Source organism: Brevundimonas viscosa (assembly GCF_900116065.1).
Lineage (GTDB): Bacteria > Pseudomonadota > Alphaproteobacteria > Caulobacterales > Caulobacteraceae > Brevundimonas > Brevundimonas viscosa.
Window position 1 is genome coordinate 164,771 of the sequence record NZ_FOZV01000003.1, and the last position, 206,715, is coordinate 371,485.

The 206,715-nt window shown below is 70.9% G+C and carries 218 protein-coding genes, 1 tRNA gene and 3 pseudogenes (1 of these 222 running past the window's edge); 95 read left to right on the forward strand and 127 right to left on the reverse strand.

All coding sequences use genetic code 11. The features are described from left to right. Window positions 1–454 carry the 3' portion of a hypothetical protein gene (locus BM333_RS07210; RefSeq protein WP_092309044.1) on the forward strand. It extends 59 nt beyond the left edge of the window, so only the last 454 of its 513 coding nucleotides appear in the window; its start codon lies off the left edge, out of view; its stop codon occupies window positions 452–454. A 61-nt stretch (window positions 455–515) separates the two neighbouring features. On the opposite strand, the gene BM333_RS07215 is transcribed toward BM333_RS07210, so the two are convergent. From BM333_RS07215 to BM333_RS07235, 5 genes are all read right to left on the reverse strand, one after another. After that, complete coding sequence (locus BM333_RS07215; RefSeq protein ID WP_092309046.1) at window positions 516–701, reverse strand: CsbD family protein; 186 nt, start codon at window positions 699–701, stop codon at window positions 516–518. An 84-nt stretch (window positions 702–785) separates the two neighbouring features. Next, window positions 786–1,238, reverse strand: a complete 453-nt coding sequence (locus tag BM333_RS07220; protein ID WP_092309048.1) for an NUDIX domain-containing protein — start codon at window positions 1,236–1,238, stop codon at window positions 786–788. Further along, window positions 1,238–2,284, reverse strand: a complete 1,047-nt coding sequence (locus tag BM333_RS07225; RefSeq protein WP_092309050.1) for a sensor histidine kinase — start codon at window positions 2,282–2,284, stop codon at window positions 1,238–1,240. The genes BM333_RS07220 and BM333_RS07225 overlap by 1 nt, the downstream gene beginning before the upstream one ends. Next, window positions 2,281–2,706 carry a response regulator gene (locus BM333_RS07230; RefSeq protein WP_092309052.1) on the reverse strand — a complete coding sequence of 142 codons (426 nt, stop codon included), beginning with the start codon at window positions 2,704–2,706 and terminating at the stop codon, window positions 2,281–2,283. Before BM333_RS07230 ends, BM333_RS07225 begins: the two co-directional genes overlap by 4 nt. Then, entirely contained in the window at window positions 2,703–4,232 is a 1,530-nt protein-coding gene (locus BM333_RS07235; RefSeq protein ID WP_092309054.1) for a sensor histidine kinase, read from the reverse strand. Before BM333_RS07235 ends, BM333_RS07230 begins: the two co-directional genes overlap by 4 nt. A gap of 119 nt (window positions 4,233–4,351) precedes the next feature. On the opposite strand from BM333_RS07235, the gene BM333_RS07240 reads away from it, so the two are divergent. Beyond that, window positions 4,352–5,062, forward strand: coding sequence for a hypothetical protein (locus tag BM333_RS07240; protein ID WP_092309057.1), 711 nt, complete (start codon window positions 4,352–4,354; stop codon window positions 5,060–5,062). Between the two features lie 36 nt (window positions 5,063–5,098). On the opposite strand, the gene flhA is transcribed toward BM333_RS07240, so the two are convergent. Genes flhA through fliF form a run of 7 tightly spaced genes read right to left on the reverse strand, consistent with a single transcriptional unit; the run spans window position 5,099 to window position 13,187 of the window. Beyond that, on the reverse strand, window positions 5,099–7,201 hold the full coding sequence (gene flhA / locus BM333_RS07245; protein WP_092309654.1) for a flagellar biosynthesis protein FlhA: 2,103 nt from the start codon (window positions 7,199–7,201) through the stop codon (window positions 5,099–5,101). Then, entirely contained in the window at window positions 7,194–8,096 is a 903-nt protein-coding gene (gene bla, locus BM333_RS07250) for a class A beta-lactamase (RefSeq protein ID WP_218151433.1), read from the reverse strand. The genes flhA and bla overlap by 8 nt, the downstream gene beginning before the upstream one ends. A gap of 14 nt (window positions 8,097–8,110) precedes the next feature. Then, on the reverse strand, window positions 8,111–9,502 hold the full coding sequence (gene flbD / locus BM333_RS07255; RefSeq protein ID WP_092309063.1) for a sigma-54-dependent transcriptional regulator FlbD: 1,392 nt from the start codon (window positions 9,500–9,502) through the stop codon (window positions 8,111–8,113). Between the two features lie 38 nt (window positions 9,503–9,540). Continuing rightward, the gene (gene fliN, locus BM333_RS07260; protein ID WP_092309066.1) at window positions 9,541–9,873 is read right to left on the reverse strand and encodes a flagellar motor switch protein FliN; all 333 of its coding nucleotides are present in this window, start codon (window positions 9,871–9,873) and stop codon (window positions 9,541–9,543) included. Continuing rightward, complete coding sequence (locus BM333_RS07265) at window positions 9,873–10,514, reverse strand: FliH/SctL family protein (protein WP_092309069.1); 642 nt, start codon at window positions 10,512–10,514, stop codon at window positions 9,873–9,875. Before BM333_RS07265 ends, fliN begins: the two co-directional genes overlap by 1 nt. Window position 10,515: 1 nt before the next feature. Then, a complete protein-coding gene (gene fliG, locus BM333_RS07270; protein ID WP_092309657.1) occupies window positions 10,516–11,541 on the reverse strand; it encodes a flagellar motor switch protein FliG in 1,026 nt (341 codons plus the stop codon). A 14-nt stretch (window positions 11,542–11,555) separates the two neighbouring features. Continuing rightward, window positions 11,556–13,187 carry a flagellar basal-body MS-ring/collar protein FliF gene (fliF, locus tag BM333_RS07275; RefSeq protein ID WP_092309072.1) on the reverse strand — a complete coding sequence of 544 codons (1,632 nt, stop codon included), beginning with the start codon at window positions 13,185–13,187 and terminating at the stop codon, window positions 11,556–11,558. 105 nt (window positions 13,188–13,292) lie between these two features. On the opposite strand from fliF, the gene BM333_RS07280 reads away from it, so the two are divergent. After that, a complete protein-coding gene (locus tag BM333_RS07280) occupies window positions 13,293–13,667 on the forward strand; it encodes a DMT family protein (protein ID WP_218151434.1) in 375 nt (124 codons plus the stop codon). Here BM333_RS07280 and flhB read toward each other — a convergent pair. From flhB to fliQ, 3 genes are read right to left on the reverse strand one after another with little or no spacing between them, the layout of a single operon-like run. Further along, window positions 13,642–14,718 (reverse strand): flagellar biosynthesis protein FlhB, encoded by a 1,077-nt coding sequence (gene flhB, locus BM333_RS07285; protein ID WP_092309075.1) that lies wholly within the window; start codon window positions 14,716–14,718, stop codon window positions 13,642–13,644. The two genes, BM333_RS07280 and flhB, sit on opposite strands and share 26 nt — an antisense overlap. Continuing rightward, complete coding sequence (gene fliR, locus BM333_RS07290) at window positions 14,711–15,481, reverse strand: flagellar biosynthetic protein FliR (RefSeq protein WP_092309078.1); 771 nt, start codon at window positions 15,479–15,481, stop codon at window positions 14,711–14,713. Before fliR ends, flhB begins: the two co-directional genes overlap by 8 nt. A 19-nt stretch (window positions 15,482–15,500) precedes the next feature. Beyond that, window positions 15,501–15,764: a flagellar biosynthesis protein FliQ gene (fliQ, locus tag BM333_RS07295; RefSeq protein ID WP_092309081.1), complete on the reverse strand. Its 264-nt coding sequence runs from the start codon at window positions 15,762–15,764 to the stop codon at window positions 15,501–15,503. Window positions 15,765–15,897: 133 nt separating this feature from the next. Between fliQ and BM333_RS07300 the strand changes: the two genes are divergently transcribed. The 3 genes from BM333_RS07300 to BM333_RS07310 are packed head-to-tail and all read left to right on the forward strand — an operon-like array spanning window position 15,898 to window position 19,015. Further along, window positions 15,898–17,193, forward strand: a complete 1,296-nt coding sequence (locus BM333_RS07300) for a M20/M25/M40 family metallo-hydrolase (protein ID WP_092309084.1) — start codon at window positions 15,898–15,900, stop codon at window positions 17,191–17,193. 46 nt (window positions 17,194–17,239) lie between these two features. After that, window positions 17,240–17,815, forward strand: coding sequence for a GTP cyclohydrolase I FolE (gene folE / locus BM333_RS07305; RefSeq protein WP_092309087.1), 576 nt, complete (start codon window positions 17,240–17,242; stop codon window positions 17,813–17,815). Window positions 17,816–17,866: 51 nt separating this feature from the next. Continuing rightward, window positions 17,867–19,015 carry an acyltransferase family protein gene (locus BM333_RS07310; protein WP_092309090.1) on the forward strand — a complete coding sequence of 383 codons (1,149 nt, stop codon included), beginning with the start codon at window positions 17,867–17,869 and terminating at the stop codon, window positions 19,013–19,015. 6 nt (window positions 19,016–19,021) lie between these two features. Here BM333_RS07310 and BM333_RS07315 read toward each other — a convergent pair whose 3' ends face one another. Then, window positions 19,022–20,344, reverse strand: coding sequence for an amidohydrolase family protein (locus BM333_RS07315; protein WP_177221823.1), 1,323 nt, complete (start codon window positions 20,342–20,344; stop codon window positions 19,022–19,024). A gap of 115 nt (window positions 20,345–20,459) precedes the next feature. Between BM333_RS07315 and BM333_RS07320 the strand changes: the two genes are divergently transcribed. After that, window positions 20,460–21,314 carry a prolyl hydroxylase family protein gene (locus tag BM333_RS07320; protein ID WP_177221824.1) on the forward strand — a complete coding sequence of 285 codons (855 nt, stop codon included), beginning with the start codon at window positions 20,460–20,462 and terminating at the stop codon, window positions 21,312–21,314. 10 nt (window positions 21,315–21,324) lie between these two features. On the opposite strand, the gene fliE is transcribed toward BM333_RS07320, so the two are convergent. The 3 genes from fliE to flgB are packed head-to-tail and all read right to left on the reverse strand — an operon-like array spanning window position 21,325 to window position 22,475. Beyond that, window positions 21,325–21,624 carry a flagellar hook-basal body complex protein FliE gene (gene fliE / locus BM333_RS07325; protein ID WP_092309099.1) on the reverse strand — a complete coding sequence of 100 codons (300 nt, stop codon included), beginning with the start codon at window positions 21,622–21,624 and terminating at the stop codon, window positions 21,325–21,327. Window positions 21,625–21,633: 9 nt separating this feature from the next. Beyond that, window positions 21,634–22,053 carry a flagellar basal body rod protein FlgC gene (gene flgC / locus BM333_RS07330; protein ID WP_425425122.1) on the reverse strand — a complete coding sequence of 140 codons (420 nt, stop codon included), beginning with the start codon at window positions 22,051–22,053 and terminating at the stop codon, window positions 21,634–21,636. A 17-nt stretch (window positions 22,054–22,070) separates the two neighbouring features. Then, window positions 22,071–22,475 carry a flagellar basal body rod protein FlgB gene (gene flgB, locus BM333_RS07335; protein WP_092309102.1) on the reverse strand — a complete coding sequence of 135 codons (405 nt, stop codon included), beginning with the start codon at window positions 22,473–22,475 and terminating at the stop codon, window positions 22,071–22,073. 147 nt (window positions 22,476–22,622) lie between these two features. Here flgB and BM333_RS07340 point away from each other — a divergent pair, with 147 nt between their 5' ends. From BM333_RS07340 to BM333_RS07350, 3 genes are all read left to right on the forward strand, one after another. Next, window positions 22,623–22,892: a flagellar biosynthetic protein FliO gene (locus BM333_RS07340; RefSeq protein ID WP_092309105.1), complete on the forward strand. Its 270-nt coding sequence runs from the start codon at window positions 22,623–22,625 to the stop codon at window positions 22,890–22,892. After that, entirely contained in the window at window positions 22,889–23,704 is an 816-nt protein-coding gene (gene fliP, locus BM333_RS07345) for a flagellar type III secretion system pore protein FliP (protein WP_092309108.1), read from the forward strand. Before BM333_RS07340 ends, fliP begins: the two co-directional genes overlap by 4 nt. Window positions 23,705–23,826: 122 nt before the next feature. Beyond that, window positions 23,827–24,105, forward strand: a complete 279-nt coding sequence (locus BM333_RS07350; RefSeq protein WP_092309111.1) for an HU family DNA-binding protein — start codon at window positions 23,827–23,829, stop codon at window positions 24,103–24,105. A gap of 5 nt (window positions 24,106–24,110) precedes the next feature. Here BM333_RS07350 and BM333_RS07355 read toward each other — a convergent pair whose 3' ends face one another. Both BM333_RS07355 and BM333_RS07360 read right to left on the reverse strand, forming a co-directional pair. Next, window positions 24,111–26,990, reverse strand: a complete 2,880-nt coding sequence (locus tag BM333_RS07355; RefSeq protein ID WP_092309114.1) for a tetratricopeptide repeat protein — start codon at window positions 26,988–26,990, stop codon at window positions 24,111–24,113. A 203-nt stretch (window positions 26,991–27,193) separates the two neighbouring features. Next, window positions 27,194–27,745, reverse strand: a complete 552-nt coding sequence (locus tag BM333_RS07360) for a CinA family protein (RefSeq protein WP_245777184.1) — start codon at window positions 27,743–27,745, stop codon at window positions 27,194–27,196. Window positions 27,746–27,899: 154 nt separating this feature from the next. Between BM333_RS07360 and BM333_RS07365 the strand changes: the two genes are divergently transcribed. From BM333_RS07365 to BM333_RS07375, 3 genes are read left to right on the forward strand one after another with little or no spacing between them, the layout of a single operon-like run. After that, entirely contained in the window at window positions 27,900–28,226 is a 327-nt protein-coding gene (locus BM333_RS07365; RefSeq protein WP_092309120.1) for a DUF983 domain-containing protein, read from the forward strand. A 10-nt stretch (window positions 28,227–28,236) separates the two neighbouring features. After that, window positions 28,237–29,088, forward strand: a complete 852-nt coding sequence (locus BM333_RS07370; RefSeq protein WP_092309123.1) for a TlpA disulfide reductase family protein — start codon at window positions 28,237–28,239, stop codon at window positions 29,086–29,088. A gap of 38 nt (window positions 29,089–29,126) precedes the next feature. Next, window positions 29,127–30,026 carry an MBL fold metallo-hydrolase gene (locus BM333_RS07375; RefSeq protein ID WP_092309126.1) on the forward strand — a complete coding sequence of 300 codons (900 nt, stop codon included), beginning with the start codon at window positions 29,127–29,129 and terminating at the stop codon, window positions 30,024–30,026. A 33-nt stretch (window positions 30,027–30,059) separates the two neighbouring features. On the opposite strand, the gene BM333_RS07380 is transcribed toward BM333_RS07375, so the two are convergent. Then, window positions 30,060–30,136, reverse strand: a tRNA-Arg gene (locus BM333_RS07380). A gap of 208 nt (window positions 30,137–30,344) precedes the next feature. Between BM333_RS07380 and BM333_RS16295 the strand changes: the two are divergent. From BM333_RS16295 to BM333_RS07395, 3 genes and pseudogenes are all read left to right on the forward strand, one after another. Then, window positions 30,345–30,449, forward strand: a pseudogene (locus BM333_RS16295) (excalibur calcium-binding domain-containing protein); the annotation flags it as partial. A gap of 190 nt (window positions 30,450–30,639) precedes the next feature. Beyond that, entirely contained in the window at window positions 30,640–33,126 is a 2,487-nt protein-coding gene (locus tag BM333_RS07390; protein ID WP_092309129.1) for a helicase-related protein, read from the forward strand. Further along, window positions 33,123–33,407 carry an RNA-binding S4 domain-containing protein gene (locus BM333_RS07395; protein WP_092309132.1) on the forward strand — a complete coding sequence of 95 codons (285 nt, stop codon included), beginning with the start codon at window positions 33,123–33,125 and terminating at the stop codon, window positions 33,405–33,407. The genes BM333_RS07390 and BM333_RS07395 overlap by 4 nt, the downstream gene beginning before the upstream one ends. 5 nt (window positions 33,408–33,412) lie before the next feature. On the opposite strand, the gene BM333_RS07400 is transcribed toward BM333_RS07395, so the two are convergent. Then, complete coding sequence (locus tag BM333_RS07400; RefSeq protein WP_092309135.1) at window positions 33,413–34,033, reverse strand: YceI family protein; 621 nt, start codon at window positions 34,031–34,033, stop codon at window positions 33,413–33,415. A 164-nt stretch (window positions 34,034–34,197) separates the two neighbouring features. Here BM333_RS07400 and fdxA point away from each other — a divergent pair, with 164 nt between their 5' ends. Both fdxA and BM333_RS07410 read left to right on the forward strand, forming a co-directional pair. Continuing rightward, complete coding sequence (gene fdxA, locus BM333_RS07405; protein WP_092309138.1) at window positions 34,198–34,539, forward strand: ferredoxin FdxA; 342 nt, start codon at window positions 34,198–34,200, stop codon at window positions 34,537–34,539. Window positions 34,540–34,868: 329 nt separating this feature from the next. Then, complete coding sequence (locus BM333_RS07410; RefSeq protein WP_092309141.1) at window positions 34,869–35,411, forward strand: CarD family transcriptional regulator; 543 nt, start codon at window positions 34,869–34,871, stop codon at window positions 35,409–35,411. Window positions 35,412–35,469: 58 nt separating this feature from the next. On the opposite strand, the gene BM333_RS07415 is transcribed toward BM333_RS07410, so the two are convergent. Beyond that, on the reverse strand, window positions 35,470–35,847 hold the full coding sequence (locus tag BM333_RS07415) for a c-type cytochrome (RefSeq protein WP_092309144.1): 378 nt from the start codon (window positions 35,845–35,847) through the stop codon (window positions 35,470–35,472). A 102-nt stretch (window positions 35,848–35,949) separates the two neighbouring features. Here BM333_RS07415 and BM333_RS07420 point away from each other — a divergent pair, with 102 nt between their 5' ends. Beyond that, entirely contained in the window at window positions 35,950–36,318 is a 369-nt protein-coding gene (locus tag BM333_RS07420) for a hypothetical protein (RefSeq protein WP_092309147.1), read from the forward strand. A 1-nt stretch (window position 36,319) separates the two neighbouring features. Here BM333_RS07420 and BM333_RS07425 read toward each other — a convergent pair whose 3' ends face one another. Continuing rightward, window positions 36,320–36,781: a DUF3617 domain-containing protein gene (locus BM333_RS07425; protein ID WP_177221826.1), complete on the reverse strand. Its 462-nt coding sequence runs from the start codon at window positions 36,779–36,781 to the stop codon at window positions 36,320–36,322. A gap of 210 nt (window positions 36,782–36,991) precedes the next feature. Here BM333_RS07425 and rpmB point away from each other — a divergent pair, with 210 nt between their 5' ends. Then, on the forward strand, window positions 36,992–37,288 hold the full coding sequence (rpmB, locus tag BM333_RS07430; RefSeq protein ID WP_092309153.1) for a 50S ribosomal protein L28: 297 nt from the start codon (window positions 36,992–36,994) through the stop codon (window positions 37,286–37,288). Window positions 37,289–37,401: 113 nt separating this feature from the next. Next, window positions 37,402–39,165: a M1 family metallopeptidase gene (locus BM333_RS07435; protein WP_245777185.1), complete on the forward strand. Its 1,764-nt coding sequence runs from the start codon at window positions 37,402–37,404 to the stop codon at window positions 39,163–39,165. Here BM333_RS07435 and BM333_RS07440 read toward each other — a convergent pair. From BM333_RS07440 to BM333_RS07460, 5 genes are all read right to left on the reverse strand, one after another. Further along, window positions 39,162–39,386, reverse strand: a complete 225-nt coding sequence (locus BM333_RS07440) for a hypothetical protein (RefSeq protein WP_092309156.1) — start codon at window positions 39,384–39,386, stop codon at window positions 39,162–39,164. The two genes, BM333_RS07435 and BM333_RS07440, sit on opposite strands and share 4 nt — an antisense overlap. 97 nt (window positions 39,387–39,483) lie before the next feature. Next, entirely contained in the window at window positions 39,484–39,717 is a 234-nt protein-coding gene (locus BM333_RS07445) for a hypothetical protein (RefSeq protein ID WP_092309159.1), read from the reverse strand. Between the two features lie 98 nt (window positions 39,718–39,815). After that, entirely contained in the window at window positions 39,816–40,376 is a 561-nt protein-coding gene (locus BM333_RS07450) for an HNH endonuclease (RefSeq protein WP_092309162.1), read from the reverse strand. 132 nt (window positions 40,377–40,508) lie between these two features. Continuing rightward, complete coding sequence (locus tag BM333_RS07455; protein WP_092309165.1) at window positions 40,509–41,156, reverse strand: trimeric intracellular cation channel family protein; 648 nt, start codon at window positions 41,154–41,156, stop codon at window positions 40,509–40,511. Beyond that, complete coding sequence (locus BM333_RS07460) at window positions 41,153–41,809, reverse strand: DNA-3-methyladenine glycosylase family protein (protein ID WP_092309168.1); 657 nt, start codon at window positions 41,807–41,809, stop codon at window positions 41,153–41,155. Before BM333_RS07460 ends, BM333_RS07455 begins: the two co-directional genes overlap by 4 nt. Before the next feature lie 76 nt (window positions 41,810–41,885). On the opposite strand from BM333_RS07460, the gene gluQRS reads away from it, so the two are divergent. The 4 genes from gluQRS (at window position 41,886) to BM333_RS07480 (ending at window position 45,216) form a co-directional block, all read left to right on the forward strand. Then, window positions 41,886–42,734 (forward strand): tRNA glutamyl-Q(34) synthetase GluQRS, encoded by an 849-nt coding sequence (gluQRS, locus tag BM333_RS07465; RefSeq protein ID WP_092309171.1) that lies wholly within the window; start codon window positions 41,886–41,888, stop codon window positions 42,732–42,734. A gap of 136 nt (window positions 42,735–42,870) precedes the next feature. Continuing rightward, window positions 42,871–44,007 (forward strand): serine hydrolase domain-containing protein, encoded by a 1,137-nt coding sequence (locus BM333_RS07470; RefSeq protein WP_092309174.1) that lies wholly within the window; start codon window positions 42,871–42,873, stop codon window positions 44,005–44,007. 39 nt (window positions 44,008–44,046) lie between these two features. Then, window positions 44,047–44,808, forward strand: coding sequence for an extensin-like domain-containing protein (locus BM333_RS07475; RefSeq protein ID WP_092309177.1), 762 nt, complete (start codon window positions 44,047–44,049; stop codon window positions 44,806–44,808). Between the two features lie 204 nt (window positions 44,809–45,012). After that, window positions 45,013–45,216, forward strand: coding sequence for a cold-shock protein (locus BM333_RS07480; RefSeq protein ID WP_092309180.1), 204 nt, complete (start codon window positions 45,013–45,015; stop codon window positions 45,214–45,216). Window positions 45,217–45,284: 68 nt separating this feature from the next. Here BM333_RS07480 and BM333_RS07485 read toward each other — a convergent pair whose 3' ends face one another. From BM333_RS07485 to BM333_RS07510, 6 genes are all read right to left on the reverse strand, one after another. Next, window positions 45,285–46,238: a DMT family transporter gene (locus BM333_RS07485; protein WP_092309183.1), complete on the reverse strand. Its 954-nt coding sequence runs from the start codon at window positions 46,236–46,238 to the stop codon at window positions 45,285–45,287. A 44-nt stretch (window positions 46,239–46,282) separates the two neighbouring features. Beyond that, window positions 46,283–46,600 carry a hypothetical protein gene (locus tag BM333_RS07490; RefSeq protein ID WP_092309186.1) on the reverse strand — a complete coding sequence of 106 codons (318 nt, stop codon included), beginning with the start codon at window positions 46,598–46,600 and terminating at the stop codon, window positions 46,283–46,285. After that, window positions 46,600–47,190, reverse strand: a complete 591-nt coding sequence (locus BM333_RS07495) for a hemerythrin domain-containing protein (protein ID WP_092309189.1) — start codon at window positions 47,188–47,190, stop codon at window positions 46,600–46,602. Before BM333_RS07495 ends, BM333_RS07490 begins: the two co-directional genes overlap by 1 nt. An 88-nt stretch (window positions 47,191–47,278) precedes the next feature. Next, window positions 47,279–47,821, reverse strand: a complete 543-nt coding sequence (locus tag BM333_RS07500; protein WP_092309192.1) for a hypothetical protein — start codon at window positions 47,819–47,821, stop codon at window positions 47,279–47,281. A 442-nt stretch (window positions 47,822–48,263) separates the two neighbouring features. Further along, window positions 48,264–48,476, reverse strand: a complete 213-nt coding sequence (locus BM333_RS07505; protein ID WP_092309195.1) for a hypothetical protein — start codon at window positions 48,474–48,476, stop codon at window positions 48,264–48,266. Between the two features lie 438 nt (window positions 48,477–48,914). Continuing rightward, window positions 48,915–49,445 (reverse strand): DpnI domain-containing protein, encoded by a 531-nt coding sequence (locus BM333_RS07510; protein WP_092309198.1) that lies wholly within the window; start codon window positions 49,443–49,445, stop codon window positions 48,915–48,917. Window positions 49,446–49,574: 129 nt separating this feature from the next. Here BM333_RS07510 and BM333_RS07515 point away from each other — a divergent pair, with 129 nt between their 5' ends. Continuing rightward, window positions 49,575–50,213 carry an MT-A70 family methyltransferase gene (locus BM333_RS07515; protein ID WP_092309201.1) on the forward strand — a complete coding sequence of 213 codons (639 nt, stop codon included), beginning with the start codon at window positions 49,575–49,577 and terminating at the stop codon, window positions 50,211–50,213. Window positions 50,214–50,216: 3 nt separating this feature from the next. On the opposite strand, the gene BM333_RS15650 is transcribed toward BM333_RS07515, so the two are convergent. The 3 genes from BM333_RS15650 to uvrB all read right to left on the reverse strand — a co-directional run bounded on the left by BM333_RS15650 (window position 50,217) and on the right by uvrB (window position 55,447). Then, on the reverse strand, window positions 50,217–51,254 hold the full coding sequence (locus tag BM333_RS15650) for a hypothetical protein (protein ID WP_177221827.1): 1,038 nt from the start codon (window positions 51,252–51,254) through the stop codon (window positions 50,217–50,219). 306 nt (window positions 51,255–51,560) lie between these two features. After that, a complete protein-coding gene (locus tag BM333_RS15655; protein WP_143105792.1) occupies window positions 51,561–52,403 on the reverse strand; it encodes a ParB N-terminal domain-containing protein in 843 nt (280 codons plus the stop codon). A gap of 818 nt (window positions 52,404–53,221) precedes the next feature. Beyond that, window positions 53,222–55,447, reverse strand: coding sequence for an excinuclease ABC subunit UvrB (gene uvrB, locus BM333_RS07520; protein ID WP_245777200.1), 2,226 nt, complete (start codon window positions 55,445–55,447; stop codon window positions 53,222–53,224). Window positions 55,448–55,866: 419 nt separating this feature from the next. On the opposite strand from uvrB, the gene BM333_RS07525 reads away from it, so the two are divergent. Together BM333_RS07525 and BM333_RS07530 are read left to right on the forward strand one after the other, a co-directional pair. Continuing rightward, window positions 55,867–59,112 carry a TonB-dependent receptor domain-containing protein gene (locus BM333_RS07525; RefSeq protein ID WP_092309208.1) on the forward strand — a complete coding sequence of 1,082 codons (3,246 nt, stop codon included), beginning with the start codon at window positions 55,867–55,869 and terminating at the stop codon, window positions 59,110–59,112. 151 nt (window positions 59,113–59,263) lie between these two features. Further along, window positions 59,264–60,043 (forward strand): isocitrate lyase/PEP mutase family protein, encoded by a 780-nt coding sequence (locus tag BM333_RS07530; protein ID WP_092309211.1) that lies wholly within the window; start codon window positions 59,264–59,266, stop codon window positions 60,041–60,043. Here the strand turns inward: BM333_RS07530 and BM333_RS07535 are convergent, their stop codons facing one another. Continuing rightward, entirely contained in the window at window positions 60,044–61,084 is a 1,041-nt protein-coding gene (locus BM333_RS07535) for a mechanosensitive ion channel family protein (RefSeq protein WP_092309216.1), read from the reverse strand. A gap of 300 nt (window positions 61,085–61,384) precedes the next feature. Here BM333_RS07535 and BM333_RS07540 point away from each other — a divergent pair. Together BM333_RS07540 and BM333_RS07545 are read left to right on the forward strand one after the other, a co-directional pair. Next, window positions 61,385–61,770 (forward strand): annotated as a pseudogene (locus tag BM333_RS07540) (methylated-DNA--[protein]-cysteine S-methyltransferase). 77 nt (window positions 61,771–61,847) lie between these two features. After that, window positions 61,848–62,204, forward strand: coding sequence for a barstar family protein (locus tag BM333_RS07545; RefSeq protein WP_092309219.1), 357 nt, complete (start codon window positions 61,848–61,850; stop codon window positions 62,202–62,204). 300 nt (window positions 62,205–62,504) lie between these two features. On the opposite strand, the gene BM333_RS07550 is transcribed toward BM333_RS07545, so the two are convergent. Next, complete coding sequence (locus BM333_RS07550; RefSeq protein ID WP_092309222.1) at window positions 62,505–63,797, reverse strand: Nramp family divalent metal transporter; 1,293 nt, start codon at window positions 63,795–63,797, stop codon at window positions 62,505–62,507. Between the two features lie 114 nt (window positions 63,798–63,911). On the opposite strand from BM333_RS07550, the gene BM333_RS07555 reads away from it, so the two are divergent. The 3 genes from BM333_RS07555 to BM333_RS07565 are packed head-to-tail and all read left to right on the forward strand — an operon-like array spanning window position 63,912 to window position 65,701. Further along, complete coding sequence (locus BM333_RS07555) at window positions 63,912–64,625, forward strand: hypothetical protein (protein ID WP_092309226.1); 714 nt, start codon at window positions 63,912–63,914, stop codon at window positions 64,623–64,625. Then, a complete protein-coding gene (locus tag BM333_RS07560) occupies window positions 64,618–64,827 on the forward strand; it encodes a helix-turn-helix transcriptional regulator (protein ID WP_092309229.1) in 210 nt (69 codons plus the stop codon). Before BM333_RS07555 ends, BM333_RS07560 begins: the two co-directional genes overlap by 8 nt. Window positions 64,828–64,873: 46 nt before the next feature. Further along, on the forward strand, window positions 64,874–65,701 hold the full coding sequence (locus BM333_RS07565; RefSeq protein ID WP_092309232.1) for a sulfite exporter TauE/SafE family protein: 828 nt from the start codon (window positions 64,874–64,876) through the stop codon (window positions 65,699–65,701). 2 nt (window positions 65,702–65,703) lie between these two features. Here the strand turns inward: BM333_RS07565 and BM333_RS07570 are convergent, their stop codons facing one another. Beyond that, window positions 65,704–66,183 carry a retropepsin-like aspartic protease family protein gene (locus BM333_RS07570; protein WP_092309235.1) on the reverse strand — a complete coding sequence of 160 codons (480 nt, stop codon included), beginning with the start codon at window positions 66,181–66,183 and terminating at the stop codon, window positions 65,704–65,706. Window positions 66,184–66,357: 174 nt separating this feature from the next. Continuing rightward, window positions 66,358–66,570, reverse strand: a complete 213-nt coding sequence (locus BM333_RS07575) for a DUF1289 domain-containing protein (protein WP_092309239.1) — start codon at window positions 66,568–66,570, stop codon at window positions 66,358–66,360. Between the two features lie 153 nt (window positions 66,571–66,723). Here BM333_RS07575 and BM333_RS15915 point away from each other — a divergent pair, with 153 nt between their 5' ends. Then, window positions 66,724–66,882, forward strand: a complete 159-nt coding sequence (locus tag BM333_RS15915) for a hypothetical protein (protein WP_177221828.1) — start codon at window positions 66,724–66,726, stop codon at window positions 66,880–66,882. A 103-nt stretch (window positions 66,883–66,985) separates the two neighbouring features. Beyond that, window positions 66,986–67,774: a crotonase/enoyl-CoA hydratase family protein gene (locus BM333_RS07580; RefSeq protein ID WP_092309242.1), complete on the forward strand. Its 789-nt coding sequence runs from the start codon at window positions 66,986–66,988 to the stop codon at window positions 67,772–67,774. Window positions 67,775–67,788: 14 nt separating this feature from the next. Here BM333_RS07580 and BM333_RS07585 read toward each other — a convergent pair whose 3' ends face one another. Genes BM333_RS07585 through BM333_RS07595 form a run of 3 tightly spaced genes read right to left on the reverse strand, consistent with a single transcriptional unit; the run spans window position 67,789 to window position 70,753 of the window. Further along, entirely contained in the window at window positions 67,789–68,805 is a 1,017-nt protein-coding gene (locus BM333_RS07585) for an HlyD family secretion protein (protein WP_092309245.1), read from the reverse strand. 26 nt (window positions 68,806–68,831) lie between these two features. Then, on the reverse strand, window positions 68,832–69,581 hold the full coding sequence (locus BM333_RS07590) for an ABC transporter ATP-binding protein (protein ID WP_092309672.1): 750 nt from the start codon (window positions 69,579–69,581) through the stop codon (window positions 68,832–68,834). Next, entirely contained in the window at window positions 69,581–70,753 is a 1,173-nt protein-coding gene (locus BM333_RS07595; RefSeq protein ID WP_092309248.1) for an ABC transporter permease, read from the reverse strand. Before BM333_RS07595 ends, BM333_RS07590 begins: the two co-directional genes overlap by 1 nt. Window positions 70,754–70,931: 178 nt before the next feature. Between BM333_RS07595 and BM333_RS07600 the strand changes: the two genes are divergently transcribed. The 3 genes from BM333_RS07600 (at window position 70,932) to BM333_RS07610 (ending at window position 75,488) form a co-directional block, all read left to right on the forward strand. After that, window positions 70,932–72,998, forward strand: a complete 2,067-nt coding sequence (locus BM333_RS07600) for a S46 family peptidase (RefSeq protein WP_092309251.1) — start codon at window positions 70,932–70,934, stop codon at window positions 72,996–72,998. Between the two features lie 187 nt (window positions 72,999–73,185). Next, entirely contained in the window at window positions 73,186–75,258 is a 2,073-nt protein-coding gene (locus BM333_RS07605) for a S46 family peptidase (protein WP_092309254.1), read from the forward strand. Then, the gene (locus BM333_RS07610) at window positions 75,258–75,488 is read left to right on the forward strand and encodes a hypothetical protein (RefSeq protein WP_092309257.1); all 231 of its coding nucleotides are present in this window, start codon (window positions 75,258–75,260) and stop codon (window positions 75,486–75,488) included. The genes BM333_RS07605 and BM333_RS07610 overlap by 1 nt, the downstream gene beginning before the upstream one ends. Here the strand turns inward: BM333_RS07610 and pgsA are convergent. From pgsA to BM333_RS07630, 4 genes are all read right to left on the reverse strand, one after another. After that, window positions 75,485–76,129 (reverse strand): CDP-diacylglycerol--glycerol-3-phosphate 3-phosphatidyltransferase, encoded by a 645-nt coding sequence (gene pgsA, locus BM333_RS07615; RefSeq protein WP_245777186.1) that lies wholly within the window; start codon window positions 76,127–76,129, stop codon window positions 75,485–75,487. The genes BM333_RS07610 and pgsA overlap by 4 nt on opposite strands. Before the next feature lie 57 nt (window positions 76,130–76,186). Further along, on the reverse strand, window positions 76,187–76,813 hold the full coding sequence (locus BM333_RS07620) for a carbonic anhydrase (protein ID WP_092309265.1): 627 nt from the start codon (window positions 76,811–76,813) through the stop codon (window positions 76,187–76,189). Window positions 76,814–76,834: 21 nt separating this feature from the next. After that, on the reverse strand, window positions 76,835–78,718 hold the full coding sequence (gene uvrC, locus BM333_RS07625) for an excinuclease ABC subunit UvrC (RefSeq protein WP_092309268.1): 1,884 nt from the start codon (window positions 78,716–78,718) through the stop codon (window positions 76,835–76,837). Between the two features lie 77 nt (window positions 78,719–78,795). Then, on the reverse strand, window positions 78,796–79,242 hold the full coding sequence (locus BM333_RS07630; RefSeq protein WP_092309271.1) for a DMT family transporter: 447 nt from the start codon (window positions 79,240–79,242) through the stop codon (window positions 78,796–78,798). 94 nt (window positions 79,243–79,336) lie between these two features. Here BM333_RS07630 and BM333_RS16240 point away from each other — a divergent pair, with 94 nt between their 5' ends. The 6 genes from BM333_RS16240 (at window position 79,337) to BM333_RS07655 (ending at window position 82,073) form a co-directional block, all read left to right on the forward strand. Then, complete coding sequence (locus BM333_RS16240; protein WP_281246039.1) at window positions 79,337–79,468, forward strand: hypothetical protein; 132 nt, start codon at window positions 79,337–79,339, stop codon at window positions 79,466–79,468. Continuing rightward, window positions 79,461–80,219, forward strand: coding sequence for an SDR family oxidoreductase (locus BM333_RS07635; protein WP_092309274.1), 759 nt, complete (start codon window positions 79,461–79,463; stop codon window positions 80,217–80,219). Before BM333_RS16240 ends, BM333_RS07635 begins: the two co-directional genes overlap by 8 nt. Window positions 80,220–80,223: 4 nt before the next feature. Further along, window positions 80,224–80,619, forward strand: coding sequence for a dihydroneopterin aldolase (folB, locus tag BM333_RS07640; protein WP_425425123.1), 396 nt, complete (start codon window positions 80,224–80,226; stop codon window positions 80,617–80,619). 66 nt (window positions 80,620–80,685) lie between these two features. Further along, on the forward strand, window positions 80,686–81,273 hold the full coding sequence (locus tag BM333_RS07645; RefSeq protein WP_092309277.1) for a hypothetical protein: 588 nt from the start codon (window positions 80,686–80,688) through the stop codon (window positions 81,271–81,273). Window positions 81,274–81,284: 11 nt separating this feature from the next. Further along, on the forward strand, window positions 81,285–81,680 hold the full coding sequence (locus BM333_RS07650; protein ID WP_177221829.1) for a hypothetical protein: 396 nt from the start codon (window positions 81,285–81,287) through the stop codon (window positions 81,678–81,680). 102 nt (window positions 81,681–81,782) lie between these two features. Further along, on the forward strand, window positions 81,783–82,073 hold the full coding sequence (locus tag BM333_RS07655; protein WP_092309280.1) for a GNAT family N-acetyltransferase: 291 nt from the start codon (window positions 81,783–81,785) through the stop codon (window positions 82,071–82,073). A 48-nt stretch (window positions 82,074–82,121) separates the two neighbouring features. Here the strand turns inward: BM333_RS07655 and BM333_RS07660 are convergent, their stop codons facing one another. Further along, window positions 82,122–83,102, reverse strand: coding sequence for an SDR family oxidoreductase (locus BM333_RS07660; protein WP_092309283.1), 981 nt, complete (start codon window positions 83,100–83,102; stop codon window positions 82,122–82,124). 89 nt (window positions 83,103–83,191) lie between these two features. On the opposite strand from BM333_RS07660, the gene BM333_RS07665 reads away from it, so the two are divergent. Beyond that, window positions 83,192–83,818: a DUF4126 domain-containing protein gene (locus BM333_RS07665; RefSeq protein WP_092309286.1), complete on the forward strand. Its 627-nt coding sequence runs from the start codon at window positions 83,192–83,194 to the stop codon at window positions 83,816–83,818. On the opposite strand, the gene BM333_RS07670 is transcribed toward BM333_RS07665, so the two are convergent. Beyond that, window positions 83,815–84,123, reverse strand: a complete 309-nt coding sequence (locus tag BM333_RS07670; protein WP_092309289.1) for a hypothetical protein — start codon at window positions 84,121–84,123, stop codon at window positions 83,815–83,817. The genes BM333_RS07665 and BM333_RS07670 overlap by 4 nt on opposite strands. Before the next feature lie 108 nt (window positions 84,124–84,231). After that, window positions 84,232–85,242, reverse strand: coding sequence for a tRNA dihydrouridine(20/20a) synthase DusA (gene dusA, locus BM333_RS07675; RefSeq protein WP_092309292.1), 1,011 nt, complete (start codon window positions 85,240–85,242; stop codon window positions 84,232–84,234). Between the two features lie 96 nt (window positions 85,243–85,338). Between dusA and BM333_RS07680 the strand changes: the two genes are divergently transcribed. Continuing rightward, entirely contained in the window at window positions 85,339–85,908 is a 570-nt protein-coding gene (locus BM333_RS07680; protein ID WP_092309295.1) for a DUF4142 domain-containing protein, read from the forward strand. A gap of 33 nt (window positions 85,909–85,941) precedes the next feature. Here the strand turns inward: BM333_RS07680 and BM333_RS07685 are convergent, their stop codons facing one another. Continuing rightward, complete coding sequence (locus BM333_RS07685; protein WP_092309298.1) at window positions 85,942–87,807, reverse strand: monovalent cation:proton antiporter-2 (CPA2) family protein; 1,866 nt, start codon at window positions 87,805–87,807, stop codon at window positions 85,942–85,944. 146 nt (window positions 87,808–87,953) lie between these two features. On the opposite strand from BM333_RS07685, the gene BM333_RS07690 reads away from it, so the two are divergent. Together BM333_RS07690 and BM333_RS07695 are read left to right on the forward strand one after the other, a co-directional pair. After that, complete coding sequence (locus tag BM333_RS07690) at window positions 87,954–89,783, forward strand: vWA domain-containing protein (protein WP_092309301.1); 1,830 nt, start codon at window positions 87,954–87,956, stop codon at window positions 89,781–89,783. A 13-nt stretch (window positions 89,784–89,796) separates the two neighbouring features. After that, window positions 89,797–91,002: a winged helix-turn-helix domain-containing protein gene (locus BM333_RS07695; protein WP_092309304.1), complete on the forward strand. Its 1,206-nt coding sequence runs from the start codon at window positions 89,797–89,799 to the stop codon at window positions 91,000–91,002. 263 nt (window positions 91,003–91,265) lie between these two features. Here the strand turns inward: BM333_RS07695 and amaB are convergent, their stop codons facing one another. Further along, window positions 91,266–92,762, reverse strand: coding sequence for an L-piperidine-6-carboxylate dehydrogenase (amaB, locus tag BM333_RS07700; protein WP_092309307.1), 1,497 nt, complete (start codon window positions 92,760–92,762; stop codon window positions 91,266–91,268). A 116-nt stretch (window positions 92,763–92,878) separates the two neighbouring features. On the opposite strand from amaB, the gene BM333_RS07705 reads away from it, so the two are divergent. From BM333_RS07705 to BM333_RS07715, 3 genes are all read left to right on the forward strand, one after another. After that, entirely contained in the window at window positions 92,879–93,289 is a 411-nt protein-coding gene (locus tag BM333_RS07705; RefSeq protein ID WP_092309310.1) for a CBS domain-containing protein, read from the forward strand. A gap of 81 nt (window positions 93,290–93,370) precedes the next feature. Further along, window positions 93,371–93,940 carry a hypothetical protein gene (locus BM333_RS07710; RefSeq protein ID WP_092309314.1) on the forward strand — a complete coding sequence of 190 codons (570 nt, stop codon included), beginning with the start codon at window positions 93,371–93,373 and terminating at the stop codon, window positions 93,938–93,940. Between the two features lie 90 nt (window positions 93,941–94,030). Continuing rightward, entirely contained in the window at window positions 94,031–95,887 is a 1,857-nt protein-coding gene (locus tag BM333_RS07715) for a PAS domain-containing sensor histidine kinase (RefSeq protein ID WP_245777187.1), read from the forward strand. Here BM333_RS07715 and BM333_RS07720 read toward each other — a convergent pair. From BM333_RS07720 to BM333_RS16115, 16 genes are all read right to left on the reverse strand, one after another. Next, window positions 95,884–96,393 carry a periplasmic heavy metal sensor gene (locus BM333_RS07720; RefSeq protein WP_092309317.1) on the reverse strand — a complete coding sequence of 170 codons (510 nt, stop codon included), beginning with the start codon at window positions 96,391–96,393 and terminating at the stop codon, window positions 95,884–95,886. The two genes, BM333_RS07715 and BM333_RS07720, sit on opposite strands and share 4 nt — an antisense overlap. Beyond that, a complete protein-coding gene (locus BM333_RS07725; protein WP_245777188.1) occupies window positions 96,390–96,821 on the reverse strand; it encodes a hypothetical protein in 432 nt (143 codons plus the stop codon). Before BM333_RS07725 ends, BM333_RS07720 begins: the two co-directional genes overlap by 4 nt. 2 nt (window positions 96,822–96,823) lie before the next feature. Continuing rightward, on the reverse strand, window positions 96,824–97,387 hold the full coding sequence (locus BM333_RS07730) for an RNA polymerase sigma factor (RefSeq protein WP_092309320.1): 564 nt from the start codon (window positions 97,385–97,387) through the stop codon (window positions 96,824–96,826). 65 nt (window positions 97,388–97,452) lie between these two features. After that, window positions 97,453–98,043: an EF-hand domain-containing protein gene (locus tag BM333_RS07735; RefSeq protein ID WP_177221830.1), complete on the reverse strand. Its 591-nt coding sequence runs from the start codon at window positions 98,041–98,043 to the stop codon at window positions 97,453–97,455. A gap of 51 nt (window positions 98,044–98,094) precedes the next feature. Continuing rightward, the gene (locus BM333_RS07740) at window positions 98,095–101,001 is read right to left on the reverse strand and encodes a bifunctional [glutamine synthetase] adenylyltransferase/[glutamine synthetase]-adenylyl-L-tyrosine phosphorylase (protein ID WP_092309326.1); all 2,907 of its coding nucleotides are present in this window, start codon (window positions 100,999–101,001) and stop codon (window positions 98,095–98,097) included. Further along, entirely contained in the window at window positions 100,998–102,416 is a 1,419-nt protein-coding gene (locus tag BM333_RS07745; protein WP_092309329.1) for a sensor histidine kinase, read from the reverse strand. The genes BM333_RS07740 and BM333_RS07745 overlap by 4 nt, the downstream gene beginning before the upstream one ends. Further along, a complete protein-coding gene (locus BM333_RS07750) occupies window positions 102,416–103,087 on the reverse strand; it encodes a response regulator transcription factor (protein WP_092309332.1) in 672 nt (223 codons plus the stop codon). The genes BM333_RS07745 and BM333_RS07750 overlap by 1 nt, the downstream gene beginning before the upstream one ends. 89 nt (window positions 103,088–103,176) lie before the next feature. Continuing rightward, the gene (locus BM333_RS07755; RefSeq protein WP_092309336.1) at window positions 103,177–104,748 is read right to left on the reverse strand and encodes a trypsin-like peptidase domain-containing protein; all 1,572 of its coding nucleotides are present in this window, start codon (window positions 104,746–104,748) and stop codon (window positions 103,177–103,179) included. Window positions 104,749–104,859: 111 nt separating this feature from the next. Further along, a complete protein-coding gene (locus BM333_RS07760) occupies window positions 104,860–105,378 on the reverse strand; it encodes a cytochrome c-type biogenesis protein (protein WP_092309339.1) in 519 nt (172 codons plus the stop codon). Then, window positions 105,378–107,363, reverse strand: coding sequence for a heme lyase CcmF/NrfE family subunit (locus tag BM333_RS07765; RefSeq protein ID WP_092309342.1), 1,986 nt, complete (start codon window positions 107,361–107,363; stop codon window positions 105,378–105,380). Before BM333_RS07765 ends, BM333_RS07760 begins: the two co-directional genes overlap by 1 nt. Beyond that, window positions 107,360–107,842: a cytochrome c maturation protein CcmE gene (gene ccmE, locus BM333_RS07770; RefSeq protein WP_092309345.1), complete on the reverse strand. Its 483-nt coding sequence runs from the start codon at window positions 107,840–107,842 to the stop codon at window positions 107,360–107,362. Before ccmE ends, BM333_RS07765 begins: the two co-directional genes overlap by 4 nt. After that, window positions 107,839–108,642, reverse strand: a complete 804-nt coding sequence (ccmI, locus tag BM333_RS07775; RefSeq protein WP_245777189.1) for a c-type cytochrome biogenesis protein CcmI — start codon at window positions 108,640–108,642, stop codon at window positions 107,839–107,841. Before ccmI ends, ccmE begins: the two co-directional genes overlap by 4 nt. Before the next feature lie 37 nt (window positions 108,643–108,679). Continuing rightward, the gene (locus BM333_RS07780; protein ID WP_143105793.1) at window positions 108,680–110,047 is read right to left on the reverse strand and encodes a hypothetical protein; all 1,368 of its coding nucleotides are present in this window, start codon (window positions 110,045–110,047) and stop codon (window positions 108,680–108,682) included. A gap of 84 nt (window positions 110,048–110,131) precedes the next feature. Then, entirely contained in the window at window positions 110,132–111,580 is a 1,449-nt protein-coding gene (locus BM333_RS07785) for an ATP-binding protein (RefSeq protein ID WP_092309354.1), read from the reverse strand. Then, entirely contained in the window at window positions 111,577–112,257 is a 681-nt protein-coding gene (locus BM333_RS07790; protein WP_092309357.1) for a response regulator transcription factor, read from the reverse strand. The genes BM333_RS07785 and BM333_RS07790 overlap by 4 nt, the downstream gene beginning before the upstream one ends. Then, window positions 112,258–112,419 carry a hypothetical protein gene (locus BM333_RS16115; protein WP_245777190.1) on the reverse strand — a complete coding sequence of 54 codons (162 nt, stop codon included), beginning with the start codon at window positions 112,417–112,419 and terminating at the stop codon, window positions 112,258–112,260. Window positions 112,420–112,761: 342 nt separating this feature from the next. Between BM333_RS16115 and BM333_RS07800 the strand changes: the two genes are divergently transcribed. Then, on the forward strand, window positions 112,762–113,136 hold the full coding sequence (locus BM333_RS07800; RefSeq protein ID WP_092309364.1) for a hypothetical protein: 375 nt from the start codon (window positions 112,762–112,764) through the stop codon (window positions 113,134–113,136). 59 nt (window positions 113,137–113,195) lie between these two features. Here the strand turns inward: BM333_RS07800 and BM333_RS07805 are convergent, their stop codons facing one another. The 4 genes from BM333_RS07805 to folP are packed head-to-tail and all read right to left on the reverse strand — an operon-like array spanning window position 113,196 to window position 116,252. Further along, the gene (locus BM333_RS07805) at window positions 113,196–114,011 is read right to left on the reverse strand and encodes a PhzF family phenazine biosynthesis protein (RefSeq protein ID WP_092309367.1); all 816 of its coding nucleotides are present in this window, start codon (window positions 114,009–114,011) and stop codon (window positions 113,196–113,198) included. Continuing rightward, window positions 114,011–114,538 carry a nucleotidyltransferase family protein gene (locus BM333_RS07810; protein ID WP_092309689.1) on the reverse strand — a complete coding sequence of 176 codons (528 nt, stop codon included), beginning with the start codon at window positions 114,536–114,538 and terminating at the stop codon, window positions 114,011–114,013. Before BM333_RS07810 ends, BM333_RS07805 begins: the two co-directional genes overlap by 1 nt. 50 nt (window positions 114,539–114,588) lie before the next feature. Beyond that, on the reverse strand, window positions 114,589–115,395 hold the full coding sequence (gene thiD, locus BM333_RS07815; protein WP_092309370.1) for a bifunctional hydroxymethylpyrimidine kinase/phosphomethylpyrimidine kinase: 807 nt from the start codon (window positions 115,393–115,395) through the stop codon (window positions 114,589–114,591). A gap of 14 nt (window positions 115,396–115,409) precedes the next feature. Continuing rightward, window positions 115,410–116,252, reverse strand: coding sequence for a dihydropteroate synthase (folP, locus tag BM333_RS07820; RefSeq protein ID WP_245777192.1), 843 nt, complete (start codon window positions 116,250–116,252; stop codon window positions 115,410–115,412). A 227-nt stretch (window positions 116,253–116,479) separates the two neighbouring features. Here folP and BM333_RS07825 point away from each other — a divergent pair, with 227 nt between their 5' ends. Beyond that, entirely contained in the window at window positions 116,480–116,905 is a 426-nt protein-coding gene (locus tag BM333_RS07825; protein ID WP_092309373.1) for a GreA/GreB family elongation factor, read from the forward strand. A gap of 32 nt (window positions 116,906–116,937) precedes the next feature. Here BM333_RS07825 and BM333_RS07830 read toward each other — a convergent pair whose 3' ends face one another. The 19 genes and pseudogenes from BM333_RS07830 to BM333_RS07920 all read right to left on the reverse strand — a co-directional run bounded on the left by BM333_RS07830 (window position 116,938) and on the right by BM333_RS07920 (window position 133,417). Beyond that, window positions 116,938–117,243, reverse strand: coding sequence for a winged helix-turn-helix domain-containing protein (locus BM333_RS07830; RefSeq protein ID WP_092309376.1), 306 nt, complete (start codon window positions 117,241–117,243; stop codon window positions 116,938–116,940). Between the two features lie 7 nt (window positions 117,244–117,250). Then, window positions 117,251–117,892 (reverse strand): hypothetical protein, encoded by a 642-nt coding sequence (locus BM333_RS07835; protein WP_092309380.1) that lies wholly within the window; start codon window positions 117,890–117,892, stop codon window positions 117,251–117,253. Between the two features lie 58 nt (window positions 117,893–117,950). Then, window positions 117,951–119,168, reverse strand: coding sequence for an acyltransferase family protein (locus BM333_RS07840; protein WP_092309383.1), 1,218 nt, complete (start codon window positions 119,166–119,168; stop codon window positions 117,951–117,953). Between the two features lie 214 nt (window positions 119,169–119,382). Then, window positions 119,383–121,311, reverse strand: a complete 1,929-nt coding sequence (gene ftsH, locus BM333_RS07845; protein ID WP_281246040.1) for an ATP-dependent zinc metalloprotease FtsH — start codon at window positions 121,309–121,311, stop codon at window positions 119,383–119,385. After that, complete coding sequence (tilS, locus tag BM333_RS16245; protein ID WP_092309386.1) at window positions 121,308–122,669, reverse strand: tRNA lysidine(34) synthetase TilS; 1,362 nt, start codon at window positions 122,667–122,669, stop codon at window positions 121,308–121,310. Before tilS ends, ftsH begins: the two co-directional genes overlap by 4 nt. After that, window positions 122,633–123,517 carry a tetratricopeptide repeat protein gene (locus tag BM333_RS16250; protein ID WP_092309389.1) on the reverse strand — a complete coding sequence of 295 codons (885 nt, stop codon included), beginning with the start codon at window positions 123,515–123,517 and terminating at the stop codon, window positions 122,633–122,635. The genes tilS and BM333_RS16250 overlap by 37 nt, the downstream gene beginning before the upstream one ends. Window positions 123,518–123,557: 40 nt before the next feature. Continuing rightward, window positions 123,558–124,679 (reverse strand): DUF3667 domain-containing protein, encoded by a 1,122-nt coding sequence (locus BM333_RS07860; protein WP_092309392.1) that lies wholly within the window; start codon window positions 124,677–124,679, stop codon window positions 123,558–123,560. Window positions 124,680–124,787: 108 nt separating this feature from the next. After that, on the reverse strand, window positions 124,788–125,345 hold the full coding sequence (pal, locus tag BM333_RS07865; protein ID WP_092309697.1) for a peptidoglycan-associated lipoprotein Pal: 558 nt from the start codon (window positions 125,343–125,345) through the stop codon (window positions 124,788–124,790). Window positions 125,346–125,470: 125 nt separating this feature from the next. Then, on the reverse strand, window positions 125,471–126,829 hold the full coding sequence (tolB, locus tag BM333_RS07870) for a Tol-Pal system beta propeller repeat protein TolB (RefSeq protein WP_092309395.1): 1,359 nt from the start codon (window positions 126,827–126,829) through the stop codon (window positions 125,471–125,473). Window positions 126,830–126,943: 114 nt separating this feature from the next. Further along, on the reverse strand, window positions 126,944–127,741 hold the full coding sequence (locus BM333_RS07875; RefSeq protein WP_092309398.1) for a TonB C-terminal domain-containing protein: 798 nt from the start codon (window positions 127,739–127,741) through the stop codon (window positions 126,944–126,946). A 4-nt stretch (window positions 127,742–127,745) separates the two neighbouring features. Beyond that, window positions 127,746–128,222, reverse strand: coding sequence for an ExbD/TolR family protein (locus BM333_RS07880; protein ID WP_092309401.1), 477 nt, complete (start codon window positions 128,220–128,222; stop codon window positions 127,746–127,748). A 3-nt stretch (window positions 128,223–128,225) separates the two neighbouring features. Next, a complete protein-coding gene (gene tolQ, locus BM333_RS07885) occupies window positions 128,226–128,936 on the reverse strand; it encodes a protein TolQ (protein WP_092309404.1) in 711 nt (236 codons plus the stop codon). Window positions 128,937–129,064: 128 nt separating this feature from the next. Next, on the reverse strand, window positions 129,065–129,514 hold the full coding sequence (gene ybgC, locus BM333_RS07890; RefSeq protein ID WP_092309407.1) for a tol-pal system-associated acyl-CoA thioesterase: 450 nt from the start codon (window positions 129,512–129,514) through the stop codon (window positions 129,065–129,067). Then, window positions 129,511–129,882, reverse strand: a complete 372-nt coding sequence (locus tag BM333_RS07895) for a hypothetical protein (RefSeq protein WP_092309410.1) — start codon at window positions 129,880–129,882, stop codon at window positions 129,511–129,513. The genes ybgC and BM333_RS07895 overlap by 4 nt, the downstream gene beginning before the upstream one ends. 37 nt (window positions 129,883–129,919) lie before the next feature. Beyond that, a complete protein-coding gene (ruvB, locus tag BM333_RS07900; RefSeq protein WP_092309413.1) occupies window positions 129,920–130,954 on the reverse strand; it encodes a Holliday junction branch migration DNA helicase RuvB in 1,035 nt (344 codons plus the stop codon). Continuing rightward, window positions 130,951–131,568, reverse strand: a complete 618-nt coding sequence (gene ruvA / locus BM333_RS07905; protein ID WP_092309700.1) for a Holliday junction branch migration protein RuvA — start codon at window positions 131,566–131,568, stop codon at window positions 130,951–130,953. Before ruvA ends, ruvB begins: the two co-directional genes overlap by 4 nt. 134 nt (window positions 131,569–131,702) lie before the next feature. After that, window positions 131,703–132,191, reverse strand: a pseudogene (gene ruvC / locus BM333_RS07910) (crossover junction endodeoxyribonuclease RuvC); the annotation flags it as partial. A gap of 59 nt (window positions 132,192–132,250) precedes the next feature. Next, a complete protein-coding gene (locus BM333_RS07915) occupies window positions 132,251–132,646 on the reverse strand; it encodes a cupin domain-containing protein (RefSeq protein WP_092309416.1) in 396 nt (131 codons plus the stop codon). A gap of 72 nt (window positions 132,647–132,718) precedes the next feature. Further along, entirely contained in the window at window positions 132,719–133,417 is a 699-nt protein-coding gene (locus tag BM333_RS07920) for an MgtC/SapB family protein (RefSeq protein ID WP_092309419.1), read from the reverse strand. 144 nt (window positions 133,418–133,561) lie between these two features. Between BM333_RS07920 and BM333_RS07925 the strand changes: the two genes are divergently transcribed. Continuing rightward, complete coding sequence (locus BM333_RS07925) at window positions 133,562–133,768, forward strand: hypothetical protein (RefSeq protein ID WP_092309422.1); 207 nt, start codon at window positions 133,562–133,564, stop codon at window positions 133,766–133,768. Window positions 133,769–133,774: 6 nt separating this feature from the next. Here BM333_RS07925 and BM333_RS07930 read toward each other — a convergent pair whose 3' ends face one another. Beyond that, entirely contained in the window at window positions 133,775–134,548 is a 774-nt protein-coding gene (locus BM333_RS07930; RefSeq protein WP_092309425.1) for a YebC/PmpR family DNA-binding transcriptional regulator, read from the reverse strand. 123 nt (window positions 134,549–134,671) lie between these two features. On the opposite strand from BM333_RS07930, the gene BM333_RS07935 reads away from it, so the two are divergent. Continuing rightward, window positions 134,672–134,872: a hypothetical protein gene (locus tag BM333_RS07935; protein WP_092309428.1), complete on the forward strand. Its 201-nt coding sequence runs from the start codon at window positions 134,672–134,674 to the stop codon at window positions 134,870–134,872. On the opposite strand, the gene BM333_RS07940 is transcribed toward BM333_RS07935, so the two are convergent. After that, on the reverse strand, window positions 134,869–135,306 hold the full coding sequence (locus tag BM333_RS07940) for an acyl-CoA thioesterase (RefSeq protein WP_092309431.1): 438 nt from the start codon (window positions 135,304–135,306) through the stop codon (window positions 134,869–134,871). The two genes, BM333_RS07935 and BM333_RS07940, sit on opposite strands and share 4 nt — an antisense overlap. A 151-nt stretch (window positions 135,307–135,457) precedes the next feature. Here BM333_RS07940 and BM333_RS07945 point away from each other — a divergent pair, with 151 nt between their 5' ends. Then, on the forward strand, window positions 135,458–136,585 hold the full coding sequence (locus BM333_RS07945) for a zinc-dependent alcohol dehydrogenase family protein (protein WP_218151435.1): 1,128 nt from the start codon (window positions 135,458–135,460) through the stop codon (window positions 136,583–136,585). 11 nt (window positions 136,586–136,596) lie between these two features. Here BM333_RS07945 and BM333_RS07950 read toward each other — a convergent pair whose 3' ends face one another. Together BM333_RS07950 and BM333_RS07955 are read right to left on the reverse strand one after the other, a co-directional pair. Next, window positions 136,597–137,391, reverse strand: a complete 795-nt coding sequence (locus tag BM333_RS07950; RefSeq protein ID WP_092309434.1) for an NYN domain-containing protein — start codon at window positions 137,389–137,391, stop codon at window positions 136,597–136,599. Further along, a complete protein-coding gene (locus BM333_RS07955; protein ID WP_092309437.1) occupies window positions 137,349–137,684 on the reverse strand; it encodes a hypothetical protein in 336 nt (111 codons plus the stop codon). Before BM333_RS07955 ends, BM333_RS07950 begins: the two co-directional genes overlap by 43 nt. 1,027 nt (window positions 137,685–138,711) lie before the next feature. Between BM333_RS07955 and BM333_RS07960 the strand changes: the two genes are divergently transcribed. After that, window positions 138,712–139,731, forward strand: coding sequence for an MrcB family domain-containing protein (locus BM333_RS07960; RefSeq protein ID WP_177221831.1), 1,020 nt, complete (start codon window positions 138,712–138,714; stop codon window positions 139,729–139,731). A gap of 274 nt (window positions 139,732–140,005) precedes the next feature. Here BM333_RS07960 and BM333_RS07970 read toward each other — a convergent pair whose 3' ends face one another. Together BM333_RS07970 and BM333_RS07975 are read right to left on the reverse strand one after the other, a co-directional pair. Further along, window positions 140,006–140,782: an SseB family protein gene (locus BM333_RS07970; RefSeq protein WP_092309446.1), complete on the reverse strand. Its 777-nt coding sequence runs from the start codon at window positions 140,780–140,782 to the stop codon at window positions 140,006–140,008. 92 nt (window positions 140,783–140,874) lie between these two features. Continuing rightward, window positions 140,875–141,426 carry an OmpA family protein gene (locus BM333_RS07975; protein WP_092309449.1) on the reverse strand — a complete coding sequence of 184 codons (552 nt, stop codon included), beginning with the start codon at window positions 141,424–141,426 and terminating at the stop codon, window positions 140,875–140,877. Window positions 141,427–141,637: 211 nt separating this feature from the next. On the opposite strand from BM333_RS07975, the gene BM333_RS07980 reads away from it, so the two are divergent. After that, window positions 141,638–142,501 carry a hypothetical protein gene (locus BM333_RS07980; protein ID WP_245777193.1) on the forward strand — a complete coding sequence of 288 codons (864 nt, stop codon included), beginning with the start codon at window positions 141,638–141,640 and terminating at the stop codon, window positions 142,499–142,501. On the opposite strand, the gene BM333_RS07985 is transcribed toward BM333_RS07980, so the two are convergent. Next, on the reverse strand, window positions 142,498–143,484 hold the full coding sequence (locus BM333_RS07985) for a helix-turn-helix domain-containing protein (RefSeq protein WP_092309452.1): 987 nt from the start codon (window positions 143,482–143,484) through the stop codon (window positions 142,498–142,500). The genes BM333_RS07980 and BM333_RS07985 overlap by 4 nt on opposite strands. Next, the gene (locus BM333_RS07990; RefSeq protein WP_177221833.1) at window positions 143,481–144,767 is read right to left on the reverse strand and encodes an MFS transporter; all 1,287 of its coding nucleotides are present in this window, start codon (window positions 144,765–144,767) and stop codon (window positions 143,481–143,483) included. Before BM333_RS07990 ends, BM333_RS07985 begins: the two co-directional genes overlap by 4 nt. Window positions 144,768–145,031: 264 nt before the next feature. Here BM333_RS07990 and BM333_RS07995 point away from each other — a divergent pair, with 264 nt between their 5' ends. From BM333_RS07995 to BM333_RS08000, 3 genes are read left to right on the forward strand one after another with little or no spacing between them, the layout of a single operon-like run. Next, window positions 145,032–145,358 carry a hypothetical protein gene (locus BM333_RS07995; protein WP_092309458.1) on the forward strand — a complete coding sequence of 109 codons (327 nt, stop codon included), beginning with the start codon at window positions 145,032–145,034 and terminating at the stop codon, window positions 145,356–145,358. A 26-nt stretch (window positions 145,359–145,384) separates the two neighbouring features. Beyond that, window positions 145,385–145,528: a hypothetical protein gene (locus BM333_RS15920; RefSeq protein WP_177221834.1), complete on the forward strand. Its 144-nt coding sequence runs from the start codon at window positions 145,385–145,387 to the stop codon at window positions 145,526–145,528. Next, window positions 145,512–145,706: a hypothetical protein gene (locus BM333_RS08000; protein WP_092309461.1), complete on the forward strand. Its 195-nt coding sequence runs from the start codon at window positions 145,512–145,514 to the stop codon at window positions 145,704–145,706. The genes BM333_RS15920 and BM333_RS08000 overlap by 17 nt, the downstream gene beginning before the upstream one ends. Window positions 145,707–145,851: 145 nt before the next feature. Here the strand turns inward: BM333_RS08000 and BM333_RS08005 are convergent, their stop codons facing one another. The 3 genes from BM333_RS08005 to BM333_RS08015 are packed head-to-tail and all read right to left on the reverse strand — an operon-like array spanning window position 145,852 to window position 149,595. Further along, window positions 145,852–146,661 (reverse strand): cyanophycinase, encoded by an 810-nt coding sequence (locus tag BM333_RS08005; protein WP_092309464.1) that lies wholly within the window; start codon window positions 146,659–146,661, stop codon window positions 145,852–145,854. Further along, window positions 146,654–149,380, reverse strand: a complete 2,727-nt coding sequence (gene cphA / locus BM333_RS08010) for a cyanophycin synthetase (RefSeq protein WP_245777194.1) — start codon at window positions 149,378–149,380, stop codon at window positions 146,654–146,656. Before cphA ends, BM333_RS08005 begins: the two co-directional genes overlap by 8 nt. 26 nt (window positions 149,381–149,406) lie before the next feature. Beyond that, entirely contained in the window at window positions 149,407–149,595 is a 189-nt protein-coding gene (locus BM333_RS08015) for a hypothetical protein (protein WP_092309470.1), read from the reverse strand. A 79-nt stretch (window positions 149,596–149,674) separates the two neighbouring features. Between BM333_RS08015 and BM333_RS08020 the strand changes: the two genes are divergently transcribed. Both BM333_RS08020 and BM333_RS08025 read left to right on the forward strand, forming a co-directional pair. Then, window positions 149,675–150,667, forward strand: a complete 993-nt coding sequence (locus tag BM333_RS08020) for an iron-containing redox enzyme family protein (protein ID WP_245777195.1) — start codon at window positions 149,675–149,677, stop codon at window positions 150,665–150,667. Next, on the forward strand, window positions 150,664–151,644 hold the full coding sequence (locus BM333_RS08025; protein ID WP_092309473.1) for a methyltransferase: 981 nt from the start codon (window positions 150,664–150,666) through the stop codon (window positions 151,642–151,644). The genes BM333_RS08020 and BM333_RS08025 overlap by 4 nt, the downstream gene beginning before the upstream one ends. A 9-nt stretch (window positions 151,645–151,653) precedes the next feature. Here the strand turns inward: BM333_RS08025 and lepA are convergent, their stop codons facing one another. After that, a complete protein-coding gene (gene lepA / locus BM333_RS08030; RefSeq protein WP_092309476.1) occupies window positions 151,654–153,462 on the reverse strand; it encodes a translation elongation factor 4 in 1,809 nt (602 codons plus the stop codon). Window positions 153,463–153,688: 226 nt separating this feature from the next. On the opposite strand from lepA, the gene BM333_RS08035 reads away from it, so the two are divergent. Both BM333_RS08035 and BM333_RS08040 read left to right on the forward strand, forming a co-directional pair. Continuing rightward, on the forward strand, window positions 153,689–154,834 hold the full coding sequence (locus tag BM333_RS08035) for an efflux RND transporter periplasmic adaptor subunit (protein ID WP_092309479.1): 1,146 nt from the start codon (window positions 153,689–153,691) through the stop codon (window positions 154,832–154,834). Window positions 154,835–154,843: 9 nt separating this feature from the next. Continuing rightward, window positions 154,844–157,933, forward strand: a complete 3,090-nt coding sequence (locus BM333_RS08040) for an efflux RND transporter permease subunit (protein WP_092309482.1) — start codon at window positions 154,844–154,846, stop codon at window positions 157,931–157,933. 54 nt (window positions 157,934–157,987) lie between these two features. Here BM333_RS08040 and BM333_RS15660 read toward each other — a convergent pair whose 3' ends face one another. Together BM333_RS15660 and BM333_RS08045 are read right to left on the reverse strand one after the other, a co-directional pair. After that, complete coding sequence (locus BM333_RS15660; RefSeq protein ID WP_143105794.1) at window positions 157,988–158,410, reverse strand: hypothetical protein; 423 nt, start codon at window positions 158,408–158,410, stop codon at window positions 157,988–157,990. Window positions 158,411–158,575: 165 nt separating this feature from the next. After that, complete coding sequence (locus BM333_RS08045) at window positions 158,576–161,227, reverse strand: TonB-dependent receptor (protein ID WP_092309485.1); 2,652 nt, start codon at window positions 161,225–161,227, stop codon at window positions 158,576–158,578. Window positions 161,228–161,659: 432 nt separating this feature from the next. Here BM333_RS08045 and BM333_RS08050 point away from each other — a divergent pair, with 432 nt between their 5' ends. The 8 genes from BM333_RS08050 to BM333_RS08085 all read left to right on the forward strand — a co-directional run bounded on the left by BM333_RS08050 (window position 161,660) and on the right by BM333_RS08085 (window position 169,829). Continuing rightward, on the forward strand, window positions 161,660–164,524 hold the full coding sequence (locus BM333_RS08050; RefSeq protein WP_092309488.1) for a monovalent cation/H+ antiporter subunit A: 2,865 nt from the start codon (window positions 161,660–161,662) through the stop codon (window positions 164,522–164,524). After that, entirely contained in the window at window positions 164,521–164,868 is a 348-nt protein-coding gene (locus BM333_RS08055; RefSeq protein WP_218151437.1) for a Na+/H+ antiporter subunit C, read from the forward strand. The genes BM333_RS08050 and BM333_RS08055 overlap by 4 nt, the downstream gene beginning before the upstream one ends. Further along, window positions 164,865–166,406 (forward strand): monovalent cation/H+ antiporter subunit D, encoded by a 1,542-nt coding sequence (locus BM333_RS08060; RefSeq protein ID WP_092309491.1) that lies wholly within the window; start codon window positions 164,865–164,867, stop codon window positions 166,404–166,406. Before BM333_RS08055 ends, BM333_RS08060 begins: the two co-directional genes overlap by 4 nt. After that, complete coding sequence (locus tag BM333_RS08065) at window positions 166,403–166,894, forward strand: Na+/H+ antiporter subunit E (RefSeq protein ID WP_092309494.1); 492 nt, start codon at window positions 166,403–166,405, stop codon at window positions 166,892–166,894. The genes BM333_RS08060 and BM333_RS08065 overlap by 4 nt, the downstream gene beginning before the upstream one ends. Next, on the forward strand, window positions 166,891–167,172 hold the full coding sequence (locus BM333_RS08070) for a K+/H+ antiporter subunit F (protein ID WP_092309497.1): 282 nt from the start codon (window positions 166,891–166,893) through the stop codon (window positions 167,170–167,172). Before BM333_RS08065 ends, BM333_RS08070 begins: the two co-directional genes overlap by 4 nt. After that, window positions 167,169–167,606, forward strand: coding sequence for a Na+/H+ antiporter subunit G (locus tag BM333_RS08075; protein WP_092309499.1), 438 nt, complete (start codon window positions 167,169–167,171; stop codon window positions 167,604–167,606). Before BM333_RS08070 ends, BM333_RS08075 begins: the two co-directional genes overlap by 4 nt. A gap of 52 nt (window positions 167,607–167,658) precedes the next feature. Further along, window positions 167,659–169,113, forward strand: a complete 1,455-nt coding sequence (locus BM333_RS08080; RefSeq protein WP_092309502.1) for a protein adenylyltransferase SelO family protein — start codon at window positions 167,659–167,661, stop codon at window positions 169,111–169,113. Between the two features lie 293 nt (window positions 169,114–169,406). Further along, window positions 169,407–169,829, forward strand: a complete 423-nt coding sequence (locus tag BM333_RS08085) for a DoxX family protein (protein WP_092309505.1) — start codon at window positions 169,407–169,409, stop codon at window positions 169,827–169,829. 7 nt (window positions 169,830–169,836) lie between these two features. Here the strand turns inward: BM333_RS08085 and BM333_RS08090 are convergent, their stop codons facing one another. Beyond that, window positions 169,837–170,169 carry a hypothetical protein gene (locus tag BM333_RS08090; protein WP_092309507.1) on the reverse strand — a complete coding sequence of 111 codons (333 nt, stop codon included), beginning with the start codon at window positions 170,167–170,169 and terminating at the stop codon, window positions 169,837–169,839. Between the two features lie 146 nt (window positions 170,170–170,315). Here BM333_RS08090 and BM333_RS08095 point away from each other — a divergent pair, with 146 nt between their 5' ends. The 6 genes from BM333_RS08095 to BM333_RS08120 all read left to right on the forward strand — a co-directional run bounded on the left by BM333_RS08095 (window position 170,316) and on the right by BM333_RS08120 (window position 177,013). Continuing rightward, complete coding sequence (locus BM333_RS08095; RefSeq protein WP_092309511.1) at window positions 170,316–170,801, forward strand: MerR family transcriptional regulator; 486 nt, start codon at window positions 170,316–170,318, stop codon at window positions 170,799–170,801. 3 nt (window positions 170,802–170,804) lie between these two features. Continuing rightward, on the forward strand, window positions 170,805–172,586 hold the full coding sequence (locus tag BM333_RS08100; RefSeq protein ID WP_092309514.1) for an acyl-CoA dehydrogenase C-terminal domain-containing protein: 1,782 nt from the start codon (window positions 170,805–170,807) through the stop codon (window positions 172,584–172,586). A gap of 165 nt (window positions 172,587–172,751) precedes the next feature. Beyond that, the gene (locus tag BM333_RS08105) at window positions 172,752–173,915 is read left to right on the forward strand and encodes an acyl-CoA dehydrogenase family protein (RefSeq protein WP_092309517.1); all 1,164 of its coding nucleotides are present in this window, start codon (window positions 172,752–172,754) and stop codon (window positions 173,913–173,915) included. Between the two features lie 88 nt (window positions 173,916–174,003). Then, window positions 174,004–174,810 (forward strand): hypothetical protein, encoded by an 807-nt coding sequence (locus BM333_RS08110; RefSeq protein WP_092309520.1) that lies wholly within the window; start codon window positions 174,004–174,006, stop codon window positions 174,808–174,810. Between the two features lie 24 nt (window positions 174,811–174,834). Continuing rightward, the gene (locus BM333_RS08115; protein WP_092309523.1) at window positions 174,835–175,554 is read left to right on the forward strand and encodes a 16S rRNA (uracil(1498)-N(3))-methyltransferase; all 720 of its coding nucleotides are present in this window, start codon (window positions 174,835–174,837) and stop codon (window positions 175,552–175,554) included. Window positions 175,555–175,651: 97 nt separating this feature from the next. Further along, a complete protein-coding gene (locus BM333_RS08120; protein ID WP_092309526.1) occupies window positions 175,652–177,013 on the forward strand; it encodes a glutamate--cysteine ligase in 1,362 nt (453 codons plus the stop codon). A gap of 3 nt (window positions 177,014–177,016) precedes the next feature. Here the strand turns inward: BM333_RS08120 and BM333_RS08125 are convergent, their stop codons facing one another. Next, the gene (locus BM333_RS08125; protein WP_218151438.1) at window positions 177,017–178,036 is read right to left on the reverse strand and encodes a histone deacetylase family protein; all 1,020 of its coding nucleotides are present in this window, start codon (window positions 178,034–178,036) and stop codon (window positions 177,017–177,019) included. Window positions 178,037–178,103: 67 nt separating this feature from the next. Further along, window positions 178,104–178,394, reverse strand: coding sequence for a CC_3452 family protein (locus tag BM333_RS08130; RefSeq protein WP_092309529.1), 291 nt, complete (start codon window positions 178,392–178,394; stop codon window positions 178,104–178,106). 134 nt (window positions 178,395–178,528) lie between these two features. Here BM333_RS08130 and BM333_RS08135 point away from each other — a divergent pair, with 134 nt between their 5' ends. The 5 genes from BM333_RS08135 to BM333_RS08155 all read left to right on the forward strand — a co-directional run bounded on the left by BM333_RS08135 (window position 178,529) and on the right by BM333_RS08155 (window position 182,699). Next, window positions 178,529–179,110, forward strand: coding sequence for a TetR/AcrR family transcriptional regulator (locus BM333_RS08135; RefSeq protein ID WP_092309532.1), 582 nt, complete (start codon window positions 178,529–178,531; stop codon window positions 179,108–179,110). Between the two features lie 30 nt (window positions 179,111–179,140). After that, a complete protein-coding gene (locus BM333_RS08140) occupies window positions 179,141–179,890 on the forward strand; it encodes a DUF72 domain-containing protein (protein ID WP_092309535.1) in 750 nt (249 codons plus the stop codon). Between the two features lie 55 nt (window positions 179,891–179,945). After that, window positions 179,946–181,016 carry an NAD(P)-dependent alcohol dehydrogenase gene (locus BM333_RS08145; protein ID WP_092309538.1) on the forward strand — a complete coding sequence of 357 codons (1,071 nt, stop codon included), beginning with the start codon at window positions 179,946–179,948 and terminating at the stop codon, window positions 181,014–181,016. Between the two features lie 92 nt (window positions 181,017–181,108). Further along, a complete protein-coding gene (gene phbB, locus BM333_RS08150; RefSeq protein ID WP_092309541.1) occupies window positions 181,109–181,834 on the forward strand; it encodes an acetoacetyl-CoA reductase in 726 nt (241 codons plus the stop codon). A gap of 100 nt (window positions 181,835–181,934) precedes the next feature. Continuing rightward, on the forward strand, window positions 181,935–182,699 hold the full coding sequence (locus BM333_RS08155; protein WP_245777196.1) for a DUF4908 domain-containing protein: 765 nt from the start codon (window positions 181,935–181,937) through the stop codon (window positions 182,697–182,699). On the opposite strand, the gene gloB is transcribed toward BM333_RS08155, so the two are convergent. Further along, entirely contained in the window at window positions 182,689–183,417 is a 729-nt protein-coding gene (gene gloB, locus BM333_RS08160) for a hydroxyacylglutathione hydrolase (protein ID WP_092309547.1), read from the reverse strand. The two genes, BM333_RS08155 and gloB, sit on opposite strands and share 11 nt — an antisense overlap. Window positions 183,418–183,462: 45 nt before the next feature. On the opposite strand from gloB, the gene BM333_RS08165 reads away from it, so the two are divergent. The 5 genes from BM333_RS08165 to BM333_RS08185 all read left to right on the forward strand — a co-directional run bounded on the left by BM333_RS08165 (window position 183,463) and on the right by BM333_RS08185 (window position 188,092). Beyond that, window positions 183,463–184,221: a class I SAM-dependent methyltransferase gene (locus BM333_RS08165; RefSeq protein ID WP_092309550.1), complete on the forward strand. Its 759-nt coding sequence runs from the start codon at window positions 183,463–183,465 to the stop codon at window positions 184,219–184,221. 10 nt (window positions 184,222–184,231) lie between these two features. Beyond that, window positions 184,232–184,735: a SixA phosphatase family protein gene (locus tag BM333_RS08170; RefSeq protein ID WP_092309553.1), complete on the forward strand. Its 504-nt coding sequence runs from the start codon at window positions 184,232–184,234 to the stop codon at window positions 184,733–184,735. After that, window positions 184,732–185,082 carry a DUF952 domain-containing protein gene (locus BM333_RS08175; protein WP_092309556.1) on the forward strand — a complete coding sequence of 117 codons (351 nt, stop codon included), beginning with the start codon at window positions 184,732–184,734 and terminating at the stop codon, window positions 185,080–185,082. The genes BM333_RS08170 and BM333_RS08175 overlap by 4 nt, the downstream gene beginning before the upstream one ends. Next, a complete protein-coding gene (locus BM333_RS08180; protein WP_092309559.1) occupies window positions 185,073–186,110 on the forward strand; it encodes a quinone-dependent dihydroorotate dehydrogenase in 1,038 nt (345 codons plus the stop codon). Before BM333_RS08175 ends, BM333_RS08180 begins: the two co-directional genes overlap by 10 nt. 65 nt (window positions 186,111–186,175) lie before the next feature. Continuing rightward, on the forward strand, window positions 186,176–188,092 hold the full coding sequence (locus BM333_RS08185) for an ATP-binding protein (protein WP_177221835.1): 1,917 nt from the start codon (window positions 186,176–186,178) through the stop codon (window positions 188,090–188,092). Here the strand turns inward: BM333_RS08185 and BM333_RS08190 are convergent. Next, complete coding sequence (locus BM333_RS08190; protein WP_092309562.1) at window positions 188,056–188,496, reverse strand: very short patch repair endonuclease; 441 nt, start codon at window positions 188,494–188,496, stop codon at window positions 188,056–188,058. The two genes, BM333_RS08185 and BM333_RS08190, sit on opposite strands and share 37 nt — an antisense overlap. A gap of 5 nt (window positions 188,497–188,501) precedes the next feature. Then, entirely contained in the window at window positions 188,502–188,987 is a 486-nt protein-coding gene (locus BM333_RS08195) for a peroxiredoxin (RefSeq protein WP_092309565.1), read from the reverse strand. 126 nt (window positions 188,988–189,113) lie between these two features. Between BM333_RS08195 and BM333_RS08200 the strand changes: the two genes are divergently transcribed. Then, window positions 189,114–189,683, forward strand: coding sequence for a YqgE/AlgH family protein (locus tag BM333_RS08200; protein ID WP_092309568.1), 570 nt, complete (start codon window positions 189,114–189,116; stop codon window positions 189,681–189,683). A 4-nt stretch (window positions 189,684–189,687) separates the two neighbouring features. Here BM333_RS08200 and BM333_RS08205 read toward each other — a convergent pair whose 3' ends face one another. The 11 genes from BM333_RS08205 to coxB all read right to left on the reverse strand — a co-directional run bounded on the left by BM333_RS08205 (window position 189,688) and on the right by coxB (window position 199,826). Beyond that, a complete protein-coding gene (locus BM333_RS08205) occupies window positions 189,688–191,355 on the reverse strand; it encodes a putative bifunctional diguanylate cyclase/phosphodiesterase (RefSeq protein WP_092309571.1) in 1,668 nt (555 codons plus the stop codon). 26 nt (window positions 191,356–191,381) lie between these two features. Then, window positions 191,382–191,972 (reverse strand): GNAT family N-acetyltransferase, encoded by a 591-nt coding sequence (locus BM333_RS08210; RefSeq protein WP_092309574.1) that lies wholly within the window; start codon window positions 191,970–191,972, stop codon window positions 191,382–191,384. 12 nt (window positions 191,973–191,984) lie between these two features. Beyond that, window positions 191,985–193,196, reverse strand: a complete 1,212-nt coding sequence (locus BM333_RS08215; protein ID WP_092309577.1) for a M16 family metallopeptidase — start codon at window positions 193,194–193,196, stop codon at window positions 191,985–191,987. Window positions 193,197–193,265: 69 nt separating this feature from the next. Continuing rightward, the gene (locus tag BM333_RS08220) at window positions 193,266–193,997 is read right to left on the reverse strand and encodes an SURF1 family protein (protein WP_245777197.1); all 732 of its coding nucleotides are present in this window, start codon (window positions 193,995–193,997) and stop codon (window positions 193,266–193,268) included. Next, window positions 193,990–194,373, reverse strand: a complete 384-nt coding sequence (locus BM333_RS08225; protein WP_092309580.1) for a DUF983 domain-containing protein — start codon at window positions 194,371–194,373, stop codon at window positions 193,990–193,992. Before BM333_RS08225 ends, BM333_RS08220 begins: the two co-directional genes overlap by 8 nt. Further along, window positions 194,370–195,278, reverse strand: coding sequence for a cytochrome c oxidase subunit 3 (locus BM333_RS08230; RefSeq protein WP_092309583.1), 909 nt, complete (start codon window positions 195,276–195,278; stop codon window positions 194,370–194,372). Before BM333_RS08230 ends, BM333_RS08225 begins: the two co-directional genes overlap by 4 nt. 49 nt (window positions 195,279–195,327) lie before the next feature. Beyond that, the gene (locus BM333_RS08235) at window positions 195,328–195,891 is read right to left on the reverse strand and encodes a cytochrome c oxidase assembly protein (protein ID WP_092309586.1); all 564 of its coding nucleotides are present in this window, start codon (window positions 195,889–195,891) and stop codon (window positions 195,328–195,330) included. After that, the gene (locus tag BM333_RS15925; protein ID WP_177221836.1) at window positions 195,888–196,064 is read right to left on the reverse strand and encodes a hypothetical protein; all 177 of its coding nucleotides are present in this window, start codon (window positions 196,062–196,064) and stop codon (window positions 195,888–195,890) included. The genes BM333_RS08235 and BM333_RS15925 overlap by 4 nt, the downstream gene beginning before the upstream one ends. Window positions 196,065–196,068: 4 nt before the next feature. Further along, window positions 196,069–197,037 (reverse strand): heme o synthase, encoded by a 969-nt coding sequence (locus tag BM333_RS08240; RefSeq protein ID WP_092309589.1) that lies wholly within the window; start codon window positions 197,035–197,037, stop codon window positions 196,069–196,071. Window positions 197,038–197,112: 75 nt separating this feature from the next. Next, entirely contained in the window at window positions 197,113–198,777 is a 1,665-nt protein-coding gene (gene ctaD, locus BM333_RS08245; protein ID WP_092309592.1) for a cytochrome c oxidase subunit I, read from the reverse strand. A gap of 23 nt (window positions 198,778–198,800) precedes the next feature. Then, the gene (coxB, locus tag BM333_RS08250) at window positions 198,801–199,826 is read right to left on the reverse strand and encodes a cytochrome c oxidase subunit II (RefSeq protein WP_092309595.1); all 1,026 of its coding nucleotides are present in this window, start codon (window positions 199,824–199,826) and stop codon (window positions 198,801–198,803) included. Window positions 199,827–200,071: 245 nt separating this feature from the next. Here coxB and BM333_RS08255 point away from each other — a divergent pair, with 245 nt between their 5' ends. The 4 genes from BM333_RS08255 (at window position 200,072) to tldD (ending at window position 203,315) form a co-directional block, all read left to right on the forward strand. Further along, the gene (locus BM333_RS08255) at window positions 200,072–200,437 is read left to right on the forward strand and encodes a PadR family transcriptional regulator (RefSeq protein ID WP_092309598.1); all 366 of its coding nucleotides are present in this window, start codon (window positions 200,072–200,074) and stop codon (window positions 200,435–200,437) included. Then, window positions 200,434–201,012, forward strand: coding sequence for a DUF1700 domain-containing protein (locus tag BM333_RS08260; RefSeq protein ID WP_092309601.1), 579 nt, complete (start codon window positions 200,434–200,436; stop codon window positions 201,010–201,012). The genes BM333_RS08255 and BM333_RS08260 overlap by 4 nt, the downstream gene beginning before the upstream one ends. Before the next feature lie 13 nt (window positions 201,013–201,025). Further along, window positions 201,026–201,805: a GIN domain-containing protein gene (locus BM333_RS08265; RefSeq protein WP_092309604.1), complete on the forward strand. Its 780-nt coding sequence runs from the start codon at window positions 201,026–201,028 to the stop codon at window positions 201,803–201,805. A 79-nt stretch (window positions 201,806–201,884) separates the two neighbouring features. Beyond that, window positions 201,885–203,315, forward strand: coding sequence for a metalloprotease TldD (gene tldD / locus BM333_RS08270; RefSeq protein WP_092309607.1), 1,431 nt, complete (start codon window positions 201,885–201,887; stop codon window positions 203,313–203,315). 2 nt (window positions 203,316–203,317) lie between these two features. On the opposite strand, the gene BM333_RS08275 is transcribed toward tldD, so the two are convergent. Then, window positions 203,318–204,286, reverse strand: coding sequence for a TraB/GumN family protein (locus BM333_RS08275; RefSeq protein WP_092309610.1), 969 nt, complete (start codon window positions 204,284–204,286; stop codon window positions 203,318–203,320). Window positions 204,287–204,453: 167 nt separating this feature from the next. Between BM333_RS08275 and BM333_RS08280 the strand changes: the two genes are divergently transcribed. Then, window positions 204,454–206,355, forward strand: coding sequence for a TonB-dependent receptor plug domain-containing protein (locus tag BM333_RS08280; protein ID WP_143105795.1), 1,902 nt, complete (start codon window positions 204,454–204,456; stop codon window positions 206,353–206,355). A 94-nt stretch (window positions 206,356–206,449) separates the two neighbouring features. Here BM333_RS08280 and BM333_RS08285 read toward each other — a convergent pair. Further along, window positions 206,450–206,715 (reverse strand): integrase core domain-containing protein (locus tag BM333_RS08285; RefSeq protein WP_245777198.1); only part of this gene is annotated, 266 nt, incomplete at its 5' end.

Below are 206,715 nucleotides of genomic sequence, written 5' to 3' on the forward strand. Positions count from 1 at the left end.
GGTGGTCTGGTCGGAGCCGCAGTCCGCAGCCCCCGTCGTCGCCGAGGCTCCCCCGCCGCCGATCCCGGACTCGGCGCGGACCGATCCCTACGGCTACGAGCGGGCGCAGTGCAGCCCGCTTATCCGCAGCGCCGGGGAGACGCTGGAGGCGTGTCAGGCGCGGGTCCGAACGGTGCTGGCCGCACATCTCGGCGAGGCCCTGCCGGCAGGCCTGGCTCCGGGCCCGGCGACCGACGCCTGCCGGCAGGAGGCCGAAGGCGACCGCTACGGCCTGCAGTGCGGCGCGCCTTCGCGAAGCGGCCGCGCATCGGCGGTGCTCGACGAGCGCATCTGCGAGACCCGCCCGCGCGCGCAACCCGGGGGCGGAGTGGTCTGGGAGGAGCAATGCCGCCCCGCCAGCCGCCGCGACGAAAGGGACGAGGGCCTGACGATCCGCTGGGGCGAGCGGGACTGATCCGGACATACGAACGCCGCCCACCGGACCGGCGGGCGGCGCTTCGTTCGTTCGTCCGAGGTTAGTGGCGCTTGTCGTCGCGCAGGGCGTCCTTCACGCCGCCGACGGCGTTCTGGACCTTGCCTTCGACCTGGTCCGCCTTGCCCTCGGTCTTCATCTTCTCGTCGCCGGTGATGTCGCCGGCGGTTTCCTTCATCTTGCCGCCCATCTGCTTGGCGGAACCCTCGATACGGTCGTGGTCGGGCATGGGAGCCTCCCTCTGACTGCGTCTTCGACATGAAGGCGCTTCGGGAGGGCAACGGCCGCGGACAACACCCGTTCCGTCGAAGGCTCAGGCGCGATGTCGCAGCAAGGCCGCCACCGCCCAGGCGTGGGCGTCGTGGCGAAGCTTTTGCAGCGCGGCCCCCGGCGCCAGCCAGACCAGTTCGTGATCGGCCTCGATCTTGGCGGCGGGGTCCAGCGAGAGGCGTTCGGCGATCCAGAAGCCGCCCGTGTTGTTGAGCGGCTCTCCGTCGGAGCGGCGGAAGAACTGGGCGGCCTCGCCGAGCCGCTCGACGGGTCGGACGGTCATGCCGGTCTCCTCGAGGAACTCCCGGACCAGCGCCTGCTCCTCGGTTTCCTCGCCGTCGATCGCCCCACCCGGCAGGTCGTAGTAGCTGCGGTCGCCGCGGTCGACCCGGACGCAGGCCAGATGCGTTTCGTGAACGACAAGACCGAAGGCGGTGGGCCGGATCGGGTAGTCGAGCCCCTGCTCGGGCGTTCCGAACTGGAGCCGCGGTCGCATCAGAGGTCGAAGGCGAGCCGCGCCCGCACACCCTTGTGCGCCGGATCGAACTCCACAGCCGAGCGCAGACCGGCCGCCATGGCGGAGATGATCTTCCCGCCCAGGCCGGTGCCCTTGGGCTTGCCGTCGCCCATGCCCGGGCCGTCGTCCTCGACCGTCAGCAGGGCGCGGTCTGCGCCGTCCGCCTCGAGAATGACGCGGATTTCGCCGCCCTCCCCCGGCGCATAGGCGTATTTGGCGGCGTTGGTGACAAGCTCGGTGACCACCACGCCGAGCGAGACCGCCTGGTCGGTGGAGACGCGCATCGGTTCGGCGCGAAGCACGATCCTCGGAGAGCCGGCGTCGGGCCCGAGCGACTTGTCCAGCTCGTCGATCAGGCCTTCGAGGTATTCGTCCAGCGCGACCGAGGCCATGTCGCCGGAGGTGTACAGGCGGCGGTGGACGTGGGCGACGGCCTCGATGCGAGCCTGCGACTCGCGCAGGGCCGCGCGGGCGCCCTCGTCGGTCAGGTGGCGCAGCTGCAGCGACATGAAGCTGGAGACCAGTTGCAGCGAGTTGCCGACGCGGTGATTGACCTCGCGCAGCATGGCTTCGGCGCGGTCCCGGGCGAGACGGATCTGCTCCTGGGCCTCCTCGTTCGCCCGGCGGAGACGGCGGGCCTGCAGCGCATGCTCGAGGGCGTTGCGAAGCAGGGCGGTGAAATCCTCGGAAACGTCCTTGATCACATAGTCAGCGGCCCCGGCGCGAAGGGCGGCGACGGCGATGCGGCCCTCCTGGGCGCCGGTGACGTAGACCACCGGCGGCGGATCCGGCAGGGCGACGATGTCCGGAAGCACCTCGAGGCCTTCACGGCCGGGCATGTAGTGATCGAGCGCGACGACGTCGAAGGCGGCCGGGGCCGCGGCAAGGATATCGAGCCCCGCGTCGCCGTCGGGCGCGCAGGTGACGACGTAGCCGTGTCGCCCCAGCTCCTTCTCGACCAGCCGCGACAGGCCGCGGTCGTCATCGATATAGAGCAGGCGGATGACTTCCCCGGGGGCCTTCACTCGATTTCCGGCGCCTGCATCACCGACAGGAAAAGCCCGAGCTGGCGAATGGCTCCCGCAAAGCTTTCGTAGTCGACCGGCTTGGTGATGTAGACGTTGCAGCCGAGGTCGTAGCAGCGCTGGATCTCGAGCTTGTCGTCGGTGGTGGTCAGGACCACGACGGGGGCGCGGTGCAGTCGCTCGTCGTTCTTCACCCGCGCAAGGATGTCGGTGCCGGACATGTCGGGCAGGTTCAGGTCGAGCAGGATGAGCAGCGGACCGTTCTGGCGGACCTCCTCGCTGAACAGGAACTCCAGCGCCGCGCCGCCCTCGTCGAAGTGGACGATCTCATTGGCGATGTTGGCGCGCCGGATGTTCTTCTCGATCAGCTTGGCGTGGCCGAGATCGTCCTCGACCATCACGATCTTCACGGATGCGCTCATGCGTAGTCTCCGGGCTCGGCGAGGTTCAGGCGTTTGGGGAATTTCAGGATGAATGTCGAGCCCCGCCCAAGCTCCGACTCCAGCGTGATCTCGCCGCCGAGGCGTCGAACGCTGTTGCGGACGAAGGCGAGGCCGAGGCCTTCGCCGGGACGGTCCTGCCGGCCGGAGCGGCGGAACAGCTCGAAGATGCGCTCATGGTCGCGATCGGAGATGCCGCGGCCGTTGTCGGCCACCCGATAGACGACCCGCCCCGCTTCCTCCGCGCCCGAGACCACGATCCGGCCCGGCCGCGAGCGGTCGAGATACTTGACGGCGTTATCGATCAGGTTGCCGAAGACCTGCTCGACCGAAAGCCGGTCGCTCTCCAGCCACGGCAGGGGCTCCACGACGATCTCGGCCGAGGCGGCCTCGGTCTGGTGGCGGACGCTGGCGGCGATGCCCTCGACCATGCGGGTCATGTCGAGGCTCTCGACCACCAAGGCGCGCCGGCCTTCGCGCGACAGCCGCAGGATGGCGTTGATCAGCCGGTCCATCTTCTCGGTCGAGGCGCGGATGAAGCCGATCGCCTCCGGCACGTCCTCGCGCACCGCCACGACGGCGTCGGGGTCGAGGGTCTTCGGCGCGCGCTGCTCGATGGCGGCGACCTGCCGGTCCAGCGCCTTGTTGGCCTGCTCCAGTTCGGACGTGTAGCCCATGACGTTGACCAGCGGCGCCCGCAGATCGTGGCTGACGATGTAGGCGAAGCGCTGGATCTCCTCGTTGGCCCGGGTGAGGTCGGCGGTGCGGTCGCGAACCTTGCTCTCGAGACTGGCGTTCAGCGCGGCGATGGCGTCGCGGGCCTGCTGGATCTCGAGCACGTAGCGGCGCACCAGCCAGGCGCTGACGCCTGCAAGGATGATGATCACCAGGGCGCCGAGGGCGTTGGCCGCGACGGTCACCGCGCCGGCCCACTCGGTCTGGCGGGTGCGGAACTGGAGGCGCGTCTCGAGGATCTCGTCGATGACGGCGATCTCCGCGCGCATGCCGTCCATGAGGACCTTGCCCCGGCCCCCGCGGACGAGGGCGACCGCCTCGCCGATACGGCCGGTGCGGGCCAGCAGGACGGTGCGATCCATGAGCGGCAGCCGCTCGTCGGAGAGTTCCCGGATCCGCTCCATGCGGGGACCGAGGTCGGGGTCGCCGAGGGTCTGCACGGCCAGGTCGTCAAACAGTTGCGGCAGCTCGCGCCGCGCCTCCTCGTGCACCGCCAGGTAGTCGGCGCGGCCGGTCAGCATGAAGCCGCGCTGCCCGGTCTCGGCATCGACCAGTCGGGTCAGCAGGCGCTGCGACAGCATCCGGGTCTGCTGGGTCTGGTCGACGGTGTCATTGAACTCGGCGGTCCGGCGTATAAGCACGAACACGGCGATGTTGATCGCCAGCAGCAGAACGATAGCCGCGGTCAGGAGGGCGGCGATTCGGCGGCCGAGGCCCGGCGTGCGCAGGAAGCGGCCCAGGGCCCGGAGGGTGTCGCGCGGCGCCGAAAACATCGGGCGGGAGCATTAGCGGGGGGATCGCCCCTGTCCAGTCGCGTGCCGGGAGAAACCCCCTTCGCTGTCCGGTTTTAGGGTAAAGGATGGGGCCGGTTCTCTGACGGGGGAGGAGGCGTATGGTCTGGTGGTGGTGGATCGCGCCCGCGATCGTGGGCCTGCTGGGGCTGGCCCTCCTGCTGAAGGGGCTGGCGGCCCTCTTCCGCGGCCGGTTGGTGGGCGGCCTGCTGGGCGGCGGCGCGGGCGCGGCCCTGATGGCGGCCGCGACCATCGCCGGGCTGCTGGCGCTGGACGTGCAGACCTACGCGCGCCTGACCTACGAACGGCCGGTGGCGACGGTACAGATCCGCCAGCTGGGCCCGCAGTATTTCGAGGCGACGGTGATCCAGCCGGATCGCGGCGAGGACATGCCGGCGGCCGCCAACCTGTATCCGCTGCACGGGGACGAATGGCGCATCGAGGCGCAGGTGCTGAAGTGGAAGCCCTGGGCCAATGTGCTGGGGCTGGATTCGCAGTACCGGCTGGACCGGCTGTCGGGCCGCTACCGCTCGATCGAGCAGGAGATCAACGCCGAGCGCAGCGTGCATCCGCTGTCGGGCGGGGACGCCGGGCCCGACTGGCTGCCGTGGCGGCTGGACGCCTGGACGCTGGCGCGCCGCCACCGGCGCTACATCGACGCGGTCGACACCCTGTACGGGGGCGCCGCCTATATGCCGATGGCCGACGGGGCCCGCTATGAGGTGTGGATCACCCAGTCGGGCCTGATCGCCCGTCCCGCCAACGATGCGGCGCGGGCGGCCTCGGCGGGCGGCTGGACGGAGGCGAACTAGCGGCCCGTCGTCCACCCGCGAGGCGGGAAGGCGGCGTCAGACGCTTCCGATGGTCCGCAGCCGGGCCTTGGGGTGGACCTCGTTCTGGCTCATCACCACGGTCTGGCCGCGGAAGCGTTCGATGATCGAGCGGACGTAGGGGCGGATCTGCGGGCCGGTGAGCAGGACCGCGGTCTCGCCGGCCATGGCGGCGCGCTCGAACACGTCGCGGACGGCGCGGATGAAGTCCTGCAGCTTCGAGGGCGCCATGGCCAGCTGGCGCTCCTCGCCCTGGCCGACGAGGCTGTCGGCGAAGGCCTGCTCCCACTCGGGCGAGAGGGTGACGATCGGCAGGGCGCCGTCGTCGCCCTTGTGCTGCCAGCACAGCTGCCGGGCCAGGCGGGCGCGGACGTGCTCGACCAGGGTGGTGACCGACGAGGTGTGCGGCGCGGCCTCGGCGAGGCCTTCGAGGATGGCCGGCAGGTCGCGGATCGAGACCTTCTCGCGCAGCAGGGACTGGAGCACGCGCTGCAGGGTGGTGACGGTGACCACGGTCGGGATCAGCTCGTCGACCAGCTTCTTCTCCTCGGGCCCCAGCTCCTTCAGCAGCTTCTGGACCTCGGCGTAGGAGAGCAGGTCGGCCATGTTCTCCTTGAGGATCTCAGTCAGGTGGGTGGTCAGCACTGTCGAGGGGTCGACGATGGTGTAGCCGCGGAAGGTGGCCTCCTCGCGCAGGCTTTCGTCGATCCAGGTGGCGGGCAGGCCGAAGGCCGGTTCGCGCGTGTGCTCGCCGGGCAGTTCGACCTGTCGGCCGGCCGGGTCCATGGCCATCAGGCAGCCGAGGCGGACCTCGCCCTGGCCCGCCTCCATCTCCTTGATGCGGATGGCGTAGCCCTGGGTGCCGAGGCGCATGTTGTCGAGGATGCGCACCGACGGCATGACGAAACCGTACTCCTGGGCGAGCGACCGGCGCAGGGCGCGGACCTGGTCGGTCAGGCGGCGACCCTCGAGGTCGTTGATCAGGGACAGCAGCGAGTAGCCGAGCTCGATCTTGACCTCGTCGATGGACAGGGCCGTGCCGATCGGCTCCTCGACGTCCTCCTTCGGGCCGGCCACCACGGCGTCGGCGTCCACGGGCTTGGGCCTGAGGCGCTGGCGGCCGAGCTTCCACGCCATGAAGCCGGCGCCGAGGGCGAGCGCGGCGAACGGCAGCAGCGGCATGCCGGGGATCAGTCCGATGAGGCCGGCGGCGCCCGAGACGACGCCGAGGCTGACGGGGTTGGTGGCCAGCTGGCTGACCAGGGCCTTGTCGGCGGAGCCCTCGACGCCCGCCTTGGAGACGAGGAAGCCGGCGGCGATCGACACGATCAGGGCCGGCACCTGGGTGACGAGGCCGTCGCCGACGGTCAGCAGGACGTAGGTGTCGGCCGCCTCGCCGGCCGGCAGGCCATGGGAGAGCACGCCGATCAGGACGCCGCCGATGGCGTTGATGAAGGTGATGATCAGGCCGGCGACGGCGTCGCCGCGGACGAATTTGGAGGCGCCGTCCATGGCCCCGAAGAAGGTCGATTCCTGCTCCAGCTCCTTGCGCCGGGTCTTGGCCGTCTCCTCGTCGATCAGGCCGGAAGACAGGTCGGCGTCGATCGCCATCTGCTTGCCCGGCATGGAGTCGAGGGTGAAGCGCGCCGACACTTCGGCGATCCGGGTCGAGCCCTTGGTGATGACGACGAAGTTCACCACCAGCAGGATGGCGAAGATGATGATGCCGATGATGAAGCTGCCGCCCATCATCAGGCTGCCGAAGGCCTGGATCACCTGGCCCGCGGAGGCGTGGCCCTCGTGTCCGTGGCTGAGGATCAGTCGGGTTGAGGCGAGGTTGAGGCCCAGCCGGTAGAGGGTGGCGACCAGCAGGACGGTCGGGAAGATGGCGAAGTCCAGCGGCCGCTTCATCAGCAGGGCCGTCATCAGGATCAGCACCGAGCCGACGATCGAGATGGCCAGCAGCAGGTCCAGCAGCATGCCGGGCACCGGCACGATCAGCAGCATGATGATGCCGATGACGCCCAGCGCCATCAGCACCTCGCCGCGCAGCAGCCAGCCGCGCATGTCTAGGGCGGTCGGACGGGCCATCCCGTCCTTCATCAGCGGCGCGTCAGCCATGGCCGAACGCATCCAGGGCCATCCGGGTCGCCTCGGCGATCACCGCGTCGTTGGAGGCGGCCGGGCTTTCCGGGGTCGCGTGATAGTAGACGGCCAGAACCACGGGCTCGCCGGCCGGCGGATAGAGGACGCCGATGTCGTTGCTCGGTCCGTAACCCCCGGTGCCGGTCTTGTGCGCCACGGTCCAGCCGGCCGGAACGCCCGCCTTGATGCGGCCGGCGCCCGTCGGGGTTTCGGTCATCCAGCGCAGCAGCAGCGCCTTCGACGCGGGGGACAGGGGCGTCCGCTCCGACACCAGCAGGCTGACCAGGTTCCGCATGGACTGGAGCGGGGTGGTGGTGTCCTTGTCGCCGTCCAGCCGGTTCATCTCGGGCTCGAGGCGGTCGACGCGGGTGATGTCGTCGCCGACGCCGCGGTAGAAGGCGCGCAGGGCGTCGATCCCACCCAGCTCGCGGATGAGGATGTTGGCGGCGGGATTGTCGCTCAGCCCGACCGTCGCCTCCATCAGTCGCTCGATCGTGAGGGTGGAGCCGACCGCCGGCCCGGTCGTCGGGGCATGGAGGACCATGTCCGCCCGGGTGACGGGGATCAGGCGCTCGAGGCGCTCGGCGCCGGACTGGACCCGAAGCAGGGTGGCGGCGGCCAGGTAGCTCTTGAAGGTGGAGCAGTAGACGAAGCGCTCGCCGCCCCGCCAGACGAGGTTGCGGCCCCGCGCCAGATCCATGGCGGCGAAGCCGAGGCGGCCGCCGTTTCGCGCTTCGAGGGCGGAGAGGTCGAAGTGTTCGGGGGCGACAGGGGCGGGCGGAGCCGACAGCGCCGCTTCGGGCGCGGACTGGGGCGAGCAACCGGCGGCGGACAACGCCCCGAGCCCGCCAAGGACGCTTCTGCGGTCCATCGGGGAAGCCATGGTCAGGCCGCGTAGCCGGAGGCGGCGACGCCGCTCTGCGGGGCGGGAATGGTCGTGCCCTCGTCGGCGTATTCGTTGAGCTTGTTGCGCAGGGTGCGGATCGAGATGCCGAGGATGTTGGCGGCGTGGGTACGGTTGCCCAGACAGTGCGACAGGGTGTCGAGGATCAGGGTCTTCTCCATCTGCGCCACCGTCTGGCCGACGAAGGCGCGGGACACGGCGTCGGCGGTCGACGCGGCGCGGGCCGCCGGTCCGGCGTCAAAGGCCGGCGCCGAGCCTCCCCCCGCCAGCGGCTGGCCGTCCGGCAGGCGGATGGCGTCCACGTCGATCTCGGGGCCGGTCGCCAGCAGCACCGCCCGGTGCATGGCGTTCTCCAGCTCGCGGACGTTGCCGTTCCAGCGGTGGGCCTGGAGGGCGCGGCGGGCGTCGGCGGAGATCGGGCGCACCGGCACGCCGTTGGCGGCGGCGTACTTCTTGACGAAGTGCTCGGCCAGAACAGCGACGTCGCCCGGCCGCTCGCGCAGGGCGGGCAGGCGCAGGTTCACGACGTTGAGGCGGTAGAGCAGGTCCTCGCGGAAGGTCCCCTCGGCGACCGACTTGGCGAGGTCGCGGTTGGAGGTGGCGATGATGCGGATGTCGACCGGCACCGGCTTCGTGCCGCCGACGCGGTCGATGACCCGCTCCTGGATGGCGCGCAGCAGCTTGGCCTGCAGGCGGACGTCCATCTCGGAGATTTCGTCCAGCAGGAGGGTGCCGCCGTGGGCCTCCTCGAACTTGCCGATGCGGCGGGCCAGAGCGCCGGTGAAAGCCCCCTTCTCGTGGCCGAACAGTTCGGATTCCAGCAGGTTGTCCGGGATGGCGGCGCAGTTGACGCTGATGAACGGCTTGTCCGCGCGCTTCGAGCCGCTGTGGAGGTAGCGGGCCATCACCTCCTTGCCGACGCCGCTTTCGCCGGTGATCAGGATGGAGGCCTCGGAGCGGGCCACCTGGTCCGCCAGTCCGATGACCGCCCGCATGGCCGGGTCCGCGGAAATCATCGGGCGCTCGTCGTCGGCCACCGCCGACAGGACCGCGGCGATCAGGTCGGCCTCGGGCGGCAGGGGGATGAACTCCTTGGCCCCGGCGCGGATGGCGTCGGCCGCGTCCCGGGCGTCGGCGTCCACGCCGCAGGCGACCACCGGCACGTGGATGCGCTCGGCCTCGTTGGCGGCGATGAGGGCGGCGATGTCGACGCGATAGTCGACCATCAGCAGGTCAGCCCCCTGCCCCCGCCGCAGCTGTTCCGTGGCCTGGTCGCCGCGCTCGACGTGCTGGACCTTGGCGCCGTGCGCCATGGCCATCTTCACCGCCGTCGCCAGCTGTCCGCTGAGCCTGCCAACCACCAGAAGCCGCATGGGTCTTCTCCCTTAAGTCTCTACAGCCGGTCGCCGCTTCAGGCGCCCGAGTCCTCGGTCTTGATGATTTCCGTCATGGTCACGCCGAGGCGGTCCTCGACCACGACGACCTCGCCGCGGGCGACGAGGCGGTTGTTGACGAAGATGTCGATGGCCTCGCCGACCTTGCGGTCCAGCTCCAGCACCGAGCCGCGGTTCAGCTTGAGCAGCTGGGCCACCGACATGTGGGCCTTGCCGAGCACGGCCGAGATGTTCACCGGCACGTCGAAGACCGGCGCCAGGTCGTGGGCGGTCTTCTCGCCCTGCTCCTCGTGCGGGGCCAGGGCGGTGGAGTCCGGAAACTCTTCCAGCGGGATAGTGTCGGACGGCATCAAGGCCTCCCGTCGTTCAGGGTTTCAGCGTGGCCGGCCTCGGAGGCCAGGGCGGAATGCAGGGCGTCGGCCATGCGCGAGAAGGCGGCATCGGCGTCGAACTCGGCGCGGCCGTCGCTCCACTCCAGACGGAAGGAGGCGGCGGGCAGACCCGGCTCGTCCCGGAAGGCGATGAGGCCCGTGAAGCCGGCGTCGGCGCAGAGGGACTCGAGCCGGCCGCGGCCTTCCTCGTCGAGGCCGGCGGTTCGCACCACCAGCCGCGGCGAGGCGTCGATCTCGTGGCCGAGCGCCTCGAGCGCCGCCTGCAGCGGGCCGGCGGGGAAGCGGTCGAGGGCCGCCCCGGCGACGACGCGGGCCGCGGCGAGGGCGAGATCCGCCGATTGTTCCCGGTGGGCCTGGGCGACCTGGGTCAGGGCGGGCGCGGCGTGGGCGAGCGCCTGGGCGATGGCGGAGAGGGCCTGCGCCTGAAGGCTCGCGGCTTCGCCCAGTGCCGCCTCGCGCGCCTCCAGCCGCCCCTGGGCGACAAGCGCTTCGACCTCGGCGGGCGTGTAGGCGCGCTTGGTCGGCTGCCAGGCGGAAGACTGGACGACGACGCCGGCGGCGTCGAACTCGGTGTCGAAGATGAAGGGGCGAGCGGTCATGTCAGTAGATCAGCTCGTCGTCGCCGCCCTGGCCGACCAGCATGATCTCGCCCTTGGCGGCGAGGTCCTTGGCGACCTGCACCATGGCCATCTGGGCCTGGTCGACGTCCTTCAGGCGGACCGGGCCCATGCTCTCCATGTCCTCGCGCATGATCTTGGCGGCGCGTTCGGACATGTTGGAGAAGAACAGCTCGCGAAGGGCTTCGGACGCCCCCTTGAGCGCCAGCGCCAGCTGGTCCTTCTCGACGGCGCGGAGCAGGGTCTGGATGCCGCCGGGATCCAGCTTGGCGAGGTCCTCGAAGACGAACATCAGGGCCCGGATGCGCTCGGCCGCCTCGCGGTTGCGCTCCTCGAGGGCGCCGATGAACCGCGCCTCGGTCTGGCGATCGAAGCTGTTGAAGATGTCGGCCATCAGCTCGTGGCTGTCGCGTTTCGAGGTGCGCGCGAGGTTCGACATGAACTCGGTGCGCAGGGTCTGTTCGATCTTGTCGAGGATGTCGCGCTGCACCGGCTCCATGCGCAGCATGCGCTGGACGCACTCGAGGGCGAAGTCCTCCGGCAGGGCCGTTAGCACCCGGGCGGCGTGGTCGGGCTTGATCTTGGACAGCACCACCGCGACGGTCTGCGGGTATTCGTTCTTCAGGTAGTTGGCGAGCACGGCCTCGTTCACGTTGCCGAGCTTGTCCCACATGGTGCGGCCGGCCGGGCCGCGAATCTCCTCCATGAGGGCGTCGACGCGGTCGGGCGGCATGAAGGCGGCCAGCAGACGCTGGGTCTGCTCATAGCTGCCCATCACCGCGCCCGAGCCGCTCATGCCCGAGACGAATTCGACCAGCAGCTCCTCGACCACCTGGGAGCTGACGGTGCCCAGCGAGGCCATCGCCTGGGAGATTTCCTTGATCTCGTCCTCGTCGAGACCCTGCCACAGCTTGGTGTGATCCTCGCCCAGCGACAGCAGGACGACGGCGGCCTTCTCCGGCCCCGTCAGCTTCCGCACGTCGTCGACGGCGGGCTTCTTGCTGACCATGCGGGCGGCGGCCATCAGCCTTCATGCACCCAGTTGCGAAGGATCGAGGTCGATTCCTCCGGGTGCTTCTCGACGAAGTCGGCCACCTTCTTGACCGACGAGGCCTTCACCTGACCCTCGATGCGGGCGATGTCGAGCCGGTGCTCCATCTCCGACGGGCCGGGCAGCTGGGGCACCGCGCCGCCGGCGCCCCCGACGATGGTGGTCTGCAGCGAGGTCACCGCCGGCCCGCCGGCCAGCTGGAGCGGCGTCGAGCCGCCGCCGGAGGCGGTCTTCAGCAGCGGCCGGAGCACGAAGAAGATCAGCAGTACGCCGGTGACCAGCAGCACCAGCAGCTCGATGCCGCGCATCAGGTCGTTCTTGGTGAAGTCGAACAGCGACGAGCCGGCCTCGGCGCCGCCGGAGGGCAGGGCCTCGCGGCTGAAGCGGACGTTCTGCACCTCGATGCGGTCGCCGCGTTCCTCGTCGATGCCGACGGCGGCGGCGACGAGGGCGCGGATCTGGGCGATCTCCTCCGCGGAGCGCGGGGCGTAGGTCGGCTCGCCCTCGCCGTTGGCCGGCGGGGTCCAGCGACCGTCCACCGCCACCGAGACGGCCAGCTTCTTGATCTCGCCGGCCTCGCGCACGGTGGTCGTGGTGGTGTTGGAGATCTCGTAGTTGGTGGTCTCCGTCGTCTGGGTGTCGCGCGAGCCCAGCGGGGTGGCCTCCGGCGCGGCGCCGCCGGGGATGTTGTTGGCGGCCGTGACGCCGCCGTCGAGCGCGCCGGTGGTGTCCTGGCTCTCCGAGCCGTTGGTCGACATCGAGCGGACCACCTGGCCGTCCGGATCGAAGCGCTGCTCCTGGGTGGTCGAGCGGCTGTGGTCGATCTCGGCGGTGACCTGGACGCGGGCGGCGCCGACGCCGACGACGCCCTCGACGATGTCCTTGATGCGGGACTGCAGCTGGGCCTCGGTCTGGCCCCGGGCCTCCTCGGCCGAGGCGGCCGAGAAGCCGGCGTCGTCGGAACCGGCCGCCAGGGTGCGGTTGGAGGTGTCGGTGAGCGTGACCTTCTCGGGCTTCAGGTTCGGCACCGAGGAGGCGACGACGTTGCGGATGGCCTGGACCTGGGTTCCGGTCAGCTGGCCGCCGGTGACGCCGACCACCACCGAGGCCGTCGGCGCGGCGGCCTGGGCCTGGAACAGCTGTCGCTCGGGCAGGGCGATCATCACCCGCGCCGAGGAGATGCCGCGCATGGACTGGATGGTGCGGGCCAGTTCGCCCTCGAGCGCCCGCTTGGCGTTGAGGTTCTGCTGGAACTCGGTCTGGCCCAGCACCGACTGGTTGTCGAAGATCTCGTAGCCGACGCCGCCGGAGGTCACGAGGCCCTTGCCGGCGACCAGCATGCGGGCCTCGCCGACCTCGTCGCGGCTGACGAAGATGGTCGAGCCGTCGCCCTTCGAACTGTACTTGATGCCGGCGGAATCGAGGGCGGCGGCGACCTCGGAGGCCTCGCGCAGATCGAGGTTGGAGTACAGCAGGGCGTCGGGGGCCTGGCCGATGCGCAGCATGACGGCGACCAGCACCGCCGCGACGCCGGCGGCGACGCCCAGCACCACGGTCAGCCGACCGATCCCGAATCTCTGCAACGCCGCCGTGAAGCCGCCCACGCGTCCCCGCCCCGATACACGCGGGTACTGAAAGAAGGCCCGCTAGGCAGAAACTGCCGCCCGTGTGGTAAACGCCGCGTTAAGCCTGTTCGCCCGGAGTCGAGCGTGAACCCCTATCTGACGCCGGTGGCCCTGCTGGTCGCCTCGAATGTGTTCATGACCTTCGCGTGGTACGGCCACCTGAAGTTCGGCGCCAAGCCGCTGTGGATCGTGGTGCTGGTCAGCTGGGGCATCGCCCTGTTCGAGTATTGCCTTGCGGTGCCGGCCAATCGTTGGGGCCATCAGGTCTATTCGGCCGCCGAACTGAAGACGATGCAGGAGGTCATCACCCTGCTGGTCTTCGCCGTCTTTTCGGTCACCGTTCTGCGCGAGAAGCTGACCCTGAACCACGCCGTCGGTTTCGCCCTGATCATGGCCGGGGCGTGGTTCGTGTTCCGGGGACCGTTCGGTTCGATCAGCGCCGGCGGCGCTCCTGCATGACGAAGCCGATGACCTTCGCCGCGGCCTCGAAATGCTCGCGCGGGATGGTCTCGTCGACGTCGACGGCGGCGTAGAGGGCGCGGGCCAGCGGGACGTTCTCGACGATCGGCACGGCATGTTCGCGGGCGACCTCGCGGATGCGCAGGGCCAGGGCGTCGACGCCCTTGGCGACGCAGACCGGAGCGCCGTCGCCCTGGTCCGGCTCGTAGCGCAGGGCCACGGAGTAGTGGGTCGGGTTGGTTACGATGACCGTGGCCTTGGGCACGTTCTGCATCATCCGCTGGCGGCTGCGCTGGGCGCGGATCTGCTTCAGCCGGGCCTTGACGTGCGGGTCGCCCTCGGACTGCTTGTAGTCCTCCTTGAGCTCTTCCTTGGTCATCTTCATGCGCTGGGCGAAGCGGTAGCGCTGCCACAGGTAGTCGGCGCCGGCGGTGAAGCCGAGGAAGACGATCGCCGTTCCCATCAGGGCCACCGCGAGGTCGCGGGCGAGCGGCAGGATGGCGGCCGGATGCATCGCGGCCAGGTTCTCGAGCTCGCGGGCGTGGGGCTTCAGCACCAGCCAGCAGATCAGCCCGACCGCCGCCAGCTTGAGGAAGGTCTTCACGAACTGGACGAGGCCGTCCGGCCCGAAGATTCGCTTGAAGCCGGCCAGGGGGTTCACCCGTGACCAGTCCGGCTTGAGCTTGGAGCCGGTGAACAGCAGGCCCGACTGGGCCAGGTTGCCGCCGGCGCCGCCGAGGATGGTGGCCAGCATCAGGGCGCCGAGGAAGGGCGCGACGGCCCACAGCGCCCGCGTCCCGATCTCGACCCCCGCCCCGGCGTCGAGACCGCCCGTCAGGGTGTGGGGGGCGGCGATGAACGGCAGCAGCTGCTCGGCGATCGAGGTGGCGAAGACCCCGCCGGCGGTCAGGATCACCGCCGCGGCGCCGAGCAGGCTGAGGGCGGAGGCGACGTCCGGCGACTTGGCGACGTCGCCCTTCTTGCGCGCCTCCGCGAGTTTTCGCGGGGTCGCCTCTTCTGTCTTCGAGTCGGGATCGGGCTTGTCAGCCACCGGCCCCTCCGACGAAGACGTTGGCCACGGCGCGGTAGCGGTCGATGAACACCGTCCCGACCACCCCGAGGCTGAGGGCGAACACCGACAGGCCGAGGATGATGCTCAGCGGCGCGGCGGCGAAGAAGACCTGGAACTGCGGCATGACCCGCGCCACCAGGCCCGAGGCGAGGTTGAAGATCAGGCCGAAGACCAGCACCGGCGCCGCCAGCTGGATGCCCAGCAGGAAGGCGTCGTTCACGGTCCCGACCGCGAGGGAGACGAAGTCGCCGGCGATCAGCGGCCGGGCGGGGGCGATCAGATCGTAGGATCCCACCAGCCCGGCGAGGAACAGATGATGGGTGTTGGTGGCGAAGATCAGCGTCGTGCCGAGCAGCATCAGGAAGGCCGAGATGGTCGTGCCGGGCTGGGCCTGCAGGGGGTTGGCGGTCTGGGCGAAGCTCAGCGCCGTCTGTAGCGACACCGTCTCGCCGGCGGTCGAAAGCGCGGTCATGAAGGCGCGCAGGATGGCGCCGATGGCGAGGCCGACGAGCACCTCCCGGATGATCCAGCCGGCCATGCCGCCCAGGGTCGACGGCAGGGCCGGCAGCGCGCCGGCGACGACCGGCCACAGGACGAGGCTGATCAGCAGCGCCAGCGACAGACGGATGCGCGGCGGCACGTAGCTCTCGCCGACCCCGGGCAGCATCAGCATCACGGCCCCGATGCGGCCGAAGATCAGCGCCCCTTGCCAGACCTGATCGGCTGTCGCCCAAGGTTCCAACTAGCGGCGCTCCACCGGCTCACATGCCGGCGATGCGGGCGGCGATGTTCTGCATGAATCCGCCCAGCAGGGCGCCCATCAGCGGCAGGAACAGGAGCAGGGAGATGAAGATGGCGATGATCTTCGGCGCGAAGATCAGGGTCTGTTCCTGGATCTGGGTCAGGGCCTGGAACAGGCCGATGGCGACGCCGACCACCAGCCCGACGACCAGCACGGGCAGGCACAGCTGGATGGTCAGCCACAGGGCGTCGCGCCCCACGTCCAGAACTTCCGCGCCGTTCATCGAAACTCACACTCCCGGGATACCGGGCAGAAAATGCCGGGAGCGTGGTTAACGGGGTGTTAGCGACGCCGGGCCGGTTTACTCCCGGGTGAAGATGGAGAAGGCTCACGGCCTCGCCGGACGGAGTCCTCCCATGCGCCTGATCCTCGCCGCCGCCCTGTCGCTGGCCCTCGCCTCGCCGGTGCTGGCGCAGGCGTCCGACGCCGAGCGGTCCATGACGGCGACGGTCGAGGCCGAGCACGGCCGGCACATCGAACTGCTGGAGCGGCTGGTCAACCAGAACAGCGGCACCCTGAACGCGGACGGCGTACGGGCCGTCGGGGAGATGGTGCGGCAGGAACTGGAGCCGCTGGGCTTCGAGGTGCGCTGGATCGACATGAGCCAGACGGGGCGCGCGGGGCACCTGGTCGCCACCCACGCCGGACCCGGACGCAACGTGCTGCTGATCGGCCACCTCGACACGGTGTTCGAGACCGACAGCCCGTTCCAGCGGTTCGTGCGCGAGGGGGCCCGCGCGACGGGGCCGGGCATCGGGGACGACAAGGGCGGCGTGGTGGTGATCGTCGCCGCGCTCCGGGCGATGCAGGCGGCGGGAACCCTTGCGGACACCAACGTCACCGTCGTCCTGACCGGCGACGAGGAGCGGCCGGGCGCGCCGCTGGAGACAGCCCGGCGCGACCTCATCGAGGCCGGCCGCGCCGCCGACTTCGCGCTGGAGTTCGAGAATCTGGCCGTCGAGGACGGGCAGGACTTCGGCACGGTGGCGCGACGCAGCTCCTCGACCTGGACGCTGACGACCTCCGGCCGCACCGGCCACTCCAGCGGCGTGTTCAACGAGGCGCTGGGCTACGGCGCGATCTACGAAATGGCGCGCATCCTCGATGCCTTCCGCCGCGAACTGCCCGAGCCGAACCTGACCTACAACGTGGGGGTGATCGCCGGCGGCACTCCGGCCGGGATCGACGAGGCCGGTTTCCGGGTCACAGCCTCGGGCAAGACCAATATCGTACCCGAGACGGCGATCGCCCGGGGCGACCTGAGGACCCTGACGCCCGAGCAGGACGCCCGGGTCCGGGCGCGGATGGCGGCCATCGTCGCAGAGCACCTGCCCCGGACGGAGGCGCAGCTGCAGTTCTCGCCGGTCGCCTATCCGCCCATGGCCCCGAGCGAGGGCGCCCGCGAGCTGCTGGCCCGGCTGAACGCCGTGAACCGCGATCTCGGCCTGCCGGAAATGGCGGAGTACGATCCGGCGCGACGCGGAGCGGCGGACAGCGGCTTCGTGGCGGCGGACGTGCCCACCCTCGCTGGCCTCGGCGTCGCAGGCGGCGGGGCCCACGCCGAGGGGGAATGGGTCGACCTGAACAGCCTCGTGCGACAATCGCAACGCGCGGCTGTGCTGATCAGCCGGCTCAGCCTCGGCGGGGACTGAGCCCCCGGGACTGGAACTTCCGCGCCGGACACGGTCTAAGGCGGACATGACCGATGCTCCCGTCTCCCAGGCCGAGGCCGAGGCCGCCGTCCGCACCCTGATCCGCTGGGCCGGGGACGATCCGGACCGCGAGGGCGTGCTCGACACGCCCGGCCGGGTGGCGCGCAGCTACCGCGAGCTGTTCGCCGGCTATGCCTCCGACCCGCGCGAATACCTCGAGCGGACCTTCGAGGAGGTCGGCGGCTACGACGAGCTGGTGGTGCTGAAGGACATCCGCTTCGTCAGCTTCTGCGAACACCACATGCTGCCGGTGGTCGGCCGCGCCCACGTCGGCTACCTGCCGACCGACCGGGTGGTGGGCATCTCCAAGCTGGCGCGGGTGGTGCACGGCTTCGCCCGGCGCCTGCAGATCCAGGAGAAGATGACCTCCGAGATCGCCACCGCCATCCACGAGGTGCTGCGTCCGCAGGGCGTCGGCGTGGTCATCGAGGCGGAGCACAGCTGCATGACCCTGCGCGGGGTCAACACGGCCGGGGCCAGCCTCTCGACCAGCTGCCTGATGGGGGTGATCCGCGACGATCCGCGCACCCGCGAGGAGTTCCTGCGGCTGGTGCGGGGGTAGGGCTCGCGCGGCCCGATCCTTGCGGAATTCGCCTCCGAGGAGGCTTTTCCGATGGCCTGGACCGCGATTTCGACCCGGAATGAGACACCGCCCATCGTGCGCGGCGGCTGGCTGGATGCGCTGCGTTTCATCGTGGCCGGACTGATCATCCTGCACCACTTCCAGGGCGCGGGACCGCTGGCGCTGGCCGAACACCTCCATCCGGTGTTCGAGCGCGGCGGCTTCCTGCTGACCAACTTCTTCCTGATCGACAGCGGCTATGTGCTGATGCGGGTTTACGGCGCCCCGGTCGCCGCGGGCCGGATGTCGGCGGGCGACTTCTTCCTCAAACGCTACCTGCGCGTCGTGCCGGCGCACCTGATGATGGGGCTGGCGCTGGTGGTGCTGGTGGTCGGTGGCGGAGCGCTGGGCTTCGCGCCCCGCGCCCCCGAGTGGTTCCGCTGGGACCAGCTGGCGGCCCAGCTGACCCTGACGCAGGCCTATGGCGTCCCCGGCGGCTACGGCTGGAACGCGCCGAGCTGGTCGATCTCGGCCCTGATCGGCTGCTACCTCGCCTTCCCGTGGCTGCTGCGCGGACTGATGCGGCTCGGCCCGTGGAGCACGCTGGGCCTGGGCGTCGGCCTGTACCTGCTGGCCAACCAGCTGACCTGGGCCCTGCTCGGCTATCCGGTCTACCAGATGCCGCTGGGCTTCGGCTTCTTCCGCGCCCTGCCGCTGTTCTTCCTCGGCATGGCGCTCGCCTGGTTCGCCCAGAAGGTCTGGATCGCCCCGAGGCTGGCCGGCTGGGCCGGGATCGGCGCGGCCCTTCTGCTGGCCTTCGTGCAGTTCTTCGACAAGCACGCGCTGGTCTCGCTGGCCTGCATCTCGGTCATCATCCTCGCGGCCGGCGCCGTACCGACGCCACGCCCCTCGAAATGGGTGGAGAAGGCGGCGCAGGTCAGCTTCTCGATGTTCATCACCAACGAGGTGGTGCGCATCGCCTGGTTCGGCGTCGCCAATGTGCTCATCGCCCGGTTCGCCCTGCCGGTGGCGGCGCAGTGGGCGATCTGGGCGGCCGGCGTGGCCGCCGCCTTCCTCTTCGCCTGGCTGTTCCACGTCGCCGTCGACCAGCCGATCCAGGGTCGCATCCGCACTTGGATGAAGGGCCGCCGCGCGCGCACGGCGCCGGCCCTTCAGCCGGTGGTGTCGCTGGAAGGCTGAGGCCGCTCAGCCGCCGCAGGCCGCCGGGGAGCCGGCCTCGACCCGCCCGGCCTTGATGACCAGACGCGGCGCGCGCAGGGGCGCCAGCGCCTGCGTCGGATCGCCCTCGACGGCGACCAGATCCGCCCAGGCCTGGGGCCGGAGAACGCCGAGGCCGTCGTCGCCGAGCATGCGGCCGGCCTCCCAGGTGGCGCTCTGCAGCACCTCGGCAGGCGTCATACCCGACTCGACATAGGCGTCGAGGACCCCGAGGGCGTTGGCGCCGCGGCTCCGATCGGAGGGGCCGTAGGCGTCGGAACCGGCGGCGATCCGGACGCCCAGCCGGCGGGCGCGGCGGATACGGTCGCGGCTCTCCTCGAGGTGACGCTCGACCTCCTCGCGCGGCGGCTGTCGCGGCCAGCCGGCCGTGATCTCCAGCGCCCGCTCAAGCGAGACGTCGGTGGGCACCAGCCAGACGCCCTTCTCCGCCATCAGGCGCAGGGCGTCGTCGGAAATCTGGTAGGCGTGCTCGATCGAGGTCACGCCGGCCTCGACCGCCTCGCGCACCGCCTCGTCGCCGGTGGCGTGGGCGGCGACGGGAATGCGGTGACGCTTCGCCTCGGCGACGATGGCGGCCATCTCCTCCGGCGACAGGCGGGTGCGCTGGGGCGTGGCCTCGGCATAGATCTTGATCACCTCGGCGCCGCGGGCGATGGCCTCGCGCACCGCCGCGCGGGCGTCGTCGACGCCGTTGACGATGCGGTACTCGGCGTCGACCAGATGGTGCGGGTCGTGCGGCTGGGGCATCAGCTGGCCTCCGGCCGGCGCGAGACCGGGGCCGGATCCGTAGATCCGCGGACCGGGCACCGAGTCGGCGCGGATGCCCTGCTCCAGCATGAGATCGAGGAAACGACCCGAGTTGCCGAGATCGCGCACGCTGGTGAAGCCGGCCTCCAGATACTCGCGGGAGCGGCGCGCCCCGGCGAGGCTGCGCACCACGTCGCCCTGGATCGCCTGGTCGCGGGCGGCGACGATGGAGAGGTTCTCGGAGAAGCCCTCCTCAAGCAGCAGGTGGGTGTGGCCGTCGATCAGGCCGGGAATGACGGAACAGCGCGACAGGTCGACGACGGTCGCGCCTTCGGGCGCGGCCAGCCCCTGCCCCACCTCGGCGATGCGGCGGCCGCGGATCAGGATGTCGCGCGGGCCGACCATGCGGCCGGACTCGGAGTCGAACAGGTTGCCGGCGCGCACGAGGGTGACCGACTGCGGCGCCGGCTGGGCCGCAGCGGCGGCGGGAACGGCGGCGGCGAGCAGGGCGGCCGCGCAGGCGGCGAAGGAGAGACGGGTCATGGAGGCTCCGGTGTTGCGGCAGGAAGAGGCTGCGCCGGACCGCGGCGGATGCGCGTCGCGGGATGAAATCGCGGTAAGCTTGGCGAGGGCGACCGGGCGGACGTAGAACCGGGCGGTGACCAGCCCTTCCCCAATTCCCGACCCCGTCACCCTGCGCCGCTCGGCCGAGGCCGGCGACGGGCAGGCCGCGCACCGGCTGGCGGTGCTGACCGCCATGGGGCTGGGCGCGCCGCAGGACTGGAACGCGGCGCTCGGGCTGCTGGAGCAGGCGGCGGAGCTGGGCTTCGCGCCGGCCGTCGAACAGCTTGACGTGCTGCGAGGCCGGGACGGGCGGATCGACATCGCAACGTGGCTGAGCAGCCCGCCGCCGCGTCCGCTGGCGACCGGGGGGGCCGCGATCCTGGCCATCGAGGGCTTCTTGCCCGGAGCGGTCTGCGAGTACGTCTGGCGCCGGGCGGAGCGTCTGGTCGCGCCCGCGCTGGTCTACGACCCGCGCACCGGCGAGGGCCGCCGCGAGGCGGTTCGCAGCAATGACGCGGCCCGGTTCGAACTGCCGGAGATGGACGTGGTGCTGGCGGTGGTGCGTGAGCGGATCGCCCGGACGGCCGGGCTTCCCGTCGCGGGGCTCGAATGGAGCCAGGTGCTGCGCTACGCCGTCGGCCAGAGCTTCGACTGGCACGTCGACTGGCTGGACCCGGCCAATCCGGCCTACGCCGAGGACCTGAGGCGGCGCGGCCAGCGCATCGCCACCTGTCTGGTCTACCTCAACGACGACTATGAGGGCGGCGAGACGGCGTTCGAGGCCGACGGCCTGCGCTGGCGCGGCCGCAAGGGCGACGCCCTGTTGTGGGCCAACACCCTGCCGGACGGGTCGGTCGACGGTCGCACGCGCCACGCGGGCCTGCCGCCGAGGCGGGGCGAGAAGCGGGTGCTGTCGCAGTGGCTCAGGGGACGGGCGCCGCGGCCCTGACGGCGCGCCGTCAGATCGGCATGCGCATGATCTCCTGGTAGGCCTGGATCACTTGGTCGCGGACGGCCATGACCGTCTCCAGCGAGGCTTCGGCCGAGGAGACGGCGGTGACGACGTCGATCAGGCTGCCCTGCCCCTGCACGGCCGACGCCATCTGCGTCTCGGCCGCGCGCGAGGCCTGGGTCATGTCGCCCATGACGTTGGTCAGGAGATCCGCGAAGCCGGACTGGGCCGCGGGCGCGGTGGGGGCGGTCGGCAGGGCCCCGCCCTGGACCGCCGCATAGGCCTTGGCCGCCAGCAAGGGGTTCATGGCTCAGCCCTACTTCTTGAGCAGATCGAGGGTGCGGGTCTCCATCGACCGCGCCGTCTCGATGACGTTGAGGTTGGCCTCGTAGGCGCGCTGGGCCTCGCGCATGTCCATGGCCTCGACGAGGGTGTCGACGTTTGGACGCAGCACATAGCCCTCGGCGTTGGCGGCCGGGTGGGACGGGTCGTACTCGGAGCGGAAGTCGCCCTGGTCGGGGCGAACCTCGGCGAGCGTGACGCCGGTGACGCCGTCGATCTCGCGCGCCTGGAAGACCGGGATCTGGCGGCGGTAGGGCTCGCCGCCGGCGACCTGCGCCGTCGACTGCGCGTTCGCGATGTTCTCGGCGATGATGCGCATGCGCGACTGCTGCGCCTTGAGGGCGCTGGCGGCCACGGCCATGGCGTTGTTCCGGGGCGGGACGGGATCGGGCATCGGCTACTCCCCTGCGCTCAGCGGCCCGGCGGGCGGGCGGCCATGCGCAGCATCTGCATGGACTTCTGGTAGAAACCGATGGCCGCGTCATAGGCCATGCGGCTCTCGGCCATCTTCAGCATCTGCTCCTCGACCACCACGGCGTTGCCGTCGAGGGTGGTCTCGGAGTCCGGCGCGGCGACGGCGTCGAAGCGGGCGGGCTGCCCCGGCGGCGCGATGTGCATGGCGCTGGTCCGGGCCATCCGGACCCCGCCTCCCTCGCGCAGGGCCGCGGCGAAGTCGGTCGGCATCTGCAGATCGCGACCCACGTAGCCGGGGGTGTCGGAGTTGGCGACGTTCTGGGCGATGACCCGCTGGCGCTCGTCAAGCCACGTCAGGCGGCCCTTGATCTGGCTGATCAGCGGCAGGTCGGCGAAGCCCAAGGCGTCTACTCCGGGCGCGGATCGCCCACGGTTCGATGGGCAGAAACTGCCGCCTCCATGGTTAATGGAGGGTTATCTCAACGCGGCGTTAACCATAGTCGCGGGAGTCTGGGGCGGCCGGCACGAGCGCCGGCGGGGCCGCGCCGCATGAATTTCCTCGACCTGCTCAGGGCCCTGTTCGCCCTCGCCTTCACCCTCGGCATCATCGGGCTGGCAGCCTGGGCGGCGCGGCGGTACGCGCCGCAGCTGCTGGCGAAGCTGAGCGCCGAACGGGGCGAGCGGCGCATGCAGGTGGTCGAGACCCTGGTGCTGGATCCGGCCCGCCGGCTGGTGCTGGTGCGGGTCGATTCCGAGGAACGGTTGCTGCTGCTGGGCGAGGGCCGCGAGCTGATCGAGCCGCGCGGGGACGGTCAGTGAAGGCCGCCGCCCTGTTCGTGATCCCCACCCGCGCCGAGCTGAAGCGGGCGGCGCTGCTGTCGCTGCTGGCCACCGCCTTCTGCCTGGTCTGGCCGCTGGCGGCGCTGGCGCAGGAGGCGGCGCAGTCGGGCGCGGCGATCAACATCGACCTCGGCACCGGCGCCGGGCTGACCCAGCGGGTGGTGCAGCTGGTCGGGCTGATGACGGTGCTGTCGCTGGCGCCCTCGATCGTGATCATGACCACCAGCTTCGTGCGCATCGTGGTGGTGCTGTCGCTGCTGCGCACCGCCCTGGGCATGCAGCAGTCGCCGCCCAACGCCGTGCTGGTGTCGCTGGCCCTGTTCCTGAGCGCCATCGTCATGGCCCCGACCTGGCAGGACGCCTATGATTCGGGCATCCGGCCGCTGATGGACCAGCAGATGGAGCTGCCGCAGGCCTTCGACGCGGCCTCCGAACCGGTGAAGACCTTCATGCTCGGCCAAGTGGACCAGGACGACCTCGCCCTGTTCACCCGACTGTCGCAGATCGAGGCCCCGCAGAGCGCCGCCGACCTGCCCCTTCGGGTGGTCACGCCGGCCTTCATGATCAGCGAGCTGAAGCGCGCGTTCGAAATCGGTTTTCTCCTTTTCGTTCCGTTCCTTGTCATCGATCTGGTGGTCGCCAGCGTGCTCATGTCGATGGGCATGATGATGCTGCCTCCGGTGGTGGTTTCGCTGCCGTTCAAGCTGATCTTCTTCGTGCTCGTGGACGGCTGGCGACTGGTCGCCGGGAGCCTCGTGGAGAGCTTCCAGAGAGCCTCCGGAACAGGGTAAATCCCCAGTCTGCAAGGCTTTCCGAGGCAAAGCCGCTTGCCATGCGGCGAAAAAGCGGCGTTGATCCCCCGGTCATCGCCCCCGGAATCGGGGGGCGAACTTCAATCGGGAAACGACCCACAATGACCACTCAAGCCGAACTCATCGCCGCCGTCGCCAAGGACGCGGGCGTCAGCCAAGCCGACGCCGGCCGCGTCCTCGACGCCGTCGTCAAGAACATCCACAAGTCGCTGACCTCGGGCCAGGACGTCCGCATCTCGAACCTCGGCGTGTTCGACACCGCCGAGCGCGCCGCCCGCGAAGGCCGCAACCCGGCCACCGGCCAGACCATCAAGATCGCCGCCTCCAAGGCCGTGCGCTTCCGCGTCTCGAAGCCGCTCAAGGATGCGGTGAACAAGTAAGCCGGTCAGGCGGCGGGCCGGGCAGCCGGCGCCGCCGCCGCAGGCGCTTGAGGACGGGCGGGGGCCGCGGGGCGGTCTCCGCCCGTCTTGCGTCTGAGCTCGTCCTTCATCTCACGAACCCAGCCGGCGAAGGTGTCGGCCGAGACCGTCAGGGCGGCGAAGTCGGTCGGGGATCCCGCGCCGTCCATGCCCGCGAGCGCGATCGACAGGGCGGTCTTCGAGCGCGCGCCGTCGACGAACGGCCGGTAGCGGGCCGACAGCCGCGCCAGCGCGCCCGCATCCCCGGCGAGGGAATAGCCCACCCCCGCGCGGATCAGCCGCGCCTCCTCGTCGGGTGAAAGGGCGCCCGGACTCGCATGGCGTTCGCCGAGGCGGGCCTCGTACAGGGCCGCGGCCTCGCCCCACTTCTCCTGCTTCCAGTACACCTCCGCGCGTACGTCGCGAGCCTCGGGCGAGGCGTCGGCGCCCAGCAATTCCAGCGCATGGTCGTAGCGGCCGAGGCCGGCCAAGGCGCGGGCCTCAAGCGCGCGGCGCTCGGCGTTCAGGGCGCTCGGCAGCAGGGTGGTGCGCGAACTCCATATGGCCTGCAGCGCCGCCTCCGGCTGCCGGTCCATCAGATAGACGCGGGCCAGGTCGGTCGCCACCTGCGCCCGGGCCACGCCTTCGAGGCGCTCGTCGACCTGGTGCTTAAGCAATTCGGCGGCTTGGTCGAGCAGGTCGACGTCGACCAGCCGGCGCGCCAGGCGGCGGACCATCTCGTCGCCGTCGGCGCCGATCGGGGTGAGGTCGCGGAAGTCGTAGAACAGGCCGAGCGCCTGCACCGGCTGCAGGCCGTCCGCGCCGCCCTCGAGGAACAGCATGCGGAACGCCGCCGACAGGTCGGCGGACAGCTCGGTCGCGGCCGGCAGGCGGCTGAGGCGCCAGCCGGCCCCCTTCAGGGCGGTCAGCGCCTCGCGGTACAGCCCCTGCGACAGATACAGCCGCCCCAGCTCCCGGATCACCGCCAGTTCCACCGCGTCGCCACGCCAGCGCCAGCGCAGCGCCTCGAGCTCCTTCGCCGCCGCGTCGGGCTTCATCGTCCCCTTGCCGAGCGACAGGCGCACCACGCCCAGCCGCGCCGGCACGGCCACCTTCTCGAGCGGGGCCCGGCCGACGGCGGTGTAGACCGCCAGCGCCCGGTCCATGACCCCCTCTTTCTCGAACAGCCGCGCCTGCACCAGACGGGCGGCCAGCTGCTCGGCCGCGGGGACGTCCTGGCTGAAGGCGTAGGCGAGCAGGGCGCGGGCGGCGGGGAAATCGCCGCTCTCCAGCGCCGCTTCGGCATGGGCCGCGCCGAAGCGCGCACGCCAGACCGACGGGAAGTCGTCGACCACGCGGGCGCCGGCCCCAAACGCCTGCCGGGCGCCGGTCCAGTCGCCCTGACGGGCGGCGATGTAGCCGCGCCAGACGGCGACCGCCGGATCTCCGGCGACGGCGGCGGAGGCGAAGTCGGCCTGGGCCTCATCGAAGCGGCCGATGGAGGCGCGGGCGGCGCCGCGGAGGCCGCGCAATTCGGGTTCGCCGGTCATGCCGGGCGCCTGGGCGACGATGGCGTTGAGAACGCCCACGGCCTCGTAGCCGAGACCCGACCCGGCCAGGAAGCGGGCCAGCGCCAGGCGCGCCTCGACGGGCGCGCGGGGATCCTCGCCCGCCGCCACGGCCTCCTCCGCGGCCGCGTCCTGCAACTCACGGTGACGGGCGGCGAAGCCGGCGTGCCCCGCGTCGGCCCATTCCGGCAGGATGAGACCGGCGTGCCGCGCCTTGCGAGGCGCGCCGGGACCGGCCGACGCGCTCTCCAGCGCCGCCGAGGGCGGCGACAGGATCAGCCCGCCGGGACGCTCAAGGGTGACCAGATCGCCCTCGGCGCGGATCGACAGGTCGGGGACCGGGGTCTCGACCGCGAGGCCCTGGGCCGTCGGCAACAGGGCCATGTCGACGGTGCGGCGACGGTCGCCGAAGCCCTTGCCCGGCGCCAGCGCGGTCACCGCGGCGAACCGGTCGCCAGCCAGCGGATCGGTCAGCCAGACAGCCTTGGTCGCGCCCGCCATGCGCGCCACAAGGGCCGGCTTGCCGCCCTCGTCGCGCTCGATGACGACGCCTTCGACCGCGGTCGCCGGACCGCCGATGGTCACGCTCCAGACCGGCCCTCGCGCCTCGGCCGAGACCGCCAGTCCGACCGGCGCGGCGATGCGCAGGGCCACATGGCCGGGACCGCCCGACCAGTGGGCTGACGACGCGGGCCCCAGAGCGTCGGCGCCCGCGAGATCGAGGCGCGCGGCGTGGTCGAACACCACCCATACCGCCTCCCCGCGGCGGAAGACGGCGGCGCCCACCGGCTGGTCCCAGCGGAATTCGAGGGTGACCTTGTCGGGTGTGGCGCGCGAAATCACCGGAACGGTCACGGCCGACGCCGCGCCGGCGGGGGCGGCGGGGGCCTGGGCGTAGAGGTTCAGCCAGACCGCGCCGTCGGCGACGCCGTTGCGGATCCCGGCGCCCTCGGCGAGGGTGAGCACCAGTTCGGTGCCGCCGCGGACGGCGCGGGTCTCGACCCTCTCGACCCCCGGCGGCGGATCCACCCGAAGGCGCGAGACGTCCGGCGCCGCGGTCGTGCCGATGCGCACCACGACGTCGCGGCCTTCGCGGCGGACCTGCGAGCGTGCCCCGATGACGCCGGCGAACTCGACCCGGGTGAAGGCGTCGTTGGCCCCGACGCGGATGGTCACCGGATCCAGCGCCGCGCCCGATTCCTGGGCCAGCGGGGCCAGCGGGGCGAACGCGACCGCGCCGGCCGCGGCGGCGGCCACGGTCGACTTCAGGATGCGTTTGGTCGAACGGGCCCCGGACATACGCGCGCACCCTCGCGCGCGGGGCCTTTCAACGCGGTTAACGGTTGGTGACCGGGTCGCCTAGCGCCGGCCGCGGCCCAGAAGCGGCAGGCCGATGAGCAGCGGAAGGAAGAAGAACACGAACCGTCCGCCGCTCGCTTACCAGACGACCACCGCGACGACGATCGCAGCCGCGACCAGCCCGAGGGTGGCCGGCCAGCGCATCACGCCACCGCGTCGCGCAGCAGGCGCAGCGCCACGCGCAGGCACTCCAGCCGCACCGGACCCCGCCCGACGTCGCCGAAGTGGTGCTCCTCGTGCACCGTCGGCGCGCCCGACGCGGCCAGGGCGAAATGCACCAGCCCCGGCTCGTCGTCGGGCCCCGCCGGGCCGGCGAAACCGGTGATGGCCACGGCCGCGCCGGCTCCGGACTCGCGCAGCGCGCCCTCGGCCATGGCGCGGGCCACCGGCTCCGAGACGGCGCCGTTCTGCCGGATCAGGCGCAGCGGCACGCCCAGCTCCTGGGCCTTGGCCTCGTCGGTGTAGACCACATAGCCGCGCTCGAACGCGTGCGACCGTCCCTCGACGTCGGTGAGGACGGAGGCCACCAGCCCGCCGGTGCAGCTTTCGGCCGTGGCCAGGGTGAGGCCCCTGTCGCAGGCCGGCTTCAGAACGGCCTCGACCAGCCGCTCGATGTCGTCGGGAAGGGCGGGGCTGAGCGTCTCGGTCATCAAGGCGGGAAACGGCGGCGTCGGCGGGGCGTTCCCCCGCGACATCCAGCCCCGGTTGCCTCCCGTCGGCCGGAGGCCGACATGGAGACTCCCCCCTCCGATGCTCCGGAACCGCGCCATGACCGAACCCGAACGCCCGCGCCTCAGCCCGATGACCACCGGGTTACGCGGGCGCTGCCCCCGGTGCGGGGAAGGGCCGATGTTCAGGGGCTACCTGACCCTGCGCGACAGCTGCCCTGCCTGCGGTCTGTCCTACGACTTCGCCGACCCGGCCGACGGCCCGGCCTTCTTCGGCATGAGCGTGGTCGGCCTGGTGGGCATGGGGCTGTTCATGTGGTTCGAGTTCACCGTCCACCCGCCGGTCTGGGTGCACATGGTGGTGACCATGCCGCTGCTGGTGCTGGGCTGCTTGGGCGTGCTGCGGCCGCTGAAGGGCTGGCTGGTGGCCGAGCAGTACGTGCACAAGGCGGCCGAGGCGCAGTGGGACAGCGTCGGCGGCCACGGCGACGGCTCGAAGTGGCGCTGACGAGCGGCGCATGAACGCCATCGAGCTCGGGCCCGTCGTCCTGTCGGGAGAGCGGTTCGCCATCCTGCTGGGCGTGCTGGTGTTCATGGTCGGCTCCGGCTGGCTGGCCTCGCGGATCAGCCCACGCTTCAATCCGTGGAGCACGACGGTGGCGCTGGGCGGCATCGCCGCCGCGCGGCTGGCCCACGTGATGGGACATTGGGGCTATTTCCGCGACGATCCGCTGCGCGCCCTCGCGGTCTGGCAGGGCGGTTTCGACTGGCTGTGGGTGCTGCCGGTGGTCGTGGTCGCCTCGATCGTCTTCCTGCGAGACCGCCGCCTGACGGCGTGGGCTACGGCGCCCGTCGTCGCCTCGGCCCTTGTGTGGGGCGTCGCCCACCAGCTGTCGGTGCGGACAGAGCCCCTGCCCCCGCCGCCGCTCACCCTCGCCGCCCTGTCCGGGCCGTCGGTCAACCTCGCCGCGCCCGCGGGCCGGCCCACGGTGATCAATCTGTGGGCCACCTGGTGCGCGCCGTGCCGTCGCGAGATGCCGGCGCTGGACGCCGCCGCCGCGCGCCATCCCGACGTCCGCTTCCTGTTCGTCAACCAGGGCGAAGCGCCGGAAACGGCGCGCCGCTTTCTTGCGGCCGAACAGCTGGGCCTCGAACATGTGCTGTTCGACCGGTCGCAGGCGGTGGCCCGGCACTACGGGACCGTCGGCATCCCCGTGACCCTGTTCCTCCACGCCGACGGCCGGCTGGCCAGGGCGCACATGGGCGAAATCGCGCCCGAGCAGATCGACGCCGGGATCCGCCGGCTGGAGCGCACGCCGCCGCCGCCCGCGGATGGAGCCGGAACCACTCATCCGCCCGCCGCTTCCTGACAGGCCGGGGCCCTCCCCGGACCGACAGCGAGGCCTGGATGCAGACCTTCACCCACGGCGGGGCCGAGATCGCCGCCTTCCACGACGCGAAGACGGGCAGCTGGCAGTATGTGGTGGTCGATCCCGCCACGCGGGCCGCCGCGATCATCGATCCGGTCCTGGACTTCGACGAGACGGCGGCGGCGACCTCAACCCGCAACGCGGAGGCGATCCTGGCCTTCGTCCGCGAGCGGGAGCTCCGGGTCGAATGGATTCTCGACACCCATCCCCACGCCGACCACTTCTCGGCCGCGCCGTGGCTGCAGGCTGAGCTCGGCGCCCCCACCGCCATCGGAGAGAAGGTCACCGGCGTCCAGGCGCTGTGGAAGGACCTCTACGGCCTGCCGGACGACTTCCCCACCGACGGGCGACAGTGGGACCGGCTGTTCCGGGAGGGCGAGACCTTCCGCGTCGGCGAGCTGCCGGCCCGGGTGATGTTCTCTCCCGGCCACACCCCGGCCTCGATCACCTATGTGATCGGCGACAACGCCTTCGTCCACGACACCCTGATGATGCCCGACGCCGGAACCTCCCGGGCGGACTTCCCCGGCGGCGACGCGCACGCCCTGTATTGCAGCATCCGGGACATCCTCGCCCTGCCGGACGACACGGGAGTCTTCGTCGGTCACGACTATGGCCCGGACGGCCGCGAGCCGGCCTGTTTCAGCACCGTGGCGGCGCAGAAGGCCCGGAACATTCACGTCGGCGGCGACCGGTCCGAGGCCGACTTCGTCGCCCTGCGCCAACGGCGCGACGCCACCCTGCCGCTGCCGAAGCTGATGCTCTACGCCTTGCAGGTGAACATCCGCGGCGGCCGGCTGCCGGAACCGGAGGCGGACGGACGGGTGTATTTCCGCATCCCGGCCAACCGGTTCGAGCCGCCGGAGGAGCAGGCCTGATGCGCCGGCGCCGGCGGCGGCGGCAAGAAGCTTTGGCGACCCCGGGAGGACTCCAACCTCCGACCTCGGCTTTAGGAAAGCCTTGCTCTATGCAGCTGAGCTACGGGGCCACGCAGCGGCTGACCTAGCGGCTTGTGCGGCGCGGGGGAAGCGTGGCTGGGGATTTTCGCGGAGGCGCGGACGAGGGCATGCACCTTACAGTGATCGCAGCGCTGGCGCTGATAGAGACCCAGACGTCGACCCCGCCGCCCCGGCGCGGCCCGCCACCGCGTCCCCCCGGCGGAGCGGCCACAGGCCGACGTCTACTTCCGGAACTGCAGCGAGGCGCGCGCGGCCGGACGTGAGAACATCCGGCGAGGCCAGCCGGGGTATCGGCCGGCCCTCGATCGCGACAACGACGGCGTCGCCTGCGAGTCGCGCTGATCCGTTGTGGTTAATCGGCCTTAAGATACAATATCCTGTAGGGAACAAACCCCGAATCGGGCCGTGTCGGTGATTCGGTCCTGATTCGTTTCGCGCCTGTTCCGCCACGGTCACGCTGGCCGTTTACCCGGACAGCTTCGCATCCGGCGCGGCTTGAGGAACAAGTCGCGAGGGCCCACCTTTCACGGGTATGAGTGACCGAGGCGCAGGACAGGCCCCGTCGCGGGTCACCGCGATCCTGGGCCCCACCAACACCGGCAAGACCCACCTGGCGGTCGAGCGGATGCTCGGCCACGCCTCGGGCATGATCGGTCTGCCGCTGCGCCTGCTGGCGCGCGAGATCTACGACCGCGTGGTTCGCCAGCGCGGGGCCGCCTCGGTCGCCCTGATCACCGGCGAGGAGAAGATCGTCCCGGCCCGGCCGCACTACTTTGTGTGCACGGTGGAAGCCATGCCGCTAGAACGGTCGGTGGAGTTCCTCGCCGTCGACGAAATCCAGCTGGTCGCCGACCCGGAGCGGGGTCACGTCTTCACCCAGCGCCTGCTGCACGCCCGCGGCCGGGCCGAGACCATGTTCCTGGGGGCCGGGACCATGGCGCCGCTGGTCCGGGCGCTGGTTCCCGACGCGGAGATCGTCGCCCGGGACCGGCTGTCGACGCTCAGCTATGCGGGATCGAAGAAGCTGACCCGTCTGCCGCGGCGCAGCGCCATCGTCGCCTTCTCCACCGAACAGGTCTACGCCATCGCCGAACTGATCCGCCGCCAGCGCGGCGGGGCGGCGGTGGTCATGGGCAGCCTCAGCCCGCGCACCCGCAACGCCCAGGTCGAGCTGTTCCAGTCGGGCGAGGTCGACTTCCTGGTGGCCACGGACGCCATCGGCATGGGGCTGAACATGGATGTCGACCATGTCGCCTTCGCGGGCCTGAGAAAGTTCGACGGCCGCCGGACCCGCTGGCTGCACGCCCACGAGATCGGCCAGATCGCCGGTCGGGCCGGCCGCCACCTGCGCGACGGGACGTTTGGCGTCACCGGCGAGGCGCTGGAGCTGGACCCGGATCTGGTCGAGCAGGTCGTCGAGCACCGCTTCGATCCGGTGGAGGCGGCGGAGTGGCGCAACGCCCGGCTGGACTTCGACACCCTGCCCGATCTGCTGCGGTCGCTGACGGTGACGCCGCAGCGGTCCGGCCTGAGGCTCACCGAACCCGCACTGGACGAGACCCTGTTGCGCCGGCTGGCCCAGGATGAGGCGGTGAAGCGGGTCAGCCGCTCACGCGGGGCGCTGATGCGGCTGTGGGAGGCCTGCCAGCTGCCCGACTTCCAGAAGACCACCCTGGACGAGCACGCGCGGCTGGCGAAGGACATCTTCGAGGCCCTGACCGGCCGTCGGGGACGGCTGACGGAGGACTGGGTCGCGCCGCGCTTCGCCGCCCTCGACCGCGACGATGGCCAGATCGACCAGCTGTCGGCGCGGCTGTCGGGGGTGCGGACGCTGAGCTACATCGCCAACCGGCCCGACTGGCTGGATCAGGCCCAGAGCTGGCGCGACCGGACCAGGGCGCTGGAGGAGCGGCTGTCGGACGTGCTGCACGAGCGCCTGACCGCGCGCTTCGTCGATCGCCGCACCACCGCCCTCATGCAGGCGCTGAACGTGCGCGGCGACGCCCTGGCGGAGGTCGCCGAGGATGGCGAGGTGGTGGTCGAAGGCCACGTGGTCGGCCGGCTGAACGGCGTCGACTTCCGGATCGACCGCGGCGGATCGGCGCTGGCCGACCGCGCGCTCAGACACGCCGCCCGGCAGGCGGTGACGCCGGAGATCGCGCGGCGGCTGGGACGGCTGGCGGCCGAGCCGGACGAGGCCTTCGCGGTCACCCCGGACGGAGCGGTGCTGTGGCGCGGCGCCCAGGCCGGGCGGGTGGTCGGCGGCGAACCCTTCGCCCCGAAAGTCCGGCTGCTGGGCGATCTCGGCTCCGCCGCGGCGCGCGAACGGGCGACGAAGCGGCTGGAGGCTTGGCTGGCCGGCGAGGCCGGACGCGCGCTGCGGCCGCTGCGTCGGCTGAAATCGGCGATCGAGACCGGGACGCTGAAGGGGCTGCCGCGCGGGATCGCCTTCCGGCTGGTCGAGGCCGGCGGGGTGATCGACCGGCGCGAGGTGGAGCGCGATCTGGCCGCCCTGAGCCAGGCCGAGCGCCGGACGCTGAAGGAATTCGGGGTGCGGCCGGGGGCGCACTCCGTCTGGCTGCCGGGCCTGCTCAAGGACCGCGCGCGCGGGGTGGCCCAGGCCTTCGTCGCCGAGGCGGCGGGCCCGCCACCGGCGCCCGGCCTCGGCTCGCTGGCCGATCCGCCGCCGTCGCCGCGCCAGCTGTCGGCCTTCGGTCTGCGGGCGGTGGGACGGTTCACGGCGCCGGTGGAGTGGCTGGAGGCGCTGGCGGAACGGCGCGCCAAGAGCGGCGGCCGCCTCGGCGACGAGGATCTGGCGGCGCTCGGGGTGAGCGAGGCCGACGCCAGGGCCCTGCTGGCCGCCCTGAAGACGCCGCGGGCGCAGAAGCCGGAACGCCAGGGACGCAAGCCGGCGCCGGTCAGGGACTCGCCGTTCGCCGCGTTGTCGGCGCTGACCGCGCCCGAGCCGGCGCCGGCGCGCCGCCGGCGGCCGCGCCGGCGGAGGACGGCGGCTTCGTGAGCGAGGCCGGGTGCCGCATCGACGTCTGGCTGTGGCGCGCCCGCTTCGCGAAGAGCCGCTCGCTGGCCGCGGCCATGGTCGAGCGGGGGACCGTGCGGCTGACCCACAACGGGGTGCAGAGCCGCCTCGACAAGCCGAGCCGCACCGTCCACGTCGGCGACGCCCTGGTGTTTGCGCTCGGGGGGCGGCTGGTCGAGCTGGAGGTGCGAGCGTTGGGCGATCGGCGCGGCCCGCCGGCCGAGGCCCGCGCCCTGTACGAGGCGCGGGCGCCGGAGGGCTGAACGGCCTACTGGCGGACGAACTCGCCCTCGATGTGCAGCTTCACCTCGTCGCCGAGGGCCGGCAGGGCGAAGTTGATGCCGAAGTCCGAGCGCCTGATGGTCGCCTCGCCGTCGAAGCCCGCCTTGTAGGCGCCCATCGACTGGCCGGCCTGGTTGAATTCAACCTCCATGGTCACCGGCCGGGTGACGCCGCGCAGGGTCAGGTCGCCGACGACGGTCGCCTCGGAGGGAGCGTCGGAATCCACAGCCACCGAGCGGGAGACGAAGGTCGCGACCGGGTGATTGGCGGTGTCGAAGAAGTCGGGGGTCTGCAGGTGGGCATCCAGTCCGTCGGAGTTGGAATCGACCTCGGTCAGCGGAATGGTCGCGGTCAGCCGCGAATTGGCCGGGTTCGCCGGATCGAGGGTCAGGTCCGCCTGCACATTCACGAACTGGCCGACGTAGGTCGAGAAGCCGAGGTGATCGACCGACCAGGTGATCTTGCCGTGCGCGGGATCGAGCTTGTAGCTGCCGGCCTGCACCTCGGCGGGGACCCGGGTGAGCGCCTGCTGGGCGCCGACGGCCCCGGCCGCCAGGAACCCGAGGGAAAGAACGCCGGCCAGGGCGATCCGGGAAACAGGACGCATGGGAACCTCCATAGATGGGTAACTGAGTTGGTTACAGATAGCCAACCGGCGCCGGACCGCAAGGTCTGCTGTGCGATTTGGTCGCCGATACCGGAAGTTGACAGTTGGAACGACGAGGGTCATGTCCCCGGCGTCTCCCCGCCTCCGCGTGATCTCCGCCCGAAATGACCTACATCGTCACCGACGCCTGCGTGAAATGTAAGTTCATGGACTGCGTCGAGGTCTGTCCCGTCGACTGCTTCTACGAAGGCGAGAACTTTCTCGTCATCGCGCCGGACGAGTGCATCGACTGCGGCGTGTGCGAGCCGGAATGCCCGGTCGACGCCATCAAGCCTGACACCGAGGACGAGCCCGACGGCAAGTGGCTGCAGGTCAACGCCGAGTACGCCAAGGTCTGGCCGAACATCACGGTCAAGGGCACGCCGCCGGCGGACAAGGAGCAGTTCGAGCGCGAGACCGGCAAGTTCGAGAAATATTTCTCGCCCAAGCCCGGCAAGGGCTCCTGATCGCCAGCCAGCGCGGCGAGTCGCGGCTGGCTGTCGCAGTGCGGCGAGGATTTCCAGCCGTCCGTACGCTGACGCTGTGGACGTTTTGAAATTCCGCAGATTTGTGATAGGTTCCTGTCATTGGGTCGGGCGGTCTGCGAAAACCTCGCGCCGCCCGCGTTTGCGACAGAATCCCGCCCACGCAGGCGGGATCGGCCAGAGGTTGGGTGATCCGTTTCCGCAACTGACGACTTGAGGACATCTCCGACGGACCTGTGCTCCGCCGGCTGCGCCCCCGTCGCTCTTGCGCCTTCGCCTCGCCCTTTCCGCTGCGCCGGGAAAGGAATGACATGACGAGCAAGACCGGTCTGGAGTTCAAGGTTGGCGACGCGGTCGTCTACCCGGCGCATGGCGTCGGCAAGGTGGCGGCGATCGAGACCCAGGAAGTGGCCGGCATGTCGCTGGAGGTCTACGTCGTGACCTTCGATCACGAGAAGATGACGCTGCGGGTGCCGACCAAGAAGGCCAAGACCGCCGGCCTGCGTTCGCTGGCCGCCGACGATGTCGTGTCCAAGGCCCTGACCACGCTGAAGGGCCGGGCCCGTATCAAGCGCACCATGTGGTCGCGTCGCGCGCAGGAATACGAGGCCAAGATCAACTCGGGCGACCTGATCTCGATCGCCGAGGTGGTGCGCGACCTGCACCGCGCCGAGAGCCAGCCGGAACAGTCCTACTCGGAACGCCAGCTGTATGAATCGGCGCTGGACCGCATGGCCCGCGAGGTCGCCGCGGCGAACAAGATCGACAAGGACGCCGCCGTCGAGCTGCTCGGCAAGTCGCTGAGCGCCAAGAAGGCGGTCATCGCCGCCGCCGAGGAAGCCGAAGCCGCCTGATCGGGCGACATCGCCGGATGAAGGAAGGGCCCGGGAGCGATCCCGGGCCCTTTTCCGATCAGTGACCCGTCCCGGTCCCGGAGACGTGCTCGAGGTAGGCGATGACGTCGGCGATCTCCTGCGGCTCGAACCGGAACGCGGGCATCGCCGGGTGGGCGGTCACCAGGCCCTCCGCGAACGCTTCCTGCAGGTCGGCGACAGGATAGAGCACGCCCATGTCGCGGAACGGCGGCGCGGCGGCCATGGGGCTGTCGCCGCTGCGCTCGACGGCGTGGCAGCCGGCGCACCTGAGACGGACCAGCACGGCACCGCGATCGACCGAGCCGCTCAGCCCCGCCGGCGGCGGAACCGCGGATGTCTCCGGCGGCGAGCCGTCGGCGGCGCACCCCGCTACAACGAACAGGGCGGCGGCCGCGCCCGCAATCATCAGTCTCATCCCCACCCCTCCGGTAAATCCCGGTATTGCACCGGGCGTCTGTTGGTCGTCCAAAGGCGTTATCCCCCCGCTGCGCCGCAGTGGCGAGCACAGGAGACGTCGATGGCCGATTTCTACCACATCCGCCTTGAGTTGGCGCGTGAGCCTGGCCGCCCCGCCGGCGATCCCACGGAAGGCTACGATCTGGTCGCGCCGCTGGACAGCGACGGACGGCTGGATCCGGCCGGCTGCCGGGAGCAGCCTGACCGCTGTTACGCACGTCGCTTCGTCGACGGGGCGACCGAGGCCAAGGGTCGCCTGCGGTATGGCCCCGGCGAGCGATGGACCATCGATCTGGAGCCGGGCGAGGCGGACGACGCCGTCGGCTTCCGCTTCGGCGACGAGCGCTTCGTGGCCGGCGAGTACGTCAGCCTGACCCTGACCGACGGCGAGCAGCACACCTACGTCGTGGCGGCCGTCGCTCCGGTCTGACTCAGAAATATTCGGCGTTGGCCGGGCACTGGGCGCTGATGCGCCGGGCGCTGATGCTGGCCGGAATGTAGGGCGTGCCCCGCGCCAGCTGGGCGCCGCCGTTGAAGCGGAAGCTCTCGGTTTCGTACGGGCCGTGCAGCCGGACGTTGACGCGGCGGCCCTTGCGGTCCTCGCACGTCCCCTCGAAACGGGCGTTGCCGTCACCCACCTGGCGCACCGGATAGGTGCAGCGCCAGCGGCGGGTCGACAGGCCGTTGAAGAAGCGATTGATCTCGCTGGGGCGGACGCACTTCTGCTCGGTGTCCCGCACGCCCAGCACGCTGGTCGTGTACTCCCAGTAGCCCGGCTGGGGCTGGCCGGCCGGGGCCTGGGGCGGCGTGGCGGCGGACGGCGCGGACATCAGCAGGCCGGCGGCCACGACGGGCGCGGCGACGACGGCGGTGCGGATCAGGCTGGTCTTCATGGGAATCCCGGGAGTGACGATGCGCTTCATGCACAAGGGCGATAGAAGATGGCGCTTGAACGGCGGCTGAACGGCCGCGTTCCGGCCCGGCCGCCTTGACGCGGCGGGGACTCCTCCTCTATACGCCCCCCTCTCGCGCGGGACGACCTCCCGCGCGCACCTGTTTCATGCGTCCGCCGTCTGCGCGGCCAGCGCCCGAAGGATAGTCAGATGTCGCGTCGTTGCGAACTCACCGGTATCGGCCCGATGGTCGGCCACAGCGTGAGCCACTCGAACATCAAGACCAAGCGCCGCTTCCTGCCGTCGCTGAAGGCGGTCAAGGTGACCTCGGACGCGCTGGGCCAGACCTTCTCGCTGCGCATCTCCAACGCCGCCCTGCGCACCCTCGACTACAAGGGCGGCCTGGACGCCTTCATCGTCAAGGCCCGCGACGAGCAGCTGTCGCCTGCCGCCCAGCGCATCAAGCGCCAGGTGAAGGCCAAGCTGGCGGAGCAGGCCGCGGCCTGATCGCGGCGACATCGAAGTCCTGACAGGGGCCGGCGGAAACGCCGGCCCTTTTCATTTGCGCGGCGCCGGGAGCCCCGCCAGTCTGGCGGTCTGTTCGTTCGGGGGAGCCGTCCGTGTCCGCAACCATCCGCCGCGCCGCCCTGCTGGGCGCCTCGCTCCTCGCCCTCGCCGCCTGCGCCACGGCGCCCTCCCCCGCCGCCGACGGCGTCCCTGACGTCCGGCCCGAGCCGCAGGCCGCGCCGGCGCCGGTGCGCGAATCCACCCCCTTCACGCTCGGCACCGACCAGCCGCGCACGCCCGAGCAGCTGGCGCTGCGCTTCGACAAGGCCGACCTGTCGATCCGGGTGATCCCGGACAACCGGGCCATCGACGCCGTGGCGGTGCTGGACTTCACCGCCACCGACCCCGTGGCCGCGGTCGTCGTCGAGCTGGACACCCTGCTGGACGTGTCCTCGGTGCAGGTCGACGGCGTCGAGGCGACCGGCTGGAGCAATCCCGAGGGACGGATGACCATCCCCCTGCCCCGCCCGCTGACAGCCGGCGAGTCGGTGCAGGTGCGCATCGCCTACGCCGGCCAGCCCCGCGTGGCGCCCAACGCGCCATGGGACGGCGGCTTCGTCTGGGCGACCACGGTGGACGGCCAGCCGTGGATCGCCACCGCCGTCCAGCCCGAGGGCTGCGACCTGTTCTGGCCGTGCATCGACCATCCGCTGGCCGAACCCGGGCGGGTGGACCTGCACATCACCGTGCCGTCGGACCTGGCGGCGCCGTCGAACGGCCGATTTCTTGGCACTGTGGACCATGGCGACGGCTGGACGACGTGGAACTGGTCGGCGGCCAATCCGAACACCTACGCCATCGCCCTCAACATCGGCCCGTACGAGGAGAAGAGCGCCGACTACCGCAGCCGGTTCGGCAATGTGGTCCCGCTGTCCTACTGGCACCTGCGCACCGACGATCCGGCCAGGGTGCAGGCCCTGTTCGACCAGTTCGCGCCGATGATGGACTTCTACGAGGCGACCGTCGGCCCCTTCCCCTTCGGCGACGAGAAGATGGGCGTGGTCGAGACGCCGCACCTGGGCATGGAGCACCAGACGATCAACGCCTACGGCAACGAGTACAAGCTGGACGGCAAGGGCTACGACTGGCTGCTGCACCACGAGCTGGCCCACGAGTGGTTCGGCAACCAGATGACCAACCGCAACGCCGACGACATGTGGCTGCACGAGGGGCTGGGCAGCTACATGCAGCCGCTCTACCTGCGCTGGCTGCACGGCGACCGCTACATGGAGGCGGAGCTGCTGGAGCAGCGCAACCAGCTGCTCAACCGCTTTCCCGTGGTGTCCGGCGAGGATCGCGCCGAGGACGAAGTCTACCAGCAGGACCGCGGACCCGGACTGGACCTGTACAACAAGGGCTCGCTGATCGCCCACAGCCTGCGGCTGCTGATCGGCGACGAGGCCTTCTTCCGTTCGGTGACGCGGCTGGTCTATGGCCGGCCGGACCCGCGGCCGGGGAACTTCACCACCCGCAACGCCACGACCGGCGAGTTCCTGGCCATCCTCGAGGCGGAGTCAGGGCGCGAGCTCGACTGGTTCTTCCAGGGCTACCTCTACAACGCCGCCCTGCCTGACCTGCGCCAGACGCGGGAGGACGGCCGTCTCAGGCTGGAGTGGGTCGCCGCGGACGGACGGCCCTTTCCCATGCCGGTCGAGGTCGAGATCGACGGCCGGCGAAGCACCGTGGACATGACCGGCGGGCGCGGGGAGATCCCCGCGCCCGCCGGGGCGCATGTGCTCATCGATCCGGAGAACAAGGCCCTCCGCCGCCTCGACTTCATCGAGGCGTGGAAGGGCCGCATCCCGGACGGGGATTAATCGCTTTCGGAGTCGTCGTCGGAAGCCACGGCGACGACCGCGGCGATCACGCCGGCGGCGGCGAGGATGCCGATCAGCGGGATGCCGGCGAATTCGCTGGACTCGCCCGCCTGGGGGCCGACCCGGTCCCCGACACGGGCGGTGGACGACTGGCCGGCGGCCAGGGCCTGGCCCGACACCAGCAGAAGTCCGGCGGTGACGGCGGCGATGGTCTTCTTCATGATCACGCTCCTGCAACTGACGCAGACAGGCAAACCACCGGCGCGCGGGAGAGTTCCGCGACAGTCCCGAAAAGCGCGCTACCGTGCGGCGGGCGTCTCAGAAGCTTCTGGCGCGACGGTCCGCCTCGGCGGCCCGCTCCCGGTCGCTGGCGGCCTGGCTGGCGTCGATCTGTTGTCGAAAGGAGGCGGCGCGCGCCTCGGCGGCGGGGCTGGTGGCGGGTCGGAGCATGTAGGTCGCGAGCAGGGCGACGACCGTGAGCCCGGCGAGGACCAGGAGTATTCGTTTGAGCCAGGTGTGGTCCCGCCGGGCGGCGTACGGGTTGCGGGCCATGAGCTTTGCTTTCGGGAGCGGGCGGATCGCCGGCGCGCCGAGAGGCGCAGGTCCACTGCGGGGTGTCCAGCGGATTCGCCTGCGACAGCCGAACGCGCCTACGGCTCCAGCTCGATGTCCCAGTACAGATAGTCGAGCCAGCTCTGGTGCAGATAGTGCGGCGGGAAGCGCCGCCCCAGTTCCTGCAGCTGCCAGGCGTTCGGCCGGTGCGGTGCGCGGCGGATCGGCATCCCCGCCTGCTGGGGGGTGCGACCGCCCTTGCGCAGGTTGCACGGGCCGCAGGCGGCGACGATGTTCTCCCAGGTGGTGCGTCCGCCGCGGCTGCGCGGCACCACGTGGTCGAAGGTCAGCTCGGCGGTGTCTCCGCAGTACTGACAGGCGAAGCCGTCGCGCAGGAACACGTTGAAGCGGGTGAAGGCCGGCTGGCGATCCTGGTCGATGTAGTTCTTCAGCGCGATCACGCTGGGCAGCCGGATCTCCATGGACGGGCTGCGGACGACCTTGTCGTAGACCGAGACCACGTCGACGCGCTCCTGCCAGACCGCCTTGACCGTCTCCTCCCACGGCCAGATCGACAGCGGATAGTAGGACAACGGGCGGAAGTCGGCGTTGAGCACCAGAGCGGGCCAGCCGGACGGGGGGCGGTGCAGGACCTGCATCAGGTCCTCGCCCCGAAGAGAGGGTTCATCGACGCGACAGGACTGAAGACACGTCTCCTTCCTTGTCTGTGGAAAAAGACTAGTCCCGATTCGGCGGCTTGGCGATGACCGCGGAACGACGGTTTCGCGACGTCAGCGCGTCGCCGTCCCGGGGAAGGCCGGCAGACTCCAGCCCCAGACCAGGGCCCCGGCCCGCAGGGCGAAGCCGAGGCCGGCGGCGAGGAAGGCGGAGGGCCAGGCCTCGAGGCCCAGGGCGCGGACGGCGACGTAGACGCTGGCGGCCAGCAGGGCCGCGGAGACGGTGATCTCGCGGCGCAGAAGGATCGAAGGCTGGCCCGCGAGCAGGTCCCGGACGATGCCCCCGAAGCAGGCGGTGAGCGCGCCCATCACGATGCAGATCAGGGGAGCGACGCCGAACAGCTCGGCCTTGGCCGCGCCGAAGACGCCGTAGGCGGCCAGTCCGACGGCGTCGAGCCAGAGCAGCGCCCGGAACCGCCACGGCCGTGCGCCGACGATCCACACCGCCATCGAGGCCGCGACGCAGACGGCGATGTAGCGCCAGTCGCCGACCCAGAAGACGGGCGCGCCGATCAGCAGGTCGCGCAGGGTGCCGCCGCCCACGCCGGTGATGGCGCCGAAGAAGGCGAAGGTGACGAGGTCGTGCCGCTCGCGCGCCGCCGCCAGGGCGCCGGTGGCGGCGAACACGGCCACGCCGGCGAAGTCGAGGGCGCCGAGCACCGTCTCGGGCGTCGTCAGGGCGGGATCGACGATGGGGTTCACGCGGCGGGGCTCTCCAGCGCGACCTCGCCGCGCTTCACCGCTCCATACCACCCCCAGAACAGATGCGCCGCAACGCTGCGATGCGGCCGCCACGCCTCGGCACGGGCGTAGGCGTCCTTCTCGCGGGGGCGCAGGGTCGCCCCATCGGCCCAGCGCATGGCTTCCTGAAGGGCGATGTCGCCAGCGGGAAAGACGTCCGTCCGCCCCTCGCAGAACATCAGGAAGGTCTCGGCCGTCCAGCGGCCCACGCCCTTGATCGCCGTCAGCCGCGCGACCGCCTCCTGGTCCGACAGCCGCTCGAGGTGGTCGAAGTCGATCGCCCCCTCGACGTGCGCGCGGGCTATCTCGTGGCCGTAGCGGGCCTTCTGCCCGGAGAGGCCGAAGCTCCGCAGCGTGTCCACTTCGCGCCCCAGCACAGCCTCCGGGCTGATGTCGCCATCGAGACCCTCGACCACCCGCCTCCAGATCGCCGCCGCGGCGACGACGGACACCTGCTGCTCCACGATCATCCGGAACAGGCCCTCGAAGCCGCCGGGACGCAGCCGCCATTCGAAGGGCGGCGTCTGGGCGTCGGCCCGGGCCAGGGCGGGGTCGCGGTCGGCGAGGCTCGCGCGGGCGGCGACGATCTCGGCAGGGCTGGGGGCGAGGGCCATGGCCCGACAGTAGGCGGGCTGCCGCGACCCGCAAGCGCGGGGTGTGACGGCGTCCGGTTCCCGCTATCGTGCGGCCATGTTCGTGACCCGGTTCGCCCCCTCGCCCACAGGACGGCTGCACAAGGGCCACGCCTTCTCCGCCCTCACCGCCTGGACGGCGGCGCGGGCGGCGGGCGGGCGTTTCCTGGTGCGTCTCGAGGACATCGATCCGACTCGCTGCCGCCCAGAGTTCGAAGCCGCAATCCTCGAGGATCTCGCCTGGCTGGGTCTCGACTGGGAGCGGCCGGTGCGCCGTCAGTCCGAGCACCTCGCCGACTACGCCACCGTGGTGGACGTGCTCGAACGCCGCGGTCTGCTCTACCGGTGCTTCCGGACCCGCAAGGAGATCCTCGACGCCATCGGCGACGCGCCCCACGGCGCCGTGGAAGCGGTGCGGCCCGGTCCGCATCCGGCCGACGAGGAGGCCGAGCTGCTGGCGGCGGGGCGGCCCTACGCATGGAGGCTGTCCCTCGCGCGCGCGCGCGAGGCGCTTGGCGACCGGGCCTGGGAGGCCCTCGCCTTCGTCGAGGAAGGGACTGGCCCGACGGGCGAGCGCGGCCTCGTCCCGGCTCGACCCGAGACAGCCGGCGATGTGGTGGTGGCCCGCAAGGACGCCGGAACCGCCTATCACGTGGCGGTCGCCCACGATGACGACCTGCAGGGCGTCACGCACGTCATCCGGGGCGAGGACCTGTTCGAGGCCACCCATATCCAGGTGCTGATCCAGGCGCTGATGGGCTGGCCCACGCCGGCGTACCGGCATCACCGTCTGCTGACCGGGTCCGACGGGCGACGCTTCGCCAAGCGGGACGGATCGGTCACGCTCGCGTCGATCCGGGCCGCCGGCGTGGACCCCGCCACGCTTCGCGCGGAACTCGGCTTCTGAGGCCGGCCCGAGTTTCAGGCCCGTTGCCGCGCGTGGCGGACGCGCCCCATTCCCCGCCCGAGAGTGACGACATCTTCACGTGCAGTCCGCCGGGATCGCCGCCAGACTGCACAGGTCGGCCTTGCAGGAGGAAGCGATGAACTTCGACCGCCGCCGTCTGGTGACGGGCCTCGCCGCGCTTCCGGTCGTCAGCGCGGCGCCGGTTCTGGCGCGGAGCGCCGGTTCGGCCCCGGCGGAGCTTGCGCTGGATGCGGCTTTCACCGCGCACGCGCCCGTAGGCCTGGCCGGCGCGATCGTCGGGCGTGAAGGGCTGGTCTGGTCCTCGGCGCGGGGACTGCGCAGGTTGGACGGTCCCGAACCGGTGACAAGCGCCGACCGCTGGCATCTCGGTTCGAACACCAAGGCCATGACCGCGGCCGTCTTCGCGAGGCTGGTCGAGCAGGGGCGGGCCCGCTGGTCGATGCCGCTCGCGGAGGTCTTCCCGGCCGTCGTCATCGACCCGGGCTGGGCGAACGCCACCCTTGACGACTTCATGCACCACCGAGCCGGCCTGGCCGACGCCGCCGTCATGGGCCGCGAATGGCTGATGACCGCTCGGCAGGATCCGCGCTCCCTGCCGGCGCAGCGGGCGGCCATCGCGGCGGCCGCGCTTGGCGCGCCGCCCCCCGGCGCGCCGGGGCAGTTCGCCTACGGCAACGCCAACTATGTCCTGGTCGGGGCTGCGATCGAACGGATTACGGGAGGGTCGTGGGAGGACGCGATGCGGAGCGAACTGTTCGCGCCGCTTGGCCTCCCCAGCGCCGGGTTCGGAGCGCCGGAGGGCGACGACCCGTGGGGACACCGCGGCGCGGCCGCGCAGCGGACGCCCATGCCGCCCGACCATCGGGGAGCCGACAACCCCGCCGCACTGGGTCCGGCGGGTACGGCGCACATGAGCCTCGCCGACTACGGACGCTTCATCGCCGCGATGATGGGCGCACGGCCCGACTGGCTGGGCGGCGAAAGCCTGGCGAGGCTGACCACGCCGCCGGCCGCCCTCCCCCCTCCCGCCTACGCCTGCGGATGGGGGGTGCGCGAGGAGCCGTGGGGCGGCGCTTCCGGGCCGGGACCGGTGCTCGGCCACGACGGCTCTAACACCATGTGGTACTGCAGCGTTCAGGTCGCGCCGCAGCGGGGCCTCGCCGTCCTCGCCGTCGCGAACGAAGGCGCGGCCGGCCGCCCGGCCTGCCAGGACCTCGCGCAACGGCTGGTCGGAGCCGCCGTCGCGGCCTGAGTTGGCCCCCTGACCGCGCGCAGGTAAGGCTGCCCGGTCATGGACCGCGACTTCGCAGACTTCTGGAACCTGATGTGGGAGCTGGCGCTCGGCCTGTGCGCCGGCTTCGCCCTGCTCAATGCGTTCGCGCCGCCGCAGGACCTGCCCTGGAAGCCGCTCGACCTGAACCGACCGATCGGCGCGGCGACCGACGCCAAGGTGGCGGACTTCGAACTGGCGCGGACAGCCGCGCCCGAGGAGGTCTTCGCCGTCACCGAAGCGTGCATGCAGGTGCTGCGCGAGGCGGGGGTCGAGGTCGAGCGGGCGAGCGACCGGGACGAAGGCGGCTTCTGCGTCGTGCGCGGGGCGGTGCGGATCACCGGCGGCGCGGTGACGCCGCTCGCCCCGGGCGGGCTGGTCATGCAGTGCCCGCTGGCGGTGCGTTACGTCATCTGGGACCGGCAGGTGCTGCGTCCGGCGGCCGAGGCGACCTTTGGCACGGGAGTCAGCCGGGTCGAGACCTACGGGTCCTACGCCTGCCGCCGCATCTACAACTCCGACGACCCCGGCCAGCGGCCCAGCGAGCACGCCCGGGCCAATGCGCTGGATGTGGCCGCCGTCCGCCTCGACGACGGCCGGACCGTCTCCGTGGCCGGTGACTGGGAGGGGGCGGGCCGATCGGGGGCGGAGGGCGCGGCCTTCCTGCGCCGCGTGCGCGACGGCGCCTGCCGCGTCTTCGCCACCGTGCTGACGCCGGACTACAACGAGGCTCACCGCGACCACCTGCATCTCGACGGCGCGCCGCGCGGCCTCTGCGCCTGAGCGTAACCCTGTTCGCGCGCACGGCGAATCGGTTTGCGGTTGACGCGGCCCGGCTTTGCGGGAGACAACTCCGCCGCAGTCCGGATTTGGCGCGGCCTCCACCCCCGTGCAACGCTCCTTCGCCTGAACGAGCTTGTCCAGATGGGCTGACGGGCGACCCCGCAGGGGCGCCTGCCTGGAAAAGCGCGTTTACGGAGACGCACAATGGCGACCGGCACGGTCAAGTGGTTCAACCCGACCAAGGGCTACGGCTTCATCCAGCCGGATGGCGGCGGACAGGACGTGTTCGTCCACGTCACCGCCGTCCAGAAGGCGGGTCTGCAGGGCCTCGATGAGAACGCCAAGGTCGAATACGAGCTGGAATCCCAGCGCGGCAAGACCTCCGCGGTGAACCTCAAGGTCCTCTAAGGGCACACCACAATCTACGGAACGGGCGCGGCGGCTTCGGCTTCCGCGCCCTTTCTTTTGGGCCGCGGTCAGAAGGCTCCGCCTTCTCGACCCGACGCGGCCGGGTCGCCCGGGGCCGCGTCGGGTCGGGAGGTCCCGAAGGGCCGACGACTGCGGCCCGACGCAAATTGCGCCAGCACCACGCCGGTCAGGACGGCGGCGCCGCCGGCCATCTGGGCGGCGGTCATGGTCTCGGCGAACAGCAGCCAGCCCAGCAGGGCCGCCACCACCGGCTGGATCAGCACGGTCACGGCGGTCAGGGCCGCCGGCAGCCGGCCCAGCGCCCAGGCCACCCCGCCCTGGCCGGCCACGTGCACCAGCCCCAGCCCGGCGCAGGCGGCCCAGCCGGCGGCCGAGGCCGGCGTCAGGTCCTCGCCCAGCGCCAGCGCCAGCCCGAGCAGCAGGGGCGCGCCCAGCGCCGTGGACCACAGCATGACGCGGCTGGCCGAGTGCCGGCCGCGCAGCGCCTTCACGGTCAGGAAGTAGCCGGCGTACCAGAGCGCCGTCACCGCCGCGAACAGGTCGCCCAGCCGCGGGTTCGAGCCCTGCCGCCCGTCGGCGCCGGCCGACATCGTCCACGCCCCGGCCAGGGCCACAGCCAGCGCCAGCAGGAACAGGGCGCGGGGCCGCTCGCGGAACACGATCCAGGCCACGGCGGTGACGATTACCGGCGTCAGGTTGGTCAGGGTGGTGGCGTTGGCCACCGAGGTGAAGGCGATCGAATAGTGCCAGAAGCCGAGGTCCAGCACGAAGAACAGGGCCGCCAGCGCCATCAGGGCGGTCGGCCGGCCGGGGCCGCGCTCGCCGGCCGGGGCGCCGGGGCGGTGCACCAGCAGCCACAGCCACGGCAGGGCGAAGGCGAAGCGCCAGAAGCCCGCCGCCGCCGGCCCCGCCTCGGCCAGCCGCACCAGGATCGGGGCCAGGCCGAGCACCGCCGCCGAGGCGACAAGGACGGTCAGGGCGGCGGCGCGGGTCGAGGGCATCCGCCGATATAGGACGGCGGCGCCGCCCGCGTCTCCTGCCGCCGTCAGCGACGCCGCAGGCGGTCCAGCGGATGCGCCCGCCGCAGCCGGCGCATCGCCATCAGGGTCAGGCCGGCGCCGACCAGCACGCTGCCGACGGCGACGCCCATGGCGACCAGCGGGGCCCGCGCCAGCCGGGCCCGCAGCGACGGGTCGTTGGCCGTGGTCAGCCCCGCGGGCGGCGGCTGCGAGCCCTCCGGCTCGACCCAGGGCTCGGCCTGGTAGCTCTTCGGCTCGGCCGGCGCCGGCGAGGGCGCCTCGAGGTCGGCGCCGGCGGCGACGGTGGCGGCGGCCTCCTCTTCCTCAAGCGGGGTCTGGGTCATCAGATCACGGCCCCCGGCGCCGCCGCCTCGTCGCCGCGTCGCTCGCCGGACCGGGCGGGACCCTCGCCGCCGCAGTAGCGCTCGAACTCCTCGCGGAAGCGCTCGGTCAGGTGCGCCTGGTTCTCGCCGTTTTCCTTGAGGTGCAGGAACCAGCTGGATTCCTCCTCGAACATGTGGGTCAGCACCGCCCCCTCGATGTGCTTCAGCTTGTCCATCCACTCGGGGGTCGAGGGCTGGATGTTCTCCAGCTCGGCCATCTGCATCTTGGCCGTGGTCTGCTCGGTGTAGGCGTGGCCGGCGTGCAGCTTCTCGCCGGCCTGGGCCAGGGCGGGATACAGCACCACCTCCTCGGCCAGCGAGTGGCCGTTGAGGATCAGGGCCAGTTCCTTCATCGCGGCTGCGCGGGCCTCGGCGCTCTCGGCGCGGCGGCAGGCGGCGAAGCACTCGCGGATGCGGTCGTGGTGGTCCAGCGCCAGCGACAGCCAGTCGCCCGACTGGCAACGGGCCCGCGCGTTGGCCGTGGCCTCGGCGCGTTTCTCCTCGCCGGGGACGGGGGTGACTTTCGAGAGGATCTTGTCGACGACGGACATGGCGGGGCTCCGGGGGTTCGGGGTTGGCAGGGCTTGCCGAGTCAAACCGGTCGGGCCGCGCGCGGTTCCGGGGCGGGCCGGCAGCGCCCTACGGATAGTCCTCCGCCACGCCGTCCGGCAGCCCGACCTCCTCCCGCCACTCCTTCCGGTGCATCAGCAGCAGCCGACGGTCGATCTCGTACTGCGGCCTGAAGCAGCCCGCCTCGTCCCACACCGCGGGCGCCCAGTCGCGGTCTCGAAAGCGCTCCCGGTCGGCCGCCGCCGTCTCCGGTCCCAGATGGTTGGCGCGGAACACCACCAGATAGCCCATGTGCCAGGTCGGGACCTCGTTCAGTTCCTCACCCTGCATGATCCGCAGCAGCCGCTGGGCGAGGTCGCGGGTCTCCGCCACCCGCGCCTCGAACTCGTCCAGCCGCCGCTCGGCGTACATCTTCCAGCCCTCCAGCGGTTCCGGCGACGGGTCCTTCTCCAGCCGCCGTTCCCACCCCTCGGCCGCCCGCCGTCGCCACAGGTTGGCGAGGCCGACGTCATAGCGCCGCGCCAGCGACGCCGCCGTCTCCCCCTGCTCCCAGCCCCGCCGCACCGCCTCCCAGGTGTCCTCCGAGCGGTATTTGCGCTCCGCAAAGTCCATGCGCGCCTCCTCCGTCAGCGCGGCCAGGATGGACCGGGGGTGCGTCGAAAACGGACGTAGGCGCGGCGACGGGCGCCGCGGCGACCATGGGCTCCGGGCTCCCCTTCCTCGCCTTGACGGCCAGCCGGCCGGCCGGTCGGAGGGGCGGGAGGGAAGGTCTTCAGAGTCCCGCTCCCGGGGGCGTCTGGTTCGGAGGCCGGCGCGGCGGCGGGCGCTGCGGGTTCATCACGAAGGACACAAAGGATTCACGAAGGACACGAAGGGAGCGAGCCGGTCTCCGCCTTCCGCGGGCCGCAGGCTCGCAATCGAATTGTTTGCGTCGCCCTGACGGGCGCCGCGGGGAGCGCCGGCCCCTTCGTGTCCTTTGTGCCCCCTTCGTGTCCTTCGTGATGAACCCGCGACCTCGGAGGTCGCCCCCACCGTCGAAGGCGAAGCCCGTCCCTCAGATCCAGCCGCACGGATTGGGCGGGCGGGGGCGGCGGCGGAGGTATTCCAGCGTCGCCCGCTTCGCCCCGCAGACGCAGCGGAAGCGCTCCGACCGCCCCGGCGGCGGGCGGTCGCCGTCGGGGAACAGGGTCTTCGCGTCCAGCACCGCCTCGTGGAAGCAGCCGGGGGCCAGGCAGCGGACGAGGAGCAGGCGGGGCGGTTCGGACATGGGGCCGGATAGCGCGGGCGAAGGGGCGGCGGGAGGGGAATGTTCGCTGTTTGTTCGCCGGCTTGTGGATGACCTCTCTCCCCGGGAGAGAGCCCCCCTTCATCGCCTTGCCGGCCAGCCTGCCGGCCGGTCGGAGGGAGTCAAGGACAGCCTGCGGCTGCCGCGCAGCGGCGCGCCCTGCGGGCGCGTCCTTGACGCCCTCCGCCCGCGCCGGCGACGCTCCGCCATGGCGAGAAACGGGGGATGAGCCGGGCCGTCGTTTCCTTCTCCCCCGGCGGAGAAGGTGGCTCGCGGAGCGAGACGGATGAGGGGGCTGGTTCGTTCTGGCTCCTGGCCAGCCGGTTCGCGTCGACCTCCCCCCTCATCCGAGCGGCTCCGCCGCCCACCCGTCGATCGGTCGCGATGCGACCTCTCTCCACCCCCGAGGGGAGAAGGAAATCAGCCCACCCGATACCGCCCCCGCCCCTCGAACCTCAGCCAGCCCCGGTCCCTCAGCACCTGCAGCTGCTGGCGCATCTTCTCGCGGACGTGGCGGTTGGCGGGGAAGCGGGCGGCGAGGTCGGGCTCGCGGGCGTAGAGCTCGACGAGGGTGAAGTCGGGGCGGCCGGCGGCGGCGGTCACGGCCTCCACCGCCTGCATGACGGCGAGCAGCCAGCCGCGCGCCTCCTGTTTTGTTTCACGCAGGAACAGGGTCGAGGCCCAGGCGGCGCGGACCTCGGCCTGCGGGCGCGCCGCGCCGTGGCGGATCAGGGGGATGCGGCCGGCGGCGGGGACGTCCTTCAGCCGGATGACGCAGCCCTGCCAGCCGGCGCGGCGGGCGTTCGGCCCCAGCGGCGGGCGCGGGCGGACGATGGCCCCGGTGAAGAAATGGCGCGGCACGACGATCAGGTCGGAGACGCGATACGCCGCGCGGTCGTAGCCCATGACGAACAGGCTGGGATTGTTGGCCACCGCCAGCCGCTGCTGCATCGCGCCCGGGTACCGCCTGCGACCGATAATGACGCAGTGTGAGTTCTTGCTTTGTTCCCAGTGATTCAGCGGCCGTTAACCGAACCTTCAGGCCGCGATGATTCGATTCTCTCACGGGTAGGACGGACCATGGCACTCAGCGCAATCGCTCGTGAAGCGAGCATCGATCTTCAGCTGGCGACGCAGGGGACGAAGTTTCGGACAATCCTGGCGGACCCTCCGTGGCAGTTTCAGAACCGGACGGGAAAGATCGCGCCCGAGCACCACCGCCTGACCCGATACCCGACTATGGAGCTGGCCGATATCTGTGCCCTTCCGGTGGAGGGCTGTGCGACGGAAACGGCCCATCTTTACATGTGGGTGCCGAACGCCCTGCTTCCGGACGGGCTCAAGGTCATGGAGGCTTGGGGCTTCACCTACAAATCGAACCTCGTCTGGCACAAGGTTCGAAAAGATGGCGGGTCTGATGGCCGGGGCGTCGGGTTCTACTTCCGGAACGTCACCGAGCTCATCCTATTTGGTGTACGCGGCAAGAATGCACGGACCCGGGATGCCGGCCGACGCCAAGTAAACATGATCGAAACTCGGAAACGAGAGCACAGCCGGAAACCGGACGAACAATATAAACTCATTGAGGCTTGTAGTTCGGGTCCATACCTCGAACTATTTGCCCGCGGACCGCGAGACGGATGGACCGTTTGGGGCAATCAGTCGGATGTCTACGAACCCGATTGGCCGACCGCCCACTACGCAGCACGAGCGTCGTAGGCCTCAGGCTGGGTAAAGCGACCACAGGCCGATACGCTCAGCAGAACTTAAGAGTGGAAGGGACGGCGCAAGCTCTGTCTGCACCCTGAACGCGGTCTGTTGATCTGCAACATAGCGCGCTTGGAAGGCTTCCAATTCGTCGAGAGCGTCTCTCACGTCCGCCCACATGTCAGTGAGTGGATCTGGAACCGCTCCGCTTGACCAGAATCCTCTCGCAACCCCGACCGACTGCCACCAAAACCCCGTATCCAGACTAGATATACCCGCTGCCGTCATAAGGTCTGCCACTGCGCCGGTCGAAAGCCGCAACAGTAGCGCCGCCCGAGAGGTGACCCCCAGTTCGTCGGGTGTTTGGCTGTTGGGGCGCACACTCGCTTTCGAGAGCAACCTGCTATCTGCCGGTTCAAGCCTCCGGGTGAGGAACTCTTTCCACCTGGTCGCTGCCGACTCCGGCAGTCCTTGGCCGGCGATGATCCGGTCTACATGCTCTTCGAATCCCGGCCCGATGGGATCGCTGTCGCTGCTGGCTCGGTAAGTATTCTCAACGACAAGCCGAAGGATCTGCCTATCAAGGGAACTGAATTGGGCGCCAGAAGCCGGTTCGAACGCGCTCCAAAAATCCTGGACATACGAGAGACAATCTGCAGGGTCGGTCGCCCACGCTTTCGGCAATCCATCGGGCCGGTAGCTTGACTCGTTTCGAAGGTTGCGATCCTTCGCGCCCCACTTGAGGTCTTGGCCCCATTGAAGAAACCACGCTGATGCCTGGGCTCCAACTGCAGCGCGGCCGCCCACCGGGAACAGCCAGTCAGCCACCGATATACCACCCGGCTTGATGAGCTCGGAAAACAGATCTCCCGAGGCTCGTTGCCTCCCCCAGTAGGCCAGAGCGTCCCAAGCCAGTACGTGAGTCCGATCGCCCGTCGATAACTTGGCTGAGGCGAGGGCACCTGTAATAACGTAGTGCTTATTAAGAAAAATGCCGACGCCCGATGCCGCGAGCAAACTCATCGCAGCCCTTAGCTCCGCATAGTACGCCAAGTGGAGCGCCCTATGAGGGTCACCGTTGAGCGTTGCGTGTAGCGATCGCCCCATATAGCTCCATGCATCGTTGCAATGCAAAACAGCACTTGCAGCGATATACTGCGCCAAGTGGCGGGACTTCGTTCCACCAAGATTGGCATTGTCGCTCCGCAGGCGATCTACCGTTTTGGTCAAATACCTGTTGCTACTTCCAAGCCAAGCGCTACGTCGAAAGAACGGCTTCAGCGAAGCCAACGTTCTCTCTACGTCCTCGGTCCTGACATTTCGAACCAAGACCTTATCACCGGCGGCGAGCCCCATAGGTTAGCCCTGGCGCACGGTAGCCGCGATGGGTGCGATCTCATCATCGCCCTTTGCTAAATGCTCCAGCAGCTGGAATCTGAGTTCTTTGTAACCACTGCTACCACGGAATACCAACTTTTGGCGGCGGACCATCTCATCCAGTTTGGGGAAGGAGCTCGTTCTCCAGTCGAAACTAGCCAACGATTTGACGAGCCCTGATACAAACCCTGCAAACGGTTGATCCGGCACACCGCCAAGCGCATCCGTCACCCCATCAATCGATTGAGAGTGAGACTCTTCGCTTGGGTTCCACTTGTCGAGTTGTAGGTGAACCGCACGAGCGTACATAATATCGTTCAGTACACTAAGGAATCCTCGCACACCTTGATCGCTATTTATCAGCGTGTGAACACCGTAGAATGCCGGATCCATGGCACCGGCGCGCGCTAGTTTGTCTCCAGCGGATACTCGAAGAGTTGATGCCCATTCTGACGTCTGATCCTTCACCGCCAGCCGGAACTGCTCCCAACAGTAGATTAGAAACGCCGCTTGTTGCGCTCTGCTCCAGCCAAGCACTTCCTCGCTAGCTTTCATACGCGACCCGAACAGCCCGCCCCCAGAAGATCCACGCGCGTCCCAAGCTTTGACCATCGTCGCCGTTAGAGATTTAATCCAGGCCGATTGGGAAACCCAAGGCGTTTTGGTTTCTCCCAACATATTGATCTTATCGTACCACGGGCTTGAAGGATGCGACCATAAGATCTCTACAAGTTCCTGTGCGCGGGTCTCCCTATATATGGCATGCCCTTCGGCTCTATCCAGCCAATCCTCCGCTCGTAGAAGAGGATAAAGATCGAAGGCCAAGCTCGGATTTATTCTTTTCGGCTTGATGTTGACGTCCAGAACAAATAAGCCTGCCAGCTTACGTCCAGATTGTAGAATGCAACGACTGGAAGATCGTAAGCGTCAAATCCGCTTTTTCGGTCAAACGCCCAAAGCCGATGTTGGCCGTCGATGATCTCAAACGGGGGGGCACTCTGCGGATGCCACTCTGGGGACCACTTCGTGTAGGGAAGCTCGATCCGAGGCTGTTCACCGGTCAGGACCCTAACAGCGTCACTTTTGACGACTGAGCCGGTAGGTCGATGCTGGTCCGGGCCGAGGATGTTGAGGACCACAGCTGTCGGGAGCCATCCGGGCTTCCGAAGATCATTGAATTCGGCCGAGGCCCGCCGAGCTTCGCTTAGCGTCGACCAAGGGTAACCGAACTCTACGTATCGCTTGATCTCTGCAGAACGATCAGGGTCGTGCTGCCGCTGAATTCCCATGTCTTCGGTTCGGGAGTTGCCGCTGCCGGCGTGCCGGCGTGAGATGCCCGACAGGCTCCGCAGCTCCCTTGCCGGCAGCGAGAACAGGTAAAAGTGCGGCTCGGGTTGGGACCGGTGCTCTTTCTTGTTGAAATCAACTTGGTTCCAACCGGGGAGCCACTGCCGGACGAGCAGCGCAGGCAGCGTTCTCCGTTCAGAAGCGTCTATCGCCAAAGGACCACATCCAGTTGTGCCGACTGACTATGTAGCGCCACTTCAAGCTTAACAAGAGCGCTCGGCCTAAACCTCATCCTTCGGGACCTTCAGTTGCATCAGCTCCATCGGCTTGGGCTGGTCAGGTCCGGGACCCACCCCCTACCGCCCCTTCCTGAACGCCGCCGCCTTCTCCGCCCGGGCGGCCGCCCGGTCCCGCTTCGGGGCCTCCTTGTCCACGGCCTGGCCTTCCGCCGTCATGATGTCGTTGGCGAACTCGAGGTCCATCAGCTTCATGCGCTTGATCTCGTCACGCAGGCGGGCGGCTTCCTCGAACTCGAGGTTGGCGGCGGCCTCGCGCATGCGGCCTTCGAGGTCCTTGAGGGCGGCCTGGAAGTTGGTGCCCACGAACGGCTTGCTCTCGTCCTTCACGCCGGGGGCGGTCAGGCGGTCGAGCTCGCGGCTTTCGTAGGGGCTGGCGAGGATCTCCTTGATGTCGCGCTTGACCGACTCCGGCGTGATGCCGTGGGCGGCGTTGTACTCCATCTGCTTTTCGCGGCGGCGATTGGTCTCGGCGATGGCGCGCTCCATCGAGCCGGTCATGCGGTCGGCATAGAGGATGACGCGGCCGTCGACGTTGCGGGCGGCGCGGCCGATGGTCTGGATCAGGCTGGTCTCGGAGCGCAGGAAGCCCTCCTTGTCGGCGTCGAGGATGGCGACCAGGCCGCACTCGGGGATGTCGAGGCCCTCGCGCAGAAGGTTGATGCCGATCAGCACGTCGAAGCTGCCGAGGCGCAGATCGCGCAGGATCTCGATGCGTTCCAGCGTGTCGACGTCGGAGTGCATGTAGCGGACGCGCACGCCCTGCTCGTGCATGTATTCGGTCAGGTCCTCGGCCATCTTCTTGGTCAGGACGGTGACGAGGGAGCGGTAGCCGGCGCGGGCGGTGGCCTTCACCTCGTCGATGACGTCGTCGACCTGGTTGCGCGTGGCGCCGGAGACCGGGCGGATCTCGACCGGCGGGTCGATCAGGCCGGTGGGGCGGATGACCTGTTCGACGAAGACGCCGCCCGAGCGCTCCATCTCCCATGAGCCGGGGGTGGCCGAGACGAAGACGGTCTGGGGGCGCATGGCGTCCCACTCGTCGAACTTGAGCGGGCGGTTGTCGATGCAGCTGGGCAGACGGAAGCCGTACTCGGCCAGGGTCGACTTGCGGCGGTAGTCGCCGCGGTACATGCCGCCGATCTGGCCGACGGTGACGTGGCTTTCGTCGACGAACAGCAGGGCGTTGTCGGGGATGTATTCGAAGAAGGTCGGCGGCGGCTCGCCGGGGGCGCGGCCGGTCAGCCAGCGGGAGTAGTTCTCGATGCCGGCGCAGGAGCCGGTGGCCTCCATCATCTCGAGGTCGAAGCGGGTGCGCTGCTCCAGCCGCTGGGCCTCCAGCAGCTTGCCGTTCTCGACCATCCAGTCGAGCGTCTCCTTGAGCTCGGCCTTGATGCCGCCGATGGCCTGGTTGAGCGTGGGCCGGGGGGTGACGTAGTGGCTGGCGGCGTAGACGGTGACCTCGGTCAGGTCGGCGGTCTTCTTGCCGGTCAGCGGGTCGAACTCCTGGATCGACTCCACCTCGTCCCCGAACAGCGACACGCGCCAGGCCCGGTCCTCGAGGTGGACGGGGAAGATCTCGACCACGTCGCCGCGCTTGCGGAACATCCCCCGTTCGAACGCCGCATCGTTGCGCTTGTACTGCAGCGCGATCAGATCGGCCCTCAGCTTGGCCTCGTCGATCTGGTCCCCGACCTTCAGGGTGAAGGTCATGGCGGTGTAGGTCTCGACCGAGCCGATGCCGTAGATGCAGCTGACCGAGGCCACGACGATGACGTCGTCCCGCTCCAGGATCGCCCGCGTCGCCGAGTGCCGCATGCGGTCGATCTGCTCGTTAATCGAGCTGTCCTTCTCGATGTAGGTGTCGGTGCGCGGGACGTAGGCCTCGGGCTGGTAGTAGTCGTAGTAGGAGACGAAATACTCGACGGCGTTGTCGGGGAAGAAGGCCTTGAACTCGCTGTAGAGCTGGGCGGCGAGGGTCTTGTTGGGGGCGAGGATCAGGGCCGGGCGCTGGGTCTGCTCGATGACCTTGGCCATGGTGAAGGTCTTGCCCGAGCCGGTGACGCCGAGCAGGACCTGGTCGCGCTCGCCCTGCCTCGCCTGTTCGACCAGTTCGGCGATGGCGGCGGGCTGGTCGCCGGCGGGGGTGTAGCGGGTCTCCAGCCGGAAGGGGATACGCTTGCGCTGGTCCGGGCGGTCGGGACGGTGCGGCTTCCAGTCGGCGGGGGCGCCGGGGGCCTCCTCGGGCGTCAGCCGCGGGCCGGTCACGGGGGCGAACATCGGCATGTTCGGCGTCTTCGCCGGGCCCTTGAGGGCGCGGCCGTCGTCGTCGCGCAGGAAGGCGGCGGGGGCCTCGGCCAGCTGGCCGGGCACGTGGACGGGCTTCTGCGTGCGGGGCGCGGACCCCTTGGGCGAACTGGAACGGTTCATGAACGCAATCTAGGCGGCGGAAGGGGCTTTCGCCACCGCAACGCGCGGGCGGGCACGGGGCTGCTGACAGCCGGCGGCAGGAGGCGATTGCGGCGACGAGAGGGCGCCGACGCACGGCGTTGTGTCAACTTTGGCACATTCGCGTCGAATACTTGACCGCGCCCTGACGTTTCGGTTGCGCCGCCGCCCGGAGCGCTCGCAACTGTGGCGCTTCGGCCGCCACGGGGGCGGCCTGCACCCTTCCGAGGATCCCTGTGCGCAGCAAATCCCTTCTGATGACCACCTGCTCCGTTCTGGCCGGTGTCTCCGCCCTCGCCCTGGCCGGCGCCGTGCAGGCCCAGGACTCGACGGCCGGCCAGGAGCCCGAGGCCAGCCAGATCGACGACGTCGTGGTCACCGGCTCGCGCATCCGCCGCGACGCGACCACCTCGCCCACCCCGCTGATCCAGATCGGCCAGGAGGAGCTGCAGCAGTCCGGCGAGGTGAACGTCGTCGATTTCCTCGCCGACATCCCCGCCCTGTCGACCTCGGTCGTGCCCGAGGACACCACCGGTTCGAACCTCAACGACGGCGGCCTGTCGCTGCTGAACCTGCGGGCGCTGGGTTCGGTGCGCACCCTGACCCTCGTCGACGGCCGCCGCCACGTCGGCTCGAGCCCGGGCACGCTCTCGGTCGACGTCGACACCATCCCGCGCCTGCTGGTCGAGAACATCGAGGTGATCACCGGCGGCAACGCGGCGGTCTACGGCGCCGACGCCGTGTCCGGCGTGGTCAACTTCGTTCTGAAGAAGAACTTCGACGGACTGGAGATCGACGCCTCGCTGGCGGAGGTCAACCAGGACCATCAGCTGAGCCAGCGCCTGTCCGTGCTGTGGGGCCAGAACCTCATGGACGGCCGCCTGAACTACTATGTTTCGGGCGAGTACCAGCGCAACGACGAGGTGCTCGACGCCGACGTCGACTGGCGCCGTGAGTCGTGGGGCTTCCTCGGCAACGACCTCGACCCGGCGTCCGCGCCCAGCGACGGCGTGCCGGACCAGATCCTCGTCAGGGATCTGCGGACCTATATCCGCGGCACCAACTTCGGGGGGGTCACCATCCTGGCGACCGGAGTGCGGCCGAGCCCGGCCAGCGATCCGGACGTGAACTTCGCGACCTGCCCCACCGGCAGCTTCTCGGCCAATTGCTTCTCGCTCGCGCCCACGAACAATCCGAACAACGCGTTCCTGTACGACGCCAACGGGAACTCGCGTCCGGTGACCTTCGGGGCGATCCGGCAGCAGACCGGCTTCTCGCGGACGGTCAGCAACGGAGGCGAAGGCCAGGTCCTGAACACCGAGCAGGGGCAGGCCAGCCGTCTGCCCGAGTCGACCAACTACCGGTTCCAGACGGGCCTGAACTTCGAGGTCGCGCCGGACGTGGAGCTGTTCGCCGAAGCCAAGTACGTCGAGGAAGAAACCTACGACGCCGGCCAGCGGGTGTTCCACGACTTCAACATCCGGCCGTTCGCGCCGAACACCGTCGGCGCCATCACCGCGACCTCGGCGTTCGAGATCGGCCTCGACAACGCCTACCTGCCGGCCGACGTGTTCACCGCCATCAACACCAACATGCGTCAGGTCTACAACTCGGCCGGCGTCCAGACCGGCACGGTCCTCGACCGGCGGGCCCAGCACAAGCTGTACGGCCCGGCCCGCAACCAGCTGAACAACCGCGACCTGCAACGCTACGTCATCGGCCTGCGCGGCGACGCGGGCGACGCGGGCTTCTTCCGCAACATCAGCTGGGAAGCCGGCTACACCTACGGCGAGATGAACAACTCCAACCGCGAGCTCGGGGTCGACATCGTCCGGTACCAGGCCGCGGCGGACGCGGTCGTCGACACCGCCGGCATCGTCAACGGCACGCCGGGCGAGATCGTGTGCCGGGTGCAGCTGCTCCAGGCGCGCGGGGTGGCCGTTCCCGACGCCACGGTCGGAGGCACGACCTACTCGCGTCAGGGCGGGGTCATCGACGACTGCGTGCCGGTGCGCGTGTTCGGCGAGGGCGGCTTCAGCCAGGAGGCGCTCGACTACCTCCAGGCCTCGATCACGGTCACGGACCAGAACAAGCAGCACGACTTCCTGACCTTCATGACGGGCGACCTCTGGGACTTCTGGGGGGCCGGCCCGCTGGGCGTCGCCGTGGGCTACGAGTACCGGAAGGAGATCACCAGCGGCGTCGGGCGCGATCGCGACCGCGCCGGCCGCTTCCTGTTCCTGAACTCGGGTCCCGATTTCCTCGAGGCCGACTACGACACGCACGACGTGTTCGGGGAGCTGCGCGTTCCGCTGTTCACCGACACCGGGTTCGGCTCGGCGGAAATGAGCGGCGCCTATCGCCTGTCCGACTACTCCCACGTCGGCAAGCAGGACACCTACAGCGCCCAGATCCAGTGGCGTCCTTCGGACCAGTTCCTGTTCCGCGCCACCACGGCCACCGCCATCCGGGTGCCGAATCTGGCGGAAACGAGCGATCCCTACAGCCAGACCTTCGCCAACGGCTTCTCGGACCCCTGCAGCGCCACGGTCATCAACAACCTGGCTGACCGGACGATCGCCGCCAACCGCATCGCGAACTGCGCCGCCCTCGCGGCCGACGCAGGTCTGAGCTTCACCTTCAGCGACCCGTCGGCTCCGGACGCCTACCTGCCCAACTACGGCAGCGGATCGGTGCCGGGCCTGGCGGGCGGCAACCCGTTCCTCGAGCCGGAGACCTCGGAGAGCTTCACGATCGGCGGCGTGTGGACGCCCGACTACCTGATCCCGAACTTCTCGCTGGTCGCCGACTACTACGAGATCGAGATCTCGGACGCGATCGACTCGGTGACGGCCCAGACCGCCGCCAACCAGTGCGTCAACGGCAACACCGTCAACACGGGCGCCTGTGCGACCATCACCCGCAGCCCCAGCACCTTCCTCGTCACCAGCTTCATCCAGGGCTCGCTCAACTATGCGGCCCTGACCGCGAAGGGCGTGGACGTGACGGCTCGCTACAACTTCGATCTGCCGCGCTGGGGCGGACGCGACTGGGGCCAGTTCAGCCACTCCGTCCGGGGCAACTGGCTGATCGAGCAGCATGACTTCGTCAACATCACCGACCCGACCGACTCGACGGACTTCGAGGACACCGTCGGCATGCCGCGCGTGCGCTTCCTGTCGACCATCTCGTGGGCCCCGACGGACTACCTGTCGTTCACCTGGGACTGGGACTGGCAGGTCAGCCAGGAGATCGAGGACAAGGACAACATCGTCAACGGCAACTTCGACCGCTACGAGTCGCTGGCCTACCTGGAGACGGGCGACTTCTCCCAGCACGACTTCTCGGTCCGCTGGGCGGCGCGGGATGATCTGGTCGTGCGCGCGGGCGTGGTGAACGCCTTCGACGCCGAGCCGGCCCGCTGGCTCGGAAACACGACCGCCGACAACTTCGATCTGTTCGGCCGCCGCTTCTATCTGTCGCTGAACTACCGTCCGTTCTGATACGACGGCGACCTGAGCCTGTAGGCGCCGCCCGGCCGTGGCCGGGCGGCGCTTTTCTTTGGGGCGCCCGTCAGGCGATGACCGCGCCCGAAACCCGCCAGCGCCGCCGGCAAGGCGGGTTCATCCTCCGCCGGCGACAAGGAGCCGCCCGATGACAGCCTTTCACGACCTGCACCGTTCCGGCCTGCTGATCCTGCCCAATGCGTGGGACGCCGGGAGCGCGGCGGTGATGCGGTCGCTGGGAGCCAAAGCGATCGCCACCACCAGCGCGGGCTGCGCCTGGTCGCTGGGCTGGCCGGACGGGGACGCCTTGCCGGTGGAGCGGGCCGTGCACATGTGCGCCGACGTGGTGCGCGCGGCGCAGGGGCTGCCGGTCAGCGTCGACTTCGAGGGCGGCTATTCCGAGAACCCGGGCGACGTGGCGGCCAACGCCGCAGCCCTCGTCGAGGCGGGGGCGGCGGGGATCAACATCGAGGACGGCGGCGGCGAGCCAGGGGCGCTGGCGGCCAAGATCGAGGCGATCCGGACCAAGGTCGGCGGCGACCTGTTCATCAACGCCCGCTGCGACGTCTGGCTGAGGGGCGTCGGCGATCCGGAAACGCGGGTGGCCGAGGCGCTGCGGCGGGCGGCGATCTACGCCGGATCGGGGGCGGACGGGTTCTTCGCCCCGGGGGTGACGGCGCCGCAGGACATCGCACGGCTGACGGCGGGGACGCCGCTGCCGGTCAACCTGCTGGCCGTTCCGGGGTTGCCGGGCGCCGCGGAGCTGGAGCGGCTGGGGGTTCGGCGGCTGAGCGCCGGCTCGGGGCTGGCCAGCGCCGCTTACGGCCGCGCCGCGGAGCTGGCGAAAGGCTTCCTGACCCATGGCGCGTCGGAGCCGATGATTCAGGGCGCGCTGGGCTGGAGCGAGATGAACGCCCTGATGCCGTGATCAGCGGCGCCCGGGCGGCTCGTCCTCGGGCTCCGCGTCGGGATGCATCAGGTCCTCGGCGGCGTCGTTGACCGTCGGCGCGGCCGGCGCCGGGCGCGGCGCGACAGGCGCGGCGGCGAGGCCGAGGGCGGCCAGCCCCTCCGACCCCTCGTGGCCGAAGACGCTGCGCAGGCGCAGGTCGGTCTGCGGCACCGGCGTCTCGATGCCGGCGGCCTCCAGGGCATCGGCGACCAGCCAGGTGTAGGCGGCGTGCATGGCCGACGGGCGCTTCACCGCCTCGCGCGTCGGCCAGACCAGCAGCTCGAACTCCAGGCCGCGCTCGCCGAAGCCGACCAGCCAGACCTGGCATTTCCGGTCCTCGCTCTCGGGCAGGGTGAAGGGGCTGGCGCGGGCGGCGGCCAGCACCGCCTCGCGCACCCTGCCGCGGTCGGCGCCGTAGGCCACGGCGAAGGGGATGTGGATCCGGCGGGTGTCGCCCTTCAGCGTCCAGTTGACCACCGGCTGCTCGATCAGGCGCGAGTTGGGGACGAGGACGTTGACGTTGTCGTTGGTGCGGATGCGCACGGCGCGGGGGCCGATCTCGGTGATCACCCCGCGCATGCCTTCGGCCCGGACCGTGCCGGTCATGGCCCCGCCGATCTCGACGTAGTCGCCGACCGAGACCATGCGGTCGAAGATCAGGAAGAGGCCGGAGACGAACTCCTTCACCACCCCCTGCAGGCCGAGGCCGACGCCGATGCCAAGCGCGCCGGCGAACACCGCCAGCGAGGACAGGTTCAGTCCCGCCACCGACAGGGCCCAGAAGGCGCCCACGACGATGAGGCCGTAGCTGGCCAGCTTCTCCAGCACATAGAGGGCGGCGGCGCTGCGGTTCGAGCGGTCGCGCAGCCGGCACAGGGCGCGGCTGACCAGACGCGAGGCGACCCAGGCGAGGGCGAGGATGGCGAGGCCGGCGAGGACGCCGCCGATGGTCACCACCGAGCCGCCGAGGCGGAACAGCTGGCCCTGGTCGATCTGGTTGATCTGGTCGAGGGGAAGCATGGGGCGGTGGAGTCCGGAAGGCGCGAGCGGGGGAGAGGGTGCAGGGATTAGGGATTAGGGATTAGGGATGAGGGATGAGAGAAAATGCGCGGCTGCCACGTGGGTGGCAAGCACGGCCCGATATGGGATCGAGCTCCTGAGCGCCCCTCATCCCTCATCCCTAATCCCTCATCCCTAATCCCTCAGCCCATGATCCTCACCCTCTCCACCCTCCCCGCCCCGATCGGTCCGCTGGCCATCGCCTGCGACGCGGACGGCCGGGTGCGCGGCGTGAGCTTCGGCGAGGGGCTGGAGCGGTCGATGCGGCGGACGTGGCCGGGGGCGGAGTTGGCGGAGGGCGAGGCGCCGGAGGCGGTGCGGGCGGGGCTGGGGGCCTATTTCGCCGGCGAGCGCGCGGCGCTGACGCGGATCGGCTGGTCGCTGGACGGGGCGGCGGCGGGGGACGGCTTCCAGGTGCGGGTGTGGCGGGCGCTGGCCGAGATCCCGGTCGGGACCACGATCAGCTACGGCGAGATGGCGAACCGGGCGCGGCCCAGGCGGCGGGCGTGGCGCTGAACCGCAATCCGATCCCTCTGGTGCTGCCCTGCCACCGCGTCGTCGGCGCCGACGGCGCCATGGTCGGCTTCGGCGGCGGGCTGGAGCGCAAGACCTGGCTGCTGCGGCACGAGGGGGCGTTGCTGATCTAGGGCGCAACGTGGATGGGGGGCGATCAGCGGCTCCCGAGGCGTAGCTATTCTTCGTCGATCGCCTCTAAGGTCGCGCTATGAACACCACGCTCATCGACCTCCCGGCCAAGCGTATTGTGGATTGGGCGACCTTCCACGACGTCTTCGCGGACGTCCTTGGCTTGCCGGCCTTCTACGGACGCAACATGAACGCGTGGATCGATTGCATGACGGATGCCGACGATCCCGACACAGGCATGGTCCGCGCCGCTGTTCAGCCGGGGCAGCTGATGACGCTGCAGATTGATGATGCCGCCGATTTCGCCAGGCGATGCCCGGAACAGTTCAACGCGCTGATCGAGTGCACGGCGTTCGTGAACTATCGGCGGATGGAAGCTGGCGGGACGCCTGTTCTCTCACTCCTGTTGAGTGGAAATTTGTCGGCCATGCGGTGAAGGACAGTGTGCACTCATCCTCCTGGTCGATGTCAGTCCGCGCGCCGAGCCTGTTCGGCCTGGACTGCATGACGCCGCTTCAGGAATAGCTTCAGGAGAAGCGGCGACAGAGGTGTCGCCAATCGGCTCGCGACCCGCGCAGCCTCCTTCTCAAGCTCGGCGTCGGACAAGCTGGATAGGCCTGCTTCCGACGGCACTCCACTGCGGTTTCGGGTCGAACGGGCCATTCTCCCATACTGCACGGCCGGCGGCTGTTGACCACCGTATCGGCCAGTCCAGAGGGGTGCTCCATACCTGAGTCTACCCGAACAGCCCCACCAGCTCCCGCCCGGCCAGCACGCAGAACAGCACCCCGCCCGCCGCCAGCATGCCGTTGGAGAGCCAGCGGCTGCGCCATTCGGCGGGGGTCCGCTTCGAGTTGAGCAGCCAGAGCAGGGTCAGGGCGAGGAAGGGCATGAACAGGGCGCCGAGGGCGCCGTAGGCGACGATCAGGCCGAAGGGGCGGTCCATGAACAGCAGAACCATGGGCGGGAAGGTCAGCCACAGCAGGTAGGCGCGGTAGGGGCGGCCGGTTTCGCGGGCGGCGGTCGGGTCGGCGGGGCGGCCGCTGAGGTGGGCCCAGAAGTCGGCGAACATCAGGCTGACGCCCTGCCAGACGCCGATCAGGGACGAGAAGCTGGCGGCGAAGAAGCCCACCAGGAACATCACCCCGACGACGTCGCCGAAGCGCTGGCGCAGGACGCGGTCGAGATCGAGCAGGCCGCGGTCGCCGCCGGCGAGGGCGATGTTGGACGCGTGCAGCAGCTCTGCGCCGACGATCAGCATGGCGACGACGAACAGGCCGGTGACGGCGTATCCGACGCGGTTGTCCAGCCGCATGACGCGCATCCACGCCGGGCCGCGCCAGCCCTTCTGGCCGATCCAGTAGCCGTAGGCGGCCAGGGTGATGGTGCCGCCGACGCCGCCGACCAGGCCGAGGGTGTAGAAGGCGGACCCCGCCGGCAGGCTCGGCGCGAGACCGCGCACGAGCGCGGGCGGGTCGGGGGCGACGATGACGGCGAGGCCGACGACGGTGACGAACATCACCCCGACGAGCCCCGTCATGATCTTCTCGAACAGCGGGTAGCGGTTGAACCAGACGAGGACCAGGCCAATCACGCCGAGGATCATGGCCCCGGCCTTGAGGTCCAGCGCCAGCGGCGTGCCGTCCAGCAGGGCCGCCACCGGCAGGGCCGAGGCGGTCATCGCCGTGGCCCCGTAGACGAAGCCCCAGACCACCACATAGAGGCCGAAATAGACGCTGGCCCAGTTGAGCCGGCCGCCGAACCAGCCGGGGCCGAGGCTGGACCAGCCCTCAAAGATGGTCCGGCCCGAGGCGAGCGACCAGCGGCCGACGGCCTCGGCCAGCGAGATCTTGAGCAGGGTGCCGAGCACCGCCGCCCACAGCAGGGCGTAGCCGAACTTCGACCCGGCGACGAGGGTGGCGACCAGATCGCCGGCGCCGACGCCGGTGGCGGCGGCGACGAGGCCCGGACCGATCAGCCGCCAGCGGGCGCCGGGCGGCGGGGTGGTGTCGTGCTGTTCCTCGGACATGGTCGCCCTCCCCTGCCGGCGCAGGTGAACGGCTTGTGCCGGGACTGGCAAGCCGCTTGACGACAAGTCACCTCAAGGTTACATGTAACCTGCAGGTGACATCGGGAGGCCGGGATGAACGCGGAGCGGGACGGACTGGAAGCGCGGGAGGCGCGGCGGGAGCGGTGGCGTCAGGCGGCGCTGGTGGTGATGTGGACCGCGGTGCTGGTCGCCATCGCCTGCGTGCTGGCCGGGCTCGGGGGGCTGATCGACCGGACCGGGGTCAGCGAGACGGTCTTCGCCGCGTGCCTGATCGCCCTGTCGCTGATCGGCCTGGCGGCCTGGACGGCGGCGCGGGCGGCGGCGCCCGGCCCCGACCATCGCAGGCTGGCGGGTCTGGACGGTCGGCGCGACCGGGAGCAGCGGGCGCGCACCTCGCAGCTGCTGGTCCTGCCGGCCATGCTGCTGGTCACTGTGAGCATCGGATCGCTGAACGCGGCGCGGCTGATGGCGGGCGAGCGGGAGGCGGCGGTGTGGATCTGCGCCCTCGTCGTGCCGCTGCTCGTGGTGCTGCCGCCGGCTATGGTGATGGGCTGGGACGGCGGGGCGCGCAAGCTGCGCCGCTTTCTGGAAGACGAACTGACCCGGGAGTTCCGGGCGCGGGCCATGGCCTTGGGCTTCTGGGTGCTGCTGGGCTCGGCGACGACGCTGTACCTCGTCGGCCTGTGGCGGCCCGCCGAGGCGGTGGCGCTGCTGCCCTTCGCCCTGTGGGCCGGCGGCGGGGCGGCGGCCCTGAAGTTCGCCCTGCTGCACCGGCGGGCGGAGCGGGAGGCCGGCGCGGATGGGTGATCCGCGGCTGGCCTCGCGGCTGAAGGAGGCGCGCACGGCGGCCGGCCTGACCCAGGCCGAACTGGCCGAACGCGCCGGCGTGTCGCGCAAGACGGTGAATACGGTGGAGAACGGCGTCTTCATCCCCTCGACCGTGCTGGCGCTCAGCCTGGCGCGGGCGTTGGGCACGACGGTGGACGAGCTGTTCTGGCTCGCGGACTGAGGCGGCGCCCCTCCCCCCGCGCGGAAGGAACGGCTACGGCAGACACATGACCGCCCTGCCCCTGAACGAGATCCTGATGCTGCTGGCCGCCCTGACCGCGGCGGGGCTGTTCGGGGGGCTGATCGCGGGCCTGTTCGGGGTGGGCGGCGGGACGGTGATCGTGCCGGCGGTGTTCTACGCCTTCGAGGTGCTGGGGGTCGGGGGCGAGAGCAATCTGCACGTGGCCATCGGCACTTCGCTGCTGACCATCGTGGCGACCAGCTGGCGCTCGCTGCGGGCGCACCGGGCGCACGGAGCCGTGGACGAGACGGTGCTGAAGACGTGGACTCCGTGGGTGGGCGCGGGCGCGGTGGCCGGAGCCGCAGTCGCCGGCGTGACCTCGATGGAGGGGCTGGCGCTGGTCTACGGCGTCTGTCTGGCGGCGGTGGCCGCGCAGATGGGGCTGATGCGCGAGGGCTGGGCGCCGTGGCGGAGCCTGCCCACCGGGTGGGCGCGACGCGGGCTGGGCGCCGCGATCGGCGGCCTGTCGGCGATGATGGGCATCGGCGGCGGCAGTTTCGGCGGCATGCTGCTGACCCTGTGCGGGCGGCCGATCCACCAGGCGGTGGCGACGGCGTCGGGCTTCGGCGTGGCCATCGGGACGGCGGCGACGCTGGGCTTCGTCGTGTTCGGCTGGGCGGCGGCGGGGCGGCCGCCGCTGTCGCTGGGCTATGTCAACGTCCCCGGGGCGGTGGTGATGGCGGTGCTGACCACGGCGGTGGCGCCATGGGGAGCGAAGCTGGCGCACCGGCTGGACCGCAAGGTGCTGCGGCGCGCGTTCGCGATCTACCTGCTGATCACGGCGATGCTGGTGGTGGTGAAGGCGGCGCCCTGACCCTACCCTTGCAGCGTCAGCCGTGTCGGCGTGGCGGTGAACGCCGAGAGGCGGCCGAGGTAGCTCATGCCGAGCAGGGAGTGGGGCAGGCCGTGATCGACGACCAGGGCTTCGACCTGGTCGACGCGGGCTCCGGCGACGGCGACGGACTTCAGGCGCACCGGGGCGGCGCGCACGGGGCCGGCGGCGGTGGCCAGGGAGGTGGAATAGGCGTCGGCGGACGGCTCGATGCCGAGGGCGGCGGCGTCGGCGCGGGTCAGGACAACCCGACTGGCGCCGGTGTCGACCATCAGGCGGACCGGCCGGCCGTCGATGCGGGCTTCGGCCCAGTAGTGACCATCGGCAGCGCGGACCGCGGCGGCCGGAACTTCCGCGGCCTGGGCCGCGCCGCGCAGGCCGCCCATGTCCATCCACCACAGAACGCTGAGCGAAGAGGCGACGGCGAGGGACAGAACGCCAAGGGAGGACAGGTCGATACGCATGCCGGCGGTGTCGCACGGCGTCGGTTGGAATGCGGTGAAAGAGCGTGGTTGGGGGGAGGTTAACGGGCGCCGGCCACAGGCAGTGGGCGGCAGGCGGTAGGCAGTAAGCAACAGGTGGCGATGACCGGGCCAGAGGGCGGCCCTGATTTCCCGCTTGTCACGACTGCCTACTGCCTACTGCCTACTGCCTACGCCGGTCGCCTTGCCCGCCCGTCCCGGCAACTCCGCCATGATCGAGGCGCGTTCGGCGTCGGTGAAACGGCTCCAGCCGCCGATCTCCTGCAGGGTGCGATGGCAGCCGAGACACAGGCCGGTGGCCCCGTCGACGATGCAGACCTGCACGCAGGGGGTGGTGATGGAACGGGGCGGGCGCGGGTTTGATGACATAGGTGCGAAAAATGATCCGGCAGCGGAACGAAAACTTGCATTCGGCGCTGGAATGGCCCAGGTTGAGGATGACGCGAAACGACTGAGAGGGTGAGAACCCCTGCGAGCACGACGTGTCTCTTTTCATCGTTCAGCGAAAGGAGACATCAACAGATGAACGACAAGACCCGGAACCTCCAGCACGCCATGCTGTCCTTCGCCCTCTGGGGCGGCATGCTGGTGAACACGAAGCAGACGAACGGAGCGGGCGACCGCGTGGTCAGCCACCCGTCGAACTTCGAACCGATCAAGCTGGACAGGGTGCGCCGCTAGGCGCGCCGCCAGGCAGACCGACGAAGCCCCGGCCGCAAGGCCGGGGCTTCGTGCTTTCGGAGATGCATTTGTCTCGGGCCTGCGGATGAGTCACTGATGTCGCATGACCCTGATCGTGCGCGAGCGGCGCGACGCCGTCGAAATCTGGACCCTGGACCGCGCGGAGCGGCTGAACGCCCTGCCCGACCTGCAGGATGGCGAGGCCTTCGCCGAAGCCTGCGCGGCCGTGAACGCCGACCCGGCGGTGCGCTGTGTCGTGCTGACCGGAGCGGGCCGCGCCTTCTCGGCGGGCGGCGACCTCAAGGCGATGCGCGAGCGGCGCGACCTGTTCGAGGGCACCGGGCCTGAAATCCGGGAGCGTTACAGGCGCGTGGTGCACCGTATCGTACGATCGCTCTACGGCCTGGAAGTGCCGCTGATCGCGGCGGTGAACGGGGCGGCCATGGGGCTGGGCTGCGACATCGCCGGCCTGGCCGACATCCGCATCGCCGCCAGCGACGCGCGCTTCGGGGTGCCTTTCCTGAAGCTCGGCATCATCCCCGGCGACGGCGGCTCGTGGCTGCTGCCGCGCAACATCGGCTACGCCCGGGCGGCCGAGATGCTGTTCACGGGCGAGACCATCGATGCTGCCACGGCCGAGCGCTGGGGGTTGGTGAACCACGTCGTCGCGCCCGAAGCGCTGATGGCCGAAGCCCTGACCACCGCCGGCCGGGTGGCGGCGCATGGCTCGCAGGCGCTGCGCATGGCCAAGACCCTTTTGCGCCAGGGCCGCGACATGAATTTCGATCAGATGCTCGAGATGACCGCCGCCATGCAGGCGCTGGCCCACCTCACCGACGACCACGCGGAAGGGGTCGCGGCGGCGCTGGAGAAGCGGCCGCCGCGGTTCTGACCTGGCCCCCTGCGTCAGCCCTCGCGAGCCGGCTGTTGCATCGAGCGATTGGCGGGCACGCCGGCGGCGGGTTCGCGCGGCGCGCCGGCGGTCTCGCCCGGCTTCATGAACTTGACCAGCACGCGCTGGCCGATGAGCAGCGGCGCGTCGCCGGCGGTGACGACCACCTCGACCACCCGCTCGTCGGAGCGCTGCGACGGATCGTCCGAGGCCAGCTTGCGGGCCCCGAAGACGGCGGCGCGGCGCAGAACCGAGCCGACGTAGACCTTGGACGGGTCACCTTCCGGCGTGATCTCGACGGCCTGGCCGACGGTGACGTTGGGGATGTCCGATTCGACGATCTCGGCGCGCGCGATGCGCGGGGCGTCGGGCTCGAGGTCGAACATGTTCGACACGTTCAGGGTCGATGCGCCGGCGCCGGGGTTGGCGTAGCGGCGCACGATGCGGCCATCGGTCGGGGCGCGGATGACGGTCAGCTCGACGTTGTATTCGGCCTCGGCCATGCGGGCGCGGGCGGTCTGGACCGAGGCCTGCTGGGAGGCGAGGCGCGCCTCGGCGGTGGCGATGGCGTCGCGGGCCTGGTCGAGCCGCTGGGCGGCGACGAAGTTGGTGTCGACCAGACGCTCGAGACGCTCGTACTCCCGCCGGGCGGTGGAGATGTCGACCTGGATCTGGCGCAGCTGGCTCTCGGCCTGGGCGACCTCGGCGCGGGCGCGCTGCAGGGCCAGGCGCGGCTCGTCGTCCTCCTGGCGGGCGAGGATCTGGCCGGCGACGACGCGGTCGCCCTCCTGCACCAGCACCTCGCGGACCACGCCGCCGCGGCGGGCGGCGATCTGTATGATGCCGCCCTCGATGTCGACCTTGCCGTTGGCCACGGCGGCGTAGGGCGTCTCGACCTTCTGCGCCGCCGCCTTCTCGTCGGCGGCCTTCTTCTTCGCGGCGTTGCCGGACATGACGTTGAAACCGACGACGAGCACCACGATCAGCGCGACGCCGATCCAGAGCCACTTGTTCTTCAGAAAGCCAGGCATGGTGTTCTCGGTCCCCGAAAGGCGGTTCAGTGCGACGCCAGGGTGGCGTCGAGGTTGGGCGTGCGGCGCTGGTCGTCGATGATCACGCCGTCCTCGATGTGGATGACCCGGTCGGCCCAGGCCTCAAGGCGCGGGTCGTGGGTGACGCAGATGACGGCGGCGCCGTGTTCGGTGGCGGCGCGGCGGAGCAGTCGGATCACCACCTGCCCGTTCTCGCCGTCCAGCGCCGAGGTCGGCTCGTCCGCGAACAGGATCTGAGGCTCCTTGGCCAGGGCGCGGGCGATGGCGACGCGCTGCTTCTCGCCGCCCGAGAGGGCGGACGGCCGCTGGTGCAGGCGGTGGCCGAGACCGACCTCCTCCAGCGCGATGGTCGCCTGCCGTTTGGCGTCCGCCTTCGACAGTCCCTGGAACTTCAGCACCACCTCGACCTGCTGCAGCGCCGACAGCGCCGGGAACAGGTTGAAGCCCTGGAAGATGAAGCCGCAGTGGTCGAGGCGGAACTTGTCGATCCGGCCGGACGACAGCTTCCAAAGGTCGTCGACGTCGAGCGTGTCGACCCGGCCGGCCTCAGGTCGGAGCAGGCCGGACAAGGCCGCGATCAGGGTCGACTTGCCCGAGCCGGAGGGCCCCATGACCATGGTCAGATCGCCATGCCGCGCGTCGAAATCGACCTTCTTGAGCACCTCGACGAAGCTCTTGCCTGACTTGAAGCGCTTCACCAGGCCCTTGGCCTCGATGGCGAAGTCGCCGTGCTTGCCGTGAACCTTGGTCGTCATCATCGCAGCAGGTCCGCCGGCTGGCTGTTCTTGAGGACGCCGAGGGACAGAAGGCCCGACAGCATGGCGATGGCCACCAGGCCGCCGCCGACGATGATCAGCAGCATGGGCGGCAGGGAAATGATCACGGCGTTGGCGGCGGCCAGCAGCTGAACCAGCCAGGTCAGGAAGATGGCCGCGGCGACGCCGACCAGGCCGACCCAGAAGCTGAGCTCCATGACGATGCGGCGCAGCGAACCCATGCCGACGCCGAGGGCCCGCAGCGAGGCGAACTCCTTGATGTTGGCCATGATGGCTCCCCGGAGGGTCTGCCAGGTGATGGCCACGCCGATGATGGTGCCCAGCACGACGCAGCCGCCGATGATGATCACCAGGATGCCTTCCTCGAACATGCCGGCGGCGTTGGCCTCGGCCAGCTCGTCCCGGGTCCAGGCGCGCCACTGGCCGGCCCCCATGGAATTCAGCTCCCGCGCCACGGCCTCGGCGCGCGCGGGGTCGCTCAGCTTGACCATCAACGGTCCGACCCGGGGCCCGGTGTCCGCCTGCCCGACCATGCGCAGGGTGTCGCGAGACATGATGACGGTGGGCTGCATCATGTTCGGATAGCCGCGGGTGACGCCGACGAGGGTGACGGTCTGACCATTGTAGAGGGCCTTCTCGCCCAGCCGGACGCCGAGCTTCGGCAGGTCGGTCTCGTCGACGGCGACGGTGTAGGGCTGCCGCAGGGCGTCGACGAGTTGCTGCGAATAGTCGACCGGAATGGTCACCGCGTCAGGCGTCGTGTCGATGATCCGCGTCTGGACGTAGTTCATCTTGGGCGCGCCGGCGCGGGCGCGGTCCGCCTGGGACTGGGTCGGGTCGACGTTCCTGACCGACTGGAAGGATCCGCCGGCGCCGTCGAGCGGCTGAACCTCGACCACCTCGTTATGGTTGTAGACCAGCGGGATGAAGCGGCGCGGCACCCCGGACGGGCCGCTCATGATGTTCTTGGCGCCTGGCTGCAGCACCATGATGTCGGCGCGCGACCGCTCGATCTGGGCCGTGAAGCCCTTGCCGATGCCGATGAAGACGCCGGTCATGGCGAGCACCAGCAGGCCGGAGAGGGCGAGCGCCATCACTGCGGCCATGTAGCGGCGCCACTCGTAAAGCAGGGTGGAAAGTGCAAGCGACATCTGGATGTGCGGCCCCCGGTATTGCCGCTATCTGACGACGCCCGCCGTCAGGGCCAAGTTAAATCGGGGTAAGGCGGCGGCGGTCGGTCGCGCAGCAGGCCGTGGACGCGGCGCCCCCGGCAAGGCTAGGTATCCGCAACAGGTCCGGCGACAGGCCGGCCCACAGGGAGAATGCAGGATGCTGTTCCGTTCGCTGCGCGCCGCCGTCTCGGCGACCGCCTCCATCGCCGTCGTCGCGGGCGCCATGGCCGTGACGGCCCCCTCCCCGGCCAAGGCCGACGAGGGCATGTGGACCTTCGACAACTTCCCGATCCAGACCGTCAACGACAAGTACGGCACGCGCATCGACCAGGCCTGGCTGGACCGGGTGCGCAACGCGGCGGTGCGTCTGCAGGGCTGTTCGGCCTCCTTCGTCTCGGACGAGGGCCTGATCCTGACCAACTGGCACTGCGTGGTCGGCTGCGTGCAGGACCTGTCGTCGCCGGAGAACGACTACGTCAAGAACGGCTGGATGACGGCGACCCGCGAGGAGGAGCGCCGCTGCCCCGGTCAGACCGCCGAGGTGCTGACCGAGATCGTCGACGTCACCGACCGCGTGCTGGCGGTGGGCGAAGGTCTGGAAGGCGCGGCCTTCAACGCCGCCCGTTCGGCCGAGATCAACCGCATCCAGCAGGAAGCCTGCGCCGGTGATCCGAAGCTCAACTGCCAGGTGATCAGCTTCTACCGCGGCGGCCGCTACGCCCTCTACAAGTTCCGCAAGTACGACGACGTCCGCCTGGTGTTCGCGCCGGAGCAGCAGGCCGCCTTCTTCGGGGGCGACCCGGACAACTTCAACTTCCCGCGCTACGCGCTCGATGCCGGTTTCCTGCGCGCCTACGAGAACGGCCAGCCGGTCTCGACGCCCAATCACCTGACCTGGAATCCGGAAGCGCCGAAGGAAGGCGACGTCACCTTCGTGGTCGGCAATCCGGGCTCGACCTCGCGCCTGCTGACCATGAGCCAGCTGGAGCGGCTGCGCGACCAGCAGCTGCCGGTGACCCTGATCCAGGCGTCCGAACTGCGCGGCCGGCTGCTCGAGTATTCGCTGACCGGCGACGAGGCCAAGCGGCTGGCGTTCGACCCGATCTTCGGTCTCGAGAACAGCTTCAAGGTCTACTACGGCCAGCAGGGCGCCCTGACCGATCCGGACTTCATGGCCATGAAGCGCGAGCAGGAGCAGGAGCTCCGCGCCCGGGTCGCCGCCGATCCGGCGCTGGTCCAGCGCATCGGCGATCCGTGGGCCGATCTGGAGCGGGTGCAGGCCACGGCGATGGACCTGTACCTGCCGTTCCGCCAGCTGGAGCAATCGGCCGGCGGCGGTTCGCAGCTGTACCAGTACGCCCGGGCGATCGTCCGCGCGGCGAAGAGCAGCGACATGAGCGAGGCGCGCCGCGCCCAGCTGGCCGCCAGTCTCGCCAACGAGGTTCCGATCGCGACGGACATCGAGGAGCTGCGGCTGCGCTACTGGCTGTCGAAGACCCGCGAATACCTGACCGTCGACAATCCGGACGTTCAGCGCCTGCTGGGCCGCGAGAGCCCCGAGGCGCTGGCCGAACGGCTGATCGAGGGCACGAAACTGGCCGATCCGGCCTTCCGGGCGCAGGCCCTGTCGATGACGCCGGAGCAGCTGGCCGAGGCTGACCCCCTGCTCGCCTTCGTGCTGGCCAACGACGACGCGGCCAAGGCGATCGGCGACCGCTGGGCCGCCGAGGTGAGTGCGCCGACCGCCCGCGCCGCCGAGAAGGTCGCCGAGGCCCGGTTCGCCGTCTACGGCACCAACCTCTACCCCGACGCCACCTTCAGCCTCCGCCTGTCCTACGGCCAGGTGCAGGGCTGGACCCACCGCGGCGTGACCGTGCCGCCGTTCACCTACATGGGCGGCCTGTACGAGCGCGCCACCGGGTCCGAGCCGTTCGACCTGGCGCCGCGCTTCGCCGCCGCCGAGGCGCGCATCAACAAGGACGTCGTCTACGATTTCGTCTCGACCAATGACATCATCGGGGGCAACTCCGGCTCGCCGGTGGTCAACGCCGACGGCGAGGTGATCGGCGCGGCCTTCGACGGCAACATCCACTCGCTGGGCGGCGCCTTCGGCTACGACGGCGAGCTGAACCGCACCGTCAGCGTGTCGACGGCGGCGATCACCGAGGCGCTGCGCGCGGTCTATCCGCAGCCGCGCCTGCTCGAAGAGCTGGGGGTGGACTAAGTCCTTCTCCCCTTGCGGGAGAAGGTGGCCGAGCGAAGCGAGGCCGGATGAGGGGTCGCACCGGTCTTGCCGGGCGGCCCCTTCGTCATTCATGGTCCCGCGATAAATCGGGTCTCCCTGTCGACCCCTCATCCGTCGGCCTTCGGCCGCCACCTTCTCCCGCAAGGGGAGAAGGAAGGAGTCATTCATGCGCCTTCCCCTCGCCGCCTCGGTCGCCGTTCTCGCCTTCGCCGCCGCTTCGGGCGCGAAGGCCGAGGAGGGCATGTGGACCTTCGACAACTTCCCCATCGCGCGGGCCAACCAGACGCTGGGCACCAACATCGACCAGGCGTGGCTCGACCGGGTGCGGCTGTCGTCGGTGAAGTTCGGCGGCTGCTCGGCGGGACTGGTCTCGGGCGAGGGGCTGGTGCTGACCAACAATCACTGCGTCGCCACCTGCGTGGCCAACCTGTCGACGCAGGCAGTGAACTACGCCGAGACCGGCTTCGCGCCCCGGACGCGCGAGGAGGAGCTCCAGTGCCCCGGCGGCTCGGCCGAGATCCTGACCGAGATCACCGACGTGACGGCGCGCATGCACGCCGCGGGCGCGGGGCTGGAAGGCCAGGCCTTCACCCGGGCGCGCGACGCCGAGGCCGGCGCCATCGAGCAGGAAGCCTGCGGCGGCGACGCCGCCACCCGCTGCCAGGTCGTCAGCCTGTACCGCGGCGGCCAGTTCAAGCTGTACAAGTTCCGCCGCTACACCGACGTGCGCCTGGCATGGGCGCCGGAGGACCGGGCGGCCACCTTCGGCGGCGACCTCGACAACTTCAGCTTCCCCCGCTTCGCCATCGATGCGGCCTTCGTCCGGCTGTACGAGAACGGCCAGCCGGTGGCGACGCCGACCCACTTCACCTGGAATGCGGAGCGCCCCGTCGAGGGCACGCCGGTGTTCGTCTCGGGCAACCCGGGCTCGACCCAGCGGCTGCTGACCCTGGATCAGCTGGCCACCATCCGCGACGTGGTCCTGCCGCTGGACCAGCTGATCGCCTCGGAGCTGCGCGGCCGACTGATCCGCTTCTCGGAGGAGAGCGAGGAGAACGCCTTCATCGCCATGGATCCGATCGTCGGCCTGGAGAACACCTACAAGCGCGGCCGCGGCCGGATGGCGGCGCTGGTCGACCCGGGCTTCATGGCGATGAAGGCCGAGGCGGAAGCTGACTTCCGGCAGCGGGCGGGAGCGCTGGCGGGCGTGGGCGATCCGTGGACCGAGCTGAGCGCGGTGCAGCCGATCGCCCGCGAGCTTTATCCCGCCATGGCGCTGCTGGAAGGCGGCACGGGCATGGGCACCACTTCGCCGGGCGGGGGGTCGCAGCTGTTCAGCTGGGCGCGGACGCTGGTGCGGGCGGCGCAGGAGCGTGAGAAGCCGTCGGCCGAGCGCCTGCCGGAATACGCCGACAGCCGGCTGGCTGCGGTGCAGAACGCCCTGTTCGCCGCGCGGCCGGTCTATCCCTCGCTGGAGCAGGTGCGGCTGGAGTGGTGGCTGTCCAAGACCCGCGAATGGCTGACGGTGGACGATCCCCGCGTGCGGGCCCTGCTGGGCGATGAATCGCCGGAACAGCTGTCGGCGAGACTGGCGGCGGGCTCGACGCTGGGCGATCCGGCGGTGCGCCGGGCGTTGTGGGAGGGCGGGCTGGCGGCCGTAGAGGCTTCGGACGATCCGATGATCCGCTACCTGCTGTCGATCCAGGAGCCGACCCGGGCCATCCGCTCGGAATGGGAGGAGAAGGTCGAGTCGCCCACGGCGCGGGCATCGGAACAACTGGCGGCCGCGCGCTTCCAGGCCTACGGCGACAGCGTGTATCCCGACGCCACCGGCACCCTGAGACTGACCTACGGGAAGATCGAGGGCTCGGACGTCCCGGGCCAGCGCTGGGGCCCCTTCACCACCTTCGGCGGCCTGTGGGACCGGGCGACCGGCGCCCCGCCCTTCGACGTCGCGCCCAAGCTGCTGGCGGCGAAGGACCGGATCGACCCGGACACGGTCATGAACATGGCCGTGTCGTCCGACACCATCGGCGGCTCCTCGGGTTCGCCGGTGGTCACCGAGGCGGGCGAGATCGTCGGGGCCAACTTCGACTCCACCGTGCTGACCCAGCGCAACGCCTACGGCTACGACCGCGCCGTCAACCGCTCGGTGATCGTGACCACGGGCGCGATCACGACGGCGCTGCGTGACGTCTACGGGATGGAGCGGCTGGTGGAGGAGCTGGGCGCGCGTTGATGTTGGATTGGGTCGGCCTGGAGGCCCGGATTCGCCGACTGCGGGCTGATGCCTTCTACTACATTGGCGCCCTGATGATCGCAGGCGCCCTGCTCATGTTCCTGGCTGCGCTGCTCGCGGGCCAGCTGACGTGGCCCATCGCCGGCATTGTTGCAGCCAACATCGGCGGCGGTGGCGCCACGCACCTCATCGGCAGATGGCTACGCGCCCGGCAAGGACGCGCAGGCTAGAGCTGCCGCATCTTCTGCTGGGCCTTGGAGAAGTACTGCCAGCCGGTCCACAGGGTGACCACGGTCGCCAGCCAGAGCAGCAGGTAGGCGAAGGTCTGGAAGTGCCGCAGCCACTCGAAGGGCAGGCCGAAGCCTTCCCACAGGGGCGCCAGCGCCAGCTGGAGAACGGCCAGCGCGACCATCTGCAGGACCGTCTTCCACTTGGCCAGCAGGGTGACCGGCAGCTTGACCTTGCCGGCCACCGTCTCGCGCAGGGCCGAGACGGCGAACTCGCGGAACAGGATCAGGCCGCAGGGGATGGCCGCCTGCGGCACCGAGCCCCAGGCCAGCACGCCGAGGATGGCCCCGGTGATCAGCACCTTGTCGGCGATCGGGTCGAGGATGGCCCCCCAGCGCGTCGTGGCGTGCCAGCGACGAGCGAGGAAGCCGTCGATCCAGTCGGTCGAGGCGGCGACGATGAAGATGATGAAGGCGGTCCGCGCGAAGCGGAACTGGTCGCTCGGGCTGAGGAAGTCCGGCGGCAGGAAGGGCAGACCCTGCGGGGCCGCGCCCGCGAGGAGCAGGAACATCACCACCCCCGCGGCCAGGCGAAGGCCCGTGAGGATGTTGGGGATCGGATTGGCGTGCGGGGCGGGGGTCATCGGCGTCATCCGTGCTTCAACGCCGATCTGCCACGCTTCGCTGCATGAAGCGAGCCGTCAGTCCAGCGGCTGGAACCGCCCCGGCCCCTTCAGGGCACGCAGCACCCCGTCGGCGATCCCGAAGTGCAGACCGCTGAGGGTCAGCTGGCCGGCCGCCTCGCGCTCCGCGATCCACGGGAAGGTGCGCAGGTTCTCGATCGACAGGCGGACCACGGTCTCCTCGGCGAGGCGCTCGCTCTCCTCGGCCGGGAAGCTCTCGCAGACCATGCGGACCACGGGCGCGGCCTGGGCCACCCACGGAGCCACGAAGTCCCGGCAGCTGTCGGGCGCGCCGTTCAGCATGGCGTTCACCCCGCCGCAGAGGGCGTGGCCCATGACCACGATGCGACTGACGCCGAGGACCTTCACCCCGAACTCCAGCGCCGCCGAGACGCCGTGCAACTGGCCGTCCGGCTGGTAGGGCGGCACCAGGTTGGCGACATTGCGGACCACAAACAGCTGGCCCGGCGCGGCGTCGAAGATCAGCGCCGGATCGGCGCGGCTGTCCGAGCAGGCCACAACCAGGGTGTGCGGCTTCTGTCCATCGGCGGCGAGGGCCTCGTACTCGGCCTTCGCGTCGGCCCAGTGGCCTTCACGAAAGCGACGATAACCGGCCAGCAGGGCGTCGTTCGAGTCGTGGGTCATGGATGGCCTTCTAATGCGGGCTCACGCCTTGCGGAAGAAGGCGTGGATGCGTTCGGCCAGGGCCTGGTTGATGCCCTCGACCTTGACCAGATCGACCACCGAGGCGCGGCCGACGCCCTTGGCCGAGCCGAAGGCGTGCAGCAGGGCCTTCTTGCGGCCGGGTCCGACGCCCTCGATCTCGTCGAGCGGGTTCTTCTTGATGTCCATGGAACGGCGCGTGCGGTGGGCCCCGATGGCGAAGCGGTGAGCCTCGTCGCGCAGCCGCTGCAGGTAGTAGAGCGCCGGCGACTTCAGCGGCAGCATGAACGGCGGCTTGCCGGGGATGAAGAAGCGCTCCAGCCCCGCGTCCCGGTCCGGCCCCTTGGCCACCCCGACCACCGGAATGTCGTGCAGGCCCAGCTCGGCCATCACCGCGACCGCCTCGGCCAGCTGCCCGGCCCCGCCGTCGATCAGCACCAGATCGGGCCGCTCGACCTCCTCGCCGGCCTCCTCCTCCTTCGCCAGTCGGCCGAAGCGGCGGCGCAGCACCTCGCGCATCATGCCGTAGTCGTCGCCGGGGGTGAGCTCGTCGCCGCGGATGTTGAACTTGCGGTACTGGGTCTTCCGGAAGCCCTCGGGCCCGGCGACGATCATGCCGCCGACGGCGTTTGTCCCCTGGATGTGCGAGTTGTCGTAGACCTCGATCCGCTCGGGGCGGGCCTCCAGGCCGAAGGCCTCGCACACCTCGTCGAGGATCTTGCCCTGGGCCGAGCTCTCGGCCATGCGCCGGCCCAGCGCCTCGCGGGCGTTGGTCAGGGCGTGGTCGACCAGGGCGCGGCGCGGGCCGCGCTGCGGCAGCTCGATGGTCACGACCCGGCGGCCGTCGACGGTCTTCGCCTTCATCGAGAAGGCCTCCTCCAGCAGCTCCTTCTCGTGCGGCCGCACGTTGGCGAGGATCTGCCGCGGCAGGGGCTTGTCCTCGTAGAACTGGCCGAGGAAGGCGGCGAGGATCTCCGGGTCCGTGTCGGCCCGGTCGACCCGGGGGAAGTAGGCCCGGCCGCCCCAGTTCTGGCCGCCGCGGTAGAAGAACACCTGCACGCACGCCTGCCCCCCGTCCGAATGCAGGGCGAAGACGTCAGCCTCCGCCACACCCTCGGCGCTGACGGAATTCTCCATGGCGATGGCCGACAGGGCCCGGATGCGGTCACGGACGCGGGCGGCCTGCTCGAAGTCCATGGCGTCGGACGCCGCCTGCATCTCTTTCGACAGGCGTCCGATGACGGCGCGCGAACGGCCGCGCAGGAAGGCCTCGGCCTCGTCGACCAGCTGGCCGTAGTCCTCCAGCGAGATCAGGCCGGTGCAGGGCGCCGAGCAGCGCTTGATCTGGTGCAGCATGCACGGCCGGGTGCGGGTCTCGTAGACGCTGTCCGAGCAGGAGCGCAGCAGGAAGGCCTTCTGCAGGGTGGTCAGGGTGCGGTTGACCGCCCAGGTCGAGGCGAAGGGGCCGAAATAGTCGCCCTTCAGCGTGTGGGCCCCGCGGTGCTTCCTCACCTGCGGGGCGCGATGGTCGCGGCGGATCATCAGCTCGGCGAACGACTTGTCGTCGCGCAGCACCACGTTGAAGCGCGGCTTGAGCTTCTTGATGAAGTTGGATTCGAGCAGCAGGGCCTCGGTCTCGGAGGCGGTGACGACCAGCTCCATCGAACGAGTGAGGGAGACCATCAGCCCGATGCGCTGGGTGTGGAAGCGGCCCTGGGCGTACTGAAGGATGCGCTTCTTCAGCGACCGCGCCTTGCCGACGTAGAGGCAGGCCCCGTCCTCGCCGTACATGCGGTAGACGCCGGGCTTGTCGGGCGCCCGCCGCGCCTCGTCGCGGATCAGGTCGGCGGCCTTCAGCGAATCGGCGGGAAGCGGCTCCTCGGTCATCGCGACCGATATAGGCCTCGCGCGGGAGGAGCGAAATCTGGGCCGGATCGACGCCGTCGATCAGGATCGATTTCGCTCTAGAACTTCCGGACCATGACCACGCCGGCGATCACCAGCGCCACGCCGCCGACGCGGCCCCAGCTGATCGGCTGCTTCGGCATGCCCATGAACCCGATGTGGTCGAGCACCAGGCTGAGCAGCAGCTGGCCGGCGACCATGAGGATAATCGTGGTGGCGACGCCGAGCCGCGGCACGCCCCAGGTGGCGGCCACGACGAAGGCGGCGCCATAGAGGCCGCCGATCCACAGATACCAGGGCGCAGATCGCACCGTGGCGAAGTCCGGCCGCGCCTGCATCAGGAAGGCGACCACCGCCAGCACCGCCGTACCGACGGCAAAGGAGACGAGCGCGGCGTTGACCGGCGACCCGACCGCATTGGCCAGTTTCGCATTGGTCGGCGCCTGCAGGGAGGCCGCGGCGCCGCCGAGGACCACGGCGACGATGGCGAGGACTGAGGGGTTCATGGGCACTGGCTAGCACGGGAGACAATCGGGCGCGCGGACATCGGTCGGCCCCACGGTCTGGCGAAGCGCGGGATCTGCGGGTTCGTTCCGCTGCTTGAACACCCGCCGCCCGCGCTCTATTGGCGGGGCGAACAAGGAGCATCCCATGCTGGCTCTCGCCATCATCCTCGGCTTCGTCGCCGTCCTCGCCGTGATCAACTTCGTCGAGTTCGGCCGGGTTGACTGATCCGGTCGCCCGCCGCGGGGCCGCGCTGGTCACCGGCGGCGGCAAGCGCATCGGGCGGGCGATCTGCCTGGAGCTGGCCCGCGCCGGCTTCGATCTCGCCATCCACTACCGCTCGTCGGCCGGGGCGGCCGAGGCCGTGGCCGAAGAGGCGCGGGCGCTGGGCCGCCGCGCCGCGACGGTGCGCGCCGACCTCGCCGTCGAGGCCGAGACCAGGGCTCTGATCCCTGCCGCGGTGGAGGCCATGGGGCCGGTGGCCGTCCTGGTCAACAACGCCTCCGTGTTCGAGGACGACCGCGTCGGGGCGCTGGAGCGGACGACGTGGGACGCGCACATCGAGACCAACCTGCGGGCCCCGGTGGTGCTGGCCGAGGCTTTCGCCGCCCAGGCCCCGGAGGGCGGCTGCATCGTCAACCTTCTCGACCAGCGGGTGCTCAAGCCCGACCCGCGCTTCTTCTCCTACGCCCTGTCGCGCAACGGCCTGTGGTGGGCGACGCGGACGCTGGCGCAGGCGCTGGCCCCGCGCATCCGGGTGAACGGCGTCGGGCCCGGACCGACCCTGCCGTCGATCCACCAGAGCGAGGCCGAGTTCGCCGCCGAGGCCGCCGCCACCCTGCTGGGTCGCCCGGGCAGCCCCGGGGCGGTGGCCGCCGCGGTGAGATGGCTGGTGGACGCCGAGCTGGTGACCGGGCAGATGATCGCTGTCGACGGGGGCCAGCACCTGGCCTGGAAGACCCCGGACATTCTGGAGTAGCTCCGTGGCCGCACCGTCCCCCCTGCCCTTCCCCGGCGTCGAGGCGCCCGCCCATCAAGGGCTGACGGTGTTCGTGCGCGGCCTGGAGGTCGAGGCCGGGATCGGCGTCTACGACCACGAGCAGGGCCGGCTGCAGAGACTGGTGATCGACGCGACGCTTGTGCTCGAGCCGGCGCGCGTGGAGCGGCTGGCGGACACGGTGAACTATGAGACCGTCGCCGCCGCGGCGCGCGCCATCGCCGCCGAGGGGCACGTCGGTCTCGTCGAGACCTTCGCGGAACGGCTGGCCCTGGCCTGCCTGCAGGACGACCGGGTCCGCCGGTGCACCGTGCGCATCGAGAAGCCGGGCGCCCTGGCCGGCGCGGCGGCGGCCGGCTGCGAGGTGACGCTGGGTCGCTGAACCGCTTGCGCGGTTGCGCCCCGACAGCGGGGCCGTCATACGTGAGACGGAGTTGAAGGATCCCCGATGGCCGAACCCGGCGACCCCCGCAGTCCGGATGACGACGACGCCCTGATCGGCTTCGCCTCGGCGGAGTCGCTGCAGGGGCGGGCGCGTGCACCGGAGCCGCCGCAGCCGGAAGCGGTGGACGAGGCCCAGCGCGAGCCCGGGGAAGAGGCTCCGGCGTCGCGACCTCATCCGATCCGCGCGAGCTCGATCTTCGAGCCGTCTCCGGGTTTCGAGATCCACCACCACCGCCCCGAGCCGTCAGCGGCGCCGGTGATCGGCGGCCTGAACCTGTACGCCGTCTACGCCCTGATCCTGTTCGCGGTACCGACGCTGGGCGTCTCCGCCCTGATCGGCCTTGTGGCGGTGACCGGACGTCCCGGTCCGGATGAGCCTGAGGCGCGCACCCATTTCATCTACCAGCAACGCACCCTGTGGGCGGCCGCGGTCGCGGGAGTCATCGGTGTCATCCTGCTGGCGGCGCCGTTTGCGCTGGGCGTGCCCCTGCTGTTCGCCCTCGCCCTGTGGACGGTGATCCGCGGCGCCGCGGGCGTGTGGACCCTCAAGTCGGGCCGCGCGATCCGCGACCCGAGCAGTTGGTGGATCTGAGGAGAACCGGAATGTCCTACGTGCCGCCGGAACAGCGTGATCGCGTGCCGAGCGGGGGCGACGACGGCAAGGTCGCAGCGCTCGCCGCATGGGCCCTGTTCATCCTGTCGATCCCGAGCGCCAACCTGCTGGTGCTGGTCGGTCTGGTGGTCGCCTACGCCGCGCGAAGCTCGGCGGTCGGTGTGCCGAGGCAACACCTCGACGCCCAGATCCGCCTGTTCTGGTCGGTGTTCTGGTGGACCATCGCCTGCTGGATCGCCATCGCCGTCAGCGTGGTGATGTCGATCGTGCTGATCGGCATTCCCTTCCTGATCCTGTTCGGGATCCTCTGGTTCCTGATCAGCGTCTGGTTCACGGTGAAGAGCGTCTTCGGACTGATCAACCTGCTGGGCGACCGCGCCCCCTGAGACCGAAACGCCACGCCGTCGGTCGTTCGACGGCTCGGCTGGAACGCCTGCTCCCATCGACGGTTGAGGCCGTGTCCACTGCCGGACACAGGAGACGAGGCCATGACCGAGTTCCGCGACGTACGCGACGAGCATCGCTTCGAGCAGGGCTTCGCCGACCCGACGGGAGAGACGCGCCGCGTGTTCGCGGACTACGCCGTCCGCGACGGGACGCGGGTGATTCTTCACGTCGAGGCCGACCCGGCGCTGCGCGGCGGCGGCGCCGCGGGGCGGTTCATGCAGGCGCTGGCCTCCCATGCGCGGCAGGAGGGGCTGAAGCTTCAGCCCCGGTGCAGCTACGCCGTGATGTGGCACCGCCGTCACCCCGAGTACGACGACGTGCTGGCGGACTGACAGTCCAGCAGGCGGTAGTCGGGCCCCGCCTCCCCGGCCCGACGCAGCCTAACCGCCGCCGTAGCCGCCGATGATCGGCAGGATCTCGCCGGTGATGTAGCTGGAGCACTGGGGCGAGGCCAGGAAGACGAAGGCCGGGGCGATCTCCTCCGGCTGCGCCGGGCGCTTCATCACCGTCTGGGATCCGAACTTCGCGACCTTCTCCGCCGGCTGGTCGGCTGGATTGAGCGGCGTCCACACCGGCCCGGGAGCCACGACGTTCACCCGTATCCCGCGCGGGGCGAGGTGCGTGCCGAGCGAGCGCGCGAAGGCGTGGATGCCGCCCTTGGTCATCGAATAGTCGAGCAGGTTGTCGTTGCCCATGATGCCGGTGACCGACCCCGTCATGACGATCGACCCGCCCGCCTTCAGGTGCGGCACGGCGGCCTTCACCAGGTTGAAGTAGCCGTACAGGTTGGTCTTCAGGGTGCGATCGAAATGCTCGAGGGTCAGGTCCTCCAGCGCCTCCACATGCTCCTGGAAGGCGGCGTTGGGCACCACGACGTCGAGGCGGCCGAAGACTTCGAGCGTGGCCTTGACCGCGGCTTCGGAGAAGGCCGGATCCGCGGCGTCGCCCTTCAGGACGATAGCGCGGCGGCCCTCAGCCTCGACCGCCTTCCTCGTATCCTCCGCGTCCTTTTCCTCGTCGAGATGGCAGATGGCGACGTCGCAGCCTTCGCGGGCGAACAGCACCGCCACCGCCCGCCCGATTCCCGAGTCGCCGCCGGTGACGATGGCGGCCATGCCGTCCAGCTTGCCCGACCCCTTCCAGAACGGGGCGTCGTACATCGGGGCCGGATCGAGCGCCGCCTCCTCCCCCGGCTTCCTCTGGTGCTGCTCGGGGAATGGCGGCTCGGGGTAGCGGCGAGCGCCGGCCTGGACCGCACCCCCGTCATCGCCGCCGGCCGCCCCCTTGGCGTCGATGCCGGCCTGGATCTTCCGCTCCTGATCGGCGATGCGGTCGGCGCGGGCTTCGAAACGGTCGTCCATCGGCGGTCTCCTTCTTCTGCGTCGGAGAAGCGGTTGGAGCGCCGGGCCGTTCCCGCGCATTATGGTCGCGCCGGGCCGGAGGAGCCGTCATGCCGGATATCGACCTGAACGCCCTGGGGGCCGCGGCCGGGCCGCTGCAGACGTGGGTCTTGCCCGCCCTGCTGGGACTGGGACTGGCCTCGGCGACCGGGCTGCGCACCTTCCTGCCGCTGCTCATGCTGGCGCTGGCGGCGAAGTTCGAGCTGTTCGGGGTGCGCCTGATCGACCAGATGGACTGGCTGGTCTCCTGGCCCGCCATCGCGGCGCTGGCCACGGCGACGGTCGCCGAGTTCGCGGGAGACAAGATTCCGGCGGTCGACCATGCGCTGAACGCCGTCGGCTACGTGACCCGTCCCGTGGCCGGGGCGGTGGCCGCGGGCAGCGTGTTCTGGGCGGTCGACCCGACCGCCGCCGCCGTCGCCGGCATCATCGTCGGGGCCCCCGCAGCCCTCGCGTTCAACGCCGCGCAGACCGGCGCCCGGGTGGGCTCGACGGCGACCACCGGCGGACTGGGCAATCCCGTGGTGTCCCTGATCGAGGACGTGCTGGCCGTGCTGACGGTGATCGTCGCCTTCCTGGCGCCGATCGTCGTGCCGGTGCTGCTGATCGTGCTGGCGATCGTGGTGTTCAGGCTGGCGCGGCGGCTGCGCGACGGCCGGACGACCCGCCCGGCCTAGAGGGCGCGGCCGACGATGGCTTTCAGGGTCTCGGCCTTGGCGGGCAGGTCGGCGCTCAGGCGCGAGGCCAGTTCGCGGGCGCCCACGGGGTAGGCGTCGCCGCCGTCGGCGATCTCCTTCGCCATCGCGGTGGCCTGCAGCAACACCTTCTCCAGCGCCTCGACCTGCTCCACGGCGAGGGCGCGAGCCTCGAGCTGAAGCCGCTTCACGCGCTCGGAGGTGGTCTCCGGCTGGCGCATCAGATCGTAGACGGCGGCCTCGGACGGGACGAGACGGAGATCGGGCTTGGGCGGACTCTTGGGCATGGGCGGGCTCCTGTCGAGGCAATGCGAAGCGGCGCCGCAGCGTTCCCGGAGAGCGCGCCGTTAACCGTGGAGGGAGGGTCGGCTGTGTCCTGAAGGCCTCACTCGCCCTCAGGCCGCGGCACGTGCCGAGATGCGCGCCTCGGCCTCCCGCACGGCCTCGACGGCCCGGTCCAGCACGTCCAGCCCGGCCCCGGGACGCACCGACTCGACCGTCAGGATGCGGCGGAAGGCCCGCGCGCCGGCGCGGCCGTGCATCAGGCCGAGCATGTGCCGGGTCATGGCCGGCAGGTGGACGCCCTCCGCGAGGCGGGCGGCCATATAGGGGCGGTACCGTTCGATGGCCTGAAAGGCGTCGACGTCCGCATCGGCCGCGCCGAACAGACGCCGGTCCGCCTGGCCGAGGATGGCCGGCTCGTGATAGGCGGCGCGGCCCAGCATGACGCCGTCCAGCTGCACGGCGTCGGCCGCGTCGAGATGCGCCTCGGCCTCGGCCAGCGAGGCGACGCCCCCGTTGAGGCTGATCGACAGGTGCGGACGCTCGCGCTTCAGGCGCCGGACCAGACCGTAGTCGAGCGGGGGCACGTCCCGGTTCTCCTTCGGGGAAAGTCCCTGCAGCCAGGCCTTGCGGGCGTGGATGATGAAGACATTGACGCCCACGGCGTCGCAGGCGTCGACCAGTGAGAACAGCGCGGCTTCGGGATCCTGATCGTCGACGCCGATGCGGCACTTGACCGTGGCCGGAACCGGGACCGCCTCCCGGATCGCCGCCATGCACTCGGCGACCAGCCCCGGCTCCTTCATCAGGCAGGCCCCGAAGCGGCCGGACTGGACCCGGTCGGACGGGCAGCCGACGTTGAGGTTGATCTCGTCGTAGCCGAAGCCCTCGCCGATGCGGGCCGCCTCGGCCAGCTCGGCCGGGTCGGAGCCTCCCAGTTGCAGGGCCACCGGATGCTCGACCGGATCGAAGCCCAGCAGGCGCTCGCGGTCGCCGTGGATCACGGCCGGGGCGGTGACCATCTCGGTGTAGAGCAGGGCCCGGGTCGTGAGGGCGCGGTGGAACGCCCGGCAGTGCCGGTCGGTCCAGTCCATCATCGGGGCGATCGAGAGGCGTCGGTCCATCGGGCGGGCTCCATACACCGAAACGGCGGGAGTGCGCCAATCGGGGAACCCTCGCCGTTCCCGCCGTGTTTCCGCGGTCATCCCACGGAGGAAACCATGATCAGAACGCTTCTCGCCGGCGCCGCGTGCGCCGCCCTTCTGGCCGCGTGTCAGCAGGAACGCAGCCCCGAGGTCGTCGACAAGGCCCAGGACATGGCCGCCGGGCCGGTCGGCCAGATGTCGGCCGCCACCATGGGCTCCAACACCCAGGCCGGCTACATCTCCAACGCCGCCATGGGCGACATGTACGAGATCATGGCCGCCGACATCGCCCTCGAGCGCACCCAGAACGCCCAGGTTCGCGAGCTGGCGACGATGATCAAGACCGACCACACCGCCGCCTCCAACGCCATGAAGGGCATGCTGCCGCAGGCCGCCCCCGACGCCGAGGCGCCGACCGCGCTCGACGAGCGTCGCCAGGGCCTGATCGACAACCTGCGCTCGGCCTCGGCCGAGAGCTTCGACCGCACCTGGATCGACCAGCAGGTCGCCGCCCACCAGGAGGCGGTGACGCTGCACAGCGGCTTCCAGGACCAGGACTCGCCGCTGGCCGCCCACGCGCGCAGCGTGCTGCCCAAGATCCAGGCTCACCTGGAGCGCGCCCAGCAGATCCAGGGCTCGATGTAATCACCTCCGCCTGGCGGAAACCGGCCGGCGTCGTCAGGCGCCGGCCTTTTCGCGTGCGTCGTCCTCGGCCAGCGCCTCGGCGGCCTCCTCGTTGAGCGCCCGTCCCTCGCGGCGCGGCCGGACCCAGGGCTCCGGGCGGGTGGTGGCGATGTTGCCGCGCATCAGGTGGCGGCCGGCGGTGATGTCGCCCTCCGCCAGTTGCAGGGTGAACCGCTCCTCGTCCCGCTTCCGCACGTCGGAGATGGTCTCGTCGACCTGGACTTCGGAGAAGCCGAGGTCAAGCAGCACCTCGCGGCCGAAAGCCACGGCGCTCTCGAAGGTCTCCCGGACCTGGTAGTCGACGCCGGCCTGGACCAGGCGGATGGCGTGGCCGCGGTCGAAGGCGCGGACGAACAGCTTCGTCAGCGGGAACTCGGCCTTGACCAGTTCGACGATGCGATCGGCGACCTCTGGTCTGTCGACGCAGACGAGGATGGTCTCGGCCTCGCCGGCGCCGGAGGCGCGCAGCACGTCGAGCCGGGCGCCGTCGCCATAGTAGACCTTGAAGCCGAAGTCCCCCGCCGCCTGGATCATCTCGACGTCCAGATCGATGATCGAGACATCGACGTCGCGGGCCAGCAGCGGCTGTGAAACCACCTGCGCGAAGCGGCCGAAGCCGATGATCAGCACCCGCTCGCGCAGGTCGCGGGCGCGGTCGACTCCGTCGGCGGCCTCAGGGTCGATGGCGTCCGGCGGCATGAAGCGGCCGACCGCCAGGGTGGTCAGCGGCGTCAGCACCATCGACAGGATGACGATCGCCGTCGCCGAGGCTGCGATCCGGGCGTCGAACAGGCCGGCTGACAGGGCGGCCGCGTAGAGCACGAAGGCGAACTCCCCGCCCTGGGCGAATAGCACCGCGCGCTCCACCGCCTCGCGTTCCCGGGCGCGGAAGAGACGGGCGACGCCGTAGATGGCCATCGCCTTGACGGCCATGAAGGCGATGACTCCGCCGAGGATCACCTCCCACCGGGCCAGCACCACGCCGAGGTCGAGCGACATGCCGACGCTGAGGAAGAACAGGCCCAGCAGGATGGCGCGGAACGGCTCGACATCGGCCTCCAGCTGATGCCGGAAGCTGGATTCGGACAGCAGCACCCCGGCGAGGAAGGCGCCCATGGCCATGGACAGGCCGCCGAGATTCATCAGCCAGGCCGCCCCGACGACGACCAGCAGGGCCGCGGCGGTCATCACCTCGCGTCCGCCGTACCGGGCGAGGATGCGGAACACCGGGTTTATCAGGTAGCGGCCGGACACGAAGACCAGCACCACGGCGCCGGCGGCGAGGCCGAGGGTACGCCAGAGGGGCGGGCCCGCCTCGCCCGCCAGACCCATGGCCGAGGCGAGCACCGCCACCACCGCCAGCAGAGGGACGATGGCCAGGTCCTCGAGCAGCAGGATGGAGACGGCGCGCTGGCCCTGCGGGCTGGCCAGTTCGCCGCGCTCGTCGAGCATCTGCATGATCACCGCGGTCGAACTGAGCACGAAGCCGGAGGCGATGACGAACGCCACCGGCGCGCTGAGCCCGGCGGCCATGCCGGTGAAGGTCAGCAGCAGGGCGGCGACCGCCACCTGGGCGGCGCCGAGGCCGAATATCTCCCGCCGGAGGCCCCATAGGCGCGACGGCCGCATCTCCAGACCGATGATGAACAGGAAGATCACCACGCCGAACTCGGCGACGTGGAGGATGGTCTCCGGCTCGCGGAACAGGCCGACGCCGAAGGGGCCGATGGCGAGGCCGGCGGCCAGGTAGCCGAGCACCGAGCCCAGCTTCAGGCGGCGGAACAGCGGCACGGCGACCACCGCCGCCCCCAGCAGGGCCGCGACATGGCCCAGCTCCAGTCCGCCGGTCGGTTCCGCCATCGCCGCCCCCTCCGTCCGAGATCGTGCATAGTGGGGGCGCGGTCGGCAGCGCGCCAGCCCGGACATCAGGCTTCGTCAGGGGCCAAGGCCACAGTTTGGTCCGATGCTGCGCCGCTGATGAGGTTTGAAAATCTAGGGAGGTCGGAATGACGCACGATCGAGGAAGGTCCGCTACGGCGGCGCTGCTGTGCCTGGCGCTGGCGGCGCCTGCGACCGTTCAACCGGCCGCCGCGGCCCCCGCATCGGCGGCGCAGGACGGCGACGCTACGCCCGCCGCCTGCCGCGCCTACGGCTTCGTCCTGCCCGAGGAGCGGTCCGCACCCCCGCGGCCGGTCCCCCCCTCGGTGACGCGACCGATCCTTCCCACGAAAAAGGAAGACCGTCTCGCCCCCGCCACGCCGCCAACCCCTCCCCCGCCGCCTCCGATGCCGCCGCCGCCGCCTCCGCCGCCCCCCGTCATGGCGGCTCCGGAGGCGATTGGGGTCACCGGCTCGCGCATCCCGTCCCTGAGCAACTCCACCGTGCCGGCCCCTGCCCGGATCGACACCGAACGCTACCCGGACGCCACGCCGAACCCGGTCCGTCGGGTCGCCGAAGAGCCGGTGTCGACCTTCTCCATCGACGTGGACACGGCCAGCTATTCCAACGTGCGCCGCTTCATCGACGAGGGCCGGGCGCCGCCGGTGGATGCGGTGCGGGTCGAGGAGCTGATCAACTACTTCGACTATGGCTATGCGCGGCCGCGGTCGGCCGACGAGCCGTTCGCCATCCACACCACCGTGGCCGCCGCGCCCTGGGCGCCGGGGCGGCAGGTCGTCCATGTCGGGCTGCAGGGCTACGAGCTGCCGGAGGGCGAGCGGCGGCCGTTGAACCTGACCTTCCTCGTCGACGTCTCGGGCTCGATGAACAGCCCGGACAAGCTGGCGCTGGCCCAGCGCTCGATGAACCTGATCATCGACCGGCTGCGGCCGCAGGACACGGTGGCGGTGACCTATTACGCGGAAGGGGCCGGAACGACGCTGGCGCCGACGCCGGGCGACCAGAAGCTGAAGATCCGCTGCGCCGTGGCCAGCCTCTACGCCTCGGGCGGCACGGCGGGGGCGACCGGCATGACCAACGCCTACGACCAGGCCCAGGCCAGCTTCGCCCGCGACCGGGTCAACCGCATCCTGATGTTCACCGACGGCGACTTCAACGTCGGGGTCACCGACGACATGCGGCTGGAGGACTATGTCGCGGCGAAGCGGGAGACGGGCATCTACCTGTCGGTCTACGGCTTCGGGCGCGGCAACTACCAGGACGCCCGCATGCAGACCATCGCCCAGGCCGGCAACGGAACGGCGGCCTACGTGGACGACCTCAACGAGGCGCGGCGGCTGTTCGGGCCGATGTTCGACCGCGGAGCCTTCCCCATCGCCGACGACGTCAAGATCCAGGTCGAGTTCAACCCGGCCCGCGTCGCCGAGTACCGGCTGATCGGCTACGAGACCCGGCTGCTGGACGAGGCCGACTTCGCCAACGACCGCGTCGACGCCGGCGAGGTGGGGTCGGGCGCCTCGGTCACGGCGCTGTACGAGATCACCCCGGTGGGCGGACCCAGCCAGATCCCCGAGCGGCGCTACGACCAGAACCGCATCGGGGTGGGCGGCGGCGATCCGGCGGGCGAGATCGGCTTCGTTCAGGTGCGTTACAAGCGGCCGGGCGAGGACAGCTCCCGGCTGATCCAGCAGGTGGTGGCGAACCGCGCCTCGGGGCCGGTTTCGGCGCAGCCGCCCGAAAGCACGCGTTGGGCGTTGGCGGTGGCGGCCTTCGGCCAGAAGCTGCGCGCCGACCCGTGGATGCCGGCCGACTACGGCTGGAGCGAGATCCTCGAGCAGGCGCAGGGGGCGCGGGGCGAAGACCCGTACGGCGAACGGGCGGAGTTCGTGCAGCTGGTCCGCGCGGCGTCGGAGCTGCCGGCGCAGGCGAGGCCGTAGTATGTGATCGGGGGTGACCGAGACCCTCTCCCCCGCAACCGCCCGCCGCATCGCCCTGGCCGCCCAGGGCTTCGGCCGGACGCCGCCCGCGGCGCCCGGCCGAAGGCACGTCCGCGACCTCGTCCGCAGGCTCGGCGTGGTCCAGATCGACAGCGTCAATGTGCTGGCGCGGACCCATTACCTGCCCGGCTTCTCGCGGCTGGGCGACTATCCGCGCGAGGCGCTGGAGGCCGAGGCCTGGGGCGGCCGGCGGGGCCTGTTCGAGTACTGGGGCCACGAGGCGTCGCTGCTGCCGGTGGAGAGCCAGCCGCTGCTGCGCTGGCGCATGGCGCGGGCGCAGGCGGGCGAAGGCATCTGGAGCGGGGTGGCGCGGTTCGGACGCGAGCGGGCGGACTACATCGCGGAGGTGCTGAAGGAGATCGAGCGGCGGGGGCCGGTCACCGGCGGCGACTTCGCGGAAGGCCCGCGCGGGGCGCCCGGCTGGTGGTCGTGGTCGGACGGCAAGCGGGCGCTGGAATGGCTGTTCTGGGCCGGGCTGATCACCACACGAACCCGACGCGGCTTCGAGCGGGTCTATGACCTGACGGAGCGCGCCCTGCCCCGGGCGGTGGTGGAGACGCCGACGCCGGATGAGGCGGACGCCCAGCGCGAGCTGGTGCGCATCGCGGCGCGGGCGCTGGGGGTGGCGACCGAGGCCGACCTGCGGGACTACTTCCGGCTGCCGCTGGCCGATGCGCGGGGGCGGGTGGCGGAGCTGGCCGAGGCGGGCGAGCTGGCGCCCGTGCACGTCAAGGGCTGGGGCCGGACGGCATGGCTGTGGCCCGATACACGGCGGCCGCGAAAGGTCACGGGCGACGCCCTGCTTTCGCCGTTCGACAACCTGATCTGGACCCGGGACCGCGCCCAGCGGCTGTTCGGCGCGCGGGTGCGGCTGGAGATCTACACCCCGGCCCACAAGCGGACGCACGGCTACTACGTCCTGCCCTTCCTCGAGGACGAGGCGATCACCGCGCGCGTCGACCTGAAGGCGGACCGGCAGGCCGGCGTGCTGCGGGTCCAGGCGGCGTGGCGCGAGCCGGACACGACGGCGGAGACGCCGGATCGGCTGGCGGCGGAGCTGCGAAGGATGGCCGGATGGCTGGGGCTGGAGCGGGTCGAGATGGCCGGAAAGGGCGACCTCGCCGCGGCTCTGCCCTTCATGATTCGCGACGCGGCCTGAGCTGTAGGATTATTTTCACATCGACCTCTTGAGCCACGGTCGGGTCCTGCCCATGTCCGCGGCGTGCGGCGCCTTGGCGTCGGGGGGTCTTTGACAATCTGCGACCGGCGCGACGGGCAGCCGCGCTGACGATGATTTCCGATAACGCGGCGACCACCCTGTCACGGTCAGCCGCCACGCCTCTGTTTTTCCAGCGTTCGCCTGTCACGTTGGCACGTTTGGCGCCCCGAAAATCGTGACAGGAGCCGGTCGGGGAAACCGGCTCACACCTCGAACCGCACCCCCTGGGCCAGCGGCAGGTCGCGGCTGAAATTCACCGTCTGGGTCTGGCGGCGCATATAGGCCTTCCAGGCGTCGGAACCCGACTCGCGGCCGCCGCCGGTGTCCTTCTCGCCGCCGAAGGCCCCGCCGATCTCGGCCCCCGAGGGGCCGATGTTGACGTTGGCGATGCCGCAATCGGAGCCCCAGGCGGAGAGGAATTGCTCGGCCTCGCGGACGCTGTCGGTGAAGACGCAGGACGAGAGCCCCTGCGGGACGGCGTTCTGCATCTGGACGGCCTGGTCGAAGTCGGACCAGGTCAGGACGTAGAGGATGGGCGCGAAGGTCTCGTGCATGACCACCTCCGTCTGCGCCGGCATGCGCACGATGGCGGGGCGGATGTAGATTCCGTCCCGATCGAGACGGCCGCCGCCGGTGACGACCTCCCCGCCCTGCTCCGCCGCCCGGGCCAGCGACGCCTCGAAGGCTTCGGCGGCGGCGGCGTCGATCAGTGGGCCGACCAGCACCCCGTCCTCGCGCGGATCCCCGATCGGCAGGCTCTCGTAGGCGGCCTTCAGGCGGGCCACGAGGGCGTCCGCGACGCTCTCGTGCACCAGCAGGCGGCGCAGCGAGGTGCAGCGCTGACCGCAGGTCCCGACGGCGGAGAAGGCGACGGCCCGCACCGCCATCTCCAGATCGGCGGAGGGCGCGACGATCATGGCGTTGTTGCCGCCGAGCTCCAGCAGGGAGCGGCCGAGTCGGCCGGCGACGGTCTGGGCCACCGCCCGGCCCATGCGGGTCGAGCCGGTGGCGGACACCAGCGGAATGCGCGGGTCGGCGGCCAGCGCCTCGCCGGCGTCGCGACCGCCGACGACCACCTGGGACAGGCCTTCCGGAGCGTCGCCGAAGCGGGCCAGGGCGCGCTGGAACACAGCCTGGGTCGCCAGCGCCGTGAGCGGGGTCTTCTCGGACGGCTTCCAGATCACCGGGTCGCCGCAGACGAGGGCGAGGCAGGCGTTCCACGCCCACACCGCGACCGGGAAGTTGAAGGCCGAGATGACCAGCACCGGCCCCAGCGGCTGCCACGTCTCGCGCATGTGGTGACCGGGACGCTCGCTGGGCAGGGTCAGGCCGTAGAGCTGGCGCGACAGGCCGACCGCGAAGTCGCAGACGTCGATCATCTCCTGCACCTCGCCGAGGCCCTCGGAGACGATCTTGCCGGCCTCGAGGGTGACCAGGCGGGCGAGGTCGTCCTTCGCGGCGCGCAGCTCATCGCCGAACAGGCGGACCAGCTCGCCGCGACGCGGCGCGGGGACCCGCCGCCAGGCGTGGAACGCCTCCACGGCGCGGGCGACGACCGGTTCGAGGTCCGCGGTCTCGGCGAGCCGGCCCGCGGTCGAGCCGTCGATCGGGGACCGGACCTCGAGCCCGTCCGAGCTCCAGATGGGACCGCCGGCGCCCAGCCGCTCGAGAATGGTCCTCGCCTCGTTCGCAGCCGTCATCGCGCCCTCCGTGATCCGCCGGGGCGGTCTAGCCCGGGGCGGCCGCCGGCGGAAGCGGAACCGGCTCCCGTACCGGGGGTTCTGTCGCCGACCCCGACACTCAAGGAGAGGCTGCGATGAAAGTACGCGACGTGATGAGCAAGGACGTGCAGGTGGCGCGGCCCGGCGACAGCCTGCAGCAGGTGGCGACACGCATGCGCGACGGCGACTTCGGCTTCATGCCGGTGGCCGACGGGGACCGGCTGATCGGAACCGTCACCGACCGCGACATCTGCATCCGGGCCATCGCCGAGGGCGCGGCCAGTTCGGCTCCGGTGGTCGAGTACATCACCCGCGACCCGCACACGGCCCGGGCCGACGACGACCTGAAGGATGTGCTGGAGGCCATGGGATCGCGCCAGATCCGCCGTCTGCCGGTGCTGGACAAGGACGACCGTCTGGTGGGCGTGGTCTCGCTGGGCGACCTGTCGACCCGGGTGAAGGAGAAGTACGCCGGCGAGGCGCTGGAAGACATCTCCCGGCCCTGACAAGCGGCGGTTAACCCTGTCGCCAAACCCGGCGTTCACCGCGACGCGCCATCCTTGTCTCCGCGATAGACGGAGCAAGGCATGGCGCGCGCGCAATTCCAGAAGGGCCAGAAGGTCTGGGTCGAGTGCGTCGGCGCCTGGGCCCAGATCGAGAAGGTCCAGCCGGTCTGGGCCAAGGGCTTCGAGGAGCCGGTCCGCGTCACCTACGACGTCGGGCTGGGCCGCGAATTCCTGGGCCATGAGCTGATGCTGCCGGTCGAAGACCCGGCCGCGGCGGCCGGACAGAGCTGGCGATTGATGCGGGCCCGCAACAAGTGGCAGACGGCCGAGGACACCGCCCATCACCCCTTCCCGGGCACCTATCCGGTGGTTGTCACCGACAAGGCCGACTGGGGCGGCTGGCGGGTGCCGGGCGCAGAATACGACCGCGACCCGGAACAGATCGAATTCCAGGCGCGCCTGATCGCCGCCGCGCCGCGGCTGATGGCCCTGGCGGAGCGGCTGACCGCGGCCGTGGACGAGTCGCCGGAAGATGCGCCGCCCGAGGTCCAGGCGATGGCCCGCGAGGCCCGCGAAATCCTGAAGACGGTCACCGACGTTCTGGCGCCGCCCGCCGCCGAAGGCGCGACGCCGACCCATCGCGCCGCCTGAAACGGTTGATGGGAGGATAACCGTCCTCGACACGAATCCGCGACGCAGCCTAGATTCAGCCATCGTCGTCGAATCGTCCGGGAGAGCGCCTTGCGGGGTGAAGACCGCCGCATAACACCGCAGGGACGACGGGCCGCCGACCGCGAGAAGGGTCCGCCGGCCTGGCTTCGCATCGCCATCTACGCACTGGTTCTGGCCATCGCCGCCCACGTGCTGCTGGTGGCCCGCGACGTCGCCGGGCCCAGCCCTGACGGCGTCAGCCTCGCCGACCTGTGGGTGCTGGGACCGCCGGTCGGCATCGGCCTGTTCACCCTCGTCGTCGTCTTCCTCATGGAGCAGCGCCAGCTCGGCATCAGCCGGGAGTGGGCGGCCTCGGAACGGCGCTTTCGCGGCGCCGTGGAAGCCGCGCGCTGCGGCGTCTGGGAATGGGACGTCGACGCCGGCGTGGTCACCGTCTCCGACTACATGGCCGAACTGATGGGTCTCGAGCGCAGCGGCCCGGCCCCGGTGCACCAGTTCCTGGACCGCGTGCACCCGCGCTATCGCGACGCCTTCTCCCACGCCCTGCGCCAGGCCCAGACCTACGGGGTGTTCGAGGTCAGCTTCCCGGTGCCCGATCCGCAGGGGAGAGCGCGCTGGATCGACGCCCGCGGGCAGGCCCGTGGCGATCGCGGCGACGAGGGCTTCTCCTCCATCCTCGGCATCGCGCTGGACACCACCGAGGCGCGCCGGGCCAAGGCCCAGGCCCAGGCCGCCGAGAGCCGGCTGCGCGACGGCATCGAGAGCGTCTCGGACGCCTTCGTGCTGTTCGATCGGCACGGCCGGCTGATCCTGTGCAACCAGGCCTTTCAGGACGCCTTCGGCTTCGAGGCCGGGGTGCTGCGCAAGGGCGCGCTGAAGGCGGACCTGAACCGCATCGCGGCGCTGGCCATTCGCTCGGACCAGCCGGCGACCGGCGGCCGCGCCGGCGCCCGCGAGGTGGAGTTGCACGACGGCCGCTGGCTGCAGCTGGTCGAGCGTTTCACCTCCGACGGGGGCTCGGTCGTGTCGGCGGCCGACATCACGGCGATCAAGCAGAAGGAGGCCGAACGCCAGCGGGCGACGGAACGGCTCCACGCCACCATTTCGGAGCTGGAGCAGAGCGAGGAGGAACTTTCGCATCTCGCCCGGAAGTACGAGGTGGCGATGACGCGGGCCGAGGCGGCCAACCAGGCCAAATCCGAATTCCTCGCCAACATGAGCCATGAGCTGCGCACACCGCTGAACGCCATCAACGGCTTCTCGGAGATCATGGCCGGGGAGATGTTCGGGCCGCTGGGCGACCCGCGCTACAAGGGGTACGCCGCGGACATCCTCAAGTCCGGCCAGCATCTGCTCAGCCTGATCAACGACATCCTCGACATGGCCAAGATCGAGGCCGGGAAGATGACGCTGCACTACGAGCGGGTGTCGCTGAAAGAGGTGGTCGAGGACGCCGCACGGCTGATGCGCGGCCGGATCCAGGAGGCGGGGCTGAACCTGGTGGTCGACGCGCCCGAGTTGCCGGACGTGGAGGCCGATCACCGCGGGCTGAAGCAGGTGCTTCTGAACCTCGTCTCGAACGCCGTGAAGTTCACGCCCGAGGGCGGCGACATCGTCATCGCCCTGTCGCAACTGGACGACGACCGCATGCGGGTGGCGGTGACCGATACCGGCATCGGCATCGCGCCCGAGGATCTAGACCGGCTGGCGCGCCCCTTCGAACAGGTCGAGGGGCAGCATTCCAAGACCACCCAGGGCACCGGGCTGGGCCTGGCGCTGACCAAGTCGCTGGTCGACCTGCACGGCGGACGGCTGACAATCGAGAGCGAGCCCGGCCATGGAACCACGGTCAGCTTCGAGCTGCCGATGCGACGCCCCGCCGCCGACCCGTCCGAGAGCGAGGCCCGTACGCGGGCGGCGGCCTAGGACTTCCCGGCCGGGGCCTGCCCGTCGTCGGAACGTGGTCCCCGCGCCGCGAAGCGGCCCCGCCGGGTCAGGATCGGCGCGAGAACGGTCCGATCGTCCGGCTCGAGGGTCTCCAGCAGGCCCACCGCGTCCGACTCCAGCCGCGCCCTGCCGCGCAATTCGGCGGCGCGCGACTGCTCGAGCAGGGCGCGGGCACGGACGGGGTCGAAGTCCTCCGAGCGGACCAGGGCGATGGCCTCGCGACGCCTGAGGCGAGACTCCTCGAAGTCCGGCCGCGCCGCCCGGGCGGAGGCGCGGAGCGTCTCCTGCACGCGCTGGCGCACGTCGGAATCCACCCCGGCCACCATGGCCATCATCGGCGGGCGCTCGCGCGAGGGGCGGTCAGCGGCCTCGATGCGAGCCTGGACAGATCGCACCCAGACGGTGGCGGTGGCTCCCGCCACAAGGGCCAGGAGGTTGAGCGCGACCGAGGCGGCGAGCAGGATCTTCAGCGTCCGTCCGCTCATCCCAGCACTTCCGTGTCGTCAACACCGAGCAGGGAGGCCTGGTAAAGGATGGCGTCGGCCTCGACGTCGGCGGTGAGGTGGGCGCCGAGCATGACCCCGGCCGCTACGCCCGCACAGGCCGCTGCGGCCCAGCCGGCCCCGAGCGCCAGGCCGAAGCGGTCGAGCCAGCGCCGGCCGCCGCGACGGACGTGCAGCCCGGCCTCCACCGCCGACGCCATCACCCGATCCCGCAGCGACGCCGACGGCGCCGCGACGCGCGAGGCGTGCAACAGGGCGTCGACCGCGTCGGCCTCGAGCAGGGCGGGACGCGCGACATCAGGCCGGGCGGCCGCGAAGGCCTCGGCCGCCGCGCGCTCCCCGGCCGGCCAGCGCCGGACGTCGGCGCCCCAGGCGGCGACCAGGGCGAGAAAACGTTCCGCAGTCATCATCCTCACGCTCCTTCAGTCCCCGGCCGCAGGTCGGCCAGGGCGATCCTCAACGCCCGCCGTCCACGCGACAGCAGGCTCTCCAGCGCCTCGACGCTGACCTCCATCAGGGCGGCGGCCTCGATGTTGGTCAGCTCCTGGTAATGGCACAGCACGATGGCCTCCCGCTGACGGTCCGGCAAACGCGCCAGCGCGGCGTCGACGCGGAACCCCGTCTCCGCGGCGAGCAGGCCCCGGTCGGGGGCAGGCCCCGGATCCGGGCGATCCGGCGGCGCATCGGTCGGGACTTCCCGGCGGCGGCGCAGGCGATCGTAGCAGAGGTTCAGGGCCACCCGGTGCAGCCAGGTGTCGAACTTCGCCTTGCCCGGCGTCCAGCGCGGCGCCTGTCGCCAGGCGCGCAGCATCGCCTCCTGGGCGACGTCCTCGGCCTCGACCGGATCGCCCAGCATGCGTTGGGCCAGCGCCAGCATGCGGGGCAGCTTGCGCGCCACCATGGCCTGGATGGCCGCGGGGTCGCCCTGACCCACGCGGCGCACCAGATCCTCGTCCGGGTCGGCGATCGGCGCCAAACGTCCCTCGTGCGACAGTCATCGTGAGGGCTGCGAGGTCGCTGACCGCCGGGCCCGCCATCTCCTTACTCCGAAGACGGCGCCGGCGGCGACGCCTGCGGAGCCATGTGGCCGCGCCCATGCCCGCGCATGCCGTGCCGACCGACCCGGCGCTCCTCGACCGCCAGATAGCCGTCACGGTCGGCGTCGAGGCGGGCGAAGGCCTCAACGGCGCGGGATTCGATCCCCGCGATCTCGACCGGGCCGGCCGCGCGCATGCCGGCGTGGGCGCCGCCGCCGTGACGGCCGCGCATGCCGCGCGGGCCGCGGTCGCCGCTCGCGGCGTGGGCGGCATCGAACTCGGCGCGACTGATGGCTCCGTTGTTGTCGGCGTCCAGGCGGTCGAAGCGGGCGTCGGCGCGGGCGGCGCGGTGCGCCTGACGCATCGCCTGGCGCTCCTCCATGCTGACCGAGCCGTCGCCGTTCGCATCGGCGGCGCGCAGCCGGTCGAGGCGACGACCGACGAACTCCGCCTGGCTGAGGCGGCCATCGCCGTCGGCGTCGGCGCGCATGGTCGGAGCGGCGGGACGGTTCGTCGCCTGCTGGGCGACGGCGACGCCGCCGACGGCGATGAGGGCGAGGGCGGCGAGGCCGCCGAGCAGTGAAGTCCTGTTCATTCCGATGATCTCCATGGCCGCCGCGGCGGCCGGTCATCCCTGTCTGGAGGATCAAACGGACCGAGGCGGAGTCTCCGTCGCGGGCGGCGGAAGAGCCCTTTCGAAAGCCGTTCTCGCCGCGCCCCGCACCTCGGCCAGCCGCGCCTCGAGGGCCTCGAAGCTGTCGAAGCCGGCCGCGCGGGCGAGGCGCTGGCGGAACCCTGAAGGCTCGGCCAGCGGATCAGGTCGCTCGTCGAAAGCGGCGGCGAGGACCTGGCCTATGGCCTGCTGCAGCCGCCACGCTTCGGCCAGTTCCGGCTCGCCGGCCAGCGCCTCGAGCGTCGAGACCGTCAGCGGGCCGCCGGCGGGTGCGCGGGTCAGCTGGTGGACCTGGGCGACGAACTCGGCGTCGACCTGGCCGCCGGGAACCAGCTTGAGATCCCAGGAACCGCGTGCGGGCCGCTCGCGCGCCATCAGGTCGCGCATGCGCCGGGCGTCGCCGGCGATGTCCACGCCCGGCCGGGGACGACGGAGGATGGCCTCCAGCGTCGCGGTGACGCGCGCCGCGAAGTCGGCATCGTCGCTCCACACCGCCCGGGCCCGCGTCAGGGCCATGAACTCCCAGGTGTCGGCCTCGGTCGCGTAGTATTCTTCGACGGCGGACAGGCGCAGCGAAACCGGTCCCTTGGCCCCAGTCGGCCGCAGGCGCATGTCGACCTCGTAGAGCCCGCCCTCGGCGGTGTGCGCCGAAAGGGCGGCGATCAGCCGCTGGGTGAAGCGAGGATAGAACACGCCGGCGGACCAGCCCTTGCCCTCGGAGACCGCATCGGGCGGCGCATCGTAGAGCGTCATCAGGTCGAGGTCGGAACTGGCGGTCATCTCGCGCGAGCCGGCCTTGCCCAGCGCCACCACCGCCACCGCGCCCCCGGCCAAACCCCCACCCTGGCGGACGGTTTCGGACATGGCGGCGGGAGCGAGCGCGCGCAGGCAGGCGTCGGCCAGCACGGCGTAGCCGCGGCCGGCGGCCTCCGCGTCGGAGCGGCCGGTGATGACCTGCACGCCGATGCGGAACATCTGCTCGCGGTGGATGCGGCGGACCACGTTCATGGCCGCCTCGAAGTCCGGCGCCGCGGCGGCGTCGGCGAGCATCTGGGCGACCACGCCGCTGTCCTCATCCAGGGCGCGGGCGAAGCGGGCGTCGAGCATGCTGTCCAGCGCCGCCGGATAGCGCCCGAGCGCCCGCGCCAGGCGGGGCGCGAAGGCCATGACGCCGACCACCAGCTCGAACAGCCTGGGCTGGGCGAGGAACAGGGCCTGGACCTGCACTCCGGCGCTGAGGGCGGAGAAGAAGACGGCGAAGCGGCGGAAGGCGGCGTCCGGGGCGCCGGTGCCGGCCATGGCGTCGAGCAGCCTGGGGGCGAGACGGGTGAACAACTCGCGGCCGCGGGCGGTGCGGGTGGCCGGGATGCGGCCGTGGTGCCAGCTGCGGATGGCGTCCGCGACGCCCGAGGGGTCGGAAAAGCCCATGCGCGACAGGGTCCGCAGGGTCTCGGGATCGTTCTCCACCCCGGTGAACACCAGCGAGCCGTAGGGAGAAGAGAGCTCCTCCTCGCCCTCGAACAGCTCGCCATAGCGGCGGTTCACCCCGGCCAACAACGCCTCGACGCCCGCGTCGAAGCGGGCGAGGTCGCCTTCGCCCGCCAGGGCGGCCACGGCGCCGCGGCGCGCGGGGTCGAGCGGCAGGTCGTGGGTCTGCTCGTCGTCGAGCATCTGCACCCGGTGCTCAAGGGCGCGAAGTTCGACGTACGCACGGGTGAGCGCCGCACACACCTCGGCCGAGACGTGGCCGGCGTCGCGCAGGGCGGCCAGGGCCTCGACCGTGCGGGATCGGCGCAGGCCCGGGTTGCGGCCGCCGAGGATCAGCTGCTGGGTCTGGGCGAAGAACTCGATCTCGCGGATGCCGCCGCGGCCAAGCTTGAGGTTGGCGCCGGCGGCCTCCAGCCCTTCTCCGGTCTTGTGGACGTGGATCTGACGCTTGATCGACTGGATGTCGAGGATGGCGGGATAGTCGAGGCTGCGCCGCCAGACGAAGGGCCGCAGCGCCTTCAGGAAGGCCGCGCCGGCGGCGATGTCGCCGAGCATCGGGCGGGCCTTGATGAAGGCGGCGCGCTCCCAGTTCTGGCCGACGCTCTCGTAGTAGGTCAGGGCGAAGGGGACGGCGACGACCGGCGGGGTCGAGGACGGGTCGGGGCGGAGGCGCAGGTCGACCCGGAAGACGTAGCCCTCGCCGGTGCGCTCCTGCATCAGGCCGGCGAAGGCCTGGGCCAGGCGGTCGAGGAAGCGCTGCGGTTCGACGCCCGGGGCGAGCGCGCCGGTCAGCACATCGGGATCCCAGAACAGGCTGACGTCGATGTCGGAGGAGTAGTTGAGCTCGTCCGCCCCGTGCTTGCCCATGGCCAGGCCGAACAGGCCGGGCAGCGGGCCGCGCGGATCGTCCGGGGCGCCGACGATCTTTCCGCGCTCGCGCTGGTCGTGAGCCACCGCGGCGAGGGCGGCCCGGGCGGCGACGTCAGCGAAGCGGCTGAGGGCGTCGGTGACGGCGTCGAGGTCCCAGACGCGCCCGAGATCCGCGAGGGCGGTGAGCAGGTGGAGTTCGCCCTTGAGCCGGCGCAGCGGGGCGCGGAGGTCGTCGGCGCCGCCGCCCAGGGCCGCAGTGCGGGCGAGGATATCCGCCAGACGCGCGTCGGGGTCGTCGACGAGGACGTTCCGCAGGATGTCGGGCCAGCGGCGGGCGAGGCCGAACAGGTAGGGGGAGGCGGCGAAGACGGGGACGAGACTCGGCCACGCCGCATCGAGCAGGTCGGACCAGCCGCCCTCCGCGGCCGACTCCGCCAGCCGCTCGCGGGCGCGCCCGGCGGCGGCGGAGTCGACCACGGGGCCGCAGGCGGCGAGGCGCGTGTGAAGGGGGCCGGGGTTCACGCGTTCGCCGCCGGCGGCAGCACCAGGGCCACGCGCAGGCCGGGGCCGAAGCCGCCATACGCGCCGGGGCCCTCGTCGAGCTGGATGCGGCCGCCGTGGGCTTCCATCACCGCCCCGACCAGCGACAGGCCGAGGCCCGAACCGGGCTCGGTGCGACTGTTGTCGAGACGGACGAAGCGTTCGATCACCCGCCCCCGGTCGCCCTCGGGCACGCCGGGGCCGGTGTCGGTGACGGAGAACTCGATCTCGCCGGACGACCGGCGGCGGGCGCGCAGCATCACGGCTCCGCCCGTCGGCGTGTACTTGATGGCGTTGTCGATGATGTTGGCCAGGGCCTGCGCCAGGAACGGACGGTTCGCCTCGATCATCAGGCCGCGCTCGATCTCGGCCGAGAACTCCAGTCCCTTGTCCTCGCTCGCCGGCTCGTAGAGTTCGGCCATGTCAGCGGCGAGATCGGCGGCGTCGAACAGGGTGGGATCGGGCGTGCGGCCCGCGCCGGCGGCGGCCTGCAGGCGGGCGATGGCCAGAACGGTGTTGAAGGTCTTGAGCAGGGTGTCGGCCTCGTCCAGCGCCACCTGGAGGGCGTCGACGCCGTCGATCCGGCCCGCCTCGGCGTCGATCAGGGCGACCTCCAGCTTGGCCCGCATGCGGGTGAGCGGCGAGCGGAGGTCGTGGGCGATGGCGTCGCCGGCGTGACGGATCGAGGCCATGGAGCCTTCGAGCCGGTCGAGCATGACGTTGAGGCCCAGGCCGAGCTCGTCCAGCTCATCTCCGGAATTGCGCACCGGCGCGCGGGCCTTGAGATCGCCTTCCTGAACGGCGGTGACCACCTTGTTGAGCCGTCCCATCGAGCGCTCGAGATCGCGGCTGACCAGCAAGCCGCCCGCGAGCCCGAGGAGCAGAACGATGCCCATGGCCGCCCAGAGCGCCTGGGTCAGTCGGGCGAGGTAGGCCTCGGTGTCGCCCATGGAGCGGGCCACGAACAGCATCTCGCCGGACGCCAGCCGCACCTGCACCCCGCGCGCCTGCGGCCGCGTCACCCGCCCTTCGGGGTCCGTGTCGGTATAGGGATAGGTGATCCACTGCTCGCCCTCGGCGTAGTCCGAGATCGGCGAGGCGTTGAGCGAACCGGTGATGACGCTGCCCTCGGCATCCATCAGCAGGTAGAGATAGGGGCTGTCATTCAGCGCGCGGTCGACCAGGGCGCGATTCAGGGCGTCCACCCCCCGCTCCTTGTAGATGCCCGTCAGGCTCTCCAGCTCGCTGCGCACGGCGGTCTCGGCCCGGGCCCGAGCTTCCGAGGCCGAGGCGACATAGACGTAGCCGAGAATGGCGCTGGCCGCCGCCGCGAACAGGGCCAGGAACAGCAGGGTGAGCCGGAAGGGCGTCCGGCGAAGAATGGAAGGGAGGCGCATCAGGCCTCCAGTCTGTATCCCGCCCCGCGCACCGTCTGCAGCATGGCCTTGTCGAAGCCCTTGTCGATCTTGGCGCGCAGGCGGCTGATGTGGACGTCGATGACATTGGTCTGGGGATCGAAGTGATACTCCCAGACCTTCTCCAGCAGCATGGTGCGGGTCACCGACTGGCCGGCGTGGCGCATCAGGAACTCGAGCAGCTGGAACTCGCGCGGCTGCAGGTCGATCTCCTGACCGGCACGGTGCACGGTGCGGGCGATGAGGTTCATCTCAAGATCGCCGACCTTGAGCATGGTGGCCACCGAGCCGGTCTCGCGGCGGCGCGACAGGGCCTCGACGCGGGCGATCAGCTCGGAGAAGGCGTAGGGCTTGACCAGGTAGTCGTCGGCTCCGGCCTTGAGGCCGGTGACGCGGTCCTCGACCTCGCCCAGGGCCGACAGGAACAGCACCGGGGTCTGGTCGCCGTCCTTGCGCAGGGTCTCGACCATGCCGATGCCGTCCAGCCGCGGCATCATGCGGTCGACGACGTAGACGTCGTAGCCGCCCTTCTGCGCCTCCAGCAGGCCGAAGGCGCCGTCAACGGCGTGGGTCACCTCGTGCCCCGCCTCAGTCAGCCCCCGGACCATGGCGGTCGCGGCGTCGGCGTCGTCCTCGACCACCAGAATGCGCATGAAATCAGCCCCTCTAACGAGAATCGCCGCCGATGTTAGCGCATCGGCGGCGGTTCCGGCAGTTAAGGGTTTGTCAGAGTGACAGCCATCTAGTCTTCGGATTCAAAGGGCAGCGCCACCGGCGCGGCGCCCTGCGGCGTCCGGATGAACAGCAGGATGCTCGGGCGACCGCTGCGCTTCACCGCCGCGACGGTGTCGCTCAGCTCCTTCGCGGTGCGGACCTGCGTCCGGTCCGCCTGCGTGACGACGAAGCCGGGGCGGATGCCGAGTCGGGCGGCCGGGGCGCCGGCGGCGACGCCGGTGATCAGCAGACCGTCCAGATCGTCGGGCAGGCTGTACCGCGCGCGCAGCGCGGGCGTGAGCGGGACCACCGTGAGCCCTTCCACCACCGCGCCGCCGACGGCTGGCGCTTCGTCCGGGGTTGGCGCGCCGCGCCCTGCGCCGTCCGCGGCAAGAAGCTCCTCCTCGGACGGACGGGCGCCGGAGCGGACGTTCAACGTCCGGCGCCGGCCGTCCCGGATCACCTCGAGACGAATGGTGTCGCCCGGGCGAGCCGCGCCGACGAGACGCGTGGCTTCAGTCCCGTCCTCGACCTGATCGCCGTTCACGGCCACCAGCAGGTCGCCCGCCCTGGCCCCGGCCTGATCGGCAGGACCGCCCGGCGTGACGCTCTCGATGTAGGCGCCGTCGAAGTCACGCGGCAGGCCATAGGCTTCCCACATGTCCGGCGAGAAGGTTCGCAGGCCGAGGCCCACGTAGCCGCGCTCAACCCGGCCGTTGCGCATCAGCTGGTCGACCACAGGCTTGGCGATCGTCGCGGGAATGGCGAAGCCAATGCCGACCGAGCCGCCCAGCGGGTTGCCGTAGATGGCCGAGTTCACACCGATGACGCGGCCGTAGATGTCGAAGGTCGGGCCGCCCGAGTTGCCGCGGTTGATGGCGGCGTCGATTTGCAGGAAGTCGACATACTGCGAGGTGCTCGGGTCGATGTTCTGACGCGACACGGCCGAGACGATGCCGGCGGTGGCGGTGCCGCCGAGGCCGAAGGGATTGCCGACGGCGATGACCCAGTCGCCGACCCGCGGCTGGGCGTCTTCCTCGAAGCTGACGAACGGGAAGTCCGAGCCCTCGACCTTGATCACCGCCAGATCGGTGGCGGGATCGCGGCCGACCACCTCCGCCTTCAACTCGCGCTCGTCGGCGAGGCGGACGGTGATCTCGGTGGCGTTCTCGACCACGTGGTTGTTGGTGACGATGAAGCCGTCGCCGGAGATGAAGAAGCCGGAGCCGGCGCCGAGGGCGGTGGCGCCTTCTTCCTCGCCCTCCTCGCCTTCCGGCGCCTGGCCCTCCGGAACCGGGATGCTGAAGCCGGGGAAGCCCGGAAGTTCCAGGGTGCGGGGACGCGGCACGCGCGTGGCGACGTCGATCTGAACCACGGCCGGCGCGACCTGCTGGAAGATGTCGGCGAAGCTGAGCGGGGCGCCCTGCGGCGGGGCGAAGGCGAGGCCGGCGGCGCCGGCGCTGGGAGCGAGACGGCCGGAGACCCCGGCGACCGGGCCCGCTTGGGCGGTGGGCCAGTCGATGACGCCGCCGGCGGTGGCGGCGGCGGCGAAGGTCAGGCCGGCGACGGCCCCGAGCATGAACTCCTTACGCTTCATCATGGGCAGACTGCGTTCCCTCTGGTCGGGCGTCCACGCGCCCGTAAGGCGATCAATATAGGGCGTTCGGCCACAGGACCAACGCCTTGGGCGGGAGGCTGGCCTCCCGACCCGTCAGTCGTCCGACGGCTTTGCGTCAGGATCACGGCGCTCGGCGAGGATTTCCGCCAGCCGGGCTTCCTCCTCGGCCGACAGGGGCGCTGTCTCGGGACGTCGCCGACGGGCGAAGGCGAGCAGCGCGGCCGCGACGCCCAGCAGGACGACGAAAGGGCCGAACCACAGCAGCCAGGTGCCGGCACGCACCGGGGGACTGAACAGGACGAAGTCGCCGTAGCGGCGGACGAGGTCGTCGCGGATCTGGGCGTCCGAGCGGCCGGCGGCGATCTGCTCGCGCACCAGCTGGCGCATGTCGGCGGCGATGCCGGCGGGACTGTCGGCGATGGCCTCGTGCTGGCAGACGACGCAGCGGATGTCGTCGAAGAGGGCCTGGGCGCGGGCCTCCTGGCGGGCGTCGGCCAGCGGCCGGTCGGGGGCGGGCGGCGGCTCCTGGGCGACGGCGATGGAGGCGGCGAACAGACCGAGCAGAGCCAGCAGCGTCCGGACCACGCCTCGCACGCGGGACGGCGCGGCCATCACGCGGTCTTCGCCTTGCGGGCGCCCGCGCCGAGGCGCAGGCGGCGGTCCAGCAGCGACAGCACGCCGCCGAGGGCCATGATGGCGGGGCCGAGAAAGATCAGACGGGCCCAGGGGTTCCACCACACGCGCACGCTCCAGCCGGGCGCGCCGCCCGGGGTCGGGCCGCGCTCGCCCAGCACCACATAGACGTCGTCCAGGCCGCGGAAGTCGAGCCCCACCTCGGTGGTGGTCTGGCCGCCGGCGGGGAAGAACCGGCGTTCGGCCGTGACCTCGCGCGTCGCGCCGCCGGGGACGGCGACGGTCAGCCGGCCCTGCTCGGCCAGATAGTTGGGCCCCTCGACGATGCGGACGTCCTTCAGGGTTACGGTCCACTTGCCCGCCTGCAGCGATTCGCCGACGGCCAGAGGGCGGGCGGCCTCGACGCGGAAGCCGGTCTCAACCACCGCGCCCAGCACGAAGACGCCGAGGCCGGCGTGGGCGAGGGTCATGCCCCAGGCGGCGAGCGGCAGGCCCCGGGCGCGGCGCAGGGTCTCGGCGAAGGGGGCGCGGAACAGGCGGATGCGCTCGGCGGTCTCGGCCAGCGCCCCGAGAATCAACCAGGCGCCGAGGCCGATGCCGAGGGCGGAGAGGATCTTGCGCGGCTCGAAGGCGAACCAGCCGGCGACGGCGAGCAGCAGGGCGAGGCCGAAGGCGACGGCGAGGCGCTGGACCACGCCCCGCAGGTCGGCCCGTTTCCAGGCGAGGAAGGGACCCGCGGGCAGGACGATCAGGGCCACGGCCATCAGCGGCGTGAAGGTCAGGGCGAAATAGGGCGGACCGACCGAGATGGTCGCCCCCGTCGCCGCCTCGAGGATCAGCGGATAGAGGGTGCCGAGCAGGACGGTGGCGGCGGCGGCGGTCAGGAACAGGTTGTTCAGCACCAGGCCGCCCTCGCGGCTGACGGGCGCGAACATGCCGCCGCCCTTCAGCTGGGGAGCCCGCCATGCGAACAGGGCGAAGGCGGCCCCGGCGGTGACGCCGAGAATGGCCAGCAGCATCATGCCGCGCTGGGGATCGACCGCGAAGGCGTGGACGCTGGTCAGCACGCCGGAGCGGACGAGGAAGGCGCCCAGCATGGAGAAGGTGAAGGCGAGGAGGGCGAGGAAGGTCGACCAGCCGGCCAGGGCCCCGCGCCGCTCGGTGACGATCGACGAGTGCAGCAGGGCCGCACCGGCCAGCCACGGCATGAAGCTGGCGTTCTCGACCGGATCCCAGAACCACCAGCCGCCCCAGCCCAGCTCGTAGTAGGCCCAGAAGGCGCCGAGCGCGATGCCGAGCGTCAGGAAAACCCAGCTGGCCAGCGCCCACGGCCGCACCCAGCGACCCCAGGCGGGCCAGAAGGCGGCGTTGGCGCGGCCTTCCACCAAGGCCGCCACGGCCAGCGAGAAGCACACCGAGAAGCCGACGTAGCCCGCGTAGAGGAAGGGCGGGTGGAAGGCGAGCGCCGGGTCCTGCAGCAACGGGTTCAGGGAGGCGCCCTGGAAGGGGACCGGGTCGAGGCGCTCAAACGGGTTCGAAGTGAAGACGGCGAAGGCGAGGAACAGGGCGCCGAGCAGGCCCTGAACCGCGACGGCGGAGGTGCGCAGGCCGAAGGGCAGGTTTCGGGCGCGGGCCAGCGCGGCGCCGAAGCCGGTCAGCACCAGGCACCACAGCAGCAGCGAGCCCTCGTGGCTGCCCCAGGCGGCGGCCACCTTGTAGAGCATCGGCTTGTCGGTGTGGCTGTTGGCGGCGACGTTGGCGACGGAGAAGTCGGAGGTCGCGAAGGCCTGGATCAGGGCCGCGAAGGCCACGGCGACGGCGATGGCCGACGCGAGGGCCGCCCCGTCGGCGGCCCCGGCGAGGACCGGGCTGCGACGCAGCCGGCCGGCCGCCGCCATGCCGGTCTGCAGCACGGCCAGGGCGAAGGCGAGGACGAGGGCGAAGGCGCCCGCTTCGACGATCACGACTCCGAGGCTCCGTCGACGAGCGTCGCCTCGGGCCGCCACTCGCCCTTGTCCTTCAGCCCCTCGGCCACCTCGCGCGGCATGTAGTTCTCGTCGTGTTTGGCCAGCACCTGGGTGGCGCGGAAGCTGCGGTCGGGGAGGAAGGCGCCCTGGGCCACCACCCCCTGCCCTTCGCGGAACAGGTCGGGCAGGTCGCCCTGATAGACGACGCGGGTCGTGGCGACGGAGTCGGTCACCACGAAGGCGACTTCGCCGGTCGGGGCCCGCTCGATGCTGCCGACCTCGACCAGTCCGCCGAGGCGGACCACCCGGCCGGGCGGCGCCTTCTCGACCGTGGCCTCGGACGGGGTGAAGAAGAAGGTGACGCTGTCGCGCATGGCGAACAGGGACAGGCCCACCGCCAGGGCGAGGATCGGCGCGACGGCCAGCACCACCCACAGCCGGCGGCGGGCCTTGGGGGATTTCGGCATCCAGCTCATCGGGCGTCTCCGGACGGCAGGCGGGCCTCGAGGTCGGCGCGACGCGGATCGCGGGGATCGAGGGCGGCGATGAGCGGCAGCCACATCTCGCGCACGGCGGCGGCGTCGCCCCGGGCGAAGGCGGCCTCGCCGAGGAAGTAGCGGGCCCCGAGCTGGTTCGGATCGCGGCGCAGCGCCTGGCGGAAGGCAGCCTCGGCGTCGCCGTCGACGGCCCCGCCGTTGGCGCGCACCAGACTCTCGCCGAGCCGGCTCCAGCTCTGCGCGTCATCGGGGCGGAGGGCCAGGGCGCGGCGGAAGGCGGAGACGGCGCCGATCGGATCGCCGGCCTCGAAACGGGCGGCGCCGAGCATGGTCAGGGCTTCGTGATCGTCCGGTCGCTCGGCTACGACGCGGGCGGCGACGGCGGCGATCTGGGGCGCCTGCAGGGTGTCCAGCCGGGTCGCCCATTCGTCGACGCGGCGTTCGTACGCCTGGTCCGGCGCGCCGGGCGAACCCAGCACGGCGTAGAGGCCGAGGGCGGCCGCCCCGGCGGCGGCGAGTCCGCCGAGAACCCAGAAGCGGTCGCGGCGTCCGGCGACCAGCGGCGCGGCGCGGCGTTGGCCGGCGAGGATGCGGCGGCCGGCCTCGGCCCGGGCGGCGGACCACGAGGCTTCATCCATCAGGCCGCGGGTCTTCAGGCGGTCGAGATCGGCCAGTTCGGCGTCGGCGGCGGCGAGCTCCACCGCCTCGCCGGCGTCGGCGCCGCGGCGAGCCCCCGCCAGCACGGGCAGGCCGGCCAACGCGGCGAGCACGGCCGTCATGATCCAGAACACCATCATCGCGGCGCGATGTAGCCTATCAGGCGGCCTGGGACGAGGGGCCGTCCTGCGACCCGGAGCCGCCGGCCACTGCGGCGCGGCGACGCACGGTCCGGGCGGCGGCGCGAGCGCCGATCTCCTCCAGGTAGCGGGCCGCGACGGCGACGAGGCGAAGCGCGTGATCCTCGTCGGGGGCTTCGCGGTCATTGACCATCAGCAGGACCTGGTCGGCGTAGTCGGTCAGACGGGCCTGCAGCGCCTCCTCGAGGGCTCGCCGGTCGGATTCGCAGCCGAAGGTGGCGCTGGCGCCGCGCGCCGCCCCCACGAGGCGCAGCAGGGCGAGCGCGACGTCGGCCTCGTCGCCGCGGCCCGGGGCGGTCAGCAGGGGCGCCATACGGCTCATGCGTCCGACGATCTGCACCCGGGTCAGCGGCAGCGCCTTGTCCACCGCCCTGTCGGCGGCGCGCATCAGACCGGAGAGCCAGTCCGCCAGCTTCAGGCGGGCGTCGCGCACCGCCTTGCCCCACGGGGAGCCCGGGTCGAGCGTCAGCGTGACGTCCAGTTCGGCCAGCACATTGGCACACCAGTCGAGGTCTCGCAGCACGGAGCGCAGTTCCTCTGCGTCGAGGCGAGGCGTATACGCCGCGAGGCGTCCGGCCCGGAGCGCGACGCCGTCGAGCAGGCGATCGACGAAGTCCGCCAGCTCGGAAGCGCTGAGGAAGCCTTCCCGCTCGGCGACGCCCGAGGTGCGCGTGACGATGCGCAGCACCAGAACCGCGTCCTCAAGGTGGGCGAACAACATCTCGATCAGGCGTCGCGCACCGTCGGCGTGGATCGCCGCGGCGTCTTTCACCAGCAGGCGAAGCTCGGCCAGCTGGTCGCCGTCGGGCCGCTTCAGCCAGACCTCGATCGAGGGCATGGCGCGGCGCGCCACATGGGCGAGATCGAGACAGGCGGCCAGATCGGCGAGACCGCTCTCGCGCGTGTCCGGCTCGACCCCCGCGGGCCAGACCAGCTCCGGGCGATCGCGCACGACCGAGGCGGCCGCCTGACATATGCGATTGGCGACGGCGACGGCGTCGGAGTCCTCGTCCTCGTCGTCGAGCCGGGGCAGGAGGTGGGGCTCGCGTTCGCTGGCGATCCGCCAGAGACGCGGAAGAACCTCGGCCGGGAAGGTCATGGCGGCCACGCCATCGGCGCGGGAACGGAACATCGGCGCGAGCGGCGCGAAAACGAGGCCGCGGCGTCGCCGGTCGCGCATCTCGCCGCTCAGCATGGCCCGCAGTTCGATCGCGCGCTCGCCCGGCAGCCGGGCGATAGCGCCGCCCACGGCCCTGAGCACAGGGTCGCCGCAGCGGGCGAGGAGGGCCGCGAGCGCACTACGATGGGCGGCGGAAAGCCCGGCCATTGGGTCACCTTCGAGACCGGCCACACCGCCGGACCGGGACGCAGACTGTCCCAAATCGGGTTAACAGCGCCTCTCCGCCCTGGCTCAGGCTTCGGCAGCGGGCAGTTCCAGCACGGCCTTGAGGCCGCCCATCTCGCTGTCGCCGAGGGTGACGCGGCCGCCGTAGGCGCGGGTCAACTCGACCACGATCGACAGGCCCAGGCCCGAGCCCGGCGTGGTTTCGTCCATCCGCATGCCGCGCTGGAGCGCCGCCTCGCGCTGGGCCTCCGGCAGGCCGGGGCCGTCGTCCTCGACCACGACGACCATCTGGCCCAGCCCTGTGGCGCCGGCGGAGACCCGCACGCGCCGCTTCGCCCATTTGCAGGCGTTCTCCATCAGGTTGCCGAGGATCTCCTGCAGATCCTGCCGCTCGCCCCGGAAGGCCAGGTCGTCGGGCGCGCGCCAGTCGATCTCGACGCCTCGAGTTTCGAACACCCGCTCCAGCATGACCGCCAGTTCGTCGAGAACCTCGGCGATGGGGGTGCGTTCGCCGAGCATCTGGGCGCGCGCGGCCGCGCGCGCGCGGCGCAGGTGGTGATCGACCTGGGCCTGCATGATCGCGGTCTGCCGGCGGACGATGTCCGGCAGGGGGCCTTGCCGGGTTCCCGCTTCGGCGAGCATGACCGACAGGGGCGTCTTCAGCGCATGCGCGAGGTTGCCGACGTGGGTGCGTTGCCGCTCGACCGTCTCCTGGTTGTGGTCGAGGAGGCGATTGACCTGTTCCGCCAGCGGCTGGATCTCCAGCGGATAGCTGCGGGCGATGCGGGCGCTCCGGCCCTTGCGAACGTCGGCGATCTCGTTGCGCAGGCTGTAAAGCGGACGCAGGCCGATCTGGACCTGCAGGAAAACTGCGACCACCAGCCCGAGGCCGAGGATCAGCAGGGCCGCCCAGGTGAAGGTCGCGAACTGCTGGGTGTCGGCGTCGATGGTCGACCGGTCCAGGCCGGCCATGAACACGACAGGCTCCGTCCGGCCGGGGAGCTGCTTCATGCTGGCGGCGACGCGCAGGCGCTTCTGCAGCGGGCCCCAGGCGTTGTAGCTGATGGTCTCGCCGCGGGCCGCGCGCAGACGGTCCGGCAGTTCGCGGGGAATGACCAGGTTCTCGCCCGCGAGCGAGGGCGAGCGCACGACGATCCGCAGCCGACCGTCCGCCGTCGGAACAGCCACGGCCCAGTATTTTCCGGACAACGCGCGAAGGGTGCGTTCATCCTTCACCTCGCTCACCGCAAGGCTCCCGTCCGGCCCCGCGTTGGTGGCGAGAACCACCTCGTCGATGGTGTTGGACAACACGGCGCCCAGGCGCCTGAGCGAGGATTCCTCGTACTGGGTGGTGAGGGTCCAGCCGGTGACCAGCAGGGCCAGGACGATCCAGATCGAGGCCAGCCAGATCAGACGGCGGGTCAGGCTGCGGCCCGGACGGCCCAGCCAGCGGCTCCAGCCTCTCGACCGGGTCGCCGCCTGCCTGTCCGACCTGCCCCCCGGATCGGCCGTCACGCCGCCTCGGACTCCCCGGCGAGCGGCGTCAGGCGATAGCCGAGGCCGCGCACCGTCTCGATGCGCTCGGCGCCGATCTTCTTGCGCAGGCGACCGACGAACACCTCGATGGTGTTGGAATCGCGGTCGAAGTCCTGGTCGTACAGGTGCTCGACTAATTCGGTGCGGCTGATGACCCGGCCCTGGTGCATCATCAGGTAGTGCAGCAGCCGGTACTCGAGGGAGGTCAGGCGCAGCGGTTCGCCGTTGACGCTGGCGCGGGCGGCGCGCGGATCAAGGCGCAGGCCGCCACAGGTCAGGGTCGCCGAGGCGATGCCCGCCGAGCGGCGCAGCAGGGCGCGCAGGCGGGCCAGCAGCTCCTCGGTATGGAACGGCTTGGTCAGGTAGTCGTCGGCGCCGGCGTCGAAGCCCGACACCTTGTCCGACCAGGCCCCGCGCGCGGTCAGGATCAGCACCGGGGTCGTGCGCCCCTCGCGCCGCCAGCGCTCCAGCACCGAAACGCCGTCGATCTTCGGCAGGCCGAGGTCCAGCACGATCACGTCGTAGGGTTCGGTGTCGCCGAGGAAATGGGCTTCCTCGCCGTCGGCGGCGTGATCGACGGCGTAGCCGGCGTCCGACAGGGCCGTCTTGAGCTGGCGGGAAAGGTCAGCGTCGTCCTCGACGAGCAACACGCGCATTCAGCGTTCTCCGATCACGCGGCCGGTGCGGCCGTCCACCAGGATATCGGCGACGCGGCCGCCGGGATATTCCCATCGCACAATGATCATGTCTCCCCGGTTGCTGGCCCCGAGGAAGCGGCCGGCTCGTCCGGCCGAGGCGCGCTGAACCGCCTGCGCCATGCTCACGCGAGGGCGATCCTCGGCCTGTTCCCGCCGGTCCGGCCGCTGCGGGCGTTCGCGGTCCTGCGCGACAGCAACCATGGGAGCGGCGGCGACCAGGGCGGCGGCGATAAGGGCTGACGTCCGTTTCATGGGGCGGGATGTAGGCCTCAGGCTCTGAACGTCGGCTGAACGTCGACGGTGATCATATTTCACGAAAGCGCCCCACGAAGCGACCCGACGTACGGTTCAGGATGATGAACGCGGGCTGACGGGAGCCGTTCAGCCACGGCTCAGCCGTCCGGTGGTTTTCTGCTCCCCAACGCGGCCCGAACGGCTGCGGCGAACGCCAAGGAGACCCCGATGTTCAAGAAAGCCCTCATCCCCGCCCTCGCCCTGGCCGCGGCTTCCGTCGCGGTCCCGGCGGCGGCCCAGTCCTACGGTTATGGCCATGATCGCGGCGACCGCTACGAGCGGGACTTCCGCGGCTGGCAGTCGATCGCCCAGCGCAAGTACAATCTCGATCGCCGCATCGACGTCGGCATCCGCAACGGCCAGCTGAGCCGCCGCGAGGCCACCCGTCTGCGGTCCGAACTGGATCGCCTGGTGCGGCTCGAATACCGCTACCAGCGCGGCGGTCTGAGCTGGCGCGAGCGCCAGGAGCTCGACCGGCGCTACGACCAGCTGGCCCGCCAGGTGCGCCATGAGCGGCGCGACCGCGACGGACGTCGCTGGTAGGCCGCGCCTTCTCTCCCCGGAAGGCCAAGGGGCGCGATCCGCGAGGGTCGCGCCCTTTCTCATGGGCGCAGGCGAAGCCGGCTCTCGATCACCGTAACCGCGGCGCCGCGCAGGAGCACCCGGTCGCCGCGGGTTTCCGTGACGATGTCGCCGCCGCGGCCGGGGAAGAGCTGCCGGAAGCGCACCTCGGCCCGGCCCAGCCGTCCGGCGTAGAGCGGCCCGAGGATGCAGTGCGCCGACCCGGTCGCCGGATCCTCGTCGACGCCGCAGCCCGGGGCGAAGAAGCGGTCGACCACGTCGACGTCGTCGCCGGGGTCGGCGTCGGCGCAGACGATGACCTGCCCCCGCTCGCCGGCCTCGCCCTGGAGGACGGCGAGGGCGCGGATGTCCGGCGTCACGGCCCCGACGGCGGCGGCATCCGGGAGGACGGCGACCAGGTAGCGGCCGGCGAGGACCCGCAGGGGCTCGATTCCGAGCGCCGCCGCGAGGCCCCCGGGTGTCGCAGTCGGACGCGGCGGGTCGGCCGGGAAGTCCATCTCGTACCCCCCGGCCGTGCGGCGAACGACCAGCGACCCGGACCGGGTGTCGAAGGTCAGGGCGTCGGCCTCGACGCCGAGCTCGCGCAGCAGCACGTGGCCCGAGGCGAGGGTGGCGTGGCCGCAGAGATCGACCTCCATGCCGGGCGTGAACCAGCGCAGGTCGAAGCGGGCAGGGTCGGTCGTGCGGCGCAGGAAGGCGGTCTCGGCCTGGTTGTTCTCCTTCGCCAGCGCCTGCATCCAGCCGTCCTCCGGCCAGGCGTCGAAGGGCTCGACCACGCAGGCGGGATTGCCGCGGAGGGGCTCGGCGGCGAAGGCGTCGACGGTCCACTGCCTCATCAGGTCCGCTCCGGTTCGATAATCGTCAGCTCCGGCCAGCGCGCGCGGGCGTTGGCCACGACCCGGTCCCAGCCCCGGGCGAGCCCGCGTCGCGGGTTGGGCCGCAGCGTAAGCGAGAAGATGTCGTCCAGCCCGAAGGGCGCCGCCACGCTGATCGCGTCGTCCTCCTCCAGACGCACCCCGACCGCGAAGGCCGGGGCGACGAAGCGGGCCAGCGCCTCGTCCGTGCCGGCGAGCGCCTCGTAGGACTCGCCGAACTTGCCCTCGAACCAGAGGTGGACGCGGGCCTGGTTGCGGACCTCGACCATCTCGCGGAACGGCGGCTCGAAGGCGGCGGCGACGCGCCGGATGACCACGTCCTCCGCGTCCCAGGAAACGTCCGGGTCGAAATAGCCGAGGTCGTAGTCGCGGACGCCGTAGCCGGCCGGGCGACCCGTGACGGCGTTCCAGACGGACTGGTAGACGGCGCCGGAGAAGACCCGCCAGTCGGACAGGCCGAGCCCGCGCACGGTCGTCAGGACGTGCATCAGGCCGGGATCGGCGCGGACGATGTCCGAAAGGCGGCGCTCGAGCTCGCTCACCGGCGCGCCTCGCGCAGCGGCCAGCCGTGGTCCAGCGGACCGTGCCCCTGCCCCAGCCCCGGCGCGCGGCGGATGGCCTCGGCGACATAGGCCCAGGCCTCGGCTACCGCGACTTCCAGCGGCAGGCCCTTGGCCAGTCCGGCGGCGCAGGCGCTGGCCAGGGTGCAGCCGGTGCCATGGGTGTGGCGGGTCTCGACCCGCTCGCCCTCGAGCACGGTCTCGCCGGACGGGGTGAGCAGCAGGTCGACGACGGTCTCGCCGGGCACGTGGCCGCCCTTCATCAGCACCGCCCTGGCGCCGAGCGCCAGCAGGGCCTCGCCGGCGCGGCGCTGGCCGTCGAGGTCGGCGACCGGGACGCCGGTCAGGGCCTCGGCCTCGGGCGCGTTGGGGGTCAGCAGGGCGGCGCGCGGAACCATCAGCCGGCGCACGGCCCCGACCGCCGCGTCGGGCAAGAGGGGATGGCCGCCCTTGGCGATCATCACCGGGTCGACCACCGCGGGAACATCGGCGCTGTCGAGGATGGCGGCGACCCGCTCGACCACCTCGACCGAGCCCAGCATGCCGGTCTTGATCGCGTCGGCGCCGATGTCGTCAAGGACCGCGCGGGCCTGGGCCTCGATCAGATCGAGCGGCAGCGGATGGACGTCCTGGACCCCGAGCGTGTTCTGGACCGTGATGGCGGTGATGGCGGTCGCCGCGTAGCCGCCCATGGCGGTGACGGCCTTGATGTCGGCCTGGATGCCGGCCCCGCCCCCGGAATCGGAACCGGCGATGATCAGGACGCGTGCGGCGGAAGAGGTCATGCGCGGCAGATGGCTCAAACCGGGCGCACGGACAAGCCGGCGCCGGTCACCGCCGCCTGGAGCTTCAGCGCCTGCACCGTCTCGCGCACGTCGTGGACGCGGATGATCGCCGCGCCGCGGCGGGCGGCCTCCAGCCCCAAGGCCAGCGAACCGCCGAGGCGGTCGAGCGGATCGGTCGCGGTCGGATCGACGCTCTGGATGGTGCGCTTGCGGCTCGCGCCGTAGAGCACGGGGAAGCCCGTCACGACGAGGCGGTCGAGGTGCGCCGTCAGGGCGAGATTGTGCGCCGCGGTCTTGCCGAAGCCGAGGCCGGGGTCGAGCCAGATCCGCTCGCGGTTGACGCCGGCGGCGACGGCGGCTTCGGCGCGGGCGACCAGCCAGCCGGTCACCTCGGCCACCACGTCCTCGTAGTGCGGATCGGCCTGCATGGTGCGGGGTTCGCCCTGCATGTGCATCAGGACAACGTCGCAGCCCAGTTCGGTGGCGGTCGTCAGACTGTCCGGCGCGAAACCGAGGGCGGCGACGTCGTTCCACATCGTGGCGCCGGCCGCGACGGCGGCGCGGGCGACCGCCGGCTTCATGGTGTCGATGCTGATCGGTCCGTCCCAGACCGCGCGCAGACCCTCGATCACGGGAACGACGCGCGCGATCTCCGCGTCGGCGTCCACAGGCTCGGCGCCCGGGCGGGTGCTCTCCCCCCCGATGTCGAGGATGTCGGCCCCCTGCTCCACCAACCACAGGCCGTGGGCGACGGCGGCCGCGACTCCGGCATGGCGTCCGCCGTCCGAGAAGCTGTCGGGGGTGACGTTGACGATGCCCATGACGCGCGGGCGGCCGGCCGATCCGGGGGTGTTCATTTGACTTCCGCCTCCGTCCATCCCAGCTTCAGGCCGTCATGTTCCGGCCGTCCGACATCGCTCGACAGCAGAATCACGCGGGTCGCCTCGTCGCAGGCGATTAACCCGGGACGGAGGCGTGCGCGCGATCGTCCGTCCCGGGCGACGCCGATCCCCCTCCCCGACACACCGACATCCCTGAACCCGGAGCGCGCGCCCTTGCGACGCTCCCTGACCGGAGGCGCGAGATGACCGCTGCCGAGACCTTCACTTCCCGCACGTCCGCCGCGGACCTGCCCGAAATCTTCCTGACCCCCGCCGAGCACGACCAGCTGTCGCGGCTGGTCGGCGACCATGAGGCGAGCGGCGTCGCCGGCCTGCTGCAGCAGGAGCTGGACCGCGCCACCGTGGTCGAGGAGCGCCCGGCCCACGCCGTCGGCCTCGACCGCTGGGTGCATTACAGCGACGGCCGCGCCGGCGACCTGCGCCGGGTGATGATCGTGCTGCCGCAGGCGGCCGACATCGACGCCGGCCGGATCTCGGCCCTGTCCTATGTCGGCGCCGGGCTGATCGGCCTGCCCGAAGGCCAGAGCATCCTGTGGCCCGACCCGTCGGGCGCGGTGCGCAAGCTGACCCCCGTGCTGGTCGAGGATCCTGACCCGCTGGAGATCTGAACCGGACGGCCGGCGCGTCGCGGGCGTGCCGGTCACTTCGGGGCCTTGCCGATCAGGCCGGCGATGGCGTCGAGGTAGGCGGCGAAGGCCGCGCGGCCTTCGGGCGTGATCGACACCCGGGTCAGCGGCTTGTTGTTCACGAAGCTCTTGACGATGGCGACGTAGCCGGCCTCCTCGAGCTTCTTCAGGTGCACCGACAGGTTGCCCTGGGTGGCCTCGAGCACGGTCTTGAGCTCGGTGAAGTCGGCCGTCTCGGCGTCGGCCAGATAGACCATGATCCCCAGCCGCATGCGGCCGTGGATGACGTCGTCGATCCGTCCGAGATCCTTCAGGCCCATGGCGCGGTCAGGCCCTCGCGGCCGTAGCGTCGCGGTACATGATCCAGCCCGGCAGCGCGAACAGGCCGAACAGGGCGAGGGTGCAGACGCCGAGGTACCATTGCGGCTCGCGCACCAGCAGGCCGAGCGCGACGGCCGTGACCCAGCCGCCGAGCGAGGTGGCCAGCATCCAGCCCTTCTTCTTGAGGTTCCAGGCCATGAACCAGGCGGCGCTCTGCAGGGCGAAGATCATCGCCGGATAGTAGAGCCAGACGCCGAAGTCCTGGTCGCGCACGGCGCCGACGCCGAAGACGATGAGAATCGCGGCGTTGGCCATGCCGGCGCCGCTGAGGCCGGCGCTCATGGCGCGCGAGGCCAGCGGCCCGCGACGGCCGGCCGCCTCGTCGCGCCGGTCCCGGCGGATGGCCCAGACCAGCACGGCGAGGAAGGCGGCGCTGATCGCCGTCACGAAGGCGAGGTTTGCCAGGTCGGGCCAGCGGAGCACGCCGAAGGCTTGTCCGACATGGAACAGGCACTGCAGGCCGTAGAGCAGGCCGCCGGCGAGGTAGCAGATCGCCAGCGTCAGCGACGGCCGGCCGCCGCCCTCGACGATCGAGCGCATGAAGGCGAGGTCGGCCTCGACGGACGGGGTGCGGGGGTTGGCGGACATGGGGAGTCTCCGGAACCGGCTCGCCCGAGGCGTGGACGAGCCGGCGGGGGTTGGCAAGCTATTCGGCGGGGACCGCGGCGGCGGCCTGCGGAGCGCGACGCCATGGGACGCGACGGCCGTTGAGGAAGCGGCCGAGGAAGCTGTGGCGGACGAGCAGTTCGTAGGTGACGAGACAGACGGCGAACACGCCCGCCGACACGCCGGCCAGCTTGGCCCACCACGGGCCGGGCCAGTCCTGCACCCAGACCTGGGCGAGCATGACCAGCGGCAGGTGCAGAATGTAGATCCAGTACGAGGCGTCGGCGAGATAGCGCCGCACCGGGCTGCGGCCCGACAGGAAGCGCAGGCAGAGGCCGACGGCGGCGAGCGCCGAGCTGTAGACCGCGAGAGCCATGACGGCGGCCGCGAGCGCCTTGGCGGCGGTCGGCTCGACCATGGGCGTGAGGCGCGGGCCGCCGGCGAGCCCCCAGGCGGCGACGCCGGAAAGGACGGCCATGGCGAGGAACAGCGGCGACCAGCCGGCGATGCGGTCCAGCAGGTCCCGCCGCCGATCGAGCAGGAAGCCGAGGCCGAAGGCGAGGCCGAAGCCGACCAGGGCCGCCGCGTCGGGGATCAGCCCCTCGTCCGGGGTCGGCACGGCGAAGAAGGCGATCCACGCCGGGTCGAGCCACAGGGCCAGCGCCAGCGGGGCGGCCAGCAGGACCGGGGTCCAGGGGCCGACCAGCGCGCCCGTGGTCCGGTCGACGATCCGGCCCCAGCCGCCGCCCCGGTCGAGGGCGGCGAACGGCGCGCGGAGAAGCAGCGCGGCCGCGTAGAACAGCAGCAGGACCCAGAGGAACCACAGATGGGTCAGGGGGAAGTTGGTCCAGTCGTAGGTCGGCGGCGGGGGCGGCGGCGCGCCCGGGACGATCAGGCCGGAGGCGTGGGCGTTCCACACAAGGGCCGTGACGATGCCGGCCATGACCGGCAGCCAGAAGGCGGCCAGCGGTCCGGCGATGCGGACCAGCCGGTCGCGGGCGAAGCCGGCCCAGCCCCGCCGCGCCAGCATCATGTGGGCGAACAGGCCGGCGATGAGGAAGAAGGCGGTCATCCGGAACAGGTGGATGGCGAAGAACACGACCGCCGCGCCGATGGAGCGGCTGTCGTCGGCGACGATCCAGGCCTGCTGCGGAAAGAAGGACAGGCTGGCGTGGAGGACCACGCCCAGCAGGAGCGCCCCCGCCCTGAGGGCGTCGAGGCCGTGCAGGCGGTCGGTCGGCGTTGCGGTGGACGTCATCGGCGAGGTCTCCCCTTCGGATACTCCACCATTACGATAGACATGTTTGAATTGCAAACTTGTTGGCGCGCAGCCCGCGGCTGGACGAGTCCTGCGGGCGGGGGGATGCGGCCGATGCCCGCTGTCCGGCGGGATGAGCCCGGGCCGGCGGCCGCACCCGGCCGCCGGGACCCTGCTGCAAAAAACCCCCGGACCTTGGGTCCGGGGGCTCTGGTCAGTGCACCGTCGGCTGTTCCACCGTCGTCCCGTCGGAGACCGGCGTGATCGGCACCGAGACCGACGGCCCGGCGTTGGGGAAGTTGTTCTCGTCGCGGTTCGGCGCGACGCCCTTCTCCAGCAGGTCCTTGATCTCCTCGCCCGACAGGGTCTCGTATTCGAGCAGGGCCTGGGACAGCTTCTCGTGGTCGTCGGCCTTCTCGGTCAGGATCCGGCGCGCCTCGTCCCAGCCCGAGGTGACCAGGCGCTTGACCTCCTCGTCGATGATTCGGGCCGTCTCTTCCGAGACGTTCTGGCTGCGCGCCACCGAGTGGCCGAGGAAGACCTCTTCCTGGTTCTCGCCGTAGGCCACGGTGCCGAGTTTCTCGGAGAATCCCCAGCGGGTGACCATGGCGCGGGCCAGCTTGGTGGCCTGCTCGATGTCGGACGAGGCGCCGGAGGTGATGTTCTCCTTGCCGAAGATCAGCTCCTCGGCGACGCGGCCGCCGGCCATGATGGCGATGCGGTCGACCATCTGCTGGTATTTCATCGAATAGCGGTCGCCCTCGGGCAGCTGCATGACCATGCCCAGGGCGCGACCGCGCGGCACGATGGTGGCCTTGTGCACCGGGTCGGCCATCTTGACGTTCATGGCGACGATGGCGTGGCCGGCCTCGTGGTAGGCGGTCAGCCGCTTTTCTTCCTCGTTCATGGCCATCGACTTGCGCTCGGCGCCCATCATGACCTTGTCCTTGGCGTCCTCGAAGTCGCGGTGGGTGACCATACGACGGTCCTTGCGCGCCGCCATCAGCGCCGCCTCGTTGACCAGGTTGGCCAGGTCGGCGCCGGAGAAGCCGGGGGTGCCGCGGGCGATGGTCTTGACGTTGACGTCGGCAGCCAGCGGCACGTCCTTCATGTGCACGCGCAGGATCTTCTCGCGGCCCGAGACGTCGGGATTGGGCACCACCACCTGGCGGTCGAAGCGGCCCGGACGCAGCAGGGCCGGGTCGAGAACGTCGGGCCGGTTGGTGGCGGCGATCAGGATGATGCCCTCGTTGGACTCGAAACCGTCCATCTCGACCAGCAGCTGGTTGAGGGTCTGCTCCCGCTCGTCATTGCCGCCGCCGAGGCCGGCGCCGCGGTGACGGCCGACGGCGTCGATCTCGTCGATGAAGATGATGCAGGGGGCGTTCTTCTTGGCCTGTTCGAACATGTCGCGCACGCGGCTGGCGCCGACGCCGACGAACATCTCGACGAAGTCCGAACCGGAGATGGAGAAGAAGGGCACGCCCGCCTCGCCCGCCACGGCGCGGGCCAGCAGGGTTTTACCCGTACCGGGAGGGCCGACCAGCAGGGCGCCCTTGGGGATCTTGCCGCCGAGGCGCTGGAACTTGCCCGGGTCCTTGAGGAAGTCGACGACCTCCTGAAGCTCTTCCTTGGCCTCGTCGACGCCGGCGACGTCGTCGAAGGTCTTGCGACCCTTGTGCTCGGTCAGCAGCTTGGCCTTGGACTTGCCGAAGCCCATGGCCCCGCGGGCGCCGCCCTGCATCTGGCGCATGATCAGGATCCACAGGCCGATGATCAGCAGGAAGGGCAGCAGGGTGATCAGGGCGCCGACGTACCAGCGCTGGGCGGTGTCGGCGACATCGACCGTCGCCCCCGACTCGCGGATCGACTCGACCAGGTCGCTGTTCGGCTGCGGCGTGATCACCGTGAACCTGGTGCCGTCCTTCAGTTCGCCGGTGACATTCTGGTTGCGGACCTCAATGGCCTCGATGTTCCGGGCGTCGCGGGCCGCGATCAGCTGGGAGTAATTCATCCGCTGGGGGCGCTCGGCCGCGGCCTTGTCGGCCGGTGTGGCCATGGGGCCGCCGCGGCTTACGGCGACGTAGACCGCCATGGCGCCCAGTATGACGGCGCCCAGGATGGCCATGTTACGCAGGTTCATGCTCGTCTCGGTTCCCCGGGGCGCGGCGGCGGCCCCTCGTTCATGATGTCAGCCGAAAATAGGTGCTTCCGGGACGCCGCGCCATGGAAGACCGCATCCCGATCGCTTTCGTGCGTCATTCGGTCCAGCGCCCGCGCCAGCCGTTCACCGACCAGCGCCTGCGCCTTCCCACCCTTCCCTGCAAGAACCGTCGCAGGCGGATCGTTCCGGATCAGCACAGGGCGGGCGGCGCGGAGGCCCGCCGGCAGGGACTTCAGCGCCGCCCGATCGGCGTCGGAAAGGCGCGCCATCCGGCCGTCGGCGGCGGCGACGGACCAGCCGGGCTCGTCGACCCGCACCAGCCAGCGGCCGTCCCAGACCGTTTCCGCATGCGGCGGGAGCGGCAGCGGCGCGGCGCCGCCGCGGCGCAGCTCGCCCGCCTCGCGGCAGATCCGGATGCAGGCCTGGTCCGCCTCGAGCCGCGCCCCGGCGAGGATGGCGACGAAGGCCTCGCCCGCGCGCAGGCGCGACAGCAGGACCGCCAGACGGTCGCGGCGCGGGGGCCGGTCGCCGCCGCCGGCGCAGACAAGGGCGGCGGCCAGCGCGCGGGTGGAGGCGTCGCGTGCGACAAGAACCTGGTCGTCTTCCACGACGAGCACGCCGCGGGCCGGGCCGGCCGGCGCCTCGGTGGATGTCGCCGGGCTCCCGTCGGCGGCCAGCGCGCGGCGGGCCCGGGCGCGGGCGAACCGGGGGTCGGCGTTGGCGGGGTCCTCGATCCAGTCGCAGCCCGCGGCGACCAGCCAGTCCCGCAGCTCGGTCCGGCGCGCCGCCAGCAGCGGCCGCAGGAGCATGAGCCCGCGCCCCTCCGGCCACGCCGGCGACGGCGCCCAGGCGCGCAGCCGGCCGAGGGTGGAGCCTTCAGCCTGCATCCACGCCCCCTCGGCCGCGTCGTCGGCGGTATGGGCCATCAGGATGACCCGCGCCCCGGCGAGGCGGGCCGCGTCGGCCAGCAGCCGGTGCCGGGCGCGGCGGGCGGCGGCGGGAAGGCCCGACGCTGGCTTCGGGCCGGTCCAGCGCAGCAGCTCCCAGTCGGCCCCGACCGCACGGGCCGCCTGTTCGGCGAGGGCGTTCCAGCGGGCGCTGTCGGGGTTGAGACCGTGATCGACGGTCACGGCGAGCAGCTTGCGGCCGCGGCGCCGGGCCCAGGCCGCCGTCAGGCGCAGCAGGGCCATCGAATCGCCGCCGCCGGACAGGGCGACGACCAAGGGACGGTCCACGTCGGACTCGAGACGGGCGTCGAGGACGGCCCCGGCGGCCGCGACCCAGGACGGGGCCGGACCGGTCAGCCGCCTCTCCGCGCGCTCCGCGGGGCGGGGCATTCGAAGCGGGTGCGCAGCTCGGCCGCGCGCGTGCGCAGGGCCGGGCTGGCGGCCTCGGCGTAGCGGTTGGCGAATTCGGTCAGCGCCCCGCAGGCCTGGGTCTTGCGGTCGGTCTCGTTCAGGGCGGCGGCCAGTTCGAGGGTGGTGGCGGCGGCCCACGGCGTGGTCGGCCAGCCCTGCAGCGAGGAGGCGTAGGCCGAGACGGCGCCGGCGTGGTCGCCGGCCGAGACGCGCAGATCACCCAGCCGGCTGTGGGCCTCGCGCGCCTGCGGCGTGTCGGGCCAGGCGGCGATGACCGTCTGCAGGGCGCGATCGCCGCGGGCCGGATCGCCGGCGGCGAGACGCACGGCGGCGGCGAGGTCGCGGGCGGCGTCGCCCGTCGGCGAGGTGGTCGGGATCGGCGAATTCAGTTCGGCTTCGCGCTCGGCGGCGGCCTCCAGCGTCCGCACGCGGCCTTCCGCGTCGCGCAGGCGGGCGCCGAGGGCGGCGTTGTCACGATTGGCCTCGTCGAGGGCGAAGGTGAGGCGCTCGAGGTCGGCGTTCACCCGCCGGACGGTGGCTTCCATGTCCTCGAGTCGGCGATCCATGATGCCGACGCGCCCCTGCAGGGCGACGACCTCGGGATCGGGCTCGACCAGCACCGGCTGGCCGGCGGCGTTGCGCTGGGTCACGGCGCGTTCGAGGCGGCGGACGTTGCGGTCCAGCTGCTCGAGCCGGCGGCGATCCCACTGGATCGGCTCCATGGGCGCAGTCTGGGCGACGACCACCGTGCCGCCGCCCACCAGGGCGACGCCGAGAGCGGCGGCCATCAGCTTGCGGGAACGGAGGGCGGAGGAGAACTTCAGCATGGTCGTTGTGGTCCCATCGATTTGCGGCCGTCGCAAGGCGTCAGACCCCCAGGCCGAGCCAGATCACCGCCCAGAGAAACAGGCCGAGGACGATGTTGCAGAACACGACCAGGAAGACGAACCGCCACAGGGCCGAGAACCACGACAGCGAATAGGCGCCCTTCAGCTGGGCGAAGATGTGGGCCGGCACGAGGAAGCAGGAGGCGATCCACGCCAGACCGCCCAGCCAGCCGTTGAGCATGGCCAGCGCCCAGACGGCGAGACCCAGCAGGGCCATGAAGGTCAGCGAGTAGAGGACGAAGACGCCGTGGTCGTACAGGCTGACCCGACGGCGGTGCAGGAACAGGATCGCCATGAAGGGGATCGACAGCGGCACCAGCAGGAAGGCGAATTTATAGAGCGTCTGCTGCAGCTTGTAGACGGCCAGGTCCGGGTTCTGGAGCTTCTTGGCCATCTTCTTCGCGGTCGGACCGGCGTCTTCGGACTGGTAGATTCCGGCCGCCCAGTCCTTGAGTCCGGCCTGCCAGCTGCCGGGCGCAAGGCCGTCGGCGCGGTTGTCCGGCCCCGCCGCGGCGGTCAGTCGCTCTATGTCGCCGACCAGTTCGTCGCGATCGGCGGTCGCCTCCGCGAGGGCGGCGCGCGCCTCGGCCAGGGCGCCGGGCTCCGGCGTCGCCTCGCTTTCGAGTGCGGCGACGCGTTGGCGGGCCTGCTCGGCCTCGGCGGCGGCCTCGTCCAGCGCGGCCTCGGCCGTCGCGCGCTGGCTGGCGAGGCTCATCACCGGCTCGGGCATGCGCACGAAGCTGAGGATGAAGAAGGTCACGAAGATCGTGAACAGGAACAGCGCCAGCGGCGAGACGTAGCGGGTGCGCGCGCCCTGCACCCATTCGCGGGTCAGCCGCCCGGGGTTGAGCGCGAGCAGCGGCAGGGTGCGCCAGATGCGGGCGTCGAAATGCATGACGCCGTGCAGAAGCTCCTCGCCGAGGTGCAGCAGGGTGCGGTGGACATGGGTCGGCTGGCCGCACTCGGCGCAGAACTTGCCGGTCGCCTCCGCGCCGCAGTCGGAACAGGTCTCGTGATGCTCGCCGGCGCTTCCCGTCGGCCGCTCCAGCGCGCCGGCGACGAGACCCGCGCTGACCGCCGCTCCGGCGTCCTCCATGCTCATGCGAAAGCCCCCTTTCCCTCGCCTTTCTAGCCAGCGCCGCCCGCGCCGGAAACGAAAAAGGGCGCCCGCGCGAGGCGGGCGCCCTTCAGGATGGCCCGGCCGGCGCGATCAGCGCACGGCGCCGGAGACGATGGCGGTGTGGGCGTTGCGGTTGCGGGCCCAGGCTTCCTCGTTGGAGCCGGCGGCGATCGGCCGCTCCTTGCCGTAGCTGATGGTGTCGATGCGGGCGGCGTTGACGCCGCGCTCGACGAGGTAGGTGCGGACCGACTCGGCGCGACGGGCGCCGAGGGCGAGGTTGTACTCGCGGGTGCCGCGTTCGTCGGCGTTGCCCTCGATACGGACGGTGACGTTCGGGTAGCGCTGCAGCCAGGCCACCTGGGCGTCGAGTCGCGGATAGGCCTCGGGGCGGACCTGATAGCTGTCGAGGTCGAAGTAGACCCGGTCGCCGACGTTGACGACGAAGTCCTGCTCGGAGCCCGGCGCGGCCGCGCCCAGCGCCCCGCCGTCGACGTTCCCGGCCCCCGCGCCCGGATACTGCGGATTGGCGTCGGCCGCGGGGATGTCGTTCCCGGACGGCGAGTCGGCGGCCGGGCGCGGGGTGCAGGCGGCGAAGGCCGCGGCGGCGGCGCCGATCGCCGCGAGGCGAAGGAGGTTCGAGGGCTTCATCATCGGTCGTCTCCAGGATGCCGGGCCAGCGGCCCCTCGGCTTTGCTGTAAGGGTTGGGTACTGTCGCGCCAGCCCATTCGCCAGTCGCGATAACGCAGGTTTGAGCCCGGAGGCTCCGTCAGGATCAGGTCGGACAGGCGTCCGGTCCGGTGGCGGCGAGGCGGGCGGGCTGTTCGTCGAGCAGCGGCGACCAGGCGGGGTCGGACCCGCGGCCGGGGTAGCCGGCCTGGCTGACGACCCGTCCCGAGAGGTCTACTGTCCACAGGCGGGTGTCGCCACCCGGCGCCTGGCGCGCGAACATGATGTAGCGGCCGTTGGGCGCCCAGGACGGACCTTCCTCGAAATAGCTGGACGACAGGATGCGCTCGCCCGAGCCGTCGGTGCGCATGACGCCGGTAGAGAAGCGGCCGCCGGCCTGCTTGGTGAAGGCGATCAGGTCGCCGCGCGGGCTCCACGCCGGGGCGGTGTAGATGCCGCCGCCGCGGCTGATCGGACGCTGGCCCGAGCCGTCGGCGCGCATGGTGTAGAGTCGCGCCGAGCCGGACCGGTCCGAGGTGAAGACGATCTGGGAGCCGTCGGGGCTGAATGAGGGCGAGGTGTCGATGCCCGGGTCCGAGGTCAGGCGGCGCAGCTGCCGGCTGGCCAGGTCCATGACATAGACGTCGGTGTTGCCGCCGCGGATGATCGAGAAGGCCAGCTTCGAGCCGTCGTTGGAGAAGCGGGGAGCCAGCACCTGGCCGTCGAACTCGCCGAGCGATTCCGTCCGGCCCGTCTGCAGGTTCCTGAGGTAGATGCGGCTGTAGTCGCGGCCCAGCGCGACGTAGGTGATCTCGTTGGGGTCGCTCATCGAAAAGCGCGGCGACATGATGATCTCGTCGCCCTGCGTGAGGAACACCGGGTCGTGGCCGTCCTGGTCGGAGATGGCGAGGCGGGACAGGCGGTTCAGCTGGGTGCCGCTTTCCGAGACGAAGACCACGCGGCTGTCGAAGAAGCCGCTCTCGCCGGTCATCCGCTGGTAGACCAGGTCGGCGATCTTGTGCCCGATGCGCCGCCACTGCAGCGGGGTGGCGGTGAACTTCCACGCCACCAGCTGGCATTGGCGATAGGGGTCGTAGAGCCGGAAGCCGTAGTCGTTGCGGTTGTCGGGCCGGGGGGTGACCTCGCCGTACAGCACCGCCTGGGCGCCGATCGAGGTCCACTGCGGGAAGTTGGGGGCGTTGGCCAGGGTCAGGCCGGTCTCGATGAAGCTGGCCGGGTCGAGCGGCTCGAAGTAGCCCGAGCGGCGCAGGTCGTCGCGGATCACGCCGGACAGCTCGGCGCCGTTCTGGCCGGTGAAGCTGACGACGGCGATGGGCAGGGGACGCAGCACGCCCTGGTCGACGACGACCTCTTCCTGCTGCGGCTGCGGCTCCTGGGCCGTCGTCGCCGAGGGACCGGCGAGGGCGAGGGCGGCGACCGAAGCCAGCAGAATCGTCAGACGCATCGAATACCTCCAGATCGGGTCGTTGAAGCCCACCTTGGCCCCGCCCCGTCGTCGAAGCCAGCTTGAGCGTGATTGCGGCGACTTTCAGGCCCGCAGACTGACAGTCGGTTTCCGTCAGCCGCCGCACATGGTCGCGGTGCGGAAGGAGAACGGGATCTCCTGCTGTTCGTATCCCGAGGGCATGTCGAAAGGCGCAGCGGCGCGGATCGCCCGCACCACTCCATCCGAAGCCGCCCGCCATGCCGGGTCGCCGCGGCTCTGGGTCAGGCGGGGGGAGCCGACGATGCGGCCGCTTTCATCGAGGGTGACGCGCACGCCGATGGTCAGGTCGTCGGCCCCGGGCAAGTCGCAGTTGACGGTCCAGTGCGGGGTGACCTGCGCCGCCAGCGCCTGCAGCGAGGCGCGGCCCACCGCCTGCGGGGCGCTGCCGCGGCCCTGCTGGCCGGTGGCGGGGCGCTGGCCCGGACGCGTCGACGGACGTGGCGGGCCGGCGAGGGCGTCGAGGTCGAGACCCTGCTCGCGCGGCGGGGCCGGCTGCGGACGCGGCGGGGTGGGTCGTGGCCGCGGCGGCGTCGGCCGGGGCTGCGTCTTCTCCGGCACGGGCGCCGGGCGCCGCGGCGGGGTGGGATCGGGCCGGGGCGCCGGAGGCGTCGGCGTCGGCTCGGGCGGGACAGGCTCGGGCGGGCTTTCCACCGGGGCCGTGGCCGCGTCCTCGGTGACGAGCTCTTCCGACGGATTGTCGGGCGCCGCCGCCTCGATCACCACCGTCTCCGAGACGATCGACACCGGCACGGCGCTGTCCATGTCCAGCGGCTCGCGCTCGCTCCAGGTCAGCAGGCCGAGCGCCATCACGCCGACCACGGCGGCGTGGACGACGATCGATCCGACCAGGGCGGCGCCGGGACGGTCCACCCGCTCAGCCCTCCCCGGCCGCGGCGGCTTCACCCGTGGGCGCGGTGTCGGTGATCAGGTTCAGCTTGGTGAAGCCGGCCCCGGACAGCCGCGCCATGACCCGGGCCACGGCCTGGTAGGGGGCCCGGCCATCGCCGCGCACGAACACCGGGTTGTCGCGGGCGCCCTCGCCGCCCTCCTCGGCCACGGTGAGCACCAGCCGCTCCCACTCGACCTCGCTCTCGCCGACGAAGATGGCCCCGTCGCGGTCGATGGAGACCGTCACCGGCTGGCTCTCGGTGTCGACCGCGCTGGCCTCGGTCTTCGGCAGCTCGACCTCCACGCCGGTGGTCAGCAGCGGAGCCGAGATCATGAAGATGATGAGCAGCACCAGCATGACGTCCACCAGCGGGGTGACGTTGATCTCGCTCAGCGGGCGTTTGCGGGCCCGTCTGCGGCCGCGGACGTGTCCGCCGCCTCCGGCAGCGCCTCCGAGGGCCATGGCTCAGACCTCCCGACGGGCGTCGGCCGGGGCGGCGCCCAGGCGACGGGCCACGGCGGCCTGCAGATCGTCGGCGAAGCTTTCCAGCCGGCCGGTGAACTTGCCCGCGTCGATCGAGAACTTGTTGTAGGCGATGTAGGCCGGGATGGCGGCGGCGAGGCCGATGGCGGTGGCGAACAGGGCCTCGGCGATGGCCGGGGCCACGGTCGTCAGGTTGGTGTTGCCGGCCTCGGCGATGCGGCCGAAGGCGTTCATGATGCCCCAGACGGTGCCGAACAGGCCGATGAAGGGCGACGAGGTGGCGACCACCGACAGCACGCCCAGGCCGTTCTCGATGCGCTGGCCCTCGCGGGCGATAAGGCTGTCCAGCGCCCGGTCGATGCGGGCCATCAGCATGGCCCCCTGCCCTTCCGTCAGCGGCCCGCGAGTGCGCGCCTCGCGCCAGTCCGACAGGGCGATGACCAGCATGCGCGGCAGCGGATGGGCGGGATTGGGGCCTGCGCGCTGGGCGATCTCCTCCAGCGGGCGGCCCGAGCCGACCTCATGCTCGAAGGCGGCGGCGTTGCGATCCAGGGCGGCGAAGCGGAAGGCCTTGTCGATGATCACCGCCCACGACCACAGCGAGGCGAGCGCCAGACCGGCCATCACCGCCTTCACGACGATGTCCGCCTCCATGAACAGGGTCACGGGGTTGAGAATCGAGGCTTCGGTCATTCGGCGTCCTTCCGACTTGCCCGCCCTGTGCAGCGGACGGAGGTGGCGGATATGTGGCGGTTCCGGCGTGCTCTAGCGGGCCGCGGCAGGGTGGTCGACTGTCTGCACGTGACAGGCTGGAAAAGCGGTCAGTCTTCACCCGTAAGCCAGGGCCGCACGCGCCGCACGAGCAGGGCCGTCGGCCGCCGCGGACGGCCGTCCAGATGGATGCAGACGGCCTCCACCTCCGCCCGGCAGAGGACATCCTCGCCGCGGACGACCTCCTGGTCGATCAGCAGGCGGGGCCCCTTCACGGCGCGATAGCGGGTGCGCACCACCAGCTCGTCGTCGATGCGGGCCGGCTTCAGATACCTCAGGTGCAGTTGCGAGACGACGAAGGCCATCGGCTGGTCGCCGTCCAGCAGCTCGGCGTGGCCGACGCCCATCAGCCGCAGGGCGTCGGACCGGCCGCGCTCGAGGTAGCGCACGTAGTTGGCGTGATAGACCAGGCCGGTGAAGTCGGTGTCCTCGTAGTAGACGCGGATCGGCAGGCGATGCTCTCGGCCCTCGAAGCGGCCGGCCGTGGGACGGTCGGTCATGGGCGGGCCGCCGGGGCTGGGCGGGTCAGGAAGCCCGGACAGAAGTCCCTCTGCATCTGCTCGTACTCGGTGCGCAGCGGGTCGGTGGACAGCATCAGGCGATTGGGTCGGGAGATGAAGGCGATGGTCTGGCCTCCGTCCTCGACATAGCCGCACACCGCCAGCCGCCGTCCGGGCTCGGTGTAGCGGACACGCGCATCCGGGCCGAGGATGTCGCGGACCTGGGCCACCGCGCGTTCCTCCGGCGTCGGCCCGGCCGGGGCGAAGGCGTTGCGACTGACCAGCCACAGGATCAGCGCCCCCAGCGCCAGCACGGCGACGCCGAGGATCAGGATCAGGCGGTCGGTGGAGAGGCGCCGGCGGGACATGGCGCGACCATGCCGGGCTTCGGCCGCCGGGTGAAGCCTACTTGCCGCTGAACAGGTCCCCCGCCTGCGGCGCCCGCGGCGGTTCGGTCAGGCCGAGGTGGCTGTACGCCCGGGCGCAAGCCATGCGGCCGCGGGGGGTGCGCTGGATGAAGCCTTGCTGCAGCAGGAAGGGTTCAATGACGTCCTCGACCGCGTCGCGGGCCTCGGCGATGGCGGCGGCGAGGGTGTCCATGCCGACCGGGCCGCCGCCGTAGTTCTCGATCAGGGCGCGCAGGAAGCGGCGATCCAGGCTGTCGAGACCGGCCTCGTCGACCTCCAGCCGGGCCAGCGCCCGGGCGGCCTCCAGCTTGCCGATGGTCGCCGCGCCCTCGGCCGAGGCGAAGTCCCGTACCCGGCGCAGCAGGCGGCCGGCGACGCGCGGTGTGCCGCGGGCGCGGGCGGCGATCTCCAGCGCCCCCTCCTCGGTGATCGGCGCGCCCATCTTGCGGGCCGCGCCCATGACCACCCGGGTCAGTTCTTCCGGCGTGTAGAACTCCAGCCGCAGCGGGATGCCGAAGCGGTCGCGCAGCGGCGTCGCCAGCAGGCCGGCGCGGGTGGTGGCGCCGACGAGGGTGAAGGGGGCCAGATCGATCCGCACCGAGCGGGCCGAGGGCCCCTCGCCGATGATCAGATCCAGCACATGGTCCTCCATGGCCGGATAGAGTATCTCCTCCACCTGCGGGTTCAGGCGGTGGATCTCGTCGATGAACAGGACGTCGCGCGGCTCGAGATTGGTCAGGATGGCCGCGAGGTCGCCGGCCTTGGCGAGGATCGGCCCCGAGGTGGCGCGGAAACCGACGCCCAGCTCGCGAGCGACGATCTGGGCCAGGGTGGTCTTGCCCAGGCCGGGCGGGCCGAACAGCAGGACGTGATCCAGCGCCTCGGACCGGGCGCGGGCGGCGTCGATGAAGACCTTGAGATTGCCCCGGGCCTGCTCCTGGCCGACGAACTCCGCCAGCGTCTGCGGCCGCAGGGCGCGGTCGTAGGCCTCGCCGGGGGCGGGTTCGGCCGAGATGATGCGGTCGTCGGTCACCGCCCCAGCTCCTGCAGGGCGGCGCGGATCACGGCGGAGAGGTCGGCTTCGTCGCCGAGGCGGATCAGCGCCTGGTCGACGGAGCGGCGGGCGACGACCTCGGCGACGCCGAGGCCGAGCAGGGCGGAGACGGCTTCCCCGGTAAGGCTGGGGACGGGCGCCGCCGGTTCGACATGCACGCCGGGCGCCGAGGGCGTGAAGGACGGCTCGCCCAGCGGCTTGCCCTTCAGCTCGGTGACGATGCGCAGGGCCAGCTTGGGACCGACGCCATTGGCACGGGCCACGGCGGCCTTGTCCTCGCGGGCCACGGCGGCGGCCAGTTCGCCCGGCGGCAGCACGTCCAGCACGCTGAGCGCGGCCTTGGGCCCGACGCCCTGGATGGTCAGCAGGGTGGTGAAGGCGCGGCGTTCGTCCCGGCCGAGGAAGCCGTACAGGCGCGGTCCGCTCTCGGCGCTCCAGGTGGTCTCGATGAACAGGGTGGCCTCGTCGCCCGGCGCCGGCAGGCGGCCGAGGGTGCGCGCGCCGCAGGCCACGACATAGCCGACCCCGGCGCAGTCGATCAGGCAGTGGTCCGGCTCGACCTCGGCCAGCACGCCTCTGAGACGTCCGATCACCACGCGATCCTCCCCCTCTGGGGGAGGGGGACCGCGAAGCGGTGGAGGGGGCCTGACCCCGCCGCCGCAGCTTGCCGATGACCCCCTCCACCATGCTTCGCATGGTCCCCCTCCCCCTGCGGGGGAGGACTGAGCAAGGCCCGCTTCCGCAGCTGCGCGTGGGTGATCGCCACCGCCAGGGCGTCGGCGGCGTCCGCCTTCGCGTCGCCGGCCGCGGGCAGCAGACGCTTCACCATGAAGGCGATCTGGCTCTTGTCGGCGTGGCCGGCGCCGACCACGGCCTTCTTGATCAGGTTGGGCGCGTACTCGGCGACGGACAGGCCGCAGCGGGCCGGCGCCAACATGACCGCCGCGCGGGCGTGCCCCAGCTTGAGCGTGGAGGACGGGTTCATGTTGACGAAGACCTCCTCGATCGCCGCCTCGTCGCAGGCGTGGGCGGCGCAGACCTCCGCCACCGCCTCCAGCAGGAACAGCAGGCGCTCGCTGAACGGCGCGGCCTCGGGCGGCGTCACCACTCCATGGGCGATCCAGCGCAGCCGCGAGCCCTCGGCCGCCACGACGCCCCATCCGGTGCGCCTGAGCCCGGGGTCGAGACCGAGAATTCGAGTCGCTTCGTTCGCCATCCGTTCCGTTCATGCCCGATAGATGGCTAACGGACAATGACCGGCGCGAAGGCGGCCTCCTACTCCGTGGTGGTTCCGTCGAAATGCTCTTCCGACGCGTCGGCCTCGGCCTTGGTCCGGTGCACCACGCCCTCGCGGTGATCCGGCGGGCCGTAGAGGGTGTACAGGGTCAGCGGCTGGTCGCCAGTGTTGGTCACATTGTGCCGCGCGCCGGCCGGAACGATGACCGCGTCGTCGTCCTTGATCGGCGTCCGCACCCCGTCGATCAGCACCTCGCCGGAACCGCTCTCGATGCGGAAGAACTGGTCGTGGTCCTCGTGGACCTCCTCGCCGATCTCCTCGCCTGGCTTCAGGGTCATCAGCACCAGCTGGAGGAACTTGCCGGTGTAGAGCACGCGGCGGAAGTCGGTGTTGGAGGTCGTGAGGTCCTCGATGTCGGCGATGAAGCCCTTCATGGGATTGCCTTCCTGTCCTTGGGGTTGCGGTTTCAGAGATGTGCCGGCGCCGGCCGCGGTCAAGGCCGGGGCTCAGTCGTCGCGCGGGTCGAGGCGGTAGCCGACCACCCCTTCGATGCTGCGCAGGCGGGCGGCGAGGCTCTTCAGCGTCGGTTCTCCGTCGACGCGCAGGCGGAAGCTGCGACGCACCGCCGCGCCGCCATCGACCAGTTCGAACCGGTCCGCGCGACCGCGCCGGTCGATTCCGGCCAGCGCGGCCTCCACCCGATCCTCGGCGGTCGCAGCCTCCCGCCGCCAGACCACCTCGGCGTCGACCACCATCGACTGCGGCACACGCAGGTTGATCAGCCGCAACAGGGTGAGGACGGCCACGGTGAGGACCGTCCCCGCCAGACCGAGCAGGAACAGACCGGCGCCGAACAGCATGCCGATGGCGGCGGTGATCCAGAGCGAGGCCGCCGTGGTCAGGCCGTGGATCGAGAAGCCGGCGCGGAAGATAACCCCCGCACAGAGGAAGCCGATGCCGGTCAGCACTCCGTGGGCCATGCGCGTGGGGTCGCTCATGACGCCGCCGCCGGCGATGCCGTTCCAGTCCCAGGAGCCCTGCGACACCGCCGCCTCCATCAGCAGGGCCGAAGAGAGGCAGACAAGGATGTGGGTGCGGAAGCCGGCGGCGCGGCCGCGCCACTCGCGCTCGAACCCAATCAGACCGCCAGCCGCCATCGCGGCGAGCAGCGGCAGGATGAAGTCGGGAAGGTCGCTCAGGTACATCGCAGCGGCAACGCTTGCCAGGCCGGCGGCGTTCCGCATGTCCCGGCCCGCGCCGACCGGTCGACCTTGGCCTTATGAAACCGCCGCGGCGAAGGCCCGTTGCTTGCGCGCGGGAGCTCGGATCGTCCCGCGAGGAGACGTCGCATGTCCGCCCATGCGCACCGCGAACTGCCGCCGCCGGCCTACGTCGCGCTGAAGACCGAGGTCGTCCGCGCCGCGGTCGAGCTGTCGGACGAGCAGCTCATGGATCTCGCAGACGCCCTGCACAGCCTGATGCGCCTGCGCCGGCCGGGCCGGCCCATCGGGCGGCCGGACGGATGGCTGGAGGCCGAGTCGCCGTCCTTCAGGTGAGGCGGCTCAGCCGGCGTACTTCGCCGCGTCCTCGTCCGAGATCTCCTCGTTCGAATAGACCTGCTGCACGTCGTCCTCGGCGTCGAGCGCGTCCATCAGCTTCATCAGGGTGCCGACCTGGTCGCCGGTGACCGGCACGGTCGACTGCGGCTTCCAGACGATGGCGGTGGACTTCGGGTCGCCGAGGGTTTTCGACATGGCGTCGGCGACCTCGTTGAGATCCTCGAAGGCGGTCCAGATGGTGTGGCCCGGGGCGTCCTCGTAGATGTCCGGCTTGACCAGGTCGCTCTCGACGTCCTGGGCCCCGGCCTCGATCGCGGCCTCCATGACCGCGTCTTCCGAGCCGGCTTCGGCCGGATAGACGATCTTGCCGACGCGGTCCCACATGAAGGTCACCGACCCGGTCTCGCCCAGCGCCCCGCCGTACTTGGTGAAGGCTGAGCGCACGCCGGAGGCGGCGCGGTTGCGGTTGTCGGTCAGCACCTCGACCACGAACTGGACGCCGCCGGGCCCGCGGCCCTCGTAGCGGATCTCCTCCATGGCGTCGATTTCGCCGCCCGAGGCCTTCTTGATCGCCCGGTCGATGTTGTCCTTGGGCATGGACTCGGCCTTGGCGTTGTTCACCGCCAGGCGCAGGCGAGGGTTCATGGCGGGGTCGGGCAGGCCCGACTTGGCCGCCACGGTGATCTCGCGCGACAGGCGCGAGAACAGCTTGGAGCGGACCGCGTCGGCGCGGCCCTTGCGGTGCATGATGTTCTTGAACTTGGAGTGGCCGGCCATGAGCGGTCTCTGGGTCTGGCGAAAGGGAAGGCGGGCCGTCTAGCCGATGGCGACGCCGCTGTCACCGGGGCCGGAACCGGGGCCGCGGGGCAGGTGTTCTGCGAGCGTAACCGGAGCCGCACCATGACCGCCGACGACGCCATCTACGAGGCCGAGGGCAGCCTCGACGACGACCTGCACGACGCCGACATCGTCGAGTGGTACGAGGCCCGGCCGATGACGGTGTCGACCTATGTCGCCACCGGCGCCGTGGTCGGGGCCTTCGCGCTCGGCGTGCTGACCGCCGTCGGCGCGCTGGCGCTGATGGGCCGGCTGGACGACTAGGTCCGCAAGCCCTCCAGGAAGCCGCGCATCTTCTCGTCGATCGGCGCCGGTCGCTTGCTCTCGCGGTCGACGTAGACGTGGACGAAGTAGCCGACCGCGGCGGCCTCGGGCTCCTTGTTGCGGAACAGGCCGATCTCGTAGCGCACCGAGCTGGCCCCGATGTGGGCGACGCGGACGCCGGCCTCGATCTCGTCGGGGAAGGCGGTGGGCGCGAAGTAGCGGCAGCCGGTCTCGGCCACCAGGCCGATCACCGGCCCGTGGTGGATGTCGAGCAGGCCGTTGACGACCAGCAGCCGGTTCACGGCGGTGTCGAACCACGAGTAGTAGACCACGTTGTTGACGTGGCCGTAGACGTCGTTGTCCATCCAGCGCGTGGAGATGGCCTGGAAGCGGCTGTAGTCGCCGCGCTTGGTCCGCTCGATGGTGCCCGTCATCGTAACTCCCTTGTCGGTGCGCTACCGCTCGGCGCGCGGCGCCTCGCTGCTTGAGCGCACGGTGTTGGCGTTTCCCCGGCGTGTCTGCGCACGCTCGCAGGCCGACGGTCGGGGTTGGCGGACGCGGCGTCAAGCGCCTAGCGTCCCGGGCATGATCACGACCCGCGCCGCCGTCCTTCGCGCCATGGGCGCGCCCCGCCCGTACGCCGACAGCCGGCCCCTGGCCATCGAGACGGTGACGCTGGACCCGCCCGGGCGCGACGAGGTGCAGGTGCGCATCCGCGCCGCCGGCCTGTGCCACTCGGACCTCAGCGTCATCAACGGCGACCGGCCGCGGCCGATGCCGATGGCGCTGGGCCATGAGGCGGCGGGCGAGGTGGAAGCGGTCGGCGGCGGCGTCGACGACCTGAAGCCCGGCGACCGCGTGGTGATGGTGTTCATGCCCTCCTGCGGCCATTGCAGCCCCTGCGCCGGGGGCCGGCCGGCCCTGTGCGAGCCGGGGGCGGCGGCCAACGGCAAGGGCGAGCTGCTGGGCGGGGGACGGCGGCTGCACCTGGGCGCCGAGATGCTGCACCACCACCTCGGCTGCTCGGCCTTTGCGGAGCGGGCGGTGGTGTCGCGGCGCTCGCTCGTCCGCGTGCCGGACGACCTGCCGTTCGAGCACGCCGCCCTGTTCGGCTGCGCGGTGCTGACCGGGGTCGGGGCGGTGGTCAACACGGCGCAGGTGCGGGCCGGACAGTCGGTCGTGGTGGTCGGCCTCGGCGGCGTCGGGCTGGCCAGCGTGCTGGGGGCGCTGGCCAGTGGGGCCAGCCCGGTGGTGGCGGTCGACCTCAGCGAGGACAAGCTGGCGCTGGCGCGGAGCCTCGGGCCGGTGCGGACGGTCAACGCCGCCGACGCCGACGCGGTGGAGCAGGTCCGCGCCCTGACCGGCGGCGGGGCCGAGGTGGCGCTGGAGATGGCCGGGTCGGCGCGGGCGCTGGAGGCGGCGTGGCGGATGACGCGGCGGGGCGGGACCACGGTCACCGCCGGGCTGCCGCCGCCGGAGGCGGCGCTGGCGGTCAACATCGTCTCGCTGGTGGCCGAGGAGCGGACCCTGAAGGGGTCGTACATCGGGACCTGCGTGCCCTCGCGCGACATCCCGCGCTTCGTCGGCCTGTTCCGCGAGGGCCGACTGCCGGTGGACCGGCTGCTCAGCGGGACCGCAGCGCTGGAGGCGATCAACGCCGCGTTCGACGCGCTGGCGGACGGGAAGGCGGTGCGGACGGTCATTTCCCTCTGAGCGCCCTCCCCCTACGCCTTGTCCCTGACCCGCATCTGGCCGCCGGAGCCGGTCTGGACGTCGAAGCGGCCGGTGGCGCGGATCAGGTCGGAGAGCTTGGCGTAGCCGTAGGTGCGCTGGTCGAAGTCGGGGTAGGCGTTGCGGAGCCGGTTGGCGATGCCGCCGGCGTTGACCCAGCCGTCGCCGTCCTCGTCCATGTCGGCGATGACGGTGGCGATCAGGCGCGCCGCCTCCGACGGGGGCCGCTTGCCGGCGGCGGCCGCGGCGGGCTCGGAGCGGGCGGCGGAGGACGCGGGGCCGGCGGCGCCGCGGCGGCCGCGCTTCGGGGCGGCGGCCTCGTCCGTCGTCTCGGCGGCGGGGAGGCTGAGGTTCTCGGTGTAGATGAAGCGGGTGCAGGCCTGGCGGAAGCTCTCGGGCGTCTTGCGCTCGCCGAAGCCGTAGACGTCGACCCCCTCCTCGCGGATGCGCGACGCCAGCCGGGTGAAGTCGGCGTCGGACGAGACGAGGCAGAAGCCGTCGAAGCGGCCCGAATGCAGCAGGTCCATGGCGTCGATGACGAGGGCGATGTCGCCCGAGTTCTTGCCCTTCGTGTTGGCGAAATTCTGCTGCGGCTGGATGGCGAAGCGGGCCAGCACCCGCGTCCAGCCCTGGATCTGGGCCGAGGCGAAGTCGCCGTAGATGCGCCGCGCCGAGGCCTCGCCGAGGGTGGCGATCTCGGTGAACAGGGCCTCGGCGATCTTCGGCGAGGCGTTCTCGGCGTCGATCAGCACGGCGAGTCGGGGGGCCTTGGCGGGGTCGGCGGGCATGGGCGGGCTTTCGTTGCGCGGGCGGCCATGATGGCGGGGTTCGGCGGCGGTGTCTCGACGCATCGGTCGGCGGCGATCCCGAACTCGGCGCGGGCGGCCTCGAACAGCAGGCCGGGCAGGACGAAGGCGGCCGGATTGGCCCGGCCGTTCAGGCGCAGGGTCCACAGATAGAGATGCTCGTGCGGGAAGTGCGGCTCGAGCGTCCGGGCGGCGATGGCCGCCAGCCGCAGGCGCTGGACGCCCCACAGCACGCGGTCGCGGCGACGCGGACGGGCGCAACGTCGGGGCTTCATGGGCGGACCTCCTTCGGACACGCGGATGCGGCCTCCGGCGGAGCATCCGCCGGCAGGGTGGGAAGGGCGCGGGGCGCCGGGCCTCGCCCGGTCTGTGAGTGTGTGTACCGTTTCGACGAAGCTGACGCCCCGCGTAGCCGTTGTGCGCGCGCTCTCCGGCTGGCGGCCCTGACATTCGAGCCTTGCCGGATCTCCGCCGGGACCGTTGCCGGGCCCGACGCGGGGCGGACATGACGGCCCTCTTCAGGGGACGTCAGCAGCCCGCAGTCCAGCGGCGCGCGGCGAGCAAGCGGGCAGGATCCACTCCCTGCCCGACGAGGACCCCGGGACTCTCCGTCGCCCCGGCTTCATCGCTCGACCACAGCCCGCCGTCGTCGAGGTCGTGGATCCGACGCCCTCCCCATCGACGGGATGGGAGAAGTGTGGGGGCGGTTGTTCCCATGGCGTGAAAATGACGCTGCCTGCCGGTGTTTGTTCAATGAAAACAGCGGGCGATGCGCGCGAGATAGGGGACTTAAACATTAACTCCCGGCGCCCGGGCGGGGTCTGGCGCCGCTGGTTCATCACGAAGGACACGAAGGAGGCACGAAGGACACGAAGGGGCCGGCGTGTTCTGCGGCGGCATCGCACCCGACTGCAGGCCTTCGGCCCGCGGGCTGCGGAAACAGGCGCGCTCCCGGCCTCGCCCCTCCACCGCTTCGCGGTCCCCCTCCCCCCGCCTGCGGCGCGGGGAGGAAACGTCGTCGCCGCCCCCGCGTCTCCTCCCCATCGCAGATGGGGAGGAGACCATGCCGAGCGCAGCGCAGCATGCTCGAAGCTTCCCAGCACAGACGCTTCGCTAGGCACCACAGTCGATTATTGGCGCTTGATCGCTTGGCACCACCTCCGGACCCATGCCTACTTGGGGTAGGTAGTCGGGGCCGCCCGCCTACCGCTGGTAGGAGGGGAACCCGGCATGCCTCTACGTGACACACTTCAATCCATCGTATCCCTGCAATCCGCCCATACGTCAGTTATGTCTCCCGCCATGGCGGAACGAGGAGAGCTAGTCCGACATCGGCTGAGAGAAGAGATTCTCGACTTTCGTTTCGAGATTTCGGCTGCACTTGGGAGGTATGGCGACGATCTAGCCGTTGAAGGAAGCGACGGCATTGGCCGAAAGGCCTTGGTGCCATGGACTCGGTACTTCTCCAGGCGGATGTCGCCATCTGCAACGCAGGGCTGGTACGTAGTATACCTCTTTCACCCTGACGCCACCGGGGTGTCGCTCTGTTTGAGCCACGCCTCCACGGTGCCCCAAGAGGGGAACTTCAAAGGCATCTCCCATCAGGAAACCGCCGAGCTCGTCCAATGGGGCCGGGCGGTTCTAGCAGGTGAGTTCGTGGGAGATGCTACAGTGAAGACTGGGGTCAGCCTCGGGGGAAAACGGCTCGCGGCTGCCTACGAGAAGACCACGTTGTTCTCAAAATTTTATCCCTCTGGAAACATCCCTGACGACCGTGTCTTGGGAGATGACCTGGTCGATTTCGCTCGGGCACTTGCGAAACTCTATCGCGCCGAGGAAACGGGCTTGGTTCCGGGAACCAATAGCTCAGAGATCGTCCAAATCCTTCAATTCGCTGAAGAGATTGCTTCTCCTGCAAAATTTCCGGCCGCTGGGCAAGGCTGGGGATTGGACCATGCCGCTCGGACGGCGGTCGAACTTCGAGCGATGGAAGTAGCGGAGGCTTGGCTCACGGAGAATGGCTTTGTCGCCAAAGACGTCTCGGCAACTGAGAGCTGCGACTTTCTCGGAGAACGTGACGGGCTCAGCTGGGTCGTTGAGGTCAAGGGCACCACCGGGGGCCCGAAGAGCGTGCTTTTGACTCGAAATGAGGTGCAGCTTCACCGCGAGTCCTACCCGCGTAATGCCCTACTCATCGTGCATGGAATTAGACTCAGCAAAGAGGGTCCCACGGCTTCTGGGGGCGCGCTCATGGCAATTTGTCCTTGGAAGCTGGACGAGGATCGACTTGAGCCGACCTCTTATGAATACCGAGTCTCTTAAGACCGCTTGAACCGGATCAGGTCGTACTTCTCCGCGAACCACACTACGAAGTCCGCCGGCGTCTCCCCGTAGCCCCAGTAGCGAAGCACGTCCTCTCGGTCCCAGCCGGCGTTAGCGGAGTCGATGCACCAATCGCGACGCAGGATGCGGTCGACTTCGGCAAGCCAGCGGCGACAGGCACGAGTGAGGGAGGCAGCGCGGGGCATGGCGGAAGTCTTGGCGCGAGCGCTCTCCCACGCAACCATCCCGAGGTTGATCGCGGCGCTGAGGCCCCCTACTTCACCTTCACCCCCACCCCGTCCGCGCCGCCGGGCTTGCTCACCGCCACGTCGAACACCTCCTGGCCGAACTGGAGGCCGCGGACGGCGCGTTCGATGAGGGCGACGACCTCGTCGGCGGGCTGGTCGGTGCGGACGTCGAGGTGCCAGCCCATCATCTGCGCCTCCATCCAGCGGGCGCGGGCCAGCCAGGCGGCCTTGACGTCGAGGCCCTTGAAGGCCTCGTTGAGGCGGCCGATGAGGGCGATCGGGTGCTGGGGTTCGGGGACGTCGGCGAGCTCGACCGTGCCGGTGGGGCGGCGCGCGTGGGTCGGCGGGACCGGGGTCTGCTCCAGCACCTCGCGGATCTGGTCGGGGTTGAGCAGCAGGCCCTTGCCGTCGGCGGGGTTGAGCAGGACCACCGCGTCCTTCAGGATCTGCAGCAGGTTGCGGCCCTTCATGGCGATGATGCGGGCGCCCTCGCCGAACATCTGCGTGGCGCGGCGCGGGTCGGTGAACAGGGTGACGGTGTTGCGGCCGTCGTTGAGCACGACGCCGCGCAGGACCAGCTGCTCCCCCGGGCGCAGCACCTTGGGGCCGTCGTCGCCGGGGGTTCCGCCGGGGCTGTCGGGCTCGGGCACGGCGTAGAGGTCGGCCTCGAGCATCAGCCGCTCGAACACGCCCATCTTCGTGTGATCGGCGAGGCCCTCGTAGAGCGCCACCTCCAGCGGGTTCATCGGATTGTCGGTGAAGCGCAGCGGCTGGGGAGCGGCGGCGGTCGAGGCGTCGGTCATGGTCGGCTCACGCGGGAAAACGGGCCGACACAGGAGCGGAGCGGGGGCGCGACGTCAACGCCGGCCCCCGACGCTTTTTTAGGCGTCGCGCCTCAGACGAGGACGACGATCGAGACGCGGCGGTTCTGCGAGCGGCCTTCCGGGGTCTCGTTGGGAGCCACCGGCGAGGCTTCGCCGTAGGAGATGGTGGCCATGCGGTTCAGGGCGATGCCCTGCTGGCTAAGGAAGCGGCGCACCGCCTCGGCGCGGGCCTCGCCGAGCTCCTCGTTGTAGCCTTCGTCGCCGGTGGCGTCGGTGTGGCCCTGGATCTCGAGGTAGACGTTGCGGTTCTCGGCCTTGAGGCGCTGGGCCAGTTCGGCGAGGCGCTGCTCGGCCTCGGGCGACAGGGCGTGGCGATCGGTGGGGAACTTCACCGAATCGTCCGAGAGCACGACCTCGTAGAGGAACTTGCCCTCGGCCAGCTTGTGGGCGGCGTTGGCGCGTTCGAGCGCCTGGCCGGCGAGACCCTCGACGCCGGTGACGCGGGTGTCGACGACGGCCACCTGATCGCGCACGAAGCGATGGCTGGCGCAGCCGCTGGCGACGACGCCGACGGCGAGAAGGGCGCCGGCGAGGGCGGCCCGGGAAAGGGTGGTTCTGGTCAAGGAAGTCTTCTCCGTCTTCGGGACGCCACTCCCGGATAACCCCGAGCCCTTAGCCAGCCCGGCCGTAACGGCGAAGTCATGACCGGGTTGCATCCGTATTTCGGCAGCTTGGCCGTAGTAGAGAGCGAACGCTGTTCCGGGACTGATCTGAAAGCGCGGCCGCAGCGGTCTTGCCGGGGCGCCACGATCCTGACGCGAGCGGCGGATCAACATGGCGCCGATGCGGTTCGACCGGACAGGCGGAGGCGGGACGGCGCGCGGGCGAAGGCTGGCGGCGATCGCGCTGAGCGTGGCCGCGCACCTGGTGCTGCTGCCGGCGCTGTTCCTGGCCTCGGGCGGCGGGTCGGGGCCGACGCCGTTCGCGCCGCCGCCGATGCTGATCGAGCTGGAGCCGCCGCCGGTCCCCGAGCCGCCGCCCGCCGAGCCGCCGCCGGGGCCGGTCGCCGACTCCGCCCCGCCCGAGGGCCCGCCGGCGGAGGCGGCGGCCGCCGCCGCGCCGACGGAGCGCCCGGTTCCCGCACGGGTCCCGCCGCCGCGTCCCCGCCCGGCCGTGCGCCCGCCGCCGCCGGAGGTCCTGCCCCTGACCGCCGCCCCCGCCGCGCCGGCGCCGCTGCCGGTGTGGGCGACCGTGGGCGAGGCCGAGCTGGCCGGGGCGCTGCGGGCCGGGCGCGGGAGCGGGGCCGGCGCGGGAGCCGGGGGCGGCGGCGCGGGCGCGGGGAGCGGCGGGCCGTGCGACATGGTCGGCCGGCTGGAGCGGGCCCTGCGCGACGACGCCGAGGTGGCGACGGCGGCGCAGCGCGCGCTGGCCGGAAGCGGGCGCGGCCGGGCGCTGCTGGTGTGGAACGGCGACTGGGTGACCAGTCCGGGCGAGGCCGGCAAGGGGCTGGCCGGGGTGCGGCAGGCCATCGCGGTGGAGGTGGCCTTCGCCCCCTCCGCCTGCCGCGCCGAGGCGGTGCGCGGCTACGCCGTGCTGGCGCTGGGCGACGGGCCGGGCGCGCCGCGGCTGGCGCTGGGGCCGGGGACGTGGCGCTGGGGCGACCTGACGGGGGCGCGGCGAGGCGGCGGCCCCGGCTAGCTGACCTCGATCATCCAGCCGGCCCAGCGCCGGACCGCCGCGGCGACGGCGTCCTCGCCGGTCTCGGCCACGGATCGGCGGTAGGCGCCGGCCGGCTGGCCGTAGGCCTGTTTGAAGCGGCGGTTCAGGTGGCTCTCGTCGGTGAAGCCGTGGGCGAGGGCGAGGGCGGACAGGGGTTCCGTCGCGCCGCCCTCCAGGGCGCCGCGCACCGCGCCGAGGCGCCGGCTCATGATGAAGCGGGCGACGCCGCCGTCCTCGGCGAACAGGCGGTAGAGGGTGGAGCGGGAGGCGCCGATGCCGGCGGCCACCGTGGCCGCGCCCAGGTCGCGATCGTCCAGATGGGCGAGGATGAAGCGCTCGGCCGCCTCGCGACGCGCCTGGTCGAGCCGCAACAGCACGGCGGACGAGGTCGACAGGTCGGCGAGCGTGGCGTTGAGCAGCTCCTGGAAGGCCCGGCGCAGGCTGGGCAGCACGTCGTCGCGGAAGCCGTCGGCGTTGCGCACCACCGACTGCATCAGGTCGCGCAGCACGAAGGTGCGGGGCGCGCCGATGATGCGTCCGTGCAGGCCGTCCAGCGCGCCGCAGGCGGCGGCGATGGCGGCGCGCGGCACGCTGGCGGTCAGGACATGCAGCTCGCGGGCCTCGGTGCGGGAGGCCCGCCGGGTATCGACCAGCAGCAGGTCGCCGGGGCCCGCCCGGTCGAAGCGGCTCTCGCGCCCGCCCTCGAGTTCGCCGGAGAGCACCAGGTGCAGGGCGAAATGGTCGAACCGGTCGCGCCCGGCGCGGGCGCTGCGCGAGTGCACGACGCCGTCGAGGCGGCGCTCGAACAGGATCAGCCCGTCGAGCCGCACCGCCCGCACCCAGGCGAAGAACGGCCCGGCGCCGCGGCTGACGTCCGAGCCCACGGCGTAGAGGCGGCGGTAGGCGTCGAAGGCCTGCCCCGGCGGCAGGGCGTCGCTGTCGAAGCGGAACTGGTCGGTCATGCCGGCGTCTCCGACAGCGCGGGGCGCCACAGTCGCCCGCTGGCGACCGCGAGGGCGAGGGCGACGACGCCGGCGCCGCCCGCCGCCGCCGCGATGGCCTCGGCCAGCCCGGCCCCGGCGCCCGAAGCGGCGCGCAGGTCGCTGAGCAGGCCGGTCAGCCACGGTCCCCCGGCCACGCCGGCCACGGAGATCACCGCCAGGAACAGGGCCCCCATGGCCGGCCGCTGCGGCGCGGCGGTCATCGCCTGCACGCCGATCAGCACCGATGCGGCCGCCGTCCCGCCGGCGGCGGTGAGGCCGGCGATCAGGAAGAGGGCCTCGATCCGGTCGGCGACGGGCAGGAAGGCGGCGCAGGCCGCGGCCACGGCTGCCGCCCCGGCGACGAAGGGCGCCGGTCCGCCGCCCCTTGCGGCCGCCATCAGCCAGCCCGCCGACAGGTGGCCGAGGGGGGCGAAGACCAGCACGATCAGGCCGAAAACGAGCGCGCTCGCGCCCGGATCGAGGTCGAAGGCGCGATGGAGCAGCGAGGGCGCCCAGGCGCCGGCGGCCTGGACGACGAAGACGCAGGCCCCGCCGGCGGCGGCGATGCTGAGGTAGGCCAGCGGCCGCCGGGCGACGACACCGAGCGCCGCGCCGAGACCGCCGTGGCGTTCCGGCGGGTACGGGGGCGGCGCGGTCGTTCCGGCCCGGACCAGCAGGGCGGCGAGGATGAGGTTGGGCGCCATCAGCGCCAGGCTGGCCGCGCGCCAGCCCTCCAGTCCGGCCACGCCGGCGCCCAGCCAGACGAGGGCGGCGCCGCCCAGCAACAGGGCCCCGCTGCGTCCGGCGGCGGACCCGGTCGTGAACAGGGACAGCCCGCGCGCGCGCCGCCCCGGTTCCGCCTGTCCCGCGATCAGCATCAGCGCGGCAGGGACGAAGACGGCCTGGCCGGCGCCGAGCAGAACCCGGCCGACGACCATCCCCCCATAGTTCGGGGCGAGAGCGAAGATCGCGGCGCCGAGGGTCCAGATCGTCAGGCAGGCGAGCGACAGCCTCCAGGGGTTTGCGGCCCGGGCCCAGTGGCCCGCCGCCAGCAGACCGATCACGTAGAGGGCGACGAAGGCCGGCCCCTGCAGCCCGCCGATCTGCGCGTCGCTGAGGCCGAGTTCGTCGCGGATCAGCGGGGCCGTCACGGCCGGCAGGGCCCGGTCCACATAGGCGGCGAACTGCACCGCGCACAGCAGCGCCACCGCGGCCCACGGCAGTCGCGCGTCCGCCGCCTGGCGAGGGGCGGCGGGTCGCAACGCAGACACGGACGGCGGGGAAACGGCCAAGACGAACTTTCAGGATTTTTCCCGTTATGGGAGCACGGGTCAGGCCGCGTCAAACCGCGGCGGAATTCCCCAGCGGGGGTTGGGATAACTGTGCGTCGTTTTGGGACGCCGCGCCATGGCGGTTCGAACGGCGTTTGACCAACCTGCTGCGGGCCTGTCCGTCGGGGCGGCGGGCGCCTTTGGCGTGATCTTAACAGGGGGAGCGGACGGCGAAGAGCCGTCCGGCGTTGCAGAATGTCGAGTAGCGTATCCAGTCGGCCGGCCATCGCGGCCGACGGCGAAGAGGCGGGGCGCATCACAGCGCCGATCCGCTGGGGTCAAAGGCGCGTCGCCACGCCGTCGGCGAACTCCGATCTGCTGCCGCCGATGAGATGGGACCAGCTGGAAGCGGTGCTGACGGCCATGGCGAGCACCTCCGACCGCGCCCTCATGGTCCGGCACCTGCTCGCCGGGGCGCGGCGCGACGCCGACCGACTGCCTGTGGAAGAGACTATCCGCGACATCCTGTGCATCGGCGCCGCCGCCGCCACGGGCGAACCGGCCGTCCGACCCGCCGCCTGACCGACCTCCAACCGACCGACCTTCTCATGCTCAAAGTCCTGAAGCGCCTGATCTGCAGGCACCAGTTCTGGTGGTCCGAACGCCGCAAGGCCGAGGTCTGCTACCGCTGCGGCCTGAGCCGCAAGGTCTTCGATTCACCCCAGGGAGGCGCCGGTGCTGGTCCGCTTTGAACTGGAGCGAAAGGCGCTCGCACGGCTGTTCCGCGTCGATTTCGTCGGCGTCAGCGGACAGACCTGCGGCAGCCGCTTCGAGGTCCACGGGCCGACGGTCGAAACCTTCTTCGATCTCGACGCCGCCCGCGCCCGACTGGACCAGGTGTCCGGCCTCGGCTCGCCCGCCGCCGCCTGAAGTCTTTCGCCGGCGGATCCTCCGCCAGCCATCGCCATGACCGGGTCGCCCCCCCGGTCGGGGCGGCCCGACCGCCGGAAATCCACCTGCCGGGCCGGCCGGGCCGCCTCCTCGTTCGCAGTCGCCCCTCCCCCGCAGCGTCGCGTCAGGCCGGATCGTCCGGGCCCGCTTCCGGGCGCCGACGGGTGAAGTGGAAGCGGTCGCCGCAGGAGAGGACGTGCATCCGCACGTCGAAGATCGACAGCGGGCGCTCTGCGCGCGCCTCGGCGATGTTCGAGTGGCTGGCCTCCTCCCCGTCGACGACATAGACCGCCCCGGCCCCGATCACCCGGCCCTCGTCGCCCTGGACGAGCAGGGCGGTGTCCTCGTCGATGCCGACCCCGAGGAGCCGCGGGTTGTGCGCGACCGCGCCGAGCAGTCGGCCGTAGCGGCCGCGCTCGGCGAAATGCTGGTCGATGATGACGTCCCTGATCAGCCCCAGCCCCGGAGCCATGTGCAGCTCGCCGATGCGGTAGGACTCCGCGCTGGGTCCCTTGACCAGCATGGTCTCGCTCATCACCGCCGCGCCGGCCGAGGTGCCGGCGATGAGGCCGCCGGCGCGGTGGATCTCGTGGATGCGATGCTCGACCGGGGTGTCCCCGATCTGGCTGGAGATGCGCAGCTGGTCGCCGCCGGTGAAGAAGACGCCGGCCGCCCCCTCCAGCTTCTCCAGCGTCCCGGGATCAGAGCCGTCTGATCGCTCATGGACGTAGAGCTCGACCATGTCGGTGACGCCGAGGGCGGCGAAGGCCTTTTCGTAGGCGTCGAAGTAGCCGTCCGGCTGATGCGAGGCGACGGTGGCGAGCACCAGCTTACCGCCGTCCAGCAGCCGGGCGAGGGTCGACAGGATGACCTTGTCGCCCTCCCGATCCTCGTGCCCGCCGATGATCAGCAGCGGCCCCATGCGATCAGCCATGCGGCGGCTCCAGCACGATCTCCTTCGGTCCCGGCTCGGCGGCCCGTTGCGGGCGGAACGCCTGGATAATTCCCCACACCGCCTCGACCCGGGTCGGGGTGAGCACGACGAGGTCGCCCGGCTCGGCCAGCCGCAGGCACAGTTCGGCGGCTTCGGATTCCTCGTGCACCTCGTGGATGCGGCCGGGGGCGCAGCCGGCGGCGCGCGCGCCCTCGGTCATCAGCCGCATCACCTCGCCCTTCCCGCGACCGCGGTTGTCGGGCGCCTCGCGGAAGACGAGGGTGTCGAAATACTCCGCCCCGATCTCGCCCATCTGTCGGATATCGGCCTCCCGGCGGTCGCCGGGAATGCTGATCATGCAGATGCTGCGCTGGCCGGACGGCCGGAGAGCCGAACAGACGCGGCCGAGCGCGCGCAGGGCTTCCGGGTTGTGGGCGTAGTCGAGGATGACGCGGAAGCCGTGATCCTCGTGCAGGTTCATCCGCCCCGGATTCTGATCGAAGGTCGAGCGGAACGAGCCCAGCGCCTCGCCGATGGCGGCCGGCGGAACCCCGGCGCCCCAGGTCATGGCGGCGGCGGCCAAGGCGTTCTGGACGTTGAACACGGCGTGGCCCTGCAGCGTCGCCGGAATGCCGGCCGCCCGGCAGATCAGGCGGCGCTCGCCCCGGTCGTGCAGTACGATCTCGTCGGTCTCGGGCTCGTGCAGCACCGCCGCGCCGCCGTCGGCGATGTGCTTGAGCACGAAGCCCGGCGTCTGCTCGCCGCCGCGCAGCGAGAACCAGCACATCCGGCCGCCGGCGTGGCGGGCCATGCGAATAGTCAGGGGATCGTCGGCGTTGAGCACGCTGACACCGCGCCGCGAGACGCTCTCGACCACCACAGACTTGACCGCCGCCAGGTCCTCAAGCGTGTCGACCCCCTTGAGGCCGAGGTGGTCCGGCTGGACGTTGAGCACGGCGCCGACGTCGCAGCGGTCGAAGGCCAGGCCCTCGCGCAGGATGCCGCCGCGGGCGCACTCCAGCACCGCCACCTCGACGGTGGGGTCGCGCAGCACCATGCGGGCGCTCTTCGGGCCGCTGGCGTCGGTCGCCGCGATCTGCTGGTCGCCGATGTAAACCCCGCTGGTGTTGGTGAGGCCGACGACCTTGCCCTGGGCCTTGAAGATGTGGGCCGCCATGCGGCCGACGGTGGACTTGCCGTTGGTCCCCGTCACCGCCAGCACCGGAATGCGGGCCGGGGCGCCGCGCGGATAGAGCGAAGCGATGATCGGCTGGGCCACGTCGCGGGCCTGGCCCTCGGAGGGGGCGAGGTGCATGCGCAGGCCCGGCGCGGCGTTGACCTCGACCACCCCGCCCCCGGTCTCGCGGATGGAACGGCCGATGTCCGGCGCCAGCAGATCGACCCCGGCCACGTCGAGGCCGATGGCCAGCGCGGCCCGTCTGGCGAGGGCGGCGTTGTCGGGATGGATCTCCGTCGTGCGGTCGACAGCCGTGCCGCCGGCGGACAGGTTGGCGGCGGTTCGCAACAGCACCTCCCGGCCCGCCGCGGGGACTGAGTCGGCGGCCAAGCCCTGCCGCGCCAGCACCTCCGCGGCGGCGGCGTCGAGACGGATGCGGGTCAGCACGGCCTCGTGGCCCTCGCCGCGGCGGGGATCGGCGTTCACCGCCTCGACCAGCTCGGCCACGGTGCGGACGCCGTCGCCGGTCACCTTCGGCGGCTCGCGCTCGGCGACGGCGACGACCTGGCCGGCGACGACGAGGACGCGGTGGTCGCGGCCGGGCAGCTGTTCCTCGACGATGACCCGGCGGCTGTGGCGGACCGCCTCGTCGAAGGCGCGCCGCAGGTCGGCCTCGGCGACCAGACCGGTGGTCACGCCCCGCCCGTGGTTGCCGTCCAGCGGCTTGATCACCAGCGGCGCGCGCAGGCGGGCCGCGGCCGCCACCGCCTCGTCAGCGCTGCGCGCCACCGCGCCCCGGGCCACGGGAATCCCGATCCGCTCGAGCAGGGCCTTGGCCTCGGCCTTGTCCCCGGCCGACTCGGCGGCGACCAGGCCGGTGCGGTCGGTGACGCTGGCGCGCAGGCGGCGCTGATGGACGCCCCAGCCAAGCTGGATCAGGCTCTGGCCGTTTAGGCGCTCGACGGGGATGCCGCGCCGGCGGGCGGCGTCGACCAAGGCCTGGGTGCTCGGCCCAAAGGCGGTGCGGCGCAGCGCCGCCGCCACTCCCGCAATGGCGCTCTCCGGGTCGCCGTCGAACGGCTCCGTCGGCCGGACGATGCGGTCGAGGCCCTCCACGTTTCGCAGATCGGGCGTGAGCAGCCCGAGCACGATCTCGACGGCCCGGCGGCCGGCCAGCAGGGCGGCCTCCTCGTCGGTCCAGGCGTACATGACGTTGTAGACGCCCGGGCGGCCGCGGACGGAGCGCGTCTTGCCGCGGGTGACCGGGGCCCCGGCGGCGCTCTGCAGCTCGATCGCCACGTGCTCGATCACATGGCCCAGCCAGGTGCCGTCGCGCAGCCGGCGCACGAAGCCGCCGGGCTCTCCGTGGCAGCAGCCGTGACGCTCCAGTCCGGGCAGGCGCTTCAGCAGGGCGTCGGTGAACCCGTGAAGCCGGTCGGTGGGCCATTGCTCCAGCGCCCCGAGGTCCAGCTGCAGCCGGATCATCGGCCGGGCGCTGTAGAGATGCGGGCCGCGATAGACGGTGCGCTCGAGGACCCGCAACGGTCCTGTCCCCCCGGGGCTCGACGTCATGCCGCCGCCGCCCCTTGCTGGCGCAGCACGCCGAGCGACATGGCCCGCGCGAGGAAGACCGCCGCTTCGGCGCGGGTGCGCGCCACGCCCTGGGTCAGCACGGTCTGGTCGACGCGATCGACCGCCCTCCAGCGCCACTGGTCGCCGTCCCGGCTGAGGGTCCAGCTGTAGCCTGAGCCGTCCATTAACACTCTCCGTTGAGGCACCGGAAATGCCGGAGATTTCAGTCGGTTCCTGTGTCGGGAAACCGACGGTCGGAATTCCGTGAACGCCTCGATCAAGGACGGAACCGGCGTCCAACTGGGGCGTATTGCGGGCTCTGATCCCTTCGAAAGCGACGCCATGACGCCGGCCGACAACCTGACCCCGCTGCGCCCGGACAGCGCCGACCCCGCCGCCTTCCACCGCCGCCTGACGCGCTGGAACAGCCGCCGGCTGGAGCCGGTCACGCCGTACGAGGGCTGGGCCGACCATGCGCGCGAGGATGCCGAGATGGTCCTCGTCGAGGGCGCCTTCATCGAGCGGCTGCGCGCCGACGCCGCCCCGTGGCTGGCCGACCTGCCGGAAGACCCGGACGGCTTCGTCGCGTGGTTCGAGGCGCTGCAGGGCCAGGGCCCGGGCGAGAACGATCCGCTGTTCCCGTGGCTGGCGGAGGAGGCCGACCTCGAGCAGATGCGCTGGTTCCTGCTCCAGGAGGTGGCCGGCGAGGCGGGCTTCGACGACCTCGTGGCCATGGCCCAGGTGCGCATGCCCGACCGGCCCAAGATGGAGCTGGCCCGCAACTACTGGGACGAGATGGGCCGCGGCAACCAGGCCGGCATGCACGGGCCGATGCTGCAGAAGCTGGCCGACCACCTCGACCTGCATCCGACCATCGACGGGACCGTGTGGCCGGCGCTGGCGCTGGGCAATGTGCTGGTCGCCTTCTCGACCACCCGCCGCTACGCCTTCCACGCCCTCGGGGCGCTGGGCGTGGTCGAGCTGACCGCCCCGTGGCGCGCCGACCATGTGGCGCGCGGCCTGAAGCGGCTGGGCGTCGGGCCGGAGCGCAAATACTACGCCCTGCACGCCACCCTCGACGTCGAGCACTCGCGCACCTGGAACGAGGAGGTGCTGCGCCCGCTGGCCGAGACGCGGCCCGAGGTGATCCGCAGCCTCGCCGAGGGCGCGGTGATGCGGTTGATGGCCGGCGCCGCCTGCTTCGCGGCCTACCGCGACCGGCTGTGGGGGCCGGAGGACCTGCGGAAGCGCGCATGAGCGCCCTGCCGCTGGAGGTCCGCCTCCGCGAGGCCGCCCCGCCCGAGGCGGCGCTCACGGAGGCGGACCGCGCCCTTGTCCGGCTGCTCGACCGGCTGGCGGCGGACCGCTACGGCTTCGTCGCGCCGACGCCGTCGACCGCCGCCGCCGTCGCCGCCCGCCGCGAGCGCGCGCGTCCCGACGACCTGCGCGACGTGCTGGGCTGGAGCCTGCCCTTCGCCCCCGGCGACCTGCCCGACGATGTCGAAGAATTGCTGCGCGCCGGCGACGTCCTGCGGCCCGACGGCGAGTTGCTGCGTCCCACCGTGCGCGTCAGCACCGTCGACGGCCGCCTGCACCTGCACTCCGCCCGCGGGTCCGGAGCCGACGCCGTCTTCCTCGGCCCGGACAGCTATCGCTTCGTGCGCCTGCTGCACGAGACGCTGGACCGCCGCCCCGGCTTCACCCGGGCGCTGGACATCGGCGCCGGGGCCGGCGTCGGGGCCCTGGCCCTGGCCGCCCGCGCGCCGCTGGCCGAGGTCGCGGCCACCGACGTCAACCCGCGCGCCCTGCGCCTGACGCGCATCAACGCCGTCCACGCCGGCCAGCCGCTGCGCGTGGTCGAGGGCTCGGGTCTCGCCGGCCTGACCGGCCCGTTCGACCTCGTCGTCGCCAATCCGCCCTACATCGCCGACAGCGACAAACGCACCTACCGCGACGGCGGCGAAGCGCTGGGCACGGCCGTGGCCCTGACCTGGACGCGCGAGGCGGTCGAGGCGCTGGCCCCCGGCGGCCGCATGATCCTCTACACCGGCGCCCCGGTGGTCGAGGGCCGCGACCTCGTCCGCACCGGCCTGACCGAGCTCGCCGCCGCCCGCGGCCTCGACCTCGACTATGAGGAGATGGACCCCGACGTGTTCGGCGGCACGCTGCGCCGGCCGGAATACGCCGCCGTCGAACGCATCGCCGCCGTGGGGGCGGTGCTCACCAGGCGGTAGTGGGCTGCCTCAATCCTCGTCCATCTTCAGCGCCGCGATGAAGGCCTCCTGCGGGATCTCCACCTTGCCGAACTGGCGCATCCGCTTCTTCCCCTCCTTCTGCTTCTCCAGAAGCTTCTTCTTGCGGGTGGCGTCGCCGCCGTAGCATTTGGAGGTGACGTCCTTGCGCAGGGCGCGGACGGTTTCGCGGGCGATGATCTTGCCGCCGATGGCGGCCTGGATGGGGATCTGGAAGAGGTGGGGCGGGATCAGCTCCTTCATCTTCTCGACCATGCCGCGGCCGCGGGTCTCGGCGCGGGAGCGGTGGACCAGCATCGACAGGGCGTCGACCGGCTCGGCGTTGACGAGGATGTTCATCTTGACCAGGTCGCCGGGGCGGTAGTCGGCCAGCTCGTAGTCGAAGGAGGCGTAGCCCTTCGAGATCGACTTCAGCCGGTCGTAGAAGTCGAACACCACCTCGTTCAGCGGCAGGTCGTAGACGACCATGGCGCGCGTGCCGACCCAGGTCAGCTCCTTCTGCTCGCCGCGGCGGTCCTGGCACAGCTTGATGACGCCGCCGAGGTACTCCTCGGGGGTCAGGATGGTGGCCTTGATCCACGGCTCGCGGATCTCGATGATCTGCATCACGTCGGGCAGGTCGGCCGGGTTGTGCAGGTCGATGTGGGTCCCGTCGCGCAGCTCGATCTTGTAGACCACCGAGGGGGCAGTCGCGATCAGGTCGAGGTTGAACTCGCGGCTGAGGCGCTCCTGGATGATCTCCAGGTGCAGCAGGCCGAGGAAGCCGCAGCGGAAGCCGAAGCCCAGCGCGGCCGAGGACTCCATCTCGTAGGTGAAGCTGGCGTCGTTGAGGCGCAGGCGGGCGATGGCGGCGCGCAGGTCCTCGAAGTCGGCGGCGTCGACCGGGAACAGGCCGCAGAAGACCACCGACTGGACCTCCTTGAAGCCCTTGAGCGGTTCGGCGGTGGGGCGCTTCTCGTCGGTGATGGTGTCGCCGACGGCGGCGTGGGCGACCTCCTTGATCTGGGCGGTGATGAAGCCGACCTCGCCCGGGCCGAGCTGGTCGACCGGGGTGTTCTTGGGCAGGAAGACGCCGACGCGGTCGACCAGGTGGGTCGAGCCGTTCTGCATGAACTTGACCCGCTGGCCGGCCTTGAGCACGCCGTCGAAGACGCGGACCAGCAGGACCACGCCGAGGTAGGGGTCGTACCAGGCGTCGACCAGCATGGCCTTGAGCGGGGCGGCGGGGTCGCCCTTCGGCGGCGGCAGGCGGGTGACGATGGCCTCGAGCACGTCCTCGATGCCGATCCCCGACTTGGCCGAACAGAGCACGGCGTCGGAGGCGTCGAGGCCGATGACCTCCTCGATCTGGGCCTTGACCCGCTCGGGCTCGGCGGCCGGCAGGTCGATCTTGTTGAGGACCGGGACGATCTCGTGGTTGTTGTCGATGGCCTGGTAGACGTTGGCCAGGGTCTGGGCCTCGACCCCCTGGGAGGCGTCGACGACCAGCAGCGAGCCCTCGCAGGCGGCGAGCGAGCGGCTGACCTCGTAGGCGAAGTCGACGTGGCCGGGGGTGTCCATCAGGTTGAGGACGTAGTCCTGGCCGTCCTTCGCCTTGTAGTTCAGGCGCACCGTCTGCGCCTTGATGGTGATGCCGCGCTCCTGCTCGATCTCCATGTTGTCGAGCACCTGCTCGCGCATCTCGCGCGCCGTCAGCCCCCCGGTGAACTGGATCAGGCGGTCGGACAGGGTCGACTTGCCGTGGTCGATGTGGGCGACGACGGAGAAGTTGCGGATGCGTTCTATGGGAGGGGTCGGCATGGTCCGGCGCGCCTAGCACGGGCGCGGGAAAAGCGCCAACGGGCCGCGGCGCGGCCCACGGACGGTCACTGATTTTGTTGCGGATTACTTCGACGTAAGACGCCCGATGCCGGGTTTCGCCGGGGCGCGGGAAACGCTATTCAACAGCGGATGACAACCGGACGCCGGGACGGCGCTCCATCGCACGCGCCGGCCGCTCCCCCGCCGGCGCCCAAGGGGATACAACGTGGCCATCAGCTTCCGCAGCAACCGGACCCTGGCGACCCTCGCCCTCACCGTCGGCCTGGGCGCGCTGGCCGCCTGCGGCTCGCACGGCGAGGAGACGGCCGCCGAGAAGGCCGCCCCCGGCGGCCAGACCGTGACGGTGATCACCCCGACGCTGCAGGACCTGCCGCGGGTGATCAACGCCTCCGGAACGGTCTCGGCCTGGGAGGAGGTGCCGGTCGGGGCCGAGACCGGCGGACTGACGGCGACCTCGGTGCTGGTCGACGAGGGGTCTTACGTCCGCCAGGGGCAGCCGCTGGTGCAGATGAACGACGCCCTGCTGCGCGCCCAGGTGCGCCAGCAGCAGGCGGCGGTGCAGACCGCCGAGGCCAACGCCGCTCGCGACGACGCGGCGCTGGCGCGGGCGCAGGAGCTGAAGGAGCGCGGCTTCCTGAGCCAGGCCTCGCTGGATACGGCGCTGGCCAATCAGCGCGCGTCGCAGGCCAATCTGGCCGCGGCGCGGGCGGCGCTGGCGGAGACGCAGACCCGGCTGTCGCAGGCGACGCTGCGGGCGCCGGTGTCCGGACTGGTGATCAGCCGCAGCGTGACCCGCGGCCAGATCGTCACCGCGGGGACCGAGCTGTTCCGCATCGTCCGCGACGGGCGGCTGGAGTTGGACGCGCGGGTGCCGGAGACGGAGCTGGGGCTGATCCGGTCGGGCCAGTCGGCGACGATCTCCTCCGACGAGGTCGGTCAGACCACGGGCCGGGTGCGGATCGTCACCCCGGAAGTCGATCCCGAAACACGGCTCGGGGTCGCGCGCATCGCCCTGAACGGGGCCGGGGGCTTCCGCCCGGGCATGTTCGCCCGCGCCCGTATCGAGGCGGGCAGCCAGCCCGCCCTCACCGTGCCGACCGCCGCGGTGCTGTATCGCGAGAACCGGGCCGGGGTGTTCGTGCTCGGCGACGGCGGCGTGGTTCGCTTCCAGCCGGTGACCGTGCTGTCGCGCACCGAGCGGCGTTCGGCGCTCAGCGGGCTGACCGCGGGGGCGCGAGTGGTGGTCGAGGGGGCCGGCTTCCTGGCCGATGGCGATCGTGTGCGGGTCGCCCCGACGGCCGCGCCCGCCCGGGCGCCGGCCGCCGCCGCCGCTCCGGCCGCGAAGAAGTAAGGCCGGGTCATGCGCAACATCTCGTCCTGGTCGATCCGGAACCCCATTCCGATCATCCTGCTGTTCGTCCTGCTGACCCTCGCCGGGGTGGTCGGGTTCATGGGCATGCGGGTCAACAACAACCCCGACATCGACTTCCCGCTCGTCGCCGTGACGGCGGTGAGGCCCGGCGCCGCGCCCAGCGAGATGGAGGTGCAGGTCACGCGGCTGATCGAGGACTCGATCTCCGGCCTCTCGGGCGTCCGCCACATCTATTCGAACATCTCGGACGGGGTGTCCTCGACGACCATCGAGTTCGAGCTGTCGACCGACACCGAGCGGGCCACCAACGACGTGCGCAACGCCATGAGCAGCGTGCGCGCCTCGCTGCCGCAGGACATGCAGGAGCCGACGGTCCAGCGCATCGACATCACCGGCGACGCCCTGATCACCTGGGTGGTCCGCTCGCCGACGATGACGCCGGAGGAAATCAGCTGGTTCGTCGACAACGAGGTCAGCCGCGCCCTGCTGGGTCTGGGCGGCGTCGGCGAGGTCAACCGCTCGGGCGGCGTCGACCGCGAGATCCGGGTCGAGCTGGACCCCGACCGGCTGGCGGCGTTCGGGGTGACGGCACAGGCGGTCAGCCAGGCGCTGACCAGCGTCAACAGCGACATGCCGGGCGGCCGGGTCACGGTGTCGGGTTCGGAGCGGTCGATCCGCACACTCGGCGCGGCGGGGTCGGTCGACCAGCTGCGCGAGACGCTGATCCCGCTGGGCGGCGGCCGCACCGTACGGCTGGGCGACCTCGGCACGGTCGAGGACAAGTGGACCGAGCCGCGCCGGCTGGCCCGCTACAACGGACAGGAGGCGGTGACCTTCAACTTCCTGCGTTCGCGCGAGGCGTCGGAGGTCGATCTGGCGAAAAAGGTGCGGGCCGAGGTGGCGCGCATCGACGAGGCGCATCCCGAGCTGGAGATCTCGCAGGTCACCTCGAGCGTGAAATACATCGAGGAGAGCTACCTCGCCTCGCTGGAGGCGCTGGCGCTGGGCGCGGCGCTGGCGGTGGCGGTGGTGTTCATCTTCCTGCGCGACTGGCGGGCGACGCTGATCGCGGCGACGGCCATGCCGATGTCGCTGATCCCGACCTTCGCGGTGCTGGCGCCGATGGGACAGTCGCTGAACGGGGTGACCCTGCTGGCCCTGTCGCTGACCATCGGCATTCTCGTCGACGACGCCATCGTGGAGATCGAGAATATCGTCCGGCACATGCGGGACGGAAAACCGCCCTACCCCGCCGCCATGGAGGCGGCGGACGAGATCGGGCTGGCGGTGCTGGCCACCACCTCGACCATCGTGGCGGTGTTCGCCCCGGTCGGCTTCATGCCCGGCATCATCGGCCAGTTCTTCAAGGCGTTCGCCCTGGCGGCCTGCGTCTCGGTGCTGTTCTCGCTGCTGGTGGCGCGAACGCTGACACCGCTGATGGCGGCCTACATGCTGAAGCACACCAAACACGAGGATCGCGATCCGCCGTGGATGGCGCGCTACCTCAGGACGCTGAAGTGGACGCTGGCCAACCGCTGGAAGGTCTGGGCGGCCGGCGTGGCCTTCCTGGTGTCGTCCTTCGTGCTGGCCGGCGTGACGCAGATGTCGTTCGAGTTCATGTCGCCGGCGGACGAGTCGCGCGCCGCCTTCCAGGTCGAGCTGCCGCCGGGATCGACCCTGCGCCAGACCGACGCCGTGGTGCAGCGGGTCACCCGCGAACTGCAGGCGCGGCCGGAGGTGACCTCGGTCTTCGCCGCCATCGGGGGACAGGACGTCAACCAGGCCAACGTCTATGCGGACATGGTGCCCAAGGGCGAGCGCGCGCTGAGCCAGCAGGAATTCGCCCGCACCATGGTCGACGAATTCAAGGACATCCCGGGCATCCGGGTGCGGGCCGGCATCGCCCAGCAGGGCGGCGGGCCGAGCGACGGCACCAGCTACACCTTCGCCATCCTGGGCGACGATCCCGAGGCCCTGAACGCCGCCGCCCGCGCGGTGGAGGCCGAGATGCGGGCGGTGGAGGGACTGGCCAATGTGGTCAACACCGCCGCGATCGCCCGGCCCGAGATCCTTATCACGCCGCGCGCCGACCGGGCGGCGCTGGTCGGGGTGTCGACGGCCGCCATCTCCCAGGCCATCCGGGTGGCGACCATCGGCGACGTCGAACAGGCCCTGCCCAAATACAACCTGGGCGACCGGCAGGTGCCGATCCGGCTGCAGCTGACCGAAGAAGCCCGGCACGACCTGTCGGTGCTGGAAACCCTGCAGGTGCCGACCGCGGGGGGCGGAACGGTGCCGCTGGGATCGGTCGCGGACATCCAGTTCGGCGCGGGACCGGCGACGGTCAGCCGTCAGGACCGCTCGCGCATCGCCTCGATCACAGCCGAACTGGAAGGGATTACCACCGGGGCCGCGGCCCAGCGGGTGCAGCAGCTGGAGTCGGTGAGGAACCTGCCGGCGGGCGTGCGCCAGGTGCCGGCCGGCGACGCCGAGTTCATCCAGGAGATGATCACCGGCTTCGCCATCGCCTTCAGCTCCGGCATCTTCCTGATGTACGCGGTGCTGGTGCTGCTGTTCAAAAGCTTCGCCTACCCGATCACCATCATGGCGGCCCTGCCGCTGGCGGTGGGCGGGGCGATCATCGCCCTGGCGATCTCCGGCACCAACTTCTCGATGTCGGCCCTGATCGGGGTGCTGATGCTGATGGGCATCGCGGCCAAGAACTCCATCCTGCTGGTCGACTATGTGATCATGGCCGAGAAGGACGGCATGCCGCGCCACGAGGCCATCCTGGACGCCGCCCACAAGCGGGCCCGGCCGATCCTGATGACCACCTTCGCCATGGGCGCCGGCATGGTGCCGGTGGCCATCGGCTGGGGCGCCGATGTCGAGTTCCGGGCCCCGATGGCCATCGCCGTGCTGGGCGGCCTGATCTCGTCGACCTTCCTGTCGCTGCTCTACATCCCGTCGATCTTCACGATCGTCGACGACATCGCCGGCTGGCTGAAGCGGCGGCTGGGCGGCCGGCTGGCGGCGCGGCGGATGCAGACGGCGGAGCGGCCGACGGCGGCAGAGTAGCGGACGGGTCCCAGACGGAGGCCGGCTGGGTCGGCTTCCGCCCGGCAGGTGATCTCACCGGATTACCGGGGGGCGCACCTCGGGAAGATCGATCCCGAACCTCGCCGCGCACCAGCGTTTGGCGCGGTAGGCTGCTGGTCCGGCGCCGTTGAATGCCGCGCGAACCACGCAGATGTGGTTCGCATCGATGCCCGGTCTGTGAACCGCGTGGATCGCTCGTCCATCACCGCTGATGATCGCCACCAGTTGTAGGCCGGACGGGGCCGTATCCGTGTAGGGCGGCCCACCGTTCGCGTTGGTGAGGCCCTCGGCTGTGACAGTCGACCAAGCGAACCGCGCAGCCGCGACACCCGCGGGCGTGGGTAGATATTCAGCGGTGACGCTCTCGCGTCTCATTCCGTCGTCCAGCGGCATCCGTAGCGGACCTGCACCGATCGCCAGGCCGGAGAGAGACAACGCCACGATCGAAGTGAACACGCTGGGCCTCCGGGAGTCGTCCGACGGGACGGCAGGACTCTGGCAGCTCAAGGAGCCGCGCGCTAGCGGCGCCGGACATCACGGCCGGCGCTGTCCCACCTAAAAACAAGACCGGCCGGGGATCGCTCCCCGGCCGGTTCGTCGTTCCGCCCTTCGGCGAAGCGATCAGTACTTGATGCGCAGGGTCATGCCGTAGGTGCGCGGCTGGCCCAGGTAGGCGTCGTAGGTCTGGGTGTCCAGGGCCGGGTTGTAGTAGGTGCCGTTCGGCTGGACCGTGGTCTGGAAGGCCGAGCCCTGCAGCGGCGCGTTGTAGGCGACCTGGACGTACTCCTCGTCGGTCAGGTTCTGACCCCACAGCTCGAGCGTCCAGCGCTCGTCGGCCGAGCCGAGCGAGATCCGGCCGTTGAGCGTGGTGAAGGCGTCCTGCTGCTTGTACGGCAGCAGGTCCGAGCCGGTGTTGTAGTCCGACATGTACTTGGCCGCGAGGCTGAAGCCGCCGCGCAGGTTGTCGCCGAGATCGCGATCGTAGTTGATCGAGGCCGTCGCCGACCATTCCGGCGCGAAGGAGGCGGTGGCGCCCGGCAGCAGTGACAGCTGCGGGAAGTTGCCCGGGTTGGACAGGTCGGCGGCGGTGAACTCGCCGTACTCGGTCTTCGTGTAGGTGAGGCCGCCCTGCAGGCTCAGCCCGTCCATCGGGGTGAACCACAGGAAGTCGGCGTCGATGCCGCGCGAGGTCAGCTCGGGGATCGACTCCACCACGAAGGCGGTGCCGAGGAAGGTGTTGAGCTGGAAGTCGCTGAAGGTCTGGTCGAAGTAGGTCGCGTTCAGCAGTACGGTGCGGTCGGCGAGCGTCATCTTCACGCCGGCCTCGTAGCTGTCCACGACTTCCGACGGGAACAGCAGGGAGGCGGTCGGGGTGATGCCCGACTGCACGCGGTCGAGGTTGTAGCCGAAGCTCTTGTAGCCGCGGGCGTACGAGGCGTAGGCCATGATCGCCTCGTTCAGGCGGTAGGAGGCCTTGATCGTGCCGCTGACCTCGCCGTCGTCGAAGCTCTCGCTGACGGTGCGGTTGTTGTAGGCGAAGTTCGACCACGGCAGACAGAAGTTGCCGATGATGGTCGGGGCGTTGGCGGCGCCGAGGGCGCCGGCGATGGCCGCCGCGTTGGCCGCCGCCGCCGCGCAGGTCCCGCCGTTGCCGTTCAGGTTCCGCTGCAGGCCGTCGACGCTCTTCTCGTCCATCGTGTAGCGAAGGCCGAGGGTCAGGTCGAACTGGTCAGTGACGTGCCAGGTGTTGTTGGTGAAGATCGCGAACGAGGTGGATTCCTGCTCGTAGGCGTCCTGGTAGCCCTGGCCGACGGTGAAGCCGGGGCCGGTCGCCTGGGCGGTCGGCACGGTCACCAGCGCCCCGCCGGGGCCGATCGGGAGCCGGCCCGTGCCGCCGGTGGCGAGACAGCCCTGCAGGCCGGTCAGGCCGGCGGTCTGGCCGGGCCGGGTGAAGCAGCCGATGATTCCGGGGCTGACCGGAATGGCGGGGTTGGCGGCGTTCAGACGGGCCGACAGCAGAAGCGACAGGAACGGCGTGTAGTCCGGGCCGTACCACCAGCTGTCGGTGCGGCCGATGTCCTCCTTCGTCGCGAACAGGCCGACCAGCCAGTCGAGGCGGTCGTTCTGGCCGGCGAGGCGGAGTTCCTGGGTCAGGTTCTCGACCGTGTAGGCATAGCCGCCGTCCTGCGGACGATAGGCGATGTCGGCGCCCGTGTAGTCGACGTCCATGCCGATGTCGCCGGACCAGTCGCGCCACGAGGTGACCGAGGTCAGGGTGGCGTTCATCGACGGGATGTCGATGTTGGCCTCGATCGACACGCCCTTGTCCTCGATCTCCTGGCCGGTGTCGCGGTTGGCGAAGGCCTGGCGCGAGAACGGCAGCGGGCCGAAGCCGGCGGCCGGCGGACGCTGGCCCGTGCCGTTGGAGAGGGCGTCGATGAAGGGGTAGGTCGGGCCGGTGCGGATCTGCACGCCGGTGCAGCAGTATTCGTCGCGCGAGGTGTAGTCGGCGATCACGCGCACCGAGGTGTTGTCGTTGGGCAGCCACAGCAGCTGGCCGCGGACGGTGCCGAAGTCCTGGTTGGCGTCGTCGGTGTTGGAGCGCGGACCGTCGCCGGTGTCGACGTCATAGAAGCCGTCGCGGACGCGGCGACCGGCGTAGAGGCGGAAGGCCAGCTGGTCGGTGATCGGGCCGGTAACCGAGCCCGACGCGCCCATGGCGCCGTAGTTGCCCACGGTCAGTTCGGCGTTGTAGCCCGGCGTGAACGACGGCGCCTCGGTGATGATGTTGATGACGCCGGCCGAGGTGTTCTTGCCGAACAGGGTGCCCTGCGGACCCTTCAGCACCTCGATGCGGGACATTTCGCCGAGGTCGCCGAAGCCGACCGAGTTGCGCGACCGGTAGACGCCGTCGATGACCACGCCGACCGAGCTCTCCAGGCCGGGGTTGTCGCCGACGGTGCCGACGCCGCGGATGCGGGCGGTGGTCGATGCCTCGGACTGGGTCGAGGTGACGGTCATGCCGGGGGTCAGGATCTGCAGATCCTTGATGTCGCGCACGCCGGCGTCCTGCAGCGTCTCCGCCGGCAGGCTGGTGACCACGATCGGCACGTCCTGAAGGTTCTGCTCGCGCTTCTGGGCGGTGACGATGATGTCGTCGATGGTGGTCGGACCTTCCTGGTCCTGGGCGGCGGCGACGCCGGCGAAGCCGAAAGCGACCGTTCCGACGACGGCCGCCGAGACGGTGGTGCGAAGAAGGTTGGTAAGGCGCATGCACGGCTCCCCGACGTTGGCAGGGCGTCGCGTGGCGCCCGGCGTTTCCTGATCCCTGGTCCGCGCCCTTCGTGGAGCGCGGAACTCCAAGCTTCGGGGTAATCCAAGCCGGACTCACCGACAAGCTGCGCTCGCCGATCACGCCGCATTTCAGCCCCGGCCGAAGCCCGACTGTGACGCAAAAGCGACAGAAACCGATGACGTTAGGTCAATATTCGTTCGCAAGGATCGCCAGTATTGGCGCCTCCGGGACAGAATCGTTCCTTTCGGACGCGGGGACCGCCGAGGTCCGCCGGCGGCTCCGCGAGCGGCCGATCGCCGCAATCGTCCACCCGCCGCGCGTTTTTCCGCCGAAAGAGGGAGAAATCCGCGCCGCCACCTTCTATCAAGGCGACCCGCGCCCCGCCTGTCCGAAAGCTTCCGAGGCCGCCCTTGCTGTTTCTGCTCGCCCTGCTTCCGTTGATCGGAGCGCTCGCTCCTGCGCTCGCCATCAGGTGGGGCCGCAACGCCGCCGCCGTGGCGGCGGGAAGCACGACCCTGGCCGCCCTCGTGGTTCTCGCCAGCCTGACGCCCGGGGTGTTCGCGGGCGAGACGGTCCGGGCGAGCGTGCCGTGGATCCCCGCTCTCGGGCTGAACGCCAGCCTCTTCCTCGACCCGCTCGGCCTGATGTTCGCGGGGATGATCCTCGGCATCGGGCTGCTGGTCATCATCTACGCGCGCTTCTACCTGGCCGCTGCCGATCCGATGGGCCGGTTCTTCAGCTATCTGCTGTTGTTCCAGGGGGCGATGCTGGGAATCGTGCTGTCGGACAATGTGCTTCTGCTGCTGATCTTCTGGGAGCTGACCAGCCTGTCGTCGTTCCTCCTGATCGGTTTCTGGCGGCACTCGGCGGAGGCCCGGCAGGGGGCGCGGATGGCGCTGTTCGTCACCGGCGGCGGCGGGCTGGCGCTGATCGGCGGTCTGCTCATCCTCGGGAACATCGCCGGATCGTATGATCTGACGGTGATCCTGCAACAGCGCGACGTGATCCAGGCCTCGCCGCTGTACCTGCCCGCCCTGCTGCTGATCCTCGGCGGCTGCTTCACCAAGTCGGCGCAGTTCCCGTTCCACTTCTGGCTGCCACACGCCATGGCCGCGCCGACGCCGGTCAGCGCCTATCTGCACTCGGCGACCATGGTGAAGGCGGGGGTGTTCATGCTGGCGCGGCTGTGGCCGGTGCTGGCGGGGACGGAGACCTGGTTCCTGATCGTGGCCACCACCGGTCTGGCGACCATGGTGTTCGCCGCCTGGGTGGCGCTGTTCAAGGACGACCTGAAGGGACTGCTGGCCTATTCGACGATCAGCCACCTCGGGTTCCTGACCATGCTGTTCGGCCTCGGCACGCCCATGGCGGCGCTGGCCGGGGTGTTTCACATCATCAATCACGCGACCTTCAAGGCGGCGCTGTTCCTCAACGCCGGCATCGTCGACCACGAGGCCGGGACGCGCGACCTGAAGCACCTCGGCGGCCTGTTCGGCCTGATGCCGATCGCGGGGACGCTGGCCCTGATCGCCGGCCTGTCGATGGCGGGCGTGCCGCCGCTGAACGGATTCATCTCGAAGGAGATGATGCTGGAGGAGGCGGCGCACACCGTCTGGCTGGGGCAGCCGTGGGTGTTCCCGGTGCTGGCGACAATGGGGGCGCTGCTGTCGGTGGCCTATTCGCTGCGCTACATCGTCCACGTCTATTTCGGGCCGCGCCGCGACGACTATCCGAAGTCGCCGCATGATCCGGGCCTCGGACTGTGGGGCCCGCCCGCCCTGCTGACAGCGCTGGTCGTCGTCATCGGCCTGGCGCCCGCCACGGTCGCCGGCCCGCTAGTCGACCGGGTCGCCGGCGCGGTGACCAACGGCGCGTCGCCGCATGTGCATCTGGCCCTGTGGCACGGCTTCAAGCCGGCCCTGTTCATGAGCGTCGTCGCCATCGCCGCGGGCGCCCTTGCGCTGATGATGCACGGGCGGCTGCAGCGGCTGTTTGAAGCCGGGCGCCTGCCGCCGGCCAAGGCCCTGTTCGACGCCGGGGTGGCGGGGGCGGCGGCCCTGTCGCGGCGAGGAGTCGACGCGGTTCAGAACGGCTCGCTGCAGCGGGCCATGGCGGCGCTGATCGGCACCGCGGTGGTGCTCGGCTTCGCCGGCTTTCTCGGCGCGGGATACGAGCCGGGCGACCGCCCCGGCGTGCCGGCGTCGGCGGCGGCCGTGGTCGGCTGGATCGCCCTGGTGACAGCGACCGTGCTCGTCGTCCTGTTCCACCGGGCGCGCTACGTCTCGCTGATCTACATCGGCATCGTCGGCCTGATCATCTCGCTGGCCTTCGCTCACCTTTCGGCGCCGGACCTCGCCCTGACGCAGATTTCGGTAGAGGTCGTCACCATTCTGCTGATGCTGCTGGCGCTGAACCTGCTGCCCAAGACGACGCCCGCCGAGAGCCGGCCGTGGCGGCGGGTGCGCGACGGCGTGGTGGCCTGCGCCGCCGGGCTTGGGGTCGGCGGCGCGGCCTGGGCGGTGATGACCCGGCCGCTGGACAGCATCTCGAGCTATTTCTGGGACAATGCCTACTCGGGCGGCGGCGGCACCAATGTGGTCAACGTGATCCTCGTGGATTTCCGGGGCTTCGACACCTTCGGCGAGATCATCGTGCTGGGCATCGCGGCGCTGGGCATCTTCGCCCTGCTCGAGACGGTCGGGACCGGGGCCAGCGGGCGGCGGGTGGCGGCCTGGAAACCGGACACGGTACGCTCGCCCGAGCACCACCCGATGATGCTGGTCGTGGCCACCCGCCTGCTGCTGCCTCTGGCCGTGGCGGTCGGGCTGTACATCTTCCTGAGAGGACACAACCAGCCGGGCGGCGGCTTCATCGCCGGCCTGGTCGTCTCGGTCGCCATCCTGATGCAATACATGGCCTCGGGCTACAGCTTCGCCGACCAGCGGCTGCGGGCGGATCACCACACCCTGATCGGCGCGGGGGTGCTGACCGCGGCGGCCACGGGCCTCGGCTCCCTGCTGTTCGGGGCCCCGTTCCTGACCAGCGCCTTCGACTATTTCCATCTGCCGCTGATCGGCGAGATCGAGCTGGCCACGGCCATGCTGTTCGACGTCGGGGTGGCGCTGACCGTGATCGGCGCCGTCATGCTGGCCCTCGCCCAGCTGTCGCGGGTGGCGCAGAGCGCCGAGAAGGCGCCGCCGCCGGAGACGCTGGAGGCGATGGACGTCGACCCCTCACGGACGCCGGCCACGCCGGCGAGGGAGGCGGGCCGATGACCATGGAGATGCTCGTCGCCTCGGCCATCGCCGTGCTGACCGCGGCCGGCGTGTACCTGGTGCTGCGTGCGCGCACCTTCCCCGTCGTGCTGGGGCTGGCCTTCCTGTCCTACGCGATCAACCTGTTCCTGTTCGCCATGGGGCGACTGGTGATCAACCGGCCGCCGATCTACGACAAGGCGGCGGAGGGCTATACCGACCCCCTCCCCCAGGCCCTGGTGCTGACCGCCATCGTCATCGCCTTCGGCATGACCGCCTTCGTGGTGGTGCTGGCGCTGCGGACCTTCCTCGAGACCGGCGCCGACCATGTCGACGGGCGCGAGGATGCGGAGACCGGGTCTTGAGCGCCGCCGTTCCCTACCTGCTCGCCGCGGCGGTGGTGATGCCGGCGGTGATGGGGGCCGCCATCCTGCTGACGCTGCGTCACCGTCTGCGCGGCTCGCGCCTCGCCTCGCTCGCATCGTGTCTCGCGCTGACCGCCATCGCGGCGGCCCTCGTCGCCCACGCCTCCGGAGGGACGATCGAGAGCTATGCGCTGGGCGACTGGCGCGCGCCGTTCGGCATCGTGCTGGTGCTGGACCGGCTGTCGGCGATGATGCTGCTGCTGACCGCGGTGCTGGCCTTTGCGGTCATGATCTACGCCGTCGCCACCGGCATCGACCGCAAGGGCTGGCATTTCCATCCCCTTTTCCAGTTCCAGCTGCTGGGCCTGAACGGCGCTTTCCTGACCGGCGACCTGTTCAATCTGTTCGTCTTCTTCGAAGTCCTGCTGATCGCCTCCTACGGCCTGCTGCTGCACGCCCAGGGCGCCGAGCGGCTGAAGGTCGGGGTGCAGTATGTGGTCATCAACCTGGTCGGCTCGACCCTGTTCCTGGTCGGGGTCGGCCTGCTGTACGGCGTGACCGGTACGCTCAACATGGCCGATCTGGCCGTGCGGGTGGCGGCCGCTCCCGCGGGAGACCAGAGTCTGATCGCCGCCTCGGCCCTCGTGCTGATGACCGTCTTCGCCCTCAAGGCCGCCGCCGCCCCTCTGCACTTCTGGCTGCCGGGAGCCTATGCGGCGACCACCGGCGCCGTGGCGGCCCTGTTCGCCATCATGACCAAGGTCGGCGCCTACGCCATCATCCGCACGGGGACGCTGATTTTCGGCGCGGACGCCGGCGCGGCGGCCTTCGGCGTCGCTCCGTGGTTGCTCCCCGCGGGGATCGCCACAGCCTTCATCGGCTTCATCGGCCTGTTCGCCGCGCGGAGCCTGAGGTCGATGGCGGCGTGGTCGGTGCTCGGCTCGATGGGGGTGCTGCTCGCCGCCGTGGCGACCTTCCGGGTCGAGGCGATGGGTCCGTCGCTCTACTATGTGCTGCATTCGACGCTCGCCGGCGCGGCCCTGTTCCTGGTGGTGGACCTGATCGCCACGCGCCGGGGCGAGCAGGGCGACGCCCTGACGCTGGCGCCGCGCTTCTGTCAGGCGGGCATTCTGTCCGGCCTGTTCTTCCTCGCCGCCGTCGGGACGATCGGCCTGCCGCCGCTCTCGGGCTTCATAGGCAAGTTGCTGATCCTCGACGGCGTCCGCGCTGCGCCGGCCGCGGCCTGGATCTGGGCGACCGTGCTCGTCACGACCCTGATCGGCGTGCTGGCCTTCGCGCGGGCCGGCAGCCTGATCTTCTGGAAGAGCTCGACGCTGGAGGGGGAGATCCCCACCCGTGCGCTGCGTGGCCGGGTGATGGGGGTTTCGGCGGCCGCCGGTTTGCTCGCTTGTCTCGCACTGCTCAGCCTGCTGGGCGGCCCCGTCACCGCCTACGCGGACGCGGCGGCGGCGCAGTTGTTCGACCCCGGCCAGTACATCGCCGCGGTGCTGGGCGACAAAACGGGAGCTCTCCGATGATCCGGCGCCTGCTGCCGCATCCGGCCCTCAGCGTGCTGGTTGGGCTGGTCTGGATGCTGCTGGCGAACGAATTCAGCATGGGCGCCCTCGTGCTCGCTGCGGCCGTCGCCGTCGTCGTGCCGCTGGTCACCAGCCGGTTCTGGCCGGATCGGCCGCGCATCCGGTTCGGGCCGGCCGTGCTGGACTATCTGGCGATCGTGCTGTTCGACATCATCGCGGCCAACTTCCAGGTGGCCTGGATCATCCTCACCCGACGCAATCGCGACCTGCGGGCCCGCTGGCTGGTGGTGCCGCTGGAGGTCCGCTCGCCGGAGGCGATCACCGTGCTGGCCGGGACCATCAGCCTGACCCCGGGCACGGTCTCCACGGACGTGTCGGCGGACGGCCACGCCCTGCTGGTGCACGCGCTCGACGTGGCTGATCCGGAGGCCGAGGTCGCGCGCATCAAGCAGAGATATGAAGTCCGTCTGTTGAAGGTGTTCCGATGAACGGTCCCATTCTCACGGCCGCCCTCACCTTCGCCCTGGCCTGCGTCAGCGGGGCGATCCTGCTCAATCTGTTCCGGCTGGTGCGCGGGCCGACTTCCGGGGATCGCATCCTGGCCGTCGACACCCTGACCATCAACGCCATCGCCCTGATCGTGGTGTTCGGCGTGGCGTGGAAGACCCAGACCTACTTCGAGGCGGCCCTGCTGCTGGCCATGGTCGCCTTCGTCGGCACCGTCGCCTACTGCAAATTCCTGCTCCGGGGAGACATCGTCGAATGACTTTCGCCGTCGAGATCCTCGTCGCCTTCCTGCTGGTCCTGGGCGGGGCCTTCATCCTGATCGGCTCGTGGGGCCTGGCGCGTCTGCCGTCCCTGATGACGCGCCTGCACGGGCCGACCAAGGCCACCACGCTCGGCGTCGGCGGCTGCCTGATCGCCTCCATGATCTACTTTCCGGCGACCGGCGGCGCGTGGTCTGCGCACGAACTCCTGATCACCATCTTCCTGCTGCTGACAGCGCCGATCTCGGCCAACATGATCGCCAAGTCCCACCTGCACCGGCAGGGCCACGGCATCGATCCGAACCCGGCCGACGGCATCGCGACCGGTCTGCCGCCGGCCCCCGGCGGGGCGGACTGGGCGACTTTCCACGGGGCGGCCGATGACGAGGCGCCCCTGCCCGCGCCGGCCCGCAGGCCCCCTGGCCAAGGCTAGGCCGGGCTGCGGCGCGGTTGCAGCCATCGCGCTGGCGAGGCATTTGCCCCCCATGCCCGTGTCCGCCGCCTACCGCCCCGAGCCGCGCTTCTTCGACCTCGGGGAGGCGTACGGCGACGCCGTACACGCGGCGGCCTTTCCCCAGACCCGGCTGCGCTTCCGCAACGATCGGGCCGCGGCGACGGTCGGGCTGGAGACGCTCGACGACGCCGAATGGATCGCCCACTTCGGCCGGTTCGAACCGCTGCCGGGTCAGCCGGGGCCGGTGGCGATGCGCTACCACGGTCACCAGTTCCGCACCTACAATTCCGACCTCGGCGACGGGCGGGGCTTCCTCGCCGCGCAAGTACTGGAGGCCCCGGTCGGCGCCCGGGCGGCGAGCGACCGCCTCGTGAGCGGCGGCGCCCCTCAAGGCCGGCTGCTGGATCTCGGCACCAAGGGGTCGGGCCAGACGCCGTGGTCGCGGGGCGGCGACGGTCGGCTGACCCTGAAGGGCGGGGTGCGCGAGGTGCTGGCGGCGGAGATGCTGGAGGCGCTGGGCGTCCCCACCAGCCGCGCCTTTTCCCTGATCGAGACCGGCGAGGCGCTGGAGCGCGGGGACGAACCCTCCCCCACCCGCTCGGCGGTGCTGGTGCGGCTGTCGCACAGTCACATCCGCTTCGGGACGTTCCAGCGCGCGGCCTACTTCGGGCGGGCGGACATGGTCGAGACGCTCGTCGAGCACGCGCGGGCCCTCTATCACCCCCGGGTGGCGGCGGGTGACGTGGCCGGATTCCTGCGCGAGGTGGTGGCCGCTTCGGCCCGGCTGACGGCGCGGTGGGTCGCAGCCGGCTTCGTCCACGGGGTGCTGAACACCGACAACCTGAACGTCACCGGCGAGAGCTTCGACTACGGGCCGTGGCGCTTCCTGCCATGGTATGAGCCGGGGTTCACGGCGGCCTATTTCGACCAGACCGGCCTGTACGCCTTCGCACGCCAGCCCGAGGCGGTGTTCTGGGCCCTGACCCAGCTCGGCGGGGCGCTGAAGCTGGTGGCCGAGGTCGAGCCGCTGACCGAAGCCCTGAACGGGTTCGGCCCCGCCTACATCCGCGAGCTGCGCGCGGCCTTCCTCGACCGGCTGGGGGTGAGCAGCCTCGGCGAGGCGGCGGACCAGCGGCTGCTGGACACCACGCTGGCGCTGCTGCGCGAGGGCGGAGAGGCGCTGCGCTGGGAGCCGCTGTTCCACGACTGGTTCGGCGGCTTCGCCTCGTCGGCGCGGGCGCTCGGCGGGCCGCGCGGCAAGCTGTACCAGGGCGAGACCTTCGACGCCTTCCGTTTCGCGCTGTTCGAGCACGAGCCGGACCGGCCCGATCGGCTGGAGCATCCGGTCTTCGCGGCGCCGGAGCCGGAGGAAATGCTGATCGACGAGGTCGAGGCGATCTGGGCGGCGATCGACGCCCGGGACGACTGGGGGCCGTTCGAGGACAAGGTCCGGCGAATCCGGACCGCCGGGGAGGCCCGGCGCTGAACGACTGCTGACAGCAGGGTGGCGGCAGGCTTTCAGTAGATCGGCGGGACGCTGATCCGGAGGCCCCCGTGTCCTGTCCCGCCTCGCCCTGCCGACCGCCGACCTCGGCTCCGCGCCCGGGCGTCACATTACGTGGAATTATGGTTGCGGCCACGCTTTGGCCCCGGCCGCGCGGCAAGAACGGGTCACGGAAGGTTACGCTTCGGCCCCGGCCCCTTGCGCAACCGCCCGGCAGAACCGATCTCGCCACTGTTACCAATCAACAAGAGCGCTCCTCCCCGGGCGTCATCGACATGACTTCTCAGGCCCTCTCCCCCGCCCGCTCGCGACTGAACGCGAGCTACCGCAATCTCACGCTCTGGACCCTCCAGGGGTGGATCGCGATGTTCTTCATCGCCGCCGGCTACGCCAAGCTGAGCGAGCCGATGGCGAACCTCGTCGAGCTGATGAAGTGGCCGGCGCTCGCCTCGGAGAACCTCGTGCGCGGCCTCGGCGTGGCCGAGATCCTGCTGGCGGCGCTGGTGCTGGCGCCTCTGGTCTCGTGGAGGGTGGGGCGTCCGCTGCTGGTGACCGCCGCCGCCGGTCTGCTGGCGCTGGAGACGGTGATGCTGGCCATCCACGCGCTCGGCCTGGAGTTCGGGCTCGCGGCGACCAACCTCGCGCTGATCGCCATCACCGCGCCGGTGCTGTGGATGCGGGCGCGCGAGGTTCGCTGAAGGCCTGTCAGAGACGGGTCACCTGCACGACATTTCCGCGGGAGCTCGTCACCGTAACGGTCTGCCCCGCGACGAAGGGACGCTCGTAGGGCCAGCACTCGATCGGCGCCTCTCCCCATCGGGGGCACAGGCCGTCCGCGCCGTTCGTCCACCGGCCGCTCATCCTGCTTTGGCCGAAGGTGGCGATCACCCGGCCGTCGCGCTCGAAGCGCAGCCGGGACTCGGCGCGGTTGGCGGCGACGACCCGGAGCGTCTGGCCGGCGGGGTCAGGCGCCCGTGAACGTTCCTGGCTGTCGTCGAAGGCGAGAGACAGAAGGGCGAGCGCGACCCACAGGGACATGACTGAGACTCCGGAGAGGCCGAACGAAGAGCCCGATGCTCGGTATAGCGCCTCCCGCAGGGTGCGCCAGAATCCGGAAGTGACGAACCGTCGCCTCGCCAAACCTTCCCTTTACGTGCACGTAAAGTTCGGTTTATCTGGCGGCCATGGCGACCGCCGACGATCACCGCACCTATTCGATCCGCCAGCTGTGCCGCGAGTTCGGGGCGACAGCGCGGGCGCTGCGCTTCTACGAGGACAAGGGGCTGCTGACCCCGGCCCGCAAGGGCCAGACGCGGGTCTATGACGCCCGCGACCGGGCGCGGCTGAAGCTGATCCTGCGCGGACGGCGCATCGGCTTCAGCCTGCAGGAGATCCAGGAGATGCTGGATCTATACGACCGCAAGGATCACAACGCCCACCAGATGGCGGTGGCCCTGCGCCGCCACCGGGCCCAGATCGCGGCGCTGAAGCAGCAGCTGGAAGACATCGAAGGCGCCATCCAGACGGCCGAGGAGGCCTGTCAGTGGATGGAGCAGAAGCTGGGCGAGCACCGCCCCGACCTGCTGCCCGGCGCCGAGGAATACGCCTCGCTGCTGCGCGAGCGTCTGAACCCCGACCATCATCACCAGCCTTTCAAAGCGAGAGCGTAGTCCATGGCCTACAAGGCGCCTGTCCGCGACCTGACCTTCGTTCTGAACGAGGTGCTGGAGATCGACCGCTATTCCAACCAGCCCGGCTTCTCCGAGCTGTCGTCCGAGCTGGTCGGCCAGATCCTCGAGGAGGGGGCGAAGTTCGCCGAGGAGGTCATCGCCCCGCTCAACCGGACCGGCGACCTGGAAGGCTGCAAGTGGGACGACGGCAAGGTCACCGGCCCGACCGGCTGGAAGGAAGCCTACCAGCAGATGGTCGAGGCCGGCTGGCCCAGCCTGACCTGCGACCCGGAGTTCGGCGGACAGGGTCTGCCGACCATCGTCGGCATGGCCTTCGGTCAATTCACCGCCGCCGCCTCGCCCGCCTTCTCGATGTACCCCGGCCTGACCCACGGCTGCTACGAGGGCCTGCACGCCAACGGTTCGGACGAGCAGAAGGCGATGTACCTGCCCAAGCTGGCCAGCGGCGAATGGGGCGGAACGATGAACCTGACCGAGCCCCAGTGCGGCACCGATCTGGGGCTGATCCGCACCAAGGCAGTTCCCAACGCCGACGGCAGCTACAGCATCACCGGCCAGAAGATCTGGATCTCTTCCGGCGAGCACGACTTCACCGACAACATCATCCACCTGGTGCTGGCCCGCATCGAGGGCGCGCCGGCGGGGATCAAGGGCATCAGCCTGTTCGTGGTGCCCAAGTTCCTCGTCAACGAGGACGGCTCGCTGGGCGAGCGTAACGGAGTCCAGTGCGCCGGGCTCGAGCACAAGATGGGCATCCACGGCAACGCCACCTGCGTGATGTCCTACGAGGGCGCAAAGGGCTGGCTGGTCGGGACCGAGAACAAGGGCATGGCGGCGATGTTCGTCATGATGAACGAGGCCCGCCTCGGCACCGGCCTGCAGGGGCTGGCCATCGGCACCGCGGCCTACCAGGCGGCGGCGGAGTTCGCGAAGGACCGGCTGCAGGGCCGCTCGCTGACCGGGCCCAAGAACCCCGACGGCCCGGCCGATCCGATCGTGGTCCACCCCGACGTGCGCCGCATGCTGCTGGAGGCGAAGGCCATCGTCGAGGGCGGCCAGGCTTTCATCCTGTGGACCGCGCTGCAGGCCGACCTGCAGCGCTCGGAGGACGAGGCGGTCTCGACGAAGGCGCGCGATTACATGGGCCTGATCACTCCGGTGCTGAAGGCCTATCTGACCGACCGGGGCTTCCATGCCGCCTCGCTGGCCATGCAGGTGCACGGCGGCTCGGGCTACACCGAGCACTTCCCGGCCTCGCAGTACCTGCGCGACGCGCGCATCACCATGATCTACGAGGGCGCCAACGGCATCCAGGCGCTGGATCTGGTCGGCCGCAAGCTGCCGGCCAACGGCGGCCGGGCGATCATGACCTGGTTCGGCGAGATCGACGCCTTCGTGGCGGAGCACGGCGGCGAGGGCCCGCAGAAGCCCTTCATCGACGGCCTGGCCGACGCCAAGAAGAAGCTGCAGGAGGCCACCATGTGGCTGATGCAGAACGGCATGCAGAACCCGGACAACGCCGGCGCGGCGAGCACCGACTACCTGCACATCTTCGGCCTGACGGCCCTGGCCTACATGTGGGCGCAGATGGCGCTCGCCGCGCAGAAGGCGATCGACGGCGGCTCGGACGACCCGTTCTACGCCCACAAGATCGCCACCGGCCGCTACTTCGTCGAGCGCATGTTGCCGGACGCCGGCGCGCATCTGGCCAAGCTGAAGACCGGCGCGGACGTGCTGATGACCCTGCCGGCGGAGGCGTTCTGAGCCTCGTCTCCTCCCTGTTCGCGGAGCGAATGGGGAGGTGGATCGGCGGCGGAGCCGACGAGACGGAGGGGCTGCCGGCCTCGAACTCGATGCAGTTGTGCGGTGGGAACAGCCCCTCCACCGCTTCGCGGTCCCCCTCCCCACGGAGTGGGGAGGAGACATGAGATGAACGTCCTCAACGCCCCCGATCCCGCCTTCATGCAGGAAGAGGAGATCACCCTCTTCTCCGACAGCGTCGGCAAGTGGATCGACGAGCACGCGCCGCCCGAGAAGATGGCGCAGTGGATCGCCGGGAGTTCGGTGCCGCGCCAGCTGTGGAACGACGCCGGTGAGGCGGGGCTGCTGGGACTGTCAATGCCCGAAGCCGACGGCGGCATGGGCGGCGACTACCGGCACGAGGTGGTGCTGATGCGCCAGCTGGGCTGGAAGGGCGCGGACCACTTCGGCATCTCGCTGCACAATGCGATCGTCATGCCGTACATCTGGCACTACGGCACCGAGGAGCAGAAGGCGCGCTGGCTGCCGCGGCTGCAGTCGGGGGAGCTGGTCGGGGCCATCGCCATGACCGAGCCCGGCGCCGGCTCGGACCTGCAAGGGGTGAAGACCACCGCCCGCAAGGACGGCAACCAGTATGTGGTGAACGGGTCCAAGACCTTCATCACCAACGGCCAGCTGGCCAATTTCATCATCGTGGTGGCCAAGACCGACCCGAGCGAGGGGGCCAAGGGCACCAGCCTGATCGTCGTCGAGACCGACGGGGCCGAGGGCTTCGAGCGCGGCCGCAACCTGCACAAGATCGGCATGGAGGCCAACGACACCTCCGAGCTGTTCTTCAACGATGTGAAGGTCCCGGGCGAGAACATCATCGGCGGCGGCGAGGGCCAGGGCTTCATCCAGCTGATGCAGCAGCTGCCGCAGGAGCGGCTGAACATCGCCGTCCAGGGCGTGGCCGCGGCGGAGCGAGGCCTCGAGCACACCCTGGCCTACGTCAAGGAGCGCAAGGCCTTCGGCAAGCGCATCCTCGACTTCCAGAACACCCAGTTCAAGCTGGCCGAGGTCAAGACCAAGCTGACCGTCGCCAAGGTGTTCGTCGACCACTGCATCGAGCGCCACCTGAAGAGCGAGCTCGACGCCGCCACCGCCTCGATGGCCAAGTACTGGGTCACCGACATCCAGGGCGAGACCATCGACGAGATGCTGCAGCTGTTCGGCGGCTACGGCTACATGACCGAGTACCCGATCGCCCAGCTGTACAAGGACGCCCGGGTGCAGCGCATCTACGGCGGCACCAACGAGATCATGAAGCTCTTGATCGCGCGGACGCTGTGAGCGCAAGGGGGCGGACCAGGCGCCCCACCCCGCATTGCCATGCCGCGCCGCGCGGCGGATAACGGAGGCCGATTTTCCGGGGGTCGCCATGTATTTCCGCCACGCCGCCGCCGCGGCTGTGTTCGTCCTCGCCGCGGCGCCGCAGATCGCGCAGGCGCAGTCAGGGCGTATCTCGCCCGTTCTTTCAACCACGATGCAACGCGCCTGCCAGGCCGAAGTCTCGAACGTCACGCTGATGAGCGGCGGGGTCGAAAACGTCAGGGCCCAGCCGACTGTCGAGGCCAACACGCGAGGTTTGAAGGCCATTCGCGCCGGCGACGGCCTGCGTTTTGAACACACCTCGGCATCCCCCGAGGGCTCGACCGTGCTGACGTTCAGCACCGCCGCCAATGGCGCGGTGACCGACGCGAACCTGACGGGCTCTTCGATTGAGGCCTGGGCGGCCGCCACCCCCCGCGCCGATGTCCCGGCGCTGGCCCTTGCTCTGGCGGATGACGTACCGGAGCGCCTGCTGATCGGCCGGACCTTCGCCGTGGGCGATCAGTACTACCCGGAACCCCTGCGACGCAGCCTCATCAACCGGATGATCGGCAACATGGGCCTTCCGTTCGCCGCGGACGGGGCGATCGACATCCGGTACCGCGGTGAGACCCGACATGAGGGCCGCCGCGCCTGGCGCTTCTCCGGCGAACTCACCGCCCAGGGATCGGGGGACGTCAATGGAGCCCCGATGGAGATGGATCACGTTACGGCCGGTGAGGTGTTGCACGACGCGGAGACCGGGCTCGTCCTGCGGTACAGCACGACCGCAACGACGCAGATTGATCTGCGCGGACAGCCCTTTGTTCGGCAGCGGGCAACCGACACGTACAGCTGCGAAATCATTCCGCAGTGAGCCGTTGAGCGCTATGGCGCGGATATGATCCGCCTCCACATCCCCCAGCCCCTGTCCGCCGGCGCGGCGCTCGCGCCGACGCTCGACCAGTCGCGCTACCTGACCCAGGTGATGCGGCTGAAGGCCGGCGACCCGCTGCTGGTGTTCAACGGCGCCGACGGCGAGTGGCGGTGTGTGATCGCAGAGGCGCTGAAGAAGGGCGTGGTGCTGCGCGCCGAGGAGAAGGTGCGCGAGCAGGTCACGCCGCCGGATGTGCACCTGCTCATCGCCACGGTGAAGAAGTCGGCGCTGGAGTTCGCCGTCGAGAAAGCCACCGAGCTGGGGGCGGCGCGGATCGGGCTGATCACGACGGCGCGGACCCAGCCGCAGCATGTGCGCATGGACCGGCTGGAGGCCATCGCCGAGGAAAGCGCCGAGCAGACCGGGCGGCTGGACGTGCCGAAGGTGGCGGCGCCGCGGAGGCTGGCGGAGGTGCTGGACGGCTGGGACGCGTCGCGCCGGCTGATGTTCTGCGACGAGACCGGCGGCGCGCCGGCGCTCACGGCGCTGGCGGAGGCGGGCGGCGGTTCCTGGGCCATTCTGATCGGGCCGGAGGGCGGCTTTTCGCCGGAGGAGCGCGAGCGGCTGCGGGCCTTGCCGTTCACCACCGCGGTCTCGCTGGGCCCGCGGGTGCTGCGCGCCGACACGGCGGCGACCACGGCGCTGACGCTGTGGCAGGCGGCGGTCGGCGACTGGGAACGATAGGCCAAGCCTGGCTTATCGGCGCGACGGAAAAATGGGACTTGAGCGGGCGGCCCGACCCGCCCATCTAGCGGCGACACAGGGGCTGAAGAGAACACCCATGGCCGACGACGCGCCGCTTACCCGGGACGACCTGATCGGCGCGATGTCGAAGGGGATCAAGCCCCGCGACCAGTGGCGCATCGGGGCCGAGCACGAGAAGTTCGGCTTCGACAAGTCGACCCTGCGCCGCCCGGCCTACGACGGCGACAACGGCATCCGCGCCATGCTGGAGGGTCTGCAGCGGTTCGGCTGGAGCCCGGTCGACGAGGGCGGCCACGTCATCGCCCTGGAGCGCACCAACGACGAAGGATTCACCGCCTCCATCAGCCTTGAGCCGGGCGGGCAGTTCGAGCTGTCGGGCGCGCCGCTGAAGGACATCCACGACATCTGCGACGAGACCGGCCGGCATCTGGTCGAGGTCAAGCAGGTGGCCGACCAGCTGGGGCTCGGCTTCCTCGGCCTCGGCTTCGATCCGATGTGGCGGCGCGAGGACGTGCCGGTCATGCCCAAGGGCCGCTACGACATCATGCGCGCCTACATGCCGAAGAAGGGCGGGCTGGGCCTCGACATGATGCTGCGCACCTGCACCATCCAGGCCAACCTCGACTTCGACAGCGAGGCGGACATGGTGCTGAAGTTCCGCACCTCTCTGGCCCTGCAGCCGATCGCCACCGCCCTGTTCGCCAACAGCCCGTTCACCGAGGGCAGGCCCAACGGCTTCCTGACCGCGCGGGCGAACGTCTGGACCGACACCGATCCGGACCGCACCGGCATGCTGGACTTCGTGTTCGAGGACGGCTTCGGCTTCGAGCGCTACGCCGACTACGCGCTGGACGTGCCGATGTATTTCGCCAAGCGGGGCGAGCGCTACGTCGACCTGTCCGGCCAGTCGTTCCGCGCCTTCATGGAGGGCCGGCTGGACGCCCTGCCCGGCGAGCGCGCCACGAAGAAGGACTGGGCCGATCACCTGACCACCCTCTTCCCCGAGGTGCGGCTGAAGCAGTACCTCGAGATGCGCGGCGCCGACGGCGGGCCGTGGAGCCGGATCTGCGCCCTGCCCGCCCTGTGGGCCGGGGTGCTGTACGACGCCCCGTCGCTGGCGGCGGCGTGGGACCTGGTCAAGGACTGGGACATCGCCGACCACGAGCGCCTGCGCCGCGACGTCACCCGGCTGGGGCTGAAGGCCGAGGTCGCCGGCCGCACAGTGCAGGACGTGGCCCGGGACATGGTCGCCATCGCCCGGCAGGGGCTCAAGAACCGCGCCCGCTTCTCGGGCGGCATGGTCGACGAGCGCGGCTACCTGTCGGAGCTGGAGGACATCGCGGACAGCGGGATCACCCCGGCCGAGCGGCTGCTGGAGCTGTACCACGGCGACTGGCAGGGCGATGTGGAGCGGGTGTACCGCGACTTCGCCTACTGAGCCTCAGAACCCCGACAGGAAGCCCTCGACGTTGTCGGCGAGGGCGTCGACGGCGTAGCCGCCTTCCATGACGATCAGGGTCGGCCGCCCGAGCGCGGCGATGCGTTCGGCCAGCCGCGGGTAGTCGCCCGTGGCGATGCGGAAGTGGGAGATCGGGTCGCCCTCGAAGGTGTCGGCGCCGAAGGAGACCACCAGCAGCGAGGGATCGAACCGGGCGACGGCCTCAAGCGCCGTGTCGAGGGCGGCGACGTAGGCCTCGAAGGTCGTGCCCCGCGGTAGCGGCAGGTTGAGGTTGGCCCCCTCCCCTTCGCCGACGCCGCGCTCGTCGGCATGGCCCCAGAAGAAGGGGTAGTCGCTGGCCGGATCGGCGTGGATGGAGGCGAAGAACACCGAACCGTCGTCGAGGAAGATGTCCTGGGTGCCGTTGCCGTGATGGTAGTCGACATCCAGCACGGCGACGCGGGCGTGCCCGGCGTCGCGCGCCGCCCGCGCCGCGATGGCGGCGTTGTTCAGGTAGCAGTAGCCGCCGAGGTAGTCGGCGCCGGCGTGGTGGCCGGGCGGGCGGCACAGGGCGAAACTGGTCCGTTCCCGGCCGTCGAGCACCGGCTGGAGCGCCGTCAGGGCGGTCTGCGCCGCCCAGTACGACGCCTCCCACGTCCCGGGCGTGACCGGAGTGCAGGCGTCGTAGGAGAAGCGGCCGAGGCGGGCGTCGATGCGGTCGAGGTTGAGCGGCCGACGGCCGACCACCGGCCAGGCGTAGCCGATGGCGTCGCCGGGTCGGCCCGCGGCGCGCCAGTCGGCGTGGGCGTGCTCGAGAAAGTCGACGTACTCGGGCGTGTGGACCCGCAGGATCGGCGTCCGGCCGAGGTCGCGGGCCGGCTCGAACGGCGCCAGCCGGTCGGCGATATTGGCGGCGCGGGCGGGGAGATCAGCGTGGGGGGCCCAGCCGCCATTGTGGAACTCCTGCGCCGGAGCGTGAGCGAGCTGGCGGGGATCGAAGACCCGGAACATCGATGCGGCCATGTCAGCCCTCCTCGCCGCTGGGGCGCGGCGGAGGAGGGCTAGCACGGCCGTGGCGCCCTGCGGAGGGTCAGGCGACTGCGGCGTTGCACTGGCCCAGCTCGGCCTCGGTCAGGGCGAGACCGTTCCGCGAGAAGGCCGAGACGGCGCCGAAGCGGGCGACGAAGCGACGGCACTCGCGCATCAGCGGCTGGGTGTTTCCGCCGCCGCGGCCGATGCACTGGCCGGCGGAGTCGCAGGACCAGCTGCGGCCGTCGAGGGTCATTCGGGCTTCGCGGGGCTCCACGAGGGTGGCGGCGGCGCCGGCGACGGCGGGCTGGGCGAGAAGGGCGGCGGCGAGGGCGAGGGACGTGAGAAGCATGGCGCTTCCTCCAGGAAGGGTGGTCAGGGCGGCCGATCCCGTGTAGAAGTGACCGGTCGTACACCAATGAGTGACCAGTCGGTCACTTTGAGTCAAGAGGAAAGTGTCCGATCGGGCACTTTTGGAGTCCGGATATGGCCAGCAAGGGCGAGGCGACGCGGGCGCGGCTGATCGACGAGGCCATGCGGCTGGTCGCGGTGCGGGGGCTCGCCGCGGTCAGCCTGGCCGATGTGGCGACCGCGGCGGGCGTGTCGAAGAGCGCCGTGCTGAAGCATTTCCAGTCCAAGGAGGCGCTGCACGCCGAACTGGTCGACGCCATGATCGAGCGCTTTACCCAGCAGGTGTGGCGGCCCGCCGAGGGGCTGACGCCGGGACGGGAGCGGCTGGACCGTCTGGTCGAGCTGGAGCTGGACTGGGTCGACGGTCAGGACCGGCCGGGCGGCTGCCCGCTGATGGCCGCCGCGGCCGAACTGGACGACCAGCCGGGCCCGCTGCGCGACGTGCTGAAGTCGAGCCAACTGCGCTGGGCCAGGGCCATCCGTCGCGAATTCTGGACGCTGTATCCCGAGCTGGACGACGCGGCGCTGGACGCGAAGGTGTTCCAGTACAAGGGGATGGTGCTGTCCTACAGCCATTCGAAGCGGCTGCTGGACGACGCGACCGCTCGCGCTCACGCCCGCGCCGCCTACCGGGCGCTTGTCCCGGCCGCCGGCTGAGGCCACATCGGTCCCGCACAGGAGGGCGAGATGACAGGCACGATCCGCGTCGGCGTCGGCGGCTGGACCTACGAGCCGTGGCGCGGCGTCTTCTATCCGGAGAAGTGGAGCCAGAAGCGCGAGCTGGAATACGCCAGCCGTCAGCTGACCTCGATCGAGATCAACGGGACCTACTATTCCACCTTCAAGCCCGACAGCTGGATGAAGTGGCGCGACGAGACGCCGGAGGGGTTCGTCTTTTCGGTCAAGGCCAGCCGCTACTGCACCAATCGCAAGGTCCTGTCGGACATGGGCGAGTCGATGGGCCGTTTCCTCGACCAGGGGCTGACGGCGCTGGGCGACAAGCTGGGGCCGATCAACTGGCAGTTTATGGGCACGAAGAAGTTCGACCCGGAGGACTTCGAAGGCTTCCTGAAGCTGCTGCCGCAGGAAAAGGACGGGCTGCGCCTGCGCCATGCGCTGGAGGTGCGGAACGCCAGCTTCGACACGCCGCAGTTCTACGATCTGGCCGCAAAGTACGGGGTCGCCATCGTCTACGCCGAGGACGAAGAGGCGCCGGAGTGGCCTCGCATCGACCAGCCCACGGCCGACTTCACCTACGCCCGGCTGATGTCGAGCCGCGAGGACGAGCCGACGGGTATGACGTCGACCGAGCTGGACGCCATCGCGGCGCGCACGCGGGACTGGGCGAAGCGGGGCGACGTGTTCGCCTACTTCATCTCGGGGGCCAAGGTGCGGAACCCCGCCGCCGCCATGGCGCTGATCGAAAGGATCGGCTGACGGTTGCGCAAGCGCCGGCGCGCCCACACCTGAGCCGCTTCCAGGAGACCTGCCCATGCCCATCGCCACCCGCGCCTTCGCGGCGACCGCCGCCGACGCCCCGCTGAGCCCCTACAGCTTCGACCGGCGCGACCCCGGCTCGAACGACGTAGCCATCGAGATCAAATACTGCGGCGTCTGCCACTCGGACCTGCACGTGGCGAAGAACGACCTGGGCGGCACCCGATATCCGATCGTGCCCGGCCACGAGATCGCCGGGGTGGTGACCGCGGTCGGGCCGGACGTCAGCCGCTTCAAGGTCGGGGACCGCGTCGGCGTCGGCTGCATGGTCGACAGCTGCCGCACCTGCGCCGCGTGCGCGGCGGGCGAGGAGCAGTACTGCGAGCCGGGCATGACCCAGACCTACGGCTCGGCCGATCCGAAGGGCGGCGAGGTCGGGCAGACGATCACCCAGGGCGGCTACGCCGACCGGATCACGGTCGACCAGGACTTCGTGCTGCGCATCCCGGACGCCCTGCCGCTGGACGCCGCCGCGCCGCTGCTGTGCGCCGGCATCACGACGTACAGCCCGTTGCGCCACTGGAAGGTGGGACCGGGGTCGAAGGTGGCGGTGATCGGGCTGGGCGGGCTCGGCCACATGGCCGTGAAGCTGGCGGCGGCGATGGGCGCCGAGGTGACGGTGCTGTCCACCTCGGACCGGAAGAAGGGCGACGCCGAGCGGATGGGGGCCAAGCACTTCCTGATCAACTCGGACAAGGCGGCCATGAAGGCGGCGGCGGAGAAGTTCGACCTGATCATCAATACGGTCTCGGCCACGCACGAGATCGCCAGCCATATCAACCTGCTGGCGCGCGACGGAACCATGGTCATGCTGGGCCTGACCACCGAAGGCCTGCCAGTCTACGCCATGCCCCTGCTGTGGCGCCGCCGCAGCGTGGCCGGCAGCCTGATCGGCGGGATCCGGGAAACCCAGGAGATGCTGGACTTCTGCGCCGAGCACGGCATCGCCTGCGACATCGAGACGATCGCACCGGACCAGATCAACGAAGCCTACGCGCGGATGGAGCGGTCGGACGTACGCTACCGCTTCGTGATCGACATGGCGCGGATGCCACAGGCGGCGTAACGGCGCTTTTCGCGCAACGCATCGCAAGCTAAAGCGTATCCGACGCAGGCGGCCCGCGGCAGAGGCCGCCGCTCCAGGGACAGGATACGCACATGGCACGCGTCGCACTCGTGACCGGCGGCACTCGCGGCATCGGCAAGGCCATCGCCCAGCGGCTGAAGGAGGACGGCCTGGCCGTCGCGGCCGGCTATTCGGGCAACGAGGAGGCCGCACAGGCGACGGCGCGCGAGCTGGGCGTCATGGTGGTGAAGGGCAACGTCGGATCGTTCGAGGATTGCCAGCGCGCCGTGGCCGAGGTCGAGGCGGCGCTGGGGCCCGTCGACGTCCTGATCAACAACGCCGGCATCACCCGCGACGGCTTCTTCCACAAGATGAGCGCCGACCAGTGGTCCGACGTGATCCGGGTGAACATGGACAGTGTGTTCAACATGACCCGGCAGGTCATCAACGGCATGCGCGACCGCGGCTGGGGCCGGATCGTCAACATCAGCTCGATCAACGGCCAGAAAGGCCAGATCGGCCAGACCAACTACTCGGCCGCCAAGGCGGGCATGATCGGCTTCACCAAGGCCCTGGCGCTGGAGAACGCGCGCAAGGGAGTCACGGTGAATTGTATCGCCCCCGGCTACATCGACACCGAGATGGTTGGGGCCATGGACGAGAAGGTGCTGGCCGGGATCATCGCCCAGATCCCGGTGGGAAGGCTCGGAAAAGGCGAGGAAATCGCCGACATGGCATCGTGGCTGGCGGGTGAGCGTGCCGGATATGTCACAGGCTGCACCCTGTCGCTGAACGGCGGTCAGTATCTGGTCGGGTGATCCGGGCCCTGCCCAAAATCCGCCGCTCCCGGATTCCACCAAGACGGCCATGGAGTTGACGGCGAGGGTCAGGACGGCGCGCAGGCCGCTTCCGACCGCGATGGCGATCGCCCTCGCGGCCGCGGCCCTGTCGCTGACGGTCACCCCGGGCGCCAGCGCCTCCGCCCAGGAACGCGCCAACGCCCAGGCCGAGCAGAGCCGCGCCCTGCGCGACCAGCGCCGGTCCTCGGGCGCCCTGCCTGCTCCCGGGCGGTATGTCTCGGCCACCGGGGAAGGCTTCGTCCTCGACCGTTCGGGCAACCACCCGCTGCTTCGCTTCGACCGGCGGCAGGAGACGTGGGTGCTCCGGGCCAGCCCCGCCCCGCGCGGCGATGTGATCTACCGCAACGACGCCGGCCAGCAGGTGCTGCGGGTCACGCCCAACGGCGGCATCACCGTCTATACGGCGCGTGCGCCCGGAGGATCTCCTGCCTCCTACGCGGGCCAGGGTCAGAGCCTGTCGCCGCCGCTGCTGGGGCCGGCCCAGATGCTCAACCTGATGCTGCGACGCAGCGCCGTGGTCAGCCAGGCGGTCGGCCGGATGGTCGAGATCAACGCCGACACCGGCGTCGAGTCCGAAGCGCTGGCGGTCGAGGCGCTCATCCTGTCGACGGACGCGGTCGTACGCATTTCACGCTCGCCGGGCGGCCGCGAAGCGCTGAACCAGCTGCGTCGCATCGTCATCGTCGAAGGGACAAGCGCCTCGGTGAACTACGTCCGCGGCGAACTGCGCGTCGTGGTGGCGCCGGCGCAGGGCGTGGCCGGCCGGCCGTCGTCGGCGCGGGTGATCCGGGCCTTCCTGCCGCAGGCATCCGCTAGCCGCTGAACCCGTCCTTGGCCGCGCGCAGCGCTGCGAAGGCCGCGGCGTCCGCGGCGCGAAGGAAGGGGTTGAAGGCCCTCTCCGCGCCGATGGTGGTCGGCACGGTCGGCTCGCCCCGCTCGCGCATCGCGAGGATGCCGGCGGCGCGCGCCTCCATCTCCGGGCGCTCGTCGACGCTCAGCGCGAAGCGGGCGTTGGACGCGGTGTATTCGTGGGCGCACCAGATCACGGTCTCGTCCGGCCACCCCGCCAGGATCTGGAGGCTTGACCACATCTGCTCCGGCGAACCCTCGAACAGCCGGCCGCAGCCCATGACGAACAGGACGTCGCCGACGAAGGCCTGGGCGTCGGCCGCCGAGCGGTAGACGACGTGGCCGAGGGTGTGGCCCGGCGCGTCGACCACTTCCATCACCGTGGCGCCGAGGCTGACCCGGTCGCCGCCGCGAACCGCGCGGTCCAGCGGCGCGGCGCGGCGCACTTCTTCCGGCCCGAAGATTTCACAGCCGGTCGCCGCCTTCAGCGCCGCATTGCCCTGGCTGTGATCGGGGTGCCAGTGGGTGTTGAGGATCAGGTCCAGCCGGCCCCAGCCGGACGCCTCGAGATCGGCGAGGATCGCATCGGCGTCGGGCGTGTCGACGGCCGCCACGGCGCCGGTGGCGTGGTCGCGCACCAGGAAGCCGTAGTTGTCGGACAGGCAGGGAAACAGGCGAACGTCCAGCGGCATCCGGTCATTCTGGCAGCGAGCCCCCTGCGGGTCTATGCTGCGGGCATGCGGCGCAGCATCGAGGAGCTCCGGATCTTCTACGGCGAGCCGGCCGGAGCCGTGGCGCGCCGGATGCTGGCGCGGCGGCTGGAAGACGCCTGGGGCGAGGCGACGAACTGCGACGTTCTCGGGCTCGGCTACGCCACCCCCTGGCTGGACGCCTTCGTCGGCGCCCGCCGCGTGGTGGCGGCGATGCCCGGCGGCCAGGGGGTCGAGCCATGGCCCCCGGTGGGAAGGAACCGGTCCCTGCTCGTGGACGACCGCCGCCTGCCCTTCGCGGCCGGGACGTTCGATCGCGTGTTGCTGGTGCATGCCCTGGAGGAGGCGGACGACGCCCGGGCGTTGATGCTCGAGGCCGTGCGGGCCATGGCGCCCGCCGGCCGGATCATCCTGATCGCCGCGGCGCGCGGCGGCCTCTGGGCCCGGGCGGAATCCACCCCGTTCGGACACGGTCGACCGTTCACACGCCGCCAGCTGGAGCGGCTGGTCCGCGACGCGGGCCTGGAGCCGACAGCATGGTCGCAGACGCTCTATGTGCCGCCGTGGCCGCCGGTGCTGCCGTTCGCGGAGGGCCTGGAGCAGGTCGGCAAGCGGGTGCTGCCCGGCGCCGCCGGCGTCGTCCTCCTGGAAGCGACGCGCCAGGCCTATGCCCGGGTCCGGCCCGGCGGGGCGGTCGCGCCGGTCGCGGCGCTGACCCCGGCGATGAACCCGCAGCCTGCCGGCCGAAGCCACCGCGATCTGGCGGGAAGCTCCGAAGCGCCCTAAAGGGCGGCGCATGCAGCGACTGATCCTGATGCGTCATGCCGAGGCGGAACGGTCCTGCGGCGCCGGCGGCGACCGCGATCGGCCTCTGTCCGCCCGCGGCCGCGCCGACGCGTCCCTGATGGGACAGGCGCTGGCGGCGCGGGGCCTGCGCCCCGACCTGGCCCTCGTGTCGCCCGCGGCGCGCACGCGCCAGACCTGGAATCTCGTTCACGACGCCTTGGGCGACGTGCAGGTGCGCGACGACGAGGCGCTCTATAACGGCTCCGCCGACGTCCTGCGCCGGTTCGTCGAGGCCGCGGAGGACGAGGCCGGCTGCCTGCTGGTCGTGGCCCACAATCCGGGCGTCCATCTCCTGGCCCTCGAATACATGACCGAGGGCGCCGCCTCCCCGGCGCTGATGGACCGGATGAGCGGCGGCTTCCCGCCGGGGGCGGCGGCGGTCTTTACGGTGGACGTCGCCGGCCGCTGCCTGTTCGACGGCTTCCTGCAGCCCCGGGAGCTGGACGGCCGGTGAGCGGGATCGCCTACAAGCTGGTCGATGCGGACGAGTGGCACGCCGCCGGCGACGCCTATGGCGGTTCGGCGGTGGATCTCGCGGACGGCTACATTCACATGTCCACTTCCGGGCAACTGGCCGAGACCGCGGCCCGGCACTATCGCGGCCGGGAGAGCCTGTTGCTCCTCGACGTCGAGACGGCTCGTCTGGGCGACGCCGTGGTGTGGGAGCCGTCACGCGGCGGGGCCCTGTTCCCGCACGTTTACGGGCCGCTGCCGCGCAGCGCCGTCGTGTCGGAGCGCGGTCTCGCGGTCGACGCGGACGGCGTGATGCATTTCGACGACGGGACGGTGGGATGGGACTGACCGACCTGGGGGCCGCCCTGCTGCGCAGGCTTGATCCGGAGACGGCCCACGGGCTGGCGATCCGCGCCCTGCAGCTGGCGCCCCTGCCGGAGCCGAAACCGGACGATCCGGTGCTGCGCACGCGCATCGGCCGGCTCGAACTGCCCAACCCCGTCGGCCTCGCGGCCGGGCTGGACAAGAACGGCGAGGCCCTGCACGGGCTGGCCCGCCTGGGCTTCGGCTTCGTCGAGTGCGGCTCGGTGACGCCGCGTCCGCAGCCGGGCAATTCGCGGCCCCGCCTGTTCCGGCTGACCGAGGACCGCGCGATCATCAATCGCATGGGGTTCAACAACGCCGGTCTCGAGGCCTTCGCGGCGCGGCTGGAGCGGCGGCCGCGGACCGTCGTGGTCGGGGCCAATCTCGGGGCCAACAAGGATACCGAGGACAAGGCCGCGGACTATGTGCTCGGCCTGACCCGCCTGAAGGGGCTCGCCGACTATGTGACGGTCAATGTGTCGTCGCCCAATACGCCCGGCCTTCGGGCGCTGCAGGGCCGCACGGCTCTCGACGACCTGCTGGGCCGACTCAGCGAGGCGCGGGGCGACGACCCCACGCCGGTCTTTCTCAAGATCGCCCCCGACCTGTCGTCTGACGAGATCGGCATGATCGTGGAGGCCGGGCTGGATCATCGCCTGGACGCCCTGGTCGTCTCCAACACCACGCTCGACCGACCGGCCAGCCTGCGGTCGCCGCATCGGAACGAGGCGGGCGGGCTGTCCGGCGCTCCCGTGCAGGCGCGGGCCCGGGCTGCGCTGCAGGCCGCCGCCGAGGCCTCGGCCGGTCGGTTGCCGCTGATCGCGGTGGGCGGGATCGACTCGGGCGACGAGGCCTACGCCCGCATCCGCGCCGGAGCCTGCGCGGTGCAGCTCTACTCGGCGCTCGTATACGACGGGCCGGGCCTGGTCGGCCGCATCAAACGGGATCTCGCGGACCGGCTGCGCGCCGACGGCTTCGCCTCCGCCGCGGAGGCCGTCGGAACGGCCCGTTGACGGAGCGTTAGGGCAAGGGGCCGATAGTGGCGGCCAGGGCCCGCGGGCTCAGTTCGGGGAGCCGCATGGCGATTGCTTCGGCCGCTAAAACTGACGACCCGTCGGATGCGTGGGTCGGCGCCATCCACCAGCGCCGCACGACCCTGCTGCAGCGGATGGGCATGGCCGCCGCCTGCGCCCTGGTGTTCAGCCCCGTCATCGGCTGGTCCCTGAGCGTCGCCTGGGTGGCGGGCTACTTCCTCATACAGCTTCTCGACCTGTGGATCTTCGCCCCGATCAATGGCCGGCGAACCGATCGGCTGCACGGCCTGCGCGCCGCGGCCGGCGACGTCGTCCTGTTCGCCAACGCCGGCTACTTCGGCAGCCTGTCCATCCCGCTGTGGCTGATCGGCGGCCAGCTGGCGGGAATCTGCGCCTCGCTGCTCCTCTCCGCGGGCGCGATCTATTCGGTCATCAACGCCCCCCGTTCCACGCGGGTGCTGGTGCTGACGGTTCTGCCGCAGTTCCTGTATCTCGCCTCCGTACCGGTGTTCATGGCCATGTTCGGAGCCAGCACCGGCCTTGTCACGGCCGCCGCGGTCGCGGTCGGCGTGTTCATCACCTACTGCCTGTCGACGTGGCAGCGCATGAACGAGGCGCGCGCCGCAGAGACCTCGGCGCGGCTCGAGGCCGATCGCAAGCGCCGGGAGGCCGAACGCATCATGGCCAGCCGGAGCGCCTTTCTCGCGGCCATCGGCCACGACCTGCGCACGCCGATCAGCGCCATCCTGACGGGCTCGGCGGAACTGGAACGCGGCGCGGCGGAGAGCGGTTCGCGCGCCCAGGCCCGCCTGATCAGCGACGCCGGTTTCATGATGAAGGCGCTGCTGGACGATCTGCTGGACCACGCCAAGCTGGAGGCGGGGCACATGACCGTCGACAGCGTCGATTTCGACCTGCGCGACCTCCTCAACCAGACAGCCCGTCTCTGGCGCGGGCCGGCCCGCGCCAAGGGCCTGAAGCTGCGCGTCGAGGGCGCCGCGTCGGTGCCCGCGGCGGTGCGCGGCGACCCGATGCGTCTGCGCCAGGTCCTGAACAACCTGATCTCCAACGCGATGAAGTTCACGGCCGAGGGGAGCATCACCCTGCGCCTGCGCTCATGGCCCGAGGAGCCGGGCGGCCACGCCGTACTCATCGAGGTGGCCGACACCGGGCCCGGCATGACCCCGGACCAGCTCGCCCGCCTGTTCACGGCGTTCGACCAGACCGCGGAAGGCGTCAGCGCCCGGCATGGGGGGACCGGCCTCGGGCTGGCCATCAGCCGCCAGTTCGCCGAGCTGATGGGAGGCCGCCTGACCGCCCGCAGCCGGCCCGGCGAGGGCGCCCGGTTCACCCTCGCGATCCGTCTCGAACAGGGCCAGACCGCGGCTGTCGTTCCGGCCATCGACCAGCAGAGTCGCGACGCCGTGGCCAAGGCCCTGGCCCCGGTGATCGCTGAACCGCCTGCGGCTGTCCCGGCGGCGCCGTCGCCGGCGCCCGCCCTGGAGACGCCCGGCTGCCGGACGGAGGTCGACGCCGAGCCGGAGGAAGACGAGCGGCCGATGCGGGTGCTGGTCGTCGACGACCACGACATCAATCGTCGCGCCATCCAGCTGATCCTTCAGCCGCTCGGGTGCGACATCGCCACCGCGGCCGACGGCATGTCGGCGCTGAAGATCTGCGACGCCGAGGCCTTCGACCTGATCTTCATGGACGTCCGCATGCCCGAGCTGGACGGTCGTGAGACCACCCGCCGGATCCGCGCCGGGGAAGGTCTCAACGCACAGACGCCGGTCATCGCCGTGACCGCCGACACCTCGCCCGAGGACATCGCCGCCTGCACCGCCGCCGGCATGACCTATTTCGTGCCGAAGCCGATCACGCCGCAGATGCTCCTCGGAGCCATCAACCACGTCATGACCCAGGCTCAGGACGAGGCGGCGATCGAGACCGCCGCCGCCTGACCCCGGACGGCCTCGGCCAGCCGGTCGGCGAAATCGGTTCGCCGCAGTCCGCACTCCCAGACGGTGATCACACGCCAGCCCACGGCGCGCAGCGCGGCCTCGGCGGCGGCGTCGCGGGCCCGGTTGCGGGCGATCTTGGCCGACCAGTAGCCCGCGTTGGCCTTCGGCGCGCGGGCGCCGCGCGGGCAATCGTGACCGTGCCAGAAGCAGCCGTGCACGAACACGACCGTGCGACGACCTTTCATCACCAGATCGGGACGCCCCGGCAGACCGGCTCCGCCGAGGCGATAGCCGATGGCGGCCGCGCGCAGGGCCCGGCGGACGGCGAGTTCGGGCCGGGTGTCGCGCCCCTTCACGCGCCGCATCACGGCGCTGCGCTGCTCGGTCGTGAAGGGGTCGCTCACGCCATCTACAGCTGCGCCAGCAGGTGCTCGGCCGACGACACCTTGTACTCGCCGGGCTGCTCGATATTCAGCTGTTCGACCACCCCGTCCCTGACGAGCATCGAGTAGCGCTGCGAACGCTCGCCCATGCCGTAGCCCTTGGCGTCCATGGACAGGCCCAGCGCCCGGGTGAAGTCGCCGTTGCCGTCGCCCAGCATCAGGATGTCGTCCTTGCCGACGCCCTGGCTATCGGCCCAGGCGCCCATGACGAAGGCGTCGTTGACGGAGACGCAGGCGATGGCGTCGACACCCTTCTCCTTCAGCGTCTCCTGCGCTTCCTTGAAGCCCGGCAGGTGGCGGGCGGAGCAGGTCGGGGTGAAGGCGCCCGGCACGGCGAACAGGGCCACGGTGCGGCCCTTGAAGACCTCGTCGGTCGAGACCGGCTTGGGGCCGTCGTCGGTGGCGCGGGTCAGGGTGGCCGAGGGCAGGCGGTCGCCAATCTGGACGGTCATGAGGTCGCTCCGGTGGGTTCGAGGGAAGAACGTCGCCCGCAGATAGGCGTTGCCGCGACGCTCGCCAACAGAGGTGTGAAGCGTCGCGGCTTGCGCAGGGCCTCCCGGCTCCCGATGATATCGCACATGGACGACTTCCAGAACCTGACCGGACGGCTGCTGGTGGCGATGCCCGGCATCGGGGATCCCCGTTTCGAGCACGCGGTGATCCTGATCTGCGCGCACGCTCCGGACCATGCGATGGGCCTGAGGCTGGACCGTCCGGCCCCCGGGGTCGACCTGAAGACGGTGCTCACCAAGCTGGAGACCCCCGCGCCCGAGGCGGCGGCCGGCCGGCCGGTGCTGGTGGGCGGCCCGGTCGAGCGCGAGCGGGGCTTCGTCCTGCATTCCGACGACTGGATGGCGGAGGACGCCTCGCTGGCCTTCGGCGAGGGGCTGGCCATCACCGGCACCCGCGAGGCGCTGGCCGCCATGGTCGATCCCGCCATGGGCCCCCGGCGCTCGGTGCTGCTGCTGGGCTACGCGGGCTGGGGCGAGGGCCAGCTGGAGGACGAACTGGGCGAGAACGTCTGGCTGACCGCCGAGGCGGACGCCGATCTGATCTTCGATCCCGACTATGACGCCAAATGGGGCCGCGCGCTGGCGACCCTGGGGGTCGATCCCGGCCTGCTTTCGGGGCAGGCGGGGCGGGCCTGAGCCGTCAGGCCGAGCGCGCCTTGATCGGGGCGGAGCCGTCGGCGAGGGACTCGTTGAGATAGACCTCGGCGCCCTGGGCCGGCAGCGGCTGGGCGTAGCCGAAGCCCTGACCGTAGTGGCACTGGGCGTCCAGCAGCAGTCGGGCCAGGGTTGCGTTCTCGACGCCCTCGGCGACCACCTCCAGCGACAGGTCGCGGCCGAGGTTGACCACCGACTTGACGATCTTCGCCGAGCCCTCGTCGGTGTCCATGGTCAGCACGAAGTAGCGATCGATCTTCAGGGTGTCGAACGGCAGTCGCGCCAGGTAGCTGAGCGACGAGAAGCCGGTGCCGAAGTCGTCCAGCGCCAGCGAGGCGCCGGCGTCGCGCAGCTGCTTCAGGATGTCGGCGGCGCGGGTGGTGTCGCGCATGATGTCGCTCTCGGTCACCTCAAGCTTCAGCGCGCCGCGCGGCAGGCCGGTTTCGGCGATGACCCGGGCGACGTCCTCGACCAGGCCGGGCCGCTCGATCTCGCCGACCGACAGGTTGACGCTGCAGAACAGCTTGCCCGCGCCGGGATGCCGCTGCAGCCACTCGGCCAGCTGACGCGCCGACTGGGTCATCATCAGCAGGCCCAGCTCGTTCATCAGCCCCATTTCGTCGGCGAGGCCGAGAAACTCGTCAGGCGGCACCAGACCCCGCCGCGGGTGGCGCCAGCGCGCAAGGGCCTCGAAGCCGGCCACCGCCCCGGTGTCGAGGTTCACGATCGGCTGGTAGAACGGCTCGATCTCGCCGCGCACGAAGGCGTTGCGCAGGTCCGATTCCAGGGCCAGGCGGGACAGGCTGTCGCTCTCCAGCGCCCGGCCGTAGGCCGCGACCCCGCCGCGCCCGGCGGACTTGGCGTGTTCGACCGCCAACTCCACGCGGCGCAGCAGTTCGGCCGCGTCCGGCGCGTCCGGGCCGCCCTCGACGGCCACGGCGCCGATCGACACGGTCGGATAGATGTCGAATCCGGCCACCCGCAGCGGCTGCTCAAGGGCCTCACGCAGGCGTTCGGCGGCCGCTACGGCCCCGCGCGGCAGGATGATCGCGAACTCGTCCTCGCCCACCCGGGCGGCGGCGGCGTCCTGCGAGAAGGCGGCGTTCAGACGCGAGCCAAGCGCCGCGAGGACCAGGTCCGCCCGTTCGTGGCCGAGGGCCTCGTTCAACCGGCGCAGGCGGTCGACGTCGGCGGCGACCAGTTCGTATTCACCCGGCTGAGTCAGCGCTTCCGCGGCCCGGGCGATGAAGGTGCGGCGGTCCAGAAGCCCGGTCAGCCGGTCGCGCTCCGAGGCCGAGAAGCGCTTCTCCAGCGCCACCACGCCGGCGGCGCGCAGCCCGTCCTCAAGCCAGACGCCCCGCCAGATGCAGGTTTCGGCGTCGCGCATGCGCAGACGAACGGCGACTTCGGTCCCCTCCTCCTGGGGCTTGAGGATCTTTTCGGCGAGGGCGCGATCCTGCGGCACGGCCACCGCGGAGAAGGCGGCGCCCGAGCATTCGGGGGCCAGCGGTCCGAGGCCGAGCGCCCGCGTCGCGCCGGTGAACCGCATCTGGTCCTCCGACGGGGTCCAGATCCACAGCGCCGTATCGGCGGCGGCCAGCGCCTCGATGGCGGTCGTCGCGTCCCAGGCCAGACTTCTGGAGCGGTTGTTCAAACGCCTACGGATCTCCGGTGGACGGCTCAGCCGTCGCGGCCGGCTCCGTCGTCGACGCAGCCGAACAGGAGATGATCTGCCCATGCGCCGTTAATTTTGAGATAAGCACGGGCCTGGCCCTCGAGTTCAAATCCGACCTTCTCCAGCACCCGGCGCGACGCGACGTTGGCCGGGACGCAGGCCGCCTCGACCCGGTGCAGCCTCAGTTCGTCGAAGGCGTAGCGGACCATGGCCCGAACGGCGGCGGTGGCGTGACCCCGGCCCGCGAAGCGACGGCCGATCCAGTAGCCGAGGGTTCCGGTCTCGGCCACGCCGCGGCGAACGTTGGACAGGGTGATCGCGCCGAGCAGGGCCTGATCGGGCTCGCGGAAGACGAAGAACGGCCAGGCGTTGCCGGCCTCCATCTCGCGGCTATAGATGGCGAGACGCCGCTTGAAGGCGGCGCGGGTCAGATCGTCCTCGGGCCAGGTCGGCTCCCACGGCTGGAGGTAGGCCCGGGACTCGAGACGCAGCGCGGCCCAGATCTCATGGTCTCCGGCGCGCGGCGGGCGCAGCAACACGCCCTGCCCGCGCACGACCGGCCCGTTGGCCTCGCTGATCCAGTCCAGAAGCGCCATTCCGGAAGATTATCAGCCGAACAGGGCGGCGTGGAAGGCCGATCCCGTCGGAGCGGCGGCCCGGGGACCGAGCACCGCGGTGGCGGCGACGCCTGACCGGAGCGCGGTCGCGGCCGCGGCCCTTACGCTGTCCCGGGTCTGGGCGAGCGTGCGATCGGCCATGACCTGCGACGGAATCGGCGCGCCGAAGATCAGGGTCTGCGCCGCCGCCCGGCCGGCGCGGGCGGCCGGGTTCTCGTCTGACATCCACAGGCCGGCGTTGAGCACCGCCCTGGCCCGGTCCACCTCCTCGGCGGTGGGCCCCGCCTCGGCCAGGGCGCGCAGCTCGTCGGCGCAGACGCGGGCCAGTTCGGCGCCGCGATCGGCGGCGGCCCCGGCGTAGATGCCGAGCACGCCGGCGTCCTCGTAAGGTTCGTGCCAGGCGTCGACGGCGTAGGCCAGGCCGCGCGCCTCCCGGGCGCTCTGGAACAGGCGCGAGGCCATGCCGCCGCCGAGGATCTCGGCCAGCATGCGGGCTGCGGGATAGTCGGGATCCACCGCCGAGGCCGACGGCAACTGGAAGACGATGTTCGCCTGTTCGATGCGCCGGGCGAGACTCGCGGCGCCGCCGGAGAAGCGGGCGGCGTGCGGCGCCTCCGCCGGCGTCGAGGTTTCACCCCCGAACCAGCGCTCGGCCAGCGCCAGCAACTCATCCTCGTCGACGGCGCCGGCGGCGGCCACGACCATGCGATCCGGGGAATACAGGCGCGCGCGCCATCGGCCGATGGACTCGCGGTCGAGCGGCTCCAGGCTCTCGACCGAGCCGAGGATCGGCCTGCCCAGCGGCTGGTCCGCGAAGGCCCGGGTCTGGGCCATTTCGAAGACGTGGTCGTCGGGCGTGTCGAAAGCCTCGGCGATCTCCTGGGCCACGACGTCCTTCTCGCGCTCGATTTCCACCGGGTCGAGCGTCGGCCGGAATACCAGGTCGGACAGCACCTGCATCGACAGGGGCAGGGTCCCTTCCAGGCCTCGCACCTCGAAGCTGGTCCGTTCGTAGCCGGTGGCGGCGTTGATCGACCCGCCCTGCCCCTCGATGCGCTCGACGATCTCGCGCGCGCCCATATCGCCAGCGCCCTTGAACACCAGATGCTCGAGACAGTGCGACCAGCCCGAGGTCGCCTCGTCCTCCCACCGCGCGCCGCCGCGAACGGCGACGGTCAGGGCGAGGGTGCGCAGGCCCGGCATGGGGTCGCAGACGACGCGGACGCCGTTAGAAAGGGTGTGGAGGCGCGCGATCGGGCTGATCCTTTGTCCCTACGGCTCCGCTCGTGGCGCGGGCCGGCTTGAGGCGCGTCTGCGCCGGAGCAGGGCGATGTAGAAACCGACCAGCGCCAGCGCCAGTCCGAACCAGGTGATGGCGTAGCCCAGGTGGTTGTTGGAGAAGGCCGCCGGCGGGGCGGAGGGCTGGAGCGCGGTCCAGTCCGGGTTCGACGACTCGAGCGCGAAGAAGGTCCAGGGCGAGACCGCTTCGGCGAGCCCCAGCGCCTCGGCCATGGCGACGTTGTCCCGCCCGTAGAAGCGGCGCGCGTCGGCGGCGGCGGCCATCAGGCCGGGCGGTGGCGTTTCACGGACCTCGGCGGTCAGGCGCACCGGACGATCCGACGCCGAGACCGGGGGTCGGGCGGAGACGGCGTCGAGCACGAATCCGCGGTCCACCAGCACGGGCGCATCGAGGCCGGGATCCCGGCAGGCGGAAATCAGGCGCACGCCGGGCTGGCCGTCGTGGATGCTCTGCAGCTCGACCCAAGGTGCGGCGGCAAGGCCGGGGCAGACCAGGATGACCTTGCGGAACTCCGGGTGATCGGAGGCGAGCACCCCGGCGGCCGGCGCGGGAGCGAGCGAGGCGGCCGCGGCGGCGTCGGCGATCAGCTCCTGCTTCCACTGCATCCGCTGCACCTGCCACACGCCGAGGCTGACGAGCAGGACGAGGAGCATCGCCGTGGCGGCTGTCAGGAGCCATGGGAAGCGGGCGCGGGCGTCAGCCACGGCCGCCTCCGCCGTCGCGCATCTGGAGGGCGACCATCACCCCCTTGGCGGGCCGCATCAGGGCGAACGACAGGCCCGCCACCAGCGGCAGGGCGATGGCGGCCACAGCCCAGACCGGCGGGTTCCAGACGATCTGTACGAACAGCGCGCCAAAGACCACAGGCGCGCCGGCCGCCTGCATCACGAAGACGGCGGCGCCGTCGCCGGTGTTCAGCCGCCGGAAGTCGTAGCCGCAGGCGTCGCACGCCTCGACCACCTTCAGGAAGCCGGCGAACAGCTGGCCACGACCGCAGTTCGGGCAGCGGCAAAGCAGACCGGCGCGGATCGGGTCGATCCGCGCCGGCTGGCCGAGTGAAGCTGTAGGGTCTTCGATCAACCGAAGGTGACGTAGACGAAGGCGAACAGGAACAGCCAGACCACGTCAACGAAGTGCCAGTACCAGGCCGCCGCCTCGAAGCCGAAATGCTTCTCGGGGGTGAAGTGCCCGGCCAGCAGGCGCAGCAGGCAGACGAACAGGAAGATGGTCCCGACCAGCACGTGGAAACCGTGGAAGCCGGTGGCCATGAAGAAGATCGAGCCGTAGAGGCCGGTCCCCGCGGCTTCCTCGTTGAAGAACAGGTGCTCGTGGATGATGTGCTGGTACTCGTAGGCCTGCACCGCGGTGAACAGGACGCCGAGCGCCACGGTGATGATCAGGCCGGTGCGGGCGGCCTTGCGGTCGCCGTGGGCGAGTGCGTGGTGCGCCCACGTCACGGTGGTGCCGGAGAGCAGCAGGATGACGGTGTTGAGCAGCGGCAGCTGCCAGGCGTCCAGGGTCTCGACCCCCTGCGGCGGCCAGGTCGACCACTTGCCGGCCACGTCGGCCCAGGCGCCGACCTCCGGGATCAGGGTGCGCGCCTCGTTGAAGAGGCTCATCTCGAAGAACATCCAGAAGAAGGCGGCGAAGAACATCACCTCCGAGGCGATGAACAGGATCATGCCGTAGCGCAGGCCCAGCGAGACGACCGGGGTGTGATCGCCCTGGTGGCTTTCCTTGATCACGTCCGACCACCAGCCGAACATCGACACCAGCACGCCGGCCAGTCCGGCGAAGAACAGGGCCTTGTCGCCCTTGGTCAGCAGGGCGTCGGACAGCGGGCCGGCGCCTTCGCCGGCCAGGCCCCTCATCCACACCACGGCGCCGATCAGCATCACGGCGGCGGCGAAGGAGGACACCAGCGGCCAGGGGCTGGGGTTCACCAGGTGGTAGTCGTGATGCGGGGTCGCGTGGGCGTCGGCCATCGGGGTCTCTTGAACGGTCGAGAGTCGTTGGTGTGGGCTATAGCGTCGGCTATCCGGCCGCGCCAGAGGCAGCGGCTCCGTTTGCGACCTGTTCGAAGCCTTCGGTCGGATAGAAGGTGTAGCTGAGGGTGATTTCCGAAACGCCGCGGCTCTCGCGATCCGTCGCCATTTCCGGCGCCACGAAGTACTGGACCGGGAATTTCACGGTCTGGCCGGGCTGGAGGATCTGCTCCTCGAAGCAGAAGCACTGCAGCTTCTGGAAGTACGGGCCGGCCCGCTCGGGCACCACATTGTAGGCCGCCTTGGCGCTGATCGGCGCGTCGGAGGTGTTGGTGACGTCGAACAGGGCGATGCCGGTCTCGCCGATGCGGACCCGCTGGCTGACCTGCTCGGCCCGGAAGGTCATCGGCAGGCCGCGGACATTGGTGTCGAAGCGGATCAGCACCGTCTCGTCGAGCTGCACCGTCGGCGCCGCCTCGGCTCGCTTGACCGTGCCGTCGAAGCCGGTCACCTGGCAGAACATCCGGTAGAGCGGCACCGCCGCGAAGGCCGCCCCGGTCATGGCCATGACCCCGCCGGCGCAGGCGATGGCGATGAGGTTGGCGCGCTTCATCGCACCGCCTCCACCGTCCGTCCGGCCGCCTCCGCCTCGACGCGGTCGTCGATGTTCCGTTTCAGGTTCAGCACCGTGATGGTGAAGACCAGCACGATGAAGGCCACCAGGCCGCCGGCGATGGCGAGGTTGCGACGCTTGCGGGCTTCCAGTTGTTCGGGGGTCAGGCGCATCGGCTTACAGGCTCACGGTCCGGGTCAGGCTCTCGACCAGCAGGGCCGCGAACAGGGCCATCAGATACAGGATCGAGAAGGCGAACAGGTTCCGGGCCGGTTTGGCCTCGACACGGACATCATACAATGCGGCCTCTCGCCCCACGGCCTCGGCCTTGTCGGGCTGGTCGCCGGCGCGCGAGCGCCACAGGCGGACGGCGAGGGCGAGGAAGGCGACGCCGCCGGCCACCGAGACGGCGAGATACACCGGGCCGCCAAGGCCGGCGAGTCCCGGGGCGACGGCCACGGGCACGAATACGAGGCTGTAGAGCAGGATCTGCAGGCGGGTGCTCTTCGCGCCCCGCGCCACCGGCATCATCGGGATCCCGGCCCGGGCGTAGTCTCCGGCCGAGTAGAGCGCCAGGGCCCAGCTGTGCGGCGGCGTCCACAGGAAGACGATCAGGAACAGCAGCCACGGCTGCCAGGGCGCCTCGCCGGTCGCCGCCGCCCAGCCGATCACCGGCGGAAAGGCCCCGGCGGCGCCGCCGATGACGATGTTCTGCGGCGTCCGCCGTTTGAGCAAGAGGGTGTAGAACACCGCGTAGTAGAGGATGGTCAGCGCCAGCAGGCCGCCAGCCAGCCAGTTGGTGCTCATCCCCAGCAGCATCACGGCGAACACCGACAGGATGGCCCCGAAGGCCATGGCGTCGTTCTTGCGCACCCGGCCGGCCGCCACGGGGCGGCCGCGGGTGCGGCGCATCAGGGCGTCGGTCTCGCCCTCCAGCGCCATGTTGAGGGCCCCCGCGGCGCCGGCGCCTACCGCGATGCACAGCACGGCGATGGCCGCGGAGAGCCAGCCGATCTCACCGTCGGCCACCACCAGGCCGGTGACGGCGGTGAAGATGACCAGCGACATCACGCGCGGCTTGAGCAGCTGGAAGAAGTCTTCCGGCTGGGCCGTGGAGATGGCGGGGGCGGCGGCGGGTTCGGTCATGGTCTCTCTAACGGGTGAGGGCCGCTCCTGTGCAGGAGCGGCCCCCGATCGGTCTCTCCGGACTGGCCGGTCCCCTTAATGCTCGTCGCGTTTGACGACCGGCAGTTCGTTGAACTGGTGGTGCGGCGGCGGCGAGGACAGGGTCCATTCCAGCGTCGTGGCGCCTTCGCCCCAGGGATTGTCCACGCCCTTGCGACGGCGGACCGCCGCCTCGAGCAGCATGACCAGGAAGACCACCACGCCCACCAGGGTGATCGCGTAGCCGATCGACGAGACGTTGTTCCACAGGGTGTAGGCCTCGGGGTAGTCGATATAGCGACGCGGCATGCCCTGCAGGCCGAGGAAGTGCTGCGGGAAGAAGATCACGTTCACGCCGACGAACATGATCCAAAAGTGCAGCGCGCCGAGGAACTCGTTGTACTTCACCCCGAACATCTTCTCGAACCAGTAGTAGAAGCCGGCGAAGATCGAGAACACGGCGCCCAGCGACAGCACGTAGTGGAAGTGGGCGACCACGTAGTAGGTGTCGTGCAGGCTGTAGTCGATGCCGGCGTTGGCCAGCACCACGCCGGTCACGCCGCCGACGGTGAACAGGAAGATGAAGCCCATCGCCCACAGCATCGGCGTCTTGAAGCTGATGGAGCCGCCCCACATGGTCGCGATCCAGCTGAAAATCTTCACACCGGTCGGCACCGCGATGATCATCGTGGCGGCGACGAAGTAGGCGCGCAGCTCGATGGTCATGCCCACGGTGTACATGTGGTGGGCCCACACGATGAAGCCGATGAAGCCGATGGCGACCATGGCGTAGGCCATGGCGAGGTAGCCGAAGATCGGCTTCTTCGAGAAGGTCGAGACGATGTGCGAGATCATGCCGAAGCCCGGCAGGATCATGATGTACACCTCGGGGTGACCGAAGAACCAGAACAGGTGCTGGTACATCACCGGGTCGCCGCCGCCGGCGGGGGCGAAGAAGCTGGTGCCGAAGTTGCGGTCCGCCAGCAGCATGGTGATGGCGCCGGCCAGCACGGGCAGCGACAGCAGCAGCAGGAAGGCGGTGATCAGCACGCCCCAGGCGAACAGCGGCATGCGGTGCAGGGTCATGCCCGGCGCGCGCATGTTGAAGATGGTGGTGATGAAGTTGATCGCGCCGAGGATCGACGAGGCGCCGGCCATGTGCAGCGAGAAGATGGCCAGGTCGAACGAGGGCCCGGTGTGACCCATGGTCGAGAGCGGCGGATAGGCCGTCCAGCCGCCGCCGAAGCCCCGCCCCGGACCGCCGTCGACGAACAGCGAGATGACCAGCAGCACGAAAGCGAAGAACAGCATCCAGAACGAGATGTTGTTCATGCGCGGGAAGGCCATGTCGGGCGCGCCGATCATGATCGGCGTGAAGTAGTTGGCGAAGCCGCCCATGGTCGCCGGCATGACCACGAAGAACACCATGATCAGGGCGTGGGCCGTGACCGTGACGTTGTAGCCGTGTTTGGACGCCTCGACGATGCCGAGGTGCTGGATGATCGAGCCTTCACGGAACAGCTGGATGCCCGGCTCGGCCAGTTCCCAGCGGATGAGGCCCGACAGCGCGCCGCCCACCAGTCCGGTGAAGATGGCGAACATCAGGTACAGCATCCCGATGTCCTTGTGGTTCGTCGACAGGAACCAGCGGGTGAAGAAGCCCGGCTTGTGGTCGTGATGACCGTCGTGGTCGTGGGCGAGGTTCTGGGCTGCGGTGGCCATGATCTTTGGGCTCTCGCGGATCGTTACTGGGCCGACGGGGCGGCGGCGGTGTCGGGGACGGCGGGCGCGGAGCCGGCCGACGGCGAGCCGTCGACGGCGCCGGTATCAGCCGGCGGCTGCCCGGCCGGGGCGTCGGCGGCGGCGCCGGTCGCGTCGGAAGCGACGTTGCGCGCCCCTTCGCCTTCGGTTCCGGCGGCGGCCTGGGCGGCCGAGCCGCCGGGGGCGGCGGCCGGCGTCATCGAGCCGCCCCTGGAGGCGACCCAGGCTTCGAACTCGGCCTGGGTGACGACGTTGATCTGGATCGGCATGAAGGCGTGGTCGACGCCGCACAGCTCCGAGCACTGACCATAGAAGACGCCGGTGCGGTCGGCGCGGAACCAGGTCTCGTTGACCCGGCCCGGGACGGCGTCGACCTTCAGGCCGAAGGCCGGCAGGGCGAAGGCGTGAATGACGTCGGCGGCGGTGACCAGCACGCGGACGGTCTTGCCCACCGGCACCACGATGGGCTCGTCGGCGGCCAGGCGGTACGGAACGTTCTGCGCCCGCGCCTCGTCCTCGGGCAGCATGTTCGAGACGTACTCGGCGATGCCCTGGTCCGGATATTCGTAGGCCCAGTTCCACTGGTTGCCCGTCGCCTTAACCGTCAGATCCGGCGTCGGCATGTCGTGGTAGGCGAACAGCAGCCGGAACGAGAACAGCGAGATGAACACCAGGATGAGGACGGGGACGACGGTCCACACGACCTCGATCAGCGTGTTGTGGCTCCAGCGCGCCGGCGTGGGGTTGGACTTCTTGTTGTAGCGGATGACGATCCACAGCAGCAGACCGGCCACCAGCACGCAGATGAGCGTGATGATCGGCATCAGGATCGCGTCGTGGAAGAAGGTCGCCTCGACCTTCAACGGCGAAGCCGACGGCTGAAGCCCGAGGCCGTTCGGCGTGGGCTGGCCGACCAGTTCCGGCTCTGAGCTGCAGCCGGCGATCAAAGCCAGGCTCAGCGCGGCAAGGCCGCCGCCGACAATCGCCCGGGCCCGCGTGCCCATCCCCATGCGAGACATCCTCATCCTAATCCCGTTTCGTCGCAGACGCCTGCGATTCAATCGCAAGCGACCGCCGGGACCTGCGCCCGCGGCGGTACATGGCGCGGTCCATATCGCCCCCTCCCGCGCTTGCCAAGCGATTGAGCGGCGCCGCGACGAAAGCGACCCGGATTAAATCGTCTTCATGTTTCGCAAGCTACCTTGTGGCGCAAGATACCTTGCGATAGCGTCCGGTCATCACAGGAGACGTTGATGTGCCTGAAACCATAGAAATCCAGCTGAAGAAGGGGGTGCTGACGCTGTGCGTCCTCGCCCTCCTCAATCGCGGCGACAGTTACGCCTACGAGATCGCCTCCACCCTGTCGGACGCCATCGATATGGGCGAGGGGACGATCTATCCGCTGATGCGGCGGATGCAGGCCGACGGCCAGGTCGAGACCTATCTGGTCGAATCCTCGTCGGGACCGTCGCGCAAATACTACCGCCTGACCGACGCTGGCCGGCGCGCCCTGGAGGCGCAGACCGCCGAGTGGCGCGCCTTCGTCCGCGCGGTCGACGCCATCGTGGACGCCCCGGCCGCTCCGGCCGCGACGCCCGCCGAAGAGGGAGCTGAACAATGACCCGCGCCGAATTCATGGGCCGGCTGAAACAGGGCCTCGTCGGCCTGCCGATGGCCACGGCCGCCGAGATCGCCGCCGACTACGAGGCGCACTTCGAGGACGGGGCCGCCGCCGGCCGGAGCGAGGCCGAGATCGCCGCCGCGCTGGGAGATCCTGGCCGGCTGGCCCGCGAGCTGCGAGCCGAGGCAGGCGCCCGTCGCTGGGGGCAGGAGCAGACCGCGTCGTCCGCCGCCGGCGCCATCTTCGCCATCCTCGGCCTCGGCGCCATCGACATCCTGATCCTGCTGCCGATCGTGCTGCCGGTGTTCGGGACCATGCTGGCCATGCTGCTCACCGGCGTGGGCGTGTTCATCGCCGGCGGCTTCGTCCTCGCGGTCGGACCCTTCGTGGGCGCCCCGGGCGGCGTGCTCGGAGCCGTGCTGCTGGGCGTGGGCCTGATGGGCCTTGGCCTGTTCATGGGCGGTCTGTTCGCCCTGCTGACCAAGTGGCTGATCGACGCGACCATCTGGTACGCGCGCCTCCACTACCGCGTGCTGAAGCCGGCGCTCGAGCCGCAACCCGTCGTCCAGGCCTGAGGGAGGACCTGACATGATCCGCAATCTTCTGATCATCACCGGCGTCGGCCTGCTGCTGGCCGTCGTCGGCATCGGCGGCGCCCTGGCGCTGGGCGGGCGCGACCTGGCGCGCCACGACTGGGTTTGGGTGCTCACCGACGACGGCGACCGCGACAGCGTGCGCATCGAGCGCGGCGGCCGGGTCCCCCCGGACGTGACCCGCACCCTCGCCTGGGACGGCGGCGAGCGCCTGCTGCTCGACCTGCCCGCCGAGGTGACCTTCATCCAGGGCGCCGACGCCGGCGTGACGATCACCGGTCCGGCCGGCGTGGTCGAGACCGTTCGCCTGAACGACGGCCGTCTGGTCATGGACGAGGACGACGATCGCGCCGAACACGCCTACGTCCGCTGGGGCCGCGGCGGCTTCCGCGCCTGGAGCGACACCGACCGTGTCAAGGTCACAGTCACCGCGCCGTCCGTCACGGCTTTCGAGATCATCGGGTCCTCCGACGTCTCGATCCGCGACTACAATCATCCGACCTTGGCCCTGACCGTGTCCGGCTCGGGCGACGTCGAGGTGGAGGGCCAGACCCGCTCGCTGGCGGTCGAGATCACCGGTTCGGGTGATATCGACGCCGACCGTCTGGCGGTGACCGACGCGGCCATCGACATCACCGGATCCGGCGACGTGCGCGTCGGCCCCACCGGCGAGGTCAAGGTCGACCTGTCGGGCTCCGGGGACGTGGACCTGACCCGTCGTCCCGGCCGCCTCGCCCAGCAGGTCTCCGGGACCGGCGACGTCGAGGAATACTGACCCGCCCGCGTCTCCCTTCCCCGCCCGGGAAGGGAGATGTTGCGGTGACACCCGGGCGGCCGGCGCCTATCTAGGGCCCATGACCGTGCTCGTATCCCCGCCCGCCATCCTCGACAACGCCGACCTTGGCGGCGACGAGGCCCTTTCGATCCTTGAGAACGCCCTGACCGGCGCCGACGACGGCGAGTTGTTCCTTGAGCGGTCCGAATCCGAATCGCTGGTGTTCGACGACGGACGGCTGAAGTCGGCGGCCTACGACGCCACCGAAGGCTTCGGTCTGCGGGTCGTGGCGGGCGAGACCGCCGGCTACGCCCACGCCAACGAGATCAGCGCAGCCGCCCTGCGCCGCGCCGCCGACAGCGCCGCCCTGGCCCGGGCCGGATACGCCGGGACCGCCGCCGACGCGCCGGCGGCGACCAACCGCAAGCTCTACGAGGAAGTCGACCCCCTCGCCTCCCCCGCCTTCTCCGACAAGATCGCGCTGCTGTCCGAGATCGACGCCTGGGCGCGCGCCCGCGACCCGCGGGTGGTGCAGGTCTCGGCCTCGCTGACCGGCGAGCGGCGCCAGATCGAGATCCTGCGCGGCGACGGCCGGCTGGTGCGCGACATCCGCCCGCTGGTGCGGCTGAACGTGTCGGTCACCGTCGAACGCGACGGCCGCCGCGAGAGCGCCTCGGCCGGGGCCGGCGGACGGGCGGGCTTCGAAACCTGGATCGCGCCGGACCGCTGGCAGGGACAGGTCGACGAGGCGCTGCGCCAGGCGCTGGTGAATCTCGACGCCATCGACTGTCCGGCGGGCGAGATGGACGTCGTGCTCGGCGCCGGCTGGCCGGGGGTTCTGCTGCACGAGGCCATCGGCCACGGCTTCGAGGGCGACTTCCACCGCAAGGGCTCCTCGGTGTTCACCGGCAAGATGGGCCAGCGCGTCGCCGCGCCGGGCGTCACCGTGGTGGACGACGGTTCGATCGCCGGCCGGCGCGGTTCGCTGACCGTCGACGACGAGGGCACCCCGACGTCCCGCACCGTGCTGATCGAGGACGGGATCATGGTCGGCCTGATGCACGACCGGTTGTCGGCGCGTCAGCTGGGAGCCCGGGCCACCGGCAACGGCCGCCGCCAGTCCTTCGCCCACATGCCGATGCCGCGCATGACCAACACCTTCATGGAGGCGGGCCGGGACTCGCAGGCGGACATGATCGCCTCGACGAAGCGCGGCCTCTACGCGGCCAACTTCGGCGGCGGCCAGGTGGACATCACCAACGGCAAGTTCGTGTTCCAGTGCACCGAGGCCTACCTGATCGAAGATGGCAGAATCACCGCCCCCGTGCGCGGCGCCACCCTGATCGGCGACGGCGCCACGGCCCTGACGCGGATCGAGATGATCGGCGACGACTTCGCCTTTGACCCCGGCGTCGGCGTCTGCGGCAAGGCCGGCCAGGGCGTCCCGGTCGGCATCGGCCAGCCCAGCCTGAAGATGGGCGGCCTGACGGTGGGCGGGACGGCGGTCTGATCCTATCGCTGGTCGACCCGCCACGCGGGCCCGGCCGGATCCAGTCCCTCGGCCTCCAGCTGGTCCAGCACCCCGCCGGCTTCGGCGAGAATCCGGAGGGGAGCCACAGCCAGGGTCACGCCCGGCTGGCCCAGCGCTTCCTGGACGGCCTGCCCCCAGCGCGTGCGGAGCACTGGCGCGATCTCCGGGTCGCCGCTGGGCCAGCAAAGGTTCAGGGCGCGGTCGAGCGGATTGTCGAGAACTTCCGGCACGCGCAGCCGGCTCCAGTCGTCGACCCGCGCCCGGGCGGCCGCGGATCCTGTCTCGGCGGCGTCCACGGCGGCCTCAAGGCACGGCAGGTAGGTTTCCGGCGGCAGCGTGATGAGGTTGTCGATCAGTTCGTCGCCACGCACCAGGCCGACCGGCTCCCCGGGTATGCGGGCCCGCCGGGCCGCCTCGCGCACCACGGTGGGCGCACCGCGCGCCCGGCGTTCGCGACCGGCGTCGCGGAGCAGGTCCAGACTTAGCCCGACAAGGCTTTCCGTCTTCCAGCGGTCGGACCGCTCGTCCGCCTTCAGTCGCTCCAGCCGCCCGAGCAACTCGGGCGACACATAGTCCCCCACCGTGCGCCCGGCCGGCAGCCGGGCGATGGTGCGGATGCGCCAGACCAGCCGCAGGACGTCCGCGGGCGAGGCGCGCGCCTCCATCGGATAGAGAATGCGCTGCGAGCGCAGGGTGGCCGCCTCCAGCGCCTCGGGTCGCCAGGGATGGTCGCGCGGCACGCCCTCGATTGACCCGATCAGGATGACGACGCTGTCGCCCCGCTCGACCGTCCACATCGGCGCGCCGGCGCGTCGCGCCGTGACCACGACTTCGCCAAGGTCCGTCGCCTCCGCGACCGCTGGATCCGGCGCGAGCGCAGCGTCCTGCGCAAACCCGGCCGCACCCCAGACCAGGGCGAGGGAGAAAGCGGGTATGGCGACTTTCTTCAAAGCGACCTCATCTGGTTCTCTGAAGTATTGATCGGACGATATCAGAACACAAACATGACGGCACCGTAATGCTGTCTCCGATTTAATCCACCTGTCCAGCTTGTAACTGGAGGCCTGCGCGACACGCGGTCACACCTCTCATCACAACGACGAGGGGAAATCCTGCAATGACCAAGACCATCCTGCTGGCGACCACGGCCCTGTTCCTCGGCGCGGGCGCGGCCGCGGCGCAGACGCCTCCGACCGCCGCGCCGCAGGCCGAGTCCGGTCAGCAGGGGGTGCTCGTCTTCACGCCCGACTTCTTCGCCGACCAGCGGCCGAACACGGCGCTGGACATGGTCAACCGGGTGCCGGGCTTCAGCGTGGTCGACGGCGACGGCAGCCGCGGTTTCGAGGGCTCGGTCGGCAATGTGCTGGTCAACGGCGCCCGCCCCGCCTCCAAGAACGACACTGGCTCCGCTGTCCTCAGCCGGACGCTGGCCAGCCAGGTGGAGCGGATCGAGCTGGTCCGCGGCGGCGCCCCGGGCATCGACATGCAGGGCTATGCGGTGGTGGTGAACGTCATCACCCGCACCGAATCCAGCCGACAGTCGATCTTCACCGCCAACGCGACCCTGTTCGAGGGCGGACAGGACCTTTACGGCGGCAGCTACCAGTTCACCGCCCGCGAGGGCGAGCGCACCTGGGGCGTCACCCTCAGCGACGGCATGTCGATGAGCGACGCGAACGGTATGGGCCCGGTTGTCCGCCGGGACGGAACCGGCGCGGTGATCCGCACAGAGGACTACTGGAACGACCAGTACGGCGGCGGCACCTCGATCCGCGGCAACTTCGCCACGCCCCTGTTCGGCGGCAAGATCGACCTGACCGCTCGCTACGGCGTCAACGACTTCCATGCCATCGCGCTGCAGACCAGCCCGACCGTCCGTCGCGAGAACCTGTTCGACGACGACGGGTCCGGCGGTGAGGTCGGCGTCGTCTACACCCGCCCCCTCAGCCCGCGCTTCAATCTCGAGACCCGCTTCATCCACCAGTTCAACGACTTCGATTCGGTCTCCGTCGCCCGCAGCCGGGTCGACGGGGTCGACAATCCCGAGCAGCGGTTCACGTCCGAGGGGAACGCCTCGGAGACCATCTTCCGCAGCCTCGTCCGCTTCGAACGTTCGCCGGCCCTGACCTTTGAGACCGGCGGGGAGGTCGCCTACAACATGCTGGAAACCGACCAGGCCTTCTCGGTCGGCGGCGCCCCGGTCCCGCTGCCTTCCGCCTCGGTGACCGTCGAGGAGCTGCGCGGCGAGGCCTTCGGCAAGGGCACCTGGCGCATCCGCGACGACCTGACCCTCGAGGGCGGCCTGCGGCTGGAAGCCTCGACGATCAGCCAGTCCGGCGACGCGGACCAGGAGAAGAGCTTCTTCTTCGCCAAGCCGCGCCTCCAGGCGACCTGGACCCCGATGGCCAACAACCAGCTCCGCTTCCGCTTCGAACGGGAGGTGGGCCAGCTGGACTTCGGCGACTTCGCCGCCTCGGCGGATCTCGACGAGGACAATGTGCTGGGCGGCAACGCCGATCTGGAGCCGGAGCAGCGCTGGATCACCGAAATCACCTACGAACGCCGCTTCTGGACCGACGGCATCGTCTCCATCGGCTATCGCCATGACGAGATCGTCGACGCCATCGACGTGCTGCCGCTCGACATGGGCCTGTCGGCGGTCGGCAACATCGGCGACGGCACGCTGGACCAGCTGGCGGTGAACATCCTGGTGCCGATGGACCGCTTTGGCTTCTCGGGCGGCAAGCTCGGGTTCCGCAACACCTGGAACCACACCGAGGTCACCGACCCGACCACGGGCGAAACGCGCGAGATCTCCGGCGTGCGGCCGTCGCAGCCGGTCTTCACCATCCAGCAGGACATCCCCTCGTGGAAGCTGCAATGGGGCGGCGCCTACATCGAGAGCCTTCACCAGTTCAGCTACGACCCGGACCAGACCTCGGGCTTCCGCGGGTCGGACTATTTCGAGCTGTGGGCCGAGTACAAGCCGACCGCGACCCTGTCGCTGCGCGCCCAGTGACGTGACCCCCGTTTCTCATCCAGCCATAACAAGAGTCCGTAGTTGATCTGAGCTGGGGTTGTTGGGGTTGGCAAGAGGCCGGTCTGCGCAGCCATCAACCAGCGCAGCAGGCCGGCCGATCTTTCCGGTCAAGCGCCTCGGCATAGGCCTTTGGCGTCAGCCAGCCGAGCTTGGAGTGCGGCCGGGCTTCGTTGTAGTCGCGCCGCCAGGATTCCAGCACGATGCGGGCGTGTGGCAGCGACCGGAACAGAGTTTCGTTCAGCAGCTCGTCCCGTAGACGGCCGTTGAAGCTCTCGTTGAAGCCGTTCTGCTGGGGCTTGCCCGGCGCGATGTAGTGCCAGCCGACGTTGGCCTCGTCGG

Coding starts and splice junctions, on each gene's coding strand:
- BM333_RS07215 (WP_092309046.1), bottom strand. CDS start 701: ATGCCCGACCACGACCGTATCGAGGGTTCCGCCAAGCAGATGGGCGGC.
- BM333_RS07220 (WP_092309048.1), bottom strand. CDS start 1,238: ATGCGACCGCGGCTCCAGTTCGGAACGCCCGAGCAGGGGCTCGACTAC.
- BM333_RS07230 (WP_092309052.1), bottom strand. CDS start 2,706: ATGAGCGCATCCGTGAAGATCGTGATGGTCGAGGACGATCTCGGCCAC.
- BM333_RS07235 (WP_092309054.1), bottom strand. CDS start 4,232: ATGTTTTCGGCGCCGCGCGACACCCTCCGGGCCCTGGGCCGCTTCCTG.
- BM333_RS07240 (WP_092309057.1), top strand. CDS start 4,352: ATGGTCTGGTGGTGGTGGATCGCGCCCGCGATCGTGGGCCTGCTGGGG.
- flhA (WP_092309654.1), bottom strand. CDS start 7,201: ATGGCTGACGCGCCGCTGATGAAGGACGGGATGGCCCGTCCGACCGCC.
- bla (WP_218151433.1), bottom strand. CDS start 8,096: ATGGACCGCAGAAGCGTCCTTGGCGGGCTCGGGGCGTTGTCCGCCGCC.
- flbD (WP_092309063.1), bottom strand. CDS start 9,502: ATGCGGCTTCTGGTGGTTGGCAGGCTCAGCGGACAGCTGGCGACGGCG.
- fliN (WP_092309066.1), bottom strand. CDS start 9,873: ATGCCGTCCGACACTATCCCGCTGGAAGAGTTTCCGGACTCCACCGCC.
- BM333_RS07265 (WP_092309069.1), bottom strand. CDS start 10,514: ATGACCGCTCGCCCCTTCATCTTCGACACCGAGTTCGACGCCGCCGGC.
- fliG (WP_092309657.1), bottom strand. CDS start 11,541: ATGGTCAGCAAGAAGCCCGCCGTCGACGACGTGCGGAAGCTGACGGGG.
- fliQ (WP_092309081.1), bottom strand. CDS start 15,764: ATGAACGGCGCGGAAGTTCTGGACGTGGGGCGCGACGCCCTGTGGCTG.
- BM333_RS07300 (WP_092309084.1), top strand. CDS start 15,898: ATGCGCCTGATCCTCGCCGCCGCCCTGTCGCTGGCCCTCGCCTCGCCG.
- folE (WP_092309087.1), top strand. CDS start 17,240: ATGACCGATGCTCCCGTCTCCCAGGCCGAGGCCGAGGCCGCCGTCCGC.
- BM333_RS07310 (WP_092309090.1), top strand. CDS start 17,867: ATGGCCTGGACCGCGATTTCGACCCGGAATGAGACACCGCCCATCGTG.
- BM333_RS07315 (WP_177221823.1), bottom strand. CDS start 20,344: ATGACCCGTCTCTCCTTCGCCGCCTGCGCGGCCGCCCTGCTCGCCGCC.
- fliE (WP_092309099.1), bottom strand. CDS start 21,624: ATGAACCCCTTGCTGGCGGCCAAGGCCTATGCGGCGGTCCAGGGCGGG.
- flgC (WP_425425122.1), bottom strand. CDS start 22,053: ATGCCCGATCCCGTCCCGCCCCGGAACAACGCCATGGCCGTGGCCGCC.
- BM333_RS07340 (WP_092309105.1), top strand. CDS start 22,623: ATGAATTTCCTCGACCTGCTCAGGGCCCTGTTCGCCCTCGCCTTCACC.
- BM333_RS07350 (WP_092309111.1), top strand. CDS start 23,827: ATGACCACTCAAGCCGAACTCATCGCCGCCGTCGCCAAGGACGCGGGC.
- BM333_RS07355 (WP_092309114.1), bottom strand. CDS start 26,990: ATGTCCGGGGCCCGTTCGACCAAACGCATCCTGAAGTCGACCGTGGCC.
- BM333_RS07360 (WP_245777184.1), bottom strand. CDS start 27,745: ATGTCGCGGGGGAACGCCCCGCCGACGCCGCCGTTTCCCGCCTTGATG.
- BM333_RS07365 (WP_092309120.1), top strand. CDS start 27,900: ATGTTCAGGGGCTACCTGACCCTGCGCGACAGCTGCCCTGCCTGCGGT.
- BM333_RS07370 (WP_092309123.1), top strand. CDS start 28,237: ATGAACGCCATCGAGCTCGGGCCCGTCGTCCTGTCGGGAGAGCGGTTC.
- BM333_RS07375 (WP_092309126.1), top strand. CDS start 29,127: ATGCAGACCTTCACCCACGGCGGGGCCGAGATCGCCGCCTTCCACGAC.
- BM333_RS07390 (WP_092309129.1), top strand. CDS start 30,640: ATGAGTGACCGAGGCGCAGGACAGGCCCCGTCGCGGGTCACCGCGATC.
- BM333_RS07400 (WP_092309135.1), bottom strand. CDS start 34,033: ATGCGTCCTGTTTCCCGGATCGCCCTGGCCGGCGTTCTTTCCCTCGGG.
- fdxA (WP_092309138.1), top strand. CDS start 34,198: ATGACCTACATCGTCACCGACGCCTGCGTGAAATGTAAGTTCATGGAC.
- BM333_RS07410 (WP_092309141.1), top strand. CDS start 34,869: ATGACGAGCAAGACCGGTCTGGAGTTCAAGGTTGGCGACGCGGTCGTC.
- BM333_RS07415 (WP_092309144.1), bottom strand. CDS start 35,847: ATGAGACTGATGATTGCGGGCGCGGCCGCCGCCCTGTTCGTTGTAGCG.
- BM333_RS07420 (WP_092309147.1), top strand. CDS start 35,950: ATGGCCGATTTCTACCACATCCGCCTTGAGTTGGCGCGTGAGCCTGGC.
- BM333_RS07425 (WP_177221826.1), bottom strand. CDS start 36,781: ATGAAGACCAGCCTGATCCGCACCGCCGTCGTCGCCGCGCCCGTCGTG.
- rpmB (WP_092309153.1), top strand. CDS start 36,992: ATGTCGCGTCGTTGCGAACTCACCGGTATCGGCCCGATGGTCGGCCAC.
- BM333_RS07440 (WP_092309156.1), bottom strand. CDS start 39,386: ATGAAGAAGACCATCGCCGCCGTCACCGCCGGACTTCTGCTGGTGTCG.
- BM333_RS07445 (WP_092309159.1), bottom strand. CDS start 39,717: ATGGCCCGCAACCCGTACGCCGCCCGGCGGGACCACACCTGGCTCAAA.
- BM333_RS07450 (WP_092309162.1), bottom strand. CDS start 40,376: ATGCAGGTCCTGCACCGCCCCCCGTCCGGCTGGCCCGCTCTGGTGCTC.
- BM333_RS07460 (WP_092309168.1), bottom strand. CDS start 41,809: ATGGCCCTCGCCCCCAGCCCTGCCGAGATCGTCGCCGCCCGCGCGAGC.
- gluQRS (WP_092309171.1), top strand. CDS start 41,886: ATGTTCGTGACCCGGTTCGCCCCCTCGCCCACAGGACGGCTGCACAAG.
- BM333_RS07470 (WP_092309174.1), top strand. CDS start 42,871: ATGAACTTCGACCGCCGCCGTCTGGTGACGGGCCTCGCCGCGCTTCCG.
- BM333_RS07475 (WP_092309177.1), top strand. CDS start 44,047: ATGGACCGCGACTTCGCAGACTTCTGGAACCTGATGTGGGAGCTGGCG.
- BM333_RS07480 (WP_092309180.1), top strand. CDS start 45,013: ATGGCGACCGGCACGGTCAAGTGGTTCAACCCGACCAAGGGCTACGGC.
- BM333_RS07485 (WP_092309183.1), bottom strand. CDS start 46,238: ATGCCCTCGACCCGCGCCGCCGCCCTGACCGTCCTTGTCGCCTCGGCG.
- BM333_RS07490 (WP_092309186.1), bottom strand. CDS start 46,600: ATGACCCAGACCCCGCTTGAGGAAGAGGAGGCCGCCGCCACCGTCGCC.
- BM333_RS07495 (WP_092309189.1), bottom strand. CDS start 47,190: ATGTCCGTCGTCGACAAGATCCTCTCGAAAGTCACCCCCGTCCCCGGC.
- BM333_RS07500 (WP_092309192.1), bottom strand. CDS start 47,821: ATGGACTTTGCGGAGCGCAAATACCGCTCGGAGGACACCTGGGAGGCG.
- BM333_RS07505 (WP_092309195.1), bottom strand. CDS start 48,476: ATGTCCGAACCGCCCCGCCTGCTCCTCGTCCGCTGCCTGGCCCCCGGC.
- BM333_RS07510 (WP_092309198.1), bottom strand. CDS start 49,445: ATGCAGCAGCGGCTGGCGGTGGCCAACAATCCCAGCCTGTTCGTCATG.
- BM333_RS07515 (WP_092309201.1), top strand. CDS start 49,575: ATGGCACTCAGCGCAATCGCTCGTGAAGCGAGCATCGATCTTCAGCTG.
- uvrB (WP_245777200.1), bottom strand. CDS start 55,447: ATGCCGATGTTCGCCCCCGTGACCGGCCCGCGGCTGACGCCCGAGGAG.
- BM333_RS07525 (WP_092309208.1), top strand. CDS start 55,867: ATGACCACCTGCTCCGTTCTGGCCGGTGTCTCCGCCCTCGCCCTGGCC.
- BM333_RS07530 (WP_092309211.1), top strand. CDS start 59,264: ATGACAGCCTTTCACGACCTGCACCGTTCCGGCCTGCTGATCCTGCCC.
- BM333_RS07535 (WP_092309216.1), bottom strand. CDS start 61,084: ATGCTTCCCCTCGACCAGATCAACCAGATCGACCAGGGCCAGCTGTTC.
- BM333_RS07545 (WP_092309219.1), top strand. CDS start 61,848: ATGAACACCACGCTCATCGACCTCCCGGCCAAGCGTATTGTGGATTGG.
- BM333_RS07550 (WP_092309222.1), bottom strand. CDS start 63,797: ATGTCCGAGGAACAGCACGACACCACCCCGCCGCCCGGCGCCCGCTGG.
- BM333_RS07555 (WP_092309226.1), top strand. CDS start 63,912: ATGAACGCGGAGCGGGACGGACTGGAAGCGCGGGAGGCGCGGCGGGAG.
- BM333_RS07560 (WP_092309229.1), top strand. CDS start 64,618: ATGGGTGATCCGCGGCTGGCCTCGCGGCTGAAGGAGGCGCGCACGGCG.
- BM333_RS07565 (WP_092309232.1), top strand. CDS start 64,874: ATGACCGCCCTGCCCCTGAACGAGATCCTGATGCTGCTGGCCGCCCTG.
- BM333_RS07570 (WP_092309235.1), bottom strand. CDS start 66,183: ATGCGTATCGACCTGTCCTCCCTTGGCGTTCTGTCCCTCGCCGTCGCC.
- BM333_RS07575 (WP_092309239.1), bottom strand. CDS start 66,570: ATGTCATCAAACCCGCGCCCGCCCCGTTCCATCACCACCCCCTGCGTG.
- BM333_RS15915 (WP_177221828.1), top strand. CDS start 66,724: ATGAACGACAAGACCCGGAACCTCCAGCACGCCATGCTGTCCTTCGCC.
- BM333_RS07580 (WP_092309242.1), top strand. CDS start 66,986: ATGACCCTGATCGTGCGCGAGCGGCGCGACGCCGTCGAAATCTGGACC.
- BM333_RS07585 (WP_092309245.1), bottom strand. CDS start 68,805: ATGCCTGGCTTTCTGAAGAACAAGTGGCTCTGGATCGGCGTCGCGCTG.
- BM333_RS07590 (WP_092309672.1), bottom strand. CDS start 69,581: ATGACGACCAAGGTTCACGGCAAGCACGGCGACTTCGCCATCGAGGCC.
- BM333_RS07595 (WP_092309248.1), bottom strand. CDS start 70,753: ATGTCGCTTGCACTTTCCACCCTGCTTTACGAGTGGCGCCGCTACATG.
- BM333_RS07600 (WP_092309251.1), top strand. CDS start 70,932: ATGCTGTTCCGTTCGCTGCGCGCCGCCGTCTCGGCGACCGCCTCCATC.
- BM333_RS07605 (WP_092309254.1), top strand. CDS start 73,186: ATGCGCCTTCCCCTCGCCGCCTCGGTCGCCGTTCTCGCCTTCGCCGCC.
- BM333_RS07610 (WP_092309257.1), top strand. CDS start 75,258: ATGTTGGATTGGGTCGGCCTGGAGGCCCGGATTCGCCGACTGCGGGCT.
- pgsA (WP_245777186.1), bottom strand. CDS start 76,129: ATGACCCCCGCCCCGCACGCCAATCCGATCCCCAACATCCTCACGGGC.
- BM333_RS07620 (WP_092309265.1), bottom strand. CDS start 76,813: ATGACCCACGACTCGAACGACGCCCTGCTGGCCGGTTATCGTCGCTTT.
- uvrC (WP_092309268.1), bottom strand. CDS start 78,718: ATGACCGAGGAGCCGCTTCCCGCCGATTCGCTGAAGGCCGCCGACCTG.
- BM333_RS07630 (WP_092309271.1), bottom strand. CDS start 79,242: ATGAACCCCTCAGTCCTCGCCATCGTCGCCGTGGTCCTCGGCGGCGCC.
- BM333_RS07645 (WP_092309277.1), top strand. CDS start 80,686: ATGGCCGAACCCGGCGACCCCCGCAGTCCGGATGACGACGACGCCCTG.
- BM333_RS07650 (WP_177221829.1), top strand. CDS start 81,285: ATGTCCTACGTGCCGCCGGAACAGCGTGATCGCGTGCCGAGCGGGGGC.
- BM333_RS07655 (WP_092309280.1), top strand. CDS start 81,783: ATGACCGAGTTCCGCGACGTACGCGACGAGCATCGCTTCGAGCAGGGC.
- BM333_RS07660 (WP_092309283.1), bottom strand. CDS start 83,102: ATGGACGACCGTTTCGAAGCCCGCGCCGACCGCATCGCCGATCAGGAG.
- BM333_RS07665 (WP_092309286.1), top strand. CDS start 83,192: ATGCCGGATATCGACCTGAACGCCCTGGGGGCCGCGGCCGGGCCGCTG.
- BM333_RS07670 (WP_092309289.1), bottom strand. CDS start 84,123: ATGCCCAAGAGTCCGCCCAAGCCCGATCTCCGTCTCGTCCCGTCCGAG.
- dusA (WP_092309292.1), bottom strand. CDS start 85,242: ATGGACCGACGCCTCTCGATCGCCCCGATGATGGACTGGACCGACCGG.
- BM333_RS07680 (WP_092309295.1), top strand. CDS start 85,339: ATGATCAGAACGCTTCTCGCCGGCGCCGCGTGCGCCGCCCTTCTGGCC.
- BM333_RS07685 (WP_092309298.1), bottom strand. CDS start 87,807: ATGGCGGAACCGACCGGCGGACTGGAGCTGGGCCATGTCGCGGCCCTG.
- BM333_RS07690 (WP_092309301.1), top strand. CDS start 87,954: ATGACGCACGATCGAGGAAGGTCCGCTACGGCGGCGCTGCTGTGCCTG.
- amaB (WP_092309307.1), bottom strand. CDS start 92,762: ATGACGGCTGCGAACGAGGCGAGGACCATTCTCGAGCGGCTGGGCGCC.
- BM333_RS07705 (WP_092309310.1), top strand. CDS start 92,879: ATGAAAGTACGCGACGTGATGAGCAAGGACGTGCAGGTGGCGCGGCCC.
- BM333_RS07710 (WP_092309314.1), top strand. CDS start 93,371: ATGGCGCGCGCGCAATTCCAGAAGGGCCAGAAGGTCTGGGTCGAGTGC.
- BM333_RS07720 (WP_092309317.1), bottom strand. CDS start 96,393: ATGAGCGGACGGACGCTGAAGATCCTGCTCGCCGCCTCGGTCGCGCTC.
- BM333_RS07725 (WP_245777188.1), bottom strand. CDS start 96,821: ATGATGACTGCGGAACGTTTTCTCGCCCTGGTCGCCGCCTGGGGCGCC.
- BM333_RS07735 (WP_177221830.1), bottom strand. CDS start 98,043: ATGAACAGGACTTCACTGCTCGGCGGCCTCGCCGCCCTCGCCCTCATC.
- BM333_RS07745 (WP_092309329.1), bottom strand. CDS start 102,416: ATGCGCCTCCCTTCCATTCTTCGCCGGACGCCCTTCCGGCTCACCCTG.
- BM333_RS07750 (WP_092309332.1), bottom strand. CDS start 103,087: ATGCGCATTCTGGTGGTCGAGGACGACGCCGACGCCGCGACCGCCATG.
- BM333_RS07755 (WP_092309336.1), bottom strand. CDS start 104,748: ATGATGAAGCGTAAGGAGTTCATGCTCGGGGCCGTCGCCGGCCTGACC.
- BM333_RS07760 (WP_092309339.1), bottom strand. CDS start 105,378: ATGGCCGCGCCGTCCCGCGTGCGAGGCGTGGTCCGGACGCTGCTGGCT.
- ccmE (WP_092309345.1), bottom strand. CDS start 107,842: ATGAGCTGGATGCCGAAATCCCCCAAGGCCCGCCGCCGGCTGTGGGTG.
- ccmI (WP_245777189.1), bottom strand. CDS start 108,642: ATGACGGCCGTGCTCGCCGCGTTGGCCGGCCTGCCCGTGCTGGCGGGG.
- BM333_RS07780 (WP_143105793.1), bottom strand. CDS start 110,047: ATGGCCGGGCTTTCCGCCGCCCATCGTAGTGCGCTCGCGGCCCTCCTC.
- BM333_RS07790 (WP_092309357.1), bottom strand. CDS start 112,257: ATGCGCGTGTTGCTCGTCGAGGACGACGCTGACCTTTCCCGCCAGCTC.
- BM333_RS16115 (WP_245777190.1), bottom strand. CDS start 112,419: ATGGCGCAGGCGGTTCAGCGCGCCTCGGCCGGACGAGCCGGCCGCTTC.
- BM333_RS07800 (WP_092309364.1), top strand. CDS start 112,762: ATGTTCAAGAAAGCCCTCATCCCCGCCCTCGCCCTGGCCGCGGCTTCC.
- BM333_RS07805 (WP_092309367.1), bottom strand. CDS start 114,011: ATGAGGCAGTGGACCGTCGACGCCTTCGCCGCCGAGCCCCTCCGCGGC.
- BM333_RS07810 (WP_092309689.1), bottom strand. CDS start 114,538: ATGCACGTCCTGACGACCGTGCGCGGGCTCGGCCTGTCCGACTGGCGG.
- thiD (WP_092309370.1), bottom strand. CDS start 115,395: ATGACCTCTTCCGCCGCACGCGTCCTGATCATCGCCGGTTCCGATTCC.
- folP (WP_245777192.1), bottom strand. CDS start 116,252: ATGAACACCCCCGGATCGGCCGGCCGCCCGCGCGTCATGGGCATCGTC.
- BM333_RS07825 (WP_092309373.1), top strand. CDS start 116,480: ATGACCGCTGCCGAGACCTTCACTTCCCGCACGTCCGCCGCGGACCTG.
- BM333_RS07830 (WP_092309376.1), bottom strand. CDS start 117,243: ATGGGCCTGAAGGATCTCGGACGGATCGACGACGTCATCCACGGCCGC.
- BM333_RS07835 (WP_092309380.1), bottom strand. CDS start 117,892: ATGTCCGCCAACCCCCGCACCCCGTCCGTCGAGGCCGACCTCGCCTTC.
- BM333_RS07840 (WP_092309383.1), bottom strand. CDS start 119,168: ATGACGTCCACCGCAACGCCGACCGACCGCCTGCACGGCCTCGACGCC.
- ftsH (WP_281246040.1), bottom strand. CDS start 121,311: ATGAACCTGCGTAACATGGCCATCCTGGGCGCCGTCATACTGGGCGCC.
- tilS (WP_092309386.1), bottom strand. CDS start 122,669: ATGCCCCGCCCCGCGGAGCGCGCGGAGAGGCGGCTGACCGGTCCGGCC.
- BM333_RS16250 (WP_092309389.1), bottom strand. CDS start 123,517: ATGCTGAAGTTCTCCTCCGCCCTCCGTTCCCGCAAGCTGATGGCCGCC.
- BM333_RS07860 (WP_092309392.1), bottom strand. CDS start 124,679: ATGAGCATGGAGGACGCCGGAGCGGCGGTCAGCGCGGGTCTCGTCGCC.
- pal (WP_092309697.1), bottom strand. CDS start 125,345: ATGAAGCCCTCGAACCTCCTTCGCCTCGCGGCGATCGGCGCCGCCGCC.
- tolB (WP_092309395.1), bottom strand. CDS start 126,829: ATGCGTCTGACGATTCTGCTGGCTTCGGTCGCCGCCCTCGCCCTCGCC.
- BM333_RS07880 (WP_092309401.1), bottom strand. CDS start 128,222: ATGGCCCTCGGAGGCGCTGCCGGAGGCGGCGGACACGTCCGCGGCCGC.
- tolQ (WP_092309404.1), bottom strand. CDS start 128,936: ATGACCGAAGCCTCGATTCTCAACCCCGTGACCCTGTTCATGGAGGCG.
- ybgC (WP_092309407.1), bottom strand. CDS start 129,514: ATGACCGACCGTCCCACGGCCGGCCGCTTCGAGGGCCGAGAGCATCGC.
- BM333_RS07895 (WP_092309410.1), bottom strand. CDS start 129,882: ATGTCCCGCCGGCGCCTCTCCACCGACCGCCTGATCCTGATCCTCGGC.
- BM333_RS07915 (WP_092309416.1), bottom strand. CDS start 132,646: ATGAAGGGCTTCATCGCCGACATCGAGGACCTCACGACCTCCAACACC.
- BM333_RS07920 (WP_092309419.1), bottom strand. CDS start 133,417: ATGTACCTGAGCGACCTTCCCGACTTCATCCTGCCGCTGCTCGCCGCG.
- BM333_RS07925 (WP_092309422.1), top strand. CDS start 133,562: ATGTCCGCCCATGCGCACCGCGAACTGCCGCCGCCGGCCTACGTCGCG.
- BM333_RS07930 (WP_092309425.1), bottom strand. CDS start 134,548: ATGGCCGGCCACTCCAAGTTCAAGAACATCATGCACCGCAAGGGCCGC.
- BM333_RS07935 (WP_092309428.1), top strand. CDS start 134,672: ATGACCGCCGACGACGCCATCTACGAGGCCGAGGGCAGCCTCGACGAC.
- BM333_RS07940 (WP_092309431.1), bottom strand. CDS start 135,306: ATGACGGGCACCATCGAGCGGACCAAGCGCGGCGACTACAGCCGCTTC.
- BM333_RS07945 (WP_218151435.1), top strand. CDS start 135,458: ATGATCACGACCCGCGCCGCCGTCCTTCGCGCCATGGGCGCGCCCCGC.
- BM333_RS07950 (WP_092309434.1), bottom strand. CDS start 137,391: ATGCCCGCCGACCCCGCCAAGGCCCCCCGACTCGCCGTGCTGATCGAC.
- BM333_RS07955 (WP_092309437.1), bottom strand. CDS start 137,684: ATGAAGCCCCGACGTTGCGCCCGTCCGCGTCGCCGCGACCGCGTGCTG.
- BM333_RS07960 (WP_177221831.1), top strand. CDS start 138,712: ATGGCGGAACGAGGAGAGCTAGTCCGACATCGGCTGAGAGAAGAGATT.
- BM333_RS07970 (WP_092309446.1), bottom strand. CDS start 140,782: ATGACCGACGCCTCGACCGCCGCCGCTCCCCAGCCGCTGCGCTTCACC.
- BM333_RS07980 (WP_245777193.1), top strand. CDS start 141,638: ATGGCGCCGATGCGGTTCGACCGGACAGGCGGAGGCGGGACGGCGCGC.
- BM333_RS07985 (WP_092309452.1), bottom strand. CDS start 143,484: ATGACCGACCAGTTCCGCTTCGACAGCGACGCCCTGCCGCCGGGGCAG.
- BM333_RS07995 (WP_092309458.1), top strand. CDS start 145,032: ATGTCGAGTAGCGTATCCAGTCGGCCGGCCATCGCGGCCGACGGCGAA.
- BM333_RS15920 (WP_177221834.1), top strand. CDS start 145,385: ATGCTCAAAGTCCTGAAGCGCCTGATCTGCAGGCACCAGTTCTGGTGG.
- BM333_RS08005 (WP_092309464.1), bottom strand. CDS start 146,661: ATGGCTGATCGCATGGGGCCGCTGCTGATCATCGGCGGGCACGAGGAT.
- BM333_RS08015 (WP_092309470.1), bottom strand. CDS start 149,595: ATGGACGGCTCAGGCTACAGCTGGACCCTCAGCCGGGACGGCGACCAG.
- BM333_RS08025 (WP_092309473.1), top strand. CDS start 150,664: ATGAGCGCCCTGCCGCTGGAGGTCCGCCTCCGCGAGGCCGCCCCGCCC.
- lepA (WP_092309476.1), bottom strand. CDS start 153,462: ATGCCGACCCCTCCCATAGAACGCATCCGCAACTTCTCCGTCGTCGCC.
- BM333_RS08040 (WP_092309482.1), top strand. CDS start 154,844: ATGCGCAACATCTCGTCCTGGTCGATCCGGAACCCCATTCCGATCATC.
- BM333_RS08045 (WP_092309485.1), bottom strand. CDS start 161,227: ATGCGCCTTACCAACCTTCTTCGCACCACCGTCTCGGCGGCCGTCGTC.
- BM333_RS08055 (WP_218151437.1), top strand. CDS start 164,521: ATGACCATGGAGATGCTCGTCGCCTCGGCCATCGCCGTGCTGACCGCG.
- BM333_RS08065 (WP_092309494.1), top strand. CDS start 166,403: ATGATCCGGCGCCTGCTGCCGCATCCGGCCCTCAGCGTGCTGGTTGGG.
- BM333_RS08070 (WP_092309497.1), top strand. CDS start 166,891: ATGAACGGTCCCATTCTCACGGCCGCCCTCACCTTCGCCCTGGCCTGC.
- BM333_RS08075 (WP_092309499.1), top strand. CDS start 167,169: ATGACTTTCGCCGTCGAGATCCTCGTCGCCTTCCTGCTGGTCCTGGGC.
- BM333_RS08080 (WP_092309502.1), top strand. CDS start 167,659: ATGCCCGTGTCCGCCGCCTACCGCCCCGAGCCGCGCTTCTTCGACCTC.
- BM333_RS08085 (WP_092309505.1), top strand. CDS start 169,407: ATGACTTCTCAGGCCCTCTCCCCCGCCCGCTCGCGACTGAACGCGAGC.
- BM333_RS08090 (WP_092309507.1), bottom strand. CDS start 170,169: ATGTCCCTGTGGGTCGCGCTCGCCCTTCTGTCTCTCGCCTTCGACGAC.
- BM333_RS08095 (WP_092309511.1), top strand. CDS start 170,316: ATGGCGACCGCCGACGATCACCGCACCTATTCGATCCGCCAGCTGTGC.
- BM333_RS08100 (WP_092309514.1), top strand. CDS start 170,805: ATGGCCTACAAGGCGCCTGTCCGCGACCTGACCTTCGTTCTGAACGAG.
- BM333_RS08105 (WP_092309517.1), top strand. CDS start 172,752: ATGAACGTCCTCAACGCCCCCGATCCCGCCTTCATGCAGGAAGAGGAG.
- BM333_RS08110 (WP_092309520.1), top strand. CDS start 174,004: ATGTATTTCCGCCACGCCGCCGCCGCGGCTGTGTTCGTCCTCGCCGCG.
- BM333_RS08115 (WP_092309523.1), top strand. CDS start 174,835: ATGATCCGCCTCCACATCCCCCAGCCCCTGTCCGCCGGCGCGGCGCTC.
- BM333_RS08120 (WP_092309526.1), top strand. CDS start 175,652: ATGGCCGACGACGCGCCGCTTACCCGGGACGACCTGATCGGCGCGATG.
- BM333_RS08125 (WP_218151438.1), bottom strand. CDS start 178,036: ATGGCCGCATCGATGTTCCGGGTCTTCGATCCCCGCCAGCTCGCTCAC.
- BM333_RS08130 (WP_092309529.1), bottom strand. CDS start 178,394: ATGCTTCTCACGTCCCTCGCCCTCGCCGCCGCCCTTCTCGCCCAGCCC.
- BM333_RS08135 (WP_092309532.1), top strand. CDS start 178,529: ATGGCCAGCAAGGGCGAGGCGACGCGGGCGCGGCTGATCGACGAGGCC.
- BM333_RS08140 (WP_092309535.1), top strand. CDS start 179,141: ATGACAGGCACGATCCGCGTCGGCGTCGGCGGCTGGACCTACGAGCCG.
- BM333_RS08145 (WP_092309538.1), top strand. CDS start 179,946: ATGCCCATCGCCACCCGCGCCTTCGCGGCGACCGCCGCCGACGCCCCG.
- phbB (WP_092309541.1), top strand. CDS start 181,109: ATGGCACGCGTCGCACTCGTGACCGGCGGCACTCGCGGCATCGGCAAG.
- BM333_RS08155 (WP_245777196.1), top strand. CDS start 181,935: ATGGCGATCGCCCTCGCGGCCGCGGCCCTGTCGCTGACGGTCACCCCG.
- gloB (WP_092309547.1), bottom strand. CDS start 183,417: ATGCCGCTGGACGTTCGCCTGTTTCCCTGCCTGTCCGACAACTACGGC.
- BM333_RS08165 (WP_092309550.1), top strand. CDS start 183,463: ATGCGGCGCAGCATCGAGGAGCTCCGGATCTTCTACGGCGAGCCGGCC.
- BM333_RS08170 (WP_092309553.1), top strand. CDS start 184,232: ATGCAGCGACTGATCCTGATGCGTCATGCCGAGGCGGAACGGTCCTGC.
- BM333_RS08180 (WP_092309559.1), top strand. CDS start 185,073: ATGGGACTGACCGACCTGGGGGCCGCCCTGCTGCGCAGGCTTGATCCG.
- BM333_RS08185 (WP_177221835.1), top strand. CDS start 186,176: ATGGCGATTGCTTCGGCCGCTAAAACTGACGACCCGTCGGATGCGTGG.
- BM333_RS08195 (WP_092309565.1), bottom strand. CDS start 188,987: ATGACCGTCCAGATTGGCGACCGCCTGCCCTCGGCCACCCTGACCCGC.
- BM333_RS08200 (WP_092309568.1), top strand. CDS start 189,114: ATGGACGACTTCCAGAACCTGACCGGACGGCTGCTGGTGGCGATGCCC.
- BM333_RS08210 (WP_092309574.1), bottom strand. CDS start 191,972: ATGGCGCTTCTGGACTGGATCAGCGAGGCCAACGGGCCGGTCGTGCGC.
- BM333_RS08215 (WP_092309577.1), bottom strand. CDS start 193,196: ATGCCGGGCCTGCGCACCCTCGCCCTGACCGTCGCCGTTCGCGGCGGC.
- BM333_RS08230 (WP_092309583.1), bottom strand. CDS start 195,278: ATGGCCGACGCCCACGCGACCCCGCATCACGACTACCACCTGGTGAAC.
- BM333_RS08235 (WP_092309586.1), bottom strand. CDS start 195,891: ATGAAGCGCGCCAACCTCATCGCCATCGCCTGCGCCGGCGGGGTCATG.
- BM333_RS15925 (WP_177221836.1), bottom strand. CDS start 196,064: ATGCGCCTGACCCCCGAACAACTGGAAGCCCGCAAGCGTCGCAACCTC.
- BM333_RS08240 (WP_092309589.1), bottom strand. CDS start 197,037: ATGACCGAACCCGCCGCCGCCCCCGCCATCTCCACGGCCCAGCCGGAA.
- ctaD (WP_092309592.1), bottom strand. CDS start 198,777: ATGGCCACCGCAGCCCAGAACCTCGCCCACGACCACGACGGTCATCAC.
- coxB (WP_092309595.1), bottom strand. CDS start 199,826: ATGGGGATGGGCACGCGGGCCCGGGCGATTGTCGGCGGCGGCCTTGCC.
- BM333_RS08260 (WP_092309601.1), top strand. CDS start 200,434: ATGACCCGCGCCGAATTCATGGGCCGGCTGAAACAGGGCCTCGTCGGC.
- BM333_RS08265 (WP_092309604.1), top strand. CDS start 201,026: ATGATCCGCAATCTTCTGATCATCACCGGCGTCGGCCTGCTGCTGGCC.
- tldD (WP_092309607.1), top strand. CDS start 201,885: ATGACCGTGCTCGTATCCCCGCCCGCCATCCTCGACAACGCCGACCTT.
- BM333_RS08280 (WP_143105795.1), top strand. CDS start 204,454: ATGACCAAGACCATCCTGCTGGCGACCACGGCCCTGTTCCTCGGCGCG.